A 176114-nucleotide genomic window follows, 5' to 3' on the forward strand; every position below is an offset into this window, starting at 1 on the left:
GATCTCGGCTGTGCGGTTCATCATCGACATCGCGCCGAAACCGTCGAGCGCCACATGATGAATACGGCTGTACCAGTAGTAATGGTCGTCGCGAAGCACCAGGACTGCCAGCCTGACCAGGCGATCGGTGAACGGATCGATGGCAGCAGTGTGCTCTCTGCGCATCCATTCCTGCGCTGCAGATTCCGGATCCGATTCGGCGCGAAGATCGACCACGTCGAGGGAGTCGTCCATGTCGAGATCGAGCCACTGACGCGCAACCCCGTCCACCTCGACCAGGCGCAGATATCCGGAGCCGATCTCACGGCCGGTCTGTTTGCTGGCAGCGGTCAGCAGCTCGATGTCGAGTGGGCCGTCCACGTCCACGTACTGAGCGATGCTGACGGGAATCTCGGGTCGAAGCTGTTGTGCGACAAGCAGGGAAAGTTGCGCGGCAGAAAGAGGGAAGGTGAGTTCGTCGTCCGGACGAGCTGCGGAAACGATTCCTCGGTCGGGACTGCCATCCACACGAATCTCCCTCTTACAACTTGATCATGATGCAAACAGGTATATGCGTCCGCTGGACGCTTCGAACTGATCGGGGCACTTCGAAAATGAGACGAATACTTTGGAAAGCTCGGGTGGAAACTGGCAAATCGCCCGCCGGAGATCACATCGTGACAATCAGCTGCGATGTTACCGATCAGTCAGCTTCCAGCAAATATTCATCAAACAACCATTTGGGACTATTGTCCTGAATATCATGGCTAAAACGGCCCTATATAACAAACCGAAGCGCCGGTACCCGACGAACGGGCACCGACGCTCCGGTGAAATCTATTCAGTTGATCGTGCCGAGGTTACTTGTCAGACCGTGAAGCCGAGTGCGCGCAGTTGCTCGCGTCCGTCTTCGGTGATCTTGTCCGGTCCCCACGGCGGCAACCACACCCAGTTGATCTTCATGTCGGTACACAGATCGCTACGCACAAGTGCGCCGCGCGCCTGGTCCTCGATCACGTCGGTCAACGGGCACGCCGCCGACGTCAAAGTCATGTCGATCGTGACGACACCGTCGTCTTCGAAGAGTCCGTAGACCAAGCCGAGATCGACGACGTTGATCCCCAGTTCGGGATCGACGACGTCGCGCATCGCTTCTTCGAGTTCGTCGAGTCGCTCAGGCGACGGGACAGTGCCACTGCCCTGTGCGCCACCGAATTCCGCAGTGGAATCGGGATTCGGATTCACCGGAGCGCCGACCTCGGCGTCCTGCACTGGTTGTGTCTCGGTCATGATCCCTGTCCTTCAGTCGTGTCGACCAATTCACTGCTGCTGTCCGCCGTCGTCACAGCACTGCCGTCGACAATCTGGACCACAGCATCCTTGAATGCCATCCATCCGAGCAAGGCGCACTTCACGCGTGCCGGGTACTTCGAGACACCGACGAACGCGATGCCGTCGCCGAGAACGTCCTCGTCCCCCTCGACGGTGCCCCGACTGCTCACCATCTCGTTGAACGCCGTCACCGTCTTCAGTGCGTCGGTGACCTGCATCCCGATGACGAGGTCGTTGAGCACCGACGTCGACGCCTGGCTGATCGAACAACCCTGACCGTCGTACGAGACGTCGGAGACCGTTCCGTCCTCGGATATCTGGACGCGCAACGTCACCTCGTCTCCACACGTCGGGTTGACGTGGTGCACCTCGGCGCCGAACGGCTCACGGAGTCCGCGGCCGTGCGGATGTTTGTAGTGATCGAGGATCACTTCCTGATACATCTGCTCCATGCGCATGATTCAGTTCAACTCCCCTGCGACACCGAAAAATTCCTGCGCACGCTTGATCGCGGCAACGAGAACATCGATTTCCGCGGTGGTGTTGTAGAGCGCAAACGACGCACGGGCCGTCGCAGCGACACCGAACTTACGATGCAGCGGCCACGCACAATGGTGTCCGACGCGAATCGCGACGCCCTCGTCGTCGAGGATCTGTCCGAGGTCGTGGGCGTGAATACCGTCCACGACAAAGGAAATCGCGCCGCCGCGGTTCTCGGACGTCTGTGGTCCGATGATGCGCAGACCTTCGATCGCCGACAACTTTTCGAGAGCAGCCTCCACCAACACGTGCTCGTGCGCGGCGACTGCGTCCATCCCGAAGGTGTTCAGGTAATCCACGGCAGCGCCCAACCCGACCACCTGTGAGGTCATCGGGACGCCGGCCTCGAAACGCTGAGGCGGCGGCGCGTAAGTGCTGACCTCCATGGTGACCGTCTCGATCATCGATCCGCCGGTGATGAACGGAGGCATCGCTGCCAGCAGTTCACGACGGCCGTAGAGAACTCCGACCCCCGAAGGGCCGAGCATCTTGTGACCGGAGAACGCCGCGTAGTCCACTCCCAGTTCGTGGAAGTCGACCGCCATGTGAGGCACCGACTGGCACGCGTCGAGCACGACGAGTGCACCGACGGCGCGTGCTCGTCGCACCAATTCCTCGACGGGAGCGATCGCGCCGGTCACGTTGGACTGGTGGGTGAACGAAACGACCTTCACCGCGTCCGTCAGCTCCAGCGAATCGAGATCGATCCGGCCGTCGTCGGTGACGCCGTACCACTTGAGCGTCGCACCGGTTCGGCGCGCAAGTTCCTGCCAGGGAACGAGGTTGGCGTGGTGTTCGAGTTCGGTGATGACGATTTCGTCGCCAGGACCGACGTGGCGGTCGAAGCGATCGTCACCGAGAAGGTAGGTCACCAGATTGAGAGCCTCGGTGGCGTTCTTGGTGAACACCAACTCGTCCGATTCCGCACCCACGAAGGAAGCGATGGTGGCGCGAGCATTCTCGTACGCGTCAGTCGCCTCTTCTGCGAGCTGATGAGCACCCCGGTGTACTGCCGCGTTACACGTGGTCAGGAAGTCCCGTTCGGCATCGAGAACCTGGACCGGACGCTGTGAGGTAGCGCCGGAATCCAAGTACACCAAAGGTTTTCCGTCGCGCACGGTTCGCGCCAGGATCGGGAAGTCGGCCCGAACCGCTGTGACGTCGAGCTCGCGCACCGAGGTGGTCATCGTGATTACGCTCCCTGGGTAGCTGCGGTGTCCGCGGTGAAACGAACGTAGCCGTTGGTCTCGAGCTCGTCGGCCAGCTCCGGTCCACCGGACTCGACGATGCGGCCACCGACGAACACGTGAACGAAGTCGGGGTTGATGTAGCGCAGAATGCGCGTGTAGTGCGTGATCAGCAGAACGCCGCCGTTCTCGCGCTCCTTGTAGCGGTTGACGCCTTCGGAGACGGTGCGCAGAGCGTCGACGTCGAGGCCGGAGTCGGTCTCGTCGAGGATCGCGATCTTCGGCTTGAGCATGCCCAACTGCAGGATCTCGTGGCGCTTCTTCTCGCCACCGGAGAAGCCTTCGTTGACCGAGCGCTCGATGAACGAGGGATCGATCTCGAGCTCGCTGAGGGCTTCCTTGACTTCCTTGACCCAGTGGCGCAGCTTGGGAGCCTCGCCTCGCACGGCCGTAGCGGCGGTGCGCAGGAAGTTGGACATGGAAACGCCGGGAACCTCGACGGGGTACTGCATGGCCAGGAAGAGCCCGGCACGTGCACGCTCGTCGACGCTCATTGCGAGGACGTCTTCACCGTTGAGGGTGATGGAGCCGGACGTGACCTGGTACTTGGGGTGACCGGCGATGGCGTACGACAGAGTCGACTTGCCGGAGCCGTTGGGGCCCATGATCGCGTGGGTCTCCCCGGAGCGGACCGTCAGGTCGACGCCCTTGAGGATCTGGATGGGCTCGGCGTTGGCATCGGAGTTGGCGACCTCGACGTGCAGGTCACGAACCTCGAGGACCGAGGTGGTGGTGTTGTCACTGGTAGACATGAAATTCCTTCAAGATGAGGCGGGCGAGCGTAGCGACGGGGTGGTGTCGCAGGCGGGGCGGTCAGGAGCCGACGGCTGCGAGTTCGGCTTCGACTGCGGCTTCGAGGCGATCGCGCACCTCGGGAACAGCGATCTTGTTGATGATTTCGTGGAAGAACCCACGTACGACCAGACGACGAGCCTGATCCTCCGGGATACCACGAGCACGCAGGTAGAACAGCTGCTCGTCGTCGAAACGTCCCGTTGCACTTGCGTGGCCGGCCCCGACGATCTCACCGGTTTCGATTTCGAGGTTCGGAACCGAGTCGGCGCGGGCGCCGTCGGTCAGCACCAGGTTGCGGTTGAGCTCGAACGTGTCGGTGCCCTCCGCTGCGGCGCGGATGAGAACGTCGCCGATCCACACGGTGTGCGCGTCGGGCTTGCCGGATCCGGGATCTCCCTGAAGCGCACCCTTGTAGACCACGTTGGACTTGCAGTTGGGCTGCGAATGGTCCACCAGCAGACGCTGTTCCAGATGCTGGCCGGCGTCGGCGAAGTACAGGCCGAGCAGTTCGGCGTCGCCGCCCGGTCCGTCGTACTTGACGGTGGCGGACAGGCGAACCAGGTCGCCGCCCAGGCTGATCGAGGTGTATCGAAGCACTGCGTCGCGGTTCAGGCGAGCGTGGTGTGACGTCACGTGAACTGCGTCGTCCGCCCAGTCCTGGATGGCCACCACGGTCAGCTGCGCACTGTCACCGAGAACGAATTCGATGTTCTCCGCGAAGGTTCCGCTGCCGCGCTGGTCGATCACGAACGTCGCCTTGGCGAACTGCGCCAGACGAATCTGGGTGTGTCCGTAGGCGACGTTGTCGACTCCGGGGCCGGTCATGGTGACCACAACGGGCTTCTCGACCTCGACCTCGGCACCAACCGAGATGACCGTTGCCGTCTCGAAGCTCGAATACGCCTGCGCTGCAATGCGATCAGCGGGAACGCCGGCTTTGCCCAGACGTGCGTCGTCACGGCCGACGGTCTCGACGGTGATGTCGCTTCCGCCGTCGACCTCGACGGTGACCTGTCCGTTGGCGACGGCGCTGCCGTCGTGCAATCCCCGGAGGCGACGCAGCGGGGTGAACCGCCAGATCTCGTCACGTCCGCCGGGAACCTCGAAAGCATTGACGTCGAACGAGGAGAACTGCTCACCCTTGTTCGTGATGGGTGAGCCGGTGGCTGCACCCTTTACAGGAGCGGTCGGGTTCTCCCCGGCAACAGCTCCGATGACTCCGGTCTCTGGCGTGGTCACTAACCCACAGCCCCTTCCATCTGAAGTTCGATAAGGCGGTTGAGCTCGAGTGCGTACTCCATCGGGAGTTCCTTCGCGATGGGCTCGACGAATCCACGCACGATGGTGGCCATCGCCTCGTCCTCGGTCAGTCCGCGGCTCATCAGGTAGAAGAGCTGATCGTCACTGACCTTGGAGACGGTGGCCTCGTGACCCATGGTGACGTCGTCCTCGCGGATGTCGACGTACGGGTAGGTGTCGCTTCGGCTGATCTGGTCGACGAGCAGAGCGTCACACTTGACGGTCGACTTGGAGCCGTGGGCACCCTTGTTGACCTGCACCAGACCGCGGTACGACGCACGTCCACCGCCGCGGGCGACAGACTTGCTGATGATGGTCGAGGACGTGTGCGGCGCGAGGTGGAGCATCTTGGCGCCGGTGTCCTGGTGCTGGCCCTCGCCGGAGAACGCAACGGAGAGAACCTCACCGCGGGCGTACTCACCCATCAGCCACACGGCCGGGTACTTCATGGTGACCTTGGAGCCGATGTTTCCGTCGACCCACTCCATGGATCCGCCGGCCTCGACCTTGGTGCGCTTGGTCACCAGGTTGTAGACGTTGTTGGACCAGTTCTGGATGGTCGTGTAGCGGCAGTGGCCGCCCTTCTTCACGATGATCTCGACGACGGCCGAGTGCAGTGAATCGGACTTGTAGATCGGCGCGGTGCAACCCTCGACGTAGTGCACGGAGGCATCTTCGTCGACGATGATCAGGGTGCGCTCGAACTGACCCATGTTCTCGGTGTTGATACGGAAGTACGCCTGCAACGGGATGTCCACGTGGACTCCCGGCGGAACGTAGATGAACGAGCCACCGGACCACACGGCGGTGTTCAGCGCGGAGAACTTGTTGTCGCCGGCCGGGATGACCGATCCGAAGTACTCCTTGAACAGCTCCGGGTGCTGCTTGAGACCGGTGTCCGTGTCGAGGAAGATGACGCCCTGCTCCTCGAGGTCCTCACGGATCGAGTGGTAGACGACCTCGGACTCGTACTGAGCTGCGACGCCGGCAACGAGGCGCTGCTTCTCCGCCTCGGGGATGCCGAGCTTGTCGTACGTGTTCTTGATGTCCTCGGGCAGGTCTTCCCACGACTCGGCCTGCTTCTCGCTGGACCGGACGAAGTACTTGATGTTGTCGAAGTGAATACCTTCGAGGTCGCTGCCCCAGTTCGGCATCGGCTTCTTGTCGAAGGTGCGCAGCGCCTTGAGGCGGATGTCGAGCATCCACTCGGGCTCGCTCTTCTTGGCGGAGATGTCCCGCACGACAGCCTCGGACAACCCGCGCTGCGCGCTGGCTCCGGCTTCGTCGGAATCGGACCAGCCGTAGCCGTAATGACCGAGGGACGCGATGGTCTCTTCCTGCGTGAGCGGCTCGGTGCCTGCTGCCGCAGTGGTAGTCGCCTGGTCTGATGTGACGGTCATGCGAGCTCCTTCCGGAGTCTTGTTTCTTGACGGCTGCTCGGGCTCAGCGAGGGCTGGTCGCTGTGGTCGAGCAGTTCTGACTTTGAAGAACTAGCTGAAAAATCTCTATTCGAACGCTGCACGGTGGCAACGCTCTGTAGAACACTCTGGTCCGGTCATCTACTCCCGGTGGACACGAGGGGCACGTGCGTCGTGCAGGCGCAGTCACCGTTGGCGATGGTCGCCAGACGCTGAACATGAGTCCCGAGCAATTGCCGGAATGCTTGCTGCTCTGCCTCGCACAGTTCCGGAAACTCTTCTGCCACATGGGAAACCGGGCAATGGTGTTGGCAGATCTGCACGCCGTTGCCGACCGGCCGGGTCGACGCTGCGAACCCCACCGCGTTGAAGGCTTCGGCGATTGCGTCCGCTGTCGCCTCGACGTTGTCGACATCTGTCGGATCAGCCGGTTCGACGTCTCCGACGATCGCCTGAACCCGACGCTTGGCGAACTCCTCGATTGCCGCGTCTCCGCCGATTTCACGGAGTTGCCGCATCGCGGCTCCCGCCAGATCGTCGTAGGTGTGGCCGAGGCGGCCGCGACCGGTCGCGGTGATCTGGAACTGCTTGGCGGGACGACCTCGTCCACGCTGACGCAGCGACGACGCCGAAGCAGTTCGGGCTTCGCCGGACTCGATCAACGCATCCAAGTGACGTCGGACACCTGCGGCACTCAAACCGAGGCGCGTGCCGATTTCGGAGGCGGTAATGGGGCCTTCTTCGAGTAGCAGCTTGACCACTGCCGCCCGCGTCTGACCTTCGACGCTCACTGTCACCGGATTTGCGGCAGCACTCGGCGAGGCCGCTACAGTGGGCTGACCTGCAACTTCCTTGCTTCGTGGGTCTGACGCATTTCTTTTCACAACACAAGTGTGACGGAATTCTTTTCGCAGGTCTACTAAGGGCAACCTGCATTACATTCGGGAATATCCGGACAACGTACGTTGTTTGTGCTTGTCTGTCCGGCTGGATGGAGCCGCTACGCTGCCTGGTGTGCCGCAGACCCCCGAGAAGACGACGACCGCCCGATCGGCGCGCGCGATCCTGCTGGAAAAACCCAAGGCACTCGCGCTTTCCACAATCGGCGTTCGACCTTTCGGATCCGCTCCCCGGCAGAGTATGGCCGCGGTGCTGCACGGCGACGAGGACGAGCGCCCGGGCCTGAACGCGAAGGAAACCGCACAACTGCGAGGGATTCGCCGATTCGGCGCAACCGGCGCGGTCTTGATGGCAGTCGGAGCGCTCGGCGCCGGCGCACAACCCGTCCTGCAGAATCCGACCGCAGGACTTCGAGTCCTCAGCCTTCCCGGACGTATGCCGACGGTCTCACTCACCATGACGATGACCGGAACCGTGCTCGTCGTTCTGGCCTGGCTGATGATGGGCCGATTTGCAGTCGGGGACATACGCAGCCGTTCCGGCGCACCGCGGCGCATGACCCGTTCCCAGTTGGACCGCACACTCCTGCTGTGGATCCTGCCGCTCTCGGTCGCACCGCCGATGTTCAGCCGCGACGTCTACTCGTATCTGGCTCAAAGCGAAATCGCGGCCCGTGGACTCGATCCGTACGCCATCGGCCCCAAGGCGGCACTGGGCGTCGACCACGTTCTCACCCGCACGGTTCCGACGATCTGGCGCGACACCCCGGCTCCGTACGGACCGTTCTTCCTGTGGCTGGGACGCGGGATCAGCTCACTGACCGGCGACAACATCGTGGCCGGAATCTTCTTGCACCGCTTGCTCGCATTGGCCGGCGTCGCGCTCATCGTGTGGGCGATACCGCGACTGGCCAAGCGATGCGGTGTCTCTGCCGTCAGTTCGCTCTGGCTCGGTGCCGCGAACCCGCTGTTGCTCTTCCACTTGGTGGCCGGCATCCACAACGAAGCACTCATGCTCGGGTTGATGCTCGCCGGAATCGAGATCGCTCTTCGCGCAGTCGAAGGGTCCGGGCCCATCCGTGGGCGAGCGCTGTTCTATCTCGTTGCGGGATCAGGTTTGATCGCCTTGTCGTCGACCGTCAAAATTCCGTCCTTGCTTGCACTGGGATTTGTCGGCATGGCCTTGGCCCGGCGTTGGGGTGGAACCTGGAAAGCCCTGGCGGGAGCCGCGATTCTCCTGGGCATCGTTGCCGCTGTCGTCACGTTTGTCATCAGCGTGGCCAGTGGGCTCGGTATGGGTTGGATCAACACCCTCGACACCGCCACGGCAGTCCGGAGTTGGATGTCCATCCCGACGCTCCTGGGCGTCGGCACGGGATTGGCAGGCGTACTGCTCGGACTCGGCGATCACACGACGGCGATCCTCACGATCACGCGGCCCATCGCAACTCTCGTCGCCATGCTCGTCACCGCACGGATGATGATCTCGGTCTACATGGGCCGCATCCATCCGGTCGGCGGACTCGGCATCGCGCTCGGCGCGATCGTTCTCCTGTTCCCCGTCGTTCAGCCGTGGTACCTGCTGTGGGCGATCCTTCCGTTGGCGGCGTGGGCCACCGCGCCGATTTTCCGCATCCCTGCCGTCGTCTTCACCTCGATCGTCAGCGTCATGTTGATGTCCAACGGCGCCGAATACCTTCCGTTCATGATCGTGCAGGCCGTCATCGCGACCATCCTCACCGCCGGAACGCTCATCGTCTTCACCCGCAATTCACTCCCCTGGCGTAGCGACAAGCCAGTAGCGGAGATCACGAAAGGCGGACCGGTAGACGAAGACAACTCGGCGGGGGCTTACGCTGATTCCCCGTGACCTCGAGAGCCTCCAGATCGTCGACGCCGGCGGTACAGATCCAGGGTGTCGTCAAGTCCTTCGACGGTGTTCGAGCCGTCGACGGTATCGATCTCACTGTCGAGACGGCCCAGGTCGTTGCCCTGCTCGGCCCCAACGGAGCCGGTAAGACAACCACCGTCGAGATGTGCGAAGGGTTTGTCACCCCCGATGCCGGCACGGTTCGAGTGCTCGGTCTCGACCCCATCGCCGACTCCGGTGAAGTCCGCTCGCGAATCGGCGTCATGCTGCAGGGCGGCGGCGCGTACCCCGGGTCCAAGGCCGGGGAAATGCTCGACCTTGTGGCCGCATACTCGGCCGACCCGCTCGATCCCGCCTGGCTCCTTTCCAAACTCGGCCTCACCGATGCGCGCAAGACCCCGTACCGCCGCCTCTCCGGAGGCCAGCAGCAACGACTGTCCCTGGCGTGCGCGCTGGTCGGCCGTCCCGAATTGGTATTTCTGGACGAACCCACCGCCGGCCTCGACGCTCAGGCACGTCTACTCGTGTGGGAACTCATCGACGCTCTGCGACGCGACGGCGTGAGCGTCCTGCTCACCACACACCTCATGGACGAGGCCGAAGCGCTCGCCGACGAACTGGTCATCATCGACCACGGCAAGATCGTCGCGTCGGGAACGCCGGCGGAGGTCACCAGCAAGGGCGCCGAAGGACAACTCCGTCTGACAACGGTTCCCGGTTTGAGCCTCGATTCGCTGGCCGGTTCACTCGCCGGGTTCCGCATCGAGGAATCCAACCCCGGCACCTACGTCGTCGAAGGTGCAATCGATCCGGCGACCGTGGCGACTGTCGCAACGTGGTGTGCCGATCAGGACGTGCTGATCAACGACATTCGCGTCGATCAACGGAGTCTGGAAGACGTCTTCCTCGAATTGACGGGCCGGGAACTGAGGGGATGACGGAGATCAAGGTCATGAACGAAACAGCGTCGAACGGCCAGAGCAGTCCCATCAGCGTTGCCAGAGACCGGCGGCTCGCCGAGAACCGCTTCGAGCCAGGCACCTTCTCGCCGGATCCCCGCCCCAATTCGGCGGCCAAGATGCTGGCGGCGCAGACCAAACTGGAGTTGACTCTTCTGCTCCGCAACGGTGAGCAATTGCTGCTCACCATGTTCATCCCGATCACCCTGCTCATCGGACTGTGTCTACTTCCGATCGGCGATTTGGGCGATTCTCGGGTCGATACCGTGCTCCCTGGTGTCATGATGGTTGCCGTGATGTCGACGGCGTTCACCGGACAGGCCATCGCCGTCGGATTCGACCGCCGATACGGCGCGCTCAAGCGACTCGGTGCAACGCCGCTACCGCGGTGGGGAATCATCGCAGGCAAGAGCGCTGCCGTCATCATCGTCGTGGCTCTGCAGTCACTCTTGCTCGGCGCTATCGGTTTGGCGTTGGGATGGCGTCCGTCATTCGTCGAACTTGTACTCGGCGCAGTGGTCATTGCCATCGGTACTGTCACATTTGCAGCGCTTGGCCTACTGCTCGGCGGTACTTTGCGAGCAGAGATCGTTCTCGCTCTCGCCAACATCCTGTGGTTCATCATGGTGGGCATCGGCAGTGTGGTCTTCGCCAGTGGTGAACTTCCGACCGCTGTTCACACGCTGGTCCGCATTGTTCCGTCCGGCGCTCTCGCACACGCACTCGAAGCGGCCCTCGACACCTCGATGGACTGGTTCTCGATTCTCGTACTTCTCATCTGGGCCGCACTGGCCGGAGTCTGCGCAGCAAGGTGGTTCAAGTTCACGTGAGTACACGACGGACAGCTCAGATCGTCGGCTGTGTGGCCGCAGCAGTCATGTTGTGTGCCGGACCCGCAACGGCGACCCCTTCGGTGTCCGGTCCACTCGCACCTGCAAATCCGTACCTCGGCCCCGTCGGTACTTCCACCATGCACGGTGACGCGGGCTCGTCCGACGTCACGCCGCTGCCTGGTCCAGGAACCGACCCCCACGAGGTGACTGCCTTCCCGATGATGGCCGCCTGCCCGACGGTCCTCCAGGGTTCCGACGGCATGGTCGTCTCGCTCTGCACGACGATGATCGGCCAGATCCCGACCATCCATTTGATCGATCCGAAGGCCGACGCCACGCCGTTGGGTAGATCCGTAGCACAACTGCCGCTCGCGAAGGGCAGTCTGCTCGGCGGCGTCTACGCCTACCTCGACAACGAGAACCGTCTCGTAGCCGTCGACGGAAACCGTCAACTGGTCCGCATTTCCCATGCGCAGAATCCGGACGGCAGTTGGCGGCTGGAACTCGCGGATGTAGTCGATCTCAGTGGTGCGGTTGCCGCCGACGACAACGTCACCGGCCTCGCTCCGGACTGGGAAGGCAATGTCTGGTTCGCCACCGGGCACGGCACCGTCGGGTATGTCGGCGCGGATCGAATCGCGCACAGCATTGCGCTCCCCGAAGGTGAACAGGTGCAGAACAGCATCTCCACCTCCCCGACGGGCACTGCTGTCGCAACGACCCACGCGCTCTACCAACTGAAGCGAAATGGCGACGAGGTCGTCATCGACTGGCGTCAGCCGTACGACCGCGGGCCGGCCCGTAATCCGGGTCAGCTCAGCTGGGGAACCGGATCGACGCCGACATACTTCGGCCCGTCGACGGGCAGCGATTTCTTGACCATCGTCGACAACGCCCACCCGACAGTGAGCTTGCATGTCTATCGCGCTGACACGGGCGCCGAGGTGTGCACGCAGCCGGTGTTGTCCGCTGCCAGCCAGGACGGCTCACCGAGCGGCAGCGAGAACTCCCCCGTCGGCATCGGTCATTCCGTCTACGTCGCCGGCACTTACGGATACCCGTACCCCACGACTCCTGAAGGTGCCGGTCCAGCGGTCCCCGCCACGGCACCCTTCAACGGCGGAATGACCCGCGTCGACATCGATCCAGTCGGCTGCCATGTCGTGTGGGACAACACGATTCGCAGCTCCGCGGTACCCCACCTCTCGACGGCTGACGGCTCGATCTACACCGTGACACGAGACGGTGCTCCGAACACCTCTCCGCTGGACGGTTACTCCTTCGCGGTGATCGACTCGAAGGACGGGTCGCAGATCGGTTCGACTCCCCTGCCGTCGACCATCCTCAACGACACCCTTCAGATGTCGGCACTCATCACCGAGTCGGGCGAGTACTTCCAGGGAACGATCTCGGGAATCGTGCGCGTTCGCGCGAACTGACGCGAGCTGCCCCCACGGCTGCGCAGTTCTGGCCCCAACGACGCGGGGCAGGCGCGGAGCGAGCTGGCCCCAACGACGCGGGGCAGGCGCGGAGCGAGCTGGCCCCAACGACACTGTGTAGTTGATGGGGAACTACGATCGTTGGCGTGGTGAATCGTGTGTATGCCGGATTTTTACGCTTGGTGGATCGACTACCTCTCCCCTCGCTGAAAACGCAGAAAATCATCGCGTTCATCGTGATCCTGACGCAGGGCGGCATCGCTGTCACCGGCGCGGTGGTGCGCGTGACGGACTCGGGACTCGGTTGCCCGACGTGGCCGCAGTGCTTCCCCGGTAGCTTCGTCCCGGTCGGCCACGGACAGGTCGCGGTGATTCACCAAGCCGTCGAGTTCGGCAACCGCCTGCTGACCTTCCTTGTCGTCATCGTCGCCGCTGCGATCGTGCTTGCGGTGACTCGCGCTCGCCGACGCAAAGAGGTGCTTGTCTACGCCTGGATGATGCCGCTCGGCACTGTCGTTCAGGCAGTGATCGGCGGTATCACCGTCCTCACAGGCTTGCTGTGGTGGACGGTCGCCATTCACCTGGTTGCGTCGATGCTGATGGTCTGGGTTGCCACGGTGATGTACGCGAAGATCGCGGAACCCGACGAAGCAACAACTCTGGTCGTGATGCCGAAGCCGTTGCGCTGGCTTACCGCGCTGTCAGGTGTCGCGCTCGCCGGCGTTTTGGTCGCTGGAACTCTCGTAACGGGCGCAGGCCCGCACGCCGGCGACAAGGGACTGGACCGGACGGTGCCTCGCCTGGAGATCGAGATCGTGACGCTCGTCCATCTGCACTCACAGCTTCTGGTCGGATATCTCGCGCTGGTCGTGGGTCTGACCTTCGGCCTGTATGCGGTCGGGACATCCGCAGCCGTGAAGATCCGTCTGAAGGTCCTGCTGGGATTGATCCTCGCGCAGTCGCTCATCGGTGTCGTGCAGTACTTCACCGATGTGCCGGAAGTTCTGGTGATCATGCACGTCGCCGGTGCAGGACTGTGCACGGCTGCGACCGCAGCAGTTTGGGCTGCGGGTAAGACCCGCCAGTACACGCCGACCAATTCGCCGATACCAGCTGTCTGACGCTTCAAGACACGTGTGGGGCGTAGGAACACCAAAAGGTGTTCCTACGCCCCACACGTCATTTCAGGATTCGTTGCGAGCTTTCGGGAACCGAGTCTGGTTGGCGACCCAACCGGCCATCTTCTTGAAATGGCCTTCCTGCGGGGTGACGATGCTCGTCAGTTCGCGCTCCCACTCGGCAACGGTGACGTTGTCGAAGGACGCAACGACGGCATTGGCCGTGGCGAGGTCCTCGACGACCTGATCACCGAGGATGCCGTCGGCACCTACGAGGGTGATGCGAACGCCGGCCAGGCCGACCGGCTGGATGACGGCGCTGGCGGAGCCGCCGTGCTCGGCGACGAACTTGGTGATGGCGTTCACCGTGGACTTCGGCAGTTCCGGCGCGGACGGGGTGGCGTCCGACTTCTCGGTATCGGTGCTCATGACTCGACAATACTGGTCGGTAGCCCGGAAGCGACACCAGGCATGGACTGAGCGTCGGCCGCCTCGGGTGTAGAACAGAAACCATGCGAGCCATCTACGTGACCGAGACCGGCGGACCAGAGGTTCTGACTCTGACCGAACAACCCGAACCGACACCAGGCCCAGGCGATCTACTCGTCAAGACCGAAGCGATCGGCATCAATTTCATCGACACGTACTTCCGAATGGGCCAGTACAAGCGTCCGCTCCCCTACATTCCCGGCGACGAGGGCAGCGGTGTCGTCGAAGCTGTCGGTTCCGAGGTCAACGAATTCGCCGTGGGCGACCGGGTCGCGTGGGCCGCTGCCACTGGCAGCTATGCCGAGAAGGTGGCTGTTCCCGCCGCAGTCGCCGTGAAAGTGCCTGACGGTGTCCCGGCATCGGCCGCAGCGTCGGCGCTCCTGCAGGGGATGACAGCGCACTACCTCGCGAAGTCGACGTATCCGATCCAGAGCGGCGACACCGTGCTCGTGCACGCAGGCGCGGGCGGCGTCGGGTTGATCCTGACGCAGATGGCCGTCAGCCTCGGGGCGAAGGTCATCACGACTGTGTCATCGGATGCAAAGGAAGAACTCTCGCGTGGCGCGGGCGCCGCGGAGGTCCTGCGGTACGACGAGGACATCGCAGCGCGAGTCCGGGAGTTGACCGGCGGCGAAGGAGTAGCGGCGGCATACGACGGCGTCGGTGCGACAACTTTTGATTCGAGCTTGGCTTCCGTGCGCATCCGCGGCACGGTCGCTTTGTTCGGTGCGGCCAGTGGACCGGTTCCGCCTGTCGATCCGCAGCGGCTCAATTCGTCGGGTTCGCTGTTCCTGACGCGTCCGACGCTCGCGCATCACATTCGCACTCGTGAGGAACTGACCTGGCGGGCCGGCGATGTCTTCGACGCCATTGCGGCCGGGAAACTCGATATTCGCGTCGGCGCCGAGTATCCCCTCGCCGACGCGGCAACAGCCCATCGGGATCTGGAAGGTCGAGCAACGACCGGGTCGATCGTTCTGATTCCCTAGCGAAGTGCTGTGCGCCTTTATTAACCGCCCGCGGTTAATAAAGGCGCACAGCAGAATCAGCTCAGCATGTCGCTGATCGTCTGGAGTCCGAGAACCGAGTCGACGGCGAGGCCGACGAACACGATCGCAAGATAGTTGTTGGACTGCAGGAACAGGCGGAGCGGTTTGACCTGAGCACCACCGCGAACGCTGCGGTACAGCTGATGTGCCATGAGCAGGAACCACGCACCGGCGACGATGGTGATTGCGGCGTAGATGACGCCCGACGCGGGGACGAGGACAAGCGTCGTGACGACCATTGCCCAGCTGTAGAACAGAATCTGCTTGGTGACGTGCTCTTCGGTGGCGATCACCGGAAGCATGGGAACACCGGCAGCTTTGTAGTCCTCTTTGTATCGCATCGCCAGCGCCCAGGTGTGCGGCGGCGTCCAGAAGAAGATGATCAGGAACAGCACGACGGGCTGCCAGCTCAGCGACCCGGTGACAGCGGCCCAGCCCACGAGGACGGGCATACATCCGGCTGCACCACCCCAGATGACGTTCTGCCAGGTACGACGCTTGAGAACCATCGTGTAGATGAGGACGTAGAACGCGATCGTGATCACGACGAGGATGCCGGCTAGGAGGTTGGCTCGCCACCACAGCCACAGGAACGACGCGAGTCCGAGAAGGAGCCCGAAGACGAGCGCGTTGCGCGTCGGCACCGCCTCGCGGGCCAGCGGACGCTTCGCCGTGCGCTTCATGACCTTGTCGATGTCGGCGTCGACAACGCAGTTGAGCGAGTTCGCACTCGCCGCGCCCATCCAGCCACCGAAGAGGGTGCTGAGGATCAGAACGATGTCGACCGTTCCGCGATCGGCCAGCAGCATTGCCGGAATGGTTGCCACCAACAGCAATTCGATCACTCGCGGCTTCGTGAGCGCGATATAAGCCAGAACCTTGCCCGTTGCGCGACCCCACACCGTATCGGTATTGGTCGCCCGCGGGGCGGCACCTGGGCTGCCGAAGCCATGTCCGCTCGGCTGTTGCCCTGTCCGCACGTTCTCTCCTTGCACCACGCGTTACCGCACTAACTCTTCACGACACACTGCTGACACTGTTCTCTACTACGAACGATGGTAGACCGCAGCCATTGAGGAACCGAATCGACCCGGACAGCCAGGACCATTAGGCTGGGTTACGCAGTGGAGGGACACCCCACCCTCGCAATCCACGTACACCATGTCAGGAGACATCTGCCAGTGTCGATCACAGACGAGATCCACGTCCTCACGCAACCCGTCCACCCCTCGGACTGGACCGACCTGGACACCAAGGCTGTCGATACCGCCCGCGTGCTCGCCGCCGACGCGGTTCAGAAGGTCGGCAACGGCCATCCCGGAACTGCAATGAGCTTGGCGCCGTTGGCATACACCCTCTTCCAGCGCGTCATGCGCCACGATCCTTCGGATGCAGAATGGGTCGGCCGTGACCGCTTCGTTCTCTCCTGTGGCCATTCATCCTTGACGCTGTACACCCAGCTCTACCTGTCGGGCTACGGCCTCGAGCTCGCTGACCTCGAAGCTCTCCGGACGTGGGGCGCACTGACCCCCGGCCACCCCGAGGTCGGCCACACCGTCGGCGTCGAGATGACCACCGGTCCGCTGGGCCAGGGCCTTGCGTCCGCAGTCGGTATGGCGATGGCCGCGCGTCGTGAGCGTGGGCTGTTCGATCCGGAGACCCCGGTCGGCTCCTCCCCCTTCGACCATCACATCTACGTGATCGCGTCCGACGGTGACATCGAAGAAGGCGTCACGTCCGAGGCCTCGTCCCTCGCCGGGGTCCAGGAACTGGGCAACCTCATCGTCTTCTACGACGACAACAAGATCTCCATCGAGCACGACACCACCATCGCTCTCGGCGAAGACGTCGGAAAGCGCTACGAGGCGTACGGCTGGCACGTTCAGCACGTCGAAGGTGGCGAGAACGTCTCCGGCATCCTCGACGCGGTTGCCGCGGCCAAGGCCGTCGTCGATCGTCCGTCCATCATCTTGCTCCGCACCATCATCGGTTTCCCGGCTCCGAAGAAGATGAACACCGGCGACGTCCACGGCTCCGCTCTCGGTGCCGACGAAGTTGCAGCGGTCAAGGAAGCCCTCGGCTTCGATCCGGCCAAGTCCTTCGACGTCGACGCCGACGCTCTGGCTCACGCCCGTGAGGTCGTCTCCCGCGGCGCCGACGCACGCAAGGCATGGCAGGTCGAGTTCGACGCGTGGGCTGCACGTGAGACCGAGCGCAAGGAACTCTTCGACCGCCTGTTCGCCGGTGAGTTCCCCGCCGGCTGGGCCGACGCTCTCCCGACCTACGAGGCCGACGCCAAGGGCGTTGCGACTCGCAAGGCCTCCGGTTCGGCACTCAACGCGCTCGGACCGATCCTGCCCGAGCTGTGGGGCGGCTCCGCCGACCTCGCCGGCAGCAACAACACCACCATCAAGGGCGCAGATTCGTTCGGCCCGTTCTCCATCTCCACCAACGACTGGAATGCGCAGCCTTACGGCCGCACGCTCCACTTCGGCATCCGCGAGCACGCGATGGGCTCGATCCTCAACGGCATCGCGCTTCACGGACCCACCCGCCCGTACGGCGGAACCTTCATGGTCTTCTCCGACTACATGCGTCCGGCGGTTCGCCTGGCCGCACTGATGAAGACTGCCGTCACCTACGTCTGGACCCACGACTCCATCGGTCTCGGCGAAGACGGCCCGACCCACCAGCCGGTCGAGCACCTCGCTGCTCTTCGTGCGATCCCGAACCTCGCCGTCGTCCGCCCGGGTGACGCCAACGAGACCTCGTTCGCATGGCAGGCAGCACTCGAGAACAAGACGGGCCCGACGGCTCTGGCACTCACTCGCCAGGACATCCCGGTTCTCGAAGGCACCAAGGAGAAGGCTGCCGAGGGTGTCAAGCGCGGCGCTTACGTCCTCGTCGACGCAGCCAACGGTTCGCCCGAGGTCATCTTGCTGGCGACCGGTTCCGAACTGCATCTGGCCACCGAGGCTCGCGAAACCCTCGAAGCTCAGGGCGTCGCAACCCGCGTCGTTTCCGTGCCGTGCCTCGATTGGTTCCTCGAGCAGGATCAGGCGTACCGCGACGAGGTCATTCCGCCCGCCGTGCGCGCGCGTGTGTCCGTCGAAGCCGGCATCGCGATGCCGTGGTGGCGCATCCTCGGCGACGCCGGTCAGGCCGTCTCGCTCGAGCACTACGGCGCTTCCGCCGATTACAAGACCTTGTTCCGGGAGTTCGGCATCACTGCCGACGCGACTGTCGAAGCCGCGCAGCGCTCCCTCGCAGCTGTGAAGGGATGATCTCGATGACACAGAACGTGAATACCGAAAAGCTCTCCGCTGCAGGCGTTTCCATCTGGCTCGACGACCTCTCGCGGGATCGCATCCAGTCCGGCAACCTGCAGAACCTCATCGACACGAAGTCGATCGTGGGTGTCACGACCAACCCGTCGATCTTCCAGGCGGCACTGTCCAAGGGATCGGCGTACGACGCTCAGGTCCGTGAGCTCGCACAGCGCGGCGCCGATGTCGACGCCACCATCACCGCGGTGACCACCGACGACGTGCGTGCTGCGTGCGACATCCTGGCTCCGCAGTTCGAGGCGTCGAACGGCGTCGACGGCCGCGTGTCCATCGAAGTCGATCCTCGCCTGGCACACGACACCGACGCCACCGTCGCGCAGGCGATCGAGCTGCACAAGATCGTCGATCGTCCGAACGTCCTGATCAAGATCCCCGCGACGCTGGCAGGCATTCCCGCCATCGCCAAGGTGATCGGTGAGGGCATCAGCGTCAACGTCACCTTGATCTTCTCGGTCGAGCGCTACGAGGCAGTCATGGGCGCATACCTGGAAGGTCTGGACACCGCCAAGGCTGCCGGCCGCGACATCTCGTCCATCGAGTCGGTCGCCTCGTTCTTCGTCTCCCGCGTGGATTCCGAGATCGACAACCGCCTCACGGCAATCGGCACGCCGGAAGCCCTCGAGCTTCGTGGCAAGGCTGCACTCGCAAACGCGCGTCTGGCGTACAACGCGTACCAGCAGATCTTCGAGGTGCAGCCGCGCTTCCAGGCTCTTCTGTCCGACGGCGCCAAGGCTCAGCGTCCGCTGTGGGCGTCGACCGGCGTGAAGAACCCGGATTACCCCGACACTCTCTACGTCACCGAGTTGGTTGCGCCGAACACGGTCAACACCATGCCGGAGAAGACGCTCGACGCTCTCGCCGACCACGGCGAGATCACCGGCGACACGATCTCGGGCACCGCTCAGGAGTCACAGGCGGTCTTCGATCAGCTCGCTGCAGTCGGCATCGATCTTGCGGACGTGTTCAAGGTCCTCGAGACAGAGGGCGTCGACAAGTTCGAGGTGTCCTGGAACGAGTTGCTCGACGCAACCGCCGAGCAGCTCCGCGCAGCAACCCAGAAGAGCTGAGCCTGTGAGCGATTCCGCGGCGGCATCAGATTGGGTGAATCCCCTTCGGGACAGCACCGACAAACGGCTTCCGCACATTGCGGGGCCCTGCGCCCTGGTGATTTTCGGTGTTACCGGCGACCTTGCCAGGCGCAAGCTCATGCCCGCCATCTACGACCTCGCCAACCGTGGACTGTTGCCGCCCGGATTCGCTCTGGTCGGGTTCGCCCGGCGTGACTGGACGGACGAGGACTTCACGAACGTCGTCCTCGAAGCAGTCAAGGACGGCGCTCGCACCAAGTTCCGTCAGGACGTCTGGGAGAGGCTCGCCGAAGGTATCCGGTTCGTGGAGGGCAGTTTCGACGAGGCCGAGGCCTTCCAGAACCTGTCCGACACGTTGGCCACGCTCGACAACGAACGTGGTATCGGCGGCAATCACGGTTTCTACCTTGCGATTCCGCCCAACGCGTTTCCTCAGGTGCTCGAGCAACTGTCGGCGTCGGGCCTCGCGCAGGCCGAGGACGGTCAGTGGCGACGAGTCGTCATCGAGAAGCCGTTCGGCCACGACCTCGAGAGCGCTCGCGAACTGAACGCCGTCGTCAACAAGGTGTTCCCCGAGGACACGGTCTTCCGTATCGACCACTACCTCGGTAAGGAAACCGTCCAGAACATTCTGGCTCTGCGCTTCGCGAACCAGTTGTTCGATCCGATCTGGAACGCGCACTACGTCGACCACGTTCAGATCACGATGGCCGAGGACATCGGCCTCGGTGGACGCGCGGGGTACTACGACGGCATCGGCGCGGCCCGTGACGTGATCCAGAACCACCTGCTGCAGTTGCTCGCGTTCACGGCGATGGAAGAACCCATCAGCTTCGAGCCGCTCAATCTGCAGGCGGAGAAGATCAAGGTCCTCTCGGCTACTCGCCTTGCCGAGCCCCTCGACGAGACCACCGCCCGCGGCCAGTACGCGGGCGGCTGGCAGGGTGGGCTGCCGGTGGTCGGGCTCCTCGAAGAAGACGGCTTCGCAGCGGACTCCATCACGGAGACCTTTGCCGCCATCACCCTCGAGGTCGACACCCGCCGCTGGGCGGGTGTGCCGTTCTACCTGCGCACGGGCAAACGACTCGGACGCCGTGTCACCGAGATCGCGGTGGTGTTCAAACGTGCACCGCACCTACCGTTCGACAAGACTATGACCGAAGACCTCGGCCAGAACGCTCTGGTCATCCGCGTGCAGCCCGACGAGGGCGTCACCATGCGGTTCGGCTCGAAGGTTCCCGGATCGAGCATGGAAGTCCGTGACGTCAACATGGACTTCTCGTACGGCCAGGCTTTCACCGAGTCGTCTCCGGAGGCGTACGAGCGGCTCATTCTCGACGTGTTGCTCGGCGAGCCGTCTCTGTTCCCGGTGAATGCCGAAGTCGAATTGTCTTGGGAGATCCTCGATCCCGTCCTCGAGCACTGGGCTGCCGGCGGTAAGCCGGAACCCTACGAGGCCGGAACGTGGGGACCACCGTCTGCGGACGAAATGATGCAACGCACCGGACGCGAATGGAGGCGACCCTAGTGATTCTCGATTTGCCGTCCACCACCACGGTCCAGGTCAGCAAGAAACTGGTCGAGGTACGTAAGACCGGCGGCGCTGTCACCTTGGGACGAGTGTTGACGCTCGTCGTCTGCACCAGGGACACCGGGAATGCCGAGGAAGCCATCGAGGCCGCCAACGAAGCAAGCCGCGAGCACCCATGCCGCGTCATCGTGCTTCTGCGTGGCGACGAGCAGAGTGAGCCCAGGCTCGATGCTCAGATCCGTGTCGGCGGGGACGCCGGCGCCTCGGAGGTTGTCGTGTTGCGTCTCTACGGTCCGCTTGCGGATCACGAGAGCAGCGTCGTCATCCCGTTCCTGCTCCCCGATACACCGGTAGTCGCGTGGTGGCCCCTCGAGGCACCCGAGATTCCGGCCAAGGATCCCGTCGGGAAGCTCGCGATACGGCGCATCACCGATGCCACCGGCGCCCCCGATCCGACCGCCACCATCAAGGGGCGACTCGCGTCGTACACCGCCGGCGATACCGATCTCGCCTGGAGTCGCGTCACCTACTGGCGCGCGCTCCTCGCGTCGGCTCTCGATCAGCCGCCGCACGAGAAGATCACCTCAGCGGTGGTCTCCGGTCTCAAAACCGAACCGGCACTGGATATTCTCGCCGGTTGGTTGGCGGCCAAGATCGACGGTCCGGTCATTCGACGTACGGGTGAGCTGACGGTCGAGTTGAAGCTCGAGACCCGCAGTATCTCCATCAGTCGTCCGCAGGAGGGCACGACCGCTACGTTGATCCGCACCGGTCAGCCTGACGCGCTGGTTTCTCTGGGTCGTCGAGAGACACGCGATTGCCTCGCCGAGGAATTGCGTCGGCTCGATCCGGACGAGATCTACGAAGAAGCTCTGGCCGGATTGGAGAAGGTGACCTATGAGTGATGTTGTCGTGGAGAAGTTTTCCGACGCCGGCCAACTTGTCGGCGCTGCCGCCGCACGCCTGGTCACGACCATCGTCGATGCCCAGAAGGCTCGCGGGTTTGCGTCCATCGTGCTGACTGGCGGTGGAACCGGCATCGCACTTCTCGAGAAGTTGCGTGAAGCTCCCGGCGACATCGACTGGTCGCAGATCGATCTGTACTGGGGCGACGAACGGTTCCTGCCGTCCGGCGATCCCGAGCGGAACGAAGTGCAAGCACGTGAGGCGCTTCTCGATCATGTGCCGGTCGATCCCGACAGGGTACATGCGATGGCCGCATCCGACGGTATCTACGACGGTGATCCACACGGGGCGGCGACGGCGTACGAACAACTGCTGGGCGCTCAGGCACACGGGAATCAGGTTCCGACGTTCGACGTGCACCTGCTCGGTATGGGCGGCGAAGGACACGTCAACTCGTTGTTCCCGCATACCGACGCTGTTCGCGAAGAAGCGCGTTTCGTAGTCGCGGTGACGGACTCCCCCAAGCCGCCACCGGTGCGGATCACCCTCACGTTGCCTGCTGTTCGGCGAGCCAAGGAGGTCTGGCTGCTCGTCTCGGGTGCTGCAAAGGCCGAGGCCGTTGCCAAAGCCGTCGGAGGTGCTTCGGCCGACGACTGGCCGTCCGCCGGCGCCACCGGTTTGGTTGCGACACGTTGGTTCCTCGATTCGGACGCTGCCTCGCAGCTTCCCTGATCTGATTTCACAGATCTGATTTCACAGATCTGATTTCACACCGGTCGGGAATCGTCTTCGGGCGATTCCCGGCTTGGTGGTACGTCGACGACTTCCTCACCGTGGCGACTTTCGACTACCCGCCGAGTCCGGATCCGATGCGAATTTCCTTTTGACGGAACGGAACTCAATCCCGAGATCCCGTTTCTCCAACCAGCACTGCGCCCCACACAACGATCCATCTCTCCCCTACCTCCTTCATCCGAGTGATTACTACCTTGGACGCCGCGAAGTAAGGTTCGGTTCCGCAGATCGCGTTCACTCTTGAACGAAGCAATCCAGGCGAGAACAATCGAACAATGTCGTGGACACCGAATCCGGACGCACTTCGCGGGCGAGTGGCTGTAGTTGCCGGGGCGACGAGGGGCGCCGGACGCGGAATCGCCGCGGCCTTGGGCGAGGCCGGTGCAACCGTCATCTGCACTGGCCGGAGCACATCTGCCGGAATTCTTCAGTCGGACTATCCGCGCGGAGAGACCATCGAAGAGACGGCAGAGCTGGTCACCGAGCTGGGCGGCGTCGGCGTGCCGATTGCCGTCGATCATCTCAAGAGCAAACAAGTGGCTGATCTCGCCGAACGCTTGCGAATCGACTATCACCATATCGACATCTTGGTCAACGACATCTGGGGCGCGGAATTACTCAAGGGTGGGCCGGCGGAGTGGAACACGCCGGTATGGGAACACGATCTGGACAAGGGGTTTCACATCTTGCGTCTGGCGATCGACACCCACATCACCACGTCGCACCACCTCCTGCCGCTCATGACTGATCGGCCAGGCGGACTGGTCGCCGAAATAACCGATGGCACTACCGAATACAACGCATCGAACTATCGCATCTCGGTGTTCTACGACTTGGCCAAGGTGTCCGTGAACAGGCTCGCATTTTCGCAAGGCCACGAACTTGCCCCGTTCGGCTGTACTGCCGTCGCCATCACTCCCGGGTTCCTGCGATCGGAGATGATGCTCGAGAATTTTGGTGTCGGCGAATCGAATTGGCGTGACGCTTTGTTGCCGGAGCGGGATGGTCCGACTGCGCCCGCGGATTTCGCACGCTCCGAGTCACCAAGATTCATCGGACGTGCGATCGCGGCCATCGCTGCCGATCCGAATCGACAGCGATGGAATCAGCGATCGGTCAGTTCAGGCGAACTCGGAACGGAATACGGGTTCACCGACGCGGACGGCAGCCGCCCCGATTTCTGGCATTACCAACGCTGAACGTGACTAGTCAACGATCTTCCGACGAGCCGTCTACCTCGCGGTAAGACCACCCCCGCAGAAAGCGCCTTGCGTTGGCCAGGTAGGCGCGCAGATGCGTGAGCATGCCGGCGAACTCCCAAGGTTCCAGATTTTTCATACCTAATGGTCTCATTTGTCCCCCAAGTCGCCGCAATTGGGAGTCGGAGCGCGATTATGATCCGCGCATGGCCGAATTCGCGACGATCAACGAATACATCGCTTCGTTTCCCACCGACGTGCAACCAGCCCTCGAGAGTATCCGCGAGACGATTCACAACACGGTTCCAGGCCTCGATGAGACCATCAGCTATCAGATGCCGACCATGACGGTGAACGGAAAGAACCTGATTCACTTCGCAGGCTGGAAAAACCACATCTCGATGTACCCGCTCCCGGCGGGTGACGCCGAGTTCGAGAAGTCCGTCGACCCTTACCGGGCTGCGAAATCAACCGTGAAGTTCCCGCTGAACAGACCGATCCCTCTCGATCTCGTGGCTCGGATCGTCGAATTGCTCGCGCAGCGCCACTAACGTCCGTTCTCGTCGGAGCCTTGTGAGAACGTATGGCTGTGCAGAGACAACCCATCCGCCGCATCAAGGCCGGGCCATCGTCGGGCGCCGACGTAGGCAGCTGGCCGATGACGGTGCCTGCAGTCGCGCAGATCGTTCAGCACGGTCTCGAGCTTCCACCGGGTGTCACCATTCTGGTCGGCGAAAACGGAGCGGGAAAGTCGACCGTCATCGAAATTATTGCCGCCGTTCTCGGTCTCAACGCCGAAGGCGGGTCGACCAATACGCGGCATCAGACTCGATCGAGTGAACCGGGCGGCCTCGACCTTGTGATCGAGCGGAGTCCCGGAGCATCGAAGTGGGCGTACTACCTCCGAGACGAAACCCTGCACGGTTTGTACACGTACTTGGAGGACAACCCCAATCCCAAGCGACCTGAACCGCTTTACCATCACCTCTCCCACGGTGAGGCGCTGCTCGAGATCCTGTCGTCGAGGACCTCCGACGGCGGCTTCTATCTCATCGACGAACCCGATGCCGCACTCTCCTTCCAAGGAACCCTGACACTGGCGGCGCTGCTCGGCGAGCTGGTGGAATCCGGCGCGCAGGCGGTGATCGCGACGCACTCGCCGATCATCGCGGCGCTGCCGAACGCCAACCTGCTCGAGATCGGAGAATGGGGAATCCGAGCCTCGAGCTGGGAGGACCTCGATCTGGTGTCGAACTGGCAGCGGTTCCTTCACGACCCGCACACGTACCTGCGCCATCTGATCTAACCTGGAACTCCACCCCAGGAGGCCTCCATGGCATACGACAAAGCGCTGGCTGAGCGTATCCGCGATGCGCTCTCGGGCGAGGACGACGTCGAGGAAGTAAAGATGTTCGGTGGGCTGAGCTTCATGGTGAACGGGAAGCTGGCCGCCAGTGCGAACTCACACGGCAACATCATGGTTCGGTGTGACCCCGATCGAGTCGACGAGCTTCTGACGCACAAGGGTGCAAGCTGGCCCGAGATGCGGGGTAAGCCGATGAGCAAGGGATGGATCGTCGTCGACCGAACCGGGACGAGTTCGAACGTCGAATTCAACGCGTGGATCAAGGAAGCTCTGGACTTCGTTCACTGACAGCTGGGGTGCGTTGCCGAAGATATCTGACGAGACTGGTGTGGCCGCGGGCTCTCGCGTCGATGAGAGACTGAACCGTGCCCGATCGACCTGAGATTGTCTGTATCTGCGGCTCTGCGCGATTCGCTGAAGAGATGCGGGAGGCGAACCGCGACCTGACGTTCGCGGGCGTGATCGTCGTCGCGCCGGTTGAAGCAGACGAGGCGGTCTCTGTCGAGCAGAAGATCCTGCTCGACGCGCTCCATCTGCGCAAGATCGACCTCGCCGATCGGGTTCTGGTCGTCAACCCTCGCGGATACATCGGTGAGTCCACGCGCCGAGAGATCGCGTACGCGCGCGCCGCCGGCAAACCAGTGTCGTTCACGACGCCGTTTGAACAGTAAGCGCCTCGTCGGTGCGGGCTGCAACGAATATTCTCACGCCGAGTTGCTCGAGCCCTAGCGCCGGTTCGATCAATTTCGCTCGATTCGGCAAAAGTGAACTGGGCGGCCCTTAGACTCCGGAAAAGCATTGGATTGGGCGGCTCGACGCCGCGGAGGAAAGGTGGTCCGTCCCGTGACGTTCACACCCAATCAGCCGGATCACCAACGCGCCTTCGGGTTTCAGCTGCCGTCGACCCGCGCAATTCCCTCCCTCATGCCCGACCGTTTCGGACCTAGCCTCATCGGATCGCTCTGGGCGTGCGCCGGGATCGTCGCCGGAAGCCTCGGCCCGTGGACGTCATCCTCCGCGCTGGACCACAGTGGTATCGACGAATGCGGAGTGATCACTCTCGTCCTCGCTCTCTGCGCGGTGACCGCGCTGATCACCCTCGTGGTTCGAGACGTCACGCCCGAGATCAAGAATCACTGCACCGGCCCTTTGGTCGGAATCGCGGTCTTGATCGTTGCCGTCGGAAACGCCGCGTCCATCGTGCGACGTAGTACCGAGTTCGCAGGGCACACTGCCGGACCGTCCATCGGGTGGGGACTGTGGGTGGTCATCGCGTCCGCAGTGATCCTGTGCATCACGTCGTCGACCGTCGCGCACATGATCAGGTTTCAGGCAGCAATGATCACAAGGTCTTGATCAGACCGCCGTCGATCACGAAATCCGCGCCTGTCACGTTCCCCGCACGATCGCTGGCGAGGAACAACACCAGGTAGGCAACCTCTTCGGGGAAGGTGAACCGCCCAGTCTCGGCTCCGGCCGCGGCGCTTTCGACGATGTCGTCGGCGGCTGATCCACTCGCCTTCGCCAGCGTCGAGGCCACTCCGTGCTTGCCGAGCCACAACTCCGTTTGCACCGGGCCAGGGCTGACGGTATTGACGCGGATCCCCTGCCCGCCCAGTTCTTTCGACAACGACTTCGAGAAGTTGGTCAACGCCGCTTTGGCGGCGCTGTAGTCGATCACCGTGGGGTCAGGTAAGAATGCGTTGACCGAACTGATCGTCACGATGCTCCCGCCACCTCGGCGGATCAACTCCGGCAGCGCAGCGCGAACAGTGCGTACAGCCGACAAGAACGTCAGATTGAACGACGCCGCCCACTCTTCGTCTGTGATTGCCGCGAAACCGCTCGTTCTCGGGGTGACGGCGCCGACGTTGTTGACCAGGATGTCGACGCCGCCCCTCACTGCTGCAACCTCGAGCAGTCGGGTTGATCCTTCGACACTCGCGAGGTCGACGCCGACAAAGGTGACGGCGCCGCCGGACTGCAGCGATTCGAGTTCCGGCGAGAGCGTCCGCGAGCCCGCGACGACGTGGACTCCCTCGGCCACCAAGGCCCGAGTGATCGCCAACCCGATACCTTTTCCCGCGCCGGTAACGACGGCAGTTCGTCCGTCCAATTGCAGATCCACTGCGGTCCCCGTTCGGTCCGGTGCGCAGCGTTGGGTGTGCGTGCGACAGCTCTAGAGTCGCCGCACGCACACCCTGGTAAACCTGCAGAACCAGCCGCTGTTACCTAGCCACTGTTACGAAGCGCAGTGGCCAGGCCGTTCATCGTCAGCTGGATACCCCGACGCACCTGATCGCTCTCGTCGCCGGAACGGTACCGACGGATCAGCTCGACCTGTAGGTGGTTGAGAGGTTCGAGGTACGGGAACCGGTTGTGGACCGAACGCTCGAGGCCCGAGTTGTCGGCAAAGAGGTTCTCGTTGCCCGTGATTGCCTTGTACATGCGAATTGTGCGTTCGTGCTCGTCGGTGATCATTCCGAAGACTCGATCGCGCAGTTCGGCGTCGGGCACGAGGTCCGCGTACCGGGCCGCCAAACCGAGATCCGACTTCGACATCACCATGGCCATGTTCGAGAGCACGGTTCGGAAGAACGGCCACTTCTCGTACAGGGCCGTCAACGTGGCAAGCCGAGTGTCGTCTCCGTCTATCCATCTTTCGAACGCGGCGCCGGTTCCGTACCAACCCGGAAGCATCACGCGAGACTGACTCCACGAGAGCACCCAGGGAATCGCTCGCAGGTCGGAGATCGCCTTGGTCTGCTTGCGAGAGGCCGGACGAGAGCCGATGTTGAGTGCCCCGATCTCGGCGACCGGTGTCGACGCTTCGAAGTACTGCACGAATCCTGGTGTGTCGTGCACCAATTCGCTGTACGCGGTGCGGGCGAGGGCCGCGAGCTCGTCCAGTACCGCGTAGGCAGCGTCGGCATCGCTGCCGAGTCCTTCGACGTCGAGCAACGTCGACTCGATAGTCGCGGCGATGAGTGTTTCGAGGTTGCGATGTGCCAGACGCGGTTCGGCGTACTTGGCCGCAATCACCTCACCCTGCTCGGTGATTCGCAGAGAACCAGCGACTGCACCGGGAGGCTGAGCCAGAATCGCTTCGTAACTCGGTCCGCCGCCACGTCCGACGGTTCCGCCGCGGCCGTGGAAGAGCCTCAACCTGATTCCGCTCTTACGCGCGGCATCGACGAGGTCGAGTTCGGCACGGTACAGCGCCCAGTTGGCTGCCAGGTACCCGCCGTCCTTGTTCGAGTCGGAGTACCCGAGCATCACTTCTTGACTGTCACCACGGGAACGGACGATCGCACGATAGATCGGGATGTCGAGCGTCGCCAGCAATGTGTCGGCGCCGCCCTGCAGATCCTCGATCGTCTCGAACAACGGCACGATGCCGATCGGGCACGAGGGCTCGCTACCGACGCCCGGATCGAGCACCCCGACCTCTTTGAGCAGCACTGCGGCCTCGAGCATGTCACTGACCGAGGTACACATGCTGATGATGTAGTTGGGTACCGCACCCGCCCCGAGAACCCGCACTGCCTTGGCACCGGCCGCCATGATGGCCAGTTCCTTGGTGGTCAATTCGCTGAACTCGGCGTCCGGCGAAGTCAGTGGTCGCCGCGTCGTCAACTCGGCCGACAGCAATTCGACTCGATCGGCTTCCGGCAAGGACGCGTAGTCCGGGTGAACTCCGGCCCACGCCAGAAGTTCTGCGACGACGCTTTCGTGTACCTCGGAGTTCTGCCGCATGTCCAGACCGGACAGGTGAAAGCCGAACACCTCCACCGCTTCTCGGAGCCGATCGAGTCGATCGTCGGCGATGGTCTCGTCACCGAAACGACGCAACGAGGTGTCGATGATTCCGAGATCCCGCTGCAACTGTGCCGGGTCGGTGTACGCCTCGAGTCCGTCGTCGGACCCGTGGGCGGGCAACTCCCCCAGTACCGTCAGTGCTGTGGCGCTCAAGCGCCCGCGGATACCGCGAATCGCGCGACGGTACGGCTCGTCGGCCCTGAAGGCAGAGTCGTCGCCGGAGGTAGACGCCAGCAGATCGAGTTCGGGCGTGACGGAAACCAGCCGCGCCGACATCGACAGTTCACGCTCGAGATGTTCGAGTTCCTCGAGGTGATGCTCGAGAGCAGTCGCCGCAGCGCGCGACGTGGCGCGCTGGACGATTTCGCCGGTCACGTACGGATTGCCGTCTCGGTCACCGCCGATCCACGAACCCGGCCTCAGGATCGGTTCCGGCAGGAGCCCGGCGTCCGGCCAACGAGTGCGCAGAGCTTTGCGAACCTCGGCGTTGATCTTCGGAATCACCTCGAACAACGCTGCGTCGTAGTAGCGCAGGCCTACCTCGATTTCATCCTGGATGCGGAGGCGGCTGAGCCGGATCAGAGCCGTCTGCCACAGGGTCAGGATCTGACGGCGCAATTGCAGATCGACATCAGCGGTTTCTGCGACGCTCAGCGCCGTGCGCTCGCGGTATCGCATCAACTCGGTGATCCGACTCTGCGTCTCGAACACCGTACGGCGTCGAGTCTCCGTCGGGTGAGCGGTGATGACGGGTGAGACCAGGGCGCCCCGCAGCGCTTCTTCGACGGTGGCCGAATCGATATCGGCTGCATCAAGTTTGGTGTACGTGGCCGCGAGAGTGCTGTCGCGGGGCGGTTCCCCCGCATTGACGTGGATGGCCCGTCGACGCTCGCGATGGATGTCCTCGGCCAGGTTGGCGAGCAGTGCGAAGTGACTGAACGCCCGGATGACGGGAATGGCGTCGTCCGTACTGATTTCGGCGAACAGCGACACCAGTTCGGCGCGATCGATCTCCGAACGACGGACTCGGAACGACTCGACACGGGCTCGCTCGACCAGATCGAACACATTGTCGCCGGCTTGCTCTCGCACTATTTGTCCGAGTATTCCGCCGAGAAGCCGGATGTCTTCGCGCAGCGGCTCGGTGGCCTCTCGCGGTGTTTCTCGATGCGACGCGGTTTCAGTCATCACACAATTATCGACCGAAACAAAGAACCCCGCTCGATAGGCGGGGTTCCGTGTCTGAAATTCGTGTGTGAAAAACTACCGGCTGTAAGTCATGAGCCGAGAATCAGGCGAACTTGATCTCCAGGCCGATGCCGACGATCGAAATGAGCCAGATCAACGCGGTGAAGACCGTCAACCGGTCGAGGTTCTTCTCGACAACAGTCGATCCGGACAGGCTGGACTGGACACCGCCACCGAACAGACTCGACAAACCGCCGCCCTTACCGCGATGCAGGAGCACCAAGGCGATGAGGAGCAAGCTGGTGATGACCAGCAGGATATCCAGGAACAGTTTCATGTCTGTCTACGTCCACCAATCCAATAGGGACAACTACAACCGATAACACCATACAGGCGCGCGCAGATAGCCTGACCACATACCCGCCTCGCACATGACTTTGCACCCGGCCAGGCACGACTCTTGGTCAGTGGCATCGATCACACTGTCGAGATACCGATTCAGTAGTTTTTCAGTTGACGCGACTCTACCTCCGAAAGGCCGGCTCCATGCTTTCCGACACTGCCCTGCCCAACACTGCCCTGCCCGAGACACCCCTGCCTGACACACCGCGTCTGGCTTCGATTCACAACTTCCGCGACGTGGCCGGCCCCGGGTACGTCACGACCAGCGGACAGGCGATGAGCCGCGGAGTCTTCTACCGTGCAAACGTACTGACGCCCTCGCCCGAGGATCTTGCAATCGTGGAATCGCTGGGGCTGACCGCCGTCTATGACGTGCGCTCCGAAACCGAGGCGAACGAAACTCCCGACATCGTGCCGGCGCCGGCGATGTACGCCCACATTCCCATCCTGTCCGGAAACATCCACGCCGAAGCGATGGCTCTCCGAACAGCGGACGCTGCAACAGCTTTCATGCAGAACATCAATCGCAGCTTTGTCGCAGACCCCGTCACTCGGAACGGATTTTCGCAGTTGTTCGCCGCCCTGGCGACCACCGAGGGGCCGCAACTCTTCCACTGCACGGCGGGCAAGGACCGAACAGGTTGGGCGGCAGCACTACTGCAGACACTCGCTGGTGTACCGCGCGAAACGATCACGGCGGACTACCTGCTCACGAACACGTACTCGGCCGAGTACATCGATGCAACAGTCGCGAAGATCGCCGCTGCCACAGATGCAGACAAGGGCGAGGTGATCCGGTTGCTGCTTTCCGTCGACGCGAGTTACCTGGGCGCTGCCTTCGAGCAGGTCGAGCACCACTACGGGACCGTCGAGAACTATCTGACCGCCGGGTTGGAGCTTGCTCCCGAACTCGTCGGCGCTCTGGAAACCAAACTGGTGAGCTGACTCGCGAACAAAAAACTGCGGGTGTGTGACCTACTCGGTCACACACCCGCAGTCTTAGTCTCGAGCAGTTTCAGCTCACTACCCGATCATCACGGGAGTGGACCGCCTGCAGCGATCGCAGACAGTGTCGCGAACTCGTCAGCCTTGAGTGACGCGCCGCCGACAAGAGCGCCGTCGACGTCGGTCTGGCCGACGATCTCTCCGACGTTCTTCGAGCTGACGCTACCGCCGTACAGAACGCGAACGCCGGCCGCGACCTCGGCGTCGGCAAGTTCGGCCACTGTTGCTCGTACCGCAGCACACACTTCCTGTGCATCGGCGGCAGAAGCGACACGGCCGGTGCCGATGGCCCAGACAGGTTCGTACGCAATGACGATCTTGGAGATCTCCTCCGCGCTCAGGCCCGCCAACGAACCCTTGAGCTGGTCGACGTTGTAGGCGACATGCTCGCCCGCTTCGCGGATCTCGAGGCCTTCGCCGATGCACACGATCGGCGTGAGGCCGTTCTTGAGAGCAGCCTTCGTCTTCGCGAGGACGGTCTCGTTGGTCTCACCGTGAAGGGTGCGACGCTCGGAGTGACCGACCACGACGAAGGTGCAACCGAGCTTGGCCAGCATGGAGCCGCTGATCTCGCCCGTGAACGCACCCGAGTCATGAGCCGAGACATCTTGCGCGCCGTACGTGAGGAGGAGCTTGTCGCCCTCGATCAGCGTCTGGACGCTTCGGATGTCGGTGAACGGCGGGATGACCGTGACGTCCACTTTGTCGAAGTACTTCGCAGGCAAGGAGAAAGCGATCTTCTGCACCAGGGCGATAGCCTCGAGGTGGTTCAGATTCATCTTCCAGTTGCCGGCGATCAACGGCTTACGTGCCATGTCGGATCAGCCTTCCAGTACTGCGATGCCAGGCAGCTCTTTGCCCTCGAGGTACTCGAGGGAAGCGCCACCACCGGTGGAAATGTGCGAGAAGCCCTCGTCCGGGATACCGAGCTGACGAACGGCTGCTGCGGAGTCGCCGCCGCCGACGACGCTGAAGGCGCCCTTCTCGGTTGCCTCCACGATTGCCTCGGCGACACCGCGGGTGCCTGCCTCGAACTTCGGGAACTCGAACACGCCCATCGGGCCGTTCCAGAACACCGTCTTGGCGCCGGTCAGGATCGCGGCAAAGCGCTTGACCGACTCCGGTCCGATGTCCAGACCCATCCAGCCGTCGGGAATCTTGTCGAACGGAACGATCTTCGACTCGGCATCGGCCGAGAAGGAGTCCGCGACGACAACATCCTGAGGGATGTGGATGACGTCGGCGTACCGGTCGAGGAGATCCTTGCAGGTCTCGATCATGGACTCTTCACACAGCGAATTGCCCACGGACACACCCTGAGCCGCGAGGAACGTGTAGAACATTCCGCCGCCGATCACCAGGGTGTCGACCTTCGGCGCCAGTGCCTCGATGACGGCCAGCTTGTCCGAGACCTTGGAGCCACCGAGCACCACCGCGTACGGACGCGCTGCGTCCTGAGTGAGCTTGGCGAGCACCTCGACCTCGGCGCCGACCAGGTATCCGGCGTAATGCGGGAGCAGCTTCGCGACGTCGAAGACCGACGCCTGCTTACGGTGAACAACACCGAATCCGTCGGAGACGAATGCGCCGTCGTCACCGACCAGCTCGACGAGAGCCTTGGCGAGCTTGACCCGCTCGGCTTCGTCCTTGCTGGTCTCGCGAGGGTCGAAACGGATGTTCTCGAGCATCAGGACGTCACCGTCGGTGAGTCCTTCGGAACGAGCCAGCGCGTCCTGTCCCACGACGTCACCGGCGAGTTGCACGTTGCGACCGAGGATTTCGGCCAACTTCGCGGCAACCGGTGCGAGGGAGAACTTGGGATCGGGCTGACCGTCGGGGCGCCCGAGGTGCGCGGTCACGATGACCTTCGCTCCACCCTCGGCAAGTGCCCGCAGGGTGGGAGCGGACGCGACGATGCGACCCGGGTCCGTGATTTCTCCGCCATCCAACGGGACGTTGAGGTCGGAACGCACCAGTACGGTGCGCCCTTCGACCCCAGCGTCCAGCAGATCCTTCAGCGTCTGAACTGCCACTGTTATCGAAACTCCGCTCAGAGAGACTTGGCGACGAGGCCGATGAGGTCGGCGAGGCGGTTGGAGTAGCCCCACTCGTTGTCGTACCAGGAGACGATCTTTACCTGGTCGTCGATGACCTTCGTCAGACCCGAGTCGAAGATCGACGAGTGCGGGTCGGTGACGATGTCCGAGGAGACGATCGGTGCGTCGGTGTACTTCAGGATGCCCTTGAGGGGTCCTTCGGCAGCAGCCTTCATCGCAGCGTTGATCTCGTCGGCGGTGGCCGACTTCTTCAGGTTCGCGGTGAGGTCGGTGACCGAGCCCGTGGGGATCGGCACGCGCAGTGCGTAGCCGTCGAGCTTGCCTAGCAGCTGCGGGAGAACCAGGCCGATTGCCTTGGCTGCACCGGTACCGGTGGGAACGATGTTGAGGGCAGCTGCGCGGGCGCGACGGAGGTCTGCGTGCGGAGCGTCCTGCAGGTTCTGATCCTGGGTGTACGCGTGGATCGTGGTCATCAGACCCTTGACGATGCCGAACTCGTCGTCGAGAACCTTGGCGATGGGGCCGAGGCAGTTGGTGGTGCACGACGCGTTGGAGATGATGTTCTGGCTGCCGTCGTACTTGTCGTCGTTGACGCCCATCACGATGGTGATGTCTTCACCCTTGGCCGGAGCCGAGATGATGACCTTCTTGGCGCCGGCTTCGAGGTGTCCCTTGGCCTTTGCGGCGTCGGTGAAGATGCCGGTGGACTCGACGACGACGTCGACGCCCAGCTCGCCCCAGGGAAGTTCGTTCAACGGGCCACGGTGTGCGAGGGCCTTGATGCGCTGATCGCCGACGACGATCGTGTCGTCACCGTCGAGCGACACGTCGTACGGCAAACGGCCGAGGATGGAGTCGTACTTCAGCAGGTGAGCGAGCGTCGCGTTGTCAGTCAGGTCGTTGACTGCCACGATCTCGATATCGGTGGTTCCGAGCGCCTTCTGCGCATCCACCGCCCTGAAGAAGTTACGTCCGATACGGCCGAAACCGTTTACGCCAACCCGGACAGTCACAATTCGCTCCTTTGACCATGATTCTGGTGTGCAACTTGACCCACGCATACTCCGAATCCGTGTGTGCACGACGCGGACGTGGGGTTCATCGGTCGATGTGACTCATACCCTAATGCGCGTGGCCCGAACGTGCGCAGCCCACCCTGACGGAGGGCAGGTCACCCCTCTTCGAGTAGCTCCACATTCACTGCGGATTCGGTGTCGGGTATGCCCGTTTCCTTGGCCTTGCGATCAGCCATCGACAGCAGGCGACGGATACGTCCGGCAACGGCGTCCTTGGTCATCGGCGGGTCGGCCAACTGGCCGAGTTCTTCGAGGGACGCCTGCCGATGCTCGACGCGCAGTGCACCCGCCGCCGCGAGGTGATCGGGCACGTCCTCACCGAGGATCTCCAACGCACGCTCGACGCGCGCAGCAGCCGCAACGGCAGCGCGAGCAGAGCGTCGCAGGTTTGCGTCGTCGAAATTGGCGAGACGATTGGCGGTGGCGCGGACCTCGCGTCGCATCCGCCTCTCCTCCCACACCAGACGTGTGTCCTGGGCTCCCATTCGGGTCAGGAGATCGCCGATGGCCTCACCGTCGCGGATCACCACACGATCCGTTCCGCGAACCTCACGTGCCTTCGCCGAGATCCCCAGACGCCGCGCAGCTCCAACCAGAGCAAGTGCAGCTTCCGGGCCGGGGCAGCTCACTTCGAGCGCCGACGAACGGCCGGGTTCGGTCAGGGAACCGTGCGCGAGGAACGCACCGCGCCACGCTGCTTCGGCGTCGCCGACACTTCCGCCGACGACCTGCGCAGGCAAGCCGCGAACCGGGCGCCCGCGAAGATCGAGCAGTCCCGTCTGGCGCGCGAGGGCCTCACCCTCCTTCGCTACACGCACGATGTAGCGAGCGGACTTTCGAAGCCCGCCCGCACTGAGTACGTGCACATCGGCACTGTAGGTGAACAGGTCGAATATCTCCCGGCGCAGACGTCGCGCCGTGGAGCCCAGATCCACCTCTGCTTCGACGACCACCCGGCCGCCGACGATGTGGAGCCCACCGGCAAAGCGCAGCAACGCGGAGACCTCTGCCTTGCGGCAGCTGACCTGAGTCACCACTAACCGGCTCAGTTCGTCCTTGACCTCCGCTGTCATTGCCACGAAGCGTTCTCCCTCTGTTCTTCGGATTGCTGTTCTTGCAGGGAAGACTGTGTCGAATCCCCTACTGCCGCACTGCTCGACAGTTCAGCCAGTACATCGGCCAGTTTTGCCGGATCGTGTACATGCGCTGCGCCCGGTGAGGTGTCCGCGACATCCGCGTACCTGACTTCGGCTGAAAATTGATCCGCCGCACGCTGCAGATGTTCACGTTCACGCCCGGCCGGTACCGACGCCGAGTCGACCACCACGTAGTCGACCCGGAAATCGGGCACGTGTTGGGAGAGTACGTGCAGGTGACGCTCTGCGGAGAATCCGGCGGTCTCCCCCGGCTCGGGTGCGAGATTGAGCACCAGTACCTTTCGAGCCTTCGTCGACGACAGTGATTCGACGAGTTCGGGTACCAGGACGTGTGGGATCACGCTCGAGAACCACGATCCCGGGCCGAGAACCACGAGATCGGCACGATCGATCGCAGTCACGGCATCGGGGCACGCGGGCGGATTGGACGGGAGCAGTCTCACACGCCGAACCTTGCCCGGGGTCGTCGCGACGGCAACCTGTCCACGAATGCAGCGGCTGACGCGGGGGTCCTCCTCGAGTCCCTGAACGTCGGCTTCGATCTCGAGCGCGATCGGCGACATCGGCAGCACACGACCACGGATTCGCAGCAGTCGCGCCATCTCGTCGAGCGCGGCGACCGGATCGCCGAGCACCTCGGTCAGTCCGGCCAGGATGAGATTGCCCACCGAATGCCCGGCAAGTGCGCCGACACCGCCGAAGCGATGCTGAATGGTCCGAGTCCAGTCGACTATCTCGGGTTCGTCCGACGCGAGAGCAGCCAGCGCCATCCGGAGGTCTCCAGGCGGGATGACGCCGAGTTCGGCGCGCAGCCGGCCCGACGAACCACCGTCGTCGGCGACCGTGACCACGGCGGTGACGTCGACCGTCAAGCGTCTGACGGCCTGGAGCGTGGCGAACAATCCGTGCCCGCCGCCGAGCGCGACGATGGCCGGCCCTTCGGGTGTCTCCCGCGAGCGATGTGTCGGTTCACTCATTCGCGCCCCAGATCCCGGTGCACGATGCTGACCGAGATGTCGTCCTCGGAACCCAAACGCCTCGCGAGAGCTTCGGACATGGCTACGCTTCGGTGCTTACCGCCGGTGCATCCGACCGCAATTGTCATGTAGCGCTTTCCTTCTCGTCGATATCCGGCGATCGTCAAATCCACCAGATGTCGGTAGGTGTCGAGATAGTCTTCCGCGCCCTCGCGGGACAACACGTAGTCGCGGACGTCGGCATCCTGACCGGTGTGCGGGCGAAGTTCAGGGATCCAGTGGGGATTGGGCAGGAAACGAACGTCACAGACGAGATCGGCGTCCATCGGCAGGCCGTACTTGAATCCGAACGACTGGACCGTCACCTTCATCGTGCGGTTGGCATCGTTTCCGAACGCCGTTTCGATCTTCTGACGCAGCTGATGCGCCTTCAGTGCCGACGTGTCGATGACCAGATCGGCGGCCGCCTTCACCACGGCCAACTGCCGACGCTCGGCTGCGATCCCTTCGGACAACGTGCCGTCGATGCCGTCGTTCTGCAACGGATGACTGCGGCGCACCTGTTCGAACCGTCGGATCAACACGTCGTCCGACGCTTCGAGGTACAGCACCCGAGTATGGATCGGTTCCGCCTCGAGTTCGGTGAGCACCCACCCGAGATCGCCGGTGAAGAGTCGACTCCGCACGTCGATCACGACGGCCAGACGATCGACCGGCGGATCGGAGGTCAGGCTCAGACCGACCATTCGGGAAATGAGCTCAGGTGGCAAATTGTCCGCGACATACCAGCCGAGGTCTTCGAGCACCTTGGCAGCGGTACTCAAACCTGCTCCGGACAATCCCGTCACCAGCAGGAAATCCATCGTTCGACTGTCTTTGGCGCTGTCGGTAGTCACTGTGCACTCGGCCCCGTCGTCGGCATGGACAATTCTCGCGACTCGGAGCCCTCGTCACCGCTACCGGATTCGGCGCTGGGCGCGTCAGCAGACGTAACAGACGATTCGGATTCCGTGTCCAGCTCATCATCCCCTACCGCGGCTGGCAGCGCTCGAGCTTCAGCGCCCGCGTCGGCTGCAGCCGAATCCGTGCCGAGTGCGGCCAGAACTGCTGTGGCGGTGGTCTCACCGATACCGGGGACCTGCATGATCTCCTCGACCGTTGCCGTTTTCAGCTTCGCCACGGAACCGAAGTGAGCCACCAGAGCGGTTCGACGAGTTTCACCGAGCCCCTTGACCGAATCCAGAGCCGAAGCCGTCATCCGCCTCGAGCGTTTGCTGCGATGGAACGTGATCGCGAAGCGGTGGGCTTCGTCTCGGATGCGCTGCAGTAGGTACAACGACTCGCTCGTCCGAGGGAGGATGACCGGATCTTCTTCCCCCGGTACCCATACCTCTTCGAGTCTTTTGGCCAACCCGACTACCGCGACGTCAGTGACCCCCAGCTCGTCGAGGACCGCCGCTGCCGCCGTGACCTGAGGGGCGCCGCCGTCCACGACGAACAGATTGGGCGGATAGGCGAACCGCCGAGGCCGGCCCGTCGCCGGGTCGATCGCCGCTTCGGGAGCCAGATCCCCACCGTCCGAGTCCATGGTCGACGCCGACGCCGCGAGGACGCCCAGGTCGCGGTTGTGGCGCAGGAACCGCCGACGCGTGATCTCCGCGATACTCGCGACGTCGTCGGAATGACCGTCGCCGGCAGCTTCCTTGATCGCGTAATGGCGGTAGTCCGACTTACGCGGGAGCCCGTCCTCGAACACGACCAGTGACGCCACGACGTCGGTTCCCTGGACGTGACTGATGTCGATGCATTCGATTCGTAGCGGAGCCGAGTCCAGGTCCAGTGCTTCCTGGATGCCCTGCAGCGCCGCGGAACGCGAAGTGAAATCGCCGGCGCGCTTGAGCTTGTGCTGCGCCAGAGCCTCTTTCGCGTTTCGCTGGACTGTTTCGGCGAGGTCTTTCTTGTCGCCGCGTTGCGGAACCCGCAGTTGCACTTGCGATCCCCGAAGCTTGCTCAGCCACGCCTGGATCTCGGTCGCGTTTGCCGGCAGAACCGGCACCAGAACTTCCTTGGGAACTGCGCTGATCCCGGCCTCGGAACCCGCTCCCGGGTCGAGGGCCGCCTGCTCCCCGTAGAACTGGGTGAGGAACTGCTCGACCAGGATCGGCAGGTCGGACTCGGCGTCGAGTGCGGCCCAGTCGATGGCGTCGCCTGCCTTCTCCACGACCCATCCACGCTGACCCCGCACGCGTCCGCCCCGCACGTGGAACACCTGAACGGCGGCTTCGAGATCATCGGTGGCAAAGGCGACGAGATCGGCGTCGGTGCCGTCACCGAGTACGACGGCCTGCTTCTCGAGCGCCTTGCGCAGAGCGCCGATATCGTCACGCAGACGGGCTGCGGTCTCGAAGTCGAGGTCCTCGGAAGCCTGCTGCATGCGCTTTTCGAGATCTTTGACCAGCTTGTCCGTGCGGCCGGCGAGGAAGTCGCAGAAATCTTCGACGATCTGTCGATGCTCCTCGGCGCTGACTCGCCCGACGCAGGGCGCCGAGCACTTGTCGATGTAGCCGAGCAGACACGGCCGGCCGATCTGGTTGTGCCGTTTGAAGACTCCGGACGAGCACGTTCGTGCGGGAAAGACTCGTAGCAGCAGATCGAGAGTTTCGCGGATCGCCCAGGCATGGGAGTAGGGACCGAAGTAGCGGACACCCTTGCGCCGCGGACCGCGGTAGACGAACAAGCGCGGGAACTCTTCGTTGAGCGTCACAGCGAGAACCGGATACGTCTTGTCGTCGCGGTACCGGACGTTGAACCGCGGATCGAATTCCTTGATCCAGTTGTACTCGAGCTGAAGCGCTTCGACTTCGGTACTGACGACGGTCCACTCGACGCTGCCGGCGGTGGTCACCATCTGCCGAGTACGGGGATGAAGTGTCGTGACGTCCGCGAAGTACGAGTTCAAACGTGAACGGAGGCTTTTCGCCTTTCCGACGTAAATGACCCGACCATGCGGATCGCGAAATTTGTAGACGCCCGGCGCAGCCGGAATGGTTCCGGTAGCGGGGCGGTAAGTCGAGGGATCCGGCACGGTTTCAGGTTAGTCGCCGCCACCGACCGACTCGGAAACGCGCAGGATGCGGGCACCGAACCGGTCGGAAGACGTCAGTTGCTCTTGTGCGCGACCGGTGCGTAGCGGTCGGCCAGTTCGCGGAACTTACCGACCGTGTCGACGGCGTACTCGCGGTCGTTGGACTGGATCGCCATCACTGCCATGTACTCGTCGTCGGGCAATTCGATGCGTGCCCAGGCGGCACCGTCGGGGAACGAGAGTCCCTCGAACAGATCCCAGTCGACGATCTTCTCGCCCAGGATGTTTCGTACGGCAATACCCTGCTTGCCCACCTTGACCCGGGGCCGCGTCAACATCAGCACACCGAGAGCCAGAATGGTGCCGATGCCTGCCATCGCGATCTGGTCCGCGGCACGGAAGTACACGCCGGTGGACCCCTGGCGAAGCAGGAGTGCCAGTGTGACGTGAACGATCACCAGGAGGACGGCAACTCCGATCGCGTATCGCGTCGACTTACGCGGTGACGCAATCAGTTCCCAGTTCTCGTTGTCGCCGGGTGTACTCATCGAAACGAATCCTCGGTCCATGGTGCTCGGAGATGGCGCAGGGTCACTGCGGTGTCCAGTGCGGCGGCGCAGGCCTGTGCGCCCTTGTCCTCGACGCTACCCGGCAGACCCGAACGGTCAAGAGCCTGCTGCTCGGTGTCGGTGGTCAGCACACCGTTCCCCACGGGGGTGCTTTCGTCGAGCGAGACGCGTGTGAGGCCCGCGGTGACCGCGTCGCACACGTACTCGAAGTGCGGCGTGCCACCGCGGATGACAACACCGAGAGCGACGACGGCGTCGTGCGTGCGCGCCAATGCCTGCGCAACGACCGGCAGTTCGATCGCACCGGCGACACGGACCAGTGTCACGTCCTTGATCTGCGCCTCCTGCGCGACGCGCTGCGCGCCCGCGATCAGAGCCTCAGAGATCGTCGCGTGCCACTGCCCGGCAACGATCGCCAGCTTCAGATCCTTGGCCTCGGCGATCGCGAGCTGCGGCTGACCTTCGCCGCTCACAGTGCGGTTCCCGGCTGTGCGGTGTTCTGGTTCGCCTCGTACTCGTCCAGTCCGATCAGATCGTGCCCCATCCGATCGCGCTTGGTGCGCAGGTAGGTGAGGTTCTCCGCATTCGCGCGCAACGGCATCGGAACACGATCGGTGATCTGCAGGCCGTAGCCGTCCAGACCCACACGCTTGGCCGGGTTGTTGGTCAGCAGACGCATCGACGAGATCCCCAGATCGACGAGGATCTGGGCACCGATGCCGTAGTCACGGGCGTCCGCCGGTAGGCCGAGTTCGAGATTGGCGTCGACGGTGTCGGAACCGGCGTCCTGGAGCTGGTAGGCCTGCAGCTTGTGCATGAGGCCGATGCCACGACCCTCGTGTCCGCGCATGTACAGAACAACGCCGCGGCCTTCCTGGGCGACCATGTCCAGTGCGGCGTCGAGCTGCGGGCCGCAATCGCACCGCAGCGAACCGAAGACGTCGCCGGTGAGGCACTCGGAGTGAACGCGGACGAGTACGTCGCTACCGTCGCCGTCGGGGCCTGCGATGTCGCCGCGCACCAGCGCAACGTGCTCGACCTCGTCGTAGATGCTCGTGTAGCCGACAGCGGTGAACTCACCGTGGCGGGTGGGGATGCGGGCCTCGGCGATACGCAGCACGTGCTTCTCGTGCTTGCGACGCCACGCGATGAGGTCGGCGATCGAGATCAGAGCAAGGTTGTGTTCGTCGGCGAAGACTCGCAACTCGTCGGTCTGAGCCATCGCGCCTTCGTCCTTCTGGCTGACGATTTCGCAGATGACGCCGGCAGGACGCAGGTCCGCCATGCGGGCGAGGTCGACTGCAGCTTCCGTGTGGCCAGGACGACGCAGTACTCCGCCTTCCTTCGCGCGGAGCGGAACGACGTGACCGGGGCGAGTGAAATCGTTGGCACCGGATTCGGGGTTGGCGAGCAGACGCATCGTCGCAGCGCGGTCCGACGCCGAGATGCCGGTACCGATTCCCTCACGGGCGTCGACGGTGACGGTGTACGCCGTGCCGTGCTTGTCCTGGTTGGTGGCGTACATCGGGGGCAGGCCCAGCCGATCGCAATCGTCACCGTCGAGCGGCACGCACAGGTAGCCGGAGGTGTACCGGACCATGAACGCCACCAGTTCCGGGGTGGCCTTCTCCGCGGCGAAGATGAGGTCGCCCTCGTTCTCGCGATCCTCGTCGTCCACGACGACAACAGCTTTACCTGCAGCGATATCTGCTACTGCGCGCTCGATACTGTCGAACCTGGTCACGTGCTCGCACTCCAAAGTCTTGACTTTTCACATCATCGAATACAACAAGTGCATCCGACGGATGCACTGACAACCCTACGACCAATCGGACGGGTCCGATCAGCCTGGTCCTACCGACCGGCAGAGTGAAGCCGCTCGACGTACTTGGCGATCACGTCCACCTCGAGGTTGACCGGCGTACCGACCACAGCGGTTCCGAGCGTCGTCAACTCGAGCGTTGTCGGGATCAGCGAGATCTCGAAGTACTCGAACCCGCGGTCTCCGCCCAGCGCGGAGACCGTCAGCGAGACTCCGTCGACGGTGATCGAACCCTTCTCCACGACGTAACGGGAAATGGAGTCGGGCAGTGCGATCCGCACTACCTCCCAGTTCTCGGACGGCGAGCGGGAAATGACGTGGCCTGTTCCATCGACATGCCCTTGAACCAGGTGGCCGCCGAGTCGGCTGTTCAGCGCCGCGGCACGCTCGAGGTTGACGCGAGAGCCGACATCCAATTTCGCCAGGCTCGAGCGGTTCAGGGTTTCCTGCATGACATCTGCGGTGAACGAACCGTCGGCAAGCACGTCGACCACCGTCAGGCACACTCCGTTGACCGCGATCGAATCACCGTGGCCGGCGTCGGAGGTGACCAGTGGCCCGCGCACCGTGAAACGTGCAGCATCGACCAGTTCTTCCTTGGCGACAATTTCGCCGAGTTCTTCCACAATTCCTGTGAACACGCGCCCTACTCCTCGTTCCCCGGAGCAGAACTCTCCGGAACCAGACTCAACAAAATATCGGGGCCGATCGTTACCGCGGACTCCAAACGGAATCGGTGGGCGTCGGTGATGGTGTGCACTCCGGCATCGACGAGCGCGGAGGCGCCCGCGCCGAGCAGGATCGGAGCGATGTATGCCTCGATGACGTCGACATATCCGGCGGCAAGGAATGCTCCGGCCAGACGGGGCCCACCCTCGAGAAGTACGTCCGTGTACTCCCCCAACGCCTCGACTACTTCGTCGATGTTGTCGGTGTTGAGCACCAGAGTCGGTGCGGTGTCGTCGAGAATGCTTGCCGTCGAGGGTATTTCACGCTTTCCGACGACGACGCGAACGGGCTGGTGCGCCGCGAGCTCACCGGTGGGCTGACGTGCGGTCAGCCACGGATCGTCGGCGAACACGGTGCCGGTACCGACCACGATCGCATCGATCTGCGCTCGCTGCGCATGCACGCGCGCCCTCGCCTGCGGACCGGTGATCCACTGACTCGTTCCGTCCTCGGCGGCGCTGCGTCCGTCCAGACTGGCCGCGTACTTCCACGTGATGTGCGGGCGACCGGTGCGCTGTTTGTGCAGCCAGGCCCGCAGTGGACCAGCTTCCACCTCGGGTGCTCGCAGTCCGGCCGTGACGCTGATTCCAGCGCGCATGAGGGTCGCTGCGCCGCCGGAAGCCTCGGGATTGGGATCACCGACGGCGTAGACAACCGCCGAGACTCCGGCGTCGATCAATGCCTGCGAGCAAGGGCCGGTTCGTCCCTGGTGATTGCACGGTTCCAGTGTCACCACGGCCGTACCGCCACGTGCCGCATCGCCGGCCTCGTCGAGAGCCACGACCTCCGCGTGCGGTCCACCGGGCGGTTGCGTCATACCGACGCCCGCGATGGTTCCGTCGGCAGCGAGGATGACCGCGCCGACCGGTGGGTTGGGGCTGGTGAATCCGCGCGCGGAATCAGCTGCGGCCAGCGCGATCTGCATCGCGGCGTCGAGATCAGCCGTCGACGCCTGTCCACCCTTTGCCATCGAGCGGCTCAGACCGACAGCGTCAGGTGCGGCGACGCCGAGGCGGCCTGCGCGCGCAGCTTGCGCACCGCCTCACCGGGATCACTCGCTCCGTACACCGCCGAACCGGCGACGAAGCAGTCGATCCCTGCTTCAGCGGCCTGCTCGATCGTGGAAGCGTTGATGCCGCCGTCGATTTCGACAAGGAGCGTCAGCTCACCCGAGTCGACGAGCTTTCGAACTGCGCGTGCCTTGTCGAGCACCTGAGGCATGAAGGACTGACCACCGAATCCGGGTTCGACGCTCATGATCAAGAGGGTGTCGAAGTCCTTGAGGATTTCCAGGTAGTCGTCGATCGGGGTTCCAGGCTTGATGCTCAGCCCCGCCTTGGCACCAGCTGCACGAATATCGCGGGCAACCGAACGCGGATCGTCGGTGGCCTCGGCGTGAAACGTGACGTTGTACGCACCGGCCTCGGCGTACGGCGGCGCCCAGCGCTCCGGATTCTCGATCATGAGATGGCAGTCGAGCGGAATATCCGTCGCCTTCAGCAGACTCTCGACCACCGGCAGACCCAGCGTGAGATTGGGAACGAAATGCGCGTCCATCACGTCGACGTGAAGCCAGTCGGAGCCGGACACGGCAGTCGCTTCATCAGCGAGTCGAGCAAAATCTGCGGACAGAATGGACGGTGCAATCATCGGGGAAGCCACGACGCCGAGTTTAGCTGTGTCTCATTGCCGACCGTGCATGCACATCGGAGCCGGTGCAATCAGATCAGTTCTTGACGACGGTGTGGAGCTTTCGCACCTTGGCCGGTGCCTTGATCCGCCACGCGTCTTCGAGCATCTCACCCAACTGCACCTCGTCGATCAGTTCGAGGTGCACGAGGATCGAGCCGTGCCCGTGATAGTGATCGGTGGTGAAGAAAGCCGACTCGCCACTGGCGAGTAGCGCCTCCTTCTCGTCCAGACCGCACATCACGACCAAAGCGCCCTCCGCTTCGGTGCGGAGCCGTGCAAAAGTTTTACCTGCCACCTTGAGTGCCGGGGTGTTGTACGAGGTCGACTCTTCCACGGAGGGAAGAGCCGAACCCAGTACTACAACCTGTTCCCACGTAACCATGTAGGCACCATACGACTACCGATGCCCAGAAGTCATCCGATCAGGCCAGCGGCTTGCGCAAAGCGGCCATGAACATAGCGTCCGTGCCGTGTCGATGCGGCCACAACTGAACCGACGATCCGTCTCCGACGTCCGGGACACCTGGCACCAATTCCTTGGTGTCGAGTTCCAAGACGCCATGACGCCGCACCGCATCGGCGACCACTGCCAGCGTTTCCGACAAGTGCGGCGAGCACGTGGAGTACAGCACCACTCCGCCGGGGCGAACCAGTTCGATTGCGGCAGCAAGCAATTCACGCTGCAACTTCACGAGCGGAGCCACATCGGACGGCTGGCGACGCCAACGTGCCTCCGGGCGCCGACGCAGCGCACCCAACCCGGTGCAGGGAGCGTCGACGAGGATGCGGTCGTATCCGGGTTCGAGCCCGGATTCGCGGCCGTCCGCCACGTGTACGTCCACGGGAAGCTCGCGAGTGGTCTTGCGAATCAACTCGGCACGGTGTTCGACGGGCTCGACGGCGTCGAGTCGCCCGCCTTCGATACCGGCGAGAGCGCCGAGAAGCGCTGCCTTACCGCCCGGACCTGCGCAGAGATCGAGCCAGCGTCCGGAGTCTTCACCTTCGAGAGGAGCAATGCTGAGGGCGCGGGCCACCAGCTGACTGCCCTCGTCCTGCACGCCCGCCAAGCCTTGGCGGACCGCCTCGAGCTGTCCGGGGTCACCGCCGTCGAGATGCACGGCGTACGGCGAGTACGGCCCGATCTCGCCGCCGGTCACCAGTGCTAGCTCCTCGGCGGAGATCTCGCCGGGGCGGGCGACGAGGTGTACTGCAGGGCGGGCGTCGTCGGCGATCAGGACGTCTTCGAGTTCACCGGCAGCAGCGCCGAGCGAGTCGGCAAATACCTGCGCGATCCACAGGGGGTGAGCGTGCTCGAAGGCGAGCCGGCCGACCGGGTCCTTCGGGGCCAGCAGCTCGACCCACTCCTCCTGGGTGCGTTCGGAAACACGGCGCAGGACCGCATTGACGAATCCTGCTCGGCCCTGGCCGTTTTCGGCGCGGACCAGATCGACCGAGGTTGCGACGGCAGCGTGCGGTGCGACACGAGTGCGCAGCAATTGGTACGAGCCGAGTCGGAGTACATCGAGCAGCGTTCCGTCGATCTCTTCGATCGGCCGACCCGCTGCATGGGCGATCACCGCATCCAGCAGTCCCTGAGCACGTGCCGCGCCGTACGCCAGTTCGGTTGCCAGCGCAGCGTCGCGTGCGTCGAGTTTGCGGTCACGCAGGAGCCCTGGCAGAACCAGGTTCGCGTACGCGTCACGCTCACGGACCGCGCGCAGGACGTCACGCGCCGCCAGACGCGGTTGATCGAGCCCGGCGGTTGCCGGATCAGGCCGCTTGGCCTGCTTCGGCTTGGTGTTCTTGGCGCCGCCGCCGTTCTTGGCTCCGGGACCCTGTGTCCGCCGTGCCGGTCGTCGTGATTCGGTCACTGTGCTCGTACCTCCGCGTCGAGTCGGGCACCGCGTGCCCAGTCCCCTGCCGACATCAATTTCTTGCCCGGGGGCTGAATCTGCCCGAGTCGCACCGCGGTGGTCGCGGTACCGATGTACAGACCATCCTTGCGTACCGAGATCTCACCGACTGCCAGGGTCTCGTCCGTGACGGTGATCGGGCCGACCTTGACTCGAAGATCACCGATCATCGTCCATGCCCCGGGTGCGGGTGTGACGGCTCGGATATGCCGGTCCACTGTGCGAGCGGGCAGTTCCCACCGCACGCGGGCCGCGTCCACCGTCACCTTGGGGGCATACGAGACGCCGTCGGCAGACTGCGGAACCGCGTTGATCTCGCCGGCCTCGAGTCCGTCGAGTACCGATTCGAGGAGGGCAGCGCCGTTTTCCGCGAGACGTCCGAGCAGGTCGCCCGCCGTATCGGTGTCGCGAATCCGCTCGGTCATCACTCCGTACACGGGGCCGGTATCCATCCCGGCTTCCAAACGGAACGCGCTCGCACCCGTCACCTCGTCACCGGCACTGATCGCGGCCTGCACCGGCGCGGCGCCGCGCCACGCGGGAAGCAACGAGAAATGCAGATTGACCCAACCGTATTTCGGAATGTCGAGGACGTTCTGTGGCAACAGGTTTCCGTAGGCGACGACGGGTGCACAGTCCGGTTCGAGGCGGGCGAGTTCGGCCGCGAAGTCGGGATCGGACGCCTTGGCCGGCGTCAGCACCGGGATGCCGTGCTCGTCGGCAAGCAGACCGATCGGCGATCGGGTGACTTTTCGACCGCGGCCCGCCACAGCGTCCGGACGCGTGACGACGGCTACCACTTCGTGGTTGGCGGATTCGATGAGCCGACGCAGTGAAGGAACCGCGGGTTCGGGTGTTCCGGCGAACACGACGCGCATGTCAGCTCTCCCGTTTCGTTGGGCTCTTCGGACTCTGATCAGCCGATCGGCCTGTCGAACGCGGTGGACTGCAACTCACGAAAATGCTCCCGGATGTGTCGGTGGGTGGAACTGTCAGTCTAAGGACTGCGAGAGCTACGACCTACCTCGCGCCACACCAAACCACTTTCTCAGCAATTTCTTTGATCAGAACCCTGCACATTCACCGGTCCTCGGTATTGACTGTTTCTGTCGTCGCCACTCGGCGGAGGCTGATACGGGATACACCGATCACACGGAGGAACTTAGATGGCAGGCATCGACAGTAAGTTCGACAAGGCCTACGCAGGAAAGTCCGTCGAAGAATTGGCGGACGCCCCGGTCGCGGCACTCAACGGCGTAAGCGATTCGGACGCAGAACATTTGAAGGCAGCGTTCAACATCAAGACCGTCCGCGACCTCGGAACGAACAAGTTCTTCCTGTGGGCGCAGGCCACTGCCAAGCTCGCCGAGTAAACATCCCGACCCACGTGATCTCGGTGCTCACGAGTTAGCAGCTCACGAATTTGCAGCTCACGAATTTGCGTCGATGACCACTTGCGGAATATCCGTGCCGAGCGGCACCGCGCTGCACGAAGCGTGCCGCTCGGCATCGGGGTCGAGGACCGTCCGGATGACGTCGATCACGTAGGGGTCGTACGGCATGCGGAAGTGGCCGGTCAGGTTCGACGGGCACAGATCCTGGAGGACGATGTTTTCTGCACCGGCATCGCGGAGCGCGATGTTCGAGGACGGCTGGATCATCTCGTCGACAGTGGACCCGATGGTCGTGTAGCGCACTCCGGGTACGGTGTCGCCGCCGTCGTTGAGGGCGTTCAACATATCCGACCCCTGCATCTGCTCACGGACAGCTCGCGAAAAGACGTCTTCGACAAAGTCCTCTCCGCCGGGGATCGCGCGGACGATCGGAACCAACCCGAACATCACCCCGCCGTAGGTCGGCGAAGCCAAACCGACCCAATGATCGACGTAGGCGTCGCCGCCCATCTTGTTGACGTAGTACCGCGTCACCGTCGCGCCTTGCGAATAGCCGATGACGTCGACCTTGTCCGCGCCGGTCGCGGTCAGCACCTGATCGACGAAAGAACCGAACGCGGTGGCACTACCGACTATGTCGCCGACGCCGTAGGTCTCGTGTGCGACGTCCCCGTCTTCTTCTTTGATCGCACCGCCGTAATTGAGGGCGAAGACGCAGTAGCCGTCAGCTGCCAGTGCCGGCGACAGGGCCGCCCAATCCGCGTACGCCTCGGTGTCGGTTCCGTGGGCGAGTACAACCGGTCGGGGATGCGTGGCGGAAGGCTCACAGCCGAAATCGTTCGATCCGGCAGGTGCGGATGCTGGATGAGCATGCGCATATGCCGTAGCAACGGAACGGGTCGCCTGACCCGGACCGACGTCGAGAGGAACGTCCATCGCGTCGGCACTCGCAGACGGAAGCGTCGGTGCGGCACCCGATATAGCCGGCGGTGCTCCGATCAGCAGCGCCACTGCTACCGAAAATGTCAGTCCCACAGACCGTTTGACGCCAGACATTGTTCCTGCTCCTGCTCTGATCCTACGAGGGAGCTGACCGTAACACCAGAAACTTCGAGGCGCATACCCTACCGAACAGTAGGTATCCGACGTCTCAATTGCCGCCTTCATCGGCGTCATCACCGGCAAGCACTCGGTAGAGCGATTTGCGCGCCTCGACAAGCACGTCGGCTGCGGCCTTGACCTGCGCTGGTGTGCCTACAGCAGCCACTTGACCGGCCGCGCCCATCAGCTGGCCGATCAGTTCTCGAAGGTCCTGCTCCGGCTCCCCTACGCTGAGACGAACGTCATCCCACGGCGCCCCGAGATCGGCGCGATGTTCCTCGACGTACGCGACGCCTTCTTCTGTCAGCTTGGCGGTCTTGCGGCCGGCAACCTTTTCGATGATCACCAGTCCTTCGTCCTCGAGTTGGGACAGCGCGGGATAAATGGAGCCCGGACTCGGCTTCCAGACGCCGCCGCTGCGCTCGACGATCTGCTGAATCAATTCGTAGCCGTGCATCGGCTCTTCGGCGATCAACAGCAGAATCGCAGCGCGCACATCTCCTCGACGACCTCGTCCGCCACGTCCTCGCCCGCGACCGAACTGAGCGCCCGGACCGAAGCCGGGGCCGGGTCCGCCGTCTGGACCGAAACGCCCCCGCCGATGGCCTCTGCGTGGCATGTCACCGAAGCCCGGCCGCTCGTGCGGTCGACCGCGTCGTCCACCGTCTCGATCGCCGGGACCATCGCCCGACGCGCCGTCGTCCGTCGGGACCCACATCACAAATGGTGGCCGTTGCTCACGGCCGAAACCGCCGAAGAAACCGCGCCGGCCGAACATCCCCTCGTTCGGGAAACTTGCATCCATCGTCGAACCTCCATCACTATCGTTGATAGTTCGACGATATATCGTCATATCGGGTAGCGCAAGGATTCCTCCGACAACTCGAAACTCAGCCGATGCGGCGTGGGTCGATCTGAATGCGGACCGGACCCGAAGACTTCCGCGCACTGCGCGCGGCCCTCGCATGTGCCAGAGCGTCCGCAAGGCCGCGACCGTCCTTGCGTGGAACGCGGACCAGCATTCGCTCCGGCGCGACACCGCTCTCGTCCTCACCGGAATACGGAAGCCTCTCCCCCGCAGGCAGTTCCACTGGTCCGAGCAGTACAGCACTTGCCGGCAGATCAGCTGAATCCACCAACTCCGCAATTGCCGCGGATCCACCGTCGATCGCAGCCATGTGAACGGCCGGAGGAAAGCCGACCTCGTCTCGCTCCTCGAATTGAGACTGTGCGTGCCCCACTGGATCCCATCGGACCAACGCCTGCACCGTCGGGATACCCGAGTCTGCGACAACCACAACTTCACCGCCTTCGGACAGCGGAATCACCATGGCAGCAGCCGACATCCAGCGTCTGAGTGTTTCCTCGGCGGCGCGAAGATCGGGCCGGCCGAGCAGTGCCCAGCCGTCGAGCAAGAGCGCGGCGCCGTAGCCGCCGGTCATCACCGGCTCCGCACCCACTGTCGAGACCACCAACGCGGGCCCGTGTGGCAGTTCCTTGACCACATCACTGCCCCCGGACAGAACAACTTTCACACCGGGAAACGCCCGCCCGAGTTCTTCGGCGGTCCGGCCGGCACCGACCACCACCGCGCGCAACGCTTTCGCCCCGCACGCGTGACATCGGTAGGCGGCATCGGCAACCCCGCACCAGCGGCACGCCGGTGTCCCGGCGCCGTCGGGACCTGCCGCAGTGGGAAGAGCCAGTGGGCCGTTGCACCGACGGCACCGTGCCGGGGCACGGCACTTTCCGCAGGCCAGGGTCGGTACGTACCCCCGCCGAGGCACCTGCACCAGGACTCCGTTGCCCTCACCCAGAGCGCGCCGGGCGGCCGCGAATGCAATAGCGGGCAAACGAGCCGCTCTGGCTCCCGGATCGCGGGCCAAGGCTTGATCGCTGTCGGCAAGCGCGGTGATCTTGGGTGCGTGGGCACGAACGACGTCCCGCGTAGCGACCAGATCGTGCGCCCATCCCGAGTCGACGAGTACCTGCGCTTCTGCCGTACGGGAGAACCCACCGATCACGACGGCGCACCCGGCGACGTAGCCACGCAGGACGGCAACTTCGCGGGCATGTGGATACGGCGACCGCGGCTCGGACAAGTTGTCGTCGCCGTCGTCCCAGACGACGACAAGACCGGTCTCGGGCGTCGGCGCAAAAACAGCACTCCGTGTGCCGACGACGATCCGGGCGGTCCCGCGCAGTGCAGCGAGCCACCTCCGATATCGCATGGCCGGCCCCAGGCCCGCGGACAGACCTACCACCGCATCCGCTCCGGAGAGTTCGGTACAAGCGGCGACGACGCGGTCCAGGTCGCGTTGATCGGGCACAACCAGGATCGCGGATTTACCACTTGCCGCTACGGCCCCGGCCAGTTCGGCCAGGCGCAGTGGCCAGTTTTCACCAGGCAACGCCTGCCAGACCGCACGCGGGCTTTTCGACTCGCGAATGGCGGACAGGAAGGCGTCACCGAATCTGTAGAGATGCCAACCATTTTCGATCGCTTCAGGAGCGGACGGTGACTCGGCGGGCTCCCACGGTTCCGCCTCGACCTTCGCGTGGCGCGGCGGTACCGCCAAACGGAGAACATCGGCGCGGGTTCCGGCATAACGCTCCGCCACACGATCGACGACTTGCGCGATTTCGGCCGTCAAGACCCGCTCGGACGAGATGACGCGTTCGAGCCAGCCGAACTTCCCCTGATGGTCACTGGTCGCCTCGCGCGAGACGATGAAACCGTCCACCAGACGACCAGCGAAGCGGATGCGCACCCGGACTCCGGGCTGCGCATCCGCTTCGAGTTCACGAGGAACGAGGTAGTCGAATTCACGGTCGAGGTGAGCGAGCGGGAGCATCGGCAGCACCCGGGCGACCGGATCGACTTCTGCCGCTACTCTTTCCGCGCCCACCCGCGCCCCGTCTGTACGTCAGTGATCAGAGACCAGCTGCGCTACGCAGCTTGTCGGCGCGATCGGTGCTCTCCCACGGGAGGTCGATATCGGTGCGACCGAAGTGACCGTATGCCGCCGTCTGCGCGTAGATCGGGCGCAGCAGGTCGAGGTCGCGGATGATCGCTCCCGGACGCAGGTCGAAGATCTCGGTGATCGCCTTCTGGATCCGTGCCGGATCGGTCTTCTCGGTGCCGAAGGTTTCAACGAAGAGTCCGACCGGAGCTGCCTTGCCGATGGCGTAGGCGACCTGAACCTCGATGCGGTCGGCCAGACCTGCGGCAACAGCGTTCTTGGCCACCCAGCGCATGGCGTAGGCAGCGCTGCGGTCGACCTTTGACGGGTCCTTGCCGGAGAACGCGCCGCCACCGTGGCGAGCCATTCCGCCGTAGGTGTCGACGATGATCTTGCGGCCGGTCAAACCGGCGTCACCCATCGGGCCACCGAGGACGAACTTGCCCGTCGGGTTCACCAACAGACGAACATCGGAGGTGTCGAGATCGGTGAGGTTGACGTCGGTCAGCACCGAGTGAAGCACCTTCTCGCGAAGATCGGGCGTCAACAGGTTGTCGAGGTCGATGTCAGCGGCATGCTGGGTGGAGATGACCACGGTGTCGAGACGGACAGCCTTGTCACCGTCGTACTCGATGGTGACCTGGGTCTTGCCGTCCGGGCGCAGGTACGGCAGCACGCCGGACTTACGGACCTCGGTCAACCGGCGAGAGAGACGATGAGCCAGCGCGATGGGCAGCGGCATCAGTTCCGGCGTGTCGGTGGTGGCGTAGCCGAACATCAGGCCCTGGTCGCCCGCACCCTGACGGTCGATCTCGTCGTCGCTGATTCCGTCGACGCGAGCCTCGTGCGAGTGATCGACACCCTGCGCGATCTCGGGCGACTGGGCGCCGATCGCGACGTTGACGCCGCACGAATTTCCGTCGAAGCCCTTTGCGGAGCTGTCGTAGCCGATTTCGAGGACCGTGTCGCGCACGATCTTCGGAATGTCCGCGTACGCAGTGGTCGTGACCTCACCGGCTACGTGAACCTGGCCGGTGGTGACCAGTGTCTCGACGGCCACGCGGGCGCGCGGGTCCTGGGTGAGCAGCGCGTCGAGGATCGAGTCGCTGATCGCGTCACAGATCTTGTCCGGGTGCCCCTCGGTGACGGACTCGCTGGTGAATAGCCGACTGCCGGACTTGCTCACAGATCTCCCTCTCGACGACTGAGTTCTTGACTACAGCTTATTGAAGTATCCGAATCACCGTTCGGTGACCGTTTTGTCATGCTTTGTTAGCTGGGGGCTGAGCCGACGATAACGGTTGGACCGCCTGCGCAACACCCTTGTACTCACCCGATTATCGTGGGGTAACTCTCACCACCGGGCGCGTGTCGCTACTCGGGAAAGAGCTTGACCAGGGCGTCGAGTACTCGACTGGCCATCAAAGCCTTGGATCCGTGTTCGAGAGCGGACTCCGAGCCGTCGGAACCGAGCAGCCAACCGTCGTTGTGATCGACCTCGAACGCCTTGCCCTCGCCGACCGCATTGACCACGAGGAGATCGCAACCTTTGCGGGCAAGCTTGGAGCGGGCATAGGTGAGAACGTCACCATGGGCGTCACCGGTCTCAGCGGCGAATCCGACGATCACCGTTCGAGCATCCAAGTCGCCGTCACGACGCGCTTCGACGAGACCGGCGAGGATGTCGGCATTTCTGGTGAGGCTGATCGAGTCGGGTTCGTTTGCGCCCTTCTTGATCTTGCTGCCTTCGACGGTGGTGGGGCGGAAGTCCGCGACAGCCGCAGCCATGACGACTCCGTCGTGTCCCGGTGCGTGCTTTTCCACTGCCAACCGGAGATCTTCGGCCGTCTTGATGTGCACGACGTCGACAGCGGCGGGGTCGGCGAGATCAGCCGTGTACCCGGCGATCAGTGTCACGTGCGCGCCGCGTTGCGCGGCAAGACGGGCGAGCGCGTAGCCCTGCTTGCCCGAGCTGCGATTACCGAGAAAGCGCACGGGATCGAGCGGCTCGCGAGTACCGCCGGCGGTGACCAGAATGCGGCGACCCTCCAGGTCGCGCGGCAACGCGTCCGAGCGCTCGAGGAGCAACGATGCCAACCCGACGATCTCGTCGGGTTCGGGAAGTCGACCGGCTCCGGTGTCTTTCCCTGTCAAACGCCCGGAGGCAGGTTCGATCACGTGGACGCCGCGCGAACGCAGTGTCGCCACGTTCGAGACCGTTGCGGGGTGCTCCCACATCTCGGTGTGCATTGCTGGGGCGAAGACGACCGGACAGCGCGCGGTCAACAAAGTGGCCGTCAACAGGTCGTCTGCGCGACCCATGACCGCTCGCGCCATCAGATCAGCGGTTGCCGGCGCGATGACGACCAGATCGGCTTCCTGTCCGAGACGGACATGCGGAACCTGCGGGACGTCGTTGAAGACGCCGGTGTGAACCGGGTTGCCGGAGAGTGCTTCGAACGTCGCGCGCCCGACGAACTCCAGAGCGGATTCAGTCGGAATCACGCGGACGTGATGACCGCTCTCGGTGAAGCTGCGGATGATCGAGCACGCCTTGTAGGCGGCGATACCCCCACCGACACCGACGACAATGCGCTTACGTATCGATGTGGGCGCGTCGGACACTCCCCCGACACCCGAACGAGGTTCGGGTGCGGCAGATGTGGTGCTCACTCGCCTTCGGTGTGCTCGAGGAGATCAGCGTGGATTTCACGCAACGCGATGGACAGCGGCTTTTCCTGCAGACCGGGCTCGACCAGAGGTCCGACGTATTCGAGGATGCCGTCACCGAGCTGGTTGTAGTAGTCGTTGATCTGGCGCGCGCGCTTGGCCGAGTAGATGACCAGGGCGTACTTGGAAGAGGTGCGTTCGAGCAACTCGTCGATCGGCGGGTTGGTGATGCCGAGCGGGGTGTCGTAGGCAGGCAGAGCGCCCTGACCTGCTGCGGACGCGGCTGAAGTGCTGCTCACTCTTGTGTCTCCTGAATTAGATCTTCATTGAAGAACTAGTTTTATCGATCCGGATATCTGAGAAACGGGGTGGAAATCGGTTCCCGAATGGTGCGGAATCAGTTCCCAACCAACAAGGATACCAACTCATCGCAAGCACGGCTTACATCCTCGTTCACGATGACCGTGTCGAACTCGTCCTGTGCGGCCAATTCCACTCGGGCCGTCTCGAGTCGGCGCGCCACGACGTCTTCCGTTTCGGTTCCACGTCCGGTCAGCCGTTGCACCAGAACGTCCCAGCTCGGTGGAGCCATGAACACCAACAGAGCCTCGGGCATCGCCTTGCGGACAGCTCGTGCTCCGGCGAGATCGACCTCGACGAGAACGGGCTTTCCAGCTTCGAGCGCTTCTTCGACCGGAGCTGCGGGGGTGCCGGAGCGCTGCAGGCCGCCGTGGATTTCCGCCCATTCGAGAAGTTCACCGGAGTCGATCATCCGTTGAAATTCTTCACGGGAGGTGAATCGGTAGTCCTTGCCGTCCACTTCACCTGGACGGGGATCGCGAGTGGTCGCCGAAACACTGAAAACGAGTTCAGGCAACCGAGTTCTCAGCTCGCGAACGACGCTGGACTTACCGACAGCCGAAGGGCCGGCCAGTACAACCAGCCGACCCCTCCGCACTGCGGTCTTGCTCTCTGACACTGTTGCGTCAGCAATCATCAGACACTGCCGCGTCAGCAATCATCACTTGTCGGCTCAGGCCTCGAAGTCGAACTTGGTGAGCAGAGCCTTGCGCTGCCGATCACCGAGGCCACGAAGGCGACGGGTCGGTGCAATCTCCAGCTCGGTCATGATCTCCTGAGCCTTGACCTTGCCCACCTTGGGCAGCGCCTCGAGCAGTGCCGAAACCTTCATCTTGCCCAAGATTTCGTTGTCTTCGGCGTCCTTGAGGACCTGCTTGAGGTCGGTGCCGCCACGCTTCAGGCGCTCCTTGAGCTCAGCCCTGGCCTTGCGGGCAGCAGCTGCCTTCTCCAAAGCAGCAGCGCGCTGCTCATCAGTCAACTGGGGAAGGGCCACGGTTCCTCCGTCTCGTCGTGTGCAAATTTTGTCTATTCCGCTGATAACCAGCAGCGATAGCGACCGTACTCACGCCTGGCGCGAATTGCTAACCCACCCCCCGCGGTCCGATGCAGATCGCGGTGGGTTATGCGCGTCGAATCGATGTCACGGATCGTCACCGTTTTCGGCTGGATCGAGACGAATTCGACGCCACACGAACGTGCGTACAGTACCGAAATAGACTGTAACACAATGTATTTCGACCCATAGCGTGCGACACCCCCGTGCGAGTGTGCGAAATCGTTACCTGCGGGAATGAACGTGGTCGCCGACACATCCAAAATTTTCGAGCATTTTCGGCGCCTATGCGCGTGTCGCGGCCCGTTTTCAGGTCTGCAGCGACGATTTCGGATCGCCGGCGTCGACCGTCTCGGGTTCGATGCGACTCACGCCGGGGGCGGCCAGAGCGAGCACTACCGCGAGGCTCGCCCAGAGCAATGAATTCTCCAGCACGAAGCCGACTACCGGGATATCCATGTCCGCGCCGACTCGAGGAAGCCGAAACAGCACTACGACAGCGGTGAGACCGATCGCGATCCAGGACCACACAGGGACCGATCGAGTGCCCTCCCCCACGCCCGACTTGATCGGAACGAGGAGTACACCCACCGCCGGCACCAACCACACGAAGTGGTGCGTCCAGGCAATGGGAGTCACGATTGCCGCCAGCAGAGCCACCACCGTGAAACCGGCGAGATCGCCCCGCAGGCGCTGAGCGCGCCGCGTCGCGACAATTCCGAGGACACCCAACACCGCACAGGCGACGAGCCAGGCCGGACCCACCAGGCCCTCGGGAAGTAGCCGCAAGGCCATTCCACGCACGGACTGGTTACCGAACACGGACGGGTCACCGACGGCGACGCGCCCCGAGAGTGAGGCGATGTCGCCGAAGTAGTCGATCGTCTGGCGTGGGAGAACCGCAAAGCCCAGAGCCGTGGCGCCGAGGAAGCCGGCGAGGCCGCCCGCAACTGCTTTCCAGCGCCCGGTGATCACGTAGTAACCGATGTAGACGAGTGGCACCAGTTTGACCGCGCCGGCGATCCCCACCAGCACGCCCTCGGGAATCCACCGTGGTCGAGCCAGCACGTCGATCAAGCACAGGAGAGTCAGAAACAACCCGACCTGGCCGTACCCGAGGTGATCGGAGATCGGCGATGCCGCCGTCCACAGGACCAGGAAACCCACGTAGACGACGACTGGCCGCTTACGTGTGAACGGGACTTCGCGATAGCTGAGCACTATGATCGCGGCCAGCATCAGGAGGCTGACGAAACTCCATCCCCACTGGACCGCACCCCAGGAACCCAGGGCGACTGGAACGGCGACGAGCGCAGCGAAGGGCGGATACGTGAACGGCAGTCTCGCGTTGAACGACTCGTCGTACAGGTTCGAGCCGTCGAGGACGGCCTGACCCGCTGTCCGGTACACGGCGAGATCGTCGCCGTGTACGCCGGTGACGGATTGGAACCCGGTGGCCAGCAGCGCGCACGCCGCGACGAGAAGTCCGATCTGCCACCAACGATTCACCGACGGACGGTACCACCGGGTTCCACCGCTCGAACGAGCCTCGAGGTCACTCACGGATCAGTTCGCCAATGCGGCTTCGATCTCGTCTCGGTCACGCATTGCTGCCTCCCGAAGTGCCGATACCGAAGGACCATGCTTGAGCACCCCACGGGAAGTGTTCGGCAGCAGGAGCTCGGTCGATCCCGCGAAGATGTCTGCGAGATCCGCTGCCGTCGCACCCTGAGCGCCGAGTCCCGGAGCGAGAATCGGGCCGTTGAACTGCGACAGGTCCAGACCGTGGTCCCGAGTTGCACCGACCACCAGTCCGACGGTGTCACGGCCGTCGCCGTTCGCATCGACCGCAGCGTCGACGATCGACTGAGCCACGCTCACACCGTCAGTCGACGACTGTTGAAGTACGCCGCCTTCCGGATTGGAGGTTCGTGCCAGGACGAAGATCCCGCGGGCGTTCTGCCGTGCCAGTTCGAGTGTCGGAGTCAGCGCCCCGAATCCCAGGTACGGCGAAACGGTGACCGAGTCGGAGGCCAACGGCGAATCACCCAACCAGGCTTGCGCGTACGCGTCCATCGTCGAACCGATGTCACCGCGCTTGGCATCCGCGACGACCAGAGTTCCCGCATCGCGAAGAACCGAGATGGTCCGCTCCAACACGGCGAAGCCGGCGCTGCCGTAAGCCTCGAAGAACGCGACCTGAGGTTTGACCAGTCCGACCTCACCGGTGAAGGCCTCGACGCAGATCTCGGCGAAAGTCTCGAGACCTTCGGCCGTACGCGGCAGTCCCCACGCGTCGAGAAGCGCGGGATGCGGGTCGATACCGACGCACAGCCGCCCCCGGTCCGCGATCGCGGACCGGAGACGCTGCCCCCAACTGTGACTCACGACTGCTGTGCCGGCTGACGAAGACCTGCGTGCAATTCCTGCAGGGAGTGAACTCCGATGTCGCCGCGAATGGCTGCTTCGATGCCCTGCACGGCAGCCGAGGCGCCCTGCACCGTCGTGATGCACGGGATGTTCGACGCAACCGCTGCGCTTCGGATCTCGTAGCCGTCGACACGCGGGCCGTTGTTGCCGTACGGCGTGTTGATGACCATGGCGACCTCGCCGCTGCGGATCTGGTCGACGATGGTCTCGGCACCGGCCGGAACATCTTCACCCGACTGCTTGTACACCTGCTTGCACTCGATACCGTTGCGCCGCAAAACATCTGCGGTTCCTTCGGTGGCAAGAATGGTGAATCCGAGGTCTGCCAGGCGCTTGACCGGGAAGATCAGCGAACGCTTGTCCTTGTTGGCGACCGAGACGAACACCGCGCCCGTGGTGGGCAACGAACCGTAGGCGGCAGTCTGCGACTTGGCAAAAGCCGTACCGAAGTCGAAGTCGATTCCCATGACTTCACCGGTGGACTTCATTTCCGGGCTGAGCAAGGTATCCACGCCGGTACCGTCGGCGCGGCGGAAGCGGTTGAACGGCAACACAGCTTCCTTGACCGCGATCGGTGCACCGGCCGGGGTGTTTCCGCCGTCGCCCTTCGCCGGCAGAATGCCGCTCGCACGCAGTTCCGCGATGGATTCGCCGAGCATGACGCGGGCGCATGCCTTGGCCAGCTGGACGGCCGTCGCCTTGGACACGAACGGAACCGTGCGGCTGGCGCGGGGATTTGCTTCCAGCACGTAGAGGATGTCGTCCTTGAGGGCGTACTGGACGTTGAGCAGGCCCTTGACGCCGATGCCCTTCGCGAGAGCCTCGGTGGAGCGGCGGACGTTCTCGAGATCCGCCCGGCCCAGAGTGATGGGCGGGAGCGCACACGCCGAGTCACCGGAGTGAATGCCGGCTTCCTCGATGTGCTCCATGACGCCGCCGAGGTACACCTCGGTGCCGTCACACAGAGCGTCGACGTCGATCTCGACCGCGTCTTCGAGGAAGCGGTCGACCAGGACCGGACGATCGTCGGAGATCTCCGTGGCGCGCGAGATGTAGTCGGCGAGGGAAGCCTCGTCGTAGACGATCTCCATGCCGCGTCCACCGAGCACGTACGACGGACGCACCAGCACCGGGTAGCCGATGCCTGCTGCGATCTCGCGGGCGCCGTCGAACGTGGTGGCGGTACCGAACTTCGGTGCGGGCAGACCGGCTTCGGTCAGTACGCGACCGAATTCGCCGCGGTCCTCCGCCAGGTCGATGGCTGCGGGGCTGGTTCCCACGATGGGGACGCCGGCAGCTTCGAGACGCTTCGCCAGTCCGAGCGGGGTCTGGCCGCCGAGCTGGACGATGACGCCGGCAACGGTGCCCGACTGCGCCTCCGCGCGGTAGACCTCGAAGACGTCCTCGAACGTCAGCGGCTCGAAGTACAGGCGATCAGCGGTGTCGTAGTCCGTGGAGACGGTCTCGGGGTTGCAGTTGACCATGACGGTCTCGTACCCGGCCTCGGACAGCGTCTGCGCCGCGTGGACACACGAGTAGTCGAACTCGATGCCCTGACCGATGCGGTTGGGGCCGGATCCGAGGATCAGAACCTTGGGTCGCTCGGTCTGCGGAGCAACTTCGGACTCGGCCTCGGGATCGAGCTCGTAGGTCGAGTAGTGGTACGGCGTCTTGGCCTCGAACTCTGCGGCGCAGGTGTCGACGGTCTTGTAGACGGGGCGCACGCCCAGCTGATCACGCAGAGCGCGAACGGCGTCCTCACCTGCGTGCGTGTCACCACCGAGTTCGGGGCGCAGAGCCGCGATCTGGCGGTCCGAGATGCCGTGGTACTTGGCCTGACGCAGGGAAGCCTCGTCGAAAGACTCTGCAGCGCGCAGCTTTTCACCGAGCTCGTGAATCTGCTGGAACTGGTCGAGGAACCACGGATCGATCTTGGTGGCGTCGAAGAGCTGCTCGACAGTTGCGCCGAGCGCGAATGCCTTCTCGATGCCGTACATGCGGCCGTCCTGCGGAACGCTCAGATCGGCGAGCAGTGCATCCAGGCTCTCCGTCTCGATGTCGGCGCCGGTCCAGTAACCCGCACGCTTGGTCTCGAGCGAACGCATGACCTTGCCGAAAGCCTCGGTGAAGTTGCGGCCGATGCTCATGGCCTCGCCCACCGACTTCATCGTGGTGGTCAGAGTTCCGTCGGCACCGGGGAACTTCTCGAAAGCGAACCGCGGAGCCTTGACGACGACGTAGTCGAGCGTCGGCTCGAAGCAAGCCGGGGTTTCCTTGGTGATGTCGTTGACGATCTCGTCGAGCGTGTAGCCGATGGCAAGCTTGGCCGCCATCTTCGCGATCGGGTAACCGGTCGCCTTCGACGCCAGAGCCGACGAGCGGGAGACACGCGGGTTCATCTCGATGACGACCAGGCGGCCGTCCTTCGGGTCCATCGCGAACTGGATGTTGCAGCCGCCGGTGTCGACGCCCACCTCACGCAGAATGTCGATGGAAAGGTCGCGCATCGCCTGGTACTCGCGGTCGGTCAGCGTCATCGCCGGGGCGACGGTGACCGAGTCTCCGGTGTGGACACCGACCGGGTCGACGTTCTCGATGGAGCAGACGATCACGACGTTGTCGCGACTGTCGCGCATGAGCTCGAGTTCGTATTCCTTCCAGCCGAGGATGGATTCCTCGATCAGGACGTTCGCCGTCGGCGACGCGGCCAGACCGCCACCGGCGATGCGGTTGAGATCGTCGACGTCGTACGCCATGCCGGAACCGAGGCCGCCCATGGTGAAGGACGGACGCACGACAACCGGGTAACCGAGTTCGGCGACCGTGGCGTGTACTTCGTCCATCGTGTAGCAAACTGCGGACTTCGCGGATTCGCCACCGACCTTGGCGACGATGTCCTTGAACTTCTGGCGATCCTCGCCGCGCTGGATGGCGTCGAAGTCGGCGCCGATCAGTTCGACGTCGTACTTCTCGAGGATGCCCTGCTCGTGCAGCGCCACTGCGGCGTTGAGCGCAGTCTGACCGCCGAGCGTCGCGAGGACGGCGTCGATCTTGTTGCCCTGCAAGGCTTCCTTGGCGATGACCTTCTCGAGGAACTCGGCCGTGATCGGCTCGACGTACGTGGCGTCGGCGAACTCGGGGTCCGTCATGATGGTGGCCGGGTTGGAGTTGACCAGGCTGACGCGCAGGCCCTCCTCCTGGAGGACGCGGCAGGCCTGGGTGCCCGAGTAGTCGAACTCGCAGGCCTGACCGATGACGATCGGACCGGAGCCGATTACCAGGATGTGCTTGAGATCTGTACGGCGTGGCATTAGTTCTTGACTCCGGTTTCTTTCCGTGCGGAGAGCAGGCTGGTGAAGCGGTCGAAGAGGTACGCGGCGTCGTGCGGGCCGGCTGCCGCCTCGGGGTGGTACTGCACCGAGAAGGCCGAATCGTCCAGCAGGCGAACACCTTCGACGGCTCCGTCGTTGGCGCAGGTGTGGCTGACCACCGCGCGGCCGAACGGGGTGTCGAATTCCTGACCGGCTTCGCCTTCGAGCGCGAAGCCGTGGTTCTGAGCGGTGATCGCGATGCGACCGGTCTGATGCTCGATCACCGGGATGTTGATTCCGCGGTGGCCGAACTTCATCTTGTAGGTGCTCAGGCCCAGGGCGCGGCCCAGGATCTGGTTACCGAAGCAGATACCGAACAGTGGCAAGCCCTGTCCGATGACCTCTTTCGTGAGGTGGACTGCGCCGTCGGCGGTGGCTGGGTCACCGGGACCGTTGGAGAGGAACACTCCGTCGGCCTTCAGGTCGAGGATCTGTTCGAGACTCGCGTTGGACGGCAACACGTGGACGCGGATACCGCGCTCGGCGAACATGCGCGGGGTGTTGGTCTTGATACCGAGGTCGATGGCGGCAACCGTGTACAGCGCCTCCCCGCCCTTCGGCTCGACGACGTAGCCGCTGGTGGTGCTGACCTCACCGGCAAGATCGGCGCCGAGCATGGTCGGCTGATCCTGAACCCGTCGGACCAGTTCGTCATCGGCGGCGATGGCTTCACCGGAAAAAATTCCGGCCTTCATCGAACCGCGAGTACGCAGGTGGCGAACCAGGGCACGAGTGTCGATCCCGGCGATTCCGACGATGCCCTGCTCTTCGAGCTTGGCCTGCAGCGAACCAGTTGCACGCCAGCTCGAGGTGACGCGCGAGGGGTCACGAACGACGTACCCGGCAACCCAGATCTTCGCGCCGGCACGCTCGCCGGTCGGTCCGACCGACTCGTCGTCTTCGTCGTTCCAGCCGGTGTTGCCGATCTGCGGTGCGGTGGAGACGACGATCTGGCGGTGGTAGCTGGGATCGGTGAGCGTTTCCTGGTAGCCGGTCATTCCGGTGCTGAACACCGCTTCGCCCAGGGTCTGTCCAACCGCACCGAAGGTGGTTCCGCGGAACACCCGTCCGTCTTCGAGGACCAGTACTGCGGGGCTGTTGTCAAAGCCGCTCATGCGTTCTTTCCGTTCTGCTCGATGTCGCCAGAGCTTGCGTCTTCGTTGTCATTCGTCTTGTTCGAAGCGGTCTTGTTCGAAGCAGTCACCGGCTTGACCCAGTCCGGATAAACCGTCTTGTCGTCACCGCGCACGCCCGTGTCGATCTCGGTTCCGCTCGGCAATTCCCAGCGAATCACCAGGACGCCGTCCTTGCTCATGACCTTGCCGGCAAGACCGTTCTCCGTGCGGATCGCGCGGATCGACTTCTCCGGAATCCAGATGGCCGACGCGCCGTCACGCTCGACCAGAATTCCGCCGCTGTAGCGGCTGATCTCGCAGGTGGCGCGGAAACCGAGGTCGCCGACGGCGATTCGGTCCTGCCAACTGGGTGCGATGGTGCTGCCGACGTACAGGCCGGTGGTCGGCAGGACGAGCAGTTCACCCAGGGTTGCCGGTACCGTCGGCAGTTCGCCGATCTTGTCTTTCTGGCGTCGAGCGCGTCCACGCCAGCCGACGTACATCAGGCCGATCATCGCGACCCAGAAGATCGCCAGACCGATGATCCACAGTGCTCTGTCCATGACGCGCTACTCCTCGCTACTCCGCAGCCGCACATTCCCGTCGTGTGCGGTGATGCGGCCACGTAACAGTGTGGTCGTGACCCGAGCGGGCAATGTCATCGACTCGTACGGAGTGTTATGCGCGACACTCGCCAGGTCGGGACCGTGGACCGTCCACTCGGCCGACGGATCGACCAATGTCAGGTTCGCGGGCTCCCCCACCTCGATGGGACGGCCCTGATCGTCGAGGCCGACGATTGCCGCGGGGCGCTCGCTCATGACCCGGGCAACACCGCGCCAGTCCAACAGGCCGGGCTGGACCATCGTCTGCACGATGATCGAGAGTGCGGTCTCGAGGCCGAGCATTCCAGGGCGAGCGGCTGCGAACTCGCAGCACTTGTCCTGCTCGGCGTGCGGAGCATGGTCGGTCGCGACGCAGTCGATGATTCCCTCGGCCAGACCCTTGCGCAGCGCGGCAACATCACTGGCCTCACGCAAGGGCGGGTTGACCTTGTTGATCGCGTCGTACGTCTCGAGCCGTGAATCGTCGAGGAGCAAGTGATGCGGGGTGACCTCGGCGGTGATCGAAATCCCTTGGCTGCGAGCCCACTTCACGAGTTCGACGGTTCCGGCGGTGGAGGCGTGGCAGATGTGAACGCGGGCGCCGGCGTCACGCGCGAGCAGTGCGTCGCGGGCCACGATCGATTCTTCGGCTGCTCGCGGCCATCCGGCCAGGCCGAGGCGCGCGGCCGTGGGGCCCTCGTGGGCGACCGCACCGACGGTCAAACGCGGCTCTTCCGCGTGCTGGGCGATCAGGACGCCCAGTGAGCTGGAGTATTCGAGCGCGCGACGCATGATCAGTGGGTCGTAGACGCAGTGGCCGTCGTCGGAGAACATCTTGACCTTGCCGACGCCTGCGGCCATGGTCGCCATCTCGGCGAGTTGCTTGCCTTCCAGGCCCGCTGTGACTGCGCCGACGGGGTGGACGTCGACGAGGCCGACTTCCTGCCCGCGTCGCCAGACGTGATCGGTGATGACCACCGAATCGGCGACGGGACTCGTGTTGGCCATCGCGAAGACCGCGGTGTATCCACCCAGAGCCGCTGCCGAGCTTCCGGTTTCGATGGTCTCGGTGTCTTCGCGGCCGGGCTCACGCAGATGTGTGTGCAGGTCCACGAAGCCGGGAAGCAGGATCTGCCCGCCGGCATCGATCACCTCGGATGCCGTGGCCGGATCGAGGTCCACGCCGATCTCGAGGATCGTGCCGTCGCCGACGAGTACGTCGGTGGGCTCACCTTCTCCGTAGATCAGGACTCCGCGGAGCAGGACACTCACGGGTGATTCTCCGTTCTCGTTTCTGGTCACAGCGCACCGTCCTCCGACCCGACCAGCAGTCGGAACAAGACAGCCATGCGCATGTGTACGCCGTTGGTAACCTGTTGCAGTACAGCAGTTTTGGAGGAATCGGCAACGGCGGATGCAATCTCCATGCCGCGCAGCATCGGGCCGGGGTGCAGGACCACCGCGTGATCGGCCAGCATCGCCAGCCGCTTCTCGGACAGGCCGTAGTTGATCGAGTACTCGCGCTGCGACGGGAAGAAGCCACCGTTCATGCGTTCGGCCTGAACCCGCAGCATCAGCACCGCGTCGAGTCCGGGCAGTTCCGCGTCGAGCGAATGCGAGACCGTGACCGGCCACGTGTGCGCACCGACCGGCAGCAGTGTCGGCGGCGCAACAAGAACAACCTCGGCACCGAGCATCGAGAGCAGCAGTGCGTTGGAGCGGGCGACACGGCTGTGCAGGATGTCGCCGACGATGGCGATCCGCTTGCCCTCGATGTCGCCGAGACGCTGGCGAAGGGTCAAAGCGTCGAGAAGCGCTTGAGTGGGGTGCTCGTGCGTGCCGTCACCTGCGTTGATGACTGCCGGGCCACCGTCGTCGGCCGCTCCGGTCCACTTTGCGATCTGGTGGGCGGCGCCCGAAGCCGGGTGGCGCACGATGAGTGCGTCGGCACCGGCCGCGCGCAGGGTCATCGCGGTATCGCGCAGGGATTCACCTTTGGACACCGAGGAACTGGATGCGCTGACATTGATGACGTCGGCACTCATCCATTTGCCTGCCACCTCGAAAGACACCCGGGTGCGCGTCGAGTTCTCGAAGAACACCGTCATGACCGTGCGTCCGCGCAGCGTCGGGAGCTTGCGTACCTCTCGTCCCAGAAGTGCCTGCTCGAACCGTTCTGCCTCGTCGAGAAGTTCTACCGCGGACTCACGATCGAGGTCCGCGATGGAAAGTAGGTGCTTCACGCGCTCTTACCCCCGGAGATGACTACCGCTTCCCTGCCGTCGTGCTCCTGGAGGAGAACCTTGACGTCCTCGGACCTCGCGGTCGGGACGTTCTTGCCGACGTAGTCGGCGCGCAGCGGGAGTTCGCGGTGACCACGATCCACGAGCACTGCGAGTTGGACCGCGCGGGGGCGGCCCAGATCGCGCAACGCGTCGAGTGCCGAGCGCACGGTGCGACCGGAGAAGAGGACGTCGTCCACGAGAACGACCAGCGCATTGTCGACGCCACCCTCGGGGACGGACGTGCGCTCGAGCGGGCGGTGCGGCTTGTTCCGGAGATCGTCGCGGTAGAGGGTGATGTCGAGAGATCCGATGGGAAGTCGCACACCGGAGAATTCTTCGATCTTGGCGCGCAGTCGCGTGGCGAGGGTGGTTCCACGCGTCGGGATACCGATCAGGACCACACGAGGGGCAGTTCCCTCGGGTCCGTCGAGTGCGGTCTTCTCGATGATCTCGTGAGCGATCCGCGCGATGGTCCGGCCCACATCCTGGGCGGACAACAATTCGCGGGTTTCGCTACCTGCCTCGGCACCGACCGGCGCCTTCGAGTTACCTGGACCTGCAAGATCGGATGGGCGAGACCCTTCGGGCACGCTCATGCAGCGACCTCCTTCTCCGCCTCACTGGACGGATCGTTAAAGGATGTCTGACGGTCCCCACCCTATCAGCCGACAGACCTGATCCCGCCGTGCGAGCAGCGACTCCGACCGGTTGTGTGCAGACACACAACGCGCACGGTGACACTCGCACGGCGGTGGTGGAACAAAACTTGCTACTCGGTACCCGAATCCGATTCCTGCGCGCGCTGGGAGGTCGCGGCCGCAGCCGATCGAACCTGCGGCGCAACGAGAACGACCTGGCCGAGGATTCCGTTGACGAATCCCGGAGAGTCGTCCGTCGAGAGCTGCTTCGCGAGTTCGACGGCCTCGTCCACGGCGACAACCGGCGGAACGTCCGTCGCGTGGAAGAGCTCCCACACGGCGATACGCAGAATCGCACGGTCGACGGCGGGCAGACGCTCGAGCGTCCAGTCCTGCAGATGCGAGGAGATGACCTGATCGATCCGGTCCAGATTCTCCGCAACGCCGGACACCAACGTGACGGTGTAGGCCGCGACGGGTGCTACCGCGTCGTCCTTGACGGACAGATCGGAACGCTCCGACGCCAGTGCGACCGGATCGAGGTCACGTGCCTCGGCTTCGAAGAGGAAGTCGACGGCACGCTTGCGCGCCTTGTGGCGTGCACCGAGTTTCTTATGTGTGCCGGACACTCAGGAATTCACACGCCCGAGGTAGTTGCCGTCACGAGAATCGACCTTGAGCTTGTCACCGGTGTTGATGAAGAGCGGGACGTTGATCTCGGCACCGGTCTCGAGGGTCGCAGGCTTGGTGCCGCCGGTGGAGCGGTCGCCCTGCAGGCCCGGATCGGTGTGCTTGACGACGAGCTCGACGGTGACCGGAAGCTCGACGAAGAGGGGAACGTCTTCGTGGGTCGCGACCTGGACTGCCATGTTCTCGAGCAGGAAACGCGACTGGTCGCCGACGGTGGATTCGCTGATCGACACCTGGTCGTAGGTGTCGCCGTCCATGAAGATGTAGTCGCTGCCGTCGTGGTACAGGTACGTCATGTCACGACGGTCGACCGTGGCGGTCTCGACCTTCACACCGGCGTTGAACGTCTTGTCCACTACCTTGCCCGAGAGCACGTTCTTGAGCTTGGTGCGCACGAAGGCAGGGCCCTTGCCGGGCTTGACGTGCTGGAACTCGATGATCGTCCACAGCTGGCCTTCGATCTGCAGAACCAGACCATTCTTGAAATCACTGGTGGAAGCCACTTGCTTCGCGTCTCCTAGGGGTCGGGAAACCGTCTCAGACGACGGTAAGGTCTTTTGCGGTCAGTGTGAGCAGCTCTGGCCCCTGCTCACGAACAACGAGCGTGTCCTCGATCCGTACACCTCCGCGCCCGGAGAAGTACACGCCCGGCTCGACGGTCACCGCCGCGCCGGAAAGAAGTGTACCGGTGCCGAGCTTGCCGATCCCCGGTGCTTCGTGGATTTCGAGCCCCACACCGTGGCCGAGGCCGTGCAGGAACAACTCGCCGTAGCCTGCATCGTCGATCACCGCACGGGCGACGACGTCGACTGCCGCACATTCGACACCCGGCGCGAGCGCGTCGCAACCGGCAGCTTGCGAACGCGCGACGAGCTCGTAAATCTCCCGTTGCCAATCGGAAACGGACTCGAGCACGTAGGTCCGTGTCATGTCCGAGTGGTACCCACCGACCTGGGCGCCGAAGTCGAGTTTCACGAAGTCACCCGACGCCAGGATCGCGTCGGTCGGTCGGTGATGCGGAATCGCCGAGTTGGCGCCGGCCGCCACGATCGTCTCGAAGGAAATACCGTCCGCCCCGTTGTCGAGCATCAGATTTTCCAGCTCGCGGCCGACCTCTCGTTCCGTTCGGCCAGGTCGCAGACCGCCGCGAGCGATCAACTGCGCCAACGCGACATCGGCTGCGGTGCACGCGGCTCGCAACAACTCCACCTCGTACTCGTCCTTGACCATGCGCAATTGTTCGACGAGTCCACTCACCGGTTCGAACCGGATCTTCGGCGCTGCTTCGGTCCAAGCCCGATGTTCGGCGAACGTCGCCACATGTGACTCGAACGCGAGAACGGGCGCCGTGGACTTCTCGATCAAGTGCGCAGCACTCGAACGGGCGATTTCGGCCCGAAGGTCCGGCACCTGCTCTGACACCTGCGTCACGTAGCGGCCGTCGGTGCAGATCACCGTCTCACGCTCGTCGGACGCTGAATCGGATGCACTGACGACGAGCGCCGCATTGGAACCGGTGAAACCGGTGAGGTATCTGATGTTGAGGAGATCTGTGACGAGAATCGCGTCGAGTTCGCGCTCCGAGAGGAGGCGTCTGAGGGATTCACGGCGTGTTCTGAAGTCGACCGGCATCCCTCGAACCTACCGCCCGCGCAGACCTGCCGATCAACTCGAAACTCGCGGTTACAGCAATAAGTGTGGGTTAGGCCACAAGGTGTAATGGGTTCTAGTTAGGCTGTACCCATGAATGCGTGGTTGGTACGTGGCCTCGGCATGGCCCTGATACATGTTGTGTTTCGTGCGTTGCTCGGTGCAGCGATCGCACAGTGGCCACTTCAGGGGTCCACCCTGCGCTGGCTGTCCCTGTTGATCGTCATCGTCTTCGCCGCGATCTGGGGTGGTATCGACGGCATTCGTGACCGCCGGAACTTCCCCGAACCCGAGGACGGCGCCGATCTGACCATGCTGTGGCTCAAGGCCGCATTGGTCGGCGGGTTCGTCGCCGGCGCTGCCAGCTGGGCACTCAGCCTCGTCCCCTCCCTCGAACTCACCCAGCAGGGCTTGTTCTTCGAGGTGACCTCCGGTGCGGCGTTCACGATCCTTCTCATCTTCGTCCCCGCCATGATCGCCATCACCGTCGGACGCTTCTTCGTCAGCCGTGAACAGCGCAAGAACGGAACAGCTCCGCAGACCCCGTCCCACGAGCGTCACCACGAACCGGTGCCCGTCAGCGAGGGCTACGACTCCCCCACCGAGCAGCACGCATACAGCGGAGCCGCGATGTCCGTCGAGGAATCCGACGCCGATACCGCGGTCTTCCCGGCGATCGATCTGGGCAAGCGCGAGCAGTAACGCCCACCGTCCACACAACCGAATGCGGCCCCGAGGATATTTTCCTCGGGGCCGCATTCGTGTGGCTGTTTTTTCGACTTCCCTCGTTCAGCCTCGCTCGGCGAGGAACCTGATCGCCAGCGGATACGCGGCGACGCCGAGTCCGACGATCACTCCGGTCGCAATCGGACTCAGGTAGGAGTGGTGCCGAAACTCTTCTCGCGCATGAACGTTCGAGATGTGTACCTCGACGAGACCTGCGGTCAGTTCGGCGCATGCATCTCGCAGGACCACCGACGTGTGCGTCAAGCCACCGGCATTGAGGATCACCGGTTCCCCCGCGTCCGCCGCGTCGTGGATCCAACCGAGCAGATCGCCTTCGTGATCGCTCTGACGGACGATCACCTCGACGCCGAGCTCCTTGCCTGCCGCGACGCACAATTCGATCAGATCGTCGTGTGTGGTCGCGCCGTAGACCTCGGGCTGACGCTTACCCAGACGCCCCAGATTGGGTCCGTTGACGACGTTGATCCTCACAACAGGACCGTTCCGCCGGCCGGCCGCGCATCGCGGGCAATCGCGGAGTACGCCGCAACCAGCAGACTCGGATCCGGCCCCTCGAGGCGACCCGGCTTGGCCAGTCCGTCGAGGACCACGAAACGCAGCAGCCCGGCACGGTTCTTCTTGTCGGTCTGCATTCCCTTCATCAGATCGCCGAACGCATCACCGTCGTACGACGTCGGCAGCCCGACGAGATCGAGGATCGACTTGTGACGATCCGCGGTGGCGTCGTCGAGTCGGCCCGCGAGCCGTCCGAGTTCGGCAGCGAAGACCAGGCCGACGGAGACAGCGGCACCGTGGCGCCACTTGTAGCGCTCACGACGTTCGATCGCGTGGCCGAGGGTGTGGCCGTAGTTGAGGATTTCGCGCAGATCCGACTCGCGCAGATCCGCGGCCACGACCTTGGCCTTGACCTCTACGGAGCGCCGAATCAACTCGGGCAGAACAGTTCCCGACGGATCGAGAGCTGCCTTGGGATCGGCTTCGATGAGATCCAGGATCACCGGGTCGGCGATGAATCCGGTCTTGATGACCTCGGCCATGCCGGCAACGATCTCGTTGTGCGGCACAGTCTCGAGCGTCGCGAGATCGATGAACACCGCTCCCGGTTCGTGGAACGAACCGACGAGGTTCTTGCCCGCTTCGGTGTTGATACCGGTCTTGCCGCCCACTGCTGCGTCGACCATCGCGAGCAAGGTGGTGGGGACGTGAACTACCTTGACACCGCGCATCCACGTAGCCGCGACGAAGCCGGTGAGGTCGGTCGCCGCTCCCCCGCCCAAACTCATGATCGCGTCGCTGCGAGTCAGGCCGATCCGGCCGAGCACGTCCCAGCAGAAGCCCGCGACAGCAAGATCCTTGCCGTCCTCGGCATCGGGGATCTCGATACGGTGGGCGTCGATTCCCTTCTCCGCCAACGCAGCCCGTACGGCCTCCGCGGTCTCTGCCAGCGGCGGCTGATGGAAGATCGCGACAGTGCGCGCGCCGTCGAACTCGGCAACGAGATCACCGAGCAGGCCGCGGCCGATCACGACCGGGTAAGGACTTGCGGTCTTCACCTCTACACGTACGGGTTCGGTCACTGCTCCACTACTCCGCTCCGGTTGTTCATTTGTCTTGAAGTTTCGACACCAGTTGCCCGACGACACGCGCCGGACTTCGGCCGTCGGTCCGAATCCGAATCGTGGCCGAACGCCGGTACAGCGGACGACGACGCCTCATCAACTCCTGGTACTTGACCTTGGGATCTCCGCCGGCCAGCAGCGGGCGATGATTGTTCGCCCCAGTGCGGCGAAGCCCTTCGGCGACACTGATCTCGAGGTAGATGACCGTGTGCCCCTGGAGCAGTTCGCGCGTGCGATCGGAGAGGATCGCACCACCGCCGAGCGAGACGATTCCGTCGGTGGCCTGCAACGCTTCGCGAACCACCGATTCCTCGATCTCACGAAACCGAGGCTCTCCGTCATGGGTGAAGATCTCCGGGATCGTCCTACCCGTGGTCCGTTCGATCTCGGCGTCGGTATCGACCAATTCGAGTTCGAGTGCCTGCGCGAGACGTCGACCGATGGTCGATTTGCCGGCACCGGGCGGACCGATGAGTACAGCCTTCGGCTTCATCGATACGTGAGTCCTATCGAGGCGGTCGGGCTGCGATGCCCTCGGCGTAACGACGGTAGTTGGCAGTGGTTTCAGCAATGGAATCACCACCGAACTTTTCGAGTGCGGCCTGAGCCACGACGAGCGCAACCATCGACTCGGCGACGACGCCGGCAGCCGGAACCGCGCACACGTCGCTGCGCTGGTGGATGGCAACCGCTTCCTCGCCGCTCTCCATGTCGACCGTCGCCAGAGCGCGCGGAACCGTCGAGATCGGCTTCATCGCGGCGCGAACTCGAAGAGCCTCACCATTGGTCATGCCACCTTCGATTCCGCCTGCGCGGTTCGTGGAGCGCACGATGCCGTCCGGGCCCGGGCGGATTTCGTCGTGAGCTTCGCTGCCACGACGTCGCGCGGTCTCGAAGCCGTCACCGACCTCGACACCCTTGATGGCCTGAATTCCCATGAGAGCAGCAGCAAGTCGTGAATCGAGACGCTCGGCGCCGCTGACGAAAGTGCCGAGTCCGACCGGCAGGCCGTGGATGACGACCTCCACGACGCCACCGAGGGTGTCGCCGTCCTTCTTCGCCGATTCGATTTCGGCGATCATCGACTCTTCTGCAGCCTTGTCGAATGCGCGGACCGGGCTCGCATCGATCGCGTCGAGATCCTTGCCCGCCGGCACGGGTCCGACGTACGGCTCGGAAGCACCGATGGAAATAACGTGTGAAACGACCTCGGCACCGAATACCCGACGCAGGAAGGACCGTGCGACGGTTCCGGCGGCTACACGGGCTGCGGTCTCGCGAGCGCTGGCGCGCTCGAGGACGGGACGCGCATCGTTGAAGCCGTACTTGAGCATGCCGCTGTAATCGGCGTGTCCGGGACGCGGGCGCGTCAGCGGAGCATTGCGAGCCTGATCGGCGAGCAGGTCCGGGTCGACCGGGTCGGCGGACATGATGGTTTCCCACTTGGGCCACTCGGTGTTGCCGATTTCGATGGCCACGGGGCCACCGAGCGTAAATCCGTGGCGGACACCGCCGATGATGGTGACCTTGTCGGCCTCGAACTTCATCCGTGCGCCACGGCCGTAACCGAGTCGACGACGGGCAAGTTCGGACGAGATGGCCTCAGAGGTCACTTCGACCCCCGCGACCATGCCCTCGAGCATCGCGACGAGGGCGGGACCATGGGATTCTCCGGCAGTTATCCAACGCAGCACGCCGACCATCTTTCCACGTCGCGGACCTCAGTTGTCACAGTGGTCCTCCCGGTGAACACAGATGGCCCACACGCACGAGGCGTGTGGGCCATCTCAGAGGTTCCTGCGGGTCTAGAACAGGCGGAATCCTCCACCGTTTGCGTTGATGTCAGCCAAACCGATGTTGATGTCCGCCGAGTTGTCGGGAGCGTGGAACGGCGGCGGGAGCGGCTCGAAGCAGTACGGCGGGTAGCCGTTGCTGATCAAGCCCACCAGGCGATCGCCGACGACGAGTGGTCCACCGGAGTCTCCGGGAATCGAGCACGTGTGCTCGACGATCTCACCGTAGACGGAGTCGTAGCCCCAGGTGATACCGCACGTGTTGCCGGTCGAACGGCCTTCCTTGCACACGATCGTGCCCGGTGCCGGCGGGGCGCCGATTCCGTTGATCGTCGTGCCGCCGACGGTACGCAGCGGAGCTACCTTGGCGTCGTCGAGATCGATCACGGCGATGTCCGAGACCGGGCTCGAGTAAGAGAACCGACCGATGGGTCCGGCCTCGGGCAGGTACTCGGCGAACACCCGGTCCCCGACAACTCCGCAGTGTCCGGCGGTGAGTGCCACGAGAGAACCGGCGTTGTCGTAGCCGACCGCGGTCAACGTGCATGCTGCAACTCGGTCAGGATCGGAGTGATCCACGTCCGGCAGCAGGATTCCTGAGCCCCCGCCCAGTGCCACCGATGAAGGTGCAGGCGCGGCGCCGGCGACGCCCGCTCCTGCAGCCACAGCCGCCAAACAGGCTGCCGCAGCGACGAAAAGCCTTGTGCGCATAGGTTCCCCCGATAATCGAGTGCGAAACGAGATTCGTTTTGTCCCATTTCCGAAACCTCAGTGAACGTCAGGGTGTGGACATTCGGCAAGTCCGACTCGCCGCATACTGGGACCGCGCGCTGGCAATACCCGCATTTATGAAACCGACGGTTACGTCTTTCCTGCAGTTCACCGTCCGTCGTTGAACGGTCAATAACGCCAGACTTCTCGCGGATGTTGCACTCGTCACGTCAGCCAGGCAAACGCAATCGAACCGCAGGCTGCCAGGCACATCGAGGGTCCGTGCGCAATGGGCGAATTGTGGGCTACCGGCCCTCGTCTTCGCAGTTCCAGCGCGGTGCCCAGCGTTGCGGTGAGCACCGAGGCAGACACCAACGACCACAGCCAGGCGTCCGCTCCCACCAATCCGGTCACGGCGCCCAGAGGAAGCGACAGCTTCACATCGCCGACGCCCATGGAACCAGGCGACATCACGTGCGCCAGGAGGTGGATTCCGGCGAGCAGTGCCGACCCCACCACCGCCACCCACACCGTTCCCGACACCGTCGCGTAGACCATCACGACGGCGTAGCCCGGCAGCGTGAAACTGTTGGGCAGCCGACGCACAGCCAGGTCGACAGTCGAGATCGCGACGCACCACCACACCACGGCGAGACCGGAAAGTAACTGCACCACCGAGGTATTCAGCGCACCGACGACAACCCAGCCTGTTGCGACGGCGCACTGCGGCACACAACAGAAAGTCACGACTGGTCGATAACCGTGTCGCCGCAACCAATTGTCGACGATCGCCCGAGCACCGAAACCAGCGATTACCCCAGCGCCTGCCAAGACCACCAACGTCCACATGGTTTCGAGCTTGGCGTCTGGCGTTCACCAGCGGCAGACTACGAATTGTCTTGTGGACTACCTCGACACTGTGAACAGAGCTAGGCGATAGCGGCTGCCATCGCCTCTCGCGGAGCGGGCTTGCCCGTGAACTGCTCTACCTGCCCGAAGGCCTGATTGAGCAACATCTCGAGGCCACCGATCACCGTGCCACCGGCCGCCTCGACAACCGAAGCAAGTGGCGTCGGCCAGGGGTTGTAGATCGCGTCGAGGACAAATCGCGCCTTCCCCAATTGCTGGGCAAAGGGCGCTGTCGCTTCCGCGGGAACGGTACTGACCAAGACCGAGGATTCGGCACAGATCCCGCCTAGCTGTGCGTCGTCGAAGGCGACCAGATCTATGTCCAACCCGACCGCACCACCGCATTCGATGGCACCGGATGCGCGCCCCGGATCACGCGCGACCACGGTGACTGTCCGAACTCCCATGTCGGCCAACGCGACCAATGCCGGCCGCGCGGTGCCGCCCGCGCCGACAACTACCGCCGAAGTGCCGCTGAGATCGCCGACACCGCCGGCGATCAACGCACCGCTGACTCCGTCGACGTCCGTGCAGTCGGCACGCCAACCGCCGTCGATGCGAACCAGGGTGTTGGCCGAGCCGATGGTCACCGCTCGCGGTGTGCGTTCGGTGGCATATTCGAGTGCTGCGATCTTGCCCGGCATCGTCACCGAGAGGCCGATCCATTCGGGGCCGAGTGAGTCGACGAGGGCAGGCAACTGATCGCCGGTGCATTCGATCCGCTCGTAGGTCCAATCGCTCAGCCCCAAAGCCGCGTACGCCGCAAGATGCAGCAACGGGGACTTCGAGTGAGCGATCGGGCTTCCGAGAACTGCCGCCTTACGGGGCGTCGCGAGCGAAGTCGCGGTACTACCGTCCACTGTCGAGAATCCCACTTTGCTGTGCCAGTTCGATGTTGGCCAAATGCTCCTCGTAGCTCTTGGTGAAGAGCGTCTGGCCTTCCTTGTTGATCGTGACGAAGTACAACCAGTCACCGGCCGCCGGCGATTCCACGGCCTTCAGCGCGTCGATGCTCGGCGAAGCGATGGGCGTTGCAGGCAGACCCGGCATTGCGTACGTGTTCCACGGCGTGACGCGCTCACGGTCGGCATCCGTGGTTGCGACCTCGGTGGTGTCGAGTGAGTAGTTGACCGTGGAGTCGAACTGCAGAGGCTGATCGACTGCGAGTCGGTTGACGATCACCCGCGCGACCTTGGCCATGTCAGCGGGCAACGCCTCACGCTCGACCAGCGACGCTGCCACCAACAACTGGTACGGAGACATTCCGACCCCGCTGCCGGCTGTCAGAATTCCCGTGGCCTCGTACTTGGCGGCGCTACCCTCGACCAACGACCGCAGGATCTCGGTCGGCGTCGCAGTGGGATCGAAATCCCAACTGCTGGCGGCGATCAGGCCTTCGAGCTGACGGTCCTTGTCCGGCACGCTCTTGACCGACGACATCGCCCATTCGGGCACGCCGAGCGAAGCCAGATCGGAAGATGCTCCCGCAGTGTTCAATTCGTCTGTCGAGACACATTTCTGAGCGGAAACCGGGCCGACACAACTCGCCTCGGAAATGAGGTTGTAGATGCCCTTCTTGAGCGAGCCGGTCTGCGCGTCCGAACTGTCGTGCAGCTGACGCCCTTCGGCGATGACAACACTGCCGACTCGGGAGTCCGGGGCAACCAAGGTGTCGAGTGCGCTCGCGGCGCTACTCTGCACCGGCACCTGGTAGAAGCCGGGTTGCACCTTCTGGATCTCAGACGGATTGGCGATCGCCGCGTTGTAGAAAGCAGCGGAACTCGCGACGACGTTCTTCGCCTCGAGCGTCGCACCGATCTCCGATGCGGTTTCTCCACTGTTGATCTGGATGACCACGGGTGCGCCGCCGGGGCCGGCAAAATCCTCCGCGGTCTTGTTGCGATCCATGTACCAGAGAGCGCCGTATGCACCAACACCGAGGACTGCGATCACCAACACCAGCAGGGCGAGAACGCCGACCTTCTTGCCACGCTTGGCGCGCTTGTTGCGCGCTTCGCGTTGCTTGCGTGCCTCGGCTCGCGACATGTGCGGCGGATCGATGTTCTGCGGCAGTGCACGCATGACCATGGTCTCGTCGTTGTCGAAGTCGAACGAACTGGTGGGCCGGCTTCCGCCGCCCTCATCCCACCGCGCGTTCACAGATCGCCCTCCAGTGCAGCGTCCTTCGACGACTCCCCTGGTTTCACAGCTCTACTCCGCTCGTCCAGCCAGCCTTGCAGGATTTCCACCGCCGCAGCCTGATCGATCATCGGTCGCTGGCCGCGTGCCTTGACTCCACTTTCGCGGAGATTGCGCGCAGCCGTGACGGTCGTCAGTCGTTCGTCGGACAGTCTCACCGGGATCGGTTCGACGGCCCGCTGCAGTCGTTTGGCGAATGCAGTCGCGATACCGGCGGCTTTACCTTGCTCACCGCGCAGCGTCTGTGGCAGTCCGACGATAACCTCAACCGCCTCGTATTCGGACACGATGGCGATAATGCGCCGGATATCCGGCGCGTCGGGCCCACGCTCCTTCGAGCGTGGAACCGTTTCCACCGGTGTCGCGAGGATGCCGTCGGGGTCGCTGGACGCGACGCCGATGCGAACACTGCCCACGTCGATGGCGATGCGCCGCCCGCGACCAGGGTCGTCGATGCCGGGGCGATCGGGACCCTGCTGCGTAGCCACCACCGTCAGCTGCCGCCCGCCAGCTCTCCGACTCTGTCCCGGATCGCATCGAGCGCCGCCGGGATTCCTGCGGAGTCCGAACCCGAACCCTGGGCCATGTCGGGCTTTCCGCCGCCGCGGCCACCGATCTTGGGACCGAACGACGCGACCAGCTCACCGGCCTTCACACCGAGACCTTGAGCTGCCTTGCTCGAGGCGACCACGAACGGAACCTTGCCCTCGACATCACCGAGCAGAGCTACGACGGCAGGTTCGGAGCCGAGGCGACCCTTGATGTCCGTGACGAGGCTGCGCAGGTCGTTTCCGCCGACTCCGGCGGGAGCAGGCTCGGCGATGACGAGGACACTGCCGATGCGCTCGGCCTTGGCGACGTACTCGCCTGCCGACGCCAGCACAGCCTTGGCCTTGGTCTGCTCGAGTTCCTTCTCAGCCACCTTGAGTCGCTCGACGAGCGCCTCGACGCGGGCGGGCACCTCTTCCGAAGGAACCTTCAGCGAGGAGGAGAGTCCGGCCAGGAGCGCGCGTTCCTTGGCGAGGTAGCGGTAGGAGTCCAAACCGACGTACGCCTCGACGCGTCGGATTCCGGAGCCAACCGACTGCTCACCGAGCAGCGTTACCTGACCGATCTGTGCGGAGCTTCCGACGTGAGTGCCACCGCACAGTTCCATCGAGAACGGGCCGCCGATTTCGACGACACGAACCTCGTCGCCGTAGTTCTCACCGAAGAGTGCCATCGCACCCATCGCCTTGGCCTTGTCGAGATCCGTGACAAATGTGTTGACCGCGTAGTTCGACGCCACGGCTTCGTTGGTGAGTGCCTCGATGTCCTGCTTCTGGGAGTCGGACAGCGCGCCCTGCCAGGAGAAGTCGAAGCGGAGGTAACCCGGCTTGTTGAGCGAGCCCGCCTGAACGGCGTTGGGGCCGAGCACCTGACGCAGCGCCGCGTGCACCATGTGGGTACCGGAGTGCCCCTGGGTTGCACCCTTGCGCCACTCGGCGTCGACGTGCGCGAGCACGACGTCGCCCTCGGTGATCTCACCCTTCTGCACCGTCACCTTGTGCGTCCAGACTTTCTTGGCGATCTTCTGCACATCGTTGACCTTGGCTTCGAGGCCCGGAGCGGTGAGCGAACCGATGTCGGCGATCTGTCCACCGGACTCTGCGTAAAGCGGGCTTCGGTCGAGGATGACCTCGACGTTCTGACCGGCCTTCGCGACCGGCACGCGGACACCGTCGACGATCAGTGCGAGGACGTGAGCCTCGGAGACGAGCTCGTCGAAACCGGTGAACTCGGTGGCACCTCGGTCGAGCAGTTCCTTGTAGACCGTGAGGTCGGCATGGGCGTGCTTGCGCGCTTGAGCGTCGTCCTTGGCGCGCTTGCGCTGCTCGGCCATGAGCGCGCGGAAGCCGTCCTCGTCCACGGTGAGACCGGCCTCGGACGCCATCTCGAGCGTGAGATCGATCGGGAAGCCGTAGGTGTCGTGCAGTGCAAATGCCTGATCGCCGGCGATGACCGACTTTCCGGACGACTTGACCGTCTCGGCAGCATTCTCGAACAGAGCAGAACCCGAAGCCAGCGTCTTGAGGAACGCGGTCTCCTCGCCGACGGCGACGTTCTCGATGCGCGTGAAGTCGGTTTCCAAAACCGGGTACGACGGCGCCATCGTGTCGCGGACGACGACCATGAACTCGCGCATGGTGGGCTGCTCGCTGCCGAGCAGTTTGGCCGAACGCACGATGCGACGCAGCAACCGGCGCAGGACGTAGCCGCGGCCGTAGTTGCCGGGGTTCACACCGTCGGCGATCAACATCGCTGCGGTGCGTGCGTGGTCGGCGATGACGCGGAAACGGACGTCTGAAGTGTGGTCGGTCCCGTAGACACTGCCGGTCAGTTCGGCGGCCTTGTCGATGACGGGGCGGAGAAGATCTGTCTCGTAGACGTTTTCGACGCCCTGCAGGAGGAACGCAACGCGCTCGACGCCCATGCCGGTGTCGATGTTCTTCTTCGGCAACGGTCCGAGGATCGGGTAGTCGCCCTTGTTGGTGCCCTCGCCGCGCTCGTTCTGCATGAACACGAGGTTCCAGATCTCGATGTAGCGATCCTCGTCGGCTTCGGGGCCACCCTCGACGCCGTATTCGGCGCCGCGGTCGTAGAAGATCTCCGAGCAGGGGCCGCACGGCCCGGGAATGCCCATGGACCAGTAGTTGTCCTTCATGCCGCGGCGCTGGATGCGCTCTTCGGGCACTCCTACCTCGTCGCGCCAGATCGAGAACGCTTCGTCGTCGTCGAGGTAGACGGTGGCCCACAGGCGCGTGGGATCGATGCCGTATCCGCCGTCCTCGACCGAACCTGTCAGCAACTGCCAGGCGTGGGAGATGGCTTCCTTCTTGAAGTAGTCACCGAAGGAGAAGTTGCCCGCCATCTGGAAGAAGGTGTTGTGGCGGGTGGTGATGCCGACCTCTTCGATGTCCAGGGTGCGGACGCACTTCTGCACGGACGTCGCCCGTGAGTAGGACGGCGTCTGCTGCCCGAGGAAGAACGGCACGAACGGAACCATGCCCGCGTTGACGAACAGAAGGTTCGGGTCGTCGAGAATCAGCGAGGCGCTGGGCACCTCGGTGTGGCCGGCCTTGACGAAGTGGTCGAGGAATCGCCTGCGGATCTCGTGGGTTTGCACTAACCGGTCCTTACCTTCAAGAGCGTCGAGCTATGGGTGTCCAGACTAACGCGTCGGCCGGTGGAACCTGGCAGGCGTCAGCCACGAACTATTCGGCGAAGTTTGCTCACCCGATCGGCGATCTCCCGCTCGTTGCCGTGCGCGGTGGGCTGGTAATAGTCGACACCCACCAGATCGTCCGGTGGATACTGTTGCCGCAGAACACCATCACGTGTGTCGTGCGGGTACTTGTATCCGACTGCGTTGCCCAATTGCTCGGCGCCCTTGTAGTGCCCGTCACGCAGGTGCGGCGGTACCAGTCCGGATTTTCCGGCGGCCACGTCGGCCATGGCCGCGCCGAGTGCGGCGATGACCGCACCCGATTTGGGAGCCGTCGCCAGATGAATGGTGGCCTGTGCCAGCGCCAGACGAGCCTCCGGCATACCGATCAGCTGCACTGCCTGCGCCGCGGCGGTGGCAGTCTGCAGCGCCATCGGATCAGCCATGCCGATGTCTTCGCTGGCGTGAACCACCAGACGCCGTGCGATGAAGCGAGGGTCTTCGCCCGCGGTCAGCATCCGTGCGAGGTAGTGCAGGGCGGCGTCGACGTCTGATCCACGAATGCTCTTGATGAATGCACTGATGACGTCGTAGTGCTGATCTCCGGCACGGTCGTACCGAACCGCGGCCTTGTCGACACTGGCCTCGACGGTCGCGAGGTCGAGCACCACCGGGCCCGAAGCGTCACCGGCCGTGTCCAGTGCAGCTCCGGCGGCAGCCTCGAGTGCCGTCAGGGCTCGGCGGGCGTCGCCGGCCGCCAGACGAACGAGGTGTTCCATCGCGTCGTCGTCGATCGTGATCGCTCCGCCGAACCCGCGTTCGTCGGCGACAGCGCGCTCGAGCAGTTCCTGGACATCCGCAGCGGTGAGCGATTGCAGTTGCAGGACCAACGAGCGCGACAACAGAGCGGAGACGACCGAGAACGACGGGTTCTCGGTGGTCGCGCCGACCAAGAGCACGATGCGGTTCTCGACCGCGGCGAGCAAGGCGTCCTGCTGGGTCTTGGAGAAGCGATGAACTTCGTCGATGAACAAGACGGTTTGTTCGCCGTTCAGCAGGCGGCGGCGCGCGAGTTCGATGACACCGCGGACTTCTTTGACTCCGGCGGACAGAGCCGACAGAGCCTCGAACCGGCGGCCGGTAGCACCCGAGATCAACGATGCGAGCGTGGTCTTGCCGGTGCCGGGAGGTCCGTACAGAAGTACCGATGCGGCGCCGGACCCCTCGACCATTCTGCGCAGCGGAGCACCAGGGCCGAGCAGGTGCTGTTGACCGACAACTTCACCGAGAGTGAGGGGACGCATGCGGACGGCCAGAGGAGCACCAGGCGGCACCGAGGACAATGCGCGCTCGGCGACAGACACGACATCGGGTTCGTCGACGATCGCGGATTCCTCCGGAGTTGCCTCGAACAGGCCGTCTTCCGCCACCACGCCGTCTTCCGCCACCACGCCGTCTTTCGCCCCCACACTGTCTTCCGCTTGCCAATCGCTCACGAATCGACGCTACTAGAGACCACCGACGCTTGACACAACCCGCAGTTCCGCCAGCCCTCACGTCCTCGGCAAAGGCGCTGTAATAGCGTTGTCGCCATGAGCACCTCCGAGATCGCCACCGTCCTCGCGTGGCACGATGCACTCAACTCCCAAGACATCGACACGCTTCTGCAGTTGTCGAGTGACGACATCGAGGTAGGCGGCCCCAAGGGCGCGAGCCAGGGACTCGCTGCCCTGTGCGAGTGGGCCACCAACGCCGGCATCACGCTCGTCCCCGGGAAGATGTACGTCCACCACGGCGTGGTCGTCGTCGAACAGACCGCAACGTGGGCGGCCGAACCGGACAAGTCCGCGACCCTGGCCTCGGCTTTCCGAGTCGTGGCCGACCAGGTGACGTCGACGTTCCGCCATCCTGATCTGGCGACGGCGCTCGCGGCGACGGACCTGTCCGAGAACGATCTGGTCTCCGACAACTGAGCGGACTCGACCGAAAAAGGGCGCTCGTGCTGCATGCACGGGCGCCCTTCTGCGTGTGATCAGTCAGAAACTCAACTGAACTCGGTGCGCAGCGCCGCCACGACGTCGCGGGCGTGTGCCTCGACGGCGTCGTTGCCGGCGAGCTTCGCCGAACGCGCGAGCCTTGCCCAGCGGCCCACCAGTGCGTCGGCGCGTGGAATCGAGAGATAGTGCTCACGGACAGCGGCGATACGTGAATGATCCTCGGGCAGGTACAGATAGGTGCTGAGCCAGACCCAGATGAGTTGGGCCTCGACGATCCTGCGCCCCAATTCGGCCTCGTCGGCCAGGGCCGGCCACATCCCGACGACCTCGGCCCGCCAGGCATCGACCATCGCCGACGCCCGCTCTTCGGTCAGGTCGATGTTGCACAGGCAACCGGGGAACGACACCAACGCGTAGGTGATGTCGAGGAGGGCGTCGCGGTAGCCACCCCACTCGTAGTCGAGGAACTGCACGCCGTCGTCGTTGACGATGATGTTGTCTGGGCACAGGTCCGACGGACTGAAGGCGCGGAATCGACCGCCACTGAACAGTGTCTGCGCGTGCCGAACCTGCTCGAGAATGTCCGAACTCACATCGATGCCGAGACTTTCCACCAACATCGCGGGAACACCGGCCACTGCGCGTCCCACCTGATCCGCCACTTCATCGGAGCAATGGGCGACCTCGGCGCGACGCAGCAGTGCAGTGAAGTCGTCCTCACGGCCGACGGTCGCGGCGTGCATGCGCCCCATGGCCTGCGCCATGGCCATCAGCGTGTGAGTGACGGTGTCCGGGTCGGAGTCTTCGAGTCGGACGCTGATTGCGGTGGCGTCGCCGAGATCACTCAGGATCAAGAGGCGAGCATCGAGGTCGGACGCCAACAGTTCGGCGCCGGGGCGTGCGTCCTTGGCAAGCGCGTTGGCGAACTGATACGACACCGCTTCACGAAGGAAAGCCGTCTCGACGTCGAAGTCACCTTCAGACGCGGCGGGGAGCGCAATCGCGGTTTTGGTAGCTCCCTGGAAGTTGTCGCGGACCTGCTTGATCACCAGCGTTCGAGGCAGGGAGAACGGGTTCTCGGCGACACGTACGCGCAGCACGACGGTGCGGCCACTCCCCCCGAGATCGACTGGATCCACCAGGGTTACGGGTGCCCCTGTGCGGCGTGTCAGCAACTGCTCAGCAGCTGCGACGACTTCGGAAACGGGGTCTGCCAGTAATGCGGTCATCACCGACCAACTTACCCGTTAGTGACTCCGATCATGCCCAGCTCATCCACTCACAGCGGAGAATTCAAGCTCTCACCGCGATAGAAATTGCCGCCTACCTGCGGTGATGACGAAAGTCCCTAATCGCCACACCGGCACACAGTTCTCGCGAGAATTCTGCTGTCGGTGAGCAGAACTCCGAACCGGCGATGTCATGGAGTTTTGTCCTCGTCGACAAATCGAGAAATGCCTTTCAACGCTGCTTCGAATTCCTCGTCGGCCCGGGTCCTGACCCAGAGAACGAGCACGCAGGCAGTGACGATCCCGAGCAGGTTGACAGCCAGTTGCAGCGACGACAACCCGGCGATCCGCCATTCTCCGTTTGCTGCCGCAACCACCGCGAAACCGGCGGCAGGAACCGTGGTGACGGAGATGAACACTCCGACCAAGGCAGCGGACTTCGACGAGACGAGTGCCAGCATTCCAGCCGCACCGGCAAGAAGCGCGACCACAAACGAGATGGGCCCGACCTTGTAGACGAAATCGACCTCGTGGAGCGATTCGAGACTCACGACGTCCATCCACCCGAAGAACTTCACCACGAACGTTGCGGCGAGAGTCACGCCCATCGCGATGGGGAATCCGACGGCGAGCGCGAGAATCGAACGTCGACGCAACCGTCGATCCCGCCGTACGAGTGCCACAGCCAGCGCGGCCAGCGGCCCGAACTCCGGGCCGACGACCATGGCGCCCACGATCGTGATCTGAGAGTCGGTGACAACGCCGATTGCCGCGAGCAGACATGCGATCGTCAGGAACGCGACGAACAATCCGTTGAGAGTTGATTCTTCCCGAGTGCGGGACAGCAATTCCTCCCACACGACGGAATCCGCGGGATCACCCGGCACGTCGCGCTCAGCTTTGCGCGCCGCCGCCGACAACACCGTCTCGACTGGTACGAGCGTCATTCCGCCGTCCTCGGCGACGCCGAGAGCGGTCAGAGCATCGACGACGTCGTTGGCCGCCTCACGGGCGACGTCGGCCTCCACCATGTCGCCGGCGGGATGAACCGCGACATCACGTAATACGACGATGTGTGTCGCGCCCCGCTGCGACGCGAGCGCACCGAGAACTTGCTCGGTGCGCTCGGTCGGGCAGATCACCCGCAAATGCAGCATGGCGATCCGGTGTCGGCTCTACTTGGCTTCGACGGTGTCGCCTTCGGACTTCTTGTCCTCTGACTTCTTCTCGGGCTTCGCATCAATACCCGATTCCTTGCGCTGCTGCGCAGAAATCGGTGCCGGAGCATCCGTCAGCGGGTCGACGCCGCCACCGGACTTCGGGAACGCGATGACCTCACGGATGGAATCCATGCCGGCGAGGAGAGCTGTGATGCGGTCCCAGCCGAAAGCAATTCCGCCGTGCGGAGGCGCGCCGAAGGCGAAGGCGTCGAGAAGGAAGCCGAACTGCTCCTGCGCCTCTTCCTCGGAGATACCCATCACCTTGAACACTCGTTCCTGAATGTCCTTGCGGTGGATACGAATACTGCCGCCGCCGATCTCGTTGCCGTTGCAGACGATGTCGTAGGCGTAGGCGAGAGCGGAATCCGGATCGGTGTCGAACGTGTCGAAGAACTCCGGCTTCGGCGACGTGAACGCATGGTGCACGGCGGTCCAGGCGGAGTGGCCGAGAGCAACGTCACCGGATGCAGTGGCGTCGGCGGTCGGCTCGAACATCGGAGCGTCGACGATCCACACGAAGGCCCACGCGTCGGGATCGATGAGATCCTTCTTGCGGGCGATCTCACCACGGGCAGCGCCGAGGAGAGCGCGCGTCGACTTGGTCGCGCCCGCTCCGAAGAAGATGCAGTCACCCGGCTGGGCTCCGACGTGAGCGGCCAGGCCCTCGCGCTCGGCGTCGGTCAGGTTCTTGGCAACGGGACCACCGAGAGTGCCGTCTTCACCGACCAACACGTACGCCAGGCCCTTGGAGCCGCGCTGCTTCGCCCACTCCTGCCAGGCATCGAGCTGCTTGCGCGGCTGGCTTGCACCACCGGGCATCACGACGGCGCCAACGTATTCGGCTTGGAAGACGCGGAAGGTCGTGTCCTTGAAGAACTCCGCGCACTCGACGAGTTCGATACCGAAACGCAGGTCCGGCTTGTCGCTGCCGTAACGACGCATTGCCTCGTTGTAGGTCATGCGATCGATCGGCGTCTTGATCTCGTGGCCGACGAGCTTCCAGAGCGCCGTCAGGATTTCCTCGGCAAGCAGGATGATGTCGTCCTGGTTGACGAAAGCCATCTCGATGTCGAGCTGAGTGAACTCGGGCTGACGATCGGCGCGGAAATCCTCGTCGCGGTAGCAACGCGCGATCTGGTAGTAGCGCTCGATGCCGCCGACCATGAGTAGCTGCTTGAACAGCTGCGGGCTCTGCGGCAGTGCGTAGAAGCTACCGGGCTGCAGGCGTGACGGTACGAGGAAGTCACGGGCACCCTCTGGCGTCGAACGCGTAAGCGTCGGAGTCTCGACCTCGACGAACTCGTGGTGCGCGAGAACGCCGCGCGCTGCGGCACTTACCTTGGAACGCAAGCGAATTGCGGATCCGGGCCCTTCACGACGCAAGTCGAGGTATCGGTACTTGAGGCGTGCTTCTTCGCCGACCTGATCGTCGAGCTGGAACGGCAGCGGTGCGCTTTCGTTGAGAACCTCGAGTTCGGTGGCGTTGACCTCGATTGCTCCGGTGGGGATCTCGAAGTTCTGGTTGCCCTCGGGGCGAACCTCGACCGTTCCGGTTACGCGAACGCAGTATTCCGCGCGCAGACGGTGCGCCTGCTCGGCCACGTCACCTGCCCGGAAAACTACCTGCGCAACTCCGGATGCATCACGGAGATCGATGAAGATCACTCCGCCGTGATCACGACGCCTGGCTACCCAACCGGTGAGCGTTACGGTCTGCTCTGCCTGCTCGGGTCGCAATGAACCGGCGAGATGTGTGCGCAGCACGGGATTCCTTTCGAACTACTTCCAATAACCGATGACCGACTACTTTGCCTGCGATCCTACGGAGCGAACTGCGCAGAGCGGAAACGCGGACCCGCATCGCATGCGAAGCTATCTCCAGAAGTGACGGCAAGCACTTGTTCACGACAGCAGAAAGCGGACATAGATGACCTTCAACGAGGGGGCCCGCGGCGAAGCGGGACGCGTTCAGGTTCAAGGCGGCGGGGGCGGCGGTGGCCGCGGCGGCAAGATCGCGATCGGCGGTGGCGCGGGCGGCATCATCGTTCTGATCCTGGCGCTGTTGTTCGGCGGTGACCCCGGCTCACTACTGGGCACGTCCACCGAAACTTCGAGTTCGTCGACCGGACTGTCGTCGGTCGACGAGTGCACCGGCGCTCAGGCAAACGCCGATGTGAACTGCCGCGTCACACTGACCGTCGGAAGCCTCGACGACGTTTGGGAACAGCAGTTGGTCAAGCAGACCGGCACGGCGTACGTGCGACCCGAAGTCATTCTGTTCAGTGGTTCGGTCAACACCGGTTGCGGCCAGGCGTCAAGTGATGTCGGTCCGTTCTACTGCCCGGCGGACCAAACGGCGTACTTCGATACGAGCTTCTTCCAATTGCTCGTCGACCGTTTCGGTTCCAGTGCCGGACCGCTCGCACAGGAGTACGTGGTCGCTCACGAGTTCGGACATCACATCCAGAATCAGCTCGGCGACATCGGCCGCGCGCAGGCCGACCCGCAGGGTGAGCAGTCGGGTGCGGTTCGCACCGAACTCCAGGCCGATTGCTACGCAGGCGTCTGGGCGCATTTTGCCGACACGATTCCCGATCAGGCGACCGGTCAACCGTTCCTGAAGCCCTTGTCAAAAGACGACATTCGCGACGCGTTGTCCGCCGCCTCGTCGGTGGGCGACGACCGTATCCAGAAGTCCACGACCGGTCGGGTCAACCCTGAAGGCTGGACACACGGTTCGTCGGCACAGCGTCAGGCGTGGTTCATGACCGGATACCAGACCGGCCAGATCTCGTCGTGTGACACGTACTCGGCGCGGGATCTGAACAATCCGCCCGATCTGAAGCGGTAGAGAACCTCCGAAATACCATCCCGCCGACAATTTTTTCTGTCTTGACAGATTTGGTTGTCGGTGGGATGGTTTTCTCATGTTGGAAGTAGCAGTCATCGATCGTCCCGCAGCTGCCGAGGCCTCGCTCGATCCGATCCGCCAACGGATTCTGGCTGAACTGGCAGTCCCGGCATCAGCATCCTCGCTGGCACCCCGAGTGGGCTTGACGCGCCAGAAGATCAATTACCACTTGCGCACTCTCGAGGAACACGGACTCGTCGAACTCGTCGAGGAGCGCAAGCGGGGAAACATGACGGAGCGGATCATGCAGGCCAGCGCCGCGTCGTACGTCATCTCCCCCGCTGCAATGTCGGCACTCGCGCCGGACCCGAGCCGGTTCCCGGATCAGCTCTCGGCGCGCTGGCTCGTCACTCTCGCGGCGCGGATCGTCCGAGAGGTCGGCGAACTGATCGCCGGCGCAACTGCGGCCGGAAAACCGTTGGCGTCCTTTGCCATCGACAGCGACATCATCTTTGCCACGGCGGCCGACCGCGCCGCCTTCGCCGGCGAACTCGGGGAGTCGATCAACTCACTTGTGGCCAAATACCACGACGGCAATTCCGAAGCCGGGCGCAAACACCGCTTGGTTGTCGCCCTGCATCCCAGTCTCACCACACCCCACGTCACCACACCCGAAACGGAGCACTAGCGATGTCCGAGAAATTCGAAATCCGCCGCGAGGTGGTCGTCCCCGGAACTCCCGAGCAGATCTGGGCCGCGATCTCGGCAGAGACGGCCAGCTGGATGTTCCCGTCTCCGCTCGAAATCCCTGCGGACGGCAGTAGTCCGGACAGCCCGATCATCGCGACGTGGGAGCCGCCCCGCGAGCTAGCCATCCACATGCAAGGCCCCGACGGCTGGTTCAACAACCTCGAGTATGTCGTCGAGGCCCGCGACGAGAGCACCGCCGTTGTCCGCTACATCCACGCCGGAGTGTTTGCCGAGGACTGGGACAACCAGTACGACGGCGCGAGTAAGCACACGGACTTCTACCTGCACAGTCTCGGCCAATACGTGCGGTACTTCGCCGGCAAACCCGTCACCTATGTCTCGGCCGAAGGCCCGGAATCCTCGTCCTCGCCGCAAGCGATGGGAACGCTTCGCAGCGCCCTCGGAATCACCTCGGGCACCGCTGTCGGTGACGCCACGTCGGTGGAAGTCCCCGGAATCGGAACCGTCGACGCGATTGTCGACTACATCAACGACTGGTTCATCGGCTTGCGTACCGAGGACGCATTGCTGCGGTTCTACGGACGAAACGCCTTCGGCGGCACCGTCGACGCGGCCCATCACCTCTTCGCAGAGGGCGCTGACGGTGGATCAGCAACGACAGCGTGGCAGGCCTGGCTCGACGGCGTGTTCGCCTGAGTCGTCACACTCCCCGCTCTGCTGACACGCGACCGTCGTCGATCGCGGTCAGCAAAGCGGCATGATCGCGTGCGTTGCGTTTGGCGTAGGCAGCCGCGAACTCCCCGATCGCGAAATCGAATTCGGTTCCGTCACCGAGATATTCGGCGATCGCAATCCGATCGGACGAGCGAGCATGCGCATAGGCCAGGACCCTCGCGCATAGTCGCCCGTAGAGTTCCATCCCTTCAGGTTTCATGGTTTCGATGACCGCTGATCCCTTGCCGTCCCGAAGTTGGCGGATGTAGAAGTCGTGCTCATCCTCGTCGAGTCCCGGTCCGCGCTCCCACCCCAGGAAGATGTCACTGGTGGCCTGCATCAGGCGCTGCCCGTTCACTACTCGTTCGCCCTCGTTGGAGAAGGTGGGGCCATCGACGTACGCCGAGAGAACGGACGGCTGCGCCTCCTTGACCTGCAGGATCAACGGATCGTCGTCGTCGACGCCTTTCATCAGGATCATCCACGCGCGCGTTCCGACGCTCCCGACACCGACAACTTTCCGCGCGATGTGCGTCATCTCGAAGCTTTCGAGCAACACCCGACGGTCCCACTGCAACGTGCTTCGATAGGAACGAACGCGCTGACGTAGCAACTCCTCGATCTGAGTGAGGTCGGTGCCCGCGAACAATTCCTCTGCCGGCACGATCAGCGGCGGGTCACTGATGAACCGCCTTCTCCCGTCGACGATTTCGGTGAATTTGCCGGCAGCCTGAGCGCTGTCTCGGCGACGAGCCTTGTCCAACGTCGCCTGGGTCCGCTCGAGCATTCGCTTCTTCAAATCGACGCGAAGTTCTTCCAGTCCGTCTTCGGGTGCGATGTGCGCGTACCAAACTGCGAGGTTCCCCAATCCTGCCTGAGCGATCAGGGTTTCGCGATACTCGGCCGCACACCCGCGAACGATCTTCTTACGCTCTTTGCCGGAGTATCCGTTGTCCTTCGCTGCGATCGCCAAACTGGCGGCCAGCCGTTTCACGTCCCATTCGAACGGCCCCGGGTACGTTTCGTCGAAGTCGTTGATGTCGAACGCGAGCTTTCGCTCGGGCGTCGCATAGATACCGAAGTTGCTCAGGTGTGCGTCGCCGCAGAGTTGGCTGTTCAGGCCGGAATCAGGGCTTCGGGACAAGTCGTCCGTCATCACCAGGGCAGCACCACGGAAGAACGAGAACCGGGATGCCGACATGCGCCCGTATCGGATGGGCACCAGGTCCTGTACCCGCGACTTCGCCTGCAATTCCAGCAGTGATATCGGATCGCGGTCACTCTCTGTCAGATCCGCGAGCGCGGCCAATGGCGTATCTCTACGCGCCTGGCGGCCGCGCGCCCGCCTCTCGTCGACAGTGGGATGCTCGGTACGCACTGCTGTCATCTGCCCGACCTTTCACTCGCAACGGCTATCGCTACGAACTCGACGCGTCGGGCGTCGTTCGGCCTCCTGATCCGCGCGCTGCGCGTACCAGGAGTTCCGGACTTGACACCAACGCCTTGCGCCACGGAAGTACCCCGTCGATCTCGATCTGAATCGACAGGCTCAACACGGTCCGAATCAGAACGATCATGCCCAGAACTGCGGCGTCGGTCAGCGACGGTGAAGACGTCACAGTCTTCACCAGATCAGCGGCGACAAGGATCTCGAGCCCGAGAAGGATGACCGCACCCATCGTCTCGCGCAGAGTGCGAAACGCTGAACTACCGTCGCGCGTTCGACTCCAGGCGCGCCCCGCGATCACGAATGCGAACACGAACCCGAGGACCATGGCGACAACACCGAGTACTTCGAACCATTCGGTGACAAGCTCGAAGAACCTGATTTTGTCCATGATCATGATTCTCGAGGTAATGCACCGATAAGTCGAGGTGACACGACGGAGTCAGCTGAAGATCCGCTCGATGTCGTCGAGTCGCAGCTCGGTCGCGCGAGGAGAATAGCCCGAGCCCCACAGGCTGTCGTCGACGTAATGGACGTTCCCCGAGCGGACAGCGGGAAGACGCTCCCAGAGCGGGTTCATTGCCAACTGCGCGCGGACGTCCTGCTGGTCCTGGAATGCACCCACGATGATCACGTCGCTGGTCACCTGATCGAGTTGCTCCGCTGTGAGTGTGCGGGTGAACTCCTCCGATGTAGCTCGATCGCCCGGGAAACCGAGAGCATCGAGAAGAGCGTCGACCTGGTTGTAGACGACACCGTTTTCGCCGGTACGCAGCAGCGTCACCGACGGTAGCGAGCCGAGGGCCGAGAGCCGATCCTTGATTGTGAGGAGGCGCTCTTCCGTTCTCGCGTTCAATTCCGCAGCAGCTTCTTCCCGTCGGACCGCGACGCCCATCGAGGTGACCAACTTCTTCATCTCGTCCCACGTGAGGTACCCGTTGAAGCCGGCGAACACTGGAACACCGGTCGCAGAGAGTTCGTCGTAGGACTTTGCCGCATAAGCATTTCCGGCGGTCAGGAGCATGACGATCAGATCCGGCGACGCGCCGATGATCGCTTCCTTGTTCCACGTTCCCGCCGTGCCGAGGTTCGGGATGTTCGCCGCCTCCGGCATCGTGCGCAACACCGCGTCGCCGCCCACCCCTTCGAGACCGAAGAAGCCGCCGACGATCTTCTCCGGCGGCACACCGAGGTCGAGGACCGTCGCCATGGCGCTGACGTGGGCGATGACCATTCGCTGCGGATCCGACGGAATCTCGACTCTGCCCGTCTCATCCTGCACTGTGACGAGACCACTTGGCGCCGAGCCGTTTTCGTCGCTGCTGCACGCTGCCAGCAATGTCGCAGCCGCGACACCGAGCCCGGCGCCGAGGAATCCCCTGCGTGTCAGCGCATCGACGATGCGTTCCCACTGCTCGTCTGTATCGAGTGTGGTGTTATCGAGTGCGGGCGCCAGGCAGATCGAGTTCGGCACAGTTCGGTCCATTCGTTCGAGCGGTCGAAGATCTCCTCGATTGTGGCTATCGAACCGTCGAAACTGAACAGGATTTCGAGCCGACATCTATCGCTGTCCGGTCACACCTTCTTGACGACGCTCGACTTCAATTGCATCGGTCCGATGCCGTCGACCTTGCAGTCGATGTCGTGGTCGCCAACGCCCTGAACAAGGCGGATGTTGCGCACTTTCATACCTGACTTGATGCCGGTCGGACTGCCCTTCACCTTGAGCGTCTTGACGACCGTCACCGTGTCTCCGTCCGCAAGGATGTTGCCTACGGCATCTTTCACCACACCCAGTTTCACCACACCCGAGTCCTCGCCGGCACTATCGGTCGGCGCCCACTCGTGCGCGCAGGACGGGCAGACCATCAACGCGCCCATCTCGTAGGTGTATTCGCCGGCGCATTCGGGGCAAGGGGGCCAGGTGTCTTCCACGCGGTTCATCCTATCCACCAGGCACCCGATCCCCATTTTTGCATTTCATGAGGCATTCTTGGGCGAAATATTGCATTCGATGAAACTTTGCACTCTGTGCAATTATGGATGAAATGGGAACCGAAACTCTCGGATTGCGCGAACGAAAACGAATTGCGACGAGGCAGCTGATCGAGCACACTGCCGTCGAACTCGTCCTCGACCTGGGCTATGACGAAGTGACCGTCGAGAAGATCTGCGAGGCCTGCAATCTGTCGACCCGCACGTTCTTCAACTACTTCCCCACCAAGGACGCGGCGATCGGTGGGCTCATGCTCGTCGTGCCAAGTGAGGCAACCATGCTCACGCTCATCGGCGAGCACCCGGACGATCCGCTGCGCGGCGCCCTCGCGGTCTTCGAGGCGGCGATGCAGATCGTCGACGAGCGACCCGATCTGCTCGCGCATCGACGCGAATTGTTCGAACGTCATCCCACGCTGTTGCAACAACATCTGGCCACCTTCCACGATCTTGAAGACACGCTCACCCGGATCCTCACGCGGGAGTTGTCGCACAGAACCGAGTATCGCCGCCTGCACTCGGATACAGCCGCTGCCGACGAAGCCACGGCAACGGTCATCACCGCAGGCGCCGCGATGCGTTACGTCTTCCGAAAATGGCAGAACAGTGAACGGGCAAGCCCCAGAACCGACTTGCTTGATCCGGCACTACTCCTGATGGCTCGAATACTCAGGTCCGAGAGCTGATCCACACTCTCTCGCACCAGCTGTCACTCAACTAAGGAACTACATGTCCACTCGAGAAGCTGCGACCGTCGAGCCCGACGGCACGCATACCGATACCGAGGCCGCGCCGGACAAACGGTCGATCATCCTCGTTTTTGTCGGGCTTATGATCACGATGCTTCTGGCATCGCTCGACCAGATGATCTTCAGCACCGCGCTCCCGACCATCGTGGGTGAATTGAACGGCGTCAACCACATGGTCTGGGTGACGACGGCATACATCCTCGCCTCGACCGTCATGATGCCGGTGTACGGGAAACTCGGTGACCTGATCGGGCGCAAGGGCCTCTTCATCGGCGCCATCAGCATTTTCATCGTCGGTTCGGTGATCGGCGGTCTGTCCCACGACATGACCACACTCATCGCTGGTCGAGCCGTGCAAGGACTCGGCGGCGGCGGATTGATCCTGCTGTCCCAGGCGATCATCGCCGACGTCGTCCCTGCCAGGCAACGCGGCCGGTACATGGGTGCGATGGGCGGCGTGTTCGCACTGGCTTCGGTTGCCGGCCCCCTTCTCGGTGGATGGTTCACCGAGGGCATCGGCTGGCGCTGGGCATTCTGGATCAACATCCCCCTCGGGCTCCTCGCAATCGCGAGCGCAATGGCATTCCTTCACCTGCGGAAGCCGAACCTCGGCAAACCTCGCATCGACTATCTGGGAATGGTCCTCGTCGCAACGGCCGCAACCTGTCTGATCCTGTTCACCACCTGGGGCGGCAACACCTACGCCTGGGGGTCAGGCGTCATCATCGGGTTGATCATCGGCTGCATCGTGACCGCAGTGGCGTTTGTCTTCGTCGAGAAGCGTGCTGACGAACCGGTAATTCCGATGCACCTGTTCGCTCAACGAAACTTCGTGTTGACCACGGTCGCGGGTCTGATCATCGGCATCGCGATGTTCGGTGCGCTCGCATACCTGCCGACCTACATCCAGATGGTGACCGGTAAGAACGCCACCGAAGCAGGACTGATGATGATTCCGATGATGGCAGGCCTGCTGGTCGCCTCCATCGGATCCGGTCAGCTGGTCAGCAAGACCGGCCGCTACAAGATCTTCCCCATCGTCGGAACATCCATCGTCGCAGTCGCTCTTGTCCTGCTCTCACGTCTGACGCCGTCGACCTCACTGCTGGTCTTCGGTTGCTACATCGCACTCATGGGTATCGGCCTCGGCCTCGTCATGCAGATCTTGATCTTGATCGTGCAGAACACCTTCCCCGCGGCCGAAGTGGGAACGGCCACCGCGTCGAACAACTTCTTCCGTCAGATCGGTGCGTCGTTGGGCAGCGCGATCGTGGGCAGCCTGTTCGCCTCGCGTCTGACCAATCTCCTGGCCGAGCGACTCCCCGCGAATGGCGGCGCGGTCGGTGGTGACGAGAACTCCTTGACCCCGGGAATCCTCTGGAAGTTGCCCAGCCAGGTTCGCGAGATCATCGTCGGTGCGTACAACGACGCGCTGGCGCCGATCTTCCTGTACCTCGTCCCCTTGGTCATCGCGGCAGTTGTCCTGTTGCTCTTCGTCAAGGAGAAGCCCCTCGCGACGACCATCGATCGCTCGGCACCCCCGCTCGAGTAATTGACTATCGTGGCGTGATGTCGCACGCACCGAATACGCCCAGACGCACTCTCGCTGTTCTGGGCGTATTCGGCGTTGTGGTGGTCGTAGCTGTCGCCGGCGCACTGTGGTGGTTCGCGCGCGGCGACGACGCTCTTGCCGGCGAGAATCTCGATTCGTTCCCGGCCGTCGACCACGGCATTCTCAGCGCTCAGCAGAGTGCGCTACTGGGCGTCCTCGAGCAAGAGTGGGAGTCAGGGAGTCCCGGCACCAAGTACGCCGAGGGCGTCGAGGAATCGTGGTGTGCCGATTTCGTGAGCTGGTCGATGAACCAGATCGGCACGCCGTTCTCGAACCCCAACTCAGGGTCGTGGCGCATCCCCGGGGTGTACACGCTGCAGGAGTATTACGAGTCCGTCGACGCGTTTGTCCCCTACGGTCAGGACTACCAGCCCAAGGTCGGCGACACGATCCTGTACGGCGACTCGAGCCCCTTCGGCCAACACGTCAACGTCGTTCTGGTCAACGACGGCGGCACTCTGACGACCGTCGGCGGCAACGAGAACAACAAGGTCATGCTCCATCGCATCGTCCCGTCGGAAGTCCCGGGGATCGTCGGGTTCGGCGTCATCTGAGCCACCCCCGCCGTCTTTGCGTGATGAAACTTGATTGTTGCGAGCGGTGAGATTTCCGAATTGGTTCAACCGTTGATTGGTGCAAACTGATCGACATTGTTCGGATAATTCAGTGTTTCCGTCGTCGACAGATATCTATATCGAACGAAGGATCAGACCTGGCAACTAGATTCATATCCAGCTGCCCCCTACCTCAGACAGGAATTCGATGCGCCCTGGTGAGCTCACCACTCTCGAGCAGATACAACTCATGGCCCGCGCGGCTGCTACGCAGGCCATGAGCACGCCGTCGATGCTCCGGCTGCGGCTCGGCCGCTACCCCACTCGCACACCCGAACTGCGCAAACGCCCACTCCCCGACACCAAGCTGTGCAGCGAAGCGCTCGATCACGCCAGAGGAACCCTCTCCCCCGCGGTCTTGAACCACAGCCTGCGCTGCTGGATCTGGGCCGACGCCTTCGCGCAGATCGATGCGATCGAGTACGACCCCGAAGATCTCTTCACTGCGTGCGCCCTTCACGATGTCGGACTGGGCGCAAAAGGATCGGCCGAGCACGGGTGTTTCACCTACATCAGTGCCGCAGACGCAGAAGAACTCGCGACCAGAGTGGGAACTTCGGAGAGGTCGGTACAGCGAATCGGCGAAGCGATCCGTCTGCACATGGATCTGACCGTCGACCGCGGCGCGGGCGCTGACGCCTATCTACTGCATGCCGCAGCGCATTTCGACGTTGCCGGTCGGCGTGCGCCCGAAATTCCGCGAGCAACTGTTGATGCAACAATCGCGGAGTACCCGCGAACAGGGTTCACCGACGAGTTCGCGCAGTCGATGCGGCGCGAGGTCGAGCTCCGTCCGCACTCTCGCGCGGCGACGCTCTGGAGATCGGGGATGGCCCTGCCGTTGCGTACCAATCCCCTGGATTGGAAGAGCCGGTAACTACGAAAAGTCCTCGAGCACTGCGGTTCGCGCCCCTCCGACGTTCCCGGTATTCACCACGCCGACGGGTTCGATCAACATCACCTCCGCTTCGTCCTCGGCGATCGGGCAATGTTCGACTCCGCGAGGTACCACGAACAGTTCACCGGGCCCCAGTGGAACATCTCCGTTTCGGAGTTGGATTCGAATCTGCCCCTTCGTCACCAGGAACATTTCGTCGGTGTCGGTGTGGGAGTGCCAGACGAATTCACCTTTGATCTTGACGATCTTGATCTCGTAATCATTGAGGGCCGCAATCTTCTTGGGCGACCAGTGCTCGGTGAACTGACCGAACTTCTCGCGGAGCGATACCGCTGTTGCCGAACTGTTCATGTTGTTCCTCCCTCGGGCGCGCCACCACCGCGATGACGACCCCGCCACTCTTCGTCACCCGAGGCAGCTGCGTCTTGTACGTTTCTGACATGGATCCCCGCGGCGCACAGATCACCGCGTGGGCACCGGGCCTCGCGGGAATCACCGAGGTCTTCCATGCCGATTTCGTCGGACACGCCTATCCCAAACACACGCACGATCAGTGGTCCCTGATGCTCGTCGACCGGGGCACGATTGCATACGACCTCGATCATCGCGCTCATGGCGCAGCACCCGAGATCGTGACTCTGTTGCCGCCAGGCATCGCACACGACGGAGTTCCGGTCACCGAGGCCGGATTTCGTCAACGAATCCTTTACCTCGACACGTCAGTTCTCGGTGAGGTCCTCATAGGCCCGGCGGTGGACAGCCCCGAGATTCGAGACCCTCTGCTGCGCCACCGCATCGATCAACTGCACTCTGCACTCGGCCCACACGGCGAATCACTCGAAGCCGAAAGTCGCCTGGGGTTCCTCGCTGAAAGATTAAACGAGATCCTCACACCGGCCACAGGTCGATCCCGTCACGCGCCGACCGTTGACGAACGCGTTGCCGATCAACTTCGGGACCTGCTCGATGCGCGACTCACAACGGGAATCACGATGCGGGAAGCGTCGAACATCCTGCAACGGAACCCCACGTATCTGATCAAGAACTTCGCGAAGCATTTCGGGCTTCCGCCTCACAAGTACGTGACGGGACGTCGGATCGATCTGGCGCGACGCGCAATCCTCGCCGGTCGCGAATTGGCGGACGTGGCCGTCGACGTCGGATTCCACGATCAATCCCACCTGTCGCGGCACTTCGTCAAGCATGTCGGGGCGCCGCCCGGTAAATACGCACTAAACGTGGTCGGCAGAGCGCGCTAGTCGAAGCACCTGGCACCGGTTTCGTCGAGCAGACACTGGTTCCGGTCAGCTGGTGCCTGTGTCCACTGAATGAAAACGGTGTCAGGTCCCAACGATCAAGCAGCCGTCTCGAGGTCGACCAGGAGGAGGTCCTCGCGCCGCGGCCCGTATTCACGATCGGTCAGCTGATACGAGCGCAACGCGCGAGGCGCGCGGGCCAATTCGTAGAACCGCTCGGACCCGGACACGAACTGCCTCGATGCCCAACCCCAGTTCGGGCCGTGCGGAAACTTCGGGTCGGGCAGCATGTCGGACTCCATCGACATCAGCCGTAGACGGCGAACCACTCCGGTAGTGGAGGCATTCTCGTCGAAATCGGTCCACGCCTGACGGGCATTTGTGTCGTCACGAGGAGTTCCGGCGCGTAGTTGCAAAGCGCCCGCGGCTTCGATCCGAGAAGGCAACGGTGGTTCGGCGTCGAACATGAATTGCAGTGCGCCGACGCGAGCGATCGCCGGCTGGACCGGCTCCCGGATGTCTGACCCGTCGCGAGGCAGTCTCCACATCAACGGTTTCGAACTCGTGCGCACTTCCGCCGTCAAGACCCACGCCGGCTCGACTACCGCCCACCTGCTCGGGCTGTCGACATTCCAGGAAAGTCCCCACCGGACGGTCTCCCCCAATTCCGGAGGAACGAACCACCGAAGACGCAGAGCGTCGACCACTACCGGCGTGATCATCGCGTCGAAGTTCGCCGACGCACCGACCACTCGACCGGATCCACCGCATCGTCCAGCCCGAGAACCACGCGAGCTGCGTTACGTCCCTGATCGAACAGGGACTGGCGAACTGTGGTCAAGCCGGCGTCCGATGCGGCTGTTGTGTCGTCCCATCCGACGACTGCGACATCGTCGGGCAGCGCGAGGCCGAGTTCACGGATCGCGTCCAGAACCCCCAGAGCCAGTTCGTCACTCATCGCCAAGATGACATCGGGCCTTCGGCTCTCGGGAACGTCGAGAAGGGACCGAGCCATCCGCGCACCCTCGCTCCGCTCGTTGACGGTGACGACCCCCACCCGCACCGAGGGCCAATCGAGGCCCGCGTCGCGGACGGCGCGCTCGTAGCCCTCGAGCCGATGGCGGGACACCGGAAAGAACGCTTCACTTGAAACCACGTCCATCCGAATCTCGGACCGACGCTCACGATCCCACGGAAGGCTGATCACCGCGGGCCGCTGCGCCCCCGACAACCCGACTGCCGCGATCGCAACGGCGCCGGCAACATCGTCCATCCCGACGAGATCCACACCCTCATGCAATGGCCCACCCTGGATGCATGCGGGTTTTCCGGTGCCGACAATCGCGTCGAGGATGGGATCGTCGAAGACGGTGGTCCAGACGACAAAACCGTCTACTGCCGCGTCGCGAACTCTGTCGACGTCTCCCGGTTTCCCCGAGTTCGGCAGCATCATCAGCCCGGCGTTCGCATCCAGGCACGCTTCGGCGACTCCCGAGAGGAATCGCCGAGCTACTGCGTCTTCGAAGGCGTACGTCAGCTTCTCGCTGAAGACGACCGCGATGTTGTTGAATTTCCCGCTCCGCAAGGACTGCGCCGCCCGGTTAGGGCCCGCGTACTCGAGCTCTTCGGCGGCGGCGAACACCTTGGCCCGCGTTGATTCAGACACGCGCTCGGGCTGCGCGAAGGAGTACGACACCGACATCACCGACACGCCTGCGGCCTTGGCGACGTCGGCCATCGTCGGTCGACTCGAACGCTGCGCACGTATGGCCATGAGCATCAGCATAGCGAGTGCAAAATATCCATTGCGCAGGTGTGTATCGATACATGTATCGTTACACAACATGACTGCTCGACTGCCGAAGGCAACCACGCTACGGCTGATGACACTGGCCGGAGCAGCCTTCGCCTACGTGACGGCCGAAATGCTCCCCGTCGGACTGCTCAGCGAAATCTCGACGGACCTCGACGTCACCGAAGGGCGTGTCGGCCTACTGCTGACCTTCTACGCATACGGCGTCGCGGTCTTGACGCTTCCGCTGATCGGAGCGGTCAAAACCTGGCCGCGCCGACGTGTTGTCGTTCTGACGGTGGCCACCCTCGCGGTGTCGCAACTGGTCGCAGCATTGGCCGTCAACTATCCGATGCTGGTGATCGGACGATTGCTCTGCGCTGCGACGCACGGAGTGTTCTGGGCTGTCGTTGCCCCGGTCGCAGCCACTCTGGTTCCGCGCGGACAACAGGGCAAGGCAATCGCGATGGTGTATGCCGGTACGTCTCTCGCTTTTGTTCTCGGAGGTCCACTGTCTTCGGCGATCGGCCAATCCTGGGGTTGGCGGACTGCGTCGGCGGCAATCGGTGTGGTGGCAGTGGTCATTGCTTTCTCACTGCATCGTGCGTTGCCCGAAATGCCGGTCGATCAACACCATCGGAGCAAGCGAGACAAACCGAAGCCGACACCGGCGATGAAACGGGCACTCGCCGTCATCTGCGCGGCAACGCTGTTTGCCGCCCTGGGGCAGTTCGCTTCGTACACGTTCTTCGCACTTCTGGTGGAGGAAAGCCTCGGCTCGTCCGGTGGCATCCGTACCGCGATGCTTCTGGTCTACGGCGCCGCCGGCGCAGTCGGAGTGTGGGTCGCCGGCAAGTACTACGACCGCCGACCGCGTCTCTTCACGCTCATCTCGATCGCGACGGTGGCAGGCGCGCTGGCCATCTTCTGGCTCTTGGCGCCGTCGATGGGAGCGTTTGCCGTCGTCGCCACGATCTTGTGGGGTGCGGCGTTCACCACCGTTCCGATCTGCCTCCAGTCCTCGGTTCTGCGCGCCGTTCCGATCGGGACCGACCGCGCCTCGGCCATCTACGTCGTCGTGTTCCAAATCGCGATTGCAACGGGCGCTCTGCTCGGTGCGGCCGTCGTCGACAGTGGCGGGCTCTCGCATCTGGCGGGCATCGGGGTCACTCTGATGATCGGTTCGTTGGTGATAGTCGGGTTCGGCCGACGCGCATTTCCCCGCGAACCGCAGCGGTCTACTCACTCCCCCACCGACGCGGCAGCGACGGTCGCGTCGTAGATCAGGGTGTATCGCCAGAACAGTCGTCTCCTGATCCGGCTACCTGGCAAACACAACGCAGCCGCGCGTCGGACGTCAGCCATCGACTCACCCGGTTCCGCGGTGGGAACTGTCATCGCCTTCAGTGGCTCGGAGGCAACCCGTCGATGCTTGACGACGCCGACGACGGGATTGCACACGGTCGCCACCACCGACAGGAGTGCGTCGGTGGCTGTGGTCGATCGATAACACCCGACCACGACGAGCCGGCCGCCCGGTTCGAGCAGGCCGCTCAGCCGCTTCATCGACTCTTCAAGTGGAAGATGATGCAACGCCGCGACGACTGTGATCGCGTCGTACTTCGCCTCGGATGCAAAGTCCTCGATCCGCCGTGCTTCGATGATCACGTTCTCGTCGTCGACAAACCTTGCGCGCACGGCGGCCGACGTTGTCAGGTCGGGTTCCACACCGACCACCACGTCGAACCGCCGACGCAAGAGGTCGATCAGATTGCCGGTCCCGCTTCCCACGTCGAGAGCGCGACCGGACCTGACCCCGCGCAGATTACGTAGAACCCACCGGCCGTAGTGATCGTTGTGACTCCACGGATGGCGTCGGTTGAAACCGTCCAAGCGCGCAATCACACCCATACCCGACGGTATCAATCCGAGCCCGGGCACCGGCCGTCACAACCGCGGGTCGACCGGCTCCGATTCGAGAGCCAACACTGCGAACACGGCCTGGTGCGCTCGCCACAAAGGTTCACGGTCGACGAGCCTGGATACCGCCTCCATGCCGAGCGCGTACTCGCGCAGCGCCATCGACTGCTTGTGTCCGAGGTTGCGGTTACGCAATCTCGCAAGAGTCGACGGTTCGAGGTAGTCGGCACCGTAGATCAATCGCAGGTACTCCCGGCCGCGGACCTTGATCCCCGGCTGAACCTTCGCGTTGTACCCCCGCGGTCCGTGAATCTGATTCGCCAGCGGTTTGACGACCATCCCCTCACCACCGTCACCGGTGAGCGACTCCCACCACTTCGTCGCTTCGGACACCGAGTCCTCGGAACCGAGATCGACCACCAGGCGACGTGTGGTGGTAAATCGACTCGGGCCGGCCGCGGCCAGGCGGTCCGAAATACCGAGGTGCCATTCGTGATCCCGTTCCCCGTACGACTGGCCCTCGGTCGCCAGAATCTGGAACGGCGCGATGGTGACGCCGTCCAGTCCGTTCGTCGGCCACACGTACCGTCGGTACGCCTCTCCGAAGCGCTCGATACTGGCGGCCCGAACAGTTGTCTGTTCGAACATCTCCGCCACGTCCAGGCCCCGCGCCCCGGCCTGCGCCAACACGGCCTCGCGAGCTGTGAGGTCTGATCGCCCGGCCGCCGCGACCGACGCGTACTGCGAGCGCAGCAGACCTTCCGCTTTGACGTTCCACGGCAACAGTTCGCAGTCGAGGAGCAGCCAGTCGGTGCCCAGCTCTTCCCACAACCCAGCGGAGGTGACTGCGGCGGCGATGTCGTCGATCAACTGCTGAGTCAGGTCGTCGTCGAAGAACTGGCGGCCGGTGCGGGTGTGCACCATCCCGGTGAGCGCATCCGGTGCGTCGAAGCGGGACTGAGCAACCGATCGATCACGGCACACGAGCACCACTGCCCGCGAACCCATGTGCTTCTCTTCGCAGATCACTGTTCCGATTCCGCCGGCCCGGTATTCGTCGAACGCGGTCGACGGGTGTTCCAGATAGTCATCGGATTGGGCGCTCGCGCAGGGCGCCATGGTCGGCGGTAGGTACCGCAGCCATTGCGGCGCGACCGCGAATCGGCTCATCACTTCCAAGGCGCCGGCAGCGTTGTCGGTGCGAACGGACACTCGACCGCGTAGTTCGGTGTCGACGCCTGTCGTTTCGAGGACGTCGGCGAGATCGAGCACATCCGGATCACGAGTCGGCGGTGCCAGCGGTACCACCGGCTCGTACCAAACCTGCTCCGCCGGAACCGACACGATCTCTCGTTCCGGGTATCGAAGAGCGGTGAGGGATCCACCAAAGACGCACCCGGTGTCGAGGCACGCGGTGTTGTTGATCCATTCCACCTCGTGCACCGGAGTGTGACCGTAGAGGACCATGGCTGATCCTCGGTAGTCCTGCGCCCACGGGTATCGAACGGGCAGGCCGAATTCGTCCGTCTCACCGGTTGTTTCACCGTAGAGCGCAAAGCTTCGCACGCGGCCGGACGCCCTGTTGTGGTAGTCCTCCTTGAGACCGGCGTGCGCGACAACGAGTTTGCCGTCGTCCAGGACGAGGTGCGCGACGAGACCGTCACAGAAGTCGACGACGCTTTCGCGGAACTCCGCCGACTCGGTGGCCATCTGCTCGAGGGTCTCGGCGAGTCCGTGACTCGGCGTGACCTTCTTACCGCGCAGCGCCTTGACGAGTTTGTTCTCGTGGTTACCCGGAACCGCTATCGCATGTCCCGCCGCGACCATCCCCATGACCAGACGCAGCACACCGACCGAATCCGGACCTCGATCCACGTAGTCACCGAGGAAGACGGCAGTTCGCCCGTCCGGCGGCACCGCATCGACAGCTCTGCCATCCGTCCCGAAGTCGACGGTGTAGCCGAGTTTCACGAGGAGCGTCTCGAGCTCACTTCGACATCCGTGGATGTCACCGATGACGTCGAACGGACCACGCTCGACACGCAGATCGCTGCGGAGCGGGTGGCGCAAGAATGTGGCTTCGGAAACCGCGTCCTCACCTCTGAGGATGTGAACCGAACGGAAACCTTCCTTACCCAACCCGCGGAGCGAGCGAGTCAACTGTTGGTGCTGGCGACGAATCACGTCGCGTCCGAACGTCCGGTCAGAGCGAGCGTCGTTTCGTGCAGAGCAGACCGATTCCGGAACATCGAGCACGACTGCCACCGGCAGTATGTCGTGCTCGCGAGCCAACGCAACGAGTCGCTTGCGCGCAGCGGGCTGGACGTTGGTCGCGTCGACCACCGTGAGGCGTCCGCGTCGCAAACGCTTGGCCGCGACGAACTCCAGCACTTCGAAAGCATCGGACGTCGACTCCTGTGAGTTCGGATCGTCACTGACCCACCCTCTGAATGTGTCACTCGAGAGGGTTTCGTACTCACCGAAGTGGCGCGCCGCAAAGGTCGACTTTCCCGAGCCACTGACGCCGATGAGTACTACCAGGGCGAGATCTGGAATCTCGTACACCGTCATGACGTTCGTGCCTCCTTCGTGAAGATTGCCATCTGTGTCGGCCCGCCGAGGACCGGATCAATTGCTCCGATAAATTCGAACTCCACGCAATAGCCGTGGGCCCGGGCCGTTTCGGTTGCCCAGTCGCGGAATTGGGTCCGTGAGAACTCGAACCTGTGATCGGGGTGCCTGAACTCTCCCGCCAATGCCGGATACAGCACGTTGTAGTCGGCATTCGGAGTAGTCAGCAGCACATACTGCGGTGCTGCGTCCACGAAGACCGATCTGACCAGCGCCGGCAGGCGCGCCGTGTCGACGTGCTCGACCACCTCCATCAGCACGGCTGCGTCGAAGCCTTTCAAGCGTGCGTCGCGGTACGTCGCGGACGACTGCATCAAAGACACACGTTCACGCTGGACGTCGGACATTTCGGTGAACTTCAATCTGCGTTGCGCCCGTGTCAGTTCGCGCGCGCTCACATCGACGCCGACAAGTTTGTCGAATCGAGCGTGCGGCATCAGCGCCTCGAGCAATTTACCTTCGCCACAACCGATATCGACAATTGTTCTCACGTGCAGTCGCTGAAGCGTCGCCAAAACTGCGTCGACGCGAAGGCGTGCCAGCGGCGGATCCGGTCTCGGTGCTTCGATCTGCGCCTCAGCTTGTTCGGGAATCAGTCGATCGACCACCGATTCGACCAGGTCGCGTCGACGAGCCAGGTAGCGGGACATGATCAGCGCGGAATCCGGATGCGACGCCAACCACCCTCCAGCGACGCGGATCAATTTGTCTGCCTCGTCAGGTCCCACCCAGTAGTGCTTCACATCGTCGAGGACGGGCAACAGCACGTAGATGTGCCGTAGGGCACTCTGCACCGTGTGTTCCCCGGTCAGTGTCAGCGACACGAAGTCGGAGTTTCCCCACGTCGGTAGGTGCGGATCAAGCTGCACCGGTATCGCGGTCACGTCCCAGCCCAGCGGCTCGAACAGCCGACGAGGCAATTCCGCATCGCCGCCACACGGAACCACCGGAATCGAGACGGTCAACGCGAGTTCGGCTCCGACGAGTTCCGGGTGCGACTTGCACGTTCCCGTCAACGCGGTGCGAAACAGCTTCGACAGAGCAACCGAGAGTATGGACGACGCCGCATACGGCCGATCGTTGACGTACTCCCCCAGCGAAAAGTTGTCGCCACTCTTGCCGCGTCGATACCTGCTCTGCACAAGTTCGATGGGGTCGACGTCCACAATCACTGCCACCGTGGTCTTTTCGGCCGAGGCCTCCGGGTACAGGACCGTGGCGGTGCCGATCGCCAAGTCGAAGCTTTGCACGCGGTCGGGATGTTTGTGCAGCAGGTAGCTCAACGCGGTCGCATCAGGAGTCTGCGGGGTCGGGGTGGACGTCAGTGTGAGTAGCACCAGGCGAATGTAGCCCGGCAAACGTCCGGGGCGCCTCCGATTTACGCGCCCGCGGCCGTCAGAACAAAGTGAGAGCTGCTCCCGCACCCACCAGTTCCCGAGGCGCCTCACGCGGTTCAGTGCCAGCCGCACTGACGTCTCGATGCTCCGAACGACCACCCAACCCATGACGCTCGACCAATGGCTCGACACGGCTTGCGAGCCAACGCTTGTATTCGGGAGTGACATACGCACCCCGCCCGTACAACTCGCGGTAACGACGGATGAGTGCCGGATGTTCCTGAGCAAGCCAATTCATGAACCAACCCCGAGTACTCCCCCGCAGGTGCATCGGGAAGACCGTCACACTCGTCGCACCGGCTTCGGACAGTGCCTCGAACAGACCGTCGAGGTGACTGGTGGAATCGGTGAGGAACGGAATGACCGGCGCCACCATGACATTGCACGAGAATCCCGCGTCGGTGATGGCGCGGATCATCTCGAGACGCGCCCGCGGCGACGGGGTACCAGGCTCGATCTGCTTCTGAAGTGCAGCGTCGTTGATCGCCAACGACACTCCGATTCCGACGTCGACCTGCGCCGCCGCCATTTTCAACAGCGGCAGGTCCCGTCGGAGCAAAGTTCCCTTCGTCAAGATCGAGAAGGGAGTTCCGGATTCGGTCAACGCGCGAATAATGCCGGGCATCAAGCGGTATCGGCCCTCCGCTCGCTGATAGGGATCGGTGTTGGTACCTAGTGCCACCGCCTCCCGCTTCCAGGACTTTCGCGCCAACTCTTTGCGGAGCACCGCGGCAATGTTCGTCTTCACGACCACTTGGGAATCGAAATCCGCGCCGGCGTCGAGGTCGAGATACTCGTGACTCGGTCTCGCGAAACAATATCGGCATGCGTGCGAGCAACCACGAAAAGCGTTGACGGTGAAGCTGAACGGCAACGTCGACTCTTCGGGCATCTTGTTGAGCGCGCTCTTGCAGAGCACCTCGTGAAACGTGATTCCCTCGAACTCGGGAGTCTGCACGGAGCGAACCAACCCGGCCCGTTCGAGTCCGGGTAGCGCTCCGTCATCTGCATCCAATGCCTGACCCGACCACCTCATGACCCCAAGTCGAACACTTGTTCTAAGGTATGTCAAGATGGAGCGAATACCCGACCGTGCCTCACCACGGCCGGGAAGTTGTTGGCAGAATTCGGTGCATGTCGAACAGAATCAATATTTCGTCCGGTTCCGAATGGGAACCCAAGATCGGTTACTCCCGTGCCGTGCGCATCGGTAACCAGATCGCAGTCTCCGGCACCACCGCTCCTGGTGAGACCCTCACAGATCAGACCCGCGCAGCGCTCGAAACAATCAAGGCAGCACTGGCCGAGGCCGGCGCCTCGCTCGACGACGTCATCCGCACTCGCATGTACCTGCGCGACATGACGCAGTGGGAGCAGGCCGCTCTCGCGCACGGTGAAGTGTTCGGCGAGATTCGTCCCGCCACGACCATCCTCGAGGTCAGCTCGCTGATCGACCCCGGTCTGCTCATCGAGATCGAGGCCGACGCGGTTCTCAGCTGATCGCCAATCCGGACGTTTGTGACAGTGGGCGCCTAGTCTGAGCCGATGAAACCGATGCGGCTGTATCCGTTGACGCTCGCGCTCGGCATCACCGCCGCTTTCCTCTCGCCCGGCTCTGCACTCGCAGAACCGGGCGAGAGTCTTTCGACGGCTTGCGGCAGCCCGCTGAGCAATGCCGAGGTCGATAGGATTGCCGAACTCAGCGACGTCACGACACTGACCGGCGGCGGGCTACCTCGCCTCGAGACCGCTGTCGAACGTCATCGTGAGATCACGTCGATCCTCGTCTCCCACCACGATTGGCGAGGCCTGTTCTCCGTCGGCCTCGACGCTGTCGAACACGAGGCGGTGATGCCGCTGCAACGAGATCCCGCGGCCTTCGACGATGACGAGTGGGCCCATTCGGTCAGCTACGAATTGCTGCGAAGGTACCTGGTGAACGTCCATGCGGAGTTCACCGGCACTCCCACAGATCCGGCGTGGAACAGCTACTTCACCCTGACGCGTCAGTGCGACGCCAGTCCGGCACGAGTCGCCATGGCCGGCTACAACGCGCATCTCACCGTCGACCTCGCTCACGCCGTCGCCACGTCCGGAACCACCGCAGAGGATGTCCCCGATTTCTACAAGATCGTCGATTCCATTGCCGTCAAGGGTGGTTCGATCGTGATGCTCACCAAGGCCGAGTACGACGCCGATCTCGGGCCCCTCTGGCGCTTCTACTTCGTCGGCGAAGGACTCGACCGATTGGCCGGAAACTCGCAGCCCTCGGAACTGTTGCTCCGCGCCGCCGACAGCGGATACAACACCATCACGCTGGCCAACGGGTTCGCCCTCCAGAATCCGCAGACACGTCCCGGCGCAGAACAGGAGATCGACGCGCTCTGGCGTACTACGGATTCCGCTCTCGACGTACTCTCGCGACTCGGTGGTCTCTGACATCTCACCCTCCGCTGCCTGAAACGGACACACCTGAGACAATGACCCCATGACGGGGCACTCGGCAGGGCAAGGCATGCAGAGTCCCGCCATGCGCCGGGTACGAGACCTGTTGCGCGGACCCGCAATTGTCTGCAGCGAACAGGCCACCATCCGCGAGGCCGCGAAGTTGATGACCGACGCGGGCCGCCGCGCTGTCGTGATCCCGACGGCTACAACCGGTTTCGGAATCTTCACCGAAGGTGACCTACGTGCTCGCGTGGTAGTCGGTGGTATCGACAGCAGTCAGCCGGTATCAACGGTGATGACGCCGTCAGCAGTGACAGTCGATCCGGATCGATTGGGCGCCGACGCCGTGACCGACATGCTCGAGTACGGATTGCGCCATCTCCCGGTCGTGACCGAGGCAGGCGCACTGATGGGTGTGCTCGAACTCAGCGACCTCCTGACTTCGGCCACCAATCAGGGTTTCGAACTGCGCGCAGCGCTCGCCACAGCACAGGACGACGCCCACCTCGTCGAAACAGCCCGCGCGGTACCTGTTCTGGTGACGGAATTGGTGGCGTCACGGGTCTCTCCGCTCGACATCGGCGCGACGCTGGCCGTGCTGATCGACGTGACGGTCAGGCGAGCCATCGAATTGGTGGTGGGCGGAGACGAGCGACCGGATTTCGCGTGGCTGTCGCTCGGCAGCGTCGCCAGACGTGAAGCGCTCCCCTCTTCGGATATCGACAGTGCGCTGGTGTGGGGCGGCGAATCTCATCACGAGGGAGCCGACGCCGCGAAGACCATCCACGACATCCTCGATCTCTGCGGGTTCCCTCGCGACACCAAGAACGCCGTCGCGACCCAGGCCAGGTTCGCTCGGACGCTCCCACAATGGCGCACTGCGCTGCGGAAATGGGTATCCAATCCGTACCAGGACCAGGCCCTGGTCATGTTGTCGATGTTGGCGGATGCCCGCGTCGTCGCGGGCGATCCGGCGTTGGATCCTCGTCCTGCGGCGTTGGATCAACTGCGACTGCATCCGGCCGTCATGCGACTGCTCCTTCGCGAAGCGGTCGGCGACAAGGCAAAGCTCCATTCGTTCAAGGACGTGATGACGCGTCGGACCGGAACCGTCGACCTCAAAGCCAGCGCCGTCCAACCGATCGTGAACATCGCTCGTTGGGCGGGGATTTCCGTGGGCGCCCGCACGAGTTCGACACTCGAACGCCTCAAGGCTGCAGCGGGAAGCGGTTTCCTACTCGACGACGACGCCCAGGTACTGATCGAATCTTTCGAGGTGTTGCAGCAGATTCGTGTCCGCCACCAGACCGATCAGTTCGCGGCAGGTCGGCCACCGACCGACGAAGTCGTGATCTCCGAACTCACTCCGCTCTCGCGGAGCTTGCTGAGCAATGCAGTGCGCGAGGTCGCAGGTGTGCAACGACGACTCGAATATGCCGCGTCCGCGTCGGCGCTACCCGACATCGATCCGTGAATCGCACTGCGCTCGAACAGGTTCTGGCGGCGGAGCGCCTCGAAGGCTGGGATCCGAGCGATGAACAGATCGCGGAACTCGAGGCCGTGATGATCGGGATGCTCTCTCGGCGTGAGTATTTCGAGCAGGAATTGGCGCGAGCCGTCGGCCTCTCGTCTGCGATTCCCCCGCGGATCCGCTGGCGACGATCAGCGCCGTACGTCTATCGCGGTACATCGGTTCTCGAGAACAATTTCGACGTACGAGATCCCGCCGCACTGCAATCACTCGAGTTCGCAGCGACCGCGCTTCGCCTGGGTGAGGCACATCTCGGCAGCGACCTCGTACCGCACACCGGCGACACTGTCGAACTTCTCCTCCTTCACCAGCATGTTTTCCAAGACCTGTACCAGTGGGCCGGCCACATCAGAACCGTCGACATCAGGAAAGGTGCGGCAACGTTTGCTCCGGTCTCGGCGATTCGGAACTACCTGTCCGAGGTCGAAGAGATCATCGCCGCCGTCGATTGGGTAGCACTCGATCACGGCGCTGCGTCGTTCGCGCTCGCATCGGTGTACTCGACGCTCAATCATGCCCACCCGTTTCGGGAAGGAAACGGGCGAACCGGAACCCTCTTCCTGCACCGACTCGCCGCGGACACCCGGTATCAGCTCGACTTGTCGCGGGTGAGCAGAACCGAGTGGGTATCCGCGTCGAGGGATTCTGCGCCTTTCCGGCCCACCGGAACCCCGTCGCCTCGCCCGTTCATCGATCTGTTCAATCGCGCGCTGACTCGCTGACGCAAACATCTGCTGCCCGTTCCAGGCGGACTGAACACCTTTACTACTGAGTGAGCACCGCTTCCGACACTCTGGAAGCGGTGCTCACTCTAAGACGACTGTGCTCACTCGACCATCAACCGGGCAGCGCGAACTCCCCTGCGTCGGACCAGCGCTGACGCTCGGCCCCGAACGCGACGGACTGCATCGCGCGGAACTCCTCGATCGAGCGCGAGTTCGACGCGAGGAACTCCTGATGCTCGGCCAGCGAGAAGCTGCCGTCCTCGATCTCGACGCCCCCGCCGCGGCCGGCGGCGGTGTCCGCGCGCAGATCCATCAACTCTTCCGGCTCGACGGGGTACCAGGAGATCCGGTCGAAGAATCGCAGCAACCACGGAGTGCCCTCCTCGAACGGCCCGGACTTCGCGGGGTGGCGGTGATTCCACACCTGCGTCGTACGTCCGACGAACTGGTACCCGCCTGGGCCTTCCATGCCGTAGATGCAGAGGTACGCCCCACCGATCCCGACGGCGTTTTCGGGGGTCCAGGTGCGGGCGGGGTTGTACTTGGTCGTGACCAGACGATGACGCGGATCGAGCGGCGTCGCGACCGGCGCTCCGAGGTAGACGTCACCCAGTCCGAGCACCATGTATTCGGCGCCGAAGACGGTGTCGAACACGTCGTTCACGGATTCGAGACCGTTCATCCGGCGGATGAACTCGATGTTCCACGGGCACCACGGCGCGTCGGCGCGAACCCCGTGCATGTACCGCTGGATCGCTTCGCGCGTTGCCGGGTCGTCCCACGACAGTGGCATCCGCACAGTGCGACTGGGCACAACGAGTTCGTTGGCCGCCGGCAAGGTGTCCTCCGCCTCGGCGAGCATTCCCATCAGTTTGCCGACGGGCAGCACGTCCGGGTCGACGCGGACCTGCAGGCTGCGGATTCCCGGGGTGAGATCGAGTAGTCCGGCCGGCTTCTCGGCTTCGAGTCGTTGATGCAGTGCATGAGCACGCGCACGTAACGCCAGGTCGAGATTCATGTCGCCGTATTCGACCAACACGTTGTCATCGCCTGAGCGCCGGTACGTGACCACGGTGTCGCCGTCACGACGGGCTATGACGCCGTCGTCGCCGTCACCACCGGAGGAATGAACAACCGAATTGGAGGCTCGACGCGATACTCCGAGGTCACGCCGGGAGGCTGCCCGTTCGGCGCGGACCGGCACGAAGCGAATCTTGTTCCCTGGAGCCAACTGTCCGAGCTTCCAGCGATCAGCGGACACCACTGTGATCGGGCAGACGAAGCCGCCGAGGCTCGGTCCGTCTGGTCCGAGGAGGATGGGCGTGTCGCCGGTGAAGTCGAGTGCACCGATCGAATACGCGTTGTCGTGGATGTTCGAAGGGTGAAGTCCGGCTTCGCCGCCGGTGGTTCTGGCCCAGTCTGGTTTCGGACCTATCAACCGGACACCGGTGCGGTCGGAGTTGAAGTGGACCTCGTACTCGGTCGCGTACAGCGTGTCGATGTCGGAGCGGGTGAAGAACTCCGGCGCCCCGTGCGGGCCCTCGGTCACCGCAAGTTCCCAGCACGTGTGTATCGCCGGAACATGCTCGGCGGGAACAGCTCCCGCGACCCCCGTCGCCTGTCCGAGTTTGAGAACGTCTCCTGCCCGCAGAGTCCTACCTTCGTGTCCCCCGAACCTGCCCAGGGTGAAGGTCGACGCACTGCCGAGATAATCGTCGGTCTCGATTCCGCCCTGTACGAGTACGTAGATGCGCAGTCCCGGGCCGCTGGCCGTTCCGACGTCGAGCACCGATCCAGCGGGGACGAGAACGGGACGCCACTGACCGTGTACGACGCCGTCGACGGTCACCGACACCGGGGCACCCGTGATGCAGACCGTGGTGTCTTCGTCGAACGTCATGGCAGGTCCGGCCATCGCGCATTCGATGCCGGGGGCGCCTTCGGGGTTTCCGAGTGCGGTGTTTCCCAACCGAAACGACAGGTCGTCCATCGGGCCCGATGGTGGGACTCCGATCTGCCAGTATCCGACGCGTCCTGGATAGTCCTGAACCGTCGTCAGCATTCCGGGACGCACGATGGTCAGTTTTGCGTTCATTCGTCGGCTCCCGGCCGTGTGACGATCATGCGGACGGCCGTGGGATCGAAGCCGTTGCACGGGTTGTTGATCTGCGGGCAGTTGGACACGAGGACGAGCACGTCACGTTCGGCACGCAACGCGAGCCGCTTGCCTGGTGCCGACAGTCCGTCGACGATTCCGAGTGTGCCGTCGGGGTCGACCGGGACGTTCATGAAGAAGTTGATGTTGGACACCAGGTCCCGCTTACCGAGCCCCCATTTTGCGCCCTCGACGAGGAAGTTCTCGACGCACGCGTGCTGATGCTTGGTGTGGTGGCCGTATCGCAGGGTGTTCGATTCCTGTGAGCACGCGCCGCCGACGGTGTCGTGGTTTCCGACCTCGTCTGCGACCAGGGTCATGAGTGGAGTTCCGTCGTCACTGCGGAGCACGGAGCCTGTGGACAGAAACAGGTTCTTCTGGGCTGTGACCGTCGCTGCTGCCGAGTACCGAACGCTGTGATCGTCACCGGCGTAGACGAGGGTGTCGACGGCTTGATTTCCGTGTAGATCGACGATGGTCAGGACGTCGCCGTCGCGGACAACAGCGGACCACGGCCCGAACGCGTCAGCAATCTCGTCGAGGATCACCGTTCCGGGAACGAGGGCGGGGACATTCAAGGTGGTGGTCATTCGGTCGCCTCCAGGTTCGAAGCCATCCAGGCATCTTCGGTATTGAGCACTGCGCGTTGGTATTCCGGACCGAGATCGTCAAGGCTGCCGAGTTCGTCGGCGGCCTTCCACGCGAGCACTTCGAGGGACGTGGTGGCAAACTGCGGCGCCGGATCGAGTGGGTGCGCGGTGTTGGCGATCATCACGATGACGGGCAGGTGGATCAGAAGGTCGACCGTTGCGCCTGAGCCGGCGGACCCCGTACTGGTGAGAGCGCCGTCCGCCTCGACGCGGACACCGTGGAAGAAGGACAACGGAGGCGCAATGTCCTGCGGCCCGAGTCCGTTCTTCGCGGCAGCGACGGTGAACAGTTCACGCCCGGCGGGTGAGGCACTGTGCAGCGAGCCCTGCCCGTACTTCGCCTCGTTGGTGGCGCGTGACGTCGTTCCGCAGAACGCGTCGTGGTGACCCGACGTGTCTGCGACCACGGTCGCAAGTACTCGCCCCTGATCGGAGAGCAACGGGTGCCCGACGCCGAGATAGGCCTGCCATGGCACCTTGACGGTATCGGCGACGTTGAGACGCTCCCAGGGGGCGTCGGCGCGATAGAGCAAGATGTTTGCGCAGGCGCTGCCAGCGATGTCGCGAAGTCGCAATCGGGTTCCACGTGCGAGAACCTTGGTCGTGTACCGCCCACCCGGCACTGTCTCAGCCCAGGTCAGACGTTCGGGAGCGACGTCTTCGGGTGGGTTCGGCCAACGCGTTGCCGGCAATACGGGCATGGAATCGGTGATCGTTCCAGCTTGAGACCGGGCATGCTCGCGCGCTCCGGCGGTGGTCTGAGTACTCATGGTCAGGCTCCGATCGTGACGGGATTCGGGGTGGCGCGGCCACGTGGGAAGCAAGCGACTCCCAGCCCCACGACCAGCGCTACCGTGATGGGCGCGGCCCACTGCAGAATGGGGTACTCCCCGGTGGGGTTGAAGATCTCGGCTCGTGGCCAGGACAGGTTGATCACCATCAGCGCGCCGTACACAACCGCGGCGATGTTGACCGGAACTCCCCAGATGCCCAGGGAGAAAAGCTTTTTGCCTTCGGCGTCGAACTTGGGGCCGACTGCCGTGCGAGGCCATCCCTTGAGACGCTGAACCAGCAGCGGCACAGTCACCATGAGGTAGGCCAAGTAGATCAAGATGATGCATACGCTGGACAGGGTTGCAAAAATTGCCGAGTTGCCTACGTTGACGGCCAGGACGGCAATGCAGACCAGACCGATGAGGACGGACGGCGCGATAGGTGTTCCGGTTCGGGGGTTGACCTTTGCCAGTATCTGCGAGGCAGGCAGGCGCCCGTCGCGGGCCATGGAGAACATCAGCCGTGAAGCAGCAGTCTGAATGGCCAAGGTGCACACGAACACTGCGATCGAGACGTCGATCAACAAGACCGTGCCCCACGGCGAACTCAGAATGGAGGTCAGTACGTACGGCAAACCTTCCGTGGCCAGGCGTCCGTCGGTCAGTGAGGGCGCTGCCATCAACGCGCCGAGAATCATCAAGCCGCCGCCGAGCGCGGAAGCGGAGAGTGCAAGGCGGATCGTACGAGGTGCGACGCGTCGGGGGTTGCGGGTCTCCTCGGCCAGTTCGCCTGCCGAACCGAAGCCGACCATGACGTAAGCAGCCATCAGTCCGGACATGATCCACGCCCAGGCGTATCCGGGCTGACCGCCGGCACTGCCGGTGTCGAAGACGACGTCCGGTCCGCGCTGAGCGTGGGTGAAGAACATCCCGATCACTGCGATGACACCGACGATTTCGCAGGTCACGCCAATGTTGTTGATACGCGACATCCAGTTGACGCCGATGCAGTTGATAAAGGTGGTCAGAACCAGAAGTACCGATCCGAGCAGCACGGCGTTGGCGGCACCACTCGATGAGGTGAGTGCGCTGTCCTCGCCGATGATCTGGAACCCGCTCCACACATTGGGGAGCACGACCTGCAAGGCGATCGCGGCGGCCGATGCAGTGACGATCTGAGCGAGAATCATGAACCAACCGGCGAACCAGCCGACGATCTCACCACCCATCCGCCGCGACCACTGGTAGATGGCACCCGAAATCGGATATCTGGCAGCAAGTTCCGCGAAGTTGAGAGCGACCATGAACTGACCGATGAAGACGACCGGCCACGTCCAGAAGAATGCCGGACCCGCGAAACCGAAACCGAGGCCGAACAATTGGAAGATCGTGGTGAGGATGGAGACGAAGGAGAAGCCCGCGGCGAAAGACGCGAACTTTCCCAGCGATCGATGCAGCTGCTGCTCGTAGCCGAACTCCGCGAGGTCACCGTCGTCGTGAGGCGAAGAGGCGAGTGCGGATGCGGTGGTGGGCTGCGCAGCCGGGGTGGTTGCACTCAACGGCGTACTCCTTCGGCGAAGCGATTCAGAGGCGAATAACTGTCGATTGATAGTTTTCGCGAAATCCACTCGCCGCAGGTGACGCCCGCGTATACGATTCGCCTGATTCTGTAACAGGCTCGTTGAGTACGTTTCGAGCACGTGACCGAATGCTCACAGCGGCGGCCATCCCGCACGTAAGGCCGCAGCCTGCCACTATGGAAGGCGTGACCAACGCCGGCCCCGGACGACCCCGCCTGACCGCTCGCCGACGCCCGGGTGGCACTGCCCGGGCGGAGATCTTGGATGCAGCCGCTGAACTGTTCACCACCCGAGGCTTCGCCGCGACGTCCACACGCCACATTGCCGAAGCAGTCGGAATGCGTCAGGCGTCGCTGTACAACCATTTCGCCACCAAGGACGACATCCTGGTTGCACTGCTCGCCGACACCGTGACGCCGGCGCTCGACTTCGCGGAGAATCTCAGGCCACTCGACACCGCACCCGAGGTCAAGCTGTACGCACTTTCGTACATCGACGCGGCCCAACTGATCACCGGACGGTGGAACCTCGGCGTCCTTTATCTCTTACCGGAACTGAGAAGTGACAGGTTCATGTCGTTCCGAGCCGATCGCGATCGGCTTCGCGAGCAATACCGGGCACTCGCCCAGGATGTGCTCGACGCGATTGACGATCCATCATCAACGCACCTGGCCGAGCTTCCGTTTCGCCTGGTAGAAAGCGTGATCAGCGCGCGAGCCGACGCGCTCGAAGGCACCCCGATTCCCGACGCCGCTGTCATCGCCGGGTCGGCGCTGCACATTCTTGGGTGGCGCCAGGATCTTGACCCCATCCATACGGAAGCGGCAACGCTCATTGCGAACGCAGAAACGCCGAAATTGTCCGGGGCTGCATCAGCTCCGGACAATTTCGACGCATTGAGGACCTAAACGGCCACGAGACTAGACCGAGAGGGACTGTCCCGGGAAGATCAGGTTGATGTTCGGAACCTGGCTGGCAAGGTTCTCGAGCGAGATGCCGTGTGCAGCAGCGATCTTCGACAGGGTGTCGCCTGCCTTGACCACGTAGTTGCCGCTTCCGGTGCTTGCTGCCGGAGCCGACTCGACGGAAGCCTCAGCGGTGACGGGGGCGGCTGCGGCCTCGTAGTTGCCTGCGGTGGTGCCGGTGGTCAGGTACTGACCGCAGACGGGCCATGCGCCGACGCCCTGGCCTGCGAGAACGTTCTCGGCGACACGGATCTGCTCGGCCTGGCTGGCGTTGGCAGCGTTGCCCGATCCACCGAATGCGTTCCAGGTGCTCTGCGTGAACTGCAGACCACCGTAGAAGCCGTTTCCGGTGTTGGCGGCCCAGTTACCGGAGGACTCGCAGTTTGCGACTCCGGACCAGTCGTGGCCGGCTGCCGAAGCGGTGCCGGTGCTCATGGCGAGCGGGATCGCGACGACTGCGCCTGCGGTTGCAAATGCGCCGAGGGCGCGCTTGAAGGTGATGCTGGTCATTGGGTAAATCCTCTCCGCTACCGCGGACGAGGTCGGCCCGGACGCTTTCACGTCTCGTCGATCGACTCGTCTGTTTCACTCCTGCCCCGCGAAGGTTTCGGGAGTACCGGACCCGCGGGGCAGAAGCACGCAGTTGCGGGTCGGTGTTTGCCCGGTAGTTTCGGGCTGTCAACGACCGTAGGCGATGGTCACGGATTGGTCACGGGGCAGTTTTCCGGCACTGCTGTACCAGACTCAGTCGAAACTCGAGCAATAACCACAGGTCAACTAATTGATTCGAGCTTCAACCATACCGATCGTTATCCGTCCGTTATGTGGCAACCGTCACGGTGATTTTGTGACCCACCGCACCGAAACAGGCCGTGTCGGACCGCCAACGAGGATCCTGGGGATGTTAAGAGAGTCCTGGCAACGGGAAAAACCAACCGCCCCAATCATTATGGAGATCAACTGATGATCATCGCAGTAGAAGGACCCAGCGCCGCCGGCAAGACCACCTGGTGCCGAACCCAACTCGGTGGCGAATCCGCCGCGGAGAGATTCGTCGCCGAGTATCAGCCCACCGGGTTCGAGCCGGACGGCACGGATCTCGACCTTCAGGCAAGTTACTGGACAACGGTCAATTCGAAGCGATGGTCGCAAGCGGAAGATCTCGAAGCGAGAACCGGTATCGCGCTCTGCGACAGCGACCCGCTGAAACTGCACTACAGCTGGTGTCTCGCTGCGGTGGGCGCAGCACCTCGGGAGCGATTCGAGTACGAGCTCGCGGCAGTCGAGACAGCTTTCGAGCACCTCGAACTGGGTTTCGCGGATCTGACCGTCATCTCGATACCGTCACCGGGGCAGCTTCTACTTCAGCGCGAAGGAGACCCCAGCCGCCGCCGACGGCATTTCGAGCTTCACGCGGCGCTCGCCGAGCCCCTCACCCACTGGTACTCGGCAGTGAACAGGGTAGATCCAGGTCGCGTTGTGTGGCGCTTTCCGACACAGCTCGATCTTTCGCGCTGTCCCCCGCCTCGATCGGATCGCAGCGATCCGGGCCTCCTTCGCGCGGTGATCAACGAGCTGCCGCCTCTCACCAGGTAGGGAGTGGCTGCTCGATCTCAGCGCGCTCGTTCGACCCTGGCCTCGTCCCACACCGGCGACTCGCTCTCGTACACGTTCCCATCCGATCCGAAGACGAGGAACCTGTCGAACCCGCGCGCGAACCAGCGATCGTGGGTTACCGAGATGACCGTGCCGGCAAACTGAGCAATGCCCTGCTCGAGCGCGTCAGCCGAATGAAGGTCGAGGTTGTCGGTCGGTTCGTCGAGCAACAACATCGTGGCGCCGGAGAGCTCGAGGAGCAGGATCTGCAATCGTGCCTGCTGACCGCCGGACAGGTCGTCGTACTTCTGTTCCGCAGCTTGGGACAATCCGTAACGGTCCAGCGCGCGGCTCGCCGCTTCGCGTCCCATTCCGCTGCGGTGTTCGTCGCCCATGTGCAGGATCTCGAGCAGCGTGTTTCCGGTCAGATCGGGCCTGGAGTGTGTCTGCGCAAACAATCCGGGACGTACCCGGGCACCCAGCGTCGCAGTACCCCCGTGCTCGACTGGCGCGATGTCGAGCGCCTCGACAGGCAGATGCTCGCTCCCCGGATCGGTCCCCCCACCCGCCAAGAGCCGAAGGAAATGCGACTTTCCGGATCCATTGGAGCCCAGCACGGCAACCCGATCTCCGTACCAGATCTCGGTGTCGAAAGGCTTCATCAATCCGGTCAGCTCGAGATCTTGACATACCAACGCGCGCTTGGCGGTTCGCCCGCCCGCCAGCCGAACCGTCACCTTCTGCTGAAGTGGAATCGCTTCGGGTGGCCCTGCCTCCTCGAACTTCGCCAACCTGGTTTGCGAGGCGTGATACCGCGCAGCGACGCCGTCGTTGAACTTGGCCTTTTCACGCAATCGCAGAACCAGGGCACGTAATTTCGCGTGCTCCTCGTCCCAGCGTCGGCGCAGTTCTTCGAATCGAGCGTTGCGATCCTCGCGGGCTTGGTGGTAGCTGGCCAGCCCAGCGCCGTGCGTCCACGACGTTGCGCCGCTGATTCCGGGCTCGAGCGTCACGATGTGGGTGGCCGCGTTGGCGATCAGTTCGCGGTCGTGGCTGACGAACAAAACCACTTTCGACGATTCCGAGATCGTCTTTTCCAGCCATCGCTTGCCCGGAACATCGAGGTAGTTGTCCGGTTCGTCCAGCAGGAGTGCGTCGTCGGGCCCAGCGAACAGTGCTTCGAGAACCAATCGTTTCTGCTCGCCACCACTGAGGGAGTTGGCCGCGCGCCACTTCGCACGGTCATAGGGAACACCGAGAGCCGCGGTAGTGACCTTGTCCCAGAAGTCTTCGGTCTCGTAGCCGCCCACGTCGGCCCAATCGGCCAGCGCATGCGAATACTTCATTTGAGTTGATTCCTCGTCGCGCTCGATCATCGCGTTTTCTGCCGTATCGAGCGCCAGTGCTGCGTCCCGGATCCGTGCCGGCGAGACGGACAACAGAAGATCGCGCACGGTGGACTCGTCGCGAACCTGGCCGACGAATTGCCGCATCACGCCCAGTGTTCCGGATCGAGTGACAGCGCCCTCGTCGGCGACGACGTCTCCGGCGACAATGCGGAGCAACGTCGTCTTACCAGTCCCGTTGGGGCCTATCAGTGCAGTTTTTGCACCGTTGCCGACCCGAAAGCTGACACCGCTGAGCAGTTGCCGACCATCAGGGAGAAAGTAGTCGACGTCGGCGATGTTGAGGTGGGTCACGCTGTCAAGAGAACCCTACCCACGGCGATCTGCCAAACCATTATTCCTGCCTTCGGTCTCGAGTTCACTACCGTTCTGGGATCGTCCGACCGCATCGAGCGCCGCCAGATATCCGAATACCATTGCGGGACCGATAGTTGCACCTGGACCGGCATAGGTATGACCCATCACCGGTGAGCTGGTGTTACCTGCTGCGTAGAGCCCGTCGATGACCGTACCGTCGGCGCGCAACGCTCGCGCGCGAGCGTCCGTGTTGATGCCGCCTTTGGTCCCCAGGTCTCCAGGCACCATCTTCGCGGCATAGAACGGACCCTTCGTGAGTTCTCCGAGGCTGGGGTTGGGCTTGTTGGTGCAGTCGCCGTAGTAGTGGTCGTATCTGCTTGTCCCACGGCCGAAGTCGCGATCGATTCCGTCGCGCGCGTGACTGTTGAATCGTGTGATGGTCGCGGACAGCGCATCGCCCGGCACTCCGATCTCGGCAGCGAGTTCGGCAATCGATCCAGCTCGCACGATCGCACCCGATTCGATCCACGACCGAGGTATCGGCCTGCGCGCCGGAACCCCCGCGAACAGGTAACGGTCACGGTACGTCTGATCGAAGATCAGCCAAGCCGGGATGTTCTCAGCGGGTCCTTCATCTCGGCCGTACTTTCCGCCGAACATGGCGTGTGCCGCTTCGACATAGGGAAGTGACTCGTTCATGAAGCGCTGACCGCTGGCGTTGACCATGAGGCTGCGAGGCAACGAGCGTTCCGCCAAGGCGAACCACGGGCCTTTGGGCAGTGGAATCGACGGGGCCCACCACGCGTCGTCCATGTACGAAATTGCGGCGTCGACGCGTAGAGCTGCACGGATGCCATCCCCGGTATTGGTCGGTGCCCCGAGAGTCCACTGCGCGCTACTCGGCCGTCGCTGGTACTCGCCTCGCATGTCGTCGTTGTTGTCGAACCCGCCACACGCGAGGATGACACCGCATCGAGCGTGCATGGTGGTCTGCACTCCCCCGGACTCGAGTCGCACACCCACGACACGATCACTGTCGGTCACCAAATCCACAAGCCTCGTCCCGAGCTCCACCGTCACTCCGGCGTCCCGAACTCCGAGCATAAGTTCGGCCATGAGCGCCGGCCCGAGCCCGATCAGCTTCTTCCTCCGAGCTCTTGCGGCCAGGGATCTCATTCCTACCCGAAGCATCCGCACCGGACCCCGCCAATGCCGGATCCCCGTGCTCAGCCAACGGTAATCAGATTGTTGGACAACCATGTTGAGCGGAACCTTCATGTACGGCGGATGAAGTGTCGCAAGATCGTCGCCCAGAGCTCGCGCGTCGAACGGGCGCGGCTCGCACGAGCGGCCGCTTGCACGTCCGCCAGGTGCCTCGGGAAAGTAGTCGGAGTACCCCTTCACCCATTCGAGCTCCAACGCAGAGTGACGAATCAGGAAATCGAGGGCTTCCGGACCCCGATCGATATACGTGTCGATTCGGTCGGCGTCTGCATCCTCTCCGACAATGCTCTTCAGATATGTTCGCGCAGAGTCGATATCATCTGTCGGTGCCTCGCGGCGAAGTATCGAGTTTCCCGGAATCCACACGCCGCCCCCGGACCGGGACGACGAACCGCCCCAGTATTCGGACTTCTCCACGAGTATCGTCGAGAGTCCGTTGCGGGCTGCGGTGATGGCTGCAGACATGCCGGCAGCCCCCGATCCGACAACAACGACATCCACTACGGGCACATCTACTACGGGCGGCACGGCGCCCTGAGGGTTCTCGTCCATCACTGGTCACGACCTTTCGTGTCATCTTCGTCCTGCGTGTGCCACCGGGATCCTCGAACAGCGTCGAGCGCCCCCTCGACGCACACGGGAAGTGATGCCCCGCGCTTGTGAGGGTTACGTATCCATTGCCGATAACCGAACTCCGCCGCCGCCAACATCAAATGAACGAGAAGTCCTGGGCGGCTGTCGTTTTCCGGATCGAGTTGCATACGTTGCGCCACCAACTCGACCAACCGATCACGATGCTCGGGCGCGATCAGAGCGACACGATCCATCAGGTGCGGCGCGGTACGGAACGCCGATCGCCACTGATCGATCTCCGCGGACTCGAAAGCATTGGAACGCTCGAGGATTGCCCGTGATATCGCAAGATCAGCCGACTCGGTCGGTGGGCGATCCTCGAGCAACGTCACGATTCCGGCACCGCCCTGCCTGACCGGATCCAACAGCAGATCCTCCTTGTTACGAACGTGCCGAAAGTACGTACTCGCCGACACCCCCGCTGCCGCCGCAATCTGCTCGGTGGTCACGTCCTCGAAACCGTCACGCGCGAACAGATCGAATGCCGCACGTTGAATGTCTGCTCGCACCTGCAACCGCTGTCTCTCCCGTAGTGACATCAGCAACGTCCTCCCGCCTCGGCCGAGATCCGGCCGTTCTCGATAATGCGAGTCTCACCTATTGTGACAGTGACTGTCAATATCCAATTCTCTGTCAGATATCAGCAGACCCGGGCATTTCGTTGACAGGGCATTCGATGCCACGACAAGCTTCGAAGATGAAACGATGGGGACCGAATCGAGACGTTTCTCCAAGAATTTGTCGATGCGGGGCTTCAAGGCGCGGTCACCGAAGCGTATTTCGGTGGTCCACTCTGGCGCATGACCCTGCTCGCCCGTTTCGACGACCGAGCCCTCGGCCCCGACGGCGCCGTCATCTATCGAAATCGAACAGTGCTTCTCGTTCGGACCAAGTGGGAAAGATCATCGAGCAAGAGGTCTACTACGAGGACACCGCCAGAATCGGTGACTTCGACAGGCGGCTCCGCGAAATCGAAGCCGGACGAGCCTGTGGCACAGTCGTGGAATGACAGACGTCAGGGTTGACCGCCACCGAATGCTGTCGGCGTTCCTGTCTTCCCAGAACGATGTCGAACTGGCCCGACTGGTCGACACCGTTCAAATCTCGAGTGTCGGCGTAGGTGGCGCCGCAGGAGTGATCAGGGTCTATGACAACAGGCTCAACGGCGTTCCGGTATTCACCAAACGCATCCCACTGAGCGTGCGGGAAATCGCCGAGGTGGGCTCTACTTCCAACCATTTCGATCTGCCGACGTTCTGCCAGTACGGCATTGGTGGCCCAAGCTTCAACGCCTGGCGAGAACTGGCCGCGAACATCGTGGTCACCGATGCCGTTCTGGCCGGCGAAACACAGTCGTTCCCAATGCTTTACCACTGGCGGATACTTCCCGGACGTTCGCCCGTTGCGGCCGAACACGCCGACATCGATTCCGTTCACACCGCCGGCGCCAGCCGTGAAGTGCGGACCCGTCTCGAAGCGCTTGCCGCTGCGCCGTGCAGCCTCGTACTGTTCTGCGAGTACATCGAACACCCGATCTCGAATTGGCTGGAAGACAACCCGTCCGCCAAAGCTGCCGAAGTCGAGCGACAGTTTTCGGAGATCGTGGCATTCTTGCGCGATCGACAGTTGCTGCACATGGACGGACATTTCGGCAACATGCGCACCGACATGGAGCGGATCTATCTCACCGACTTCGGACTGGCCACATCCCCACACTTCGACCTGTCGACTGCCGAGCACGACTTCGTCCGGCGCCACGCCACTCATGACGCCGACTACGCCGCCATGCTTCTGGTCAACTGGCTGGTGACCGAGGTCTGCGGGGTACCGAGGCCGACGAGCGGCGGACCAGTCGCCCGCAACCAGTACGTACGACGATGCGCCACAGGTCATATTCCAGGTGATGTGACACCAGAGGTGGCCGCGATCGTGACACGGCACGCGCCCGTCGCTGCGAGGATGAACGACTTCTACTGGCGATTGTTCGACGGCGACTTCGATGCGCCCTACCCGCATGCCGCGCCAGTTCCGACTTCCGGTCGAGCACAGGGTTTTCCCTGAACTGCCGTATTCACATCTCAGGGTTCATGTCATCCTCGGGACCGATGTGCTGGTCAGTGCCGGTAGGGCACAGTTCTCCTCATGATTGAACTGAGGGGATTGACCAAGGTTTACGGACCGACGAAAGCGGTGGACGACTTGTCGTTCACGGTCAAGCCGGGCATCGTGACGGGCTTCCTGGGCCCGAACGGTGCAGGCAAGTCGACGACGATGCGGATGATCCTGGGTCTGGATCAGCCGACGTCGGGTGCGGCGTTGATCGAGGGCAAGCCGTACCGCGAGCTCAAGACGCCGTTGCGGACGGTGGGTGCGTTGCTGGATGCGAAGTGGGTGCACCCCAATCGCAGTGCGCGGGCGCATCTGCAGTGGATGGCTGCTTCGAACGGGATCCCGAAGTCCCGCGTCGACGAGGTGCTCGGGTTGGTCGGATTGTCCGAGGTGGCGGGCAAGAAGGCCGGCGGGTTCTCGCTCGGTATGTCGCAGCGTCTGGGGTTGGCGGGTGCGTTGTTGGGGGATCCGAAGGTGTTGTTGTTCGACGAGCCGGTCAACGGTCTCGATCCGGAGGGCATCGTCTGGATTCGTAAGTTCATGCAGCGGTTGGCGGCCGAGGGCCGCACGGTGCTCGTGTCGAGTCACCTCCTGTCGGAGATGGCGCTCACGGCGGAGCAGTTGGTGGTGATCGGTCGGGGTCGGTTGATTTCGGATTCGACGGTCGCGGAGTTCGTGGATCGTTCGTCGGAGTCGACGGTGCGCGTGCGCAGCCCACAATTGGACGCTCTCCATGCCGCATTGACTGCCCAGGGACTGACTGTCCGCGAGGAACATTCAGGATCGGAGCCGGTGTTGGTGGTCGTGGATTCGACCACCGATGTGATCGGTGGTTTGGCTGGTTCGCAGGGAATCGTGTTGCACGAGTTGGCTTCTGTGCAGGGATCGCTCGAGGATGCGTTCATGAAGTTGACCGGAGACGATGTCCAGTACCACGCATCCGGTATCGATCCGGGCGCCGGAGCCCACCACGCAAACACACAGCACGCTATGGGAGGTGCACTGTAATGGCTGTTCTCAGTGCTGAACGTATCAAGATCACCACGACCAAGTCGCCGCTGTGGTGCACGATCACAATCATCGTCCTAGGGTTGGGCGTCGCCTGGATGATCGGGCGTTCGTCGAGTTCGAGCATTCAGGCGTACAACGACGAAGCCGCATCAGGAACTCCTGATTTCGAGAAATTCCTCCCCACGTTCAACGACGCGGGGCTAGGAGTATCCGGATTCGGCGTCATGGTCCTGATGATCATGGCGGCGCTCGCGATCACCAGCGAGTACCGCTTCGGCATCATCCGTACCACCTTCCAGGCCATCCCGAGTCGGGCTTCGGTTCTGATCGCCAAAGCCGGCCTGATCGGGGCTTTCGGCGCGGTGCTGTCCTTCGTTCTCATGCTCGGCGCGGTATTCATCACCAAAGCTGCGGCAGGCTCTGAAGGTTCCACCAATCTGGCACTGGACAACGCCGACGCCTGGCGCGCCGTTTACGGCGTACCGATCTTCGCGTTCCTCTGCGTTGCCCTTGCCATCGCCGTCGGAGCACTCCTTCGTCAGTCCGCCGGCGCCATTGCACTACTGCTGCTGTGGCCACTGCTCATCGAGAGCCTGTTCGGCATGTTCGGATCCTTCGGCAGAAACGTCACACCGTTCCTCCCGTTCGCCAACGCCGACCACTTCCTCTCTTCGGGTTCGAGCACCAATTTCCATTGGGGCCCTTGGGGAAGCTTGTTCTACTTCGCAGCGTTTGTGCTGGTGATATTCGGAATCAGCATCGCCGTCGTCAACAAGCGCGACGCCTGACCGAGTCGCAAACCGACCAAGACCAAAACTGGCCGCACCGGAGCCCTTCCGGTGCGGCCAGTTTCGCGTTGACAGAACCCGCAGCGCTTGTCGATCACGCCAAGGAACAGGGCACGCGCGGGTTCGCGTCACTCTGCCCCGCGGACGCGGCACCTCGAAATAAGACCTGGTCGAGTTCCTGGCAGACTGACCTTACGCGTCAGCGTTCCAGTTGCGCGGCAAGCTCTTTCATCCAATCGAGGAATGCCTGCGGGCCGTCGAACTGGACGCCGTCGACAGCAGCCACTTCCGGTGCGATGTCGTCGCCCTTGACCACCAACGCTTCTCCACCCGAGGCAAGGACAGCGGCAAAGGCCGGTAGGTCACCCCGGTCGTCGCCCGCGTACGCGACGACGTCGACCCCTGCGGCCGCGATCGCGCGAAGGAGGCCTGTCCCCTTGTCCTCCTCAACTGGTGGGCGCAATTCCTCGACCAACTTGCCGGGCTCACGCCGCAACCCGGTCCGGCTCGCGATTTCTGTCGTCGCTGCTTCCACCAGGCGCTGCGCGACCGCACGATCCGCGGCCCGACGCCAATGCACGGCCACCGCAAGGCCTTTGCTCTCGACATGGATGCCAGGAACTGCCGGAGAGTCGAACAAGCTTCGCAATTCGGCTTCTGCTTCGGCGACAGCATCACTGAACGCCGCGACGGCCGGAAGCACGTGGATTCCGTCGTCCGTCCAGGTCTCGACGCCGTAGGAACCCATGAGCACAACGGAATTCAAGCTGAGCCGCTCTCGCAAGAACGACACAGGCCGTCCCGAGAGCAAGCCGACAACACCGAGATGCTCGGCCAGGGTCGCAAGCACGTCTTCGGCGCCGGGCAGTAGCGCACTCGCCGACGGATCGTCGACGATGGGTGCAAGCACGCCGTCGAAATCCATCACCAGTCCACAGCGAGCTGGATCGGACGTGAGTCGGAGGATGACGTCCGAAGCGGTTCGCATGGTTCGAGTGTGCCAAATCGATCGCACTCGCAATACCAACACCGGAGCCGAATGTAATCTCTGCCACTTCGTCCAGGTTGTCCGGAGCCGCTGAGTAGGTCGCGTCGTCTCCCTGTAAGGGCCCACAGTGGTCCGCTAAAGTTCTCACGACGCTTACCAACTGGGGGGTAATGATGAGCGAATTGACTGTCGCCACTGACGGCATCCGAAAGTACGGCTCGACGTCGACCGAAGCGGCAGGACGCATCGCGCAGGCCGCCGCCGTCGATCTGGGTGCAAACATCGCAGCAGTCGCACCGGCCGTGGGCCCCGTCGGGATCGAATTTCTCGAAGCATTCGCGCGCGCTCAGGCCACACACACCAAAGATGTTGCAGCACTCGCCACGTTCTACGCCGGCAACGCCGCGACGGCCGGTGCAGCCGCGCAGGCCTACGACACCACAGATCATGCAATCGCAACAGATCTGACCGCTGCGGCCGGATCGACGGGCGCGACCGCGTGAGCACCGAAGACGACTCGACGACCGTCATCGAATTCCTTCACGGTGGCGCTCCTGCCCCGGTACTGCCGAACAATGTGGTCGAATCGATGCTCGCCGGCATACCGGTACCGGCACTCCCCGGAATCGAAGATCTGTTCGCGCCCTTGATCGAACTCGGGAAGAGTCTCGGCACAGGCACTTTTGCGGGCATCGATCCCGTCGGCATCTTCGATCAGGCGTCCACTCTCATCGACCACGCCATGGGACTGTCCCGAAGCGCGGTCGCCGAGGTAAGCCAGACCTGGAACAGCACCGGCAGTGACGCCGCGACCGAACTGTCGCGATCCGCCCAGAACAGCGGCGCAGAATTGAGCGAACGCGGAACCGCGATATCGAAAACTGCTGCTGCCGCCGCGGAATCGGTGCAGCGAGGCAACGCGAATCTCGCGGCAATCGCGCAGTCCTTCGCCACCACGGTTGCAGCTGCCGCGCCCATCGCGTGGACACCACCAGGACAGGCGATGTTGCTTGCCTCGGCAGCTGAACACATGCAGGCAGCCGTCGCGGCGGTGACTCGGACGCGCGGGGAGATGCTCGGGCACACCGCAGCCATGAACGCCCTTGCCGGACCGATCCCCGTGCCGACCCCACCGACCAGTGAGGCACTCTCCAACCTGATCACTGCGGAGGCAATCAACAACGCCGCCCGTCAGATCGCCCAACCTCTGTCTGCCTCAACCGATGCCGGTGATGCGCCGTACTCCACCCACCCGGACTCCACTCAGCCAGGCACCGAGGCTGTTCGAACCTCGGCTGCACAGGCCGGCGCCGGGCTTCCGACCGGCGTCGACAAGCTGTGGGGCGCAGGCAATCCGTCGACGTCACTCGCAGCCGGCGCGTCGCCGTCACCCAGTGCGACGGCAAGCTCTGGCGGAGCATGGGTGAGCGGAAGCGGTGGCACTACCGGCGGAATGGTGAGGGGTGCAGCGGGAGTTGCTGCAGTTCAACCGGTTCCGGTAACACCGCCCGGCCTGGGTGCACCATCGTCGGCAGTCGGCAGTAGCGGCATGTCGCCGGGCGGCATGCTGGGCGGTGGACCCCGCGGATCTCGGGACGACGAGTCGCCACGCACTACCCCGAGGTATCTCGTCACTGTCGGCGACGAGAATTCGATGGTCGACGATCTGCCGATGGTGTCGCCGCCCGTGCTCGGGGCTGACGATCCCGATCAGTACCTGTTCCGAGATCTCTGATCAAGACAAACCTCAGACGAAGCCCAACTCCCGCACCGCCGCACGCTCCTGCTCCAGTTCGCTGACGGACAGGTCGATCCGTTCGCGTGAGAAGTCGTCGATCGCGAGGTCGGGAACGATAGCGAACTCGCCATCGGCACAGGTCACCGGGAAGGAAGAGATCAATCCTTCGGGCACTCCGTAGGAACCGTCCGAACAGACGGCCATGGATACCCAGTCGTCCTCGGCGGTACCGATCACCCAGTCGCGGACGTGGTCGATCGACGCGCTGGCCGCACTCGCCGCAGAGGACGATCCCCGCGCAGCGATGATGGCGGTGCCTCGCACCTGCACAGTCGGGATGAAATCGTTCTCCACCCAGTCGCGGTCGTCGATCACCGCGAGTGCAGGCTCACCTGCGACAGTCGCGTGGGACAGGTCCGGGTACTGCGTCGCCGAATGGTTTCCCCAGACGGACACCTTGCGCACCGACGACGCACGAACCCCGGTCTTCTTCACGACCTGCGCGATCGCTCGGTTGTGGTCGAGACGTGTCAGCGCACTGAACCGAGTATCGGGTACATCCGGTGCATTGTTCATCGCGATCAGCGCGTTGGTGTTGGCCGGATTTCCCACGACCAGCACCTTGACGTCCGAGGCTGCGTTGTTGTTGATCGCCTTCCCGTGCGCTGTGAAAATCGCGCCGTTCGCACTCAGCAAGTCGGCACGCTCCATCCCCTTGCTCCGCGGACGTGCGCCGACCAGCATCCCGACGTTCGCGCCGGAGAAGGCGACATCGGGATCGTCGGTGATGTCGATGGAGCTCAGCAACGGAAATGCGCCGTCTTCGAGTTCCATCGCAACGCCTTCGGCAGCGGACACGGCGGCAGGAATCTCGAGCAGTCGAAGTTTGATCGGGACGTCAGCGCCGAGCATCTCCCCCGCAGCTATGCGGAAAAGCATTCCGTATGCGATCTGACCCGACGCTCCGGTTACCGTGACGGTTACGGGCGCAATACTCATTGCCGACTCCTCACCTGCCGTTTTCACGACTGTCCGTTCTACAACGCTGTAAGAACGGTTTCCACGCTAGTCGAGTAAACCGGCCACTTCGTGGTCTGTCAGTGTGGTTCTCGGCACTCGTCCCTCCGCCGTCACGAGTTCGACGGCGCGGTAGAGCGGACGCTCGGCGAGTCCGGCGCCGCGGGCTTCGGCACGCAACTGTTCGATCAGCACCGAGGACAACGCGGCAGCCGGTACCAACTCGCTGGCCGCCAGCGCGTCCGCGAGCTTGCGGAGTGCAAGGATCTCCAACTCGCGCCCACCCCCCGCGGTATACAGCGCGAGCGGGATCCGCACGGTGGACCGTCCGTCGCCGAGCGTCAAGCTGACTTCGCTGATCCGGCCGGATCTCACCGTCAATGCCGCCGTGAGTACCTCGGCCACGTCGACGACGTTGGTTCGAAAACCAGCTTGCGCACGAACTCTGTTGCCGTACAACGTGATGTGCCGGCGCAGCGTCATCAGGATCGCCAGTGACGTCGGCACCGCGATGACGGCGCCGACGATCACTCCAACGGTCGCCGTCGAGAACACACTGACGATCAAGCCGACGACCACGCCGAACACCACGACAACAACGGCGAATTTCTTCAGCCGCGGCGCGATCAACGCCACGGGAACCAGATCGAGCGAAACCGGTTCGGCCTCAGTGCTCAACGAGTTCCCCGAGCTTGTCGACAACCTGGTCGAGCGCCACTGTCTCCTGCTCACCTGTTGCCAACTGTTTGACAACGACAACGCCCTCTTCGAGTTCACGCTCGCCGAGAACCAAAGCGATCGCGGCACCCGAACGATCAGCTGCCTTCATCGAGCCCTTCACGCCACGGTTTCCGTACGCCAGGTCGACGCGAATCCCATTGGCACGCAACTGATGTGCGATCTTCACCAGTGCAGCCTTCGCCTCGGCACCCATCGGTACACAGAAGACGTCGACACGCGCCGGTGGCGCAACGGACTTGCCCTCGGCCTCGAGCGCGAGAACCGTGCGGTCGACGCCGATTCCGAACCCGATGCCCGAGAGCGGCTGTCCACCCAGCTGTTCCATCAGACCGTCGTAACGACCACCACCACCGATTCCGGACTGCGCACCCAGTCCGTCGTGCACGAATTCGAAGGTTGTCTTGGTGTAGTAGTCGAGGCCGCGGACCATGCGCGGGTTGACGACGTACGGAACGCCCAATGCGTCCAGGTGCGCTAGCACCTCGTCGAAGTGCGCCTTGCAGCTCTCGGACAGGTGATCGAGCATGAGCGGTGCGCCGGCCGTCATCTCGCGTACATCTGGGCGCTTATCGTCGAGCACGCGGAGCGGGTTGATCTCGGCGCGTCGACGCGTGTCTTCGTCGAGTGGGAGTGCAAAGAGAAACTCCTGCAGCAGTTCGCGATACTGCGGCCGGCAGGTGTCGTCACCGAGAGAGGTGATTTCGAGGCGGAAGCCGTCGAGCCCCAACGACCGGAATCCGGCGTCGGCGATCGCGATGACCTCAGCGTCGAGCGCGGGGTCGTCGATCCCGATGGCTTCGACGCCGACCTGCTGCAACTGGCGGTAGCGACCGGCCTGCGGGCGCTCGTAGCGGAAGAACGGGCCCGCGTAGCTGACCTTGACCGGCAACTGTCCACGATCGAGGCTGTGCTCGATGACCGCACGCATGACTCCGGCGGTTCCCTCGGGACGCAACGTCACCGAACGGTCACCGCGGTCGGCGAATGTGTACATCTCTTTGCTGACGACGTCGGTCGACTCACCGACACCGCGAGCGAACAGGCCGGTGTCCTCGAAGATCGGCAATTCGATGTGGCCGTATCCGGCCAACCTCGCGGCGCGCGTCAAACCGTCACGAACGGCGACGAATTCGGCTGACTGCGGCGGAACGTAGTCCGGAATGCCCTTGGGTGCAGAGAAGGTGCTGGCTTTACTCACGAGAGGTACTTTTCCTTATTCTTGTGCGCTGAGTCCAACGAGAAACGGATTCGAGCTTCGCTCGGCGCCGATCGAACTGTTGCCGCCGTGCCCGGGCAGGACCACTGTCTCGTCACCGAGTACCAATAGCTTGCGGGCGATCGAAGCGAGCAACTGCTCGTGATTTCCGCCGGGAAGGTCGCTGCGCCCGATGGAACCCTGGAACAGGGTGTCACCGGTGAACGCCAAATCCACGGGCCCGCTCTCGGTGTTCGCCTGGGTGCGGAACACCACCGATCCCTGCGTGTGCCCGGGTGTGTGGTCCACGACGAACGTCATTCCGGCCTCGGTGATCTTGTCTCCGTCGGCCAGTTCGATCACCTCGTCCGGCTCCACGAACGTCATGCCTTGAATGAATTCCTTCATCGTCGGGCCGATCCCCCGTGCCGGATCGCTGAGCATGTAGCGATCCTCGGGATGGATGTACGCGGGTACGGAATACCGCTCACAGACCTCGCGGGCCGACCACACGTGATCGAGATGACCGTGCGTCAGGAGGACCGCCGTGACCGACATGTCCTTGGAGTCCAGATATTCGAAGAGCGGCTCAGCTGCATCCTGACCCGGATCTACGACTACGCACTCGCACGCGTCGTCCTGAGCGAGTATGTAGCAGTTGGTTTGGAACATCCCGGCCGGAAAACCAGTGACGAGCACGGGGGCAACTCCTCTTCGAAGGGTGGAAACAAACAACACGCTGTCGGTTACAGCCTAAGCTGCTGCCCCGCCAGTAAGTTCTCAGGTTGCAATGGGAGACTCTGACGACGAGTAGAGCCGCTTGCCGAAGCCGACCCCCAGGGTGTCGCTCGGCCGGCCGACCACGATCCACCCGCGATACGGAGGACTACAGCAGTGCCGAGTAACGAGCAACGCCGCGAGGCGGCGAAACGCAAGCTCGAGCGTCAGCTCGAACGTCGCGCAGAACGTGCCCGCAAGCGCAAGCAGATGACGATAGCCGGAACTGCGCTCGGCGTGGTCGTCGTAGTCGGCGTCGTCGGTGGACTCATCTGGCTGAGCAATCGCAGTGACGACGACGCGAACACCACCAACACTGCTGCCGACGACTCGAGCCTCACGCCACAAACCGCGGGTGCAATGCCGGCCGGTCTGTCGACGCCACTGGCCGACACGGTTTCCTGCTCGTATCCAGCCGACGGCGCTACCGCGTCCAAGGCCAACAACCCTCCTCGTACCGACGGGATTCCCACCACCGCGCCGGACGCGACGCCGAGCATCAGCGTCGAGACCTCGCAGGGAAACATCGGGCTCACACTCGACGGAACGAAGTCTCCGTGCACCGTCAACAGCTTCGTGAGCTTGGCGCAGCAGGACTACTTCAACGACACCACCTGCCACCGCATGACGACGAGCCCCTCGCTCCAGGTGCTGCAGTGCGGTGACCCGTCGGGCACCGGCACGGGCGGACCGGGCTACGGCTTCGACAACGAATTCCCCACCACGGCGTATTCCACCACCGACCCGGCAGCGCAGGAGCCCGTCACCTACGCGCGCGGCACGGTTGCGATGGCCAACACCGGGGCACCCGGTAGCAACGGCAGCCAGTTCTTCCTCGTCTACGGCGACTCACAACTCCCCCCGCAGTACACGGTTTTCGGCACGATCGACGAAACCGGGCTCGCCACTTTGGACAAGGTCGCGGCCGGCGGATCGACGCCAGAGGGTGACGGCAAGCCGAATCTGACCACCGACATCAAGACAGTAAGGCTCGACTGATGCGACGTAATCCTGTGATGCGCTTTCCTGTAGTTATTGCCGCCGCCAGCGCCGCGGCGCTGCTTCTGGCTGGTTGTTCCAGTGATTCCGGTAGCTCGGACTCGCCGTCCAGCACCTCCAAGGCGAAGACGACAACGGCTGCCATGCCGCCGCTCGACATGTCACAGTTCGACGCACTCCCGCCTGTCCCGACTCCGGCCTCGGCGACCGTCGACTGCTCGTACCCGAGCGCGGCGGGTGCAGCAAAAACCGTCAATCCGCCGAACTCCACGGGTGTGTCCACCGAGGGAACCGTCAACGTCGCGCTCACGACTACGGCCGGCCCGATCGGGATGGAACTGAACCGGGCGGAAGCCCCCTGCACGGTCAACAGCATCGTGAGCTTGACCGAGCAGAAGTACTTCGACGACACCCCGTGCCATCGACTCGTCACCACACCCGGTCTACAGATCCTGCAGTGCGGCGATCCCTCGGGCAAGGGCACGGGCGGACCAGGCTATGGCTTCGACAACGAGTACCCGACCACTGCCTACCCGGCTAACGATCCGGCACTCTCCTTGCCTGCCGTCTACCCCCGCGGCACGCTGGCAATGGCCAACTCGGGTAAACCGGGCAGCAACGGCAGTCAGTTCTTCCTCGTCTACGAGGATTCGGTCTTGCCGCCCAACTACACGGTCTTCGGAAAGATCGACGACGCCGGCCTGGCGACGATCGAGAAGATCGCGGCCGACGGCGACGATGGTGGCATGGGAGCAACCGGCGGCGGTGCACCCAACACCCCGATCACCATCGAGACTGCAGTAGTCGCCTGACCCCCTGTGCGCCTTTATTAACCGCCCGCGGTTAATAAAGGCGCACAGCAGTTTACGAGGCAGAGGTCACGCGGTAGACGTCGTAGACGCCTTCCACGTTACGAACCACGTTGAGAACATGACCCAAGTGCTTCGGGTCGCCCATCTCGAAGGTGAACTTGCTGATCGCCACGCGGTCGCCGGACGTGGTGACCGAGGCCGACAGGATGTTCACCTTCTCGTCTGCCAACGCCTTGGTGACGTCGGAAAGCAACCGATGACGATCGAGCGCCTCGATCTGGATCGCGACCAGGAACACCGATGTCGCTGACGGTGCCCATTCGACGTCGATGATTCGCTCCGACTGATCGTGGAGCGAGTTGGCGTTGGTGCAGTCGGTACGGTGCACGCTGACCGCGCCGCCACGCGTGACGAAGCCCAGAATCGAATCGCCCGGTACCGGCGTGCAACACTTCGCGAGTTTTGCCACCGTGCCCGGTGCTCCGGGAACCAGAATTCCGGAGTCACCCGTACTGCGGGTGCGCACCGGCATGGTCGACGGCGTCGAACGCTCGGCCAGTTCCTCCTCGACGGCGCCGACGCCGCCCAGATGAGCAACCAGTCGCTGCACGACGTGGTGCGCCGACACCTGACTCTCGCCTACGGCCGTGTACAACGCCGAGACGTCGGGATAGCGAAGTTCGTGCGCGATCGTGCTCATCGATTCGGCATTCATCAACCGCTGCAACGGAAGTCCCACACGGCGGACCTCCTTCGCGATCTGATCCTTGCCGGACTCGAGCGCCTCCTCGCGGCGTTCCTTCGCGAACCACTGACGGATCTTCGCCTTGGCACGCGGCGAGACGACAAACGTCTGCCAATCACGGCTCGGCCCGGCGGTGGCAGCCTTCGACGTGAAGACCTCCACCACTTCGCCGTTTTCGAGAGTTCGTTCCAGCGCGACCAGTCGGCCGTTGACCCTGGCACCGATGCATCGGTGCCCGACCTCGGTGTGCACCGCATACGCGAAATCGACGGGAGTCGATCCGGCAGGCAACGTGATGACGTCGCCCTTCGGCGTGAAGACGAAGATCTCCTTGACCGCGAGGTCGTAACGCAACGATTCGAGGAACTCCCCCGGATCGGCCGCTTCACGTTGCCAGTCGAGTAGCTGACGCATCCACGCCATGTCGTCGACCTCGGCGATGTCGCCCGCGTGCTTGCCCTTGGTCTCCTTGTACCGCCAGTGCGCGGCGATACCGAACTCGGCGGTCCGGTGCATGTCCTGGGTCCGGATCTGGACCTCCAGGGGCTTGCCTTCCGGTCCCACGACGGTGGTGTGCAGCGACTGGTAGACGCCGTAGCGCGGTTGTGCGATGTAGTCCTTGAAGCGTCCGGCCATCGGCTGCCACAGCGAGTGGACAACACCGACCGCGGCGTAACAGTCACGCACTTCTTCGCACAGAATGCGCACGCCGACCAGATCGTGGATGTCGTCGAAATCGCGGCCCTTGACGATCATCTTCTGGTAGATCGACCAGTAGTGCTTGGGCCGGCCCTCGACGATGGCATTGATCCGCGAGGCGGACAGAGTCGAGTTGATCTCGGCGCGAACCTTGGCCAGATAAGTGTCTCGAGAGGGCGCGCGATCGGCGACCAGTCGAACGATCTCGTCGTACTTCTTCGGGTGCAGGATCGCGAACGAAAGGTCCTCGAGTTCCCACTTGACGGTCGCCATTCCGAGCCGATGCGCAAGTGGTGCAATGACTTCGAGAGTCTCACGCGCCTTACGTGCCTGCTTTTCGGGCGGCAGGAATCGCATCGTGCGCATGTTGTGCAGACGATCCGCAACCTTGATCACGAGCACGCGCGGGTCCCGCGCCATCGCGATGATCATCTTGCGGATGGTTTCGCCCTCGGCGGCGGTGCCCAGAACGACCTTGTCGAGTTTGGTGACTCCGTCGACAAGGTGAGCGACCTCGTCACCGAAATCCTTGGTCAACTCTTCGAGTGAGTAACCGGTGTCCTCGACGGTGTCGTGCAGAAGGGCTGCGACGAGGGTGGTGGTGTCCATTCCCAGCTCGGCCAGAATGCTCGCGACGGCCAACGGATGCGTGATGTACGGATCGCCGGACTTGCGCCGCTGGCTCGAATGTCTGTCCTCGGCGACGTCGTACGCACGCTGGAGCAGCGCGAGGTCGGCCTTCGGATACAGCTCACGGTGGAGGCTGACCAACGGCTCGAGCACCGGGCGGATGGTGGCGTTGCGCTGACCGGTGATGCGTCGAGCAAGCCGAGCGCGCACCCTACGGGAGGCGGAAGCGGGCACGGCCAGATTCTGCCCACCCCGATTGCCGGTAGTTTGCGCAGATCCCGAATCGTCGGGCACCGCGGACTTCGATGGTGTCGTCTCCGGAGCCGGAACTGCACCCGTCTCCTGCGACACTGCACCCGAGTTCTGTGATCGATCAAGATTCGACGTCATGTCGCCACCTCCTACCACCGAGTTGGTTGAGGCAACCGCCCTGCATCGGGTAATTGCCCTGGAGGTCTAACTCGACCCCCAGGAGACAACTTTAATACTCAGACCTTCACCAGTGATGTCAGTGGGTACTTCAAGAAGCGATGTCGACCGCGCAGTTCCTCGATCTCGAGCACCACTGCGACGCCGACGACGTTCGCTCCACCCAACTCGACCAACTGTACAGCCGCCTCGAGTGTCCCTCCGGTAGCCAGAACGTCGTCGATCACCAGAACATTCCGCCCGGTGAGATCGAAGCCGTTTGCGGGAATCTCGAGAGTCGAGGATCCGTACTCGAGGCTGTACGAACGAGAGAGCACCGGCGGCGGCAGTTTGCCGACCTTCCGCACGGCAACGACTCCCGCACCCATCTTCGCGGCCGCACCGGCACCGAGCAGGAAACCGCGAGCATCGACGGCGGCGATCGTGTCGGCGTCCGGAGCACAGGCGACAAGGGCATCGAGCACGGCCCCGAACCCCTCGGCGTCGGCGAACACCGGAGTCAGATCGGCGAACCGAACACCGGGACCGGGAAAGTTGTCCGCCCAGCGGGTCAGCCGAACAACGGCGTCACCGGCAGCCCGGTGGATTGCGATCAATTCTTCAGTCGTGTGCAAGGCAACACCATTCGAGACGCTCATCTGCGTAGTACCCATCTGTCCATGTTCCAGCCGGTAGCGGCCCGAGTCGGATTGACCAACACTGCCGACATGCCTGGAGCTACAGCGACAGTTCGTAGTTGATTGAACAGTGGAATCGTAGGCACCTGGGTCCACAGGATGTTCTCCGCCTCCACCGAGAGTCCCAATTGCGCACTCGTGCTCGCATCCACGTTCAACTGATCGATGATCTGATCGATCCTGGCATTTCCGTACGTACCGAGGTTTGCGCCGTTGCCCGATCGCAGCGCTCCACGCGCGTCGATCATGCTCGCTGTTCCGCCTGCGCCGACTTTGCCTGCCATGCCGGAAAGCACGGCGTCGACTCCCCCACTCTGCAGACTCGCAGGATCGAAGCTGTCGCTACTTGCGTCCTCGACCGTGATTCCCGCCGGAGCACACGCGGCTTTCGCTTCGGAGACGATCTGCGCCCGCACCGGGTCCGGTGCGAGGTACCCGACCCGGACGGTCAACTGGTCGAGGTCGGCTTCCGACAACGACGTCTTCGCAGCCTCGATGTCGGCATTGGCGTACCGATCACCGTCGACCGCAGCGGCGTCGCTGTAAACGAGTGAATCCGGCGCCATCAGTCGCGAATCGACCACGCCGGAACCCAAACCCGCCTGCGGCGCATTCTCCGTCTGCCCGAACTTCTCGAACAAAGTCGTACGCGGAACACAATGCGCGAACGCTCGACGGGCGGCTTCGTCGCCAAGCGAACCAGAGGTCGCGAGAACGAACTGCTCGATCGACCGCGACGGAATCTGTTGGACGTCGAACCCGGACGGAGTACCGAGTTCGCCAGCCGAGCCGGAAGCGACGTCGACTACCTCGATCGAGTTCTTGTCGAGATCCTCGGTCAGATTCACACCACGTGGCCAGACGACGATGCGATCGGTCGCCGGCTTGTTGCCCCACCACCGCTCGTTCGCGACCAGCACCAGGCCGTCGTCGGTACTGTACGAGTCGATTCGATACGGACCAGCGGAGGGCAGTACGGAGGTGTCCACCTGACCTGGAGTCAGGTTCCACCCGGTGTTCCAGAAGTCCGCGATCTTCGACAACGCTTCGGTGTCACCGGCATTCACCGCGCTCACCACGTCGCTGACACCCGTGCGCTGCGTCACGACGTGTGAAGGCATCAACGCAGTCGCACCGAACAACGACCGCCAATCGGTGAACGATCGCCCGGGTTTGAAGAACACCGTCGCGTCCTTCGCCCCGCTCTGGCAGTCGATCCGGTCGATGTCCGCGTATCCGAGATTGTTCGCCGTGTCGAACATGGGCTTCACGGCACCATCGACGTCTTCGGTGAACTTGCCACTCGACGCCGCCCAGGTGAGGACGAGATCGTCACAGGACATCGGAATCCCGTCGGAGTACACGGACGCCGGATTGAGCTTGTACGAGACCGTGAGCACGTCACCGGGCAACTCAGACGCCGTTCCGATGTCCGTGTCGGAGACAGGTGCTCCGGCCGGGCCGGTGAACGTGAAGCCGGGAAGCACCCGACCGAACGCGGCCATCGCCCCGGACACCGATCCAGCTGTCGTGTTGGCGTTGTACGTGGAGATGGAGTTGTCGATGGCATATCCGATGGACGGAACCTGCTCGGCGCTTTCCGAGCAGGCCGCCAACGAACCCGCAGCCACAGCGGTGGCCGCAACGAACGTCATCGATCGAACCAGTGTGCGTGTTCTTGGGAGCATGTTCAGTGCCCCTTCTTGTTTCGCTTTCCGGTCGGCCGCGCACCCGGCTGCGGAGCAACCGGAGCACGGCGTGCAACTGGTGCGCCGACGGCAACCGTCTGCGTACCCTTCTCGGCCAGCGTAGCCCGGCGCGAGAGCACCTTACGAGTGTGCGCGGCAACGGGTCCCCAGCGTTCCTTCATCGACACCAGGAGCGGCGTCGCGAAGAAGATCGAGGAGTACGCACCCACGATGATGCCGACGAGCTGAACGAGCGCAAGGTCCTTGAGTGTGCCGACGCCGAGCATCCAGACCGCGACAACCATCAGAGCGATCACCGGGAGCACGCTGATGACGGTCGTGTTGATCGATCGCATCAAGGTCTGATTCACCGCGAGGTTGGCCTGCTCGCCGTACGTCCGGCGCGTCAGATGCAGAACACCGCGGGTGTTCTCTTCGACCTTGTCGAACACCACCACGGTGTCGTACAGCGAGAAGCCGAGAATGGTAAGCAAACCGATCACCGTCGCGGGCGTCACCTCGAAACCGACGAGCGAGTAGACGCCGGCAGTGACGATGATGTCGAAGAACAACGCAACGATCGCAGCTACCGCCATGTCCCGCTCGAAGCGGATGGCGATGTAGATACTCACGATCACCAGGAACACAATCAGCGCGATCAGCGCCTTCTTGGTGATCTGGCCGCCCCAGGTTTCACTCACGTCCGCAAAACTGATGGCTTGCGCCGACGGGTTCCCGTTCTTGTCCTTGGGCTGGAACTCGTCGAAGAGAGCCGACTGAAGATCGTTGATCTGCGTCGCGTTCAACGTCTCCGACCGGATCTGCACGGTTGCGCTGGCACCCGAGCCGACTGTCTGCACGCTGACCGGTTCGAACCCGAGTGTGTCGGAGTAGACGGTTTCCACCGCCGACGTCTCGACTCCACCCTCGGCCGGGAACTGAATGCGTGATCCGCCTTCGAAATCGATACCGAAGGTGAAGCCGCGCAGGATGATGCTCAGCAGCGCAATGGCGACCAGAGCGCCGGTCAGTCCGTAGTAGAAGCGACGCTTGCCGACGACCTCGAACGCACCCGTTCCGGTGTACAACCGCGAGAGCCAGCTGTGCTTGGGCATCGCGCCCTGATCGACGCCGGAGTCGGTGATCTCCGACCGGGCCGCCGCATCGGCGGATTCGGCGGCGGAACTGTTGGTGGACCCCACCGGGGAGTTGTTGGACTCGCTCATGCTCGTGTCTCCTTAGCCGACGCAGCGGCGGCAACCTTACGTTCGCGGGCAACCTCTTGCACTGCGCCGAGACCGTTGACGCTGGGCTTGGACCAGAACGCCGAACGGGACGCCATGCTGACCAGTGGCCACGTCACGAGGAACACGACAATCACGTCGAGAATGGTCGTCAGACCCAAGGTGAAGGCGAAGCCTCGCACCTGTCCGACCGCCAGCACGTACAGAACCGCAGCGGCGATGAAGCTCACCGCGTTGCCGGAAAGAATTGTTCGGCGTGCTCTTGCCCAACCGCGTGGCACCGCCGAGCGGAAGCTACGGCCCTCACGCATTTCGTCCTTGATGCGTTCGAAGAACACGACGAACGAGTCGGCGGTCATACCGATACCGATGATCAGACCAGCCATGCCGGCCAAGTCGAGCGTGAAGCCGATGTATCTGCCGAGCAGAACCATGATCGCGTAGACCATGACTCCGGAGAGAATCAGCGACAACGCCGTCAGGACGCCGAGCATGCGGTAGTAGACGAGGCAGTACAGCAGAACGAGAACGAGACCGACCGCGCCGGCGATCAATGCCGCCTGCAGTGAGGCCAGGCCGAGCGTGGCCGAGACCGTCTCGGCCTCAGAGGCTGCGAACGAGAGCGGAAGCGAACCGTACTTCAGTGTGTTGGCAAGTTCTTTGGCACTCTCGGCAGTGAAACTGCCCGTGATCGAGGTGGCGCTACCCGCAGGCGTTGCACCTTGAATCGTGGGAGCGCTGACGACCTTCGAGTCGAGCGTGAACGCTGCCTGCTTGCCGATGTTGGCTGAGGTGAACTCGGCCCAGGTGTTGCTGCCGGTCGTCTTGAACGAGAGGCTGATCTCGTGGCGCGACTGCTGCGAGTTGAAGACCGAAGACGCGTCGGCAATCTCCTGGCCGTCGATGATCGAAGGACCGAGGAGATAGATGTTCAGTCCGTCTTGCGAGCACGCGACCAGCGGCAGGGTCGGGTCGTCGTTTCCACGGAGCGGATCCGCGACGGAGCAGTCGAGGTTCGCCACTGCTTGCTGCTGCACTGTCGGATCGCTGCTCTGCCGGAGGGCGCGCGCTGCGGCGATTTCCGCTGCTGCTGCGTCGCCTTCGTCGGTGCCGTCGCTCGGAGCGTCCCCGGTGGGGGCCGGAGTCGTTGTCTGCGGCGCGGGCGTTGCCTCGGGAGTAGTCGGGTCCTGAGCCAGGAACGGACGGTTCTGCGGCGTCTGCGTCCCGTCAGCGGGTGCTTCGGGGGCCGGTGCATCAGTGGCCGGAGTTTCGGCCGCCGGCGCCTCAGGCGTAGCTGTCCGATTCGCGTCACGGGTGGCGACGTCGATCGAACCCGTCACCGGGCGGATGTACAGACGAGCGGTCTGGCCGAGCGAGCGAGCCTGCGCACTGTCGTCGCCGGGAACGGTGATGACGAGGTTGTCACCGTCGACAACGACCTCGGAACCGGAAACGCCGAGACCGTTGACGCGGGTCTCGATGATTTCCTGAGCCTGCTTGAGACTGTCCTGACTGGGAGCGCTGCCGTCCGGGGTACGAGCGGTCAACGTGACGCGCGTTCCACCCTGCAGGTCGATGCCGAGTTTCGGCGTGGCCGACTTGTCTCCAGTGAAGAACACCAGGGCATACAGTGCCACTACCAGGACCCCGAAAAGGGCCAGGTAGCGGACCGGATGCACCGTTCCGGTGGAAGGTGCCACGATCTTTAAGTCTCCTCGGTAGGTGCAGAGCTTCAGTAAGTGCACGGCTCGGGTGGTCGACGACCACCCGAGCTGCGGCGTTCGAACTGCAACGATTGATCAACGGGGTGAACTGAGCTGCTGGTGTAAGAGCGGACAAACCGATCTGGACGTGTGTCCGAGTTCACAACTCTAGAACACGTACCAGTTCGACGAAGTCAGGACTCCTTGGTGAGCCGGATTTCGGTGTCGGCAGCAGACTCTTCGATCTCGGAAATCGAGTCGTCGTCGTACTCGTCGGTCTCGGTCGTCTCGACGACGCGCTCACGGATGACCAGACGCGACCAGGTGGTGATGACACCGTCCGCGATCTCGAGCTCCACGGTGTCGTCGTCCAGGGAAGCGATCGTGGCGTAGAGCCCGGCCGTGGTCTGCACCCGATCGCCGACCTGCAGCGAGTCCTGCATCTCGGAAGTCGCGGCCAAGGCCTTCTTCTGCTTGCGCATGCCCAGGAACATGGGCACCAGCAGTGCGAGGATCAAGAGGGGGAAAAGCAAACTCGACATGTGTTGATCAACCTCGGTTGTGTTGCACGTTTTACGCCGCGATGGTCCCGGATGGACCTACGCAATACACCAGTGTGCCATTAGTTGCTGAGGATTCCTGACAGATCGGCCGTTCAAGTAGGCCTTTCCAGTCGAAATTCACTCGCCGTTCGGATCGAACAACGTGGCCTGCGGTTCGTTGACACGAACCTCGATACCGCCCGCTGCGGCATCCGGCGGCGGTGTCATTCCGAGTTGAGTCCAAGCAGCGGCGGTAGCCACACGTCCTCGCGGCGTCCGGGCGATCATTCCGGCCCGGACCAGGAACGGCTCGCACACTTCTTCCACCGTCGACGGTTCCTCGCCGACGGCCACCGCAAGCGTCGACACGCCGACGGGCCCGCCGCCGAACGAACGCACCAAAGCACTCAGTACCGAACGGTCGAGACGGTCCAAGCCCAACTGGTCCACGTCGTAGACGGCCAAGGCCGCCTGAGCGACGTCCATGGTGACGATTCCGTCGGCGCGCACCTCGGCGAAGTCGCGAACCCGGCGCAGCAATCGGTTCGCGATACGCGGTGTCCCCCGCGAGCGTCGTGCGATTTCGGCACCGGCATCGACTTCGAGATCGACGCCCAGAATTCCGGCCGAACGCATCAGAATCTGTTGCAGCTCTTCGGGTTCGTAGAAATCCATGTGAGCGGTGAACCCGAAGCGGTCGCGCAACGGACCGGTCAGCGCACCCGACCGCGTAGTCGCACCGACCAGCGTGAACGGTGCAACCTCCAGAGGAATCGACGTGGCGCCCGGCCCCTTACCGACGACGACGTCGACACGGAAGTCTTCCATGGCCAGGTACAACATCTCCTCGGCCGGTCGAGCGATTCGGTGAATCTCGTCGATGAACAACACGTCGCCCTCGACGAGGTTGCTCAGCATCGCAGCCAGGTCTCCGGCGCGTTCGAGCGCCGGTCCGGACGTCAACCGCAGAGAAGAGCCCAACTCCCCCGCGATGATCATCGCCATCGACGTCTTGCCGAGCCCGGGGGGACCGGACATCAGGATGTGATCAGGCGTGCTGCCACGAAGTTTTGCTCCGGTGAGCACGAGCTGCAGTTGTTCGCGAACACGAGGTTGACCGATGAAGTCGTCGAGACTCTTGGGGCGCAGACTCGCTTCGACATCACCGTCTCCCGCCACCAATTCGGCAGAGACCTGCGACTCGTCGTCGAAATCGTCGATCGGGTCGAAGTTCATCGAGTCTTACCGAGCAGCGACAGAGCAGAACGCAGTGCGACCGACGTGGTGGCCTCGGGCGATTCCGCCAGAACCGAATCCGTGGCCTGCTCAGCCTGCTTGATCGGGAAGCCCAGACCTTCGAGAGCCTCGACGATCTGATCACGGATCGAACTGCCGACGACGACACCGGACGCCGCGCCGGCCGTCGTCGCGACGGCGTCGACCTTGTCGCGCAGTTCGACAACCATGCGCTCGGCGCCGCGTTTTCCGATACCGGGGACCCTCGTCAACGCCGTCAGGTTGCCTTCCGAGAGCGCCCGCCGCAGCGCGTCCGGTTCGAGAACTGCAAGAGTTGCCATCGCCAGGCGCGGTCCGACTCCGGAAACCGTCTGCAGGAGGCTGAACAGGTCCTTCGACTCGGTATCGGAAAAACCGTACAGCGTCATCGAGTCTTCGCGAACGATCATCGTCGTGAACAGTCGCGCTTCGCTTCCCCGGTGCAGCGCACCGAGAGTCACCGGGGTGGCATTGACCCGATAGCCGACACCTGACGCTTCGATGACCGCGTGATCGAGCGCAATATCGAGTACCTCGCCGCGTACCGACGCGATCATCGTGAACCTGCCTTCTTCGTCTCGGCCAATTTTGCCTGATACTTACGCATTTGTTCAGCGGCCATCGCCTCGGCGCGGGCCATCCGCTCGATCATCGGTGCTCGCCAGCAGTGACAGATCGCCAGCGCCAGAGCGTCGGCAGCGTCAGCCGGTTTCGGCGCCGTCTTCAAATTCAGAATTCGCGTCACCATCGCAGTGACCTGCGCCTTGTCGGCGTTACCGCTGCCGGTGACGGCGGCCTTCACCTCGCTGGGCGTGTGGAAACACACCGGAATGCCGCGTCTGGCGGCAGCGAGCGCGACAACTCCGCCTGCTTGCGCCGTCCCCATCGCGGTACTGACGTTGTGCTGCGCGAACACGCGCTCGATCGCGACCACCTCCGGCTTGTACTGCTCGATCCACAGTTCAGCCGCATCGGAGATCCGCAGAAGCCGAGAACCGAGGTCCATCTCGGCCGGAGTCCGCACCACGTCGACCGCAATGGGGCGCACTTTCCTGCCGTTGCTCCCGTCGACCACTCCCAACCCGCAGCGAGTCAAGCCTGGGTCCACTCCGAGCACGCGCACTTGTCACACCTCTCCATACCGAACAGCTGTTCGATAGCTTAGCGGTGCGCGGGACTACTACCCCGCATCAACACGCAACCCGGCCCGGACGCGGACGTCAGGACCGGGTTGAGTTGAAAAACAATCAGTCTTCGAGAGCCGCGAGAACCTCGTCGGAAAGATCGATGTTGGTGTAGACGTTCTGCACGTCGTCAGAATCTTCGAGCGCGTCGACGAGCTTGAAGATCTTGCGTGCGCCGTCGACATCCAAGGGAACCTCGACGGAAGCGCGGAAATCGGCTTCAGCGGAGTCGTAGTCGATGCCGGCTTCCTGAAGTGCCGACCGTACGGCAACCAGATCCTGTGGCTCACTGACGATTTCGAAGGTTTCACCGAGATCGGTGACTTCCTCGGCACCGGCGTCGAGCACAGCCATCAGGACGTCGTCCTCCGACTGGCCGTTCTTCTCGAGCGTGACGACACCCTTGCGAGCAAACAGGTAGGAGACGGAACCCGGGTCAGCGAGGTTGCCACCGTTACGGGTCATCGCGGTGCGAACTTCACCGGCTGCGCGGTTGCGGTTGTCGGTGAGGCACTCGATCAGAACGGCGACGCCGTTGGGTCCGTAGCCCTCGTACATGATGGTCTGCCAGTCTGCGCCGCCCGCTTCTTCACCGGCGCCGCGCTTGCGCGCACGCTCGATGTTGTCATTGGGAACAGACGTCTTCTTCGCCTTCTGGATGGCGTCGTACAAGGTGGGGTTGCCCGTGGGATCGCCACCGCCGGTTCGTGCCGCCACCTCGATGTTCTTGATCAGCTTCGCGAAGGATTTGCCACGACGTGCGTCGATCACAGCCTTCTTGTGCTTGGTGGTGGCCCATTTTGAGTGGCCGCTCATGCGATTCAAGCCCCTTTCCTGCTGCGTTGCGCACGCCGAATGCGCGTCTTTCAGCTCTGCCGATGTTACCCGTCCCACGTCACAACTCGCTGCATCCCCCGACACGAATTAGTCAAACCACGCATTGTTTGCATAGAATGCAAACATGTTGGTCCGAATAGATCACGCCTCCACAACTCCACTCGCGGAGCAGATTGCAGCCGGGGTTCGTGGCTCGGTCATCCGCGGTGAGATCGGACCAGGTGACCGCCTGCCGTCCGCTCGCGCTCTCGCCGAGTCGATCGACGTCAATCTCCACACGGTTCTTCGTGCGTACGCAACACTCCGCGACGAAGGCCTGATCGACCTCCGACGCGGACGTGGCGCCGTCATTCGCGCCGAATTCGACTCGGGAAGAACAGCTCTCAACGAATCTGCGCGCGAGTTCGTACGGCAGGCCCGAAATCTCGGACTCGACACTGCGCACATGCTCGACCTCATCAAGGAGACCAGCACACAATGACGACCAGCAAGATCCGACTCTGGACAGCAGCTTCGCTGACTCTGATCCCGACCCTGATCCTGGTTCTCGCACGCTTCGCGTGGGGTGACCGCCTACCCGAGACCGTCGCGAGCCATTGGTCCGGATCGACCCCGGACGGCTTCAGCACCACGACGACGTTTTTCGCCATCGCGCTGGTGATTTCTCTGGTGGCTGTCGTTTGCGCCTGTGTCGTCGCGGCCCGTTCGAGCGACAACGCGCCCCTGTTTCTGGCCGTCTCCTCGATCTCGAGTGCGACACTGGCGACGATCTGGATTCTGAGCGTCGCCCTGACGATCGACGCCGGGTCGCCGGAAGCCGCGCGTATCGGCTGGTGGATTCTTGCGCCGATCGCGGCGGTACTCGTAGGAGTTCTGGCATACGCGCTGCCTGACCAGCAACGAAGCGGCCCGGAGTCGCCACTGCCGACCCCGACGCTCGACACTCCGCTGACGGCCTCCGAACGTGCAGTGTGGGTCGGGCAGGTCCGCAGCGTCTGGCCGTGGATCGTTACAGCCGGCCTCGTAGTTCTCGTGATCGCGACTGCCGCGTACTCGGATTGGTGGGTTGCCGTGATCCTGGGTGTGTCCACCCTCGCCGTCACAGCATTCGCGTCGGTCACCGTGCGCGTCGACCGTCACGGTGTCGGCATCAGTTCCTGGGGCGTTCGATGGAAGAAGATCCCCATCTCGAAGGTGAAGTCCGCATCGGTCGACGCGATACGTCCAGCCGAATGGGGCGGATGGGGTTACCGAATGACACCGCGCGGAACAGCCGTCACTCTCCGCTCGGGTGAGGCCATCGTGGTCACTCTCGAGAGCGGACGACTGTTCGCCGTAACCGTCGATCACCCGGAAGACGGTGTGAAGCTGATCAATTCGTTGGTTCAGGCTGGTTGATTCACGAACAACGTCAATTCACGAACAACACGGCAGCGGCATTGCCGGCGAGGTAGAAACCGGCAATGCCGAATACCCAACCCATTGCGCTGTCGCCGTAGCGAGACATCAGCGAGTCCACTCGGCGCAGCGGCTTGTCGAGGCGGTTGCCGGCCACGACCCGCCCGCACAACAGAAGCACTGCGGGCATGGCCATGATCAGGCAGTATCCGGCAAGTATCGACGCAGACGCGACTGCGGGCAGCCCAGCAGCGGTGATCATCGCGATCGCCGCCAAGTAGGGCAACATCGTCACCAATTCGGCGGTTCCCGCAGCAATCGCGAGAAGTACAACACTTCTCGCGGAACTGGCCGAGCCGAGCACCCGCTCTCGCCAAACATGGGTTCGATCGGCCTGACCGGATGTGCGCCTCTTCTCGGAATCGAATCGAAAGCTCCACGCGAACAACGCGATACCGAGAATCAACTGCGCACCGCGGGCGGCGGGGGTTTCGAGCAGCGGGGCGACGACAGGCATGCCTGCCCGTGCCGTCGTCCAGACTGCCACCCCGACAACAAAATAGAACGTCGTGATGACCACCAGATACGTCAGCAGCCTGCGAACCTGCGGTCGTCCCGGCATCAACAACATCCAGACCGGGACGACCAATGTTCCGATGCTCGTACTGTCCAGCAGGGCGAGCCCGCCCAGCGTGGTGAGCAGGACGAGTTCCACGTCAGTCGTTTCGGCGCTCGGGTATCGCTGTCTCCCTCGTTCGGACTGCATTCACGATGTCGAAGGCACCGATGATCGCGAGGATCACGCCGAGTGGTCCGCCGCGAAACCAGAAGAACTCGGCGTCACGCGCGAACAGCCACAGACAGCCGCCACCGACGACCAAGAGAATGCCGATCATCAACTCGAAGCGAATTTTCATACGTCGAGCCTGTCTTCTCTCTCGAATCCGCACATCAGCCATCGGAACAACGCCGACCTCATCATTTGGTATGACAAGTCAGGCGCCCCGATGTGCTCTGATAAGTCTGTGGTGACCAGAAGTCGGAGTGTCGGCAAGTGGAACGATCCGCTCATCGCCTTCGGCCTGTTCGCGATCGGGGTACTCCTCTACCTGGTCGGCCTGTACCAAATGTGGACCGATGTCGGAGGTGTCGCCGACGTTCCCGCCGGGGTTCGGATCGGGATGCTGGCTCTGCTGTGTGCGATCGACTCGTTCCGGCGGGTGCGTCCGGCAACAGCTTTGGCGGCGGGGGCCGTCATCGTCGCGGTCGACGCTGCCCTGGGACCCACTCTGCCGATGTGGCTGGTCCTCTCGGATCTCACCTACGCCGCAGTTCTGTACGGGACGGCGCGGCTGGGCCGAGTGGTGTGTTCTCTGACCGCGGTGACGGTTGCCGCGCTCACCGCACTCGTCTACCTGTCCACCCAGGACGTCCGCGCTGCGGCTGGGGCAGGCGTGGTGACCGCTCTGTTCTTCGGTACACCGGTGTGGTGGGCACTGGTCATCCGTCGACAAGTCGAACTGACCGAGGCCGAACGCGAGCGTTCCAGAGTCCACGAAGCACTCGCCACTCTGGACCGCGAGGCCGCAGTCGCTCACGAACGAGCAACCATGGCGCGCGATCTGCACGACGTCATCGCAAGCCACCTCTCCGCCATCGCAATCCATTCGGAGGCGGCACTGTCCACCTCAGCTCTCTCCGGTGAACGGGGCCAACCCGACGACGGATTGAGGGAGATGATCGGAGCGATCAGATCGAGCAGTCTCGCGGGCCTTTCCGAGATGCGGTCGATGATCGAACTGCTCCACGCCGGGGACGACGAGACCCCGGACCCGCGTTCCTCTCCCCCGCGGCTGACCGAGTTGCCCGTCGTCCTGGACGCAGTTCGGGCAGCCGGCGCCGCCGTGCACGTTGCGATCGACATCGATACTGCCGACCTGCCGAGCGTGGTCGATCACACGGCGTACCGGATCACCCAGGAGGCGTTGACCAATGCGCTCAAGCATGCGCCTGGTGCACCGATCTCGATGTCGATCTCTCTCCAGCACAATGCATTACAGATCGAGATCCGAAACCCCGTCGGTCGCGACACATCCAGTTTTCGGGCGGGAACGCACGGACTTGCAAACATGCGTCACCGCGCCGAACTGCTGGGCGGTTCACTCGACGCACTTCCGGTCGACGGAGAATGGACGGTATGCGCACAGCTACCGGTCCCCGCGCCGAACGGAACGGATCAGTGATCACCGTCGCCCTGGTCGACGACCACGCCGCGATCCGGTCCGGACTCGCGATGATCCTGCGGCAGCACGACGACATCGATGTCGTTGCAGAAGCCGGTGACGGAGCGTCGGCGATCACCGTCACCCGCACGCATCAACCCGACGTCGTACTCATGGACGTCCGGATGCCAGGCACCGACGGCATCGAGGCGACGCGTCAGATCATCGGGACGACCCGCAGCCGGGTTCTGGTGTTGACCACCTTCGACCTCGACGAATACGTCTTCGCGGCCCTGCGCGCCGGTGCTTCGGGATTCCTGCTCAAGACTGCGACCGCGGACGAGCTGACCAGCGCTATCCGCAACGTCGCGGCCGGAGATGCAGTGCTCGCTCCGCGTGCGGCGCGTGCACTGATCGGCGAGTTCGTGCAGCGCGCACCCAAACCCACCGAACCGCTGGGATTGAGCGAGCTCACCGACCGTGAACGCGAGGTCCTCGCGCTGTTGGGGACGGGTATGTCCAACGCCGAACTGTCGCGTGAACTCGGAGTCGGTGCTCCGACGGTGAAGTCGCACGTGTCGCGAGTTCTGTCGAAGTTGCACCTCACCTCACGCGTCCAGGCGGCGATCCTTGCCCGCGAACTGGAGCTGTAGGTTCGGCCGAGGCTGACTACTCCAGTTATCCGCGAACCAGATCGACGAACATCTCGTGCACTCGACGGTCCCCGGTAACCTCGGGATGGAAAGAAGTGGCGATCACCGAGCCCTGCCGAACCGCGACGATCCGGCCCGCGGCCTCCCCCGCGGCGGCGGGAACCTGCGCAAGGACCTCAACGCCCGGCCCAACTCGCTCCACCCACGGCGCGCGGATGAAGACAGCGCGAATGGGATCACCGATGATGCCCTCGAACTCCAGGTCGGACTCGAAAGAATCGACCTGCCGACCGAAAGCGTTGCGGCGCACCGTCATGTCGATGGCGCCGAGATGCTCGGCGTCCGGCCGGGTGTCTAGTACCTCGCTGGCGAGCAGAATCATGCCCGCACACGATCCGTAAGCCGGCAGCCCGCCGCGGAGTCGCTCACGAAGCGGTTCCAGCAGCTCGAATACCTGCAGAAGCCGGCTCATCGTGGTGGATTCGCCACCGGGGATCACGATGCCGTCGACCTTGTCGAGTTCCTCCGGGCGCCGGATACCCACCGCATCCGCTCCCGAATCATCGAGTGCGGCAAGGTGTTCGCGAACATCACCTTGGAGGGCGAGTACACCGATCAACGGACGCGTCATCACACAGTTCCTGTCTTGTTCTCACGGCTGTTCTTGCTCTCATGGCTGTCGGGTTCGCGTTCGAGACGCGTCAAACCCTCCTGAACCACCGCTGCCACCATGTTGCCATCGCGATCGTAGATACGCCCCTGAGTGAGCGCGCGACCAAAACCTGCCGACGGCGACGTCTGGTCGTAGAGCAACCACTCGTCGGCCCGGAACGGACGCAGGAACCACATCGCGTGATCGAGCGAAGCAGTCTGCGTCTTCACGCCGCGGTGCGGGACTTTGGAAGTTCCGAGCAGGGTCATGTCACTGAGGTACGCGAGGGTGCAGATGTGCAGCAGCGGACGATCCGGCAGAGCCTCGCGGTAGCGCATCCACACGCGTTGTTGCGCGGCGAGATCCGGCGCTGACGCGCTCTGCTCAGCGGGCACAATTCTGATGTCCCAGTTCTTCCACTCCTGATAGAACTGCGATTCAGCCAACTTCGGAACGGTCTGCGCGTCCGGCAAGTCCTCCGGCGCCGGAACGGAGGGCATCCGGTCCTGGTGCTCGATACCTTCGTCGTCGACGTGGAACGAGGCCGACATCGTGAAGATCGTCTTGCCGTCCTGAACTGCATTCACCCGGCGGGTGCAGAACGAGCGCCCGTCGCGGATGCGGTCCACCAGGTAGACCGTCGGAATCTTCGGATTGCCCGGGCGCAGGAAATATCCGTGCAACGAGTGCACGTGGTAGCTCTCGTCAACGGTGCTCACGGCAGAAACCAACGACTGCCCGGCAACCTGCCCGCCGAACGTCCGTTGAAGTGCGGTGGGATGGACCGCACCACGGAAGATGTCCTTCTCCAGGTGTTCGAGCGCGAGGATCTCCTCGATACCAACCATGAGTCCTCCGAAAACATAGACCGCCGCACTGGGCGCGATGACGGTTCACAATATCGCCTCGGCGAGCGGGCACGGCACCATGGTGGGCGTGAGTACATTCATCCCGTCCAGTCCCCTCGCCTTGGCCGAGCAGATTGCAACGCTGAGCGGATCGTTTCCGTCGGTGGCGGTAGTAGCGATCGACGGACCTGATTGTGCACAGCCGTCTCGGCTCGCGGAACTGGTCGGCACCGCCGTCGAGTCGCGCAACAGGCCGAGTGCTGTTGTGTCACTGCACGACTACGTACGGCCGGCTTCGCTGCGATACGAGTTCGGCCACGAGGATACGCTGAGTTACCGCACTATCTGGTTCGACTATCGGGCACTCGATCGTGAAGTGATCACCGCAGCCCGCACCAAACGGGCGTTCTTGCCGAAACTCTGGGACGAACCCACCGATCGATCGGCTCGTTCGACCCGTATCCCCGTCCATGAGCGCGCGGTCATCGTGATCGCCGGTCCGATGTTGCTCGGGCGCGGGCTGGAGTTCGACGTCAGCGTCCGCCTGGACATGAGCGAACCTGCCATGCGGCGGCACACACCGGAGGCAGATCTGTGGACCGTCGAGGCACTCCTCGAACACCGATCAGAAGTGTCCGAGGAGGTCGATTTCGAGGTCAGATACGACCATCCGGCCCGGCCTGCGGTGCGGTCTCGCCAGTGAAGGTCTCACTGCGATTGATCTCACGTCGGCCGACCTCACTTCGGGCGATACAGCCTGGTCAGACCCTCCTGGACGACTGCAGCAACCATATTTCCTCGGCTGTCGAAGATTCGTCCCTGAGTCAGTGCGCGACCGAAGCCCGCTGACGGCGACGTCTGGTCGTACAACAGCCACTCGTCGGCGCGGAACGGCCGCAGGAACCACATGGCGTGATCGAGCGAAGCGCTTTGCATGGCCACGTCCATGTGGGGGCCGCGGGAAGATCCGAGCAGCGTCATGTCGCTCATGTAGGCAAGCGTGCACACGTGAAATACCGGGTCGTCCGGGAGTGCCTCGCGGGAACGAAACCACACTTGCTGCTGCGCGGCAGCGCCCGGACGTTTGTCGATGTCGGCCTTCGGCACCATTCGAAGGTCCCAATCGGACCACTCACGCGCCAGCCACGCAGTCTCGGGATCCTCCGAATCCTGGGCGATGGCCAAGGTCTCGGGGTCAGGAACGGGTGGCATCTCGTCCTGGTGCTCGATGCCTTCGTCTTGGACGTGGAAGGACGCCGACATCGTGAAAATGGCTTGCCCGTCTTGAATTCCGGTGACCAAGCGGGTCGCGAACGATCGACCGTCCCGAACACGATCAACCAGAAAAACCGTCGGCTCCATCGGATTTCCCGGACGCAGGAAATATCCGTGCAACGAATGAACCGAGTAGGCCGGATCGACCGTGCGTACCGCCGACACCAATGCCTGTCCGGCGACCTGGCCGCCGAAAGTGCGGGTCAGGGTGGTCTCCGCGATGATTCCTCGAAAGATGTCCCGCTCGAGGCGTTCCAACTCCAGAATTTCTTCGATCCTCGCCATCGATGCTCCACATCTCCCCGTGTACCGACGTCTACCGACCTTCACACAATGCCTGACGCACCCCCGGCCACCAAAGTGGGCATACAAAATCATGGAGTTGCACGCCGCCCTACTCAGAATGGGGGTGGATCGTCTCCGCCGTCGAAGGTCCTCCTCCGGGCCTTCTTCTTCATTCGGAGGTGCATTCGTAACCGCTGCCGCCGGCGTTCACCCCGCACACGAGCGGCTTTGTTTTCCAGACGTGTGCGCCGACGCCGACCACCCTCGGGCAGTACAGGCTCGAGCATTCCCGCCAGCAGACCTGACGGCCTAGTTCGGTAGCAATGTCCGGTCGGCGAGGTCAGCATGACACTCCGGTCCGGGTTCGAGATATGCAACCACTGACCGGAATGCTTGAGGCGGTGATGGTTTCGACAATACGCACTCAGATTCGACGCCACGGTCTTTCCACCACAAGTGGGATCGCGATGATCAAAGGGCTCAGTGTGATCAAGATCTGAATTCCATGCAGCGACATCGCAGTGCAACCACTGGCAGCTTCCTGCGATCACCCGCACCCAGGTGTCGAGGACAGCGCCGGGGCGGTAGACCGACGCCGAAGGAACAACGGGCGGAGGTACTGGCTCGCCCTCACCGGAAGACTCGAGCGCGGCATCGGCTGGTACCTTCACCTTCCGAATCAGCGCACCCGCGGCGATGTCACGCGCATGCTCTGCACTGATCACTCCATAACCGTCGAGGTGAGCGGGTTCGTCTGCACCTGGTGCGTCACCGCCCTGAAGCGTTGATTCCAGCATGACCACGTGAACCAACGGCCGACGCACCACCACAATCCCGCTTCGATCTTGTGGGCACTCGTCCCGGCCGCAATCGCACGGCAGAATCGTCGACCCGGATACCAACGCTCCCAATGCGTCAGCTCGTCGTTGCTCGTACTTACGGGAATCGTGTCGACACACCGACATTGCCAACTCCCGCAACCGACGGTCGAAAGCCCGTGCTTCCTCCGCCGGAATACTCCCCAATATCCGCGCCATTCCGTCCTCGGCAGCGCTCACACCCACGAACCGATCAGCCAGGGCGCGGCGTCGACGTTCGCGTATCCCCTCGGGATCCACCACGGCGACGATCCGGTCGATAGCCGCTGTCAATCGGCGACCCGTCAAGCCGGTACCGCCAGGCATCGGTGGCGCCGAGATCTTTTCGAGGAGTTGCCGTTCCACCTCGTCGATCAAATCGTCGGCTACGTTGGCCGTAGCGGAGTCGATCAATCCGACCCGATACAGATCCAGTTCTCCGCGCGCCATTGCGGCACGCGTGCGATGGAGGCGAGTCTTGAGAGAAAAGCCGAGACCGATCAACTTTCCCGCTGCGGCACGGCCCATGGTCAATGCCGCGCCGAGCTCGGCCTCAGCCAGTTCGTGAGCGGTAGACGACCAAGCACCGTTATCAGTGTGGCCAGCGCTGCGACGCTCGAAAAACTCGGCAATGGCAGCCAGTTTCCGTTCCACGAGCATCGATTCGCGCGCATGCAGATCGGCGATGAGATCGATGAGGGCGCAGTCGGATTCAGCACCGGACAGCTGCGCTGCGGTACCCGAACTTCCTACTCCGTCATCGAACATTCCTCAACATTATTCGAATATCCGTTCGATATCCATGATTTCCAGGAATCAGTCCGAACAATCCTGATTGACCGAAAATTGTTGCGGAGCAACCTTTGCGGCCACTCGTGTTCCGGCAACGGATTCCCCTACTGAACCAGGGCGTTGATAATGCGGGCAGCTTCGGCCGGGTAGATAGGGCGGTCGGACCCACCACTCAATACCCAGTGGACTGGACTACCTTCGTCTAGGACTCGGAGTTGCACGTCGAGCGGAAACGCATCGATGTCAGCCGAGTCGACTCCAAAGACATGGACAATCTCATGCCCAGGTCGCCCCTCGAACTCGAAGATGTTCTCTACGACCTCGAGCAACTCGACGCTTCCCAACGTGACGCCGAGTTCCTCCGCGAACTCGCGCCGCAGCGCTGCCTCGGCCGTCTCACCGAACTCGATACCGCCACCGATCAATCGATGAAAGTTCTCCCCCGTGACAGAGTCCGTGCCGTCGAGTATGAGTATGTGACCGGAACGGACAGGTATCCCCAGTGAGATGTTACGAATTGACGACATACGACACAGTTTAGGTGGCCAACTCGAACACCATTTTGAATCCGACGACGGCGAATATCACCAAAAGTGATGGGGTGGGCGCAAATACGACTTGGACTTGCCGAGACTCCCGATGACAGACTCGAACACCATTCCCGGACAAAAGAACCCATTGAGGAACCGATGAACGACGCAAGTACCTGGACCGCACGACTCGCCGCACTCGACCTGACCCTCCCGCCTGTTGCCACCCCCGCAGGCTCATACCTCCCCGCCGTTCAGACGGGGTCATACGTCTACACGTCGGGGCAATTGCCGCTCGTCGACGGCACTACGACGTGCATCGGTAAGTTGGGCGAGGGCGTCTCCGTCGAAGACGCCGCCCAGGCGGCGCGGTTGTGCACTCTCAACGGACTCGCGGCAGTCGATGCCTTAGTCGGGCTCGATCGCATCGTTCGGGTCGTCAAGGTCGTTGGATTTGTTGCTTCCGGATCGGGATTTTCGCAGCAACCCCAGGTGATCAACGGTGCGTCCGACCTGCTGGCCGAGATCTTCGGTTCGGCTGGACAACACACCCGCTCAGCGATCGGCGTCGCCGAACTACCCCGAAACAGTGCCGTCGAGGTCGAGTTCGTGTTCGAGGTATCGGACAGCATCTGATCGGTCTGCCACACCCCGAAGGGGGGGGGGGGGGGGGGGGGGGGTTGCCAACGCAACCGCCGCCCCTTCGTCTGTGAGGACTTTCAGGCACTGGGGCCGGTCGTCGAACCTGCTGTCACCAACCGCGCTCTGCGAGGCGGTGTCCGACAGGCAGGTCGTCGACGTTGATACCGACCATTGCCTCGCCGAGTCCGCGCGAGACCTTGGCGAGCACGTCCGGGTCGTCGTAGAACGTGGTGGCCTTGACGATGGCCTCGGCGCGCTGCTTCGGGTTGCCGGACTTGAAGATGCCCGATCCGACGAACACGCCCTCGGCGCCGAGCTGCATCATCATGGCAGCGTCTGCCGGGGTCGCGATGCCGCCCGCGGTGAACATGGTGACAGGCAGCTTGCCGGCCTTGGCGACCTCGACGACCAGTTCGTACGGGGCCTGCAGTTCCTTGGCGGCTACGTACAGTTCGTCCTCGCTCAGCGAGGTCAACCGGCGGATCTCGCCTCGGATGGTGCGCATGTGGGTGGTGGCGTTGGAGACGTCTCCGGTGCCTGCTTCACCCTTCGAGCGGATCATGGCCGCGCCTTCGTTGATGCGACGGAGCGCTTCACCGAGGTTGGTGGCGCCACAGACGAAGGGAGCGGTGAACTTCCACTTGTCGATGTGGTTGGCGTAGTCGGCCGGGGTCAGGACCTCGGACTCGTCGATGTAGTCGACGCCGAGGCTCTGCAGGATCTGCGCTTCGACGAAGTGACCGATGCGTGCCTTCGCCATGACGGGAATGCTGACGGTGGAGATGATGCTGTCGATCATGTCCGGGTCACTCATGCGCGAGACGCCGCCCTGTGCGCGAATGTCTGCGGGGACCCGCTCGAGTGCCATGACGGCAACGGCGCCGGCGTCTTCGGCGATCTTGGCCTGCTCAGCGGTGACCACGTCCATGATCACACCGCCCTTGAGCATTTCAGCCATGCCGCGCTTGACGCGGGCGGTGCCGATGGCGGTGGTGGGGGCAGAGTCGGGGGTGCTCACAGCAAACTCCTGCAGTAGTGGCGTGACGAAAGAAACAAGGCACGGCGAACACACGAGTACATTCGCGCGGAGGCCTCTGGCCAGAACTCTAGGACTAACCGGCCTTCGATTCCGTATCCAATTTGCCATTGCTGGCCTTAAACTGCCCGCGAGAACTGAACGACCGAAGGATCAGCGGATGGAACGCACTTCCGGATCCTCGGTACCGTCCGCGATCGTCGCCGCTTCCACCAGGAGGTTTGCCAGATCCAACGGGTAGACCGGCTCACCGGACTTGGCCAATTGGCGGATCTCGTCGGCGCTGCACCAGCGATGGCCGGTGATGGCACGCTGCTCCAATTCCGTGTGGCCTTGGAAGACCGGCTCGAAGCCGTGAGTGCGCGTAGCGAAGAACAGCTCTTCCGAACGGATCAGCTCACCGTCGAACGGGAAAATTGCCACACGACGCCAGAGCGGACCTCGCAGATTCTCCGGAGCCACGACGAATCCGGTCTCCTCCTCGATCTCACGAACGGCAGCCGCCCGCAGGTGTTCGCCCCGTTCGAGCCCGCCGCCGACGGTGAACCAGAAGTAAGTGTTCGGGATCTTGGGATCGTGCCCGCGCAACAGCAGCACCCGATCGTCCTCGTCCAGCATCACCACGCGAGCAGAGGTCCGTGACGTATCCACGGTGATGCCCTCGGGCACCGCCGCCGCGGTCGTGCGCTCGGAGATCTCGAAATACTGAGGCAGCGGTGCCGTTCCACCGAGATGTAGCCAGCGAACAAGTCGACGCGTACGCAACGCGAGAGTGTCTCGCACCGCGTCGTTGTGGAACCGCCGGGCGATCAGCACGCGCGCCTCGGCATCGGCCAGTTCGGCGACCAGTTGAGGTCGCAGCGACGTCGTGCCATAGGCAGCAAGAGCATTGGACAGCCGGTTCTCGGCAAGCTCGCGATCCTGACGATCCGCACGTTCGGCGGCGTCCGCCAAGGTGACGAATCTGCGGGCGTCGTCGGCGCTCATGTCCACAGCCGCCGCGCGGACAACCGCGGCACGACGGGACAGAGCCGCATCGAGCGCCAACCACGACTGATCCGAACGCACATGCAGTCGATCGAGTCGGTTCGCCGTCCCGTACGCCCACAGTCCGACGACCAGGACGACGGCAGCGACGAGCCCGAGAATGAAGATTGTCAGAGCGGAGAAGGTCATGAACCCACCACGCGTACGCCGGTGCCGCCAACCGTGACGGTCTCGTAGACACGCAGGATCTGTTCGGCCACCACCGGCCAGTCGTATTCGGCAACAACACTTGTCGCGGTGTTGACCAGCGCGCGTCGTCGATCCGGGTCACCGAGAACGGAATCGATTGCCTCTGCCAAGGCATCGGAGTTCCCGATGGGGACCAGCAAGCCGGCCTGACCGTCGCGAAGAACACGGCGAAAAGCGTCCAACTCACTGGCCACGACGGCAGTGCCAGCCGCCATGGCCTCGACCAGCACGATCCCGAAGCTCTCACCACCGAGATTGGGCGCGCAGTAGACGTCCGCACTGCGAAGCGCCGACGCTTTCTCCTCATCGCTGACCTGCCCGAGCAGGCGGAGATGCTTGAAGTACTTTCCCGCCTCTTTGCGGAGTTTCTCCTCGTCGCCGCGTCCGACCACGATCACTTCGAGGTCCGGATGACGCTCGACCAACTCCGGCAGCGCACCGAGGAGGACGGCCATCCCCTTGCGCGGTTCGTCGTAGCGACCGAGGAACAGAATGGTTCCGCCCTCGCGCGGGTAGCCGGGCAACAGATCGGCCTCGGCAAACGCTGCGACATCGACGCCGTTGGGGATCTCGACCGCGTCGGATCCGAGAGACTCGACCTGCCAACGACGCGCCAACTCCGAGACTGCGATCCGGCCGCTGATCTTCTCGAGATACGGAGCCAAGACACCCTGAAACGTGCTCAGCACCAACGACTTCGTGGTCGACGTGTGGAAGGTGGCGACGATCGGGCCTTCCGCGATGCGCAACGCGAGCATGGACAGACTCGGCGCATTGGGTTCGTGGATATGTAGAACGTCGAAGTCACCTTCCGCGATGAACTTGCGGAGGCGGTTGTTCGCCGTCGGGCCGAAAGACAACCGCGCAACAGAACCGTTGTAGGGAATCGCGACGGCTTTACCTGCGGAAACCACAAAATCCGGCAACTCGTCGTCATCGGACGACGGCGCAAGCACACTCACTTTGTGACCACGTTCGATCAGCACCTCGGCCAGATCCACCACGTGCGCCTGGACGCCGCCGGGGACGTCGAAGGAGTACGGGCAGATCATGCCGATTTTCATTCACCCTCCATGCGGGCGAGCCGCGATTCGGAAAGGTCCGAGCGCCACAGCGGTTGAAGCATGTGCCAGTCAGCGGGGTGCGCTGCGATGTTGACCGCGAAACGGTCGGCAAGTGCTTGCGTGGCCGGGCCGACTCCGCCGGATACGTCGATCGGCGGGTCGATCTTGAAGCCCCATCCGTCGGGTGTGAACCAGCAGTGGACCGGTAGCAGCGGCGCGCCGGTGTCGATCGCGAGCTTCGCCGGGCCGGCGGGCATGCGAGTGGGTTCTCCGAAGAACGTGACTGGCACACCCTTCTTCGCCAGATCGCGCTCCCCCAACAGGCACACGATCTTGTTCTCACGCAGATGCTTGGAGAGTTCGACGAACGGTGGATGCTCCCCGCCGCTGAGCGGGAAGATCTCGAAGCCGAGACTCTCGCGATAGTCGACGAACCGTTCGTACAGGGATTCGGGCTTGAGCCGCTCGGCAACGGAGGTCAACCCGCCCCACTGCTGAACGCACCACACGCCGGCCATGTCCCAATTACCGCTGTGAGGCAGCGCCAATACCGCGCCATGACCTGCAGCCATTGCCTTTTCCAGATGCTCCTGGCCCTCGACCAGCGCATGCAGCGCCTTACCTGTCGCGACCAGGTCCATCGACGGAAGACGAAACGCCTCACGCCAATACCGGGCGTACGAGCGCATCGAATCCTTGATCAACTGATCCGGAACTTGCTCCGGCGTCGTGCCCAGAACTCTCGCGAGGTTCTTCCTGAGTTGTTCGGGTCCGCCCTTGCGTACCGCGAAATCCGCTCCGGCGTCGAACAGCTTGACCGCCACCGATTCCGGCAGGCTTCTCACCAGCCGCCAACCCGCGGCGTATCCCAGGTCGGTTGCACGCTCGGCAAAGCTCATTTCTCTGCCTCGCCGTCCGTGTCCGGCGCACCTTCGACCGTCGATGCGGCCGGGGCGATCGGCAGAAGTTCCCGAGCGCCAGGGGAATTGCGCACCGCGAGCACTCGCTGGAAGACCGTCACGATGCTTCCGGCGGCAAGTACCCACATCGCGATGTGGATTGCCCACGGAAGACCCATACCCGTCAGGCCGGATCCGACCAACACGATGATCAGTCGGTCCGGGCGCTCGATCCACCCGCCGTCCGCAGTCAGCCCGCTCGCCTCCGCACGCGCCTTCGCGTACGAGATGACCTGCGAGGTGACGAGGCAGATGAGCGTCGCGACGAGCAGCCACTTGCTGTTCTCGTGGTAGACCGCCCACCAGGCCAGGCCGGCAAAAATCGCGCCGTCGGCGACGCGGTCGCAGGTCGCGTCCAGTACCGCCCCGTACCGCGTTCCGCCGCCGCGAGCACGAGCCATTGCGCCGTCGAGCATGTCGAACATGACGAAGAACCAGATGAACATGGTTCCCCAGAACAGATGTCCGGACGGAAACAGCGTCACCGCACCGGCGACGCTTGCCACCGTGCCGATCACCGTCACCGAGTCCGGCGTCAGACCGGTCTTGACCAGCGCCTTCCCCATAGGTGCCGTCACCTTGGACACCGATGCGCGCCCGAAGAAGCTCAACACCGCAGGAACCCTCCCCGTCGTGAGTTCCGGTTCGGAACTCGTTGCAGCAATGCATCCTGCCATGAAGCCGGATGCGTCAACCTATTGTTGCCAGGCACCGGCGAGTAGTCCCCTGGTCTCACGCAGCAATTGCGGCATCACCTTGACCCCACCGAGCACGGTGATGAAGTTGGCGTCGCCGCCCCAACGTGGCACTACGTGTTGGTGAAGGTGCTCGGACAGCGAACCGCCCGCAGCGGCACCGAGATTCAGGCCGACGTTGAATCCGTGAGGATTCGACACGCTCTTGATCACCCGCAACGCCTGCTGGGTGAACGCCATCAACTCGGCGCTCTCCTCCGGCGTCAGGTCTTCGAGTGCCGCGACCTTGCGGTACGGAACCACCATCAGGTGCCCCGGGTTGTACGGATACAGGTTCAGAACCGCATAGACATGCTCACCGCGGGCAACGATGAGCCCTTCTTCGTCCGACATCTTCGGAATGTCGATGAACGGTTCACCCGTCGTGCCCGGGGTGTTGGGTGCCTCGGTGATGTACGACATCCGATGTGGCGACCAAATACGCTGCAAATGATCAGGATCGCCGACGCCGTGGTCGATCAGCGAACCCGGACCGTCGTCACCGGGGGCGCTCACTGCGCCACGCTTGGCTGCACCAGTTCGGCTGTCGGCGAAGCGTTCTCGCGGCGGCCGATCCACTCGGTGATGATCCGGACGGCGTCGTCGACGGGAATGCCGTTGATCTGGGTGCCGTCGCGGAAACGGAAGCTGACCGCGCCGGCCTCCACGTCACGCTCGCCCGCGAGGAGCATGAACGGGACCTTTTGCGTGGTGTGGTTACGGATCTTCTTCTGCATACGGTCGTCACTGAAGTCGACCTCGGCGCGAACACCGGCTGCCTTGAGCTTCTTCGTGACGTCGAACAGGTGATCGGCGAAGGCCTCGGCCACCGGGATTCCGACGACCTGCACCGGCGCCAGCCACGCCGGGAACGCGCCCGCGTAGTGCTCGGTCAGGACACCGAAGAACCGCTCGATCGAGCCGAACAGCGCGCGGTGGATCATGACCGGACGAGTCTTGACGCCGTCGTTGCCGGTGTATTCGAGCTCGAACCGCTCGGGCAGGTTGAAGTCGAGCTGGATGGTCGACATCTGCCAGGTGCGGCCGAGTGCGTCCTTGACCTGAACGGAGATCTTGGGACCGTAGAACGCGGCTCCGCCCGGATCCGGCACCAGAGTCAGGCCGGAAGCTTCGCCGACCTCGGCGAGGGTTGCAGTTGCCTCTTCCCAGACGTCGTCGCTACCGACGAATTTGTCCGGGTTCTTGGTGGACAGCTCGAGGTAGAAGTCGTCGAGGCCGTAGTCCTTTAGCAGGTTCAGCACGAACTGCAGCGTGGTGGTCAGCTCGTCGCGCATCTGCTCACGGGTGCAGTAGATGTGAGCGTCGTCCTGGGTCATGCCGCGCACGCGGGTCAGGCCGTGGATGACGCCGGACTTCTCGTAGCGGTAGACCGAGCCGAATTCGAAGAGCCGCAACGGCAATTCACGGTACGAGCGTCCGCGAGCACGGAAGATCAGGTTGTGCATCGGGCAGTTCATCGGCTTGAGGTAGTAGTCCTGGCCCGGCTTGCGCACGGTGCCGTCCTCGTTCAGTTCCTCGTCGACGTGCATCGCCGGGAACATGCCGTCGCGGTACCAGTCGAGGTGACCGGAAACCTCGTACAGATGCCCCTTGGTGATGTGCGGAGTGTTGACGAACTCGTAGCCCGCCTCGATGTGGCGGCTGCGCGAGTAGTTCTCCATCTCGGTGCGGATGATGCCGCCCTTGGGATGGAACACCGGCAGACCCGAACCGAGCTCGTCGGGGAAGCTGAAGAGGTCCAGTTCGGTACCGAGCTTGCGGTGATCACGACGCTCGGCCTCGGCGAGCAGTTCGAGGTATTCGTCCTGAGCCTCGGTGGACTCCCACGCGGTGCCGTAGACACGCTGAAGATCGGCGTTGTCCTGGTTGCCACGCCAGTAGGCGGCGGAGCTTCGGGTCAACTTGAAGGCCGGGATGTGCTTGGTGGTCGGAATGTGCGGGCCGCGGCACAGATCGGACCAGATCTTGTCGCCGGTACGAGGATCGAGATTGTCGTAGATGGTCAGCTCGTTGCCGCCCACCTCCATGATCTCGGGATCGTCGATACCGGACTTGTCGTCGATCAATTCGAGCTTGAAGGGCTCGTCGGCCAACTCGACCCGAGCGTCCTCGATCGAATCGACGACTCGACGCGAAAAGCGCTGTGATCCCTTGATGATCTGCTTCATACGCTTTTCGAGCTTGGCCAGATCCTCCGGAGTGAACGGGCGGTCCACCGCGAAGTCGTAGTAGAAGCCGTCCTTGATCGGCGGACCGATGCCGAGCTTCGCGTCGGGGAATTCTTTCTGAACCGCCTGCGCGAGGACGTGGGCCGCGGAGTGCCGGATGACGCTGCGGCCGTCCTCGGTGGATGCTGCCACCGGCTCGACGTCGACATCGACCTCAGGTGTCCACGACAGATCCTTGAGCGTTCCCTCGCCATCGCGGACAACGACGATCACGTCGGGCCCCTTCGTGGGGTATCCGGCTTCGCGCACTGCAGTCCCGGCGGTCGTCCCCGCGGGCACCCGAAGTGGGGCGGCTGAGTGCTCTGGCGCGGGACTGGTCACGGCGATGTGCTCCTAATAGGTATTGCGACAAGTTAGACAGGCGTCGTACCCACTGCGAGCACGCGCACGATCATGTTATCGGCCCTACCGACATGGTGAGACAACCGAGTGAAGGAAACCGGGCCGCGTTCAACTCACAGCGGCGACTCGAGCCACGAGTAGTCCAGGCCCACCCATGTCCCGATCAGGCCGAAAGTGCCGAGCACCCACAAAGTCGCCAAGACGATCACTGTGGTGAACAGAACGCCCAACCCTTTGACGAACAGCGACTGCTTGCCGAACCATTCCATGAACCGGTCGTATCGAGCCTTCGCGAAATGAAGGAGTCGATGTGCCCACGCGAACTCCGACGCCAGGATGCCGAGGCCGCCGAAAACGATGAGCCAACCGGGCCCGGGGTACGGAATAGCCACGATGCCGGCGGCGAACACGATCGTGCCCACGACTCCGACGCCGATGCGGTACGCAAGATTGAGGGTGGGCCGCGCGGCGATTCCCGCGCGCCACCGCTCCCAGCGGGACTCTGCGTCCTGGAAGACGGACAGGTCTGAATCGTCGACGGAAGAATCGACCTTTTCGGTACTCAAAGCAGTCACCTTTTCGGTCGCGAAATGTCTCTTCGACCAGGCTACCGAAATCGTCGCCCGGCGACCTGCGACGACGGTCTGCATGCCGAAATAACCGTGCCCTCGAACAGCTGTGCTCTCAAACGACTGAAGGCGTCCCCGATGATCGGGAACGCCTTCAGTGTTTTTCTGTGGTCCCGGCTGGGATCGAACCAGATGTGATATACCTGCTCGGAGCATCTAACCATAAGGTAAGAGGCATCAAGGAGTGCTACCCCGTGCCAAGATATGCCAACTTCTGACACTCTAGGGCCCACGTAGGGCCCACGACATCAAGGAAATCAGCTGCATGGCCAGAAAAGTCTTCGGACGCATTGAAAAGTTGCCGTCAGGCCGGTACCGAGCCCGCCACCCCGACCCCACTCCGGGCAGCGCGGAACGTATCCCTGCACCCAGCACGTTCAGCACGAAAGGCGCGGCACAGACCTGGCTGAACACGCAGCAAGACGCAATCGCCGGGGGCACCTGGGTACACCCAGACGCCGCGGCCGTGGCACAGCAGGTCACCCAGGCCGAGAAGGCACGTAAAGCTGTCGCGTTCGGTGTGTACGCCGAGAAATGGGTCGCCACCAGGACCAATAGCAAGGGCGAGCCGCTACGCCCACGAACCCGCAAGGAATACGAGCGGATGCTTGGCACAACCGGATCGCTATTCCATTGGTCGGCAACACCCATCAATGAAATACGCCCCGACGCAGTCCGCGAGTGGCGATCTGAACTACTCGCAACGGGTAAGGCCACGGCCACCGCGAGGGCCTACGACTTAATGAAATCGATATTGAAAACAGCCGTAGAAGACGTCCTGATCAGCGTAAACCCTTGCAAAATCAAAGGTGGCTCGCTCACCACCACGGGGAAGTCCACAACGCCGCCGACCGAGGTCGAGCTAGACATCGTCATCGACAAGATCGTGCCGAAGTACAAACCTTTCGTGATCATCGCCGCCGCCGGCGGTCTGCGATTCGGTGAGGTCATCGGCCTGACCAGCGACGACGTGGCAGTTGAGCGCGACGGCGACGGAGAGGTGGACGCGGTGCGGATCGCTGTCGTGCGCAGCATCGTCGAAGGCAACGGCATCGCCAAGGTAGCCGGACCTCCGAAGAGCGCCGCAGGGCGACGAATCATCGCTATTTTCGGCCACGACGCCCGGATCGTGGCCGCCCACGTCGAGTCCGTGAAACCGGGTGCACTGCTGTGGACAGACCGTAGCGGCGGCTACGTTTCACAGAGCACAGTGAATAACCACTGGCGAAAGGCTCGGGCAGCAGCAGGCCGCTCCGACCTGGCGTTTCACTCGCTGCGCCACTATGCAGGAACTCGCTACGCGCAAACCGGGGCTACCGTGGCCGAGACTATGGCGCGGCTGGGACACAGCAGCGTGAAGGCCGCAATGCGGTACCAGCATGCCGGTACCCGTGACGACGAACTCGCAAGGCGCGCTTCACGTCGGTGACGCCGGCCACCACGCCGCGCCGCATCAGTGCGAGGTGGTTGCTATCCCGTCGTCGGGGTGTTCACCGAACCCAGCGCTGGCCATACGTCGGGGGCAGAGGGCGTCCACATTCGACGCGTCGGTATGTGCGTAGGTCCGCAGGACCAGTGTTCGACGACTGCGCGGCATCCTTGTGCGTAAGCACATGCCTGCATTTACCCATACTCGCCATTCACATAGGCGAAGTGGCAATTATCAGCGTCCTGCAAGACCGCGGAGCGATGGAGAGCACCCATGAACGCCGCCTTGTTGCAGCTCGCGACCTGCAACTTCACCCGACTCAATTCCGGGAAATCTTCGCGATGGTCCGCTACCGCGCCAGGGAGACCTAGGAGAATCGTGGTCACGTCGTAGTCCCGAACAGCGATGAAACGCGCAGCACCGTGTTCCTAATCCCTGCTGACACACAAGTCCGAGGTACGGTGAACACGGAAGTCTGTGCAGCATCGCTCGCCGAAGCGTTGCACACCAACATCGAAGCTGTCTTTAACGGCACGCACGTCGTCTGCCTCACTGTCGCAGAGGATGGACAACCCACTCATTTTCCATGGCCCGAAATGCTCATCGTGGGAATAGACGGACAACCACTCTGGCCAGCCGCCCCTCGCAATTGACCTGACTGCGGCAATCAATGCCTGGCGAGCATTCCTTCGGCTCGCTACGGAACGGCAATTCGGGGTTATGGCATGCGACGTCCGCTATTTGAATCCGTCGGTGGGCTTCACCGTGGTGCGATACTCGCCCCATGACATCCGATCACGACCTGCCCAGTGCGTTTTCGCCTGAGCTGGCCCGAGCCGTTGGTTACGTGGTTCTGGAGGCGGCCGACGCCGAGGACTCCATCGGCGACCTGGTCGTGCTGCGGACGGGACTGGAGTCGCCGGACCCTCGATGGTGGCGTAGTGGCCTATCGCTCGTAGAGGCCGTCGAGGCGATCGGTGACCCCGAGATCCAGCCCATCGCCGACCTCTTGCGCGAACTCCTCGACGAGCGGCACGACGTCGTACACGGCCTTTTCCTCGAAGCTCCCGGCGTCCAGGTCACCATGCGACGGGCCAAGACCAAGAAGGGAGAGCCTCCTTCATACGAGTTCGCAGGCAGCCTGGCCGATGACCATATGGAGAATCTGGCGAACCGGTTCCGGCTCCTCGACCGGATGGCCGAGGACGCCATCAGCGACGCGATGGGCATAGCGCGAGGCGAGTGGTCTGTACTCCCACCACGCACGACACCCGTCGTGCTCCCAGATCTCAACAACCGGCCGCGGATGTAGCCGCTGGCGCCGGGGCACCCCGGAGCGGCCGATAGGCACCTTGTTCCTGCCCAGGATCTCCGCTGCCGCTGTATCGCACCAGCGACGGGCTACAGACCTCATCGATCGACGTCGCAGGAGGCGGAATGGCACGGTGCGCTCTCGTCTAATGTCTTTCGGATGAGCAAGCGCAAGGCAGACGTGGACGCGGACGACAAGTCAACCTCGACGAACGACGACCGGAAGCTGCCCGAGGAGCGGACATTCAAGAAGGTCCTCGTCGGCGCATGCGTCGGCGCCTTCCTGTTCGCGTGCGCGTTTGGGGTGCTGACCTCGGTCAAGGCCGCACGAAGCCCGCACGACATCACCTCGAACTGGTTTGTCGCGTGGGGCACGTGGGCCGGCGGACTCGGGACTGCGGCGGCCTTCCTGATCGCCGCGTTCAGCATCTCTGTCGCCGGTGCGCACACCCGGTTCGATCGTCGCGAAGCCGCCAGGCTCCGCCAAGACGACGACATGTCGCAGGCCCGACTGCTGACCATTTACAAGGTCGAGGATGCGCGGTCCCTCCCCTCACTCCCCACGTACCGAATCGAGAACCGGAGTAAGGACCTGTTCTTCGACGTCACCGTGCCGCACGTCGATTCCCCGTACGAGGACGGCGCGGCACTCGAACGTCGGACGGCCGAGCTGGTTGCCCAGGGCAACCGGCTTCACGAGTTCATTCCAACTGGTGAGGAGCTCACTCCGTACCGCGACCACACCGAGCATGAGGTCTGGTTCACCCTCGTCACCGTCCACACGATTGACGCGAGCCGCATCCAGTTCGCAGTCGAGTACACCGACGCCAGCGGCAGGCGCTGGAGCCAGATGCTCGGCGGGTCGATCAAGCGAATCACCACCACCGCGGCCGTGCAGGTTCGCGCCCCGGACAGATTCCAACCAAAGCAACAGATCACACTGATGACGAACGTAGAGGCTTGGCGCTCGGGCGGCCCGTTCACGACGAATCTCGAACCGCCAAAGACCGATGCCGAGTTCCTGGAAGTCATCGAGGCACGGAACATCAGGGGCTGGAACCGAATCGAGCGTACCGGCGACGTCGAGGTAAGGCCCAACGACATCGACAATCCACCAGAAGGACTCATCGCGGTCGTCACATTCCGGCCGGTCGCTCCACCGTTCTGGGCGGACTATTTCCGGAAGAAACTCGCGGATTCTGGGCTTCACTACGGCGGCGGAAGCACCGAGCACGAACAGACCGACAATTTCCGATTGTCGCCCGACGTCGACGCCGACGTAGATCGCATCACCGAGCTCATCGACGCTGCCCTCGACCACGCCAACGACACCTTCGAGCAGAACGAACTCGCCGCTGCTCGGCGTGCGTTGGAAGCGCGTCCGGGATTCCGTCGCTGAACACAGCTCTGTCTCTCGACGTTCCCCGGCTAGTACCAGTCAGTGCAGGGCCAGGCCACCGTCAAGACCACTAACCCTCGTCGACGACCTGCAGCGCTCGATGCGCCTCGCATAGAACGGATCTCGACCTACTATCTTCGGTTATGCCACACAACAGGAACGAGCGCATCGTCATTGACGGCATCGTCTCGGCTGGGCTCGTCTTCGACCTTTCCGCGGACAGGCGCAGGGCGACCGTCCGGATACTCACCCCCGCCAGCGAGCCGATCCTCACCTTCGGACCGGTCACCAAGCGCACCGCGGCCAGATTCGCCGTCGGCCGACCCGGCGAGTGCTCCAGCATCTTCCGCGTCTGGGCGAACAAGGGCAAGCTCGATGTCTACGCCTCGATCCGGACATGGAAGGACCTGGCCAAGTTCTCCTTCCACCAGAGCGGCCGCTACATCTTCCATCTGTCCTCGGTCGACCACCCCGGCGCCGAATGGGCCAGGCGGCCCGATCCCGCGAACCGGCGCATCAGCGCGTGGGACCGGCCCGCACCGTTCGTTCCCGGCTGGACGCACCTCATCACGTTCATAGTGCCGACCGAGGACGTCCGGCCGTCGCCGACCTCAGGATGGGAGGACCACGAGAAGGTCCGCTGGATCGCCAAGCCCGAACGTATCGACACCGTGACCGAGTTCCGAGTGGCAATTGGCGATCCAGGAATGCAGCTGGTCGACGCGGGACCGGCCGATCACCTGCTCGACGCCGGCATTGTCGACGGGTTCGTCCTCGCCAACGGCCGGCTCGTGCTCATCACCATGCACGTCACCCACCTGGACGAGACAGGTCGTGAGCTCCTGGCGGATCTCCGCGACGAGTGCATGAATCGTGCCGAGCGCGACGGGTTCGACCTCAACCCCGAACTCGGACCTCGCTTCGCTGACCATCACGTTCAGGCCGACGGACGTCACGCACTCTGGGACATCTCGCCCCTCCATCCCTAAGCACATTGCGCCTGACCCCCAAAACCCAATTGCCGACACGTCACCACACTCGACTTCCTACAACCGCGGAATCGAGCCAATTAGCACCTCAACGCTGCACTTAGTCGAGCATCCGCGCAAGTCTGTGACGCTCCATCCGCGTCGGGCGGACGATGTTTGTCAGAGCAAGCGTCTGGACTCTCCTTGCCTCCGCGACTACGGCTTTCTTCAAACTCCGGCCGGAGTCCTTGAGGGGTTCGTTCAGTACAGTGCCGGCCCATACCTGTAGTTCACGGGAGGCGAAATCACTGACCGCCTCTTAGGGCCTCCCTCGTCGCTCCGCCCAATGGTCTCCGATTAGGCCAAGTGCGTCCCGGACTCGCCCCGTGCGCCCTGCAAGCGATCAAGCACCTTCACCGAATCCTCCTCCTCGCCGGAGGGAGCCCCGTCGTTGCTCATCGCGCCGATGTACCACGTCAGCTAGGCGATGTGGATTCCCGCGTGCCACTCAAGGAGTCGCCGATGCTTACTGCTCCGACCCCATCGGAACCACAGCTTCTTGCGGTAGTGGTTCAGCGTGACGGCGTGCTGCCCGAGCGAGGCATCAAGGACGTAGAACTGCTAATTGTTGCTGAGTCGAGTCTCGTGATTCGATGCCTTGATCACCACGATCGCACGCGGATCTTCCCCGAACCGCACCACATCGAGCCCGAACACCGGCGGCGAGATGGCGCTGATCGCGGCGGCTCGGAGTGTCCGCTCATGCACCTCGTCGAATTCGCCGACGTCGCGCCGCCCGGTGGCAGCTTTCTGCGACTCCTCCACTCCGTACACGATCACCCCTCCATTGGCGTTCGCCATCGCGGCGACATCCTTGGGAAACTCGCCGTTCGCCAGGCCCTTGGCAGCGGGCAATCTTGACTTCCAGTCCAAGTCGGCGGCCTCGACTACGCCGGCGGCGACAGCAGCTTCGAGGATCTCGTCGTTCAACGGGCTCGGCGGCAGGCCCAGGGTGCGATGCAGCGCAGTAAAGGTCACGAAGACAACGTAGCCCTGAACTCGGACATTAGGCCGATATGCTTGTTGCAGAGGTCCACACCATATGGTCAATCATGTGAAACCTCTCAAGTTCGCGCGCTCAACTGACGAATGGACTGTCTTCGGAGAGGTGCGCGATGTCACCGCCGATGGGGAACTCGCGCTCATGGAGGACGAGCTTGCCACGATTAAGGCTTCGGAGCTTCGGCGCGAACTTGCCTCAAAAGCAAACTTCTACGATGCCGCCGCTGCGACGGCGGTGATTTCGGCAGTGCCCATCGGGTACTTCGATTTCGACTACGGGCCGTTTTCCCCGGTCCGATTCGAGTGTAACTGCACCACATTGAACACGGTTTTCAGTCAGCAAGTTCAGTGGCCCGAGGACGCCGCGATCGCGGAAGTGCGACGACTGTTGCCGCCGCTACTCGCAGCGACACGATCCCGCCTTCTGCTCGTCGAGACCGATGACCGGTTTTCCGATCCGTTCTTCCTGTTCCTAGTGATTAAGATCGAGACTCCCTTGCGAGGCCGATCCCTCGCAGACCTATACTCCGTCGCCGAGGATGCGATGCAACTGTGCGATGCCTTCACACAAGCGACAGTCACCAGAGAGACTGTCGCGAACCTAGTTCGCGGCGGCGCTGCACATCTACTTGTCGGCCAGCCGGAGGGGAACTGGCTCGATGCGAAATCGCAGGAATACGATCTCACGATCCTCGACGGGAAGATCTCGCTTGCGCAGTCGGTGGCTCGATTCTGCAACGGCGAGGACGGCGGCCTCGTTGTCATCGGCGCCAAGACTAGGAAGGTGCCTGGCGGCGAGGTAATAACAAAGATCGGTGGGGTCCAGGCCGCCTCCGGCCGGGGCGTGAAATACCGACAGATCCTTGACCATCACTTGTATCCGCCGCCACTGGGACTGAAGATCGACCTCATTCCGGTCAAGGACGGACTGTCACTGATCCTAATCGACATTCCACCTCAGGCCGAGGAGTTCAAACCGTTCCTTGTACACGGCGCCATCAGAGCCGACAACCGGACGGAAGGGTCGTTCATCAGTATCGTGCAGCGACGGGGAGAAGGGAGCATTCCGATCACAGCGCCGATGATTCACGCGAGCCTCGCTGCCGGCCGTGCTCTTTTGCGCGGCACAACCGGCGGCACCAAAGACCAGCCGTAGCTGAACCCGGCACTCCCCCACTTGCGATCACCTAACCGCCGCAGGCGAGCGGAGACCGCGTTGCCCCGTTCAACAAACGGTCGTTGACTGAACAGGTGGAACGCTGCTCAGATCGAGGCTGAATTGCCGTCGCTGATGTTCAGAAACCCGTTCAGCAATTGGTGCCATGACCTAACAAGATGAACACCTTTTCTGAACGGAGGCAACCGTGGCGCTCGTCGGAATGGTGCGCGTGAGCACCGACAAACAGGAGACTAAGCCCCAGCGCGATGCGCTCGACCCGATGTGCGTGAAAGTGTTCGAGGAGAAAGTCTCGGGCACACTCAGCGTCGAGTAGTGCCCCGGACTGCAGGCTGCCCTCCACTACTTACGTCCCGATGATCTACTCACTGTCCAGGAGGTCGACCGTCTCGGCCGCGATCTCCTTGAAGGGCTATTGGTTTTGACGGACCTGTTCGAGCACGGCGTCGGGGTCAACCCGCTCGACGGCATCGCGGCCGGCGAGTACCTTGACGCCGCCCGCAAGCGCGGCAACGTTGATCGTCGCCCCACTGTCGACGACAACAACAAGCGTGCGGCGATCCTGGCTCGCGGCGATCGTGACGAGTCGATTCGCGCTATCCGCCGCCGGCGTGAAGTTCTCGGTAGGTACGGTCCATCGGGTTCTTTCCGACACCAACTCCGGGAGCACCAGGGGTACCCGTCCCACCACAGGGTGTGCAATCCATTTCACCACTGATGTCGATGAAGTCCTCGAATTGGGCGACACTGACAGCGACGACTCAGAGGATCAGTCATGACCGACAAGACACATCAAGGCACTGCGCATGTTGCTGATGTGAAGATCAATGCAGCACGGACAAAACTCATCATCGACAAGAAGTTGAAGAGGACGTCGAAGCCTCAAATCGAGAAGCTCGCCGAGCTCAAAACCACCAGCGAACGTCGACCGGTTAAGAGCTGAATCGCACCGGCCAGGAGCCACTGGCAACAAACTGTGTGCGTACCTGGATGCGGGCACGCGGCGAAGCCGCGTCGGTTGTTGGCAGCTCACGAAACCAACGGTTCTATTCGGGCCAATTGCACCCCGCCGTTGACAACCGTGCCAGCGGCAAGGACACCCACCGTCCCGAACTGACCAAGGCCCTCGCATTCGTGCGCGAGGGCGACGCCTAGGTAGTGCTTGAGGAACCGCCTGGCCCGCAACACCAAGGACCTGTTATGCACCAGCGCAGGCGTTATACCTAACTCACCGCATCCACCGTATAGCCAAAATATGTCCGGTAATTGAAGGCGTGTTGATGTGGTGGCAGCGGCCATGCGGTGGCGAGATGTTCCGTTGCCTCACCTCGTTGGTGCCAATGCTAGCGGGGGTTCATGAAGGTGCTCCACTCGTTCGGTGTGGATGTATGTCACCTTGCCTTGCCTGTCGAGGCTGACCTTGATGAGTGATTCGTCACTCGACGTTGGAGCCAGTTCGAGGGCGAGGTATTCGAATAGTTCACGCTGGTGGACAGCGATAACGATTTGCCTGTTGTGTGCGTAGGACAGTTGGCGTACCACTGCGGCGAAATTGGCGATGTGGATATCGTCCATAGATTGGACTGGATCGTCGAAGATCAACCACGGAAGTCCACCGGGGGCGGACAGGTGCAGCGCAACAAAAAGGGATAGCGCTGCTGTATTGGTGTTGCCGTAGCTGAGGACGGAGGAGGGTGATCCAGAAACTTCGTCGTTAGGCAACACTGTCTCGAGGCGGATATCGACTGATCGACTGGCTTGAGTCTGTTTCCGAAATCGCGGAACGAATGGTTCTGACGGCACGAATCGGCTGAATATGTCGGCCCAGAGTGTGTTCAACGATTCGTCGAAGACCCTGTTAATCATGGATGATCGGATTTGTTCGGTTTTACGGCGCAGCTCGTTGGCCGCCTTCTTGCGCGCATTCGCTTCAGTGAGCGCACCTTTTGAAGCGGTTAACCTGCCGTCGACTCCTGCCAGTTCCGCACGGATTCTCTCGATCTGGCGCGTACTCGATTCTGCAGCGTCAGCAGCGTCGATCAACCTGGTCCTGCGTGTTTGTTCGAAGGTAATTTCTTGGATCTTCTGTTCAAGGGCTGCACCGAGGCGTCCAACCTCTTCTAGCACTTCGACTTTGGATTCGGAGATGTTGAGTTCGGCCCTGACTGCAGCGAGATGACGTTCAGCGACGTCGAGGCTTGCCTGCCGAGAGGTTATGTCGGCTGTTCGCGCACTGGAGCGAAGTAGTTCATCTCGGAGGGTCTGCCCCGTGTTGATCACCGCGTCGAGCCCATTGAGTTCACGGACGAAGATATCGTGAGAGGCGTCGGTACTCTCGCTCGTTGGCAGGGGGATTTGTTCAACGTCCGCAATCAGTTTCTTCGCTTTGATTTGAAGAAGTCGAATTTCTTCCCGTGCGCGCATGAGTTCTTCTGCGTTTTTCGTCAGGTCGACGGCCTTATTCTGAAGATGTTGTCGAAGGGTCGCATGATCGTGCGCGAAGTGCTGATCGCATACTGGACAGGCGTCTGATGTGACCAGCGGTATGGTCTTTTCGAGGATCTCAATGAGAGCACGTACGTCGTCGGGAACATTGACTGCTTGAGCAATCAACTCGGCATCCCGTAGAGCACTAGCTAGCTTGCTGAGCTCGCTTTCCAAACGGGATCGCGTCTGGTCGTTCTCTGCCTGCCGTTGTCGCTCGGACGCACGTCGCCTCGTCTCCTGCATGGCTTGGTACTGGGTACGTTGGTAGGCGTCGAAGATGTGTGCCGCGTCGACGGCGGGGAGCGAGAACATGCTTTCTCTGATGTTGTTGAGACGATCGAGTGCAGCCTTTCCCTCCTCTGATTCCCACTTGTTGAACGCTGCCACAGCTCGGACAGCGCTCTCGGCCTGCACTGCCGGGTCAAAGGGGGTGCTGGCTGTGCCGAGTTCGACGGTGTAAGCGGTGGAGACGCTTTCGAGCCGCATCTTCAACGCGTGCAGCCTGCTTAGCTCGCTCTCGTGGTTATCAGACCGAGGGATCTTCGCTGCTAGAACAGCTGGGAGTTCAGCGTCGAAAACCGTTGCGAAGGAGTCGTCGAGTAGCTCCCGGAGAGTGGCGACACAATCCCGCAAAGTGTTTTCGACACCTGTGAGTTGCCGAGCAAGTCGGTCGCGATCGACCTCGATAGCAGCGAGGTCACGTTCGGCGACTTCCCAGCTGGGACTGATTGATCGCGTGCGAGCCAGGTGGCCCGCGGCGTGCAGACCGTCGATCAGACTGTCGAGTTCATCGAGGCCGATTACTGATTTCACGTAGCGAACGAGGGCTGTATCGACCTGCTTCCGAGTCTGTGTGTAGGTCTCCAAGAGTCGTCCAAGTGCGGTCTGGGGAAGAAAGCAGCGTTCCTGAAAATAGAATTTCTCGGTGCCGTTAAGGGCCTCGCTACCGGTGATCCGGTCGCGGCTTAGTGCGAACGATCCGACACGGGTTGAGCCATCTGCAGAGCGCAGCCGTAGCTCTACTCTGCCTAGTGGGTAGTTGCGGTTCAGTAGAACATTTGGCAGCTGAGTTTCCTGGTCCCGGAGGAATCCGACTTCGCCGGATGCAGCCAGCTCGATCGCGCTCAGCAGACTGGTCTTGCCAGATCCATTGGGGCCGTGAACTAGCACTACTTGCGCGTCGAGGGGGATGAGCCATTCGCCGCTGATGCTGCGGAAGTTCTCAACTCGCAGGGAGTCAAGCCTGAAGTCAGGCATGTGGATTTCCCTTCGGATGCGGGCGGGCAAAAGATTGATCGATCCACGCAGCGTATTGCGCCTCGACGGCATCCTTCCCCAGCTGCGCGGCGGCCGAGATCTCAAGCAGCGCAGTTGCGTAGTGACCCCTTATCGTCTCGCGGACCTGCGCACCTCCGTCAAGGGGTGATTGCGTCGCGTCAGGAAGGCTCAAGTTGAGCAGTGGAGCGACTAGGCGTCTCACCGGCAGAGAGCCGTCGACGGGTAGCACTCGTGCCAAGGTCTGCAGATCAGCGACGAGTTGGTGACTTGACGGGGCGCCAAGCAGAATGATGGATATTGACCTTCGGGATCCGGCTGCGTCCAAAGCCCGGGCCAGTCGCTGGATTTGCCAGTGGACCCGTAGTCCGTCCTCTCGACTCTCTGGTTGATCGACTATTGCGACTAAGTCGAGTCGGTCGTCGGGGCCGATGTAGACGCTCTCGAGATCGAGTGTGATGTCGCCTATCTGCAACGGGCTCTTCAGCCGAGCGTAGCCCGTGCTTACAAGCGCGTCCGAGACTTCTGAACGTAGATTGTCCCTTGTAGGCACAGTGCTCACAGACCTGTACCTGTCTGGAATCTTTCAGCGAGTTCCGAAGTGTCGCGTGCATGGTCTACGAGGTCGGTCCAGCACACCTCGTAACGGTTGCGAAGCCCTCGCGCGGTACCCAATCGGCTAGAAGACGACCGCGTATTCGGTGTGGGTCTGTCGTGGATATAGAGAATTGCCATGCGATCCGTTCCGGACGTCCAAGCTGTCGAAGAAAGAACGGCATCCGCTTCGCGGACGCCTTTTACGACCGCCACAGCGATCGGTGCTGAGCGGTTGGCCGATAACTGAATCGTTTCGTTTACGGGCGCTGCGCTCAGGCCGAGCCGCCAGAGTCGTTGCTGGTGGCCCCAACCGAGCAGGCCGATGGCCGAAGCGAAGAGTTCGGCACCCACGACACGCACTTCGTGCTTGATACGAATCTCGGGGCGAGTGCCGTTGAATAGCGGCACGTATTTGCCGACGTCGCTGAGGCCAAGGTACTTATTTACAATGGCTGAGTACGGGCCGACCAGGAATTCCAGGACCTGATTCGCGTCGTAGCGATTGACTGCAACGAGCTGCGAGCTCACCGTTTGGAGCCCGACTGCCAGATCCTCTTCTACAGATGGAAGCACCATATTCTGCCTCTTGTCGACGACGGGTGAAAACTGAACGGATGTCGTCGGACGAAAATTAACCACCTTGCGTGAGTGTTGTGGGGTGATT

174 protein-coding genes and 1 pseudogene are annotated in these 176114 nt (G+C 63.1%); 59 read left to right on the forward strand and 116 right to left on the reverse strand.

The window, feature by feature from the left end; genetic code table 11:
* The 8 genes from AC1Q61_RS18660 to AC1Q61_RS18695 form a co-directional block, all read right to left on the reverse strand.
* On the reverse strand, positions 1 to 507 hold a 507-nt coding region (locus tag AC1Q61_RS18660), incomplete at its 3' end, for a condensation domain-containing protein (protein WP_492654896.1).
* 339 nt (positions 508 to 846) lie between these two features.
* The gene (locus tag AC1Q61_RS18665; RefSeq protein WP_003944963.1) at positions 847 to 1269 is read right to left on the reverse strand and encodes a metal-sulfur cluster assembly factor; all 423 of its coding nucleotides are present in this window, start codon (positions 1267 to 1269) and stop codon (positions 847 to 849) included.
* Positions 1266 to 1769 carry a Fe-S cluster assembly sulfur transfer protein SufU gene (gene sufU, locus AC1Q61_RS18670; RefSeq protein WP_003944894.1) on the reverse strand — a complete coding sequence of 168 codons (504 nt, stop codon included), beginning with the start codon at positions 1767 to 1769 and terminating at the stop codon, positions 1266 to 1268. Before sufU ends, AC1Q61_RS18665 begins: the two co-directional genes overlap by 4 nt.
* A gap of 3 nt (positions 1770 to 1772) precedes the next feature.
* Complete coding sequence (locus AC1Q61_RS18675) at positions 1773 to 3038, reverse strand: cysteine desulfurase (RefSeq protein WP_042919807.1); 1266 nt, start codon at positions 3036 to 3038, stop codon at positions 1773 to 1775.
* A 5-nt stretch (positions 3039 to 3043) separates the two neighbouring features.
* Positions 3044 to 3850 carry a Fe-S cluster assembly ATPase SufC gene (gene sufC, locus AC1Q61_RS18680; protein WP_003944795.1) on the reverse strand — a complete coding sequence of 269 codons (807 nt, stop codon included), beginning with the start codon at positions 3848 to 3850 and terminating at the stop codon, positions 3044 to 3046.
* A gap of 61 nt (positions 3851 to 3911) precedes the next feature.
* Positions 3912 to 5132: a Fe-S cluster assembly protein SufD gene (gene sufD, locus AC1Q61_RS18685; RefSeq protein ID WP_042919809.1), complete on the reverse strand. Its 1221-nt coding sequence runs from the start codon at positions 5130 to 5132 to the stop codon at positions 3912 to 3914.
* On the reverse strand, positions 5132 to 6592 hold the full coding sequence (gene sufB, locus AC1Q61_RS18690) for a Fe-S cluster assembly protein SufB (protein WP_003944799.1): 1461 nt from the start codon (positions 6590 to 6592) through the stop codon (positions 5132 to 5134). Before sufB ends, sufD begins: the two co-directional genes overlap by 1 nt.
* Positions 6593 to 6747: 155 nt before the next feature.
* Positions 6748 to 7494: a helix-turn-helix transcriptional regulator gene (locus AC1Q61_RS18695; RefSeq protein WP_269455348.1), complete on the reverse strand. Its 747-nt coding sequence runs from the start codon at positions 7492 to 7494 to the stop codon at positions 6748 to 6750.
* Positions 7495 to 7624: 130 nt separating this feature from the next.
* On the opposite strand from AC1Q61_RS18695, the gene mptB reads away from it, so the two are divergent.
* The 5 genes from mptB (at position 7625) to AC1Q61_RS18720 (ending at position 13731) form a co-directional block, all read left to right on the forward strand.
* The gene (mptB, locus tag AC1Q61_RS18700) at positions 7625 to 9379 is read left to right on the forward strand and encodes a polyprenol phosphomannose-dependent alpha 1,6 mannosyltransferase MptB (protein ID WP_003944776.1); all 1755 of its coding nucleotides are present in this window, start codon (positions 7625 to 7627) and stop codon (positions 9377 to 9379) included.
* Entirely contained in the window at positions 9376 to 10317 is a 942-nt protein-coding gene (locus AC1Q61_RS18705; protein ID WP_007727917.1) for an ABC transporter ATP-binding protein, read from the forward strand. The genes mptB and AC1Q61_RS18705 overlap by 4 nt, the downstream gene beginning before the upstream one ends.
* Before the next feature lie 14 nt (positions 10318 to 10331).
* The gene (locus tag AC1Q61_RS18710) at positions 10332 to 11168 is read left to right on the forward strand and encodes an ABC transporter permease (protein ID WP_374195728.1); all 837 of its coding nucleotides are present in this window, start codon (positions 10332 to 10334) and stop codon (positions 11166 to 11168) included.
* A gap of 47 nt (positions 11169 to 11215) precedes the next feature.
* Complete coding sequence (locus AC1Q61_RS18715) at positions 11216 to 12610, forward strand: hypothetical protein (protein ID WP_492650823.1); 1395 nt, start codon at positions 11216 to 11218, stop codon at positions 12608 to 12610.
* A gap of 146 nt (positions 12611 to 12756) precedes the next feature.
* Positions 12757 to 13731: a COX15/CtaA family protein gene (locus AC1Q61_RS18720; RefSeq protein WP_021332987.1), complete on the forward strand. Its 975-nt coding sequence runs from the start codon at positions 12757 to 12759 to the stop codon at positions 13729 to 13731.
* 63 nt (positions 13732 to 13794) lie between these two features.
* Here AC1Q61_RS18720 and AC1Q61_RS18725 read toward each other — a convergent pair whose 3' ends face one another.
* A complete protein-coding gene (locus AC1Q61_RS18725; RefSeq protein ID WP_003945032.1) occupies positions 13795 to 14157 on the reverse strand; it encodes a hypothetical protein in 363 nt (120 codons plus the stop codon).
* Positions 14158 to 14240: 83 nt separating this feature from the next.
* Here AC1Q61_RS18725 and AC1Q61_RS18730 point away from each other — a divergent pair, with 83 nt between their 5' ends.
* Positions 14241 to 15206 (forward strand): quinone oxidoreductase family protein, encoded by a 966-nt coding sequence (locus tag AC1Q61_RS18730; protein WP_215515900.1) that lies wholly within the window; start codon positions 14241 to 14243, stop codon positions 15204 to 15206.
* A gap of 56 nt (positions 15207 to 15262) precedes the next feature.
* Here the strand turns inward: AC1Q61_RS18730 and AC1Q61_RS18735 are convergent, their stop codons facing one another.
* Positions 15263 to 16246, reverse strand: coding sequence for a heme o synthase (locus tag AC1Q61_RS18735; RefSeq protein WP_003944994.1), 984 nt, complete (start codon positions 16244 to 16246; stop codon positions 15263 to 15265).
* Positions 16247 to 16447: 201 nt separating this feature from the next.
* Between AC1Q61_RS18735 and tkt the strand changes: the two genes are divergently transcribed.
* The 6 genes from tkt to AC1Q61_RS18765 all read left to right on the forward strand — a co-directional run bounded on the left by tkt (position 16448) and on the right by AC1Q61_RS18765 (position 24132).
* Positions 16448 to 18550: a transketolase gene (gene tkt, locus AC1Q61_RS18740; RefSeq protein WP_003944976.1), complete on the forward strand. Its 2103-nt coding sequence runs from the start codon at positions 16448 to 16450 to the stop codon at positions 18548 to 18550.
* 5 nt (positions 18551 to 18555) lie between these two features.
* Positions 18556 to 19680 carry a transaldolase gene (tal, locus tag AC1Q61_RS18745; protein ID WP_064114350.1) on the forward strand — a complete coding sequence of 375 codons (1125 nt, stop codon included), beginning with the start codon at positions 18556 to 18558 and terminating at the stop codon, positions 19678 to 19680.
* A gap of 4 nt (positions 19681 to 19684) precedes the next feature.
* On the forward strand, positions 19685 to 21229 hold the full coding sequence (gene zwf / locus AC1Q61_RS18750; protein ID WP_030536404.1) for a glucose-6-phosphate dehydrogenase: 1545 nt from the start codon (positions 19685 to 19687) through the stop codon (positions 21227 to 21229).
* Positions 21229 to 22137, forward strand: coding sequence for a glucose-6-phosphate dehydrogenase assembly protein OpcA (gene opcA / locus AC1Q61_RS18755; RefSeq protein ID WP_003944921.1), 909 nt, complete (start codon positions 21229 to 21231; stop codon positions 22135 to 22137). Before zwf ends, opcA begins: the two co-directional genes overlap by 1 nt.
* Positions 22130 to 22870, forward strand: coding sequence for a 6-phosphogluconolactonase (gene pgl / locus AC1Q61_RS18760; protein WP_042919814.1), 741 nt, complete (start codon positions 22130 to 22132; stop codon positions 22868 to 22870). Before opcA ends, pgl begins: the two co-directional genes overlap by 8 nt.
* 338 nt (positions 22871 to 23208) lie before the next feature.
* Positions 23209 to 24132 (forward strand): SDR family oxidoreductase, encoded by a 924-nt coding sequence (locus AC1Q61_RS18765; protein ID WP_007727945.1) that lies wholly within the window; start codon positions 23209 to 23211, stop codon positions 24130 to 24132.
* 10 nt (positions 24133 to 24142) lie between these two features.
* Here AC1Q61_RS18765 and AC1Q61_RS18770 read toward each other — a convergent pair whose 3' ends face one another.
* Entirely contained in the window at positions 24143 to 24271 is a 129-nt protein-coding gene (locus AC1Q61_RS18770; RefSeq protein ID WP_257226963.1) for a hypothetical protein, read from the reverse strand.
* A 67-nt stretch (positions 24272 to 24338) separates the two neighbouring features.
* Here AC1Q61_RS18770 and AC1Q61_RS18775 point away from each other — a divergent pair, with 67 nt between their 5' ends.
* From AC1Q61_RS18775 to AC1Q61_RS18795, 5 genes are all read left to right on the forward strand, one after another.
* Positions 24339 to 24683: an iron chaperone gene (locus tag AC1Q61_RS18775; RefSeq protein ID WP_492650788.1), complete on the forward strand. Its 345-nt coding sequence runs from the start codon at positions 24339 to 24341 to the stop codon at positions 24681 to 24683.
* A 32-nt stretch (positions 24684 to 24715) separates the two neighbouring features.
* The gene (locus tag AC1Q61_RS18780; protein ID WP_118607249.1) at positions 24716 to 25438 is read left to right on the forward strand and encodes an AAA family ATPase; all 723 of its coding nucleotides are present in this window, start codon (positions 24716 to 24718) and stop codon (positions 25436 to 25438) included.
* A gap of 27 nt (positions 25439 to 25465) precedes the next feature.
* Positions 25466 to 25786 (forward strand): TfoX/Sxy family protein, encoded by a 321-nt coding sequence (locus AC1Q61_RS18785; RefSeq protein ID WP_003944891.1) that lies wholly within the window; start codon positions 25466 to 25468, stop codon positions 25784 to 25786.
* A gap of 134 nt (positions 25787 to 25920) precedes the next feature.
* Positions 25921 to 26169, forward strand: a complete 249-nt coding sequence (locus tag AC1Q61_RS18790) for a hypothetical protein (RefSeq protein WP_218960106.1) — start codon at positions 25921 to 25923, stop codon at positions 26167 to 26169.
* Between the two features lie 172 nt (positions 26170 to 26341).
* On the forward strand, positions 26342 to 26854 hold the full coding sequence (locus tag AC1Q61_RS18795) for a hypothetical protein (protein ID WP_233405700.1): 513 nt from the start codon (positions 26342 to 26344) through the stop codon (positions 26852 to 26854).
* On the opposite strand, the gene AC1Q61_RS18800 is transcribed toward AC1Q61_RS18795, so the two are convergent.
* The 3 genes from AC1Q61_RS18800 to secG form a co-directional block, all read right to left on the reverse strand.
* The gene (locus AC1Q61_RS18800) at positions 26841 to 27626 is read right to left on the reverse strand and encodes an oxidoreductase (protein WP_492650789.1); all 786 of its coding nucleotides are present in this window, start codon (positions 27624 to 27626) and stop codon (positions 26841 to 26843) included. The two genes, AC1Q61_RS18795 and AC1Q61_RS18800, sit on opposite strands and share 14 nt — an antisense overlap.
* 104 nt (positions 27627 to 27730) lie before the next feature.
* Entirely contained in the window at positions 27731 to 30505 is a 2775-nt protein-coding gene (gene ppc, locus AC1Q61_RS18805; RefSeq protein WP_030536411.1) for a phosphoenolpyruvate carboxylase, read from the reverse strand.
* Positions 30506 to 30608: 103 nt separating this feature from the next.
* Positions 30609 to 30842, reverse strand: coding sequence for a preprotein translocase subunit SecG (secG, locus tag AC1Q61_RS18810; RefSeq protein ID WP_003944946.1), 234 nt, complete (start codon positions 30840 to 30842; stop codon positions 30609 to 30611).
* A gap of 209 nt (positions 30843 to 31051) precedes the next feature.
* Here secG and AC1Q61_RS18815 point away from each other — a divergent pair, with 209 nt between their 5' ends.
* Positions 31052 to 31852 carry a tyrosine-protein phosphatase gene (locus AC1Q61_RS18815; RefSeq protein ID WP_118607251.1) on the forward strand — a complete coding sequence of 267 codons (801 nt, stop codon included), beginning with the start codon at positions 31052 to 31054 and terminating at the stop codon, positions 31850 to 31852.
* Between the two features lie 89 nt (positions 31853 to 31941).
* Here the strand turns inward: AC1Q61_RS18815 and tpiA are convergent, their stop codons facing one another.
* From tpiA to fmt, 16 genes are all read right to left on the reverse strand, one after another.
* The gene (tpiA, locus tag AC1Q61_RS18820; RefSeq protein WP_042445664.1) at positions 31942 to 32727 is read right to left on the reverse strand and encodes a triose-phosphate isomerase; all 786 of its coding nucleotides are present in this window, start codon (positions 32725 to 32727) and stop codon (positions 31942 to 31944) included.
* A gap of 6 nt (positions 32728 to 32733) precedes the next feature.
* Positions 32734 to 33945 (reverse strand): phosphoglycerate kinase, encoded by a 1212-nt coding sequence (locus AC1Q61_RS18825; RefSeq protein WP_003944901.1) that lies wholly within the window; start codon positions 33943 to 33945, stop codon positions 32734 to 32736.
* A 17-nt stretch (positions 33946 to 33962) separates the two neighbouring features.
* Positions 33963 to 34982, reverse strand: a complete 1020-nt coding sequence (gap, locus tag AC1Q61_RS18830; RefSeq protein ID WP_003944851.1) for a type I glyceraldehyde-3-phosphate dehydrogenase — start codon at positions 34980 to 34982, stop codon at positions 33963 to 33965.
* A gap of 158 nt (positions 34983 to 35140) precedes the next feature.
* Positions 35141 to 36118 (reverse strand): DNA-binding protein WhiA, encoded by a 978-nt coding sequence (gene whiA / locus AC1Q61_RS18835; RefSeq protein ID WP_021344225.1) that lies wholly within the window; start codon positions 36116 to 36118, stop codon positions 35141 to 35143.
* The gene (locus tag AC1Q61_RS18840; protein WP_054188215.1) at positions 36115 to 37179 is read right to left on the reverse strand and encodes a gluconeogenesis factor YvcK family protein; all 1065 of its coding nucleotides are present in this window, start codon (positions 37177 to 37179) and stop codon (positions 36115 to 36117) included. The genes whiA and AC1Q61_RS18840 overlap by 4 nt, the downstream gene beginning before the upstream one ends.
* On the reverse strand, positions 37176 to 38075 hold the full coding sequence (rapZ, locus tag AC1Q61_RS18845; RefSeq protein ID WP_003944872.1) for an RNase adapter RapZ: 900 nt from the start codon (positions 38073 to 38075) through the stop codon (positions 37176 to 37178). Before rapZ ends, AC1Q61_RS18840 begins: the two co-directional genes overlap by 4 nt.
* The gene (gene uvrC / locus AC1Q61_RS18850) at positions 38072 to 40264 is read right to left on the reverse strand and encodes an excinuclease ABC subunit UvrC (RefSeq protein WP_003944805.1); all 2193 of its coding nucleotides are present in this window, start codon (positions 40262 to 40264) and stop codon (positions 38072 to 38074) included. Before uvrC ends, rapZ begins: the two co-directional genes overlap by 4 nt.
* A 74-nt stretch (positions 40265 to 40338) precedes the next feature.
* Positions 40339 to 40812 (reverse strand): PH domain-containing protein, encoded by a 474-nt coding sequence (locus tag AC1Q61_RS18855; protein WP_003944987.1) that lies wholly within the window; start codon positions 40810 to 40812, stop codon positions 40339 to 40341.
* Positions 40809 to 41306, reverse strand: coding sequence for a 6,7-dimethyl-8-ribityllumazine synthase (ribH, locus tag AC1Q61_RS18860; protein ID WP_003944999.1), 498 nt, complete (start codon positions 41304 to 41306; stop codon positions 40809 to 40811). Before ribH ends, AC1Q61_RS18855 begins: the two co-directional genes overlap by 4 nt.
* Positions 41303 to 42577, reverse strand: a complete 1275-nt coding sequence (locus AC1Q61_RS18865) for a bifunctional 3,4-dihydroxy-2-butanone-4-phosphate synthase/GTP cyclohydrolase II (RefSeq protein ID WP_003944833.1) — start codon at positions 42575 to 42577, stop codon at positions 41303 to 41305. The genes ribH and AC1Q61_RS18865 overlap by 4 nt, the downstream gene beginning before the upstream one ends.
* Before the next feature lie 110 nt (positions 42578 to 42687).
* A complete protein-coding gene (locus tag AC1Q61_RS18870; RefSeq protein WP_003944892.1) occupies positions 42688 to 43296 on the reverse strand; it encodes a riboflavin synthase in 609 nt (202 codons plus the stop codon).
* A gap of 5 nt (positions 43297 to 43301) precedes the next feature.
* On the reverse strand, positions 43302 to 44354 hold the full coding sequence (ribD, locus tag AC1Q61_RS18875) for a bifunctional diaminohydroxyphosphoribosylaminopyrimidine deaminase/5-amino-6-(5-phosphoribosylamino)uracil reductase RibD (protein ID WP_030536416.1): 1053 nt from the start codon (positions 44352 to 44354) through the stop codon (positions 43302 to 43304).
* Positions 44355 to 44362: 8 nt separating this feature from the next.
* Entirely contained in the window at positions 44363 to 45046 is a 684-nt protein-coding gene (gene rpe, locus AC1Q61_RS18880) for a ribulose-phosphate 3-epimerase (protein ID WP_019748384.1), read from the reverse strand.
* A 64-nt stretch (positions 45047 to 45110) separates the two neighbouring features.
* Positions 45111 to 45458 carry an MmcQ/YjbR family DNA-binding protein gene (locus tag AC1Q61_RS18885; protein WP_064075326.1) on the reverse strand — a complete coding sequence of 116 codons (348 nt, stop codon included), beginning with the start codon at positions 45456 to 45458 and terminating at the stop codon, positions 45111 to 45113.
* A 40-nt stretch (positions 45459 to 45498) separates the two neighbouring features.
* Complete coding sequence (locus tag AC1Q61_RS18890) at positions 45499 to 46947, reverse strand: RsmB/NOP family class I SAM-dependent RNA methyltransferase (RefSeq protein ID WP_118607253.1); 1449 nt, start codon at positions 46945 to 46947, stop codon at positions 45499 to 45501.
* A complete protein-coding gene (gene fmt, locus AC1Q61_RS18895) occupies positions 46944 to 47867 on the reverse strand; it encodes a methionyl-tRNA formyltransferase (protein ID WP_007727991.1) in 924 nt (307 codons plus the stop codon). The genes AC1Q61_RS18890 and fmt overlap by 4 nt, the downstream gene beginning before the upstream one ends.
* Before the next feature lie 288 nt (positions 47868 to 48155).
* Here fmt and AC1Q61_RS18900 point away from each other — a divergent pair, with 288 nt between their 5' ends.
* Entirely contained in the window at positions 48156 to 48362 is a 207-nt protein-coding gene (locus AC1Q61_RS18900; RefSeq protein ID WP_003944900.1) for a hypothetical protein, read from the forward strand.
* A gap of 57 nt (positions 48363 to 48419) precedes the next feature.
* On the opposite strand, the gene AC1Q61_RS18905 is transcribed toward AC1Q61_RS18900, so the two are convergent.
* From AC1Q61_RS18905 to AC1Q61_RS18995, 19 genes are all read right to left on the reverse strand, one after another.
* Entirely contained in the window at positions 48420 to 49439 is a 1020-nt protein-coding gene (locus AC1Q61_RS18905) for an esterase/lipase family protein (RefSeq protein WP_118607255.1), read from the reverse strand.
* 94 nt (positions 49440 to 49533) lie between these two features.
* Positions 49534 to 50202 carry a PadR family transcriptional regulator gene (locus AC1Q61_RS18910; RefSeq protein WP_370852745.1) on the reverse strand — a complete coding sequence of 223 codons (669 nt, stop codon included), beginning with the start codon at positions 50200 to 50202 and terminating at the stop codon, positions 49534 to 49536.
* A gap of 172 nt (positions 50203 to 50374) precedes the next feature.
* Positions 50375 to 52393, reverse strand: coding sequence for a primosomal protein N' (locus AC1Q61_RS18915; RefSeq protein ID WP_118607257.1), 2019 nt, complete (start codon positions 52391 to 52393; stop codon positions 50375 to 50377).
* 25 nt (positions 52394 to 52418) lie between these two features.
* Positions 52419 to 53633 carry a methionine adenosyltransferase gene (gene metK / locus AC1Q61_RS18920; RefSeq protein ID WP_003944827.1) on the reverse strand — a complete coding sequence of 405 codons (1215 nt, stop codon included), beginning with the start codon at positions 53631 to 53633 and terminating at the stop codon, positions 52419 to 52421.
* 188 nt (positions 53634 to 53821) lie between these two features.
* Positions 53822 to 55120, reverse strand: coding sequence for a bifunctional phosphopantothenoylcysteine decarboxylase/phosphopantothenate--cysteine ligase CoaBC (gene coaBC, locus AC1Q61_RS18925; protein WP_003944888.1), 1299 nt, complete (start codon positions 55118 to 55120; stop codon positions 53822 to 53824).
* Complete coding sequence (gene rpoZ / locus AC1Q61_RS18930; RefSeq protein ID WP_003944996.1) at positions 55117 to 55416, reverse strand: DNA-directed RNA polymerase subunit omega; 300 nt, start codon at positions 55414 to 55416, stop codon at positions 55117 to 55119. The genes coaBC and rpoZ overlap by 4 nt, the downstream gene beginning before the upstream one ends.
* 98 nt (positions 55417 to 55514) lie before the next feature.
* Complete coding sequence (gmk, locus tag AC1Q61_RS18935; protein WP_003944801.1) at positions 55515 to 56114, reverse strand: guanylate kinase; 600 nt, start codon at positions 56112 to 56114, stop codon at positions 55515 to 55517.
* A 36-nt stretch (positions 56115 to 56150) separates the two neighbouring features.
* The gene (gene mihF / locus AC1Q61_RS18940; RefSeq protein ID WP_003944825.1) at positions 56151 to 56471 is read right to left on the reverse strand and encodes an integration host factor, actinobacterial type; all 321 of its coding nucleotides are present in this window, start codon (positions 56469 to 56471) and stop codon (positions 56151 to 56153) included.
* Positions 56472 to 56840: 369 nt separating this feature from the next.
* Positions 56841 to 58040, reverse strand: coding sequence for a glycosyltransferase 87 family protein (locus AC1Q61_RS18945; RefSeq protein ID WP_225320370.1), 1200 nt, complete (start codon positions 58038 to 58040; stop codon positions 56841 to 56843).
* 57 nt (positions 58041 to 58097) lie between these two features.
* Positions 58098 to 58919, reverse strand: coding sequence for an orotidine-5'-phosphate decarboxylase (gene pyrF, locus AC1Q61_RS18950; RefSeq protein WP_007728008.1), 822 nt, complete (start codon positions 58917 to 58919; stop codon positions 58098 to 58100).
* Positions 58916 to 62272, reverse strand: a complete 3357-nt coding sequence (gene carB, locus AC1Q61_RS18955; protein ID WP_003945010.1) for a carbamoyl-phosphate synthase large subunit — start codon at positions 62270 to 62272, stop codon at positions 58916 to 58918. The genes pyrF and carB overlap by 4 nt, the downstream gene beginning before the upstream one ends.
* Positions 62272 to 63447 (reverse strand): glutamine-hydrolyzing carbamoyl-phosphate synthase small subunit, encoded by a 1176-nt coding sequence (gene carA / locus AC1Q61_RS18960; RefSeq protein ID WP_007728009.1) that lies wholly within the window; start codon positions 63445 to 63447, stop codon positions 62272 to 62274. The genes carB and carA overlap by 1 nt, the downstream gene beginning before the upstream one ends.
* Positions 63444 to 64010, reverse strand: a complete 567-nt coding sequence (locus AC1Q61_RS18965; RefSeq protein ID WP_003944773.1) for a PH-like domain-containing protein — start codon at positions 64008 to 64010, stop codon at positions 63444 to 63446. The genes carA and AC1Q61_RS18965 overlap by 4 nt, the downstream gene beginning before the upstream one ends.
* A gap of 6 nt (positions 64011 to 64016) precedes the next feature.
* Entirely contained in the window at positions 64017 to 65354 is a 1338-nt protein-coding gene (locus AC1Q61_RS18970; RefSeq protein ID WP_007728012.1) for a dihydroorotase, read from the reverse strand.
* On the reverse strand, positions 65351 to 66295 hold the full coding sequence (locus AC1Q61_RS18975) for an aspartate carbamoyltransferase catalytic subunit (protein WP_003944883.1): 945 nt from the start codon (positions 66293 to 66295) through the stop codon (positions 65351 to 65353). Before AC1Q61_RS18975 ends, AC1Q61_RS18970 begins: the two co-directional genes overlap by 4 nt.
* A complete protein-coding gene (pyrR, locus tag AC1Q61_RS18980; RefSeq protein ID WP_003944977.1) occupies positions 66292 to 66933 on the reverse strand; it encodes a bifunctional pyr operon transcriptional regulator/uracil phosphoribosyltransferase PyrR in 642 nt (213 codons plus the stop codon). Before pyrR ends, AC1Q61_RS18975 begins: the two co-directional genes overlap by 4 nt.
* A gap of 173 nt (positions 66934 to 67106) precedes the next feature.
* Positions 67107 to 67604, reverse strand: coding sequence for a transcription antitermination factor NusB (gene nusB / locus AC1Q61_RS18985; protein ID WP_007728014.1), 498 nt, complete (start codon positions 67602 to 67604; stop codon positions 67107 to 67109).
* Positions 67605 to 68168, reverse strand: a complete 564-nt coding sequence (efp, locus tag AC1Q61_RS18990) for an elongation factor P (protein WP_003944958.1) — start codon at positions 68166 to 68168, stop codon at positions 67605 to 67607.
* A gap of 34 nt (positions 68169 to 68202) precedes the next feature.
* The gene (locus tag AC1Q61_RS18995) at positions 68203 to 69297 is read right to left on the reverse strand and encodes a M24 family metallopeptidase (protein WP_118607259.1); all 1095 of its coding nucleotides are present in this window, start codon (positions 69295 to 69297) and stop codon (positions 68203 to 68205) included.
* Between the two features lie 111 nt (positions 69298 to 69408).
* On the opposite strand from AC1Q61_RS18995, the gene AC1Q61_RS19000 reads away from it, so the two are divergent.
* Complete coding sequence (locus tag AC1Q61_RS19000; protein ID WP_019748369.1) at positions 69409 to 70017, forward strand: B-4DMT family transporter; 609 nt, start codon at positions 69409 to 69411, stop codon at positions 70015 to 70017.
* Positions 70018 to 70104: 87 nt separating this feature from the next.
* Here AC1Q61_RS19000 and aroQ read toward each other — a convergent pair whose 3' ends face one another.
* From aroQ to AC1Q61_RS19055, 11 genes are all read right to left on the reverse strand, one after another.
* Positions 70105 to 70533, reverse strand: coding sequence for a type II 3-dehydroquinate dehydratase (gene aroQ / locus AC1Q61_RS19005; protein WP_003944916.1), 429 nt, complete (start codon positions 70531 to 70533; stop codon positions 70105 to 70107).
* Positions 70530 to 71639, reverse strand: a complete 1110-nt coding sequence (gene aroB, locus AC1Q61_RS19010) for a 3-dehydroquinate synthase (RefSeq protein ID WP_003944873.1) — start codon at positions 71637 to 71639, stop codon at positions 70530 to 70532. The genes aroQ and aroB overlap by 4 nt, the downstream gene beginning before the upstream one ends.
* A gap of 25 nt (positions 71640 to 71664) precedes the next feature.
* Positions 71665 to 72174 carry a shikimate kinase gene (locus AC1Q61_RS19015; protein WP_030536425.1) on the reverse strand — a complete coding sequence of 170 codons (510 nt, stop codon included), beginning with the start codon at positions 72172 to 72174 and terminating at the stop codon, positions 71665 to 71667.
* A gap of 13 nt (positions 72175 to 72187) precedes the next feature.
* The gene (gene aroC / locus AC1Q61_RS19020) at positions 72188 to 73375 is read right to left on the reverse strand and encodes a chorismate synthase (RefSeq protein WP_492650791.1); all 1188 of its coding nucleotides are present in this window, start codon (positions 73373 to 73375) and stop codon (positions 72188 to 72190) included.
* 111 nt (positions 73376 to 73486) lie between these two features.
* Entirely contained in the window at positions 73487 to 74185 is a 699-nt protein-coding gene (locus AC1Q61_RS19025; RefSeq protein WP_007728030.1) for a S1 family peptidase, read from the reverse strand.
* A gap of 225 nt (positions 74186 to 74410) precedes the next feature.
* Positions 74411 to 75034 (reverse strand): prepilin peptidase, encoded by a 624-nt coding sequence (locus AC1Q61_RS19030; protein ID WP_007728032.1) that lies wholly within the window; start codon positions 75032 to 75034, stop codon positions 74411 to 74413.
* Positions 75035 to 75114: 80 nt separating this feature from the next.
* Positions 75115 to 75954, reverse strand: coding sequence for a shikimate dehydrogenase (locus AC1Q61_RS19035; protein WP_492650792.1), 840 nt, complete (start codon positions 75952 to 75954; stop codon positions 75115 to 75117).
* Positions 75944 to 77254, reverse strand: coding sequence for an endolytic transglycosylase MltG (mltG, locus tag AC1Q61_RS19040; RefSeq protein WP_042445689.1), 1311 nt, complete (start codon positions 77252 to 77254; stop codon positions 75944 to 75946). Before mltG ends, AC1Q61_RS19035 begins: the two co-directional genes overlap by 11 nt.
* Positions 77251 to 77784, reverse strand: coding sequence for a Holliday junction resolvase RuvX (gene ruvX, locus AC1Q61_RS19045; protein ID WP_003944838.1), 534 nt, complete (start codon positions 77782 to 77784; stop codon positions 77251 to 77253). The genes mltG and ruvX overlap by 4 nt, the downstream gene beginning before the upstream one ends.
* A gap of 2 nt (positions 77785 to 77786) precedes the next feature.
* Entirely contained in the window at positions 77787 to 80459 is a 2673-nt protein-coding gene (alaS, locus tag AC1Q61_RS19050) for an alanine--tRNA ligase (protein ID WP_492650793.1), read from the reverse strand.
* Positions 80460 to 80536: 77 nt separating this feature from the next.
* Complete coding sequence (locus AC1Q61_RS19055; protein ID WP_378397879.1) at positions 80537 to 81883, reverse strand: replication-associated recombination protein A; 1347 nt, start codon at positions 81881 to 81883, stop codon at positions 80537 to 80539.
* 207 nt (positions 81884 to 82090) lie between these two features.
* Here AC1Q61_RS19055 and AC1Q61_RS19060 point away from each other — a divergent pair, with 207 nt between their 5' ends.
* Positions 82091 to 82471 carry a nuclear transport factor 2 family protein gene (locus AC1Q61_RS19060; RefSeq protein WP_492650794.1) on the forward strand — a complete coding sequence of 127 codons (381 nt, stop codon included), beginning with the start codon at positions 82091 to 82093 and terminating at the stop codon, positions 82469 to 82471.
* A 71-nt stretch (positions 82472 to 82542) separates the two neighbouring features.
* Here the strand turns inward: AC1Q61_RS19060 and AC1Q61_RS19065 are convergent, their stop codons facing one another.
* From AC1Q61_RS19065 to aspS, 3 genes are all read right to left on the reverse strand, one after another.
* Complete coding sequence (locus AC1Q61_RS19065) at positions 82543 to 83724, reverse strand: protein kinase family protein (RefSeq protein WP_021344212.1); 1182 nt, start codon at positions 83722 to 83724, stop codon at positions 82543 to 82545.
* A gap of 191 nt (positions 83725 to 83915) precedes the next feature.
* Entirely contained in the window at positions 83916 to 84881 is a 966-nt protein-coding gene (locus tag AC1Q61_RS19070; RefSeq protein WP_195791791.1) for a DUF389 domain-containing protein, read from the reverse strand.
* Between the two features lie 18 nt (positions 84882 to 84899).
* Complete coding sequence (gene aspS, locus AC1Q61_RS19075; protein WP_019748356.1) at positions 84900 to 86708, reverse strand: aspartate--tRNA ligase; 1809 nt, start codon at positions 86706 to 86708, stop codon at positions 84900 to 84902.
* A gap of 163 nt (positions 86709 to 86871) precedes the next feature.
* Between aspS and ypfJ the strand changes: the two genes are divergently transcribed.
* From ypfJ to AC1Q61_RS19090, 3 genes are all read left to right on the forward strand, one after another.
* Positions 86872 to 87795 carry a KPN_02809 family neutral zinc metallopeptidase gene (ypfJ, locus tag AC1Q61_RS19080; RefSeq protein WP_003945028.1) on the forward strand — a complete coding sequence of 308 codons (924 nt, stop codon included), beginning with the start codon at positions 86872 to 86874 and terminating at the stop codon, positions 87793 to 87795.
* 76 nt (positions 87796 to 87871) lie between these two features.
* Entirely contained in the window at positions 87872 to 88483 is a 612-nt protein-coding gene (locus tag AC1Q61_RS19085) for an ArsR/SmtB family transcription factor (protein ID WP_070386063.1), read from the forward strand.
* Positions 88484 to 88485: 2 nt separating this feature from the next.
* Positions 88486 to 89202 carry an SRPBCC family protein gene (locus AC1Q61_RS19090; protein ID WP_492650795.1) on the forward strand — a complete coding sequence of 239 codons (717 nt, stop codon included), beginning with the start codon at positions 88486 to 88488 and terminating at the stop codon, positions 89200 to 89202.
* 4 nt (positions 89203 to 89206) lie between these two features.
* Here AC1Q61_RS19090 and AC1Q61_RS19095 read toward each other — a convergent pair whose 3' ends face one another.
* The 4 genes from AC1Q61_RS19095 to AC1Q61_RS19110 all read right to left on the reverse strand — a co-directional run bounded on the left by AC1Q61_RS19095 (position 89207) and on the right by AC1Q61_RS19110 (position 92611).
* Entirely contained in the window at positions 89207 to 90607 is a 1401-nt protein-coding gene (locus AC1Q61_RS19095) for a DUF2252 domain-containing protein (protein ID WP_019748352.1), read from the reverse strand.
* Positions 90608 to 90638: 31 nt separating this feature from the next.
* The gene (locus AC1Q61_RS19100; RefSeq protein WP_007728052.1) at positions 90639 to 91058 is read right to left on the reverse strand and encodes a DUF1622 domain-containing protein; all 420 of its coding nucleotides are present in this window, start codon (positions 91056 to 91058) and stop codon (positions 90639 to 90641) included.
* A gap of 51 nt (positions 91059 to 91109) precedes the next feature.
* Positions 91110 to 92141, reverse strand: coding sequence for an ABC transporter substrate-binding protein (locus AC1Q61_RS19105; RefSeq protein WP_225989526.1), 1032 nt, complete (start codon positions 92139 to 92141; stop codon positions 91110 to 91112).
* Positions 92142 to 92242: 101 nt separating this feature from the next.
* Entirely contained in the window at positions 92243 to 92611 is a 369-nt protein-coding gene (locus AC1Q61_RS19110) for a zinc ribbon domain-containing protein YjdM (RefSeq protein WP_492650796.1), read from the reverse strand.
* A gap of 104 nt (positions 92612 to 92715) precedes the next feature.
* Here AC1Q61_RS19110 and AC1Q61_RS19115 point away from each other — a divergent pair, with 104 nt between their 5' ends.
* The 4 genes from AC1Q61_RS19115 to AC1Q61_RS19130 all read left to right on the forward strand — a co-directional run bounded on the left by AC1Q61_RS19115 (position 92716) and on the right by AC1Q61_RS19130 (position 96514).
* The gene (locus AC1Q61_RS19115) at positions 92716 to 93348 is read left to right on the forward strand and encodes a TetR/AcrR family transcriptional regulator (protein ID WP_024487257.1); all 633 of its coding nucleotides are present in this window, start codon (positions 92716 to 92718) and stop codon (positions 93346 to 93348) included.
* Between the two features lie 43 nt (positions 93349 to 93391).
* On the forward strand, positions 93392 to 94963 hold the full coding sequence (locus AC1Q61_RS19120) for an MDR family MFS transporter (RefSeq protein ID WP_020969565.1): 1572 nt from the start codon (positions 93392 to 93394) through the stop codon (positions 94961 to 94963).
* Positions 94964 to 94980: 17 nt separating this feature from the next.
* Positions 94981 to 95577, forward strand: a complete 597-nt coding sequence (locus AC1Q61_RS19125; protein WP_021344205.1) for a CHAP domain-containing protein — start codon at positions 94981 to 94983, stop codon at positions 95575 to 95577.
* Positions 95578 to 95785: 208 nt separating this feature from the next.
* Positions 95786 to 96514, forward strand: coding sequence for an HD domain-containing protein (locus AC1Q61_RS19130; RefSeq protein ID WP_492650797.1), 729 nt, complete (start codon positions 95786 to 95788; stop codon positions 96512 to 96514).
* On the opposite strand, the gene AC1Q61_RS19135 is transcribed toward AC1Q61_RS19130, so the two are convergent.
* On the reverse strand, positions 96515 to 96886 hold the full coding sequence (locus AC1Q61_RS19135) for a cupin domain-containing protein (protein ID WP_003945018.1): 372 nt from the start codon (positions 96884 to 96886) through the stop codon (positions 96515 to 96517).
* Between the two features lie 89 nt (positions 96887 to 96975).
* Here AC1Q61_RS19135 and AC1Q61_RS19140 point away from each other — a divergent pair, with 89 nt between their 5' ends.
* Positions 96976 to 97794, forward strand: coding sequence for a helix-turn-helix domain-containing protein (locus tag AC1Q61_RS19140; protein ID WP_019748344.1), 819 nt, complete (start codon positions 96976 to 96978; stop codon positions 97792 to 97794).
* 95 nt (positions 97795 to 97889) lie between these two features.
* On the opposite strand, the gene AC1Q61_RS19145 is transcribed toward AC1Q61_RS19140, so the two are convergent.
* Together AC1Q61_RS19145 and AC1Q61_RS19150 are read right to left on the reverse strand one after the other, a co-directional pair.
* On the reverse strand, positions 97890 to 98543 hold the full coding sequence (locus AC1Q61_RS19145; RefSeq protein ID WP_047888362.1) for a hypothetical protein: 654 nt from the start codon (positions 98541 to 98543) through the stop codon (positions 97890 to 97892).
* Positions 98510 to 99565 carry a LacI family DNA-binding transcriptional regulator gene (locus AC1Q61_RS19150; RefSeq protein ID WP_223257834.1) on the reverse strand — a complete coding sequence of 352 codons (1056 nt, stop codon included), beginning with the start codon at positions 99563 to 99565 and terminating at the stop codon, positions 98510 to 98512. Before AC1Q61_RS19150 ends, AC1Q61_RS19145 begins: the two co-directional genes overlap by 34 nt.
* A gap of 70 nt (positions 99566 to 99635) precedes the next feature.
* Between AC1Q61_RS19150 and AC1Q61_RS19155 the strand changes: the two genes are divergently transcribed.
* Positions 99636 to 100865, forward strand: coding sequence for an MFS transporter (locus tag AC1Q61_RS19155; protein ID WP_492650798.1), 1230 nt, complete (start codon positions 99636 to 99638; stop codon positions 100863 to 100865).
* On the opposite strand, the gene AC1Q61_RS19160 is transcribed toward AC1Q61_RS19155, so the two are convergent.
* From AC1Q61_RS19160 to AC1Q61_RS19175, 4 genes are read right to left on the reverse strand one after another with little or no spacing between them, the layout of a single operon-like run.
* Positions 100826 to 101494 (reverse strand): class I SAM-dependent methyltransferase, encoded by a 669-nt coding sequence (locus AC1Q61_RS19160; protein ID WP_492650799.1) that lies wholly within the window; start codon positions 101492 to 101494, stop codon positions 100826 to 100828. The genes AC1Q61_RS19155 and AC1Q61_RS19160 overlap by 40 nt on opposite strands.
* A 36-nt stretch (positions 101495 to 101530) precedes the next feature.
* Positions 101531 to 104074 carry a polynucleotide kinase-phosphatase gene (locus AC1Q61_RS19165; RefSeq protein ID WP_492650800.1) on the reverse strand — a complete coding sequence of 848 codons (2544 nt, stop codon included), beginning with the start codon at positions 104072 to 104074 and terminating at the stop codon, positions 101531 to 101533.
* Positions 104071 to 105492 (reverse strand): 3' terminal RNA ribose 2'-O-methyltransferase Hen1, encoded by a 1422-nt coding sequence (locus AC1Q61_RS19170; protein WP_492650801.1) that lies wholly within the window; start codon positions 105490 to 105492, stop codon positions 104071 to 104073. Before AC1Q61_RS19170 ends, AC1Q61_RS19165 begins: the two co-directional genes overlap by 4 nt.
* A gap of 37 nt (positions 105493 to 105529) precedes the next feature.
* Positions 105530 to 106567 (reverse strand): Rv2578c family radical SAM protein, encoded by a 1038-nt coding sequence (locus AC1Q61_RS19175; protein ID WP_134999223.1) that lies wholly within the window; start codon positions 106565 to 106567, stop codon positions 105530 to 105532.
* Between the two features lie 98 nt (positions 106568 to 106665).
* Here AC1Q61_RS19175 and AC1Q61_RS19180 point away from each other — a divergent pair, with 98 nt between their 5' ends.
* Genes AC1Q61_RS19180 through AC1Q61_RS19195 form a run of 4 tightly spaced genes read left to right on the forward strand, consistent with a single transcriptional unit; the run spans position 106666 to position 110232 of the window.
* Positions 106666 to 107031 (forward strand): RidA family protein, encoded by a 366-nt coding sequence (locus AC1Q61_RS19180; RefSeq protein ID WP_042919867.1) that lies wholly within the window; start codon positions 106666 to 106668, stop codon positions 107029 to 107031.
* A 54-nt stretch (positions 107032 to 107085) separates the two neighbouring features.
* A complete protein-coding gene (locus AC1Q61_RS19185) occupies positions 107086 to 107970 on the forward strand; it encodes a DUF5995 family protein (RefSeq protein ID WP_128637841.1) in 885 nt (294 codons plus the stop codon).
* 49 nt (positions 107971 to 108019) lie between these two features.
* Positions 108020 to 109453, forward strand: coding sequence for a putative nucleotidyltransferase substrate binding domain-containing protein (locus AC1Q61_RS19190; RefSeq protein WP_003944791.1), 1434 nt, complete (start codon positions 108020 to 108022; stop codon positions 109451 to 109453).
* Positions 109450 to 110232 carry a Fic/DOC family protein gene (locus AC1Q61_RS19195; protein WP_042919875.1) on the forward strand — a complete coding sequence of 261 codons (783 nt, stop codon included), beginning with the start codon at positions 109450 to 109452 and terminating at the stop codon, positions 110230 to 110232. Before AC1Q61_RS19190 ends, AC1Q61_RS19195 begins: the two co-directional genes overlap by 4 nt.
* 115 nt (positions 110233 to 110347) lie before the next feature.
* On the opposite strand, the gene AC1Q61_RS19200 is transcribed toward AC1Q61_RS19195, so the two are convergent.
* The 4 genes from AC1Q61_RS19200 to AC1Q61_RS19215 are packed head-to-tail and all read right to left on the reverse strand — an operon-like array spanning position 110348 to position 115372.
* The gene (locus AC1Q61_RS19200; RefSeq protein ID WP_204855797.1) at positions 110348 to 112330 is read right to left on the reverse strand and encodes a 5-oxoprolinase/urea amidolyase family protein; all 1983 of its coding nucleotides are present in this window, start codon (positions 112328 to 112330) and stop codon (positions 110348 to 110350) included.
* Positions 112327 to 112980, reverse strand: a complete 654-nt coding sequence (locus AC1Q61_RS19205) for an urea amidolyase associated protein UAAP2 (RefSeq protein ID WP_042448713.1) — start codon at positions 112978 to 112980, stop codon at positions 112327 to 112329. The genes AC1Q61_RS19200 and AC1Q61_RS19205 overlap by 4 nt, the downstream gene beginning before the upstream one ends.
* A complete protein-coding gene (locus tag AC1Q61_RS19210) occupies positions 112977 to 113810 on the reverse strand; it encodes an urea amidolyase associated protein UAAP1 (RefSeq protein WP_492650802.1) in 834 nt (277 codons plus the stop codon). Before AC1Q61_RS19210 ends, AC1Q61_RS19205 begins: the two co-directional genes overlap by 4 nt.
* 2 nt (positions 113811 to 113812) lie before the next feature.
* Positions 113813 to 115372, reverse strand: coding sequence for an amino acid permease (locus tag AC1Q61_RS19215; RefSeq protein ID WP_030536447.1), 1560 nt, complete (start codon positions 115370 to 115372; stop codon positions 113813 to 113815).
* A 197-nt stretch (positions 115373 to 115569) separates the two neighbouring features.
* Between AC1Q61_RS19215 and AC1Q61_RS19220 the strand changes: the two genes are divergently transcribed.
* The gene (locus AC1Q61_RS19220) at positions 115570 to 116301 is read left to right on the forward strand and encodes a TetR/AcrR family transcriptional regulator (RefSeq protein ID WP_003944898.1); all 732 of its coding nucleotides are present in this window, start codon (positions 115570 to 115572) and stop codon (positions 116299 to 116301) included.
* A gap of 12 nt (positions 116302 to 116313) precedes the next feature.
* Here the strand turns inward: AC1Q61_RS19220 and AC1Q61_RS19225 are convergent, their stop codons facing one another.
* Positions 116314 to 116868: a LysM peptidoglycan-binding domain-containing protein gene (locus AC1Q61_RS19225; RefSeq protein WP_492650803.1), complete on the reverse strand. Its 555-nt coding sequence runs from the start codon at positions 116866 to 116868 to the stop codon at positions 116314 to 116316.
* A gap of 453 nt (positions 116869 to 117321) precedes the next feature.
* Here AC1Q61_RS19225 and AC1Q61_RS19230 point away from each other — a divergent pair, with 453 nt between their 5' ends.
* A complete protein-coding gene (locus AC1Q61_RS19230; RefSeq protein ID WP_042448705.1) occupies positions 117322 to 117954 on the forward strand; it encodes a hypothetical protein in 633 nt (210 codons plus the stop codon).
* Between the two features lie 17 nt (positions 117955 to 117971).
* Here the strand turns inward: AC1Q61_RS19230 and AC1Q61_RS19235 are convergent, their stop codons facing one another.
* From AC1Q61_RS19235 to AC1Q61_RS19245, 3 genes are read right to left on the reverse strand one after another with little or no spacing between them, the layout of a single operon-like run.
* Complete coding sequence (locus AC1Q61_RS19235) at positions 117972 to 119654, reverse strand: ATP-binding cassette domain-containing protein (RefSeq protein WP_003944811.1); 1683 nt, start codon at positions 119652 to 119654, stop codon at positions 117972 to 117974.
* Positions 119655 to 119669: 15 nt separating this feature from the next.
* Complete coding sequence (gene kstD, locus AC1Q61_RS19240) at positions 119670 to 121433, reverse strand: 3-oxosteroid 1-dehydrogenase (protein ID WP_492650804.1); 1764 nt, start codon at positions 121431 to 121433, stop codon at positions 119670 to 119672.
* Positions 121433 to 122053, reverse strand: coding sequence for a TetR/AcrR family transcriptional regulator (locus tag AC1Q61_RS19245; RefSeq protein ID WP_039972893.1), 621 nt, complete (start codon positions 122051 to 122053; stop codon positions 121433 to 121435). The genes kstD and AC1Q61_RS19245 overlap by 1 nt, the downstream gene beginning before the upstream one ends.
* 466 nt (positions 122054 to 122519) lie before the next feature.
* Between AC1Q61_RS19245 and AC1Q61_RS19250 the strand changes: the two genes are divergently transcribed.
* The 3 genes from AC1Q61_RS19250 (at position 122520) to AC1Q61_RS19260 (ending at position 125422) form a co-directional block, all read left to right on the forward strand.
* On the forward strand, positions 122520 to 123575 hold the full coding sequence (locus AC1Q61_RS19250) for a BUD32 family EKC/KEOPS complex subunit (protein ID WP_492650805.1): 1056 nt from the start codon (positions 122520 to 122522) through the stop codon (positions 123573 to 123575).
* Between the two features lie 81 nt (positions 123576 to 123656).
* Positions 123657 to 124631, forward strand: a complete 975-nt coding sequence (locus AC1Q61_RS19255; RefSeq protein ID WP_042919882.1) for an ABC transporter ATP-binding protein — start codon at positions 123657 to 123659, stop codon at positions 124629 to 124631.
* Positions 124631 to 125422 carry an ABC-2 transporter permease gene (locus tag AC1Q61_RS19260; protein ID WP_003943323.1) on the forward strand — a complete coding sequence of 264 codons (792 nt, stop codon included), beginning with the start codon at positions 124631 to 124633 and terminating at the stop codon, positions 125420 to 125422. The genes AC1Q61_RS19255 and AC1Q61_RS19260 overlap by 1 nt, the downstream gene beginning before the upstream one ends.
* Before the next feature lie 199 nt (positions 125423 to 125621).
* On the opposite strand, the gene otsB is transcribed toward AC1Q61_RS19260, so the two are convergent.
* Entirely contained in the window at positions 125622 to 126410 is a 789-nt protein-coding gene (gene otsB / locus AC1Q61_RS19265; RefSeq protein WP_230793241.1) for a trehalose-phosphatase, read from the reverse strand.
* 173 nt (positions 126411 to 126583) lie between these two features.
* Between otsB and AC1Q61_RS19270 the strand changes: the two genes are divergently transcribed.
* Both AC1Q61_RS19270 and AC1Q61_RS19275 read left to right on the forward strand, forming a co-directional pair.
* The gene (locus AC1Q61_RS19270; protein ID WP_037130770.1) at positions 126584 to 126913 is read left to right on the forward strand and encodes a type VII secretion target; all 330 of its coding nucleotides are present in this window, start codon (positions 126584 to 126586) and stop codon (positions 126911 to 126913) included.
* Positions 126910 to 128145 carry a hypothetical protein gene (locus AC1Q61_RS19275; RefSeq protein ID WP_492650806.1) on the forward strand — a complete coding sequence of 412 codons (1236 nt, stop codon included), beginning with the start codon at positions 126910 to 126912 and terminating at the stop codon, positions 128143 to 128145. Before AC1Q61_RS19270 ends, AC1Q61_RS19275 begins: the two co-directional genes overlap by 4 nt.
* A 12-nt stretch (positions 128146 to 128157) precedes the next feature.
* On the opposite strand, the gene AC1Q61_RS19280 is transcribed toward AC1Q61_RS19275, so the two are convergent.
* The 4 genes from AC1Q61_RS19280 to AC1Q61_RS19295 all read right to left on the reverse strand — a co-directional run bounded on the left by AC1Q61_RS19280 (position 128158) and on the right by AC1Q61_RS19295 (position 131800).
* Positions 128158 to 129147 carry a malate dehydrogenase gene (locus tag AC1Q61_RS19280; RefSeq protein WP_042452093.1) on the reverse strand — a complete coding sequence of 330 codons (990 nt, stop codon included), beginning with the start codon at positions 129145 to 129147 and terminating at the stop codon, positions 128158 to 128160.
* A gap of 66 nt (positions 129148 to 129213) precedes the next feature.
* Positions 129214 to 129843 (reverse strand): hypothetical protein, encoded by a 630-nt coding sequence (locus AC1Q61_RS19285; protein ID WP_007732974.1) that lies wholly within the window; start codon positions 129841 to 129843, stop codon positions 129214 to 129216.
* Complete coding sequence (gene hisS, locus AC1Q61_RS19290) at positions 129833 to 131104, reverse strand: histidine--tRNA ligase (protein ID WP_007732972.1); 1272 nt, start codon at positions 131102 to 131104, stop codon at positions 129833 to 129835. The genes AC1Q61_RS19285 and hisS overlap by 11 nt, the downstream gene beginning before the upstream one ends.
* A gap of 15 nt (positions 131105 to 131119) precedes the next feature.
* Positions 131120 to 131800 carry an MBL fold metallo-hydrolase gene (locus AC1Q61_RS19295; RefSeq protein WP_007732970.1) on the reverse strand — a complete coding sequence of 227 codons (681 nt, stop codon included), beginning with the start codon at positions 131798 to 131800 and terminating at the stop codon, positions 131120 to 131122.
* 195 nt (positions 131801 to 131995) lie between these two features.
* On the opposite strand from AC1Q61_RS19295, the gene AC1Q61_RS19300 reads away from it, so the two are divergent.
* Together AC1Q61_RS19300 and AC1Q61_RS19305 are read left to right on the forward strand one after the other, a co-directional pair.
* Complete coding sequence (locus tag AC1Q61_RS19300; protein ID WP_003943303.1) at positions 131996 to 132877, forward strand: peptidylprolyl isomerase; 882 nt, start codon at positions 131996 to 131998, stop codon at positions 132875 to 132877.
* Complete coding sequence (locus AC1Q61_RS19305; RefSeq protein ID WP_370333875.1) at positions 132877 to 133689, forward strand: peptidylprolyl isomerase; 813 nt, start codon at positions 132877 to 132879, stop codon at positions 133687 to 133689. The genes AC1Q61_RS19300 and AC1Q61_RS19305 overlap by 1 nt, the downstream gene beginning before the upstream one ends.
* A 52-nt stretch (positions 133690 to 133741) precedes the next feature.
* On the opposite strand, the gene AC1Q61_RS19310 is transcribed toward AC1Q61_RS19305, so the two are convergent.
* The 10 genes from AC1Q61_RS19310 to AC1Q61_RS19355 form a co-directional block, all read right to left on the reverse strand.
* Positions 133742 to 136153: a RelA/SpoT family protein gene (locus AC1Q61_RS19310; RefSeq protein WP_003943344.1), complete on the reverse strand. Its 2412-nt coding sequence runs from the start codon at positions 136151 to 136153 to the stop codon at positions 133742 to 133744.
* Between the two features lie 98 nt (positions 136154 to 136251).
* Positions 136252 to 136830 (reverse strand): adenine phosphoribosyltransferase, encoded by a 579-nt coding sequence (locus AC1Q61_RS19315; RefSeq protein ID WP_492650824.1) that lies wholly within the window; start codon positions 136828 to 136830, stop codon positions 136252 to 136254.
* Complete coding sequence (locus AC1Q61_RS19320; RefSeq protein WP_003943316.1) at positions 136827 to 138557, reverse strand: ABC transporter substrate-binding protein; 1731 nt, start codon at positions 138555 to 138557, stop codon at positions 136827 to 136829. The genes AC1Q61_RS19315 and AC1Q61_RS19320 overlap by 4 nt, the downstream gene beginning before the upstream one ends.
* Positions 138558 to 138559: 2 nt before the next feature.
* A complete protein-coding gene (secF, locus tag AC1Q61_RS19325; protein ID WP_007732958.1) occupies positions 138560 to 139783 on the reverse strand; it encodes a protein translocase subunit SecF in 1224 nt (407 codons plus the stop codon).
* On the reverse strand, positions 139780 to 141501 hold the full coding sequence (gene secD, locus AC1Q61_RS19330) for a protein translocase subunit SecD (RefSeq protein ID WP_007732956.1): 1722 nt from the start codon (positions 141499 to 141501) through the stop codon (positions 139780 to 139782). Before secD ends, secF begins: the two co-directional genes overlap by 4 nt.
* Positions 141502 to 141698: 197 nt before the next feature.
* Positions 141699 to 142046 (reverse strand): preprotein translocase subunit YajC, encoded by a 348-nt coding sequence (gene yajC, locus AC1Q61_RS19335; protein ID WP_492650807.1) that lies wholly within the window; start codon positions 142044 to 142046, stop codon positions 141699 to 141701.
* Positions 142047 to 142184: 138 nt separating this feature from the next.
* Positions 142185 to 143282 carry a Holliday junction branch migration DNA helicase RuvB gene (ruvB, locus tag AC1Q61_RS19340; RefSeq protein ID WP_003943304.1) on the reverse strand — a complete coding sequence of 366 codons (1098 nt, stop codon included), beginning with the start codon at positions 143280 to 143282 and terminating at the stop codon, positions 142185 to 142187.
* Positions 143279 to 143878, reverse strand: a complete 600-nt coding sequence (gene ruvA, locus AC1Q61_RS19345) for a Holliday junction branch migration protein RuvA (protein WP_007732953.1) — start codon at positions 143876 to 143878, stop codon at positions 143279 to 143281. The genes ruvB and ruvA overlap by 4 nt, the downstream gene beginning before the upstream one ends.
* A complete protein-coding gene (gene ruvC / locus AC1Q61_RS19350) occupies positions 143875 to 144444 on the reverse strand; it encodes a crossover junction endodeoxyribonuclease RuvC (RefSeq protein ID WP_003943325.1) in 570 nt (189 codons plus the stop codon). The genes ruvA and ruvC overlap by 4 nt, the downstream gene beginning before the upstream one ends.
* Positions 144445 to 144568: 124 nt before the next feature.
* A complete protein-coding gene (locus AC1Q61_RS19355) occupies positions 144569 to 145321 on the reverse strand; it encodes a YebC/PmpR family DNA-binding transcriptional regulator (RefSeq protein WP_007732951.1) in 753 nt (250 codons plus the stop codon).
* Between the two features lie 145 nt (positions 145322 to 145466).
* Here AC1Q61_RS19355 and AC1Q61_RS19360 point away from each other — a divergent pair, with 145 nt between their 5' ends.
* Together AC1Q61_RS19360 and AC1Q61_RS19365 are read left to right on the forward strand one after the other, a co-directional pair.
* Positions 145467 to 145823, forward strand: a complete 357-nt coding sequence (locus tag AC1Q61_RS19360) for a GntR family transcriptional regulator (RefSeq protein WP_003943322.1) — start codon at positions 145467 to 145469, stop codon at positions 145821 to 145823.
* Positions 145820 to 146740, forward strand: a complete 921-nt coding sequence (locus AC1Q61_RS19365; protein ID WP_064112870.1) for a hypothetical protein — start codon at positions 145820 to 145822, stop codon at positions 146738 to 146740. The genes AC1Q61_RS19360 and AC1Q61_RS19365 overlap by 4 nt, the downstream gene beginning before the upstream one ends.
* A 13-nt stretch (positions 146741 to 146753) precedes the next feature.
* On the opposite strand, the gene AC1Q61_RS19370 is transcribed toward AC1Q61_RS19365, so the two are convergent.
* Both AC1Q61_RS19370 and AC1Q61_RS19375 read right to left on the reverse strand, forming a co-directional pair.
* On the reverse strand, positions 146754 to 147455 hold the full coding sequence (locus AC1Q61_RS19370) for a GAP family protein (RefSeq protein ID WP_064112869.1): 702 nt from the start codon (positions 147453 to 147455) through the stop codon (positions 146754 to 146756).
* 1 nt (position 147456) lies between these two features.
* Positions 147457 to 147657: a hypothetical protein gene (locus AC1Q61_RS19375; protein WP_003943331.1), complete on the reverse strand. Its 201-nt coding sequence runs from the start codon at positions 147655 to 147657 to the stop codon at positions 147457 to 147459.
* Positions 147658 to 147768: 111 nt separating this feature from the next.
* On the opposite strand from AC1Q61_RS19375, the gene AC1Q61_RS19380 reads away from it, so the two are divergent.
* Together AC1Q61_RS19380 and AC1Q61_RS19385 are read left to right on the forward strand one after the other, a co-directional pair.
* Complete coding sequence (locus tag AC1Q61_RS19380; protein ID WP_228232990.1) at positions 147769 to 148983, forward strand: sensor histidine kinase; 1215 nt, start codon at positions 147769 to 147771, stop codon at positions 148981 to 148983.
* Entirely contained in the window at positions 148938 to 149615 is a 678-nt protein-coding gene (locus tag AC1Q61_RS19385; RefSeq protein WP_051649471.1) for a response regulator, read from the forward strand. The genes AC1Q61_RS19380 and AC1Q61_RS19385 overlap by 46 nt, the downstream gene beginning before the upstream one ends.
* A 25-nt stretch (positions 149616 to 149640) precedes the next feature.
* Here the strand turns inward: AC1Q61_RS19385 and pdxT are convergent, their stop codons facing one another.
* Both pdxT and tesB read right to left on the reverse strand, forming a co-directional pair.
* On the reverse strand, positions 149641 to 150246 hold the full coding sequence (gene pdxT / locus AC1Q61_RS19390; protein WP_007732937.1) for a pyridoxal 5'-phosphate synthase glutaminase subunit PdxT: 606 nt from the start codon (positions 150244 to 150246) through the stop codon (positions 149641 to 149643).
* Positions 150246 to 151115, reverse strand: a complete 870-nt coding sequence (gene tesB, locus AC1Q61_RS19395; protein ID WP_007732935.1) for an acyl-CoA thioesterase II — start codon at positions 151113 to 151115, stop codon at positions 150246 to 150248. The genes pdxT and tesB overlap by 1 nt, the downstream gene beginning before the upstream one ends.
* A gap of 79 nt (positions 151116 to 151194) precedes the next feature.
* On the opposite strand from tesB, the gene AC1Q61_RS19400 reads away from it, so the two are divergent.
* Entirely contained in the window at positions 151195 to 151818 is a 624-nt protein-coding gene (locus AC1Q61_RS19400) for a nucleoside/nucleotide kinase family protein (protein ID WP_042920002.1), read from the forward strand.
* 35 nt (positions 151819 to 151853) lie between these two features.
* Here AC1Q61_RS19400 and AC1Q61_RS19405 read toward each other — a convergent pair whose 3' ends face one another.
* From AC1Q61_RS19405 to AC1Q61_RS19415, 3 genes are all read right to left on the reverse strand, one after another.
* Positions 151854 to 152675, reverse strand: a complete 822-nt coding sequence (locus AC1Q61_RS19405; RefSeq protein WP_003943337.1) for an acyl-CoA thioesterase — start codon at positions 152673 to 152675, stop codon at positions 151854 to 151856.
* A gap of 113 nt (positions 152676 to 152788) precedes the next feature.
* A complete protein-coding gene (locus AC1Q61_RS19410; protein WP_193595335.1) occupies positions 152789 to 154300 on the reverse strand; it encodes an HNH endonuclease signature motif containing protein in 1512 nt (503 codons plus the stop codon).
* Between the two features lie 128 nt (positions 154301 to 154428).
* Positions 154429 to 154851, reverse strand: a complete 423-nt coding sequence (locus tag AC1Q61_RS19415) for an NUDIX domain-containing protein (RefSeq protein WP_030536863.1) — start codon at positions 154849 to 154851, stop codon at positions 154429 to 154431.
* A 162-nt stretch (positions 154852 to 155013) separates the two neighbouring features.
* On the opposite strand from AC1Q61_RS19415, the gene AC1Q61_RS19420 reads away from it, so the two are divergent.
* Positions 155014 to 155490 (forward strand): RidA family protein, encoded by a 477-nt coding sequence (locus AC1Q61_RS19420; RefSeq protein WP_054827787.1) that lies wholly within the window; start codon positions 155014 to 155016, stop codon positions 155488 to 155490.
* A gap of 115 nt (positions 155491 to 155605) precedes the next feature.
* Here the strand turns inward: AC1Q61_RS19420 and pdxS are convergent, their stop codons facing one another.
* The 8 genes from pdxS to AC1Q61_RS19460 all read right to left on the reverse strand — a co-directional run bounded on the left by pdxS (position 155606) and on the right by AC1Q61_RS19460 (position 163640).
* A complete protein-coding gene (gene pdxS, locus AC1Q61_RS19425) occupies positions 155606 to 156514 on the reverse strand; it encodes a pyridoxal 5'-phosphate synthase lyase subunit PdxS (protein ID WP_003943338.1) in 909 nt (302 codons plus the stop codon).
* A gap of 171 nt (positions 156515 to 156685) precedes the next feature.
* On the reverse strand, positions 156686 to 157708 hold the full coding sequence (locus tag AC1Q61_RS19430) for an NUDIX hydrolase (RefSeq protein ID WP_042919908.1): 1023 nt from the start codon (positions 157706 to 157708) through the stop codon (positions 156686 to 156688).
* A complete protein-coding gene (locus AC1Q61_RS19435) occupies positions 157705 to 158832 on the reverse strand; it encodes a glycosyltransferase family 4 protein (RefSeq protein WP_003943332.1) in 1128 nt (375 codons plus the stop codon). The genes AC1Q61_RS19430 and AC1Q61_RS19435 overlap by 4 nt, the downstream gene beginning before the upstream one ends.
* Positions 158829 to 159731, reverse strand: a complete 903-nt coding sequence (locus tag AC1Q61_RS19440) for a phosphatidylinositol mannoside acyltransferase (protein ID WP_030536867.1) — start codon at positions 159729 to 159731, stop codon at positions 158829 to 158831. The genes AC1Q61_RS19435 and AC1Q61_RS19440 overlap by 4 nt, the downstream gene beginning before the upstream one ends.
* The gene (gene pgsA, locus AC1Q61_RS19445; RefSeq protein WP_007732918.1) at positions 159728 to 160405 is read right to left on the reverse strand and encodes a phosphatidylinositol phosphate synthase; all 678 of its coding nucleotides are present in this window, start codon (positions 160403 to 160405) and stop codon (positions 159728 to 159730) included. The genes AC1Q61_RS19440 and pgsA overlap by 4 nt, the downstream gene beginning before the upstream one ends.
* Before the next feature lie 81 nt (positions 160406 to 160486).
* Complete coding sequence (locus AC1Q61_RS19450; RefSeq protein ID WP_003943307.1) at positions 160487 to 161041, reverse strand: ATP adenylyltransferase; 555 nt, start codon at positions 161039 to 161041, stop codon at positions 160487 to 160489.
* Positions 161038 to 163095, reverse strand: a complete 2058-nt coding sequence (gene thrS, locus AC1Q61_RS19455; RefSeq protein ID WP_007732914.1) for a threonine--tRNA ligase — start codon at positions 163093 to 163095, stop codon at positions 161038 to 161040. The genes AC1Q61_RS19450 and thrS overlap by 4 nt, the downstream gene beginning before the upstream one ends.
* 134 nt (positions 163096 to 163229) lie before the next feature.
* Positions 163230 to 163640, reverse strand: a complete 411-nt coding sequence (locus tag AC1Q61_RS19460) for a TIGR02611 family protein (RefSeq protein ID WP_492650825.1) — start codon at positions 163638 to 163640, stop codon at positions 163230 to 163232.
* Between the two features lie 370 nt (positions 163641 to 164010).
* Here AC1Q61_RS19460 and AC1Q61_RS19465 point away from each other — a divergent pair, with 370 nt between their 5' ends.
* The 5 genes from AC1Q61_RS19465 to AC1Q61_RS19485 all read left to right on the forward strand — a co-directional run bounded on the left by AC1Q61_RS19465 (position 164011) and on the right by AC1Q61_RS19485 (position 168873).
* Positions 164011 to 165174 (forward strand): tyrosine-type recombinase/integrase, encoded by a 1164-nt coding sequence (locus tag AC1Q61_RS19465; RefSeq protein WP_492650808.1) that lies wholly within the window; start codon positions 164011 to 164013, stop codon positions 165172 to 165174.
* 224 nt (positions 165175 to 165398) lie between these two features.
* On the forward strand, positions 165399 to 165545 hold the full coding sequence (locus tag AC1Q61_RS19470; RefSeq protein WP_492650809.1) for a hypothetical protein: 147 nt from the start codon (positions 165399 to 165401) through the stop codon (positions 165543 to 165545).
* A gap of 413 nt (positions 165546 to 165958) precedes the next feature.
* Entirely contained in the window at positions 165959 to 166486 is a 528-nt protein-coding gene (locus AC1Q61_RS19475; protein ID WP_492650810.1) for a hypothetical protein, read from the forward strand.
* Between the two features lie 159 nt (positions 166487 to 166645).
* Positions 166646 to 167884, forward strand: coding sequence for a hypothetical protein (locus tag AC1Q61_RS19480; RefSeq protein ID WP_492650811.1), 1239 nt, complete (start codon positions 166646 to 166648; stop codon positions 167882 to 167884).
* 143 nt (positions 167885 to 168027) lie between these two features.
* Positions 168028 to 168873: a hypothetical protein gene (locus AC1Q61_RS19485; protein WP_492650812.1), complete on the forward strand. Its 846-nt coding sequence runs from the start codon at positions 168028 to 168030 to the stop codon at positions 168871 to 168873.
* Positions 168874 to 169473: 600 nt separating this feature from the next.
* Here AC1Q61_RS19485 and AC1Q61_RS19490 read toward each other — a convergent pair.
* Positions 169474 to 169890 (reverse strand): AlbA family DNA-binding domain-containing protein, encoded by a 417-nt coding sequence (locus AC1Q61_RS19490; RefSeq protein ID WP_492650813.1) that lies wholly within the window; start codon positions 169888 to 169890, stop codon positions 169474 to 169476.
* Between the two features lie 64 nt (positions 169891 to 169954).
* Between AC1Q61_RS19490 and AC1Q61_RS19495 the strand changes: the two genes are divergently transcribed.
* The 3 genes and pseudogenes from AC1Q61_RS19495 to AC1Q61_RS19505 all read left to right on the forward strand — a co-directional run.
* Complete coding sequence (locus AC1Q61_RS19495) at positions 169955 to 171070, forward strand: hypothetical protein (RefSeq protein ID WP_492654897.1); 1116 nt, start codon at positions 169955 to 169957, stop codon at positions 171068 to 171070.
* 208 nt (positions 171071 to 171278) lie between these two features.
* Positions 171279 to 171407, forward strand: coding sequence for a hypothetical protein (locus AC1Q61_RS19500; RefSeq protein WP_492650815.1), 129 nt, complete (start codon positions 171279 to 171281; stop codon positions 171405 to 171407).
* A 9-nt stretch (positions 171408 to 171416) separates the two neighbouring features.
* Positions 171417 to 171497, forward strand: a pseudogene (locus AC1Q61_RS19505) (recombinase family protein); the annotation flags it as partial.
* Between the two features lie 6 nt (positions 171498 to 171503).
* Here AC1Q61_RS19505 and AC1Q61_RS19510 read toward each other — a convergent pair.
* Positions 171504 to 171779, reverse strand: coding sequence for a hypothetical protein (locus tag AC1Q61_RS19510; protein ID WP_492650816.1), 276 nt, complete (start codon positions 171777 to 171779; stop codon positions 171504 to 171506).
* 87 nt (positions 171780 to 171866) lie between these two features.
* Here AC1Q61_RS19510 and AC1Q61_RS19515 point away from each other — a divergent pair, with 87 nt between their 5' ends.
* Together AC1Q61_RS19515 and AC1Q61_RS19520 are read left to right on the forward strand one after the other, a co-directional pair.
* Positions 171867 to 172034: a hypothetical protein gene (locus AC1Q61_RS19515; RefSeq protein WP_492650817.1), complete on the forward strand. Its 168-nt coding sequence runs from the start codon at positions 171867 to 171869 to the stop codon at positions 172032 to 172034.
* Positions 172035 to 172081: 47 nt separating this feature from the next.
* Positions 172082 to 172246 (forward strand): hypothetical protein, encoded by a 165-nt coding sequence (locus AC1Q61_RS19520; RefSeq protein ID WP_492650818.1) that lies wholly within the window; start codon positions 172082 to 172084, stop codon positions 172244 to 172246.
* 168 nt (positions 172247 to 172414) lie between these two features.
* Here the strand turns inward: AC1Q61_RS19520 and AC1Q61_RS19525 are convergent, their stop codons facing one another.
* Both AC1Q61_RS19525 and AC1Q61_RS19530 read right to left on the reverse strand, forming a co-directional pair.
* A complete protein-coding gene (locus AC1Q61_RS19525; protein WP_492650819.1) occupies positions 172415 to 174835 on the reverse strand; it encodes an AAA family ATPase in 2421 nt (806 codons plus the stop codon).
* Positions 174836 to 175411: 576 nt separating this feature from the next.
* On the reverse strand, positions 175412 to 176114 hold a 703-nt coding region (locus tag AC1Q61_RS19530; RefSeq protein WP_492650820.1), incomplete at its 5' end, for a hypothetical protein.

The organism is Rhodococcus sp. MPR-R1B (genome assembly GCF_058793255.1).

Excerpts from the sequence above, each read along its gene's own strand:
- AC1Q61_RS18665 (WP_003944963.1), bottom strand. The coding sequence starts at position 1,269 with ATGACCGAGACACAACCAGTGCAGGACGCCGAGGTCGGCGCTCCGGTG.
- sufU (WP_003944894.1), bottom strand. The coding sequence starts at position 1,769 with ATGCGCATGGAGCAGATGTATCAGGAAGTGATCCTCGATCACTACAAA.
- AC1Q61_RS18675 (WP_042919807.1), bottom strand. The coding sequence starts at position 3,038 with ATGACCACCTCGGTGCGCGAGCTCGACGTCACAGCGGTTCGGGCCGAC.
- sufC (WP_003944795.1), bottom strand. The coding sequence starts at position 3,850 with ATGTCTACCAGTGACAACACCACCACCTCGGTCCTCGAGGTTCGTGAC.
- sufB (WP_003944799.1), bottom strand. The coding sequence starts at position 6,592 with ATGACCGTCACATCAGACCAGGCGACTACCACTGCGGCAGCAGGCACC.
- AC1Q61_RS18710 (WP_374195728.1), top strand. The coding sequence starts at position 10,332 with ATGAACGAAACAGCGTCGAACGGCCAGAGCAGTCCCATCAGCGTTGCC.
- AC1Q61_RS18715 (WP_492650823.1), top strand. The coding sequence starts at position 11,216 with ATGTTGTGTGCCGGACCCGCAACGGCGACCCCTTCGGTGTCCGGTCCA.
- AC1Q61_RS18725 (WP_003945032.1), bottom strand. The coding sequence starts at position 14,157 with ATGAGCACCGATACCGAGAAGTCGGACGCCACCCCGTCCGCGCCGGAA.
- AC1Q61_RS18730 (WP_215515900.1), top strand. The coding sequence starts at position 14,241 with ATGCGAGCCATCTACGTGACCGAGACCGGCGGACCAGAGGTTCTGACT.
- tal (WP_064114350.1), top strand. The coding sequence starts at position 18,556 with ATGACACAGAACGTGAATACCGAAAAGCTCTCCGCTGCAGGCGTTTCC.
- pgl (WP_042919814.1), top strand. The coding sequence starts at position 22,130 with ATGAGTGATGTTGTCGTGGAGAAGTTTTCCGACGCCGGCCAACTTGTC.
- AC1Q61_RS18765 (WP_007727945.1), top strand. The coding sequence starts at position 23,209 with ATGTCGTGGACACCGAATCCGGACGCACTTCGCGGGCGAGTGGCTGTA.
- AC1Q61_RS18770 (WP_257226963.1), bottom strand. The coding sequence starts at position 24,271 with ATGAAAAATCTGGAACCTTGGGAGTTCGCCGGCATGCTCACGCATCTG.
- AC1Q61_RS18775 (WP_492650788.1), top strand. The coding sequence starts at position 24,339 with ATGGCCGAATTCGCGACGATCAACGAATACATCGCTTCGTTTCCCACC.
- AC1Q61_RS18780 (WP_118607249.1), top strand. The coding sequence starts at position 24,716 with ATGGCTGTGCAGAGACAACCCATCCGCCGCATCAAGGCCGGGCCATCG.
- AC1Q61_RS18785 (WP_003944891.1), top strand. The coding sequence starts at position 25,466 with ATGGCATACGACAAAGCGCTGGCTGAGCGTATCCGCGATGCGCTCTCG.
- AC1Q61_RS18790 (WP_218960106.1), top strand. The coding sequence starts at position 25,921 with ATGCGGGAGGCGAACCGCGACCTGACGTTCGCGGGCGTGATCGTCGTC.
- ppc (WP_030536411.1), bottom strand. The coding sequence starts at position 30,505 with ATGACTGAAACCGCGTCGCATCGAGAAACACCGCGAGAGGCCACCGAG.
- secG (WP_003944946.1), bottom strand. The coding sequence starts at position 30,842 with ATGAAACTGTTCCTGGATATCCTGCTGGTCATCACCAGCTTGCTCCTC.
- AC1Q61_RS18815 (WP_118607251.1), top strand. The coding sequence starts at position 31,052 with ATGCTTTCCGACACTGCCCTGCCCAACACTGCCCTGCCCGAGACACCC.
- tpiA (WP_042445664.1), bottom strand. The coding sequence starts at position 32,727 with ATGGCACGTAAGCCGTTGATCGCCGGCAACTGGAAGATGAATCTGAAC.
- whiA (WP_021344225.1), bottom strand. The coding sequence starts at position 36,118 with ATGACAGCGGAGGTCAAGGACGAACTGAGCCGGTTAGTGGTGACTCAG.
- AC1Q61_RS18840 (WP_054188215.1), bottom strand. The coding sequence starts at position 37,179 with ATGAGTGAACCGACACATCGCTCGCGGGAGACACCCGAAGGGCCGGCC.
- AC1Q61_RS18855 (WP_003944987.1), bottom strand. The coding sequence starts at position 40,812 with ATGAGTACACCCGGCGACAACGAGAACTGGGAACTGATTGCGTCACCG.
- ribD (WP_030536416.1), bottom strand. The coding sequence starts at position 44,354 with ATGGCAAAGGGTGGACAGGCGTCGACGGCTGATCTCGACGCCGCGATG.
- AC1Q61_RS18885 (WP_064075326.1), bottom strand. The coding sequence starts at position 45,458 with ATGGTTACGTGGGAACAGGTTGTAGTACTGGGTTCGGCTCTTCCCTCC.
- fmt (WP_007727991.1), bottom strand. The coding sequence starts at position 47,867 with ATGCGCGTCGTGTTCGCCGGAACACCCGAACCCGCGGTTCCTTCACTG.
- AC1Q61_RS18900 (WP_003944900.1), top strand. The coding sequence starts at position 48,156 with ATGGCAGGCATCGACAGTAAGTTCGACAAGGCCTACGCAGGAAAGTCC.
- AC1Q61_RS18905 (WP_118607255.1), bottom strand. The coding sequence starts at position 49,439 with ATGTCTGGCGTCAAACGGTCTGTGGGACTGACATTTTCGGTAGCAGTG.
- AC1Q61_RS18910 (WP_370852745.1), bottom strand. The coding sequence starts at position 50,202 with ATGTGGGTCCCGACGGACGACGGCGCGTCGGGCGATGGTCCCGGCGAT.
- gmk (WP_003944801.1), bottom strand. The coding sequence starts at position 56,114 with ATGATTGCTGACGCAACAGTGTCAGAGAGCAAGACCGCAGTGCGGAGG.
- carB (WP_003945010.1), bottom strand. The coding sequence starts at position 62,272 with ATGCCACGCCGTACAGATCTCAAGCACATCCTGGTAATCGGCTCCGGT.
- carA (WP_007728009.1), bottom strand. The coding sequence starts at position 63,447 with ATGAGCGGCTTTGACAACAGCCCCGCAGTACTGGTCCTCGAAGACGGA.
- AC1Q61_RS18965 (WP_003944773.1), bottom strand. The coding sequence starts at position 64,010 with ATGGACAGAGCACTGTGGATCATCGGTCTGGCGATCTTCTGGGTCGCG.
- pyrR (WP_003944977.1), bottom strand. The coding sequence starts at position 66,933 with ATGAGCGTGCCCGAAGGGTCTCGCCCATCCGATCTTGCAGGTCCAGGT.
- AC1Q61_RS18995 (WP_118607259.1), bottom strand. The coding sequence starts at position 69,297 with ATGCCGGTCGACTTCAGAACACGCCGTGAATCCCTCAGACGCCTCCTC.
- AC1Q61_RS19000 (WP_019748369.1), top strand. The coding sequence starts at position 69,409 with ATGAATGCGTGGTTGGTACGTGGCCTCGGCATGGCCCTGATACATGTT.
- AC1Q61_RS19015 (WP_030536425.1), bottom strand. The coding sequence starts at position 72,174 with ATGAAGCCGAAGGCTGTACTCATCGGTCCGCCCGGTGCCGGCAAATCG.
- AC1Q61_RS19025 (WP_007728030.1), bottom strand. The coding sequence starts at position 74,185 with ATGCGCACAAGGCTTTTCGTCGCTGCGGCAGCCTGTTTGGCGGCTGTG.
- AC1Q61_RS19030 (WP_007728032.1), bottom strand. The coding sequence starts at position 75,034 with ATGTGGACGTTGGTGGTCTTGGCAGGCGCTGGGGTAATCGCTGGTTTC.
- AC1Q61_RS19060 (WP_492650794.1), top strand. The coding sequence starts at position 82,091 with ATGAGCACCTCCGAGATCGCCACCGTCCTCGCGTGGCACGATGCACTC.
- AC1Q61_RS19065 (WP_021344212.1), bottom strand. The coding sequence starts at position 83,724 with ATGACCGCATTACTGGCAGACCCCGTTTCCGAAGTCGTCGCAGCTGCT.
- AC1Q61_RS19070 (WP_195791791.1), bottom strand. The coding sequence starts at position 84,881 with ATGCTGCATTTGCGGGTGATCTGCCCGACCGAGCGCACCGAGCAAGTT.
- ypfJ (WP_003945028.1), top strand. The coding sequence starts at position 86,872 with ATGACCTTCAACGAGGGGGCCCGCGGCGAAGCGGGACGCGTTCAGGTT.
- AC1Q61_RS19085 (WP_070386063.1), top strand. The coding sequence starts at position 87,872 with ATGTTGGAAGTAGCAGTCATCGATCGTCCCGCAGCTGCCGAGGCCTCG.
- AC1Q61_RS19090 (WP_492650795.1), top strand. The coding sequence starts at position 88,486 with ATGTCCGAGAAATTCGAAATCCGCCGCGAGGTGGTCGTCCCCGGAACT.
- AC1Q61_RS19095 (WP_019748352.1), bottom strand. The coding sequence starts at position 90,607 with ATGACAGCAGTGCGTACCGAGCATCCCACTGTCGACGAGAGGCGGGCG.
- AC1Q61_RS19100 (WP_007728052.1), bottom strand. The coding sequence starts at position 91,058 with ATGGACAAAATCAGGTTCTTCGAGCTTGTCACCGAATGGTTCGAAGTA.
- AC1Q61_RS19110 (WP_492650796.1), bottom strand. The coding sequence starts at position 92,611 with ATGAACCGCGTGGAAGACACCTGGCCCCCTTGCCCCGAATGCGCCGGC.
- AC1Q61_RS19115 (WP_024487257.1), top strand. The coding sequence starts at position 92,716 with ATGGGAACCGAAACTCTCGGATTGCGCGAACGAAAACGAATTGCGACG.
- AC1Q61_RS19120 (WP_020969565.1), top strand. The coding sequence starts at position 93,392 with ATGTCCACTCGAGAAGCTGCGACCGTCGAGCCCGACGGCACGCATACC.
- AC1Q61_RS19125 (WP_021344205.1), top strand. The coding sequence starts at position 94,981 with ATGTCGCACGCACCGAATACGCCCAGACGCACTCTCGCTGTTCTGGGC.
- AC1Q61_RS19130 (WP_492650797.1), top strand. The coding sequence starts at position 95,786 with ATGCGCCCTGGTGAGCTCACCACTCTCGAGCAGATACAACTCATGGCC.
- AC1Q61_RS19135 (WP_003945018.1), bottom strand. The coding sequence starts at position 96,886 with ATGAACAGTTCGGCAACAGCGGTATCGCTCCGCGAGAAGTTCGGTCAG.
- AC1Q61_RS19140 (WP_019748344.1), top strand. The coding sequence starts at position 96,976 with ATGGATCCCCGCGGCGCACAGATCACCGCGTGGGCACCGGGCCTCGCG.
- AC1Q61_RS19150 (WP_223257834.1), bottom strand. The coding sequence starts at position 99,565 with ATGGCCATACGTGCGCAGCGTTCGAGTCGACCGACGATGGCCGACGTC.
- AC1Q61_RS19155 (WP_492650798.1), top strand. The coding sequence starts at position 99,636 with ATGACTGCTCGACTGCCGAAGGCAACCACGCTACGGCTGATGACACTG.
- AC1Q61_RS19160 (WP_492650799.1), bottom strand. The coding sequence starts at position 101,494 with ATGGGTGTGATTGCGCGCTTGGACGGTTTCAACCGACGCCATCCGTGG.
- AC1Q61_RS19165 (WP_492650800.1), bottom strand. The coding sequence starts at position 104,074 with ATGACGGTGTACGAGATTCCAGATCTCGCCCTGGTAGTACTCATCGGC.
- AC1Q61_RS19175 (WP_134999223.1), bottom strand. The coding sequence starts at position 106,567 with ATGAGGTGGTCGGGTCAGGCATTGGATGCAGATGACGGAGCGCTACCC.
- AC1Q61_RS19180 (WP_042919867.1), top strand. The coding sequence starts at position 106,666 with ATGTCGAACAGAATCAATATTTCGTCCGGTTCCGAATGGGAACCCAAG.
- AC1Q61_RS19185 (WP_128637841.1), top strand. The coding sequence starts at position 107,086 with ATGCGGCTGTATCCGTTGACGCTCGCGCTCGGCATCACCGCCGCTTTC.
- AC1Q61_RS19190 (WP_003944791.1), top strand. The coding sequence starts at position 108,020 with ATGACGGGGCACTCGGCAGGGCAAGGCATGCAGAGTCCCGCCATGCGC.
- AC1Q61_RS19200 (WP_204855797.1), bottom strand. The coding sequence starts at position 112,330 with ATGAACGCAAAACTGACCATCGTGCGTCCCGGAATGCTGACGACGGTT.
- AC1Q61_RS19205 (WP_042448713.1), bottom strand. The coding sequence starts at position 112,980 with ATGACCACCACCTTGAATGTCCCCGCCCTCGTTCCCGGAACGGTGATC.
- AC1Q61_RS19210 (WP_492650802.1), bottom strand. The coding sequence starts at position 113,810 with ATGAGTACTCAGACCACCGCCGGAGCGCGCGAGCATGCCCGGTCTCAA.
- AC1Q61_RS19220 (WP_003944898.1), top strand. The coding sequence starts at position 115,570 with ATGGAAGGCGTGACCAACGCCGGCCCCGGACGACCCCGCCTGACCGCT.
- AC1Q61_RS19225 (WP_492650803.1), bottom strand. The coding sequence starts at position 116,868 with ATGACCAGCATCACCTTCAAGCGCGCCCTCGGCGCATTTGCAACCGCA.
- AC1Q61_RS19230 (WP_042448705.1), top strand. The coding sequence starts at position 117,322 with ATGATCATCGCAGTAGAAGGACCCAGCGCCGCCGGCAAGACCACCTGG.
- kstD (WP_492650804.1), bottom strand. The coding sequence starts at position 121,433 with ATGGACGAGAACCCTCAGGGCGCCGTGCCGCCCGTAGTAGATGTGCCC.
- AC1Q61_RS19245 (WP_039972893.1), bottom strand. The coding sequence starts at position 122,053 with ATGTCACTACGGGAGAGACAGCGGTTGCAGGTGCGAGCAGACATTCAA.
- AC1Q61_RS19250 (WP_492650805.1), top strand. The coding sequence starts at position 122,520 with ATGACAGACGTCAGGGTTGACCGCCACCGAATGCTGTCGGCGTTCCTG.
- AC1Q61_RS19255 (WP_042919882.1), top strand. The coding sequence starts at position 123,657 with ATGATTGAACTGAGGGGATTGACCAAGGTTTACGGACCGACGAAAGCG.
- AC1Q61_RS19260 (WP_003943323.1), top strand. The coding sequence starts at position 124,631 with ATGGCTGTTCTCAGTGCTGAACGTATCAAGATCACCACGACCAAGTCG.
- otsB (WP_230793241.1), bottom strand. The coding sequence starts at position 126,410 with ATGCGAACCGCTTCGGACGTCATCCTCCGACTCACGTCCGATCCAGCT.
- AC1Q61_RS19270 (WP_037130770.1), top strand. The coding sequence starts at position 126,584 with ATGAGCGAATTGACTGTCGCCACTGACGGCATCCGAAAGTACGGCTCG.
- AC1Q61_RS19280 (WP_042452093.1), bottom strand. The coding sequence starts at position 129,147 with ATGAGTATTGCGCCCGTAACCGTCACGGTAACCGGAGCGTCGGGTCAG.
- AC1Q61_RS19305 (WP_370333875.1), top strand. The coding sequence starts at position 132,877 with ATGCGACGTAATCCTGTGATGCGCTTTCCTGTAGTTATTGCCGCCGCC.
- AC1Q61_RS19310 (WP_003943344.1), bottom strand. The coding sequence starts at position 136,153 with ATGACGTCGAATCTTGATCGATCACAGAACTCGGGTGCAGTGTCGCAG.
- AC1Q61_RS19315 (WP_492650824.1), bottom strand. The coding sequence starts at position 136,830 with ATGAGCGTCTCGAATGGTGTTGCCTTGCACACGACTGAAGAATTGATC.
- AC1Q61_RS19320 (WP_003943316.1), bottom strand. The coding sequence starts at position 138,557 with ATGCTCCCAAGAACACGCACACTGGTTCGATCGATGACGTTCGTTGCG.
- secF (WP_007732958.1), bottom strand. The coding sequence starts at position 139,783 with ATGAGCGAGTCCAACAACTCCCCGGTGGGGTCCACCAACAGTTCCGCC.
- yajC (WP_492650807.1), bottom strand. The coding sequence starts at position 142,046 with ATGTCGAGTTTGCTTTTCCCCCTCTTGATCCTCGCACTGCTGGTGCCC.
- ruvB (WP_003943304.1), bottom strand. The coding sequence starts at position 143,282 with ATGAACTTCGACCCGATCGACGATTTCGACGACGAGTCGCAGGTCTCT.
- ruvA (WP_007732953.1), bottom strand. The coding sequence starts at position 143,878 with ATGATCGCGTCGGTACGCGGCGAGGTACTCGATATTGCGCTCGATCAC.
- AC1Q61_RS19355 (WP_007732951.1), bottom strand. The coding sequence starts at position 145,321 with ATGAGCGGCCACTCAAAATGGGCCACCACCAAGCACAAGAAGGCTGTG.
- AC1Q61_RS19360 (WP_003943322.1), top strand. The coding sequence starts at position 145,467 with ATGTTGGTCCGAATAGATCACGCCTCCACAACTCCACTCGCGGAGCAG.
- AC1Q61_RS19365 (WP_064112870.1), top strand. The coding sequence starts at position 145,820 with ATGACGACCAGCAAGATCCGACTCTGGACAGCAGCTTCGCTGACTCTG.
- AC1Q61_RS19375 (WP_003943331.1), bottom strand. The coding sequence starts at position 147,657 with ATGAAAATTCGCTTCGAGTTGATGATCGGCATTCTCTTGGTCGTCGGT.
- AC1Q61_RS19385 (WP_051649471.1), top strand. The coding sequence starts at position 148,938 with ATGCGCACAGCTACCGGTCCCCGCGCCGAACGGAACGGATCAGTGATC.
- pdxT (WP_007732937.1), bottom strand. The coding sequence starts at position 150,246 with ATGACGCGTCCGTTGATCGGTGTACTCGCCCTCCAAGGTGATGTTCGC.
- tesB (WP_007732935.1), bottom strand. The coding sequence starts at position 151,115 with ATGGTTGGTATCGAGGAGATCCTCGCGCTCGAACACCTGGAGAAGGAC.
- AC1Q61_RS19400 (WP_042920002.1), top strand. The coding sequence starts at position 151,195 with ATGGTGGGCGTGAGTACATTCATCCCGTCCAGTCCCCTCGCCTTGGCC.
- AC1Q61_RS19405 (WP_003943337.1), bottom strand. The coding sequence starts at position 152,675 with ATGGCGAGGATCGAAGAAATTCTGGAGTTGGAACGCCTCGAGCGGGAC.
- AC1Q61_RS19410 (WP_193595335.1), bottom strand. The coding sequence starts at position 154,300 with ATGTTCGATGACGGAGTAGGAAGTTCGGGTACCGCAGCGCAGCTGTCC.
- AC1Q61_RS19415 (WP_030536863.1), bottom strand. The coding sequence starts at position 154,851 with ATGTCGTCAATTCGTAACATCTCACTGGGGATACCTGTCCGTTCCGGT.
- AC1Q61_RS19420 (WP_054827787.1), top strand. The coding sequence starts at position 155,014 with ATGAACGACGCAAGTACCTGGACCGCACGACTCGCCGCACTCGACCTG.
- AC1Q61_RS19430 (WP_042919908.1), bottom strand. The coding sequence starts at position 157,708 with ATGACCTTCTCCGCTCTGACAATCTTCATTCTCGGGCTCGTCGCTGCC.
- AC1Q61_RS19435 (WP_003943332.1), bottom strand. The coding sequence starts at position 158,832 with ATGAAAATCGGCATGATCTGCCCGTACTCCTTCGACGTCCCCGGCGGC.
- AC1Q61_RS19440 (WP_030536867.1), bottom strand. The coding sequence starts at position 159,731 with ATGAGCTTTGCCGAGCGTGCAACCGACCTGGGATACGCCGCGGGTTGG.
- AC1Q61_RS19465 (WP_492650808.1), top strand. The coding sequence starts at position 164,011 with ATGGCCAGAAAAGTCTTCGGACGCATTGAAAAGTTGCCGTCAGGCCGG.
- AC1Q61_RS19475 (WP_492650810.1), top strand. The coding sequence starts at position 165,959 with ATGACATCCGATCACGACCTGCCCAGTGCGTTTTCGCCTGAGCTGGCC.
- AC1Q61_RS19480 (WP_492650811.1), top strand. The coding sequence starts at position 166,646 with ATGAGCAAGCGCAAGGCAGACGTGGACGCGGACGACAAGTCAACCTCG.
- AC1Q61_RS19485 (WP_492650812.1), top strand. The coding sequence starts at position 168,028 with ATGCCACACAACAGGAACGAGCGCATCGTCATTGACGGCATCGTCTCG.
- AC1Q61_RS19495 (WP_492654897.1), top strand. The coding sequence starts at position 169,955 with ATGGTCAATCATGTGAAACCTCTCAAGTTCGCGCGCTCAACTGACGAA.
- AC1Q61_RS19515 (WP_492650817.1), top strand. The coding sequence starts at position 171,867 with ATGACCGACAAGACACATCAAGGCACTGCGCATGTTGCTGATGTGAAG.
- AC1Q61_RS19520 (WP_492650818.1), top strand. The coding sequence starts at position 172,082 with ATGCGGGCACGCGGCGAAGCCGCGTCGGTTGTTGGCAGCTCACGAAAC.
- AC1Q61_RS19525 (WP_492650819.1), bottom strand. The coding sequence starts at position 174,835 with ATGCCTGACTTCAGGCTTGACTCCCTGCGAGTTGAGAACTTCCGCAGC.